The following is a 230,686-nucleotide window of genomic DNA, read 5'->3' as shown; positions in this document are numbered from 1 at the left end:
GCCGCACGGCCGGGGGGCAGCCGCCTCTGTGGATGGGATTCCCTGGAACAGCTATATTGTCAATGGGGACGGCTCCATTGATTTGAACATGCTGATGGTGGATGATATCGAAAGTGTCACAGTGACAAAAGGACCTGTTGACAAACGTTACGGCAACTATGCCCGGGCCGGTTCCCTGGATTTTCAGACCCGTAAAAGAGGAGATTTTTTTAAGGTCTCTGCCGGCTTGGGGTCCTACGATACCTATGATTTGTATTCTTCTTTGGGAAAAGAATCTGAGGACGGAAGATTTAATCAGATCTATTCTGTGGAGGGATATACGTCCGACGGATACCGGGACAACAGCGAGCATGAAAGAAAAAATGCCTATGGAAAATGGTACTACCGACCTTCCGAGGGTCTTCAACTGGGGCTTGTGGTTCATGCCTTTGACTCGGAATGGGATTCACCGGGCTACATCTCGCAGCAGACGTGGGATGTCAATCCCAAGGCAGACAATACCAAGGATGATGGCGGATATAAAACCTTCAACGAAGTTCAGGTTCATGTGGACTGGCAGATTACTGACAATATGCCCCTGCAATTTAAGACCTGGGTCCAGGAAGACGACTACAGTCGATTCTGGACTGTGCCTACTGTTCAGTCTCAGCAGGAATACCATTATGAGCAGAGCATGTATGGTGCGCTAATCAACTTGGCTCCCACGTTTAATCTTGGGCCTGTCAATGATTTTCACCTGGATTTTGGGGTGGATTATAAAAGTTATAATACCGAAGACTTTAGGTATAACACTTCCTACAGAACCCGGACAAGTTTGAAATGGCATGACGAATATGAAATGCAGAACCTGGGAACCTATGTGAAAGCCGATTTCAATCCGCTGGAACGGCTGAGGCTTTTCGGCGGCCTGCGTTTCGATACATTTGAAGGGACTCTGAACCACTATCTGACAGGGACCAGTCTGGATATGAGTGATTACGATATCTTCACTTACTCTGCCGGTGGCGTGTACACCCTTTTCGACGGATACAGTGTTTTTGCGGATATGGGAACCTCTTTCCAGCTTCCCCTGGGAGAGGCTGGGTATAATACAGACTCTCCGGAAGAATCAAATATCGATTATTATGAAGCAGGCATCAAACTGCAGCCGACGGACTGGCTTCTTCTCCGCTATGCCTATTTCTACAGTACCAACACCGATGAGATTACCCAGGACGCCACTGGAACCTATTCCCGTGAAGGAGAGACGCTCAGAAGGGGGCATGAAGTTGAAATACGCCTGACACCCCGGGATGATATCGAAATTTTTGCTTCCTATACGGTCCATCAGGAGGCCAGTTATGAAGAAGGAACAAATCAGGGGAACCAGATCCGGTTCGTCCCGGATTATATTTTTACATCGTGGATCAGGTACACGGCCCCGACAAAAACCGATTTCCAGCTTGAATACCGAAAGGTGGGAGATTGGTATCTTACACCGGATAACGCCAATTCAGCCGACGGATTTCATGTGGCAAATCTGAAAATCAGTCAGGAATTTAATAAAAACTGGAAAGTTTTGCTGGCAGTTAACAATATATTTGATGAAAAATATTCAGAGTTTGCGCTGAGCCTTGGCGGAACAAACTACTACGCCGGAAACGCCTCAAGAAATTGTACATTGACCCTGAAGTATGAATTTTAAACCCAAAGCCTTACAAAAACCGGTCAGGCTGATGTTTTTTAAGGCTTAAGGATTTACGGGCCTTGTCCATCTCTTTTGGGTTCTTGAAATATAAGAGGTGGGAATCGCAGGCACAATCGGAGGAACCGAATCCGGGAATCCGCCCGGATGAGGTTCTTCCCAGGCTCAAGGCCCATTCATGTTCCAGTCTGGCCCCGGGTTCAGATACCCAGATCTCTTTAGCGGCCGTATCGAGGTAATCCAGGTGCCAGTGACATCTTTTCTTGGGGAGTATATGATGCCGGATCCGGCTTTTCATGCCGCCCGGGCCAAAAGCGCTCCCTACATAGGCGTAGTATCCTTTTCTAAACTGAACCGGACCGAGTTTCCCGACATCAATGGTTCTGGCCCTGTCAAAGTGGAGAACGATAATATAGGTGCCCTTGCGGGATAGATCTTCCATGGTAGGGATTATCCCGCAATCTGATCTATGGAGTCAAGGATCTGGGAAAATCGCCGGCCTTTAGTGGAATGGGTTTTATAAAACTCAATCGCCTTTTTCAGGATCATGAGGACCTCTTCCCGGGTGTGAATCCCCGGGACTTCCATTCCCAGGCGGGGATGGCGCCCCAGTCTTCCGCCCAGAAGAACCCTGTATCCTTTTTTCTTTTCCATGAGGGTGCCCGTGGGACAGACCCGGATGCATTTGCCGCAGCTCAGGCATGTTTCAGGATCGATCTCCGGCCGGCCTGAGTTTTCATCCAGAAAGACGGCCTGCTCGGGACAGGTTTCCACACAGGCCCGGCACTGACTGCAGGGCTCATCCGAGACCCCCGGAACCGAAGCGCCCAGGATACCCACATCGGCGATCTGGGGCCGGGAACAGGCATTGGGACAGTCGGACAGGACCACCCGGAACTCATGGTGGAACTTGAGCCCGGTCTTTACATGGGCCTTGAGAAAAGAGCGGATATCCGCCTTTTCCAGGAGTTCTTCAATTTCCCCGGCCAAATCCTCGCAGGGGGCGGCACAATTGGGGCATCCGGCCCCGCCGAAGCAGGCGGCAGCCTCAAATCCCCGCACTTCTTTTTCCATTCCCCCCTTGGACAGAAATTTTTTGCGCAAATCCTCCACATCGGAAAGGGATACTGAGGACCGCCCCTTTTGCCCGGCATGGGCCTCTACTTTTTTCCGGACTTTTTTTCGTACGAAAAAAGGGACTTTTTGAATGGCCTGCTCTGCTTCAGGGTCCCATCTCATGAAAGGATTTCCCCCCGGGCGCTGACAACGATCTCATTAAAGGGGATATCCACCCCGGCTTTGGCCAGGGCTTTTTTAACGATCACGGGAAGGGCGGAACAACAGGGCACTTCCATTATGGCCGAGGTAATGCTTTTGATCCCGGAGATTTTAAAAACCTGGGCAAGCTTTTCAATATAGGCTTCAGCATCGTCAAATTTGGGGCATCCGATCATCACGGCTTTCCCTTTCAGAAGATCCCGGTGAAAATTGGGATAGGCCACGGGCACGCAGTCGGCGGCAATGAGCAGGTCAGCATCTTTGAGAAAAGGAGCCCCGGCCGGGACCAGGCTGATCTGTACGGGCCAGTGGCCCAGGGAAGATTCCCCGGAAGGGCCGTTCAGCACCGGTTTATTGGCGGACTGACAATTGCCGGGTCCTTCCGTGGGAAAGGTTTTGAGCGCGGCGGACGGGCATCCGGAGGGCTTTGCCTCTGTTTTGTTCCCGGATTTTTTCTTTAACAGCTCTTCAACGGCCTCCTCGTCAAAATCTTCGGCTTCCCGCTCCACAATGGTCAGGGCATCCTGGGGACAATCCCCGATGCAGGCCCCGAGACCGTCGCAGTACTTGTCCGCAATGACCTTTGCCTTGCCGTCAATGATCTCAATGGCCCCTTCTGCGCAGGCCAGGACACAATTGCCGCATCCGTCGCAGCGCTCTTCATCAATTTCGATTATTTTTCTCAGTACTTTCATGGAAATCTCCTTTATGAAAAAGTCAAAAGGCCAAAGTCAGAAGTCTAAAGCTTTTCAGGATTTTCCAAACCCTTTGACTCAAATGATTGCTTGTGTGCCATATGATCCCGGCGGTTATTCCGGGTCCATCAGGACCTGGCGGGCCATCTGCTTTCCCGATTCCGTCATGAGGATCCGGGAAAGCTTTGCCCTGAATTCGTCGGAAGAGAGCTGGTTTTTCCCCTGGCAATCCGACATATTGGTGATCATGTCTGCATCGTAAATACATTTAAATTCCAGGGACTCATTTTCCCCGGGATGATGGTGATGTCCCACAATATCGCAGACCTGTTCAATGAGTTTCTCCTGGGCCCCCAGGGTCTCCAGGATCTGCCGGGCCACGGGCGGACCTTCCTGCTCCTGGTACTGGGCAGCCGGTGAATTGTACTTTTCTTCTGCATTCTTGATTCCGATATCGTGAAGATAGGCCGCGCAGAGCACCACAGCCAGGTTGGCCTTTTCCCCCCGTCCGATTTTTTCGGCAAAATTGGCCACTTTGGCCGCATGGCCGATGCGTTTGAAATCCGTTTTAAAGTACTTTTTCATCTCCACGGCCACCCGGTCCTTTAGCAGATCGTCCCGCTGGGCAATAAATTCCTCGGGAAGGGTTCCCAGGCACTGCTCGGCAAATTTGCAATATGAGGCACATCCGAAATCCATCCTGGGATTGACGATTTTCTTTTTGCAGTTGGGGCATCTGCGGGTGGCGTCATCCTTGAAAAATTCCATGGCATGGCCGCATTCCGGACACTCGGTTTCAAAGATGGCATCTTCATTCCAGTATTGGGTATCCTGTCCAGGGCATTTCATGGATTCGTCTCCTTGGTTATCTGTTTCGGTTGAAGAGGTCGAGTCGTGAGGCCAAAGGAGCTTGCCTTTTGCCTCACAACTCAACTACCAATTATTTTCCCGCCATAATGGCAGCCACATCCGCATCCGGCTCGGTAATGGGCTTGATGTCAAAGTTCTCCACCAGCACGTTCAGCACTGCAGGAGAGATAAAAGCCGGAACCGTGGGGCCCAGGCGGATTCCCTTTACGCCCAGATGAAGCAGGGCCAGGAGAACGGCCACGGCTTTCTGCTCATACCAGCCGATGTCAAAGGAAAGGGGCAGGTCATTGATGTCCTCCAGGCCGAAAACCTCCTTGAGCTTCAGGGCGATAACGGCCAGGGAGTAGCAGTCATTGCACTGTCCCGCATCCAGAACCCTGGGAATCCCGCCGATGTCGCCCAGATCCAGCTTATTGTACCGGTACTTGGCGCATCCGGCCGTAAGGATGACAGCATCCTGGGGCAGTTTCTCCGCCACTTGTGTGAAATATCCCCGGGATTTCTGACGGCCGTCACAGCCGGCCATAACCACGAACCGCTTGATGGCTCCTGTCTTCACCGCATCCACCACCTTGTCGGCCAGGGCCAGGACCTGGTTTCTGGCAAATCCGCCCACGATCTTACCGGTTTCAATCTCTTCCGGGGCCTTGCAGGCCTTGGCCCGCTCGATCACGGCAGAGAAATCCTTGGCAGAACCATTGACCCGGTCGGGGATATGAACCGTATCGGGGTAGGAGGCCACACCGGTGGTGAAGAACCGGTCCTGGTAGGTGTTGGAACTCTTCATGGGCACAATGCAGTTGGTGGTCATGAGAATGGGTCCGTTAAAGGACTCGAATTCCTTGTTCTGATGCCACCAGGAGGATCCGTAGTTGCCCTTCAGGTGCCCATGTTTTTTAAATGCCGGGTAGTAATTGGCCGGCAGCATTTCACCGTGGGTGTAGACATCGATCCCGGTGCCTTTAGTCTGCTCCATGAGTTCTTCCATGTCTTTGAGATCATGTCCGGAGATCAAAATTCCCGGGTTGGTGCCCACGCCGATATTGACCTCGCTCAGTTCCGGATGGCCGTAAGTGGAGGTATTGGCCTCGTCCAGGGCCGCCATGGTGGTCACGGCCACTTCCCCGGCCTTGAGAACCAGTCCCGTCATTTCGTCAACGGAAAGATCCTGGGTGGTGGATGCCAGCCCCTGAAAGAGAAAATCGTAGATCTCATCCTTTTCAATGCCCAGGACCGCGGCATGGTCGGCATAGGCGGCGATCCCCTTAAGTCCGAGGATGAGAAGCTCCCGCAGGGATCTGACATCTTCGTTTTCCGTGCTCAGAACCCCCACGGTTTCTGCCTTGGCCGTATAGGAACCCGGATCATTGGAATACCAGGTTGCGCATTCGGGCAGGTTTGCATCGGCTTTATCCTTCACGCGTTCAAAAAGCTCTTTTTTAACCGTCTGGGCCTGGCTGATCCAGCGGGTCAGATCTTCATTGTTGAAATTGACATTGGTGATGGTGGTGAACAGGGCCTTGGTCACAAAGGAACCGACTTCCCTGGGGATGACCGCTCCTTTTGCCTTGGCGTTGTCGGCGATCACCGAAATCCCCTTAAGGTTATAGATCAGAAGATCCTGAAGAAGGGCCGTGTTATTTTCCTTGCCGCACATTCCCTTGATTGTACATCCCTGGTTTTTCGCTGCTTCCTGACATTGAAAACAAAACATGATTCTCTCCTTATCTTGCGGTTGATGGATCTGTTTTTTTGTCCTGGGAAGCAGTTTACAGAATAATGACATGCAAAACCTTGACCTGGATCAAGGTTGGTATTTTTTTTAACTTTTTTTCAGGAAGGGAAAAATATGGATCTCTTTTCGCTTCTTAGAATTTTTAGGTTATTTAAATTAAATATTATGGTTACATTTATGAGATATGCCTGTATAGTATACAAGCATATAATTTGATGGGATCCGCTTCAGGAACTGCCAATTTTTCAATTTTCAAGAACTATTCCGACTTAGAACTGAATATTGATCTCTTATTCTCGATAATAAAATTATATGATTAATCCGTCTTTTCATTAATTTAAATCATGGAGGAGAAATCATGGAAGTTAAAGATTATTGTAAAGCCATGTTGGCCGAAGTTACTGCTTGGAAAGAAAAATTAGAAGCCATGAAAAAAGTCGCAGATACGTATGGGTCTGCTGAAAAAGAGAAAATGTTACCGCTCATAGGGCAGCTGGACCAGGAAGTGACTACTGCCCAGGTTCGTGTTGATCAGCTGGAAAATGAATGTCCGTCAGACTGGTCCCCTATGAAAAATGAACTGGATGATCTATTCGGAACAATCGGTAGTAGTGTTGACCGGGCCTGGAGAGATCTTGAAGCTGGTAACGTAGGGGGGTGAGAAAAAACTTTCAGAGTTTTTAGCCTGAACTACACTTGAAAGGCCTCAGTTTTCAAAACCTGAGGCCTTTTGTTTTTTTGGGGAGTTTTCCCAAAAAAACAAGCGGGGCAGAATCGACAGATTCTGCCCCGCTTGCCGGCAAGGGAACTGGGCCTGAATTAAGGTGGTGGTGGATTCGGGCTTATACTTCAAGTTCCTTTTTGAGCCAGTCTCTTACATTTCCTTCTACGGCATATACGCCTTTGTATTTGCCGATTCCCTGCATGAACTCCCTTTCCAGGTTTTTGGGCAGGTTAAAACTGCCCAGTTCCTCGGAGTCGAATCCCTTTCTCCTGACCAGGGTCAGGATGGGATGCTGTTTCCAGGTATTGATGACAAAATAGACGGTTTCATTGTCATTGTCCCTGGAGTTGTAATAGGACTGGGATCTTAAGGGGCCCCACTCCAGATGAAGGGCAATGGCCTCCTCCGGAGTCATTTCCCAGTCTACGGAATTGAGCAGGTTATAGTTCTCTTTTATGTCTTTCAGTCTCATATTTCCCTCCTGCATCGACTGTCTGAAACCAGGCAGCGTTGGTTTTTCTAACATAGATAATTAGCAAACCTTGTGCCATGGCGATATTTGTATTTATAAGCATCTGAAATGAATGTCATTTTAAAAAATAAAAGGAATCTTTTTCTGTCGGGATGATCCTTGAAAAATTAGGATCGAGACAGTTTGAGAGACATAATTGTATTATTGCTGTCTCGGGTTGAAGTGGGATATCCGGGCAATGCAGGCAGGATTTTTGCAGTCGTCCTGGCGTTCCTTGGTGTTCTTCGCGGTTCCGATAAAAAGAAGAAAACCACGAAGAGCGCGAAGTTTTAGGGATCCATACTCCGTGGTAATTTCCCGGAAGGTTGACTTTATCAATTGAATCATAGGATAAGCGGATTATGGAAGACATATGGATCATCGGAAGCGGAAAATTCGGGATATTGGCGGCAAAGAGCCTGATCCGCCAGGAGAGGGCCATGAATCTGACCCTGGTGGACCAGGACCGGGACGCTTTGGATCAGGCGGAAAAACTGGGGTGCCGGATTGAGGAGAAAGAGGGGGCGGATTTTCTGCATGCCTGCCTGACAAGCGATTCAGGTCCTGACTGGATCGTTCCGGCCGTGCCCATCCATCTTGCCTGGGAATGGTGCCGCCTCAAGATGGGAAAGGAACGGCTTCGGGTGGATTTCCTGCCCAAAGGACTGAAAACGGTTCTACCCAATCCCATGGACGGGGCAGACGGGGAGATCTATGTCACCCATGCGGATTTTTTCTGCCCGCCCAACTGCAATGAGCCGGATGAGTACTGCACCCGAACCGGGGAACCCCGGAAGGAGGATATGTTCCGACTCCTGGCAAAAGTGGATTTTCCCGGGATCCGGCCCATTGTGATCCAGAGTGTCCAGCTGGGACCCGGTCTGGGAGGGTATACTCCCAGAGCTCTTTTTGAATTCCTTGACAACATCGCTCAAAGTCCGGGTCCTCTTTTTGCGGCCACGGCCTGCCGCTGCCACGGCGTTCTCTCGGGAGGGGTTTTGAAAGAGTTTGATCCTGGGCAAAGATAACCTTTTTACAGGTCCTTTTAATTTTAACATCTTACAATCATTTCCGCATCCAGGCGTGGTACTTTTTAATCCAGGCCAGAAGTCTTTCCGGGGCATGGGCTTTTTTCCACATTCCGGCCGCATATTTATTGGCCTCGGCCATGGTGGGATAGATATGGATGGTGCCCAGGATTTTGTTGAGCCCGATCTTCTGCTTCATGGCCAGGACAAATTCGGCGATGATGTCCGAGGCATGGTGGCCCACAATGGTGACTCCCAGGATCCTGTCCTTGCCGGGAGGGGTGAGCACCTTGACAAAGCCCTGGTCCCGGGAGTCGGCAATGGCCCTGTCCAGGTCGTCAATGGGATATTTTACCACTTCGTACTCAATGTTCTGCTCTTGGGCCTGGGTTTCATTTAAACCCGCCCGGGCCACTTCCGGATCGGTAAAGGTGGCCCAGGGAATGGTGGAGTAATCCACCCGGAACTTCTTGAACCTTCCGAACAGGGCGTTTACCGAGGCATACCAGGATTCATGGGCGGCCGTGTGGGTAAACTGGTATCGGCCGTGGACATCCCCGCTGCAGAAGATATTGGGAAAGTTGGTCCGGAGGAATTCATCGGCGGCCACACCCCGGTTGGAACCCAGTTCAACTCCCAGTTCTTCCAGGCCGAAACCTGCAACATTGGGTGTCCGGCCCAGGGCAATGAGGAGCCGGTCAAAGGGGATGGGCACCTCTTGATCCCCGTGGTCGCAGATGAGAATAGTTTCCCCGCCCCGGGTTCTGATTTCCCTGGCGGCATGGCCGGTCATCACCTGAATGCCTTCGGTCTCAAAGGTCTTTTGGATGATTTCGGCGGCATCGGGATCTTCCCGCTTGAGAAGGGCCGGCCCCCTCTGGACAAGGAAAACTTCGGAGCCCAGCCGGGCAAAGGCCTGGGCCAGTTCGCAGCCGATGGGCCCTCCCCCTAAAACCGCCAGGCGCCGGGGCAGGGTGGAAAGATCCCAGACCGTATCCGAGGTCAGATATTCGATGCTTTCCAGGCCGGGCAGTTCCGGAACCATGGGCCTGGCTCCCGTGGCAATGAGGATGTTCCGGGTAGTCAGGGTTTTGTCTCCTACCTTCACCTCAAAAGGGGACAGGATCTTGGCCCGTCCCTGGAAGCAGTCCACGCCGAGCCGGGTATACCGCTCCACCGAGTCATGGGGCTCTACTTTCTGAATGACGGATTTCACCCGGTCCATGATCTTTGAAAACTGAAAATCCATATCGATCCGGTCAAACCCGTATTTTTTAGCCTGGCGTGCCTTTGCGGCAAGTCCGGCACTGGCGATCAGGGCCTTGGACGGGACGCATCCGGTATTGAGGCAGTCTCCGCCCATTTTATGCTCTTCGATCAGGGCAACCCGGGCCTTGACCGCAGCTCCGATATAGGAGGCCACAAGGCCGGCTGAGCCTCCGCCGATGACCGTCAGGTTGTAGTCAAAGGAAGAGGGTCTGGAAAACCGGGCATAGATCTTTTTACTCCGGATTCCGTCGATGATCCGTTTGGCCACAATGGGGAAGATCCCCAGAAGGGCAAAGGCAAATAGAATTTTAAAGGAGAGGATCCCCTGGATGGAATCGAGCTGGGCCAGCTGGGTACCGGCATTCACATATACAATGGTGCCCGGGAGCATGCCGATCTGGCTGACCAGGTAAAAAACATGGCCCCGGATATTGGTCAAGCCCATGGCCAGGTTGATCAGGAAAAAGGGAAATAAAGGGACCAGTCTCAGGGTAAAAAGATAAAATCCCCCTTCCTTTTCCATCCCCCGGTTGATGGTTTCAAGTTTGGATGAAAATTTTTGTTCCACAAAGTCCCGGAACAGGTAGCGGGAGGAAAGAAAGGCTAAAAAAGCGCCCATGGTGGAGGCAAAGGAGATGATAATGGTCCCGGGAACCAGGCCGAAGACGGCAGCTCCGGCCAGGGACATAATGGCGGCCCCGGGAAGGGACAGAGCCGCCATGAGCACATAGGCCGTAAAATAGGTGGCAATGAAGAGGAACCTGTGCTGTTGGTATATGGCTTGGAACCCGTCAATTTCATTTTTAAGGTTGGAAAAAGAGACGTACCGGTCCAGGTCAAATAGGAAAAACAGGCCGGCCAGGACCAGGATGATTGTCAGAAGCAGAATTTTTTTTCCAGAGCCTTTTTTCATTGCAGGTTCACCGGGAAGTTATAGGGTTTTTTCAATGGCCTGGAAGCTCTTCATGAACTTCCGGTCAATATAGTCTTTAATAATAAAGGCGAGTCTCCCGCCGAATACCAGTCCTTTTTTCTTGAGCACCCCGGCGCCGCCTCCTAAATTGAAGATCAGGAGATACTCCGGACCGGGATGAAATTCCACTAACGCTTTTCCTTCCAGGCTTGCCATGACGTTGTGGAGAAGAACCGGGTTTTCCCGGACCGCATAGACCCCCACCTTGTTCAGGGGCTGGTCCTGGAAATAGATACAGTCCCCGCCGCCGAAAATTTCGGGATATTCCACGGACTGAAGATAGGTGTTCACTAAAAGTCCCTTGTCCGGACCCACGGGCAGACCGGAAACCTCAAATATGGTGGACGGCCTGACCCCGGGAGCCATGAAAATAAAATCCGAGTCAAAGGTCCGGCCCGAATCCAGGAGGATGGAATCCCGGGTCACTTCCTTGACAGGCGCCTGTTCATGGATATGGATCCCCCGTTTTTTGAGGATGGAAAATACCCGGGAACGGACCGATTCCGGGAACCCGGACATGAGCCGGCTCCGGGCAAAGATCCGGATCTCCGGCATGGGGCCCTTCATCTCCTTTGCCAGCTGCCAGACATTGCCGGCCACCTCGGCCGAGGAAGGACCTCCCCCGACCACGGAGACCCTTGTTTCCCCGCTTTTAAAAAGGGCTTTCAGTTTTTCAGCGGCCTCCCACAGCTTTTCAATGGGCTTGACCGGATAGGTGTTGTCCAGCTGGCCCGGAACCGTGTCCATGGGAATATAGGAGCCGGCATTGCAGCAGACCACGTCGTACTTCACTTTTTCCCCGGATTCCGTGTAGACTTCCCGGGCTTTGGGATCGAGTCTGGCCACCCGGTCAAGAACAAAGGTTCCCCCCTGTTTGGTGACCACATCTTTGGTGGCGAACCGGATATCCTCCCGGGTATAGGTGCCGCCCAGCATTCCCGGCCCCATGCCCGAGTAATAATGATGGTCGCAGGGACCGATAACCGTGACCTTGAAGCCCTTTTCAATAATCTGCTTCAAATTGTCCAGAATCATCATGTGGGCATGGCCTCCTCCCACCAGTACCAGATGCTTTTTCATTTGATCCGCTCCTTAAAGAGTGTCCATAAGTTTCCCCAGGCTGGCCAGATGAGATTTTTCATCGTTGGCGATTTTGTTGATCGTTCCCCTGGCTTCCCGGCCTTCCAGCCGGCTTCCCACCCTCTGGTAGAGATCCAGGGCCTGGGCCTCAATGGACATGGCCAGGGAGATGACATCCTTCGGAGAATTGAGGTCGGGATGGAAAAGATCCATGTACTCCTGGGTGGTCAGTCCCCCTTCCATGGCCCGGGTTTCCACTATTTTTTCAAATCCGGCCCGGTCTGCCGGTTCCGGGCTGAATTGATTATAGGCGGCCAGGATTTCCTCCTGGTGCTTGATTTCAATTTCAGCCAGTTTTGAGAAAAGGCTTTTTACCTCATCGTTTGATGTCTGTTTTTCCATTTCCAGATAAAAATCCCTCAGTCCCTGCTCCAGGGAATAGGCGGTCTTTAATATATCCCGGGGTTCTTCCTGTCCTGTAAACAGATCCATGCCCAGATCCTGGGCACCGACGGCTTTGTTTCCCTGCCAGGCCTTGATCCCGCCGGACATGTTAAAAACCTGGGTGAATCCCTTCCCGGACAGCATCTGTGCAGCAACCCGGCTGCGCCCTCCAATGGCTCAGTAGACCAGGACCGGCTTTTCCCGGTCCATCTCGTCCAGCCGGTCCGAGAGCTGGGGCAGGGGGATGAGCAGGGCTCCGGGCAGATGTTCTTCCTGATACTCCGAGGGCTGTCTTACATCCAGGAGAATGAAATCCTCCCCGGGATGATCGGATATAAAGGACCGGGCCTCATCAGAGTCCATTGATTTGGCCGGTGTGAGAAACTGCATCCATTTCATGGTTCACCTCCTCAAGTCTTGGCTGTTCATTCATAATTCTTGATTGATTTTCATCCCAGGGACTTGAACATCTTTTTGCCGGCACCGCAGATGGGGCAGTGCCAGTCATCGGGCAGTTCTTCAAACCGGGTTCCCTTGGGAATTTTCCCCTTCCTGTCTCCCTTGTCCGGATTATAAATATATCCGCAATTGACCATCTGACACTGGTACATATCTTTGGGTTCTGCCATTTTTATTCCTTTCTGGGTTTCGTTGTTATCTGCCATGGTTTATATGAAAGGGGCAAAACTGCAAAATGGGTGATCCCGGCAACTTGCCCCTGAAATCTCCTGGGTTTTAAAAAGAACGTTTAACCGGGCCGGTGGAAATTAGATAAAAGAGCGCGGTTTCAGGGTCAAGACCCATAAGAGACCGGGCTTCCCGGTCGTAGAGGGCGCCCACACCGCAGCACCCCAGTCCCTGGGCCGCCAGGTAGATCCTCCGGCCCATCCGTCCGCTCTCCATGAGAACCTTCCGGTATCCCCTGGGGCCGGATTCCTTTTCCAGGGCCGTCAGATCCGTAATAAATAAAAAGTTCATGGCTGCATTGCGGATCCAGGTCTGATCCAGGCATACCCGGGAGAGGCCTTCATGGAATTTGCCCTGGGTCTTGGGTAGGCATTTCCCGGCAATTGTCCAGACCCAGAAAATTGGATACCTGTTTATCCTCAAAGTCATAGGACATCCGGGAAGAAAGTCCCAGGGCTTTGGTCGCCAGCATGAAATTTTCCACAAGATGGCCCGTGTCCAGCAAAAGATATCGAAAAGCCCTTTTCCGGTATTCCCAGGCGCTTTTAAAAAATTCGGCTGGAATGAAGAAGAATACCCCCGGAGCCTGACGATCGGGAACGGAAAAGGGGTCTTTCTGTATCATTCCGAGAAACTCCTGTATCATGTTGCAATAATACAGTCCTGTCTCAAACCCTTCCACATCCCGGATCAGGGCATAACATTCCAGGGATAAAGCCCTCCGGCAGAGGGCAGGCTAGGGGAGAACCAGGGGACCCGTCCCCCAAGGGTTTTTCCTGTCACCCCCCAGGCCAGAAACAGAGCCCGCAGGATCCTGTCCCTGTCAAAATCAGACCCTGCTCCGGCCATCGGTTTCGCTTTGAAAAGTGTGTTGAGGCCTTCCTCAACCCTTTCATCCGGTTTTGACAGGTCGATTCGGTTTACATAATCCTAGGATTTAAACGGGGCCGGAAAACTCTCAAAATCCAGGAAATGGGGCCTTATCCTGTTCCGGGAATGTCGGGTGGCCCAGTGAAAATCTGAAACAGTGGATGGGCCACTGGTCATGATTTATTGTCTTCTTCCTCGACTTCGGCATCCATGACCATCATGCATTCATGGCATTCCATCTCAATATTGGGAACATCCCCGTACCGTTTCTTCATCTCTTCTTCAGACAGATGGGAAACCCCGGAACATCCGCATTGGGGGCAGGCGGTTTTTATTTTATATTGTTTGGCCATTGCTGACTCCTTTCTCTAATCGGCTAGAATTACTCGTCGCCCTTGATTCTCGGATCATTGGGGGTCCCGGCACAATCCGGGGTGTAACAGGAATTGTCCACGAAGGTGCAGCTGCCCTTGCAGGAGGGGCATTCCTCCGGAGGGGTTTCTGCTTCCAGGTTGTAGCCGCATTTGTTGCATATCCAACTGACCATATTTTTTCTCCTTTTGTATTTTGGCCTTGCTTTTCAGGGCCCGGATTAATTACTATCTTTGAGTCACTCTGTTATACATTAGGATTATCAAGAATCATGCCACGGATTCAGGCAGGGTTTTTGCGAACCATAGTAACGGTACAACGGAGCATACGAGTCAAAGAGTATCATGAAATCATTACATAATTTAAAGAGTCTTGCCATGAAAAAAAGAAATTATCTATTCCTATCCCTTATTTTAATGGTTCTGGTCTCCTGTGACAATCAAAAAATTCAGCCCGGATTCTCAGGGAAGGGGGAAGCCGGACCTGGACCCTCTGCCAGGGCCCTTGTTGAGAAACAGGATATTGTCCAGATGTACGAGGCCGTGGGAACCATCCGTCCCTTGACCGAATCCGTCATTGAATCCCAGGTCAGCGCCCAGGTCCTCAAGGTGTTTTTCACTCCGGGCACATCCGTACAGGAGGGCGATGTTCTGATCCGTCTGGACAACCGTCAGCTGATGGCCCGGGTAAAACAGGCCGGGGAAGGCCTGAGCCTGGCAAAGAACAATCTGGAGCAGACCCTCAAATCCATGGATGAGGCAAGTGCCAACCTGGATCAGACAAAAGCCGCCTATGAACGGACCCAAAAATTATTTAAATCCGATATTGTGCCGGTACAGAAGCTTGAAATCGATAAGGCCGCCTATCTCCAGTCCAAGGCAAGACTTGAAAAATCCAGGGAAGGGGTCCAGTCGGCCAAGGCTTCCATCCGCCAGGCCGAGCAGGTGGTAAAAGAGGCCCGGATCGCCCTGGGATATGCTGAAATCAAGGCCCCGGCATCCGGAATTGTGGCCCAGCGGATGACAGACCCCGGGGATCAGGCTATTCCGGGGAAACCCTTGATGATCATCCAGACCAGCGGAGCCCTGAGGCTGGAGGCCAGTGTACGGGAGGGATTGATTTCCAGGGTGAGCCTGGGCGGCGATTATCAGGTAAAGATCGAAACCGTTGACAAGACGGTCAATGCAAAAATAGAGGAGATCGTCCCCTATGCAGACCCGGCCACCCGGACCTTTCTGGTGAAGGCGGCCCTTCCCCACACTCCGGGCATCTATCCGGGTATGTTCGGCAGACTCATGATCCCCGTGGGCAGGGAAAACACCCTTGTGGTTCCCCGGGAAGCCGTGATCCGGGTGGGACAGCTGGAGCAGATTCTGGTCCTTAGGGACAAGACCTGGCAGAGGGTATACGTTAAAACCGGGAAGATCCTGAAAGATAAGATCGAGGTGCTGGCCGGACTTTCCGGGAACGAGACAATAGGGTGGGAACGCAATTGAGAATCGACAATTAAAAATTGATAATTGACCGGTCTTTCTGTTGTTTTTCCAGCGGGAAACCTGGTTTTCCTTTAAAGCTTTAGATTTTCGGACGTAAAACAATGGCTAAACAATCAATCATTTCAAATATTGTAAAGGTGTTCTTAAGCTCCCAGCTCTCCATCATGCTCATCCTGTTTGCCCTGTGCCTGGGGGCGTTTTCGATTTTCATCACCCCCAAGGAGGAGGAACCCCAGATTGTAGTTCCCATGGCCGATGTCTATGTGGAAGCCCCCGGGGCCAGTCCGGCTGAAATCGAAAAACTGGTGGCCACTCCCCTAGAGCAGATCCTCTGGGAGATCGACGGAGTGGAGTATGTCTATTCCACATCCACCCGGGAAAAGGCCATGGTCACGGTCCGGTTCTTTGTGGGAGAGGACAGAGAAAACTCCATTGTCAAGCTGCACAACAAGATCATGATGAACCAGGACAGGGTGCCGCCCATTGTGACCTCCTGGCTGGTCAAACCCGTGGAGATTGACGACGTGCCCATCCTGACCCTGACCCTTTATTCGGATCTTTACTCCGATCATGAACTGGAGCGGGTGGGGGAAGAACTCATGGCCCGGCTGTCCCGGCTGGAGAACATCTCCCGCTCTTCCATTTACGGGGGAAGGAAAAGGGAGGTCCGGGTGGAATTGGATCCCTTGAAGATGAAGGGCTTCGGGGTCTCGGTCCAGGATATTGAAAACGCATTGCAGGGGGCTGATGTTTCGGTTCAGGCCGGAACTTTTAATAAAAACAACCAGCAGGTCCTGGTGACCTCCAGTTCCTTTCTCACCTCCCTGGACGAGGTCAGACGGCTGGTGGTATCCGGACGCCGGGAAAGACCGGTATATCTGGAGGATGTGACCCGTATCCTGGACGGTCCCAGAGAGGTGGAGGCCTATACCCGGATCGGATTTTCCAATTTTTACAAGGATAAGGAATCCGGGAGCGGGTCCCCCTTGTCCTATCCGGCGGTGACCCTGGCATTTTCCAAGAAAAAGGGGACCAATGCCGTGGACGTGGCCCGGTCTATTCTGGATGAGGTGGAAAAACTGAAAAAAACCGTGATTCCCGACGCGGTAAAAGTAGAGGTCACCCGGAACACCGGCCATACCGCCCATGTCAAGGTCAATGAGCTGCTCAGCTCCCTGGGATTTGCCATTGTTTCCGTGGTGATTCTCCTGGCCCTTACCCTGGGATGGAGGGAGGCCCTGGTGGTGGCCCTGGCTGTTCCCATTTCATTTTCCCTTGCCCTTTTCGTGAATTTTTTATTCGGGTATACCATTAACCGGGTGACCCTGTTTGCCCTGATCCTTTCCCTGGGTCTGGTGGTGGACGATCCCATTACCAACGTGGAAAATATCCAGCGCCATATCCGGGCAAAGATCCTGGATCCCTTTGAGGCCACTCTGCACGGGGTCCAGGAGGTTTTGCCGCCGGTGATCATGTCCACCATTGCCATCATCGTCTGCTTTACCCCCCTGTTTTTCATCACCGGAATGATGGGCCCCTATATGGCGCCCATGGCCGTCAACGTGCCCCTTACCGTGACCTTTTCCACGGTCTGCGCCCTGACCATTGTGCCCTGGATTTCCCATCTTCTGCTCAAATCCTTGAAAGACAAACCTGAAGCCCGGAGCCGGTCCGGGCATTTCATGTCCAGGGTATACCGGTCGATCCTCAATCCTTTTCTGGAAAAAAGGGGGATGAGGTTTTTTCTGCTTGCCCTGGTACTGGTACTCCTGGCAGGATCCTGTGCCCTCGGGATTTTCAGGCTGGTGCCCCTGAAGCTGCTTCCCTTTGACAATAAAAATGAATTCCAGGTTCTCCTGGACATGGATGAGGGCACTTCCCTGGAATATACGGACCGGGTGGTCCGGGAATTTGAAGATTACCTGAGAACCGTAAATGAGGTGGAAAATTTCGTTTCCTATACCGGGATTTCATCTCCAATGGATTTCAACGGTATGGTCCGCCATTATTATATCCGGAAAGGTTCACACCTGGCCGATATCCGGGTCAACCTGGCGGATAAGTCCAGAAGGGAGCAGCAGAGCCACACCATCCTGCTGAGACTTCGCAAGGACCTGGAGCAGATCGCCAAAAAGAACCATGCCAGGATCCAGCTGGTGGAAGTTCCGCCCGGTCCGCCGGTTCTGTCCACCCTGGTGGCGGAAATCTACGGGGACAACGATAGATCCTACGGGGAACTGCTTCAAAGTGCCGGCCATGTCAAGGCAATCATGGAAAATGAAGATTTTGTCACCGACGTGAGCATCATGACCGAAAAAAATGCCAGGCTCCTGGATATCGTTGTAGACCGGGAAAAGGCCGCCCTTCACGGCATCGACACCCGGACCATTCTGGACACCCTGGAGGCGGCCCTTGGGGGCATCACCCCGGCCAGCATCCATCTCCCTGCGGAACGAAACCCCCTGTGGGTAAGGGTGATCATGCCCCGGGACCAGCGGTCCGACATGATTTCCCTTTCCCATGTACCGGTGAGATCTTCTGCCGGAAAGCTGATTCCCCTGGCGGAACTGGTCCGGGTGGTTGAAAAGAGAACCCAAGAGCCTATTTATCATAAAAACCTGGAACCCGTGGTCTATGTGATGGGCGAAATGGCCGGCCGGGCGCCCGGGGAGGCTGTCCTGGACATGATGAAAAAATTGAAAAACAATCCGGTTCCGGCCGGTACCCGTGTGGACTGGGCCGGGGAAGGCGAGTGGAAGATCACCCTGAGGGTATTCCGGGACATGGGCCTGGCCTTTGCCGCCGCCCTTTTGGGCATCTATTTTATCCTGGTCGTCAACACCGGGTCTTATTTCATGCCCATGCTCATCATGATGGCCATTCCCCTGACCGTCCTGGGCATCATGCCCGGATTCTTTCTTTTGAACCTCTTCACCCGGAACGTGGGCGGATTTGCCGATCCGGTTTTTTTCACGGCCACCAGCATGATCGGCATGATCGCCCTGGGCGGCATCGTGATCCGGAACTCCCTGGTTCTCATCGAATTTGTCCAGGATGCGGTAAGACAGGGGGAGACCTTAAAAGAGGCCATTCTCAACAGTGGAGTGGTCCGCATGCGACCCATCCTTCTCACGGCCCTGACCACGGCCATCGGTGCCTTTCCCATCACCTTTGATCCGGTGTTTTCCGGGCTTGCCTGGGCGTTGATTTTCGGGCTGTCCGCCTCCACCCTGTTCACCCTGGTGGTCATCCCGGTCACCTATTTTTCGGTCTATAAGGATAAAACCAAATAAAAGGAACCCAAACAATGAAAATGGAACAATATATCCGGGCCATTGCCGGGGCTTTTATCATCATCACCCTGATCCTGTCCCGGGTCCACTCTCCCTACTGGCTGCTGTTCACGGCCTTTGTGGGGGTGAATCTTTTTCAGTCGGCTTTTACGAAATTCTGCCCCATGGAGAATATCCTGGAAAAGATGTTTAAAATTCCCAGGTAGCGCCATATCAATCGACAGCAATGGAAATTGATCCCGGCCTGTGGTATACTGCGACTCTCTACGAAATCTAAGGGGGTACGATTTTCAAGGCGATTCGACGGCAGGGATAAATGGGTCGGTTTAAACCAAGGGTCTGAGGATGAAGATAAGATCGGCAAAACAAGTGTTCTGGATCGTTTTGTTCTTTTTGTGGACGGTTCCTGTCCATGCAGAATCCCCAAAAACCCTTGTTTTCGTTACCTCGGATGCCGCCTCAAATGTGGTCAATGCCTACCATGAATTTTTAAAACTGGCCTACGGGGAAATCGGATATGATGTAAGGATGGTGAGGTTTCCTGTGAAACGGAGCTATATCCATGCCGATATTGAAAAAGCCGACGGGATCCTGGTCTCCACAAAAAATCTTCTGGAAGGCTATAAAAACATGCTTGCGGTTCCCGTCCCTTTAAGACAGGTCGAGCTTGTGGTCTACTCGGCCTCCCGGGAATTCATCGTTGACGGGGTGGCAAGCCTGAAGCCCTATCGGATCGGCTTCATGAGGGGATATTTTTTATCCGAGGAGATGACCCGGGACATGGACAGGATCATCGTAGACACTTATGATGCCCTGTTCACCATCCTGGATATCGGGCGGGTGGATCTTGTTCTCGCCCTCAGGGGGGAGACTGAAAGATTTTTAAACAGGAACACTCAATTTCAAGGTTTCAAGGCCCTGGAACCTCCCCTTTTCCGGGTTTCAATGTATCACTTCCTGAACAGAAAACATAAGGCCCTGATTCCGGCAATCACCCCTGTCCTGGAGCGGTTGATCCGGGAAAAGGTCCTTGAAAGGCTTTATGCACCTTATACAGAATAAACCTGCCCCATCGACAAGGAGAGGGTTTGCATGAGACAGCCTTTTCTAAAGATATCATCCCCAAAGACGGAGAACCATCCTTGGTTATAACTCCCGGCAAATTTGCTCGTTAAATCCCACATAGAGCGTGTTGCCCCTCTTTATGGAAGGGGCCCTTAGGTTTCCGGTCCTGCCCAGACAATCTTTTAAGATGTTCTTTTTTCGTCAATGCCGGGAAAAATCCAGCAATGCCACAATGTGGCACAAATCGTGAATCTCAAAAATAGAGGGATGAGAAAGAAGGAGGGGCAATAAATGGGAACAAAATTCAAGAGATCTGTCCCGGTCCTGACTCTGTTTGGGGTCATTGTGTTTGGAACGTTGCTGTTCTTGAACCAGGGGTATTCCGGGCAGAACCGAACCATTTTGAAGAAGAACGGGGAGAAGAAAATGAATAAGAACATAGAGGTGGCGACCTTTGCAGGGGGATGTTTCTGGTGTATCGAAGCTTTCTTTGAAAAGATCCCGGGTGTGGTGGAGGCGGTTTCCGGTTATACCGGAGGCCATGTGGAAAATCCGACTTACGAGCAGGTGACCTCGGGAGACACGGGACATTACGAGGCGGTCCAGGTGAAATTTGATCCGAAGATTATTTCCTATGAAGAGTTGCTGGATGGCCTGTTCCGGCAGATCGATCCCACGGATGATTCCGGCTCCTTTGCAGACCGGGGGACCCAGTACAGGTCTGCTGTATTCTTTCACAATGAAGAGCAGGAAAAAAAAGCCCGGGCCTTTATCAAGAAAATTGACGACTCAGGCCGGTTTACGGACAAGGTGGCCACCCGGGTGATCCAATTTGATTCCTTCCATAGAGCAGAGACTTATCATCAGGACTATCACAGGAAAAATCCCATCCGGTATAAATTCTACAGGATGGGGTCGGGGAGGGACACGTTTATTGAGAGCGCCTGGGGCCGCCCGGGCCAGGCCTGTCCCATCCAGTTCAATGGGGACAAAGAGAAAAAAGAAGACAGGATATCGGATCGTGAACTGAAGCAGAGACTGACCCCCCTTCAATACCATGTTACCCGGGAGGACGGGACCGAGCCGGCCTTTAACAACGAGTTTTGGGACAATAAAAATCCCGGGATTTATCTGGATATTGTTTCCGGACAGCCCCTGTTCAGTTCAACGGATAAGTTTAACTCCGGAACCGGCTGGCCCAGTTTTACAAGGCCCATTGAAGAGGAGGCCGTGACTTTGAAACAGGACCGTTCCCTGCTTATGACCCGGACCGAGGTCAGGAGCAGCCGTGCCGGTTCCCATCTTGGCCATGTGTTTGACGACGGACCGCCTCCCACGGGAAAGCGCTACTGCATCAACTCGGCGGCCCTGGCCTTTGTTCCCCTGGAAGAACTGGAGGCAAACGGTCTGGAAAAGTATAAGAATTTGTTTGAATAAGGGGTCAGGCAAGGGCGCCCAATATCCCGGTTCCCATGAAGGCCAGAATGGAGAGGTTGATGCCGGCAAATGCCTTTGAGGGATTTGAGTTGACCAGGCTGAACCCGGTCCAGAAAAGGATCCCGAGGGCGTTGATCGCCGTGGCCAGGGCAAAGCCCGGAAGGGCGGCGACCCGGAACAGGTACAGGAAAAGAGAGAGGCTGTAAAGGCCGCACCAGATCATGACCTGGAGTTTGAGACCCACTCCGGAAAATCGTTCCGAGAAACTGGGATAGGGGACTTCCCCGAAATCGGGCCGGTTTGATTTCAAGAGGAGGAGAAAAAAATGGGGGATCTGCCAGACTCCCATGATTGTCATGATCAGGAGGATCTCCGGGTCCAGGATGGACCGGCCCCCTGCCGACCACCCGATCAGGGGGGGCAGCATCCCGCTCAAAGCTCCCGGGACAATGGCCAGAAGACTCTTTTTCTTCATAGGGGTGTAAAGGCCGTTATAGCAGACCAGGGCAAGGACTCCCAGCCCAGGGGGGAGGAGGCCGGCATTGGAAGAAAATAACAAGCCCCCAAGACCGGAAAGGATGAGAACAGCTCCCAGGACAACTGCGGATCCGGGATTCAGCCTCTTGGAGGGCAGGGCCCGGTGCCGGGTCCGGGCAAACCAGGCGTCGAATTCCATGTCCTGTACATTGTTCAGGGCTGCACATCCCAAGGCCAGGACCAGGACCGAGAGTCCCAGGTATCCCCCGTCCTGGGAGAGCCCCCTGTTGGCCAGGGCAAAGCCGAACAGGGCCGAGAGGCTGATATGAAGGCAGAGAAGAGGCTTTACCACCTCTGCCAGGGATTTTACCAGGGATTTTAACTTACCATTCATCCTCTTCCAGCCATTTTTCATACTCTTCCGGGGGAACCACCTTCAGAACCCCCACCATTTCAGCATGTCCGACCCCGCAATATTCCGTGCACTGGAAATGGAACTCACCGGTTTCTTCGGGGAGAAACCAGGCATAGGTCTCCATCCCGTTCACCGCATCTGCCTTTACCCTGAACGCCGGAATATAGAGACTGTGGATCACGTCGTCGGAGGTGAGATTTAGCTTGACCGGCCTGTTCTGGGGGACCACCAAAAGGTTTTCCGTTTCCTTGTCATTGGGATAGAGAAAGATCCATGAAAAGGACTGGGCAATGACCTCGATCTCAAGGGTCCCCCTGGGTACGGTCCGCAGCCCGGTATAGGCCTTCCATCCAGATGCAAACATGGTCAGGGCAATGATGGTGGGGATGATGATCCAGATCGATTCCAGCAGGAAATTTCCCCGGATATCCGCAGGATGGGGGTGGCGGCTGCGCCGGTAATGAATGACAAAGTAAATCATCACGCAGGTGATGACAAAGAGAAACAGAAAAGAGAACCCGATGATGTAGTAAAAAGACTGGTCCACCAGGGTGACCGGATTGACAGGAGTATCCCCTAAATTATTCATTTGTCTGCCTCATCTGAATGAAATATCCCAGAAGGTAAAACTGATCATAATGGCCAGAAAAAACAGGGTGCCGATAAATGAAAGAATCAGCGTTTTCCCCTCATACTTCATATGCATGAAATACATGAGGACCAGGGTGCCCTTAAAGGACGCGATGAGCAATGCCGCCCAGACATTGAACCGGCCAAGGTCCACATAGGATGCCCCCACCGTTAGCCCGGTAAGGACCAGGAGGGCGCAAAGGACAATTCCTAGAGATTTATAGCTTGAAACATGATTTTCCATAAAGAGTTTCCTTCATATGACCAGGTAAAACAAAGGAAAAATAAAAATCCAGATCAGATCCACCAAATGCCAGTATAGCCCGGCGTTGTCCAGAAGAGCATAGGAACCCGAAGAGATCCTGCCCCTGAGAACAAAGACCAGACTCACCGCCAGCAGGGTCATGCCGATGACAATATGAACTCCGTGGAGCCCGGTAATCACGTAATAAAGTCCGAAAAAAAGGTTCTGGCCGGCCGGCCCGTCAACCAGCTTATCCGAGTTGGGATAAATGCCGTGGGAGATCTTATGGCCCCATTCAAAGTACTTGTTGACCAGGAAGACAGCCCCGCAGAGCAAGGCGGTTCCAAGACTGAAAAGGGCAATGCCCCGTTCATTTTTCTGGATGGCCGTGATGGAGGCGGCTACGGCAAAGCTTGAAATCAGGAGAATGACGGTGTTGACAACACCGAAGATTTTATTGAGTTCCTGTGCACCTTCGGCAAAATCAGAGGCATATAGTTTCAGGTAGACGGCATAGAGAACAAAGAGTCCCCCGAATAGGATGATTTCCGTGTAGAGGAATAACCACATGCCCAGTTTTTTGCCGGCATTGTCGGCCGGGCTGGCCGATTCTGCGTCCGGCTGTAGGTCCTGGGTTTTGATTGAAGACAGATTCATTTATCCCCCTTTCCTGTCTGGGTTGAGCGGCGAAGAGGAAAATTTTTCAATCACCTTTGAGAAATCATAGGGGTAATCCAGGACCTGGGGTTCCTGAACAAAATTGTGCAGGGGGGGAGGGGAGGGGGTGGCCCATTCCAGGGTGGTTCCCCCCCAGGGATCTGAGAGATCCCGGGTTTCCTCTTTTCTGCTCACAAGGGATAAGGCCAGATTGCCCATCATGAGAAAGATGCCCAGGATCATGAGAACACCCCCAAAGCCTGCCCAGAAATTACCGGTGGCATACTGGGGCAGGTAGTCAAAATACCTCCTGGGCATGCCCTGGAGTCCCAGGACGAACATGGGGACGTAGTGGAGCATGAATCCTGAGGTGACCAGGATGGCGGCGGTATAGGCCGCTTTAAAATTGTACATCCTTCCGAACATCTTGGGCCACCAGAAGTGGAGGGCTGCAAAAAAGGCAAATCCGGTTCCCCCGAACATGGTGAAATGAAAGTGGGCCACCACAAAATGGGTATCGTGGACATGGATGTCAGGACCTGCCGCGCCCAGGACCAGTCCGGTAAGACCTCCCACGGAAAAGAGATAGACAAAGCAGAGGGCAAAAAGCAGGGGCGGGGTCATCTGAATGGAGCCCTTGTACAGGGTGGAGACCCAGGAAAATACCTTGATGGCCGAAGGGATGGCCACGATAAAGGTCAGAAAGGAAAAGACAAACACGGCAGTGTCGCTCATGCCGCTGGTGTACATGTGATGGGCCCAGACTAGGGATCCGGCAATGGCAATGGCCATGGAAGAGGCCACAATGGCCTTGTATCCGAAGATGGCCTTCCGGGAAAATACCGGGATGATCTCGGAGATCACCCCCATGCCGGGCAGGATCATGATATAGACGGCCGGGTGGGAATACATCCAGAACAGGTGCTGGTATAAAATGGGATCCCCGCCCCGGGAGGCGTCAAAAAGGCCGATGTTGAATGTCCGCTCAAAGATGACCAGAAGAAGGGTGATGGAGACCACGGGGGTGGCCAGAAGCTGGACCCAGGAAGTGGCGTACAGGGTCCAGGTAAAGAGCGGAATCTGCATCCAGCCCATTTCCTTTTTCCTCATCCGGTGAATGGTGGTGATGAAGTTCAGGCCCGTCAGCATGGATGCCATTCCCAGGACAAAGGCGGCAAATACTGCAGTGGACACGTTGGTGTTGGTGGATATGGAAAAGGGAACGTAAAAAGTCCATCCCGTATCCGGGAACCCGTCTGAAAAAAGGGAGACAATGGCGATGATGCCTCCAAGCACGTAAAGATACCAGGAGAGAAGATTAAGCCTGGGAAAAAACACATCATCCGCCCCGATCTGGATGGGGAGGAGAAAATTTCCAAATATGGCCGGCAGGGCCGGGATGATGAAGAGAAAAATCATGATCACCCCGTGGAGGGTGAACACGGAGTTGTAAATTTGTGCATCCATGACGGTTTCCCCGGGGAACATGAGTTCCAGCCGGATCAGCCCTCCCAGGAGAATGGCAAATAAAAACCAGAACATGATCACAGCCAGGTACATGAGCCCGATGCGCTTATGATCATAGGTGATGAGCCAGGACATGATTCCCTTGAACCGGGCAGGCTCAGGGGTTTGAAAAAAAGAAGCCGGTTTTTCCATGGGTTATGCCTCTTCTCCTTTAGAGTGAAACGATTTGCTCCCATCCTGTATCATGATACAGTTTTGTTCCTGTGTCTAATTATTTTCGTTTTTTTCCCGGGGCAAACACGAGAAAAAGGACCAGACCCGCCAGAAAGAGGAGGATCACAGTCCCGGCCACCCGGAAGATATTGAATGCATAGGTCTGTTTTTCCGGATCATAATTAAAGCAGAACGACATGACTCCCCGTTTGATGGAAATGCCGGTCTTTCCCTGATCCGCCTCTGCCAGGGCCATTCCCACGTCAAAGGGCAGGAAATTGGGGCCGTAGACGTACCGGGTGATTTTACCGCCCTGGGCCAGGACGATCAGAACATTGGGATGGACGTAAAGGTGCTTTTCTTTTCTTATAAAATGAAATCCCAGGGAATCGGTCACTCTTTTGATATTCTCCGGGGTGCCGGTCAGGTAATGCCAGTTTTCCAAGGGAAACTCCTTTGTGACCAGCCTTGCATAGTTTTTTTTGGCATCCAGGGCATTTTCAGGGGTCTCGTCCCGGGAAAAACTTAGGGTCACCAGGTTGAAATCCCGGCCCGGCACCGGATCAATATCGTTGATGACCTTTACCAGGTCTGCCTGGAGAAAACTGCATATCGTGGGGCAGAAAAAATAGATGGGCAGAAGGACCACGGGCTTGTCCAGAAGATCTCCTATTTTGATGGGATTTCCGTTTTCATCCGTAAAAGCCGCATCCTTGTCGATGAACGACCCCAGCTTTTCCTCTACCCTTACCTTTGAGGCCAGTTCAAGGGCCTCGTCCTCGGGCAGTTTTTCCGCGGCCGGGTCCTGTCCCATGACATGGTGTTTGTGTTTGTCCATTGGATCCGCGTCCGTATCCGGGTCCATCTGCATCTCTGGGGAATCATGGGCCATGGACGGTTCTGCACTTGATCCGTGGGTGGAATCATGTCCGGATTCATGGTTCTGGGCAATGCCGGGCAGGGTCCAGAAAAGAATCAGCCCAAGAAGGATTCCCCAGGTAAAACGGAGGTTCAGAGAGGATCTCATCTTAAAGCTCTTTTCCTTCGCCGGTTTTGAGATTGATTTCCCAGGTTGTCCTGAAGCTGTGACGGGTTCTGAGAGAGTCCCTTTTTTCGCCATGGGCAAAGATCATGACATTGGGCCCATCGGTTTTAACCGGTGGATCATACTGGTCTCCGGAATTCAGGGGAATGGTAAAGGAGAGGGTAGTGATCCCGTTTTCTTCCGATCCCTCAGGGTTGGTGATATTGCTCGTTCCGTCCTGTTTTTCATCCGGAGCATGGGCTCTTTTCCGGATCCCGTAATGGTCTTCTATCCTGGCCTTGCCTTTTTTGACATACCCGATGATGATATTTGCCCCAAGCATGGATTCCTCCGGATTGAATCCGATTCCCACCCATCCGGTTGTCTCGGCTGAGATCCTTATGTCCATGGTGGTTTCATTCAAATTCCAGGAAAAATCCATTTCATTTATCTTTAGGCTGTGCTGGTAATCCGAAGCCCAAAGGTTCGGAACCGTGAAGAATAGAAAAATAAGTGCCAGAAAGCTGGATAGGAAAATAGTCTTTTTCATGCCTGATCTCCTCGTTATCGGTTTTGAATGGTCTTTTAAATTGCCTGAAGCGGTTGATTCTCCCAGGTAGTTTATATTTTCAGCCCTGACAATGCAACCGCAAAATCCAATTATAAAAATACACTTATGGAAATTTATTTGCAAAAAAAGGACCGGCCTGAAAGAGTAGAGAAGATTTTCAGGCCGGTCCCTGCATTTTAAATTCCAGACAACTCGATCAGGAGACCAGTTCCCTCCTGTCCGACATATCCACCAGGGTTCTTTCCCTGGCCTTGTCAATGCCGAGCTGTTTGCGTTTTTTGTCGATGTGGTCGATCATGAGCCGCGCAATGGCATGGGGATCCTTTGCCATTCCCCATTTGCCGTATCCAAGGTCTTCCATGCCCCTGAAAAGGTAGTCATGGTATTTGGTATCCTTTACAATGGGAAATCCGATGCCGAATACCGTAAACACTCCGGAAGCCACGAAATAATGGCCAATGGCCAGGGCTTTTTCGCTCATCCACTCCGGGGCGCATCCGGCGGCCGGAAGATCGGCAATGCTGGTGCCCAGTCCTCCGGCCTTGACCATGGCGGAAGCGGCAATGAGGATCCGGGTGTTGTCCACACAGGATCCCAGACCCAATACCGGGGGCATGCCCACGGTTTCACAGACCTCGGCCAGGCCGGGGCCGGCAAGGGGGGCTGCCTCGGGCACCAGTAGACCTTCCTTGGCAAGGGCGATCTGGGAGCACCCGGTCTGGAGGACCAGGACATCGTTTTTGATCAGTTCCTTAACCAGTTCAATATGGACGGAATCCTGTCTCACCTTGGGGTTGGTACAGCCCACAACCCCGGCGACACCCCGGATTCTTCCGTTGATGATATTATCATTCAGGGGGGAATAGCTGCCCCTGAAGGTTCCGCCCAGCATATATTCAATGTACTCATGGGAAAAACCGTGGATTCCTTTCCGGGTCTGGGATGGGATCACCACGGGAACCGACCGGGTGCTGAACCGGGAGATGGCCCGGATCAGGATCTCGTCCGTGCATTTCCGGGGATCGGTTTCTTCAAATTCTACGTGGGAGGCGCCTTCGATATGACACCTGGGGTTGGTGGTGATGAGATGGGTGTCATAGGCTTTGGCAACAGCGGCCAGGCCCTGCTTGATGCATTGGATGTCCACCACCATGGCATCCACGGCACCGGTGACCATGACCGCCTCGGTGGATCCGAAGTTTCCGGCATGGGGGATCCCGTGCCGGGACATCATCTCGGCGCCGGAACAGCACATGCCCACCAGGTTGATTCCCTCTGCCCCCTTTTCCTTTGCCTGATCGATAAAGAACGGGTCGTTGACCCCGGCAAGAATGGCTTCAAACATGGCCGGTTCATGGCCGTGGACAATAACGTTGACATGGTCCTCTTTCAGAACCCCCATGTTGACCTCGGCCTGGAGAGGGACAGGACTGCCGAACATGATATCGGACAATTCCGTGGCAATCATGGAGCCGCCCCATCCGTCGGCCAGGGCCGTGCGGGTGATCTGTTTGGTCAGGTTTTCATATTCCTGGTCGCAGCCGATGTGGGTCCGGCTCATGAGTTCCATGACTTCAAGCATGGCTCCCCGGGGAACCACTCCGTGCTTTCTCCAGGTTTCCAGGGTTGCTTCGGGGACCCGTCGGGTCAGGGGCATTTCCCCGTCTACATTGGAAAATGTCTTTTCCAGCTCTTCATAGAGTTCTTTTCCCAGTTCCTGGACCTCCTTGCCTTCGACATCAATCCCCAGGGACAGGGCCAGCTGTTCCAGTTTCAGAACATCCTTGATTCCGAAATCGAGAACTTTTCCGTCAATGACATCCTTGAACAACTTCAGGATATGCATGCCGTGGTCATTGTGGGATGCAGATCCGGCAGCCACCATTCGGCCGAAATTCCTTGCCGCAATGGTGTCGATGGTGGCTCCGCAGATTCCCACCTTTTTATAGGGATCCCTGGGGTTCAGGCGGCAGGGCCCCATGAAGCAGTGTTTGCAGCAGGCAGATTCTTCACCGATGGGACAGGCCTTCATATCCTGTCCCCGGTCAAGGTCAAGGACAACCCCGTCGGCTCTGGCTTTTTCAAGCATCTGTGCTGTGGCCTCGCACGCAGTCACTTCCGATGCGCCGGCCCGGATTTTCTTTTCTGTTTTTTTCATATCTCCTCCTGGTTTGACAATGACTTGCCGTTGCCCGGGTTAGAGAAAAGGGGGGGTAGAATCTTATATACAAGATACATACCACTTCGTGGTATAAAAATCAAGTCAGGGCCCAAAGATAGTGAAATCGGAAAGGCAGGTCATTAAAAAAGAGCAAAACCAAGTGAAAAGTGTAAATTAAAGGTTGAAAAAAAATGTTTTTTATTATTATAAGGGTACTACGGGGTGGGAGTACCCGGTTTTTCGTTGAAATCACCAGGTTCGATACATTCCTGTATTATTTTTGTATTTTTATTGATACAGATGCCTGAGACAGTCAACGCCCGAATGTAACCTGCCAGGTTTTAGATTCCAAGCCCATATTTGTCTGGCAGGGGCATCTAAATAAAGAAAGCGATTTTTAAGGAGACGGCGAAATTTCAGCCAGTGGTATGATGTTTGCTTTTTGATTTTTAACCCAAACATGGGTTTGGGTTGGAAAAAGGTCGGTATCCATTAAAGGAAACCAGAAAAGGAGTCTGCAATCGGATCTGTAAATCCAAAGGATCTCAGATCTCCAAGTACAGGAAATGGAAAAATGTCTGAACACAGGGTCAAAAAAAAAGAAAAAAAGATTCAGAGGTCCTATTCCTATTTTGCGTTGAAATCTCCGGACGAAATCTATTACCAGATGGCTTCAATTTTTAAAGCATCCAAAGGAGGCGGACAAAATAAGGAATGGGGAAACCACCCCCACTGGTCGGATTTTTTATCAGCAGGGGCGGTCAGGCTATTGGTTAAGGCGGGAAAGCGCTCCGGCAAGAAGCCGGATATGGCTCATTTCTTCCTTGATAATATCATCAAGCCTTGATCGGCCGAGTTTGACCGGAACCAGTTCCTTCATTCCCAAGTAGAATGCAATGGAATCTTTTTCCGTCTGGATGGCAGATCCCAGAATGCCTTTGAAGTCTGCTGCCGGGGTCTCCTTTCCGAAAAAAACCCGGGTATCTGCAAGGGCCTTGAGGTAGAGGGCGTTTTCATCTTCCGGATCAAAGGTGGTGGAGAAACTTTCATCCCGGCCCAGGCTGACTTTCATGTCTGCAAAAATCTTTTCGTGTTCATCTTCCATCCTGGCAAGGTCCTGGAGAAAATTCTTATTCTCCTGGCCTTCCACCCGCTGGGCAGCATCTCTGTAAAAGGCGGCTCCGTTCTGCTCTATTTTAACGGCAATTTCAAAAATATCGTCTGCATTAAATTCATTGGGCATGCTTTTTCCCCCTTTGTATTGGATTAAACCAGTCTTTCTTTTAAGGTCTTGGCCAGTTTCACTCCCAGGTCGAAACAGGCGTTCAGGTCATCTTCTTCGGGAACATATTGAACCCGGATTCCCTTGTCAACGATTTCCATTTCCATTTCCTTGAACTCTTTGTTCAGGATCTTTACCGCTTCTCCGCTCCATCCGTAGGACCCGAATGCGGCTGCGATCTTGTTTTGGGGTTTCAGCCCCTTGATATAGGTCATAACATCCGCAATCACCGGAAAAATGTTATTGTTAAGGGTGGGGGATCCCACGGCAATGGCCCCGGCATCTATGATTTCGGTCATGATATCGCTTCTATGCCATTTTCTGGTGTTCATGAGCCTGACGTTGACATCTTCGGATTCAATCCCGCTGGTAATGGCCCGGGCCATCTTGGCCGTGCTCTCCCACATGGTGTCAAAGATGACCACGGCTTTCTTGGATGGCTCCTGCCGGGACCATTTGTCGTAAGCCTCAATGATCTTGGAGGGGTTGTCCCGCCAGATAATCCCGTGGTCCGGGCAGATCATATCGATTTTAAGGCCCATGGCGGTCACATCCTTTAGCAGGGCCTGGACCCGCTGGGAAAAGTGAAGCAGGATGTTGGCATAGTATTTCCTGGCATGGGGAATGATCTCATCCCCGATTTCATCATCAAAAAACATATCCCCGGCGTAGTGCTGTCCAAAGGCATCACTGGAGAAAAGAATGGCCTCTTCCTTTAAGTAGGTGAACATGGAATCGGGCCAGTGGAGCATCCGGGTTTCCAGAAAGGAAAAGGTTCGGTTTCCGATGGCAAGCTCATCTCCGGATCCGACCACCTGGAAATTAAAATCTTTGTTAAAATGGCTTTTCAGGTTTTTTCCCCCCATCTTGGAACAGTAGATGGGTTTTTCCGCACCGATTTTATGCATCACCTTGGGGATTCCGCCCGAGTGGTCCATTTCCGTGTGATTGCTGATCACAATGTCGATTTTTTTGGGATCAATGACTCTGCTGATATTGGAGAGCAGTTCATCCGCAAATTTCTCTTTTACCGTGTCAATGAGGATGTTTTTTTCTCCCAGCACGAGAAATGCATTATAGGTCGTCCCCTCATAGGTGGAATAGCCGTGAAAGTCTCGAATATCCCAGTCCCGGCATCCCACAGAGTATATCCCCTCAGCGATTTCAATGGGCTTGTACATGGTTGACAATCTCCTTTGATTGGTCAGGGTTTAATCCAACTGGGTAAAATTATCCTTGCTGGCGCCGCAGAGGGGGCATACCCAGTCTTCGGGAAGGTCGGCAAAGGATGTGCCGGGATCAATACCGTTGTCAGGGTCACCGGCTGCCGGGTCATATACATATCCGCAAACGCATTCATATTTTTCCATCTATTTTCCTCCTAATCTTAAGGATTTAAAATCTTGATGCTCCAATTGTCTTCCTGCTCCTGTTGGGGGCAGAAAATGTTTGAATTGCTGCCAAAGTAATGCAAAGAGCATGCCTCGAACTCCATGATCATGTTTATAAAAATCTAATTTACCTGGATATTGGTTTTATAGTATAAGGTGCGCAAAATCAATGAACACTTTATTAAATATGAAACCCCGGATTTATACCAAAAGAACCCGGATCAATGTTCCGGTGGAGGCCGCCTTTGCCTGGCATGCCAGAAACGGGGCTATCTTGAGGCTGACCCCGCCCTGGGCGCCTTTGAAGATGATATCCCGATCCGGAATAGGCATTGACAAAGGCGTGAAAGTTCTGTTCCGGATCAAGGTATTCAAGATCCCCATGGCCTGGGAAGCCGAGCACATTGTCTGGGAGAAAAACAGGATGTTCAGGGATTGCCAGACCCGGGGACCCTTTGCCCTTTGGGAGCATACCCATAGGTTCCTTCCCCAGCCGGGAAATTCCACTGTCATGGAAGATGAGGTAAAATTCAAACTTCCCCTGGGCTGGTTGAGCCGGCCTTTTTACCGGTTTGCGGAAAAGGAACTGGACAGGATGTTCTCCTACCGGCACAGGGTATTGAAACATGACCTTGAAAATCATGCAGATAAGGGATCTAAAAAAAGAATCCTGGTTTCAGGAGCCAGCGGGACCATCGGCAGCATTCTGGTTCCCTTTTTGCGGACCTGCGGCCATGAAGTCATCCGGCTGGTGCGCAAGACCCGGGATCTTTCCGGAGATGAACTCTTCTGGGACCCGTCCGCAGGTATCCTGGATCTTGGAAAGACAGGCCCTTTTGATGCGGTCATCAACTTAAACGGGCTCGATATTTCAAGGGGACGGTGGACCCCGGAATACAAGAAAAAGATCATTGATTCCCGGGTGTTGTCCACCCGGCTGCTGGCATCCAAGATCAGTGGTCTGGATACCAAACCCGAAGTGTTTATCTCTTCTTCGGCCATTGGATTTTACGGAGATTCAGGAGACAGGTTGATCGAAGAAGAAGATACGGAAGGGGAGTGCTTTATCTCTGCCGTCTGCAGCCAGTGGGAAGATGCATCCTCCGAGGCCAGGAATGCCGGCATCCGGACGGTCCTGCTGAGAATCGGAGTGGTGCTGACTCCGGCCGGAGGAGCCCTGGCTAAGATGGAACTGCCTTTCAGGCTGGGATTGGGGGTAAAGTTTGGCCGGGGCAGCCAGTATATGAGCTGGATCAGTATGGAGGATACCCTTTCGGCCATCCTTCACATTCTGGAGAACGGAGTGATCAACGGACAGGTCAACCTCACGGCCCCCAATCCGGTGACAAACCGGGAGTTTTCCCGCACCCTGGCCAGTGTATTCCATAAAAAATTAGTCTTTACCCTGCCCGGATTTCTGGTCAGGCTTTTCTGGGGGGAAATGGGAAAGGAGACTCTCATGGCAAGCACCCGAGTCATGCCCGGCAAACTGCTGGATTCGGGTTTCTCCTTCCAGCACGAGACACTTGAACCGGCATTGAGGGACATGCTTGGCAGATGAACTTAATTGGGGAATAATTCGTCATGAACGTTAAATTGAAACTTGTTTTTTCCACGCTGATGATCACCGCACTCTTTTTCGGGTTTATTCAGATTTATTTCCCGATTGAAAAGTATAATTTTGAAAGGCTTCACATTTTTCTTTTCAACCTGTGCACCGGCGGGTCCATTCTTCTCTATTATACCCAGGGCCGACGCCGGGTCTCTAAAACCGTTAAATTCTTTTTTCTGGGATCCTTAATCTATGCCTTTTCAGCCTTTTTTAAGGTATATCCCATTACCCTGGCCGTGACGGTCCTGCTCTTCATCCTGGTGGAAAAGGTGAGGGTCCAGAGTTTTTCCCTTATCCCTTTTCAGTTTTTCAGTCCAGGGGAATCCGTATCCAGGAAATTCCACCAGGCCTCATTACTCTGTCTTTCCTGTGGTCTGGTCATTGCCGGACTGGTGATTCTCAACAACGAGTACTTTCAGCTCGTGACCATGGCAAAGCTTACCCTGGACACATTTTTCCTGGGATTCTCCTTTCCCCTCTCCCTGATCACCCTGTCCCTTGTTTTTGCCATGCTGGCCGGGATGGAGAACTCTTCCATGAAGGCTGTCATGGAGCTCTGTTTCTGGACCATCACCCTGGGGGTGATCATCTTTTTTCTGTTTATCCTTTTTGAAAAGTTTGTTCCCCAGATTTTTGTGACCACGGCTCTTTTTCTGGCCGTGGTCACCGTGTTCTTCCTCTATTACAAAAATGCGGAGCAAATCCAGCAGAAGCTCTTCCTGACTTCGGGTATCGGATTTTTAATTTTTACCGCCCTTACCGGGATCGCCTATATCTTCCTGCAGATGTCCCAGGACTATGACCCCGGGAAAACAAAATGGCTGCTTCACATGCACGTGTTTGCGTCCCTTTACGGCTGGAACCTCTGCGGTCTCTCCGTGATCTGCCGGTTTGAGGATTTCCCCATAAAGCTGCACTCCCCAACGGTCATTGGAATTCACTGGCTCACCGCCGTGGTCCTGGCTCCCCTGGGCGTCTTTTACGGCTGGTTTGCGGTTTTGGCCCTGATGGGATATTCTTTTATTACTTTGACCTTGTTTTTTTCCAGAAACGAGGGAAGGTTTTAAAGGAGATAAAATGAACACCAGGGAAAAATTAAAGCGGTTTTTCAGCCTGTTTACCGGCAGCTCAAAGGTGCTGGTGGTCATCAATGCCGATCCCGATGCCATTGCCAGTGCCATGGCCGTCAAACGCCTGCTCTGGAGAAAGGTCCACGAGGTGGTCATCGTCCATTTCAACAAGATCACCCGTCCGGACAACCTTGCCATGATCGATCTGACCGAACCCGGGCTCAAAACCCTGGACGAGATAAATAAAGAGGACTTTCATATCTTTGTGATCGTGGATTCCCAGCCCGATCACCACGAGAGCTTCAGCGGCTTTCCGTTCCATGCCATCATCGACCACCACCCCGTAAGCGCGGATCAGGCAGAGTACGTGGATATCCGGCCCGGTTACGGTGCCTGCTCCACCATGTTGACGGAATATCTAAAGGCAAAGAAGATCAAACCCTCTTCCAAACTGGCCGCTGCATTGATGCTGGGCATCAAGACCGATACTTCCAATTTTACCCGCCAGGCCGGAATCCGGGATATCAAGGCCTTTCAATACCTGTATCAATTTGCCGACAACAACATCGTCACCAAAGTGGAAAGAGCCCTGATGACCCAGGAAGATCTTGATTTTCTGGGCCATGCCATCAAGCACCGGAAAATCTTAAAGAACCGGGCCTTTTTCCATGCCGGCAGGATTACCCAGCCCGATGAGCTGGTGATCACGGCGGATTTCTTCCTGACCCTTGCCCGGGTCAACTGGAGCATTGTATCGGGAGTTCTTGATAAAAAACTGGTCATCGTGATCCGGAATGACGGGCTGAGAAAAGGGGCGGGCAATACGGCCAAGGAGGCCTTTGCCGCCTTTGGTTCTGCCGGGGGGCATAAAACCATGGCCCGGGCTGAGCTGGACATGGGTTCTGTCCGAAAAGAGATCGGTTCAAGGGCACAAAAAGCCGTGGCTCAGTGGATCATTGACTGCATTGAACAGACCGCCGGAAAGAAGATCGAATAAAGGGATCAGACCGGCCTGACGGGAAGGCACATGGTGAATCTGGCACCTTTGCCCGGTCTGGATTCTACGGACAATGTCCCCCTATGGGTTTCCGTAACGATAAAATAGGAGACGCTCAAGCCCAGTCCGGTTCCTTCTCCGGCAGGCTTGGTAGTAAAAAAGGGTTCAAACACCCGTTTCCGGGTCTTCTCGTCCATGCCCGGCCCATTGTCCCCGATTTCCACACAGACCTTGTCCCTGTCCTGTCCTGCAAAGATGCGGATGAAAAAACAGGGGTGTGCTGTCCCGGAGCCCTGCATGGCCTGTGCCCCGTTGCGCAGGATATTGAGCAGAACCTGCTGGATTTTGGAACTTTCACAGATCACGTCTGGAATTTGGGAATCATACTCTTTCTGGATCTCAATCCGCTTAAAATCATACTGCTTTTTCAGATCATAATCCGTGGCGGCCAGATCCAGAGTCTTGTCAACCAGCTCCCTGAGGTTCTGGGAAACGGTTCCTGCATTTGATTTTCTGGCAAAGCTGAGCATGTTTTCCACGATGGCGGCCACGCGCCTGCCTGACTCGTTGATGGTGGATACCATGCGAAGGATCCCCCTGTCCTCCATAAACTTCTGGATGGCCTCCATGGTGGTTCCGGCCCTGAGGGCGGCTTTTTCATTGGCAGCAATGCCGGAGGTCATGGTCAGGCGGTTTCGCATAACGTCCGCAGTCTGCATCATGCCGGCCAGAGGATTGTTGATTTCATGGGCCATGCCCGCTGCCAGCCCTCCCACGGAGAGCATCTTTTCACTCTGGATCATCATCTCTTCCATTCTTACCCTGGGGGTGGCATCGTCGATGCGGATCACCGCACCCTTATGGCAGTCGCCGGTCAGAGGAAAGATGGTGACGTCATCGTAACAGGTCCCGGCTTCCGACTGGCGGGGCTTATTCCGTTCAAGACTGATTTCATGGTTCTGTATGCTGTGGGCGATTTTTCCCAGGTCCTCGGACATCCTTGGAAATACCCGGGAAAGATGTCTGCCCTGGGCCTTTTCAGAAGGGATTCCCGTTTCTTTTTCCGTGGTATTGTTCCAGTGGGTCACCCGATGGTCCTCATCCACCCCGATGAGAAGCGACGGCATTGAATTGATGATGCTGGCCAGGTATTTTTGAAGGTTGTCCAGTTCGGCCGTCCGTTCTATCACCCTTGCTTTAAGGGTCTTTTTTGCCCGGGCAAGGCTGAGAAAAAACCAGAGAAGACAAAATGTCAGGGCAAGGCAGAAAGAGGCATACAAGTAACTATAAACGGCCCGGTTATACCATTGGACCCGGATTTCACCGATATTGGTATTTTCGTAAATGACCGGGGTCGTCAGCCGCTTGACAGGGATCAGGCCCAGATCGATGAAAAGCCTTTCTGTTTTACCCGGTAAAGGCCCTGTAACGGAAATAAATTCATTTTTTACATCATCCATGACCGCGATCCGCCGGTAATGGTTTGATTCGGCTGCCAGGCCGAGATAGGCAAGGGGGTCTTCGGTCTCATATTTCCACAGGGCACTGGCGATGATCCGGGCATGCTGCTCCAGTTTTTTTTGGGCATTTCCAAGTATATGCCTCTGGTGAGCGGCAACCATAAAACCACATAGAATGGATACGATGAAAAGGGTGGAGAAAAAAATGGTTTTGATGTTCATCTATGGGTCCATGTGGTTAAAAAAAGAGCCGTCAACTCCCTAACAGGTGTTATGCAATTTGCTGCGAATTTCATTTGTCGTCTGGTCTGCATGTGCCGTGGGTCGTCAAGGAAGGATGTCTTATACTCCCTGATCACGGGCATCATAATTGAACTCGAATCCCATTGTCAACCTGTCCCTCAAATTTTAAAGGATCAATCAGGGGGAGATCGCCGTCATGCCTTAAGGTGCGGCGAAAATTAGAAAACGCCGTTTTCCGGGAAAGGACAAACGTCAGAAGAGGGCTGTTAGGTGGAGGAGGGCAGGCTCTCTATCAAGGCCCTCACCCTGGCTTCCAGATCGTCCCTGATCTTTTTCAGGTCATTATCAGACATGACCCGGGGCCTGTTTATTTCCCAGACAATGGATTGCCGGCCCTTTATTTTAGGGTGTTCCCGGGCTTTGTTTAGATATACAATCAGATCAAATTCCTGGTTTGACAAAAGCGCATCAAGGGAAAAGGGTTTCAGATATTTCAGGTCCAGAGATTTTTCCTCCATTGCCTTGAGAGTCTGGGGCAGCAATTCCAGAGCAGGCTCAAGACCCGCCGAAAAAACCCTGTGTCCGCCCGGACTATGGAACCTGAAAAAGGCGGCCGCCATTTGACCCAGGCAGGCATCCTCCCGGGATATAAACAGAATTTTTTTTCCGGAGAGAAAAGGGTGGAAAAGTTCTTTGACCTTTTCTTTGACATCCTCCCTAAGGTTGGGATAGGCCGCCATCTGTCCGGGGGATTCAATGTGCCGGTAGGTCAGGCCTCCTTTGTACTTTACGGACAGGGCATCAAAGAAGATCTTGGCGGTCAGTTCCAGGCCGTCAAAGAGTTTTTTACCGCCGGACCCTCCGCAGGACAGGAGGATCCCCTGGCGGTTTTTTGCGTTGGGCTCTTTGAGCTCCAGCCTGTATTTCCGGCCCCAGAACATCTGGCACCGGTCGATCAGGGCCTTGAGTTGTGCCGGTACATTATAGAAAAAAACAGGGGATGCCAGGACAATGATGTCCGCCCTTTTGAGAAGGGGGTAAACCTTTGGTTCCATTTCGTCCCTTATGGGGCAGAACCCTTTTTTTTCACAGACGATGAGTTCTTTGCAGGGCTGGATATCCAGCTCCCGGGCCAGGAGGGTCTGGGTGAGGGCCCCCTGTTTTTCAGCCTCTTCCATAAATATGGAGAGCAGGTCATGGGTATTTCCCTTTTTCCGGGGACTGCCCTGAAGTCCGAGAACAAACATATTATTCCCCCTAGGATAAGGATAGATCTAATTTTTTGGCCATTCCTGTTCTCTTTCCTCGTGAAATGCCAGGAACCTGTCTTTGACCAGTTCTTTACCGGATATGGGACACCGGAGGGTGATTTTAAATTTGGATACCTTGACGATCTCCCAGTCTCCCTCCAGGGGGGAATCTTGGATCCTGATTTTCTGTCCTTCGTATAAAGGGCAGGGTTTGAAAATACTCACCTTCTGATTCATAAAAATTCCTCCCGAAAGAGTCTTCAGGTTAAATATACTCTATGGTTTGGCTGGCAGGCCACCGATTTTTTTTGGGCGGGTCCTTGAGCCGGAATCCCAGGGTGGCAATCACGGATATTTCATAGGTGTCCGTATCTATGCCCAGGGCCTTTTCCGCAGGGTCTTTTTCAAACCCCTCTATGGGACAGGAGTCAATCCCCTGGGCAGCCGCAGCGGTCATGATATTGGCAAGGGCGATATAACACTGCTTGGAACACCAGGCATAGGCGCTCATTCTCGGAAAGACTTCGGTTTCCATATGATTTTTATATTTATCGACATAGATCTGGACCGCCTCTTCGGTCAGGTCCCGTCTCTGAAAATTTTTCCGGATATAGGGATCGGCCGGATCGGCCAGGTCCGGCCGGCAGAGAACCACGATCACATGGCTGGCGTCGGTAATCTGGGGCTGGTTCCAGCAGGCCGGCCTAAGTTTCCTTTTTACATCCTCCGAGGAGATGACCAGGAATCTCCAGGCTTCCAGGCCAAAGGAGGAGGGAGAAAGCCGGGCCGCCTCCATAATGGTTTGAATCTGGTTCCGGGCGATTTTCCTGTCCGGGTCAAATGCCTTACAGGCATGGCGAAAGTTCAACGCTTTAATTACAGGATTCATGATAACTCCATGAGCATACCGGCCAGATGCTCGCTTAAAAACATGATCAATTCAATGTCAAGGTGAAGGATCACCGTCTCATCAAAGAGCAGTTTCACCTCCGCCTCAAATCCTTGACTTTCATCCCAGAAGAGCAAAACCACCGGGACTTTGGGAAAGGCTGCAAATTCATAGGCCAGATCCGGGGAATCGTAGGCCGTTTTCCGGTCTTTCCCGCCGAATGCCTCACAGGCCAGGGCAAGCTTTCCTGCCTTTGATGAGAACTCTTTCTTCAACGGATCTTCCACATGGGTTTTCATGGAGAGAATTTTTGAAACCGTATTGGGAAATTCCTTGAGGCTTTTCATCCTGCCGGAAGGCTCTTGTGACCCACCCTGGGCCATGTGGATATAGACAAAGGTCTGTTCGTTCCGGCTCAATTGCCCGCCGGCACTGTCCCGGACATCATCCGGGGTAATGATCAGCTCTTTGTTGAAACAGGGCAGCCGGATCCGCTCCTTGCCGTCCCTTGTTTCCAGATTTCCCCCGATCCGGGAAGCAATATCCTTAAGGGTCATGGAAGAGGCTTTTTGTCTGGCCCATTCCAGGGCCTCCTTGGCCATGTCTTTTTTAAGCCACTTGCCTTCCTTATACTGCTGCTCCAGTTCTTCTTCGGCCGATTCCAGAACATCGGCCGGGATGTGAGGGCAGTTCTTCAAAGGATGTTTTTCAGAAACCACCATGCCGGCAAATGCGATGCAGGTGGGAAACCCGCACTCTTTGCAATTGGTCCGGGGCAGAACCCTTGTGTATAGATCTACTACGGAAAGGGCCATGGGTTTTCCAGGAAGAGTAGATGGATAACCGGGCAGGCTGCCTGCCCGGTTATAGTCCCCAAGTCCTATTCTTTTTCAAAATCATCCTTGGATGCCCCGCAGATGGGACAGGCCCAGTCATCGGGCAGGTCGTCAAAGCTGGTTCCCGGATCAATTCCGCTGTCAGGGTCTCCCTTTTCAGGGTCATACACATAGCCGCAGAGGGTACAGACGTATTTGTCCATCTTTCAAATTCTCCTTTTTTAATTAGGGTTATAAACAACTAGTCCAGTTTCATCTTTTCAAGTGCAATCAGGCTTCCCTTGTAAGATGCGTAAATCAGTACCACATACAGGATTAAAAGAACAGTTCCCATGATTTTTATCTCCTTTGTTGGATAGGGGCCGGCATTTAATAGGATTTCTCCTGAACTTCCTCTTCGGTGAGCTTCTTGGCATCCATGAGTCTCCATACATAGACAATATAGGCCAGCACAAAGGGGACCCCCAGGGCCACGTAGGTCATGACCGTCAGGGTAAAGGGGCTGGAAGAGGCATTGGCTATGGTCAGGCTGGACTGAAGGTCGAGCTTGGACGGATAAAAGGAGGTATTATTCAGGGCCGGCAGGCAGAGCAGGGCAAAGCCGGCAAAAACAGTCCCCAGTCCGCTGAACCAGATACCCTGGGTGCTCTTTTTAAAGGCGCCCAGAAGAACTCCGTAGAGAACCAGGACCACCCCGGCCAGGAGCAGTATGAGCAGGACGGGCTGGGTCGTTAGATTGGTCAGGTACTTGGAAGAGACCAGGGAGACAATTCCTTCTTCATCCACGTGAAACCCCTTCATGAAAAGGATGCAGATCAGAACATAGAGGAGGAAGGGAAGCGCCGTAAGAAAACTTTTCCAGACCTGTTTGCGCAGCCGGGTTTCCAGCTTGGGCGTCGTGGAGAAGTCAATGCTGTTCAGGAGGTATAAGGCCCCGAGAACCCGGGCGTTAAAGACCAGAAAAATGCCCATGCTCAGGTTGAACAGGGAAAAGGCGGCCTCAAGCCCCCTGAGATTCACACCCAGCAAGGTATAGTCCCAGGTGACCCGGTTGTACATGTCCAGGGTGAAGTTGGAACCGGTATAAAAGGTGCCTACTGCCGCGCCGATGAGCAGAATGCCCAGGGAGCCGTTGATGAAAAGAAAGAGCTCGTAAATTCTGGGACCGAAAAGGTTTCCTTCTTTTTTCCGGTACTCATAGGATACGGCCTGGATAATGAAAGAAAAGAGAATCAGCATCCAGACCCAGTAAGCTCCTCCGAAACTGGTGGCGTAAAATTTAGGAAAGGCGGCAAACAGGGCCCCTCCAAAAAGTACCAGGGTGGTGTAGGGCAGCTCCCATTTCCTTCCCAGGGAGGTGATGACCAGCGCTTTTTCCGTGTCCGTGGCTGCCACCTGCCAGAGCAGGGTCTGGCCGCCCTGTACCAGGTTGAGAAAAAGGAAAAGGGCGCCCACAACGGAGCAGATGATCCACCAAAGCTGTTGTAAGGTTGAATAGTCAAATAACATTTTATCGGCCCTCCTCTGGTCCCTTGGATATCTGTTTTGCCATGATGGTGACTTCCGCCGCAAGCAATGCCGTGAACAATACCAGGAACAGGAAAAAGGTAACCTGGACGTTTTTAGCGGTCAGGTTGCTGGTGGCAGCCTGAACCGGCAGAAGACCGTTAATGGCCCATGGCTGGCGGCCCACTTCCGCCACAACCCATCCGGCCTGGGAAGCGATAAATCCCAGGAACCCGGAAATCAGGCCCAGGCCCAGGAGCCACTTCTGCCTGACAAGGCTGTCTTTGAAGCCGTAAAAGAGAAAGAGAAGAAAGAGAAGGGGAAACAAGGATCCCAGGCTCACCATGATATGAAATGCGTAATAGGGAATGGCAACCGGCGGTATGGCCTGTTCGGGGATGTCAAAGTGGCCGTATCCCAGATAGGCCTGGTTTTTCTTAAAATCTGTTAATGCCTGCTCCGCCCCGGGGCCGTCCTTGGCCTTTTGGGCTTTCTTATACCGGGCCAGGTCGGAAAGGGCTTTTTTCCCCTTGAGGATTTTGGCGTCCACTCCTTCTATCCCCTGGGCCTGGTTGCCGTAGGTCAGGTCGTTAATCCCCGGGACAAAGGAGTTCAGGGAACGGTTGGCCAGAAGGGAAAGGGCATAAGGGATTTCCACCTTTACGATAAAGGGGTCCTGGCCGTCACCGGGTTTTTTATCCGGGGTGAGGATTCCGGCGGCAACAATGGGAGCATTGATCTGTCCCTTGTAAAACCCTTCAATGGCGGCCAGCTTCATGGGCTGTTTCTGGGCGACTTCGTATCCTGACTCGTCCCCGGTCAGAACCACATAGCCCGATGAGAGCAGTCCGAATACCGAGGCGACCACAATGGATTTCTTGGCCATCTGGACATGTTTCCCCCGCAGAAGATACCAGGAGGAAACAGACAGCACAAAGAGAGAGGCCAGGAGAAATCCGGAACTGGAGGCATGGGTGAACTTGGAAATGGCCACGGGATTAAAGACCACCTCGAAAAAACTCTGCATTTCAAACCGGGCGGTCTCCGGGTTGAAGGCCATGCCCACGGGGTTCTGCATCCATCCGTTGGCCACCAGGATCCAGACTGCAGACAGGTTGGAGCCGATGGCCACCATCCAGGTGGAAAAGAGATGAAATTTTTTGGATACCCGGTTCCATCCGAAAAACATGACGGCAAAGAAGGTGGCTTCCAGGAAAAAGGCAAAAATTCCTTCAATGGCCAGGGGGGCGCCGAAAATATCACCGACCATCCAGGAGTAATTGGACCAGTTGGTCCCGAATTCAAATTCCAGGATGATTCCCGTTGCCACACCAATGGCAAAGTTGATCCCGAATAAGGTCATCCAGAACTTGGTGATGTTTTTCCATTCCTCTTTTCCCGTGCGCACGTAAATTGACTCATAAAAGGCGCATAAAAAAGAAAGTCCCAGTGTCAGGGGTACGAATATCCAGTGATACATGGCTGTAAGGGCAAATTGAGCCCTGGCCCAGTTCACCATGCTCAGATCAACTTCAATCATGAATTCCCTCCTTTGGTTATATTAAGGGGTGTTGGTTTGTTCATTCTTTAAAAACGTCTTTCCTGTGATCTGTTCCAGGACGTAGTTTGATTTTTCTTCATCGGTATTAAATTTTGTGTTCAGGTAGTCAGGAAAAAAGAAAAGCTTCAGGACCGCAAACATCAAAAAAAGCTTGATGAATATAATGGCCCACAGCTTTTTACCCAGAACCATTCCCTTGAATCCGTCACGGTAAAACCCGTAAACATTGAGAACAGGCCTGATTAATTTATCTGTAATCATTCGAATACCTGGGTTTGAAATATGCCTTTGAATTGATACCTCACTATATCGTATCACGGGAACTTAGGAAAGAGAATAATAACACCTCTTGGGAGAGATCACCCGGCCCTTTTCCTTTAGGGATTTAATAATCCTGGAAACTTCCTTGGATTCAAGGTCCAGGGTTTTGGCTATTTCACCGGGACGGACCGGCTTTGCCGCCTGCTTCATTGCGCTTAATACTTTTTCTTCCATGCTTTTCCTCCTTTTAAGTAGGCTTTGTTTTACAATCTGTTTATTTTCCTGAAAAGGAGAGCAATTAGCATGCCATTGGCATGTTGAAGAGAGGAAAAGCCCGGGGGGTCATCTGAAGATTAAGGATAAGAATTCATATTTGCAAAGGGTTTGCCCTGGTTTTGTATTGAAAAAGAAAAGGAGGAAAGTCTGAAAATCCCGTCTGCCCGGCTGTGTTTTGATTTTTTTTGCCGGGGAATTGGTGCTGTTTTGTCTCACATTTTGTCCTGTCTCATGTGGTTTGAGACAGGACAAAATGTGAAAAAAATTGGGGCAGGCGGCTTAGATTTGATCGATGTAGGCCTTGATCTCCTCATTATCGGCCAGGAACCGGTAAAGGGTTGCCCGGCCCACGCCCAGGACCCTGGCGGCCTTGGATTTGTTGCCTCCGGTTTTTTTGACGGCGGCCTTGACCGAATCCATATCCAGCTTCCCCTTAAAAGAAGAGCGCTCCCTTTGGGGTTCTTCGGCAGGATACCGGAGACCCACGGTCTGATCCCGGGTGATTTCCAGGGGCAGATGACCGGGTATGATGGTTTTCCCCCTGGAGCGGACCATGGCAAACTGGATGGCATTCTTTAATTCCCTGACATTCCCTGGCCAGTGGTAATCCAGCATGACGTCAATGGCTGATCCTGAAATTTCAGGGGCGGAATGGGGACTGTCCATTTCCGCTTCCTTGAGAAAATGGGATGCCAGAAGGGGAATATCGCTTTTCCGATCCCTCAGGGGAGGCAGGTGAACCGGAATCACGTTGAGTCGGTAAAAAAGATCCTCCCTGAACCGGCCGGCCTTGACCTCCTCCTTAAGGTTTTTATTGGTGGCGCTGATGATCCGGGTATCCACGGAGATCCTTTTTTCACCCCCCACTTTTTCAAAGGTGCCTTCCTGGAGAAATCTCAGGAGCTTAACCTGGGTCTGGAGGGGAAGTTCGGCCACTTCGTCCAGGAAAAGGGTTCCCTGGTGGGCCAGCTCAAACCGGCCTTTTCTCTCTTTTACCGCACCGGAAAAGGCACCCCGGACATGGCCGAAAAGTTCGCTCTCAACTATCCCTTCGGGAATGGCGCCGCAGTTTACCGGAACAAAGGCCCCCTTGCCGAATGAGCTGATATCATGGATGGCATTGGCCACCCTCTCTTTTCCGGTTCCTGTTTCACCGGATACATGAACCGGGTAGGTATAGAGGGCCACATCCTGGATCTGCCTGAAGATCTCCTGCATGGCCTTGTTCTTGCCGATGATGCCGGAAAAATTGGACAGGGTCTCGGCCTTGAGGGAAAGCTGGAAAGGTTCGGTCATGTCCCGGAAGGACGCCACCACCCCCTTGATACCCCCCTCCTTGTCCAGGATGGGGGAAACCGTCATCTCTACATGACGGGTTAATCCCTGTTTGGTGATGATGTTCAGGGGGTATTCCAGGGTTTTTAACTTGAGTTCAGGGGGGCCGTCGCAAAAGGAGCATTTTCCTCCGCAGAAGGGGGCCTGGAAAACTTCGTGGCAGTCTTTTCCGATGACTTCTTCTTTTAAATATCCGGTTATCTTCTCTGCTTCTTTGTTGAAGACGGTAATTGTTCTTTCCGGGGTATGGGCAATGATTCCAAGATGCAGGTTGTCCAGGACCAGGTACAGGTTGTCATTTTCCAGAACCGCACGTTTAAACTCTTCCATGTCTTTTTCCCAAAAGAGTAAGGTTTCAAAAGACCGCCTGCTATGCGTTTTCAGATAAAAGCCGGTAAAACGCCTAAACCTGGCAGTCTGAACTGTCGGTTCAGTAAATGGCACATTTGTGTATCAGATGCAATGGTTTTTTATGTGAAAAAAAAATAAAACCCGGATGGGCAGGATAATAAGTTGTTTGGATCTTCGGGATGAAGTCCGGCCTTATAATAAGGAGGAAGACAAGATCGTTTGAAAGATCATTCCATGACAATGCAGTCCCGGGGACAATTGTTGACCGCTTCCAGGGTTTCTTTATCGTCATACCTGTCCAGAGGGATGACTTCAACAAAGCCCGCATCGTTCATTTTAAAGGCATGGGGGGCAAGCTCCACACAGACCTCACAGAGGATACAGCACTCAAGGTCCACACAGGGAACAGCCGGGGCCGGTTTATTTTTCCCGGGATTCATTCCACCATCCCTTATCCAGGTGACGTTGTTTTTCCTCCTGGGCCAGGTTGAGGATTCTGTATCCTGAATCCAGCAGGATTCCGTACAATACCCCGCAACCGGGATCTTCCCTGTGTTCGTCACCATACCGGGCCAGTTGGATCATCTCCTGGGCCAGTTCAATGGTCCGCTCTATATTGGAGTCACATTTTTTTTCTAACATTGGGATAATGCTCTTTAAAGGGTTTTTGATGAATAAAGTGACAATACCCGATAGATAATTCAATAAACATGCCAGTGCTGAATTCCGTGTTTTTGGCATGAATGGGATTACCAGAGGCATGGTATTTGCTGTTTTTTGTCTCAGGTCAGGAACAAAATTGTTTCGAAGAATCTTAAGGTTTGTTTGGTTTCCGTAAAAGTTTCGGCGAACCGGATTGTAAATGATCTGAAGATGCGCGGTATTTCGGACAAAGACAAATTGACAACCCCTACTTTGTGGTATATTCTTAAAATGAGTTCAACTCCTGGAAACTCCAGGGGGTATCACGATCTGAAAAAGGGAAGACATGGAAAATACAGGATTTAAAAGGATAAGGGCAAAGTTGAAAAGAACCCAGAAAGAGATGGCCCAGCTTCTGGGCATTTCCATCAAAGCGGTTCACAGTTATGAGCAGGGGTGGCGGAAGATTCCCCACCATGTTGAAAGACAGCTTTTTTTCCTCCTTTCCAGGGCCGGTTCAAAGACCCTGCCTGAAAAATGCTGGGATATTCTGGAATGTAGTGAAAAGACCTGTCCGGCCCGGGAGTTCCAGGCCGGGGACATGTGCTGGTTTGTCAACGGGACCCTCTGCTCCGGGGAACCCCATAAATCATGGGATGAAAAAATGGCAGCCTGCAGCTCCTGCAAAGTGTTTAAAAAACAAGTTAATATTGAAGAGGATCCAATTTGATGAATGAATTAACGGATATCTGCCGAACCGGAAGGGAGACCGGATCGATATTCCGCAAAGAACTGCCCAAGGCAATCCAGAAAGTCCTGGCCTCCATGGATGATGAAACCTGTTTTGCCCATATCGGGGACGAACCCATCCATTTTTCCACCTCGGTAAAGGGGATGATTGATAAGTTCCGGGAAGTGCTGTTTCCCGGATATTTTACCAAGGAGAAAGTAGACGGGGCAAATATCGTCTACAGCCTGGGGCAGACCGTGTCCCAGCTCTATGATATTCTGTCCGAGCAGATTGCCCACGTGCTCCGGCATGATTGTCTCCGGTACGGTCAGGCCTGTACTGAATGTGAGGCCAGGGGCAGTGAAATGGCCTTGAGTCTGATCCAGAAGATTCCCCAAATGAGAAAGTCCCTGGCCGAAGATGTCAAAGGGGCCTATGAAGGAGATCCGGCGGCAAAGAGTCATGATGAGATTATCTTTTCCTACCCCGGGTTATACGCCATTACCGTCTACAGGATTGCCAATGAGCTCTTCCGGATGGGGGTTCCCCAGCTTCCCAGGATCATGACTGAACACGCCCACAGCCTTACCGGCATTGATATTCACCCGGGGGCTGAAATCGGTGAACGATTCGTTATTGACCACGGCACCGGGGTGGTGGTGGGGGAGACCAGCGTCATCGGCAACAACGTCAGGATTTACCAGAACGTCACCATCGGGGCCCTTTCCCTGCCCCCGGATGCCGGGGAAAAACTGCGGGGGGCCAAACGTCACCCCACCATTGAAGATGATGTGATCATCTACTCCGGGGCCACCATCCTGGGAGGGGAAACCGTCATCGGAGCCCGGTCCGTGGTGGGCGGCAGCGTCTGGCTGACAGAGTCTATTCCGGCGGATACAAAGGTATTTATAGAAACGCCCCGTCTGATTTACAAACAGCAGGGACTCAGGGAGGAGGTACTAAATGAAGGCTAAATCCGATATCACAGGGACCATTGGTTCCACCCCCCTGGTCCATATCAAGCAGGCATCCAGGGAAACCAAAGCTGAACTTTACGCCAAAATCGAGTTTTTCAATCCTGCCTCCAGCGTTAAGGACAGGATCGGTGTGGCCATGATCGAGGATGGATTTCAAACCGGAAAAATCAACCCGGATTCTGTGATTGTTGAACCCACCAGCGGTAACACGGGCATTGCCCTGGCCTTTGCCGCCCGGGTACACGGCCTTCGGCTGATCCTGACCATGCCCGAGACCATGAGCCGGGAGCGGCAGCAGCTGCTCAGGCATTTGGGCGCCGACCTGGTTTTGACGGAAGGGTCCAAAGGCATGAAAGGGGCCATTGAAGAGGCAAACAAGATCTTGGGACAGACTTCAAACGCCTTTATGCCGGACCAGTTTTCCAACCCGGCCAATCCTGAGATCCACCGGCGGACAACGGCCCCGGAAATCTGGGATGCCACAGAAGGCAGAATCGACGTCTTTGTGGCCGGGGTGGGAACCGGGGGAACCATTACAGGGGTGTCGGAAGTCCTGAAAAAGAAAAATCCGGATCTCAAATCCATTGCCGTGGAACCGGCTGATTCCCCGGTTCTGTCCGGAGGAAAGCCGGGCCCCCATAAGATTCAGGGAATCGGTGCCGGGTTTGTTCCCAAGAACCTGAACCGGGAGATCCTGGATGAGGTCATCTGCGTGGGAAATCATGAGGCTCTCCAGGGGGCCCGGGATCTGGCGGTCCAGGAGGGTATCCTCTGCGGCATCTCCTCGGGTGCGGCATTTCATGGGGCAAAGCTTGCGGCATCCAGACCCGAAAATCAGGGAAAAACCCTGGTCTTTATCATCTGCGATACCGGTGAACGATATCTGAGCACGGATCTGTTTACCCCGGCATAATCATCCTTTCCGTCCGATTCTTCCGTTCTGCCCGGAATCCTGTAAATAACCAAAGCATGGAATTTTCCATGCTTTGGTTATTTTTTTGCGAGGGACTGCAATGGATTTTGAGGCTTCCACTCAATTGGAACATATGTTAGGGTCACTTTTAAGGGGAAATCCTGTAAAAAATCGTAATCCCGGGATCTGATTCCGGTCTGGTATCCCAAAAGGATATCGGAGAATAAAATGCGTTTGCCGTTTCATCCTGCGGCCACCCAGGAAGATCGTCTCCAATATCGCCAGTCTGTCCCAGGCGGTTCAGCAAGCCAACGACAACGTTGGTCAGGGATCTGCTGCAGCGGAAAATATCACCGGGGATATCGGTCAGGTCAGTTCGGCCACGGGGAAAATCCAGCAGGGTTCTGACCGGGTCAAGGAAAGTGTGGACAGGATGAGCACCATGGCAGAAGAATTAAAGAAAATCGTCCAGACCTTTAAGTTTTAAGGGACAGGACGGTTTTAAGAGCCACTCAGGAGGCAAAATGTTAAATAAGAAATCGTCCATACGATCTCAGTTCATGATCTGGATCGCCTTTGTGGTTATCCTGTCCATTTCCGGTGCAGGCTGGGTGATTAACTCCAGGGTTGAGGAGGTGGTGCGGGAAAATCTCATCAATGAACTTTCCTATTCATCCCTGGCCCTTAAAAAGGGGATAGAAACCACCCTGGATGTTTCGGTACGGAATCACCTGAGGGGGATTGCAGAGAAGAATATAGACATATTGAACAAGCTTCACCAGGATGCCGTTTCCGGAAACCTTGCACCTTCAAAGGCCAAACAACTGGCCCAGGAGATCCTGCTCACCCAGAAAATCGGAACAAGCGGGTATATTTACGTATTGGACAGTCAGGGTTTTGTCCAGGTCCATCCAAAAGGGGGAATGGAAAACAGGAACATTTCCGAGTTCGGCTTTGTTCAAACTCAGATGAAGCATAGAAAGGGATATCTGGCCTATGAATGGCGGAATCCTGGAGAACAGGAAAGTCGTCCCAAGGTCCTCTATATGGAGTATTTTAAACCCTGGGACTGGATTGTGTCGGTTTCCGGCTACCGGGACGAATTTGTCTCCCTGGTCAATGTTGATGATTTAAAGTCCCATGTTCTTTCCATTCATCTGGGGAAAACAGGACATGCCTTTATTCTGGACAGCCGGGGAAATTTCATTGTTCATCCCCGTCTTTCCGGCAGGCTGACCGATACGGATGATCCTGAGACATGGGAAAAGGTCCTCCAAACCATGAAAGAGGAGAGGAACGGACAGGCTTCCCTGACCTGGAAAAAACCGGGTTCTGTCAAAGGAATAGAAAGACTGGTATTTTTCCACGACTTTCCCGAACTGGGCCTGTTTGTAGCCACGGCAGTGGACCTGGATGAGTTGAGCCGTCTGCCCCATACTCTCCGCAGAATTATTTTAACCTCCATCATCGTCATACTGATTCTGGTCCTTCCCATCAGTTTTCTGCTTGCCTCTTCCATTACCCGCTCCCTGACCCGGCTGGCCGAACAGATCCGGCAGGCCCAATCCGGGGATTTCAGCATCCGGGCAGATGAAAATGCAAAAGGAGAGGTGGGCCTGATGGCCGGTCATTTTAACGATTATATGGCCAGGCTCCAGCATGCCCATGATAAATTGCAGAAAGAAACCGGTGAGAGAAACAGGGCCGAAGCCAGGCTGGAGATCTTTTCCAATGTCTTTGAAAATGCAATGGAAGGAATCAGCATCACCGATGCCCAGGGCAATATCCTGACCGTGAACAGGGCCTTTTCCGATATCACCGGGTATGGCCGGGAAGAGGTGATCGGCCAGAACCCGAGAATGCTCAAGTCTGACCGCCATGATGATGCTTTTTACCGGGACATGTGGCAGAGTTTGATCAACGACGGCCATTGGATGGGTGAAATATGGAACCGGCGCAAAAGCGGGGAGGCCTATCCGGAAAAGCTCAATATCAGTGCCATCAACAACAGCCTGGGGGAGACCACCCATTATATTGCCGTGTTCCATGATATTTCAGAGATGAAATCCCAGGAAGAACAGATCCAATACCAGGTCTATCATGATGCCCTCACCGGACTGCCCAACAGAAACCTGTCCAAGGACCGGTTGGCCATGGCCATTGCCCATGCCCGGCGGCAGAAAAACCGGGTGGCTGTATTTTTTCTGAACATGGACAATTTTAAGTATGTCAATGACAGCCTGGGCCATACCATGGGGGACCTGCTGCTCCAGGAGGCCGGGAAGAGATTGAAGAATCTGGTCCGGGAAGAGGATACCGTGGCCAGACTTGGCGGGGATGAATTTCTCATCATCGCCATCAATATTCAAAAGGAACAGGAAGTCATTGAACTGGCAGAACGCCTGATTGAGGCTTTCAAATCTCCTTTTTTTGTTTCCAGCCATGAGTTGTTTGTCACCCTGAGTGTGGGCATTACGGTTTTTCCGGATGACGGTTCAAATACAGGGGATCTGATGAAAAATGCCGATGTGGCCATGGTTCATTCCAAATCCCAGGGCAAAAACAAATATAATATGTTCACCCAGGAACTCAGCCGCCTGGTTTCCAACAGGATAGAACTCATGAAAGAGTTCAGGCAGGCCTTGAACAACAGGGAGTTTACCATCTATTTTCAACCCAAGGTCAATGTCTCCGCCCAGCAGGTCACCGGGGTGGAGGCCCTGGTCCGGTGGCAGAAGCCCGACGGCAGCTTGGTCAGTCCCGATGAATTTATTCCCATGGCCGAAGATACCGGCCTGATCCTGCCCCTGGGGGCCCTTGTCCTGGAAGAATCCTGCAGGGCGTTGGCCATCCTGGGAAACCGGGGGTTTCCCAGGGTGACAATGGCAGTCAATCTATCTCCCCTCCAGTTCAAGCAGGCGGATATGGTAGAACAGATCCGGAATGTCACCAGGGCCGAGGACATATCCCCGGACCTTCTCGAGCTTGAGATCACGGAAAATATAATGATGACGGACCTGGAGTCCACCGTTGAAAAACTCAATATTCTCAAACAGAGTGGATTTTCCATTGCCATTGATGACTTTGGAACCGGCTATTCATCCCTTTATTATCTGAAGACCTTTCCCATAAAAACCCTGAAAATAGACCGTTCCTTTATCCGGGATATCACCAGCGATGCCAGCGACGCCCAGATCGTGGAAACCATTATTCTCATGGCCCGGAACCTGGGACTGAAAGTGGTGGCCGAAGGAGTGGAAACCCGGGAACAAAAGGAGCTGCTGGACCGGTTCGGCTGCGATTCGATTCAGGGCTTTTACTATGCCCGACCCATGCCCTTGAACGAACTGATCCCCTTTCTGGAAAAAATGGAGGCAGGGGAGAATCTTGGGCAATAGAGAAGAATGCCCGGGCAATTATCCATTTTCAATTTTTCAGAACTGCCAGCCCCCGGGTCAGCTCAAGGGCCACACCCAGCCCCTGCCGGATATCCGGATCATTGGCGGCTTTGATCAGGGTTATCAGACCGGCGGGCTCTGCATTTTCCATGTGAATCTGTGACGGCAGTTTAGATGCATTTTCAAGCAGGGTGACGGCTTTTGGATCGGTCAGATTTCCCAGGGCCGGTCCTAATTTTTCCAGGCCCCGGGCCATCTGTTCAATTTCTTCGGGGGTGTATTTTTCAAAGATGTTTTTAAGTACATCCAGACTGATATTCAGCATTTTGAACAGATTTTTCTGCTCCAGCTCGTCCATGAAGGCAATGATTTTCGGGACTGTGATTTTCATCAGGGGTTCGGCATTGATGGCAAAATCAATGAAGTTGTGGAGCATGTCCAGGCTCTTACCAAAGTTGTCCATGTTTCGCATGGCCTTTTTGACTAAATGGAGCAGGTCATCCAGCTGGAAATCGGCTTCCACATCGGCCAATTCCCTGATCAGGGCCTGGACGGCTTCGTTGACCCGGGGGGTCAACTCCTGCTTGAGTTCCTTGATGGACGCGGCGGATTCGGCAATGGGCGTGATTTTTTCCTCCAGCCGGGTGATTCTTTCTTCTATCCGTTCCAGGATCTGTTCTTCATTAGACATGTCCCGCCTCCCTTAGGCCGTCATTCGGATCTTGCCGGCAAGGTTCATCTGGGGTTCCAGGGGCAGGTCAAGACCCTTCATCATCAGGTTCCAATAGACCCACCTGAACATCATCTTTCCCCAGTAGTTGCTCAAACTCTCCTTTAGCATGGAAAAAGGCCCCATGCCGGGAAAGGGAAACATGCCGGGAAGGGGCTCCACCTTATAGTTGAAATCCAGGAGAATGGCCTTTTCAAAACCCGAAGCCAGGAAACAGGTGGCATGGCCGTCAAACTTGGGCAGGGCCTCGTGGCCGTCCATTTCCCTGACCAGATTTTCCACCAGGGTATAGGCCATGTAATGGGCCACGGACCCGGCCTTGGATGTGGGAACATTGGTGGTATCACCGATGACAAAGATCCGGTCAAATCCCTCCGCCTTCAGGGTGAAATCGTTTGTGGGCACAAATCCCACAGGATCGCTGATGGCCGAGTCAATCAGAACATTGGCCCCCACGTTGGGAGGAATGGTCACGAGCAGGTCGTATCCCACCTTGTCCCCTTTGTGGGATTCAATGGTTTTTTCCTTGGCATTGACCTGGGCCAGGTCAAAATAGGGGATGACTTTTATGTTTTTCTTGTCGGCGAACCGGGCCAGAATTCTTGCTGCGACAGGTTTGGTAAATACGTTGTCCAGGGGAGTGACCAGTTCAATCTCCACCTGGTCCCTGACCCCGTTGACCTGTAAGAACCAGTCAGCCATGAATACGAATTCCAGGGGGGCAATGGGGCATTTAAAAGGGACTTCGGCAATGTTCAGAACGATTTTACCCGAGGAAAAGTATTTCAGCTTTTTGTGTAGGGCGGTTGCCCCTTCCAGGGTGTAAAAATCAAACACATCCACCTGCCAGGCATCGTTCATCCCGTGGATCTCCTCCGGGGAGATATCGCATCCCGTGGCAATGACCAGCCAGTCATAGTCGTAATGGCCCATCCGGGTTTCCACTCTGCGGTTACCGGGGTCGATGTTGACTATGGTGTCCACGATGAATTCCACTCCCCGGGGAATGAACTCTTTTTTGGGTTTGATGACCTCCTCCGGGGAGTAAATGCCAAAGGGAATAAAAAGATACCCGGCCTGGTAATGGTGTCGTTCATCCCGGTCAATAATGGTGATTTCAAGTTCGGACTCAGGGACTTCCTTTCTGAGCATATTGGCCACGATGGTGCCTCCGGCGCCGGCGCCGAGGATCAAGACTTTTTTCATGACAGGACCCTCCTGTGAAATAAGGATTGGGATAAATGTGGGGATATTAACCCTATATTATACCACTCGGTGGTAGCGTGTCAACGGGATTTTGAAAAAGTCATAAATGAAATATCGATTTCAGGATTCGGGATACCGGGTTTTACAAACCCGGTAAATGCATGATAGTAAGTGGATTAAACTCGGTTGATGAGGAGAGCACCATGCAAAAAAAACTGGATCTGGTCATTGTGGGTTCCGGTCCCGGAGGGATTGCCGCCGCACTTTTGGCCCAAAAGCATAAAAAAAACTATATTGTCCTTGAAAAGGGAAGTCACGTGATGCAGGGGATCCTTGAAACCTATCCCCGGGGGAAAAAGGTCTATCCCACCATTCCCAAAAGCTGTAAAGACCCGTTTCCTGTGGAGGAAATCAAGCCTCAGGATACCAGGGCGCCCGTGGAAGAATACATTGAACAGGCAAACCGGGTGGTGGATAAAAATAATCTGAGCCTGAATCTCAATGAGACATTCCAGGCCATATCCGGCCGGTTTCCGGACTATCTGGTGAAGACCAACAAGGGAACCTATTCCACTGAAAATATAATCCTGGCATTTGGGAGCAATATTCCCAATGACCTGGGGATTTACGGGGAAGCCAAGACCGTTGCCCGGAACATTGAAAATCCCGAAGATTACATCGGGGTGAATGTTCTGGTCATCGGAGGAGGAAATGCAGCGGCCGATGTGGTCTCCTCCCTGTCCAAAAGCAAGCGGGAGGCCAGTGACGCCACTTCGGTCTACTGGGCCCATATCAAGGAAAAATTCGAGATCAATACGGACACGGCCCGGGACCTGGGGGAAGAGGTCCTTCTGGGCGGACAGATCAAGATTCTCCAGCGGGCCGTACCCAAGATCGGAGAGGTGGATGCCGAGGGGATTGACCGGCTCTATATCCACCAGACCTCCGGGGCTCCCATGGGAGATGATCTTTACATGTACCAGGGCATGAGTTTTCCCATGAAAAATGTCATTGCCTGTATCGGTACCCACGGCCCTTCAGCTATTTTTGATGAATTGAACCTTCAGCAGATCACCTGCACAGGGGCCATCTGCAAGATCGCCAAGGAAGGGGAGCGGCTGCTGATGCTGTCCAGACAATTGGAGACCAGCAGCCCGGGGATCTTTGCCATCGGAGGAGCCATCAGTCCCTCTTTTATGATGATCCAGGAGGACGGGGTCATCCGGGAGACCAAGCATTCCAATTTGATCTACACGGCTGTGGTGGACGCTGTCCGGGTCATGGAAAAACTGATTCAAACCTGACCCAGAGCCCGATCTCCGGCGTGCCGGAGATCGGGCTCTTTTTAAAATTATTGATCTGCATTGAACAGATGAACATCCCGCTGGGGAAAGGGAAAGGTAATTCCTTTTTCGTCAAAGGTGATCTTTATCTTTTCGGTCAGGGCAAAGTAAACATCCCAGTAATCAACGGTTTTCACCCAGGGTCTGACCACAAGATCCACACTGGAATTCCCAAGAGCCGATACGGCAATATTGGTGGCTGGATTTTCCAGAATCCTTTTTTCTTCATTGAGGATATCGCGCAACACCTGTTTGGCCTTTGAAATATCGTCTTCATAGCTGATACCGATGACCAGATCCACCCGCCGGGTGTCGTTGGCCGTGACATTGGTGATGACGCCGGAAGTAATGCCTGAGTTGGGAACAATGACTTTCTGGTTATCCGGGGTGAAAAGGACGGTGTTGAAGATATCGATTCTTTTGACATTTCCGGTAACGCCGCCGGCACTTACAAAATCACCCACCTTGAAGGGCCTGAACAGGATCAGCATGACCCCCGATGCAAAGTTGGCCAGGGAATCTTTCAGGGCCAGACCCACGGCAAGACCGGCGGCACCGACAATGGTCAGAAAAGATGCGGTGTTAATGCCCAGCTGTCCTGCCGCAGCAATCAAAACCAGGATCAGGAGAGTATAGTAAACGATCCCGTTCATGAAATTGGTCAGGGTGATGTCCACCTTGTTTTTTTCAAGTCCCTTTTTGATCAGGCCGGCGATTTTCCGGGACAGCCATTTTCCGATGATGAAAATTAAAAGGGCCGCCACTATTTTCATGGAATATGTCGTCGCCCAGAGCGTCAGGGTGTCGATCAATTTGTCCATATCAAGGGAGAGATTATTCAGATTCACTTTGATGTTCTCCTTATTTAAATTTTGAGTTTCTTTTCACGGTACAGGGGTCTGTATATGACGAATTTTTCAGATTCGCGGCAACAGAGGGGAAAGAACGTCAATTATATACAGATAAGCCTGATTTGCTTTAAAGGGTATATACTATGATGGCGCAGAAAGTTCAAGGGGCTGAAATGGCTTCATCCGGTTTCATATTCAGATGAAGAAGAGGCTGAAAAAAAGAGGTTTATAAAGAGGAAAAAGACGAAAAATCCGTTTGGAGTTCCGGAGGGATAAAAATTGACGGTCGATTTTGTTTTCCATATCAATCGGTGTTTTCTTTCCGAGGCGATATGTCGTTGTTTGGTTTCATTACCTTTGTATTAAATATAAAATTAATAATGAATATTTTATTGACGTAAAGAAAATATGTCGTATCTTTGGATTAAAGATTATACTTTGATTTGCTCACATCATTAAACTTGGAGGATAAAATGAGTAAAATTATCGGAATTGATCTGGGTACGACCAATTCATGTGTATCCATGCTTGAAAACAATAAACCCATTGTCATTACCAACCCTGAAGGCGGGAGGACAACTCCTTCCGTGGTTGCCCTGTCCAAAAGCGGAGAGAGGCTGGTGGGCCAGTCTGCAAGGCGTCAGGCCGTCACAAACCCTGAAAACACAGTATTCGGGGTCAAACGGCTGATCGGCCGCAAGTACGACTCCCCCGAAGTCCAGAAGGATCTGTCCATTCTGCCCTATAAAATTGAACCGGCTCCGGGCGGCGGGGTAAAGATAAAGATGAACCAGACCGAATACAGTCCGGCGGAAATCTCATCCTTTATCCTGGCCAATATCAAAAACACGGCGGAAGAGGTCCTGGGTGAAAAGGTCACGGACGCCGTGATCACGGTGCCCGCCTATTTTGACGACAACCAGCGCCAGGCCACAAAGGACGCCGGCCGGATCGCAGGACTCAATGTCCTGAGGATCATCAATGAACCCACAGCCGCCGCACTGGCATACGGCCTGGACAAAAAGGGCGAAGAAAAGATCGCCGTTTTTGACCTGGGCGGCGGAACCTTTGACATATCCGTCCTGGAGATCGGGGAGGGCGTGTTTGAGGTGAAATCCACCAACGGAGACACCCACCTGGGGGGAGAGGATTTTGACCTGCGCATTGTGGAGTACCTGGCCGATGAGTTTAAAAAAGATCAGGGCATTGACATCCGAAGGGATACCATGGCGCTCCAGCGCCTGAAAGAAGCAGCAGAAAAAGCAAAAAAAGAACTTTCCTCGGCAGTGGAAACCGATATCAACCTACCCTTTATCACAGCGGATGCCAGTGGTCCCAAGCATTTGAATATCAAGCTGACCCGTGCCCGTCTGGAGACACTGATATCCGATCTTCTTGACCGGTTTGAGACCCCCTGCAGGACTGCCGTTACAGACGCGGGAATGAATTTTTCCGACATAGGGCGGGTGATCCTGGTGGGCGGTATGACCCGGATGCCGGCGGTCCAGGAACGGGTGAAAGCCATATTCAGGAAAAGTCCGGACAAGGGGGTGAACCCGGATGAAGTGGTTGCCTTTGGCGCAGCCGTCCAGGGCGGCATTCTCAGGGGGGATCTTGAAGATGTCCTGCTTCTGGATGTAACTCCCCTGTCTCTGGGAATTGAGACCCTTGGCGGGGTGATGACCCGGCTCATTGATAAGAACACCACCATTCCGGTCCAGAGAAAAGAGATCTTTTCAACGGCCGAGGATAACCAGCCGGCAGTATCTGTCCATGTGCTCCAGGGAGAGCGGGAAATGGCCTCGGACAACAAAACCCTTGGCCGCTTCGAACTGACCGGAATCGCACCGGCTTCCAGGGGCGTTCCCAAGATTGAGGTGACCTTTGATATTGATGCCAACGGCATCGTTAATGTGTCGGCAAAGGACCAGGCCACCGGCCAGGAACAGTCCATTCGGATCACCTCCTCTTCGGGTCTGTCCAAGGAGGAAATCGATGCCCTGGTAAAGGAGGCCCGGATCCATGCCGATGAGGACAGGCACAAAAAAGAGCTGGCCCAGGCCCGTAATGAAGCGGATTCCCTGATCTATGATTCGGAAAAACAGATCAACCAAGCCGGGGAAAAAATGGCTGTTGGCACCCGGGATCAGGTGGAAACCCTGATCAAAAATCTGAGGCAGGCCATGGACCAGGGAGGGCTTGGCGAGATAAAGAGATTGAGCCAGGAACTGGGTCATGCTGTCCAGGCACTGGGCAGGACCACGGAGGCAGATCCGTCGACCGGTCCGGCCCAGGGACCGTCACCGGGATTTGAAAAGGCAAATTCCGATGACGACATCGTTGACGCGGAGTTTTCTGAGGTCGCCTAGGAAAGAAATTGGGTCTATTGAAGAGCCCCAAACAGCCCTGGGAAGCATCAAGCCCACGCTTCCCAGGGCTGTTTGTATCTTTTGGTGCAGGCTTTTTGATGTTTTCCGGAAAGAGAATTCTCAAATCAGACTCGCACCATTGGGTTCACCACACTTTTCAAGGATAACCTATTGGGTGATCACCCGCGATCTTGCATTCCCGGCGAAAATTGATATAATCAAAGCCGATTAGAAATCCAGAAAAATGTAATGATATTTGTTTGAATTTTCGTCGAAAATTCAGTTGATTTTCTGGGAAAATAAAAAGGAAAGCTTAAATCAATAGGGCTGCTAAAGATAAACTGATAAAGAAATACCTCCCAATATTGCATAAAAATTTAGAGAAAAATCGATAAAATTTAAAAGAGGTCGCATGAAAAGACAATTTTTCGCCGTCGTGGGGATTTGTTTTCTTCTTTTGACAGGTCCGGTCAATGAAGGGAACGCAAGTCAGAAAAATTTGGAAAGGGCCAGACAATATATAGAGGACAACCAGATTTCCAAGGCGGTAATTGAGTTGAAAAATGCCCTGGCAGCATCCCCTGAGGATGATCATGTCCATTATCTTTTAGGAGAAGCCTATGTCAAATTAAAGGATTATAAAAAGGCCATGCCGTATTTTAAGCGGGCAGCAGGAATCAATCCGCACAATCTGGATGCCCAGCTCATGATGGGGCAAATCTACCTGAAAGGATCTGATCTGATTGAGGCCCGAAAGATTGTTAAAAGAGTCCTGGAAATCTCTCCCAAGAAGAGTAAAGCCCATCGCCTTCTTGCCGCAATTCAAATCAAAGAAAGAAATGTTCAAGCCGCCATATCCACAATGGAGAAGGCCGTTCTTCTGGCCCCTCAAGATTTTGAAGCCAATATGTTTTTATCACATCTCTATGACACTGCCGGGCAAAAGGATCTAGCTGAAACCGCTTATTTAAAGACTATCTCTTTGGATTCTTCCCGGCGTGCCCCTTATTACGAACTTTCTAAATTATATATCAGAGCCAAAAAGTGGGAAAAGGCGGAAGACCTTTTAAAAAGGGTTGCCCTGACCCCGGGTATTCAGGATTTGAAATATAGGGATTTGGCAAGGTTCTATGAAGTACAGAGAAGACTTGATCTGGCTGAAAAAAATTATCTAAAATCAGTTGGGGCTTCGCCTGAGAGGATTCAGCCTCTCATGAACCTGGCTGAGTTTTATGTCCGGGTAAATCAAAAGGACAAAGCTGTTGAACAGATGAACAAGGCCCTTTCACTGGAAAAGGATTCTGCCAGAGTCATGACCGGGCTTGCCCAGATGCATTTTTATTTTCAAGAGATGGATAAGGCGGAAAAATGGATACAAAGGGTCTTTCAGCAGGACAAGGATTATGTGGGCGCCTTGTTCCTGAAAGGCAGGATTCTCATGCAGCAGAAAAAATATTCCCGGGCCTCTGATTTTTTTACCCGGGTTATGAAAAACGATCCGTACAATGCAGGGGCCTATTACTACAACGCCGTCTGTATCAAAGAAAAAGAGGGCAGGCGGGTTTCCGATCAGGCTGCTTACCAGGCCACAGCCGGTTTGTTTCCGACCGCAGAGACCTTTGAAGAAAAAATGATCCAGGATTATTTGGAAACCGCGGTCCGGATTGATCCGGAATTTATGGATGCGAAAATGAAATTGGCGGAAAATTACCTGGCCAAAAAGGATTTAAAAAATGCCAGAAAGGAAATTGAAGAGATTTTAAAGCTCAAGCCCAGGGGGGCAAGAGTTTTAAACCTGTTGTGTGACCTGAAGCTTTTAGAGGGGGACCTTGAAGCGGCTGAAACCCTGTGTCGCTTGATGCTGAAAATCGATCCTGAATACGGCCCCGGCTATGTTCAACTGGGGCTTGTCCACATGGCAGGAGGGGCAGATCGTAAGGCGGTGGATGCCTTTAAAAATGCCCTAAAAGTCTATTCGCCGGGAAAAGAAGCGGTAAATTTTATCATCCAGGTCTATCTGGATGCAAAAAAATATGACCAGGCCCTGGAGATACTGGGAGGATATCCATTGTCAAAGGAGCCAGAACAACAGGCAATGCTGAAGTATTTAAAGGGCGGGTCAGCCTTTTCCAGGGGACAAGATCAAAGTGCCGTTCAATTTTTCAGGGATGCAATTGAACTGAGACCGGATTATCTGCCGCCCTATATCGATCTGGCAGGGATCTATATCCGGGAAAAACAGTATGAAGAAGCCTCTTTACTTTTTGAACGGGTCCTGGAAATAGATTCTGCCCATATCCCTGCCATCATGGGAATGGGATATCTATTGGAAATCAAAGGCATGCCAAAGGAGGCAAAAAAGCGGTATAGGACAGTTTTGAAATACAGCCCAAACCATGTGAACGCCGCAAACAATCTGGCATATCTCCTTTCTGAAACAGAGGATACCCTAGGCGAGGCGCTCAGCATCGCCATGAAGGCAAAAGAAAAAAATCCTAGAAATGCAAATCTTCTGGATACCATAGGCTGGATATACTTTAAAAAGAGCCGCTATGATCATGCGGTCATGGAATTCAAAGCCGGGCTTGAACTGGACCCGGAAAATCCTGTTATCTGTTATCACCTAGGTCTGGCTTATAATGAAACCAGGGAATATGAACTCTCCAGAACCTATCTGAAAAAGGCCATTGACCTGGATCCTGATTTTCAAGGATCAGATTATGCCCGGCAATTGTTGAACTGATGGCCGGAGAGAAAGGGAGGATTGGATAAAATATGAAATATTTTTCATATTTTTGTGTACTATTTTTCATATAAGCGTTTATCAGTGGATCGCCGGATGCATAAGGGACTGAAATAAGTATCGATTTTTTGTGCTGTTTGTGGGCATAAATATTGCATTTTTTCGTAACGGGGTTACTTGTTTAAATTAAAATATGGGGTAAACATGAAAATCGCAACCATTACGATTCTATGCCTTTTGTCTTTGTGCAGTACGGCCTTTGCTCTTAATTACCTGCAATTGGACGCCACACCAAGTGTTTATGACGACGGAACAGATACGGTTATTACCACTTCCAGTGTGTTTACACTTTATGCCCTTGTGGATGACGAGAAAATAGCCAAAAGCTATGCTGGTGACGATAAGTTTTATATCTCGGCCGCCCTGGTCACATCAAGCCATGAAGGCGTGGAAAAGGATGATACTGCCTTCTATGGATCCTTTAATTTCAACGGCACGGATTATTCCTTTGTTGACACCACCCAAACAAACCCTGAATACGGTACCCCTCCCATTGTTGAATATCTGGAAAAAAATCCGGACACAGTGGATTTGGCAAGCCACGGGATCTTTGACACCTATTACTATGAATTTTCTTTTACCATTGATCCCGATGATCAGGCAAATGCCTATGATGTAGAGTACAATGCCGGGGAATTCTCGGAAGCGGATGATTCAAGTGATTCAAAGAACCTTCTTTATGCCGCCTTTGATGTGGATGTTGGCAATTTAAAACCGGGCTATGAAATTCACTTCGACCTTTATACCTTAAACCTGGACGGAAGCATCAGCCAGTTTGCTCCTTGGTCCCATGATGCAGAATCCGGAGGAGATGTGCCTGAAACACCCGATACTCCGGTGCCGGAACCTGCAACATTCTTTCTCCTGGGTCTGGGACTTCTGGGAATGGCCGGCATGGGCCGGAAAAAATTGATTTAAATCCAGTCAGTGGTATGTAAAAGGCAGTCCTTTGCAATGGCTGCCTTTTTTAATGGTTTATCATTCCATGGATCATGGGTTTGGCCCTGAGGCCGCAGGCAGGTGCAATGTAAACCGGGTTCCTTTTCCGGGCCGGCTGACGACATCGATGCGTCCCCCGTGGACTTTGACGATTTCGTAAACAATGCTCAGGCCGAGTCCGGTTCCCTGGCCCACGGGTTTTGTGGTGAAAAAAGGATCAAAGATCTTTCCCAGGTTTTCTTTGGGGATGCCGGCCCCGGTATCTGATATCCGGATCTGGACGAATCTGTCTTCCTTTCTTTTTCCCCGGGTCACCATCCGGGTGGTGATGTGTATTTTCCCTTTGTCCTCAATGGCCTGGGCAGCATTGATGAGAAGGTTCATGAACACCTGGCTGATTTTCTGGGGAAAGCATTTTATTTCCGGAAGATCCTGAAAATCCCTTTCCACCTCAGCTTTATATTTGATTTCATTCCAGATGATGTCCAGAGTAGTCTCCATGGCATGGTTAATATTGATGGGTTTATACTCTGCCTCGTCGATCCTTGAAAATGTTTTCAGGTTCGAGACAATGTTTTTTACTCTGTTGATCCCGTCTATGGATTCTTCGGCAATGATTTCAAGGTCGTCCATGATCATTTGGATTTTATTTTCCGATTTAAAGGACTTGATCTTTTGGATGATCTGGCTTGCCTTTTCGTCCTCCAGGGTTTCCAATAAACATTCAGCCTCTAAATACTCTTTGTAAAGACCGTTGATTTTGCCGAAGTATTTTTTGACGGCAAAGAGGTTGGAGTTGATATAGGAGATGGGGTTGTTGATCTCATGGGCCACGCCTGCCGCCAGAAGTCCTACAGAGGCCATCTTCTCGGCCTGAACAATCATGGCGGCCTGTTTTTCCACTTTTTCCCTGAGATCCCGGTTCATATCGGCCATTTTATTGTTGGCCTCCTGAAGACGGGTTTCGAGAAGTTCGGTTTTCTTTTCCAGGTCCCGTTCATGGATCAGGGATCTGCTGATCCGGATAATTTCTCCAGGGTAAAAGGGTTTTTTCAGGAAAAAAACCTTATCATCGGATATGGCTCCAGCCGGGAATTTGTCTGGATGCCCTGAAATAACGAGTTTAACAAAAGGATCGATACTGTGGATCTGCCTCTGGAACTCGGCCATACCTGTTCCGGGCAGGGAACCGGTCTCAAGAAAAAGGATGGCAAAGGGCTCAAGGGTTGAGACGGATGTTTTTACGAGCTCCAGGGCTTCGGTTTCATCCTTTGCCATGGACACTTCATAAACGGTTGCTAAATCAAGGCTTTTTTTCTGGTCTCTTCCCTCCGTGTCAGCCGGTGCCGGATTGGGAAGAAGGATCTCTTCATATCCGCTTCCGTTATCAGTGCCGATGATCAGAATTCGATTGTTTTTTATCACATCCCTCCCACTCTTTTTCTGGCCCCTTCCTTTGAAATGCATACCTTGGAAAGAGCCGCAATTATGGATTCAGAATAGGGGGAATTGTTTAAAAAATCAATATAGCTACCTGGGATGGATCTAAATTACTTGAACAGGTCTTTTTTCAGATTCCGAAAAGAGGGGGAGGACAGCCCGGCATCATATGGTCCCTGTGAATGCTTTCCTGGGCTGCAAAATCGTCAAGTATGGTCATTGCATTCCCGGTGACAAAAGAGACAAGTCGAATATCATGGGCGGTGATCAGGTCTGCCGGGCCGGTTGAAATGGCACCGCAGATCAGGGTGGATACATCCATCTGCTTTAAAAGTCTTACCAAATCGGCAGGAGGCAGGGGCTCAATGGTTTTATAGGTTTTTTTTCGGATGACTCCGTTCTGAATATCCGCAATCAACAGGGTCCGGGCGGCATCAAATACCGGTGATATCCTGTTTCCCCAGATTGTGACGGCCAATCTCACAAAAATTTTCCTCTCTTTTGAAGAGTTAGAGATAAAGACGGTCCTGATTCATCTTCATGGTTCAGAACCTTGAATCAAGGCCGGCAGTTTATACTGGTAATATTTGCAAACCATGTGCCGGACTTTGTTTTTAAAAAATAGTCGTAAAAAAGTTTTTTAAAAACAATAAGTTAAAATATAATAACTCTGAAAAAAGAGATGGTTGCGGCAATATACAGGGTCGCAGATCTAAGACCGGTTATCCTTCATGGGTAGCGATTTTGGCCTTACTGAATTGGGGCCTTACAATGTGATGCCCAGTTTTTTTATCCGTCTGAAAAGGGTGCTTTTATGGATCCCCAGGTCTTTTGCTGCTGCGTTTTTATTATAGCTGTTCCGGGCCAGGGCATCTGAAATCAATTTAATCTGTGCGGATTTTACAGGGTCGTCGGTCTGTTCCTGGAGAGACATGGACTGCTGGGAGATAAACCCGGGCAGATGTTCCAGGCGGATCATGCCTTTGGAACAGAGAACAAACGCATGTTCGATAATATTTTCCAGCTCCCGGATATTGCCGGGAAAATCATGGGCCATGAAAGCGGCAAGAACTCTCTGGTCAATGCCATGGATGGATTTGCCCTGGCGCAGGTTCATTTTTGAGATGAATTTCTGGACCAGCAGGGGGATATCCTCCATTCTCCGGCGCAGGGGAGGCAGGGGAAGACGAATCACGTTGATCCTATAGTAGAGGTCCTGGCGGAATTGTTTTGTTTCAACCAGTTCCGTCAGGTTTTTATTGGTGGCGGCAATGATTCTGACGTCTGTTTTTTCCTTGACAAGCCCTCCCAGGGGGGTGAATTCATGTTCCTGAAGCACCCTGAGCAGGCTGACCTGGAAGGCCGGGCTGGTATCCCCGATTTCATCCAGAAAAACAGTACCCCCGTGGGCCAGGGCAAATTGTCCGGGCTTGTCCTTTACGGCATTGGTAAAGGCCCCTTTTTTATAGCCGAAGAGTTCGGATTCCAGCAGGGTGTCGGGCAGGGCTCCGCAGTTGATGGCAATAAAGGGCTTGTCTTTCCGGGGACTCATGTTGTGGATGGCCGTGGCAAGCAGTTCTTTTCCCGTACCGGTTTCGCCTTCAATCAGGACCGAGGAGTCGCTTTCGGAAACCTGGGGCAGGATCTTGAAGATTTTTTTCATTCCCCTGGAGTTGCTGACAATATCTCCGGCCTTGAAACTGCTGGTCAATTCTTTGCGCAGCTCCTCCACCAGGGAATGATCCCGGAAGATTTCAACTCCGCCGATCACATCGTTTTTATCGTCGATCAGAAGAGAGGTGGATGCGGTGATGGGGATTTTTTTTTTATCGCTGTTAATGATATAGGCCGAACTGGAGATGAAGGGTTTGCCCTCTTCCATGGTTTTTTTAAGGGCGCAGTCCTCCTCGCACATATTGGATCTGAACACCTCCCAGCAGTGACGTCCCAGGGCCTCCTCTTTGGGAATGCCGGTTATCTCCTCGGCCGCACGGTTGAACGAGGTGATCTCCCAGTTGTAGTCAATGGTAAAGACTCCGTCTGAGATGGAGTCCAGAATCACCTTGGTGGTGTCCTGGGTCAGGGGGCCGAATATCTTATTTTTATCAAGCATCTTGTATTTCATCCATGGGTTATCTGAATATTAAAGAAATTATTATCAGAGAATTTGCAAAAATGCAATGGTAGGTTCAGCTTTGACCCAGGGCAGGTTCTTTATCTTCGATTTCTCCATATTAGTTTTATTTTCAAATAATTATAATAATTTTTCTTTTTTATATCTGTCCGGAATCTCAATGTCCATACCGGCAAAGGATAAAAAAAATCGAGTTAGGTGGCGTTTTTGCAACCATGGTTTGTTGGGAAAAATAATCCTGTGAATATTTTTATCTCAAGAATTTCTTGGGGAAACCGAAATATAGTTTAAAGAAACATAGATTTAATTAAAAAGATGCTGGTTCGCGATTTCGTCGAATCCGGCACCATGGATGGAGCAAATCGATTCGAATCTAAACAGGTGAGAAGACAATGACAATTGCAGAAACAAAGATAAACGGCCGGGATACCATGGAAGTGGTTCAAAATTTTGAAAGAGTGTCACAGGTCAGTCAGGTCAAGGAGGCGGAAATAGCAAATCAGTCGTCCCAGGAGGCCAATAGCCTGACCACCCGGGATGTGACCGAAATCCTGGATTCATTTCAGGATCTGTCCCAGACCATTCAGACAAAACTCAATTTTTCTGTCCATGAGGAAAACAATGAGATCATTGTCCGGGTGCTGGATAAGGAGACCAACCAGTTGATCCGGCAGTTTCCTTCGGATGAGATGCTTGAGCTCCAGGATAAGATGAGGGATCTGGCCGGTTTTCTGCTTAATGCCAATGTTTGAGACCCTTTTTCAGGGTCTCAATTTTTTTAAAGTAAAGTTCCCTGCAAAGGGTTTCCACCTGCAGCAGATTTGAAAAGGCCTGGATAAAGTCCTGTCTTCCCAGGCTGAAGATTCCGTGACCGTATACAATTACATTATCAGAGGCTTCAAAAGCACGGGGCAGTGTATTGCACAGTCCTGTGGGACCGGTGCCCACTTCTCCGGGAACCACCGGTATGGACCGGATAAATCTTTTTTCCGGACACTGGATATGGCATCTTTTCCTGTCCGGGCACTTGGCCTTTTTTTCGGGATCACAGTCCATGGACATGATCACTGAAAATTTAGGATGGCCGTGGAGAACGGCACGGGCGCCGGTCCTCAGAAGGGTCTCCATGTGGGCGGTCAATTCGCTGGAGGCTGTCAGACCTGCACTGGACGATCCGTCCAGGGGAACCGGATCAATACATCCTGTAAGTTCGTCCAGGGAACTGCCGGTCTGGCTGATGAAAAGAACCCGGTCCAGGCAATAGGAGATATTGCCGAAATAGGAATCCACCAGTCCGTAGGAGACCAGTTCCTGTCCGGCCTGGGTCATGGCGGAATAGACTTGGTCCGGATCTGAAAAAGGTCCCTTTATCAGGTGCGGGACAGGGGGAGGTTCAGTATCCAGTCCCGGTGCCAGAGACTCAAACAATTCCTCCATTTCCTTGGACAGGGTCCGGGTCTGCAATGCTTCAAGATAATCCGTGAAAAATTTAACAAAACAGGCAAAACAGACCGAACTGACAGAAACAAATCCCTGTTCCGGACTGACCGTTCCCTGGGCGATAACGGCGGGCGGCGTAAATCCCTGTTTTGAATCCCCTGAAACAGCGATGACCACTTTTCGTTTTTTCAGGCTTTGGGCGGCCAATTCAGGGGATATCCTTTCAATCACAGGCAGATCGTGGAGAAAGGTCCGTGTCTCGCAGTCCCTGGGCCGGATCACTCCGTCGCCTTCCAATGCCCGGCGGGCGAGGAAATGGATGATCCGGTCGTAGGGAGGAGCGGGAAAGAGGCAGACCAGGGAATTGATGGCTATTTTTTTAAATATCGGCTCAAGCAGGGGAATCTCCTCTGCTTCCCGGTTCCAAACCAGGACATTGTCCAGTCCGCCCAAGATGGGGCGAAAAGATCCGTGGAAGTTCGCCAGTCCGGCATCGCAGAGTTTCTGTTCGTATTTTTTTACGAGTTTTTTCATGTCAGTCCCAGCTGTCTGGCCTTGGCTTCCATGGGGAGGCCGTCAGGGGTAAGCCCTCGTATCTCATAATATTTCCCCCTGGCCTTAAGAAAGTCGGCCCTGGAGATGGGAGGGATGGGAAGATGGGTGCTTCCGGATCCGGGTTCACTGAAAAATCGGGGAGGAAGCATATCTTCTTTGGCATCAAATCCGTTCATGGTGTTGATGATTCTTTCGTTGTAATAGATGCGCTCTCCGGTTTTCAGAAGATCCTGGGCCGAGGTGTCAAGTCCGGTGACCGCTGTAAAGGCTTTGGCGTACTCTTCAAGTCCGGCGGCAAAAAAGATGAACTTACATGCGATTAAAGAGTCCACGGCTGCGTTCAGATCTTCGGCGATTTTAATGATCCTTGCCTTGCCGCTGAAACTAAACCGGTCCGTGGCCACCGGTTTTCTCAGGATTTCATGGCTGATGGGGTAGGCCCTGAGATGGCAGCCCCCCCGTGTGGACAGGGCATAGCCCAGGGCCATGCCGTAGGCGCCCCTGGGATCATAGGCCGGCAGATCCAGGGACTTGACCGCCATGGCTGCGTCTGGATTTCCCATGGCCCCTGCATACGCGGTCGCTCCCCGGCCAAGAAGCCTTCCCTCTCCCCGGCCGTGGCCCAACTCCTCGATCAGGGACAAAATAAGCTCTTTTGTATAATCCTGCCCTGTGATTTCCCTCCGGCAGGCCAGAACCGAGGCCGTTGAAATGGTATCCAGGCCCAGGCGGCTGCACCGTTCATTGGCCTGGACCACCAGATCCTTGTCCTGGCACCCGATCAGGGCCGTAAAATGGGACATGGTTTCAAATTCAGGCATGGTAATGTCCTGACGTCCTTTTTTCCCGATTTTCTTGCACAGGATATGGCAGCCAAAGCATCCGTGTTTTTTCGGGGAATAGGCCTTTGCATAGGCAGCGGCGTTTAGCTTGGGAGCATGGTCAAATACGGTCTTTCTGAAATTGTCCGTGGGCATCATTCTCCGGTTGTCCATGAGATCGTATACTGCTCCGGTGCCCAGGCAGGTAAATCCGAATTGTCCCATGAGGGCCGGGGAGGCAGCCGTCAGTCTGAGGATCTCCTCCCGGGCCTGTTTTAGCATGCCGGAATCCTTGACCCTTGTCCGGCCGGTTCCCCGGACCAGGATATACTTTAATTTCTTTGTCCCAAGGCTGAGGCCCAGGCCGGTTCTGCCGGCGGAGTGGTGGCGGTCGGCCGTAACCGAGGCAAACCTGACCCCGTTTTCTCCGGCCGGCCCGATACAGGCCAGGGAGGCTTTCCCGGGACAGATTTTTTCATGAACCCTGTGGGTTTCAAGACCCCAGAGTTCATGGGCCGGGATGATCTCAACCTCCTGGTCTTCAATTTGAATGCCCACGGGAACCGGACTTTTGCCTTTGATGACCAGTCCGTCCCATCCGGCCCGTTTGAGCTGAAAGGCAAGTCGACCGCCCAAAGAACTGTCTCCCACAAGGCCGGTCAGGGGGGATTTGGACATGAGATGGATTCGTCCGGAGGTGGGGGAGAGGGTGGCGGTTAAGGGACCGGTAAAAAGACTGATCACCATGCCGGGGTGATCCCAGTCCAGGCCGGCGCACTGGCGAAGGTAAAATCCCCCCATTCCTCTACCGCCCATGTATTTGGTGTAAAATTCAGGGCAGGGTTCCTCCACATGGAAGTGCCTGGTTCCAAGATCAATGTGAAGAATTTTTCCGGTCCATCCATGCATCATGGCAGTCTATACCGGGAAACGGGCCTAAAATCAAGAGCCGTAAATGAAATCAGCCGTTTGCCCCGAAGGGGCAAACGGCTGATGCAGGGTCTGATTAAAGCCTGTTCTTAAAGATATTCAGGGTTCCAGGCCATCTTTTCAATGAGGGTATTCAGCCTGGCCGGATCGTTGTTGTGTTTAAAGGTGGAAAAGGCGCAGTCATCAGGGGTGACCCCGGCTTTGATGGCTTCCGCTCCCACGCGCTTGGCAACTTCAATGGAGACTTCCCTGAGATGGTCAAGGGGAGGACAGAGAATTCCGTTGGAAATATCCTGGTCACTGATAAAACCGGCAACGGCATGGGCGGCAGCAGAAAAGAAAACCGGCAGAACTTCCGTGGCGCCGGAGGCAACGATCCCAAGTCCCACACCCGGGAACACAAAGGCGTTGTTCATCTGTCCGATGCGGAAGGATTTGCCCTTATGGGTGACGGGATCAAAGGGGGAACCGGTGGCCACCAGGGCTTTTCCGTCGGTCCATTCGTACAGGTCCTCAGGGAGAGCCTCGGTCTTGGTGGTGGGGTTGCTCAGGGGCAGAATCACAGGCCGGTCCGTATTCTGTCCCACGGCATCGACGATTTCCCGTGTAAAACAGCCTGGCTGACCCGAGGTGCCGATGAGAACGGTGACCTTTTCATTTTTAACCACATTGTGCAGGGTGTTGTCTTCAGGGGTCTTGAGCCAGACCAGTTTGCCGGGATCCTTGGCAAACTTGGTTTTATAGGGCTCCAGATCCCGGTCCGAGGTAACCACTCCCCTGGAATCCAGGGTGAAGATTCTGGAGATGGCCTCCTCTTCTCCCAGTCCCTGTTCCATGAGCTCAACCAGAATCTGCTCGGCGATTCCCACACCGCCGGCACCGGCCCCGTGGACCAGGTATACCTGATCCGTCATTTTTTCTTTTTTGACCTTCATGGCGGCGATGATCCCGGTCAGGGCAATGGAACCGGTTCCCTGGATGTCATCGTTAAAGGAGATCACCTCTTTTACGTATTTATCCCTGACCGAAACAGCAGTCTGCTTTGAAAAGTCTTCCCACTGGCACAGGGCCTTGGGAAATACGGTTTTGAAAGCTTTTACGAATTTTTCAATGAACGCGGAGTACTCTTCACCCCGGATCCGTTTCTCCCGCCAGCCCAGGTAGTCGGGATCCTTGAGCAGCTCTTCGTTGTCCGTTCCCACATCCAGGGAGATGGGCAGGCAATGCCAGGGCGCTATACCCGCACCCTGGGTATAGAGCATGAGTTTGCCCAGGCAGATGGGGATGCCCCCGGCCCCCTGATCGCCGATGCCCAGGATCCCCTGGTTGTCCGTGACCACGGCCACCCGGATGTCCTGGTCTACATAATTTCTCAAAATGGTTTCGGCATGGTCGATATTTCCCGGGAAGAAATGAATCCCGTTGGCCCGTCTGAACTGGGCCGAGTACTGCTGGCAGGCCAGGCCCACGGTGGGGGTGTAGATGATGGGCAGAAACCTGATGATATCACTGGCAATCACGGCATGGGCCAGAACCACGTTCCGGTCATAGAGACTGCGGATATAGATGTAGCGCTCAATATCTGATTCTTTTTTTTCAACGATGTCCAGGCTGGGTTTTATCTGCTCTGCAAGGGTTTTTACCCTTGGGGGCAGAAAACCGCTCAGCTTCAGCCGGAGCCTTTCATCAATGGTAAAGGCCGTGCCTTTGCTGATGTTGTTGTACCGCAGGATGTCAAATCCCCGCAGATTGATGGTCACACCCGTGGTCTCGCCGTACTGACCATATTCGAACTCGTAATGATTGATTTCCATGATTTACATACGTCCTTATCTAGTAACCATTTAAAAAGCCTGACCTATACTATATCCCGGTAAGAGTATCAAGATGATTCCGGATCTTCAATTCAAGGATTTCTGATTGTAGTGTAGGGAAATTTCTTACAATTTTGATCACTCATTGATCATATTCCGAAGCACGTAGTGAAGAATTCCCTTGTTCCGGATATACTGGATTTCGATATCGGTATTTAATTTTACGATGGCCTTGAACTCCCGGGTCTCTTCCCCCCGGAGGGCTGAAATCGTCAGCAGGCTGTTGGGCTTAATCGTCTCCAGGCCCTGTATGGTGAAGGTTTCATCCCCCTCAAGGCCCAGGGATTCAAAGGATTCCCCTTCCCTGAAGACCAGGGGAAGAACCCCCATTCCCACCAGATTAGACCGGTGGATCCGCTCAAAGGACTCGGCGATGACGGCTCTGACGCCGAGGAGGCTGGTGCCTTTGGCTGCCCAGTCCCTGGAAGATCCCGTGCCGTACTCTTTGCCCCCGAATACCAGAAGAGGGGTTTCCTGGTTCTGGTATTCCTCGGCCGCATCAAAAACAGGGGCAATCTTTTTTTCCGGAAATTTCAGGGTGACCCCCCCGGTTTCCTCCACCAGCAGGTTTTTGATCCGGATATTGGCAAAGGTTCCCCGCATCATGACCTCGTGATTCCCCCGCCGGGAACCGTAGGAGTTGAATTCAAAGGGAAGAACCCCGGCATCCACAAGGTATTTCCCTGCCGGAGCCTCGACAGGGATGGCCCCGGCAGGGGAGATATGGTCTGTGGTGACCGAATCTCCCAGGACCAGCAGGGCCCTTGCCGCATGGATATCTTCCGGATCCGAGACATTCGGGGAAAAATCCTTGAAAAAGGGCGGATTCCGGATATAGGTGGAATCCGGATCAAAGTCGAATGTTGTGCTCTTGGAGACTTCAAGCTCCTGCCAGAGCTTGTCTCCTTTGAAGATATTGGCATATTGGTTTTTGAAAAAGGACTGTTTAACATGGGCTTCGACAAACCGGTTGATCTCTTCTCCCCCGGGCCAGATGTCCCTCATGAACACGGGCCGGCCCTCTTTGTCATTTCCAAGGGGTTCGGTCTCAAAATCGATATCGATTCTGCCGGCAATGGCATAGATGACCACCAGAATGGGGGACATGAGGAAATTGCCTTTCACAGCCTGGTGAATCCGGGCCTCAAAGTTCCGGTTTCCCGACAGGACTGAGATCACATCCAGGTCATTGGAGCGGATGGATTCCTCGATATAGGGATCCAGGGGACCGGAGTTGCCGATGCAGGTCATGCACCCGAACCCGGTGTTGTTGAATCCCAGGGCTTCAAAGGAATCGATGAGTTCGGCTTCCTTGAGGTAGTCCAGGACCACCCGGGAACCCGGGGAAAGGGAGGTTTTTACATACCATGGGATGGACAATCCCTTTTCAAAGGCCTTTTGCGCCGTAAGGCCGGCCCCGATCATGGTGTAGGGATTGGAGGTGTTTGTGCAGGAGGTAATGGCGGCAATGACTACGCTTCCGTTGGTCAGGCCGGGGGTGCCTTCCGTCTCCTTGAAATTGGGATCCTCTTTCGGGGGAGAAATCTGGATCTCTTTTCTATTGGCCAGATCGTAGATGGACCTGGTTTTTTCTTTTACCCCGGACAAAGAGATCCGGTCCTGGGGCCGGGTGGGGCCGGCCACGGAACTTTCAATGGAAGACAGGTCCACCTCGATGGTTTTTGAGAAGATCAGATCCTGGTCATGGGTGTTAAAGAATCCGGTTGCCCTGCAATAGGCCTCCACCCTTTTTGCGGTATCGCTCCGATTGGTTTTGACCAGGAAGTCCAGGGTATGCTGGTCAACCGGAAAAAATCCTGCGGTTGCCCCGTATTCCGGCGCCATATTGGAAATGGTGGCCCGGTCGGTAAGGCTCAGGTTCTTAAGCCCGGGTCCGGTGTATTCAACGATTTTCTCAACCACATTCTCCCGGCGCAGGATTTCAGTGACATAGAGGGCGATATCCGTGGATGTGATCTGTTTGGAGGGCTTTCCCAGAAATTTGACCCCGATGATTTCCGGCAGGTTCATGAAGTAGGGCTGTCCCAGCATGACCGCTTCAGCCTCAATGCCCCCGACGCCCCATCCCAGAACGCCCAGGGAATTGATCATGGTCGTGTGGGAGTCGGTTCCCACCAGGGTATCGGGAAAGGCAAACAGGGTATCCCGGGTCTTTTGGGTGGAGATCACCGTTGCCAGGTATTCCAGGTTGACCTGATGGCAGATGCCCGATTCAGGGGGGACCACCCTGAAGTTGTCAAAATTCTCCTGGGCCCATTTGAGAAGTTTGTACCGCTCCCGGTTTCTTTCGTACTCTTTCTGGGCGTTCAGGAAAAAAGCGTTTTTTTCTCTGAAATGATCTACCTGGATGGAATGGTCAATGACCAGGTCCACGGGAACCAGGGGATTGATTTTTTTGGGATCAAGGCCTGCATGGTGAACAGCATCCCGCATGGCGGCAAAATCAACCACAGCCGGAACCCCGGTAAAGTCCTGCATCAGGACCCGTCCCGGGAAAAACGGAATCAGCATCTGGCTCTGGGATTTGGTTCTGTAAAACTCACAGGCAGATAAGAGATCCTCCCAGCTTATCCCCGATGAATCCATGTTTCGAACCAGGTTTTCCAGAAGAATCCTGGCGGCAAACGGAAGCGACAGGATTTCCGGCACCTCTTTTTCTTTGAGCAGGCCAAGGTTGTAGAGGGTGTGATCTTTGCCGTTAAGGGGCATATCCTGTCTGATATTGTCGGCTTTCATTCGGGGTCTCCCAGATTAATTATTTAAGATTAGATCCCCTAGAATAATATCAAACGGGCAATAGATCAAGGAGCAATCATCCCCGATGGCATTTTAGCCGGCCTGTTCTTGAACTCTCAGATCCTTTCTCAAGATCTTCCCCACATTGGATTTGGGCAGTTCCTGCCTGAATTCCACCTCCACAGGCAGTTTGTACTTGGCCAGTTTTTCAGTGCAATAGTCGATGACTTCCTGCTGGGTCATTTCCTTTCCCTCTTTGAGAACCACAAAGGCTTTGACCGCTTCCCCCCGTTTGGGATGGGGAATACCGATACAGCAGGCTTCCAGGATTTTGGGGTGTTCGAACAGGACCTCGTCGATATCCCTTGGATATACATTGTAGCCGCCTGAGATGATCATGTCCTTGATCCGGTCGACAATGTAAAAATATCCGTCTTCGTCCATCTTGGCCACGTCCCCGGTATGGAGAAATCCGTCCGGGGTAATTGTTTTTTCGGTTTCTTCGGGTTTGTTCAGGTATCCTTTCATGACCTGGGGCCCCCTCATGAGCAACTCTCCGGCCTGGCCCACGGGCATTTCCTTTTCAGGATCGTCAATGTCGACGATCCTGCACTCGGTTTCCGGGATGGGCAGACCGATGGATCCCACTTTCCGGGTTCCCTTGAAGGGATTGATATGGGTGACCGGTGTGGTTTCGGTGAGGCCGTATCCCTCGACGATGACGGCACCTGTCTTTTCCTGGAAATTATTGATGACCTCCAGGGGAAGGGGCGCAGACCCTGAAAAGCATCCCTTGACGGAAGTCAGATCCGTGTGCTCAATGTTCGGGTGGTCCAGCATGCCGATATACATGGTGGGCACAAGGGGGGCAAAGGTGACCTTGAACTTGGAGACGGCCTCCAGGAGAGGTTCGGGCTGGGGCTTGGGCACCAGGATATTGGACCATGCCATGCTTACGGCAAAGTTCATGGAGGTGGACATGCCGAATACATGGAAAAAGGGAAGGGCACCCAGCATGACTTCATCCCCCTGCTTAAAGGAAGGGAACCAGGCCTGGACCTGCTGGATCTGGTGGGAGATGTTTTTATGGGTAAGCATGACCCCTTTGGAAACCCCGGTGGTCCCGCCGGTATACTGGTACATGGCAATATCGTCCATGCTGACTTCGGTCTGGGAATAGTCTGGTTCATTTGCTGCAATCACATCTTTGAATTTGTGAAGATCGGATGCAGGGGAGACATTGGCAGCCAGGCCCTTCTTTTTGGCTACCAGGGGAAAGAGCAGTCGCTTGACAAAGGGAAGATAATCTCCAATGGAGGTGTAGACAATGGTTTTTATCTTTGTTTTTTTTCTGAGTTCCACCATGCGCTTGACCAGCAGATCCAGGGTGATGAGAAATTTTGAATTTGAATCCGTAAACTGATGCTCCAGTTCCCTGTCTGAATAAAGCGGGTTGTTGAACACCACGACCCCCCCGATCCTTAAGGTGGCGTAATAGGCAACCACACAGGGGATCACGTTGGGCAGAAGGATGGCCACACTGTCCCCCTTTTGAATCCCAAAGCTCTTGAGTGCCGCCGAAAATCTTGCCACCATTTCGTTCAGCTCCCTGTAGCTCATGGAAAATCCCTGGAAAACCAGGGCTGTCTTGTCAGGGTAATCTTTGGCGGAATTTTCAAGGTATTGGGGGATGAGAATATCCTTGAAGTCAACGCTTCCGCTGATTCCCTGCTCATAGGAATTGAGCCATATTTTTTTTGTATAAATGCTTTGGTCAGACAAGATCATCTCCTTTTTTGAAATTGTAAGGTTAAAAGAGATACTTCGTGGTTCTTGATAAAAAGAAAAACAATGTTCTGTCAAGGAAAAAACGGTTTCACCTTAAAATTTTCATGGACCGGCCGGTTTTGAAAAATAAGCATCCGGACAAACGGTCCTGAAAGACCAAAGCTTATCCGGGCGCTTGAAACCGGGATATGATTTATGGTAGCCTGCCGCCCATGAAAGTCGTGAAGATAGGAGGCGGATGCCTCAAGGACGGGAAAGCCGCCAGGACAATTATTCAATTGATCGCTTCAAGGGGACAGGGGGATATATTTGTGGTTTCCGCCTTTTACGGGGTTACCAATATCCTGCTTTCCGGAATCGAATCCTCTCTGGAATCGGAAGAAAGCATTGGAAAAACCATAACCCAACTCAAAACCCTGCACCATGAAATTATTCATTTTCTATTCAGCGATCCGGCCCGGATTCATGAACTCAAAGAGAAGATGGATCGTGTTCTCCACAAACTGGAAAGATATTATTACGGCATCAGTTTTACAAGGGAGGCTACCCCCAGGATGCGGGACATGGTGGCCACATTCGGGGAGCGTATGTCGGCCCTGGTTCTTTCCGGGGCGGTTGAATTGCTGGGGGTGGACACGGGTATAGCCCTGCCCGAAGAACTCGGCATCATCACCGACGGGAAATTCATGGATGCCACGGCGCTTATGAATCCGACCGGGGAGAATTTAAAGGCTTTCATGGAAAGAGAGATGACCGGAAGCAAGGTCCTTTTTGTCCCGGGATTCTACGGGATCAGTGAAACCGGGGAAATCACCACCTTCGGGCGGGGGGGATCGGACTACTCCGCGGCTGTTGTGGCCGCCGGGGTCCGGGCTGAGGTTCTTGAGATCTGGAAGGATACACCCGGCTTCATGACGGCGGACCCGGACAATATTCCCCATTGCAGACTGATTCCCAGGCTGACCTATGAGGAGGCGGCCGAGCTGGCCTATACCGGGGCAGGGATACTCCATCCCCGCACCGTTGAACCGGTCCGGGCGTCAAGGATCGATATCGCCATTAAGAATACCTATGATCCCGATGCCCGGGGAAGCCTGATCACCGGTGATGCCATTGAAACGGACAGGGTCATCAAGAGTGTTTCCTATACAAAAGATATATCCATATTAAAGATCCATGCCTCGGGCGTGGGGGCCCGGCAGGGAATTCTCTCCCTGATTACGGAAGCCGTTTCCGGGCAGGGCATCAACATCAAATCCGTGATCACCTCCCAGACCTGTATCAGCCTCCTGGTTTCCAGAAAGGATATTGGCAGGGCCCATGAATGCGTTGGAAATATCCGTCCAATACCTTTTAGGGAAGCTTCATTCCGGGCCGATGTCGCCCTGGTCAGTATTGTGGGTGAGGGGTTGCACCTGAACCGGGGAATTGCAGCCAAATGTTTTACCGCCGTGTCCCGTGCCAATGTCAATGTGGAGATGATCTCTTCGGGTACCTCGGATGCGGCCCTTTATTTTCTGGTTCAGGAAAGCAGCCTGGACGATACCATCCAGGCCCTGCACGCCACTTTCTTCGACTGATTTTCAGTTTTCTTTAACAGAAAGAGGCGGGAACCTGAACTTCTTGGTTCCCGCCTCTTTCCCATGGATTGTGATGAACCGGTTTCCGACCCAGGCTAATCCAGAAGAGAACTCCTTCTTTTTTTTCTTGAAGAAACACTGTTTCCCAGGATCCAGCCCAGGAGGAGAACCCCCACCCCGGACAGGAACCACTTGATCATACCGGTTCTGAACTGATGGCTGGTCTGGTTTTCCAGCAGGGCGATATCCTTGGCAAGTTGCTTGTTCTCCCGGGTCAGGAGCTCACTCTTTTTGACGATCTGCTGGACATCCCCGGACTGGGCCAGAAGGGTATCGTATTTTTCCTGGAGAGACTTTACCTCTCCTTCAAGGGATTCAACTTTTTTCCGGGCCTCTTCCAGGGCCGACTTCATGGAGGCTGTTTTCTCTTCACTGGTCTCAGCCTGTTCGGATAATCGCCTTTTATCGTTTTCAAGTTCGGCCTGGAGGGCTTCAAGTTCTTTTTCCAGGGCCTGGTTCTGCTGGGTCAGCTTTTCGATAATAATGGTTTTCGGCGGATCGTAAACCACATATTGTTTTTCAACCCAGCCGGTTTCGCCGGAGGTCAGACGGACATTTAAATATCCGTCTTTTTCCTCCAGAACCTCTAAGGGGGTGTTGCTCTGCAGTGCCTTTTTAACAGCAAAGCTTTTGGACGGTCCCTCCCTGAATGTGAGAATCAGCATATCAGACACGTAGCCGGTCCTGGCCTGGACATATGGGGCAAACCCATGGAACAGGAGCGCAAGAACGGCAAATCCTAAAAAGATTTTTCTCATATTTTTATTGCCTCCATAGTTTTTTTTTGTTTCAATAGCAGTCCTTGTGCTATTTTACAATACCCAGGGGAAAAACTATCCTTAAAAAAAACTTGCCAAAGGGCGTGGAACAAATGTATCAAAACGAGCAGGGTCCCAAAAGGGATTTCAGAACCTTTTAGCGGGTTCAGGGAAAATGAATCAGGATTTATACAAAAAACTATGCATTGCCAACATCCTTAACGGGGTGACAGAGGGGCTTTCCAAATTTACCCGGGCCAGCCGGGTGAGCATGATTTTCGCCGCACGGTCCGATGACCCCCTGATGATATTCGATCCCAAGGGACTGCTCCGGGGGCATGAATCCAGACTCGAAGAGATGTTCTACACCCAGAACGGCCACTGGCGGGAGAGGATACAGGGGAAAATAGCGGCCCAGCCCAAGGGATATCTGATCCCCGAAAAAGACCTGGCCCTCTCGGGCCTGATTTCCTGCGGAGGAAGCTGTTCGGACTTCTTTTACCAGATCTGGTTTACGGAACACCATCCGGACATGTGTTCCAAAGGGCCCACGGAACGGTGGCTGGAGCAGGCCGCCACCCTCCTCATCCATGACTATAACGCAAGCAGCACAGCTATCAATGCCTCGGATTATGTATTAAAAAACTACTCCCTTCAGGCCATTGCCGATTCCATTGTGGATGAAAGGGAAAAAAACCTGCGGTTTGACAGCAAGATCCAGATCCCTCCCATCCTCAACTATATCCTGAACATATCCAAGACCCGGGAGGAGGGGGCCTGGGCCAGGGGAACCCTCTGTTTTGTGGATCCCTGGCAGATCGACGGAATCGATTTTATCACCAAGATCCAGAAGCATGAGCAGCCCCTGGTTTCCAATGTCAAGCATATCAGAAAGCTGCTTGTGGCGGTGGAAAGGTCAAACCGAAAACTGGTGTCGGACGGTATGTCCATCATCGGCATCACGGATGGAGAAACACCCGACTATGCCATCGCCGTTGAGTTTAAGGGGGATTACGGGTTTCTGAAAATCGGAAACGAAAACCTGGCCTCTTTCTTTGACGGCAGCTTCCACTCCACCACCCGGGAAGCCAAGATGGTGGAACTGGAAGAACTGCTCATGGATTCGGACATGGAAACCGAAACGTCCACTGTTCTTTTCCAGATGGTCACCAACCTGGTTCACAGCGCAGGACGGGCCCGCCACGGGTGTACTTTGGTGATTGATCTGAACGAAATCCCCGTACCCCTTTCCGGCCATGTATTGGAACCCTCCCTGAGCCTGCTGGAGCCGAAAAATATCAGCCTGGCCCGGTCTCTTCTCAAGATAGACGGTGCCGTGCACCTGACTGCGGATAGCCATATTCACGGATTCGGCTGCCTGCTGGACGGGAAAACCATCAATTGCGAAAATATGGCCCGGGGTGCCAGGTACAACTCGGCTTTGCGGTTTTCCGCGGACAATCCCAGGATCATTGTCGTGGTTGTGTCTTCAGACCGGCCTGTATCGATTATTTACAACGGAATAGAGATCAATGCCTTTTCCCAGTGGAAACCCAGTTATGCTTATTCACCGGAACTGATCACCCTGGAAAAATACCTAAAAGGAGTCCAACTATGAGCCACGACCACGACCACGACCACGATCATTCCCACGGCCACTCCCACGACCATAGCCACGATAACGATCATGACCATGGTCATTCCCACGACCATTCCCATGACGGCGAAATGAGCATGGAGGAGAAACTTGCCACCCTGCTTTCCCATTGGGTGGATCACAATGAGAGCCACAAGGATAATTATCTGTCATGGGCGGATAAGGCCCGTCAGTCCGGCCTGGCGGATATTGCCTCCAGCCTCAGGGAAGCCTGCCGCCTTTCCGGGGAGGTAACCCGGGCCCTTGAAAAGGCAAAGAATGCACTGGGAAAATCCTGAAACCCTGGCCGGCCAGCGGCTCATGCTGGGGTTCGAGGGCACCCGGTTCAACCGGGATGTGGAGGAGATCATCGACCGGTTTAAGGCCGGGGGGATCATCCTGTTCCGGCAGAACATCGAGTCACCGGACCAGGTGGCCCGGCTCTGCAGCCAGGCCCGGGAGTTTGCCGCATCCCTGGGACTGCCCCCGCTGTTCATTGCCGTTGACCAGGAGGGCGGGACCGTGGCCCGGCTGCGGGCCCCTTTTACCGAATTTCCAGGGAATCCCTTTATCCGGACGGAGCAGGAGGCAGAGCAATTTGCCCGGATCACGGCTCAAGAGCTGAAGGGTGCCGGAATCAACATGAATCTGGCTCCGGTCATGGATGTGGCTCCCAAAGGCCTGGATTCCATCATGAAAGACCGGGCCTTCCCCGGGGATGCCCAAAGGGTTTCCCTTCTCGGCTGCCGGGTCATCAAAACCCTGCAGGAAAACGGGATCATGGCCGTGGCCAAGCATTTCCCGGGTATTGGCCGGACCATCAAGGACTCCCATCATTTCCTGCCCGTACTCGACATCGACCCTGAAACTCTGGAAGAGGCGGATATCATCCCCTTTGCCGCGGCCAAGAAAGCCGGGGTTTCAGGCATTATGCTCTCCCATATCTCCTATCCCCGCCTGGATGACCAGTGGCAGGCCAGCCTCTCCCCGGTTATTGCCGGAGAGATGGTACGCAAAGGCCTGGGATATTCCGGCCTGACCCTGACCGATGACCTGGACATGAAGGCCATTTCCCACGACATGGAAACCTGCGTTCATCAGATCCTCAGGGCCGGAATCGATCTGGCCCTGATCTGCCATCAGGGACCCAATATGGAAATCGCCTTCAACGAGATGGTCCGGCTTCTGGAAACCGATGAAAAGCTCTATTCAGCAGGCCGGGAATCCCTGGACAGGATCATGGCAGCCAAGAAAAAGTATCTGTCGGAGTTGTTTTAGCGAGAACAGCAGGCTCGGAACCGACCCACATTCTGTCAACCCTTCTTTTTTTGTAGACAATTTTCTGTTGCTTTCCAGGTTTTTCCCATCACATTACACAAAGGGGGAATATACGGCAGCAGACATTTTTCAGCGATCAGGACTTTAAAGCCTGTATGGCTTTGATGGCGGAATGGTGTTTGAACGATAAGGTCTAAATATGGGCTTATTGCCTGATGCTCAATCACATTCACCTGATTGCAGTTCCTGAAACCAAGGATGGATTAAATCCGGCCGTTGGGGAAGCACACCGGCGATGTACGAGAATGATCAATTTCAGGGAAGGTTGACGCGGTCATTTATGGCAGGGGCGGTTCGCATCATTTATCACGGAAGAAAGTTACTTGTTGGCGTACACGCAGTATATTGAGTATAACCCGGTCCGTGCCGGTCTTGCAAAACGTCCTGAGGATTGGAAATGGAGCAGCGCCGGGGCAGATATGGATGAAAAGTGTGAATTACCGCCAAATGCGAAAATCGCTTGGATTTATCCAGGCAGGAATCGTCTGCAAGTCCATTCAGCGTTTGGGCCGCTTAAAAGTGTTGACCGGCATTATATCATTGTTTATACTCCAGTAAAAGCCATGGCAGGGTCAACATGCCAAATATTAAAACTACGTCGTGATACACTTAATTAATTTTCGTAAAAACGGATATGCTTGTTAGAGACCTTAACGTTTCAAGGTGTTATCTGTTTTTTTTCAAGGTGTTTCTATGCTCTTCATGAAAGCTTTTTTTAAACAACAGGAAAGAAAAAAAACTCTAGGAAAATAGAAACGTATGCGGCGGCATTTTATTTCCTGATGGTATGCCTTATCCCGGGGCTGCTTCCCGTGCATTCTGCTGCTGCACAGGACCAGGCAACCCGGGCTCCGGACAGGATCGTTACCCGGGCTGATGAAACAGGGGATGAAAAAGAGCTGGAAGACCTGCTCCATATCCTGGATAAATACACCGAACTGGCCACCAAATCAAAACTGAACGCGGATTTCGTTCCGGGCATGGTCACGGTATTGAACGGTGATGATTTACAGGCCAGGGGCGTGCAGTTCGTATGGGAGGCCCTGAACTTGGTGCCGGGGATTGAAACCTCCATCATCTCCGGTGGCTCAATCGACATCGTGGCAAGGGGGGTTGGCAAAACAGGAGCAGGCGGACACATAAAATATCAGGTAAACGGCATTGCCATGAATACGGCACAATTGGGGCAGGCATGGATGGTTCCCTACCTGCCCATTGCCCAGGTTGACCGCATTGAAGTGATTGTGGGTCCCGGATCCGCTGTTCACGGCGGGTATGCCTATGCCGGTGTAGTCAATGTGATCACGAAAAAAGGCCAGAACAAGATAACCGGATCCGTGGGAAGTTACCGTTCTTTTATGGGGACCGGCATATGGTCTTTTAGTGAGCCGGAAAAGGATCTTTCACTCAGTATCAATCTGGCATGGGCAAACTCCGACGGAGCAGATACCGGTTCAGGAGAAGATACGGCCTACAATCTTGGGATGGCGGATATTTCCAGCGCCCCGGGACCGGCCAACGAAGTGCAGAGAGAACGCACGGGGATGCTTGAGTTCGCCCTTAAGGATTTTTCAGTATCTGCCTATTATCTTGAACATGGGTTTGGAGATCATTTTGGTTTCGGCAGTTTTCTGCCGCCGCCTGACAACGGCATTAAATTTCAGTTTAAAAATTACGGTGCCCAGGTGCAGCAGGAGTTCAACCCCGTATCAGGCCTGGAAGTGGCCCTGTCACTGGGGTACCTTGAGCACGAGTATGCCACTTCGAATATGGTTTTTGCCCCTGCCGGGTATGCCGGGATTTATACGGACGGGATGATTGTCCAGCCCTATTACCGGGAATCCAGGATTGACGGCGGTATTGATCTGAACTGGGAAGGTTTTGATCGTCACACCTTAATACTGGACTATTCCTTTTCAAAAATAGAGGTGGAAGAAATCTGGCATGAAACCAATTTCATACCGTCCACCGGCGCCCCTATTTCTTCCATGACACGGTTTTCAGGTTCGGAAAGCTGGATGGATGAAAATATAGACCGCTTTCGGAACAGTATCACCCTGCAGGATGAGATTGAAGTGGGCCCGGCTGTTGGGATCACTGCAGGCCTTCGTTTCGATTATTATGATGATGTGGGTTCGGACTTAAGTCCCAGGCTGGCGGTGGTCTGGCGGGCCACGGACAACCATATTTTCAAGACCCAGTATGCCCATGCATTCCGCCCGCCGACCTTTAACCAGATGTACACCAAAAACAATCCTATTCTACTGGGCAATAAAGATATTGACAGTGAAACCGTGGATACCTATGAACTGGGATATATATACCGTTCAACCGGGCACGTTTCCCGAATAACCGTTTTCTATTCAGATTTAGAGAACCTTATTGTATCGGATCCGGTGGCCGGAACGTACGTCAATTCCGATGAATCAACCGATATCAAGGGGGTGGAATATTCCCTTGAACAGCGGTTGGGAAGCCACCTGAAACTGGATGGGACTCTGTCTTATGTTGACGCAGACACTACACTGGACGGAACCACATCAATTATCGCCAACTGGCTTGGCAATATCGGGCTGCTGTATGAATACAGTCCAGACATAATCTTTAACCTCCAGGGTCGTTATGTTGGTGATCGAAACAGGGAGCCTCTGGATACCCGGGATGACCTGAATGCCTACTTTACAATGGATACTACCGGTACATTTAACAATCTGTGGATATCAGGTCTGACGTTGCGAATGGGGGTGAAAAATATCTTTGATGCGGATGTCCGTGATCCGGCAGTGACCACCTTTGATTTTTCAGGAAACGTGGTGCCGACATATGCCCAGGATTATCCCCGTCCCGGCAGAAGATGGTGGATGAGCCTAAGTTATGAATTCTAGCAGGCACTTAATCAGGGCCATGGAGAATAAGCCGGGCCGTGACCTCTTCCCAAGGTGAACCGGCCTGCTGCTGCTTCTGCTCTTTCTTTGTTTTGTCTGGAGCAGTGCCCATTCACTGGAAACAGAAGAAATCCGACTTCAAGCGGGCCTCAGCCTTTTCCAAAGCGTCCTGACGGCAGACCTGGATATCCGGAGGAAAAAGGGGGCTGACGGATCCCTTCTTCTGGTTCTGATATACAAAGACAATAAAAACAGTGCCAAAAATATTGCGCAAGATTTGGAAGATAACGGACGCATTCATGGGATCCCGATTCGGGTAGAAGTCACTACCGACACTTCCCTGGAACAGTATTCGAAGGAACCGCCGGCGGGCATTTTCCTGGTCCAGGAAATCAGCGACGACCTGGAGCGGGTCATCAATTTCGGCAAACTCCACAAGATTATCGTGTTTTCACCATTTGAAGGCGATGTGGAGGCCGGGGTCCTGGGAGGTATTCATATCAGCGAAAGAATGCTGCCGTATATCAACCAGAGGACTCTGGATGCTTCCGGCATAAAGATAAAGCCTTTCTTTCTGAGGGTATCGAAACATTATGAAGACTAAGTATAAGTCCGGATACTGGTCTTCCCTCAAAGGGCGCATCACCATGATGTTTATAATTCTTGCAGCTGTGATGGAAGGCTTGCTGCTGGTTTACTGGATAACCGTTCTTGAGCCCCGTCTGGAGGCGGGAGTTGAATCCAATATCAGATCCCTGGCCCAATCTCAGACCCTTGCATTATCGACCCGGTTGTCCGAGCCTGATATTGACAAGGACCAGGTTGTCAGATTAATGGAAACCCTTCTGCTGCTGAAAGATCCATTGTCCGGAATGCCGCTGGTTCTTTCCGTGGAGCTGGAGATGGACTATGATGCCGTTGATGCAGAGCCGGAGTCGCTGGATCTGGTCAGCAGCATAACAGGCGGGCCGGGACAGGGGATCTGGGGCTATGAAGTTGAAGTCCCGGTCTTTTCCAATGAAACCAATGAACTTCTGGGAATTGCCAGGTTTTACGGCAGCAAAGCTTTTTTCCTTCGCGTGAAAAAGGATGTCCAGAAAGGATTTCTCATCGGTACGGTCTATATCCTTGTGCTTTTATTCCTGAGCTGGTGGTCTGTTATCATTCTTCTGCGCCCCCTGAACGAACTGGCCCGTATGCTGAGCCGCCGGAGCGGCGATGCAAATAAAAGTCTGCCCCGGCTGAAAGGTGTGGTCAGCAATGAGGTCCAACTGATAAAATCAGCCCTGGATGACCTTTTCAGCAGGATACGTAAAGACACGTCCAATCTGGTAGCTTTAAATGTTATCCTTTCAACCCAGCAGGAAACATCTCTGGATGCCATACTCGTGCTGGATGCGACAGACAGGCAGGTCCTGTCAAACCGGCAATTTTTTAAAATGTGGCGTATTCCGAAAGATATTGCGCCCTCAATGATAAAGGAACAGGCGCTTGACCTGATTCTTGACAGGCTTGCCATGCCTGATCTGTTCCATGACAAGATGGTAAATCTGAACGAGCACCCTGAAGAAAAAAGCCATGGAGAACTCGTGTTAAAGGACGGCCGAATCGTTGACCATTACTCCTCTCCCATGTTTGATCCTGAACAAAACCATCTCGGGCGGGTCTGGTATTTCAGGGACATCACTGAAAAGAAACTATCGGAAGAGGCTCTGAAACAAAACTTTAATCAGCTCAAAGCCATTTACAATACACTTCCGGTCATTGTCTGGTCGGCAGACGAAAATGGGATTTTTACCCTGTCAGAGGGCCGGGAACTTGCGGCCCTCGGGCTGCAGCCCGCAGAAGTTGTGGGATTGTCTGCCTTTGATTTATATCAGGACAATTCTCTCATTATCGAAAATCTGAAAAAAGCATTGAAAGGCGAATACTGTGAATACGAGACAGAGGTATCCGGTACTGTATTTGACACTTTCCTGACGCCTTTTTATAACGACGATGATAAGGTTGCCGGTTTGTACGGCCTGGCAATAAATATTACGGAAAAAAAATTAGTGGAAGCAGAGCTTCGAAGTCTGCGCAATTATCTTGCCAATATCATCGACTCCATGCCGTCGGTGCTGGTGGGGGTGGACAGGGACGGCCAGGTTACTCAATGGAACCGGAAAGCACAACAGGTCACAGGTATTTCACCGGAATCAGCAAAAGGACAGCCGCTTCACAAAGCATTCCCTGTTCTCTCCGATAAACTGGAGAGTGTCAGGCAGGCTATTAATATGAGGCAGATTTGCTCTGATCCGCGACAGGCACGAAAAGAAGAAGACCAGACACGGTATGAGGATGTTACGATCTATCCTCTGGTGGCCAATGGGGTTGAAGGCGCCGTTATCCGGATTGATGACGTGACGGAACAGGTCCGGCTGGAAGAAATGATGGTGCAGTCTGAAAAGATGCTGTCTGTTGGCGGACTTGCCGCGGGCATGGCCCATGAGATTAACAATCCCCTGGCCGGAATTATGCAGACCGCCCAGGTTTTGAAATCAAGGCTCAATGACCCGAATATGCCGGCCAACCTTCGTGCTGCGGAAGCCAGCGGTGTTTCCATGGAGAATTTAAACGTATTCATGGAGAAAAGAGGTATTTTCCGGATGGTGGATGCCATTAACGAGTCCGGTAAACGGATGGCGGGTATTGTTGATAATATGCTCAGCTTTGCCAGAAAAACAGATGCGAGTGTCAGCAGCCATCATATGGGGCAACTGATGGATAAGATTATTGAACTTGCGTCTACAGATTTTGATCTGAAAAAACAATATGATTTTAAAACAATCAAAATTATCAAAGAATACGAGGAGAATCTTCCCATGGTTCCCTGTGAAGGAACAAAAATTCAGCAGGTCATATTGAATATTCTGCGCAACGGTGCCCAGGCCATGCAATCGGAGCATGCTGCTAAAGATGTTCCCCCTTGTTTTATCCTTAGAATTTCTGTTGAAAATGAAAACGCCATGCTGAGAATTGAAATTGAAGACAATGGGCCGGGGATGGACGATGCAACATGCAAAAGGGTCTTTGAGCCTTTTTTTACCACCAAAGCTGTAGGCGTTGGTACCGGTCTTGGTCTTTCCGTGTCATATTTCATCATTACTGAAAATCATGGAGGCGATATGCAGGTGGTGTCCCAAATCGGCTCTGGAACGACCTTTATCATACGCTTGCCACTCGAAGGAAAAATGTGATTAACACAGGGACAATCAAACAAGCATTAAAAAGAGGTCTTTACAGTTCGGAAGGATTTTGTCTGCTGATTTTTTTTTCGAAGGGGGGCGGCGGGTGATTGAACGGCAGATCATCTTTTCAGTGATGCCGGGATGAGGCTCCTTTAAACCGGTGCGAAGCATTCTTACATCATCATTCAAAAATGTTCTAAATTTTATTCCGTGAAAAAACATCATGCTCATGAATGCACAAATCCCCCTGCTCAATCATCACCGATCCCCTGGCCGCAATCATGGCGGCATTGTCCCCGCACAGGGAGGCGGGCGGGGCAAAGACCCGGATCCCCTCTTTTCCGGCCCTTTCCCTTAATGCCTGGGCAAAGGTCTGGTTGGCTGAAACCCCGCCAGAGATTCCGATCCTAGGGCAGTTTCGGGCCTGGGCAGCCTGGATGAGCTTGGTGCCGAGCACATCAATCACCGCGGCCTGGAACGAGGCTGCCACCCGGGCCTTGTCCTTAGGCGAAGAGATCTTTTGTTCGTGGATAAACCTGGCCACGGCGGATTTGAGTCCGCTGAAACTGAAATCAAAGCTGTTCTTTTCCAGGAGACTCCGGGGAAATTGAATGTTGGGTGAAGCCGTCCGGGCCAGCTTTTCAATCACAGGCCCCCCGGGGTATCCCAGATCGAGCATCTTGGAGACCTTGTCAAAGGCCTCCCCGGCTGCATCGTCCCGGGTCTGGCCCATGAGTTCGAATTGGGTCTTTGAAGCCACATAATAGATATTGGTGTGTCCCCCCGAGACCACCAGTGTGATCAGGGGCAGGGCCGGCGGATCGTCCATCAGGAAAAGGGAATAAATATGGGCTTCCAGGTGGTTGACCCCGGCAAGGGGCAGGTTCCTGGCATGGGCAAAGGCCTTGGCAAATGAGAATCCCACCAGCAGGGCACCGATGAGTCCGGGACCCCGGGTGGCGGCTACCCCGTTGATTTGGTCCAGGGAGATTCCGGCCTTTTGTATGGCTTCATCCACCACCGGGATGATGGCTTCCACGTGCATGCGGGAGGCCAGTTCCGGTACCACCCCGCCGTATCTGTGGTGGACATCCACCTGGGAGGCCACAACAGAAGAGAGGATCCGGGTCCTGTCTTCCACCACTGCAGCAGCGGTTTCGTCGCAGGAAGATTCAATCCCGAGAATGATCATGGATGTGAGTCAATGGGAATCAGACCCATTGGGTCTGGATTTCATTGTTTTCCCTGGGGGTGATTTCCCCGATATGATAGGCCTTGATATCCATGGCAGCCAGCCGGTCCATGATCTCCTGGGCAGAAGGTTCAGGGACAATGGTGACCATGCCGATGCCGTTGTTAAAGGTCCGGTGCATTTCCTCGTCTGAAACCTTGCCCTCTTTCTGCAGGAGTTTGAATATGGGGGGCACTTCCCAGGCGTCCTTACGGATGATCGCCTTGCAGACATCGGGCATGACCCGGATGATGTTTTCATCAATGCCGCCGCCGGTGATATGGACCAGCCCGTGGACAGGAAGATCCCTGAGCAGGCTGAGGATGGTCTGAACGTAAATTATGGTGGGCTTGAGCAGTTCCTCTCCCAGGGTGATGCCCAGATCCGGAATCTTGGTGGAGACCGTGTATCCGCATTTTTCAAAGAGGATTTTTCTAACCAGGGAGAACCCGTTGGAGTGAACCCCGCTGGAGGCAATGCCGATGAGTTGGTGGCCGGGCCGTACATAGGAGCCGTCGATGATTTTATCGTTGTCCACGATGCCCACGGCAAACCCGGACATGTCATACTCCCCTTCCAAATACATACCCGGCATCTCAGCGGTTTCCCCGCCGATCAGGGCGCAGCCGGCGTCGGTGCAGCCCCGGGCTATTCCGGCAACGATCTGCTCGGCCACCCGGTTGTCAAGGGTTCCCATGGCAAGATAATCCAGGAAAAACAAGGGCTTTGCCCCCTGGACAATGATATCGTTGACGCACATGGCCACCAGATCAATGCCGATGGTGTCATGTTTGTCCATTTGAAATGCGATTTTCAGTTTGGTCCCCACTCCGTCTGTGGAGCTGACCAGAACAGGGTTTGAGATATTGGAAAGATTCAGGGAAAAAAGTCCGCCAAAACCACCGATCTCTCCCATTACACCGGAACGGGGGGTGGATTTTGCCAGATCTTTTATCCGGTCGACCAGTTCATTTGCCTTATCAATATCAACACCTGAATCTGCATATGTCAGGGAGTCGCTCATAAAAATCTACCTTCGTGGATTAAGGATTATTCCGTTTTAAAGCCCTGCAATAATAAACGCAACCGGTCGAAAAGTCAAAAGCTTTTTGACAACCGCAGCGTTATATTGTATCTAGTCTGATTTTAAGTGCTGCCCGAGGGAACTCATAAAATCGGGGTTTCTTCTTAAGATTTAAGATTGAGAGAATTTAAACCGGAGAGTATATATCCATGAAAATTATCCAGATCGGAATCCTGGGATTTGGGATCGTGGGCACGGGTGTGGCAAAGCTGCTGACCCAGAAAAAAGAGCTATTGGAAGCCAGAACCGGGGCCTGCCTGAAGCTGAATGCCATTGCCGATATCGATGTGATAACGGACCGGGGCATTGCGCTCCAGGATACCCGGCTGGTCACCGATGCCATGGAGATCATCAATGATCCGGAGATCGATATCGTGGTGGAACTCATCGGAGGAACCTCCATTGCCAGGGAATTCATGGTCAAGGCCCTTGAACAGGGCAAACATGTGGTGACGGCCAACAAGGCCCTGCTGGCCGAATTTGGGAATGACCTGGTCAAAACGGCCAGGACCAACCAGGTGGATCTGGCCTTTGAAGCCAGCTGCGGGGGCTGCATGCCCATAATCAAATCCTTGAGGGAGTCACTGGTGGCCAATGATATCCGGTCCATGTCCGCCATTCTCAACGGGACCTGCAACTATATTCTCACCAAGATTTCCAGGGACGGCTCCAGTTTTGAAGATGCCCTGAAAACAGCCCAGGAACTGGGATTTGCCGAGGCAGAGCCTTCCCTGGACATCGACGGTCACGACACAGCCCACAAGCTGGCCATTTTAAATTCCCTGGCCTGGGGTATGGAGATCAACCTCAAGGACATCCACGTGGAGGGGATCCGGAATATCACCCCCGTGGACATTGAATTTGCCCGTTCCTTTGGCTATACCATCAAGCTCCTGGCCATCGGGAAAGTCCAGGGGGAGCATGTGGAGGCAAGGGTCCATCCCACCATGATCAACGACTCCAATCCCCTGTCCTATGTGGACCACTCCATGAACGCCATTGCCATTGATGCAGATGCCACGGAAAAGACCATGCTTTACGGCCACGGGGCCGGTATGATGCCCACGGCCAGCGCCGTTTTAAGCGACATTGCCGACATTGCCCGGAACATCATCTCCGATGCCCGGCGCAGGGTTCCCATCCTGGGATATCCGGAAGACAATATAAGGAAAATTCCCATCCTGCCCATGAAAGAACTGGTGACCCAATATTATCTCAGGTTCGAAGCCCAGGATCATCCCGGAGTACTGGCCAGGATCTCCGGGATTCTGGGGGAAAACAGCATCAGTATCAAGTCTGTTCACCAGAAGGGGCGGAACAACAACGGCAAGGTGCCGGTGGTCATGATCACCCATACCGCCAAGGAGGAATGGGTCCAGAAGGCATTGGCCGGAATTTCCGCTTCAGACTGCGTGGTGGGGGAACCGGTGATCATTCGCATTGAAGAGGAAAATCAGGAATAGACAGGAGCTGTAGAAGATGAATTTAGTTGTTGCCGATCTGGAAGGGGTGTTTTTACCCGAAATATGGATCAATGTGGCCCAGAAAACCGGGATTGAGGAGCTTAAACTGACCACACGGGATATCAGCGACTATGATGTGCTCATGACCCGGAGGCTGGCCATTCTCAAGGAAAACAATTTAAAGATCCAGGATATCCAGGAGGTCATTGCCGGCCTGGACCCTCTGCCCGGGGCCGCCGGAATCCTGGACTGGATCCGGTCCCAGACCCAGATCATCATCCTTTCAGATACATTTGAAGAGTTTGCCAGGCCCCTCATGGCCAAGCTCAAGTTTCCCACCCTGCTGTGCCACAATCTCACCATTGACGCCTCGGGCAATATCACGGATTACAATATCCGGATAGAAAATCAAAAGGCCATGGCCGTCAAGGCCCTGAAAAATCTGAACTATCGGGTGATTGCATTCGGGGATTCCTACAACGACATCGGCATGATCCAGGAAGCCGACCAGGGCTTTTTCTTTACACCCCCTGAAACCGTGGTTCAGGAGTTCCCGGAAATCCCGGTCACCCGGGATTATGATCAATTGAAAACCATGATCGCTTCTTTGCTTAAAAATGAAATTTGACCTAACCCGGCTCAGCCGGATCCGAGCCCTGGTCATCGGGGATCTCATGATAGACGAATATTTCTGGGGAAGGGTGGAGAGAATTTCCCCGGAAGCCCCGGTTCCCGTTGTGACCGTTGAGAGGGAAAGCCATACCCTGGGCGGGGCCGGAAACGTGATCAACAACCTCAAGGCTGTGGGCGCCCGGGTCTCTGCCGTGGGCACGGCTGGAACCGGTGTGGCCGGGAAAATGATATTTGAGAAGTTAAACGACCTTGCTGTGGAAACCGACGGCATTGTCAGTGAGCCCGAACGCCCCACCACCCGGAAAACACGGGTGATTGCCTCCAACCAGCAGGTGCTCAGGATCGACAAGGAGATCAAGCGGAATATCTCGGACGCCACCCTTGATCGCCTGACCGCTATTGTTCAAGAGAAGGTGGAAACCTGCGATCTCATCATCATCTCCGATTACGACAAGGGCCTGGTCACCCGGGATCTGGTCGCCCGGACCGCGGCCATTGCCGGAGAAAGGAAAATTCCGGTTCTGGCCGACCCCAAATCATTGGACTTCACCAAATACGCTGGGGTCTCTTTGCTGACCCCCAACCAGAAAGAGGCCGGGCTTGCCGCCCATATCGATATTCAGAGCCCTGAGGATCTTTTTACCGCCGGAAACAAGATCCTGGATCAGGCCGGACTTGAGCGGCTGATCATCACCTGCGGCAAGGACGGCATGGTCCTGTTCGAAAAGGACAGGGATCCGTATACCATCGAGTCCAAGGCCCGGCAAGTCTTTGACGTTTCCGGGGCAGGGGATACGGTCATCTCCTTCCTGGGCTTGGGGCTGGCCTCAGGTGCCTCTTTTATCGAAAGCGCCATGCTGGCCAATGCCGCAGCCGGAATCGTTGTGGGCAAGGTGGGAACGGCCACGGCCTCCATTGAAGAACTGGATCAGGCATTGAAGGCAAGTTTATAAAAAATCCCTTGACTCCGGATACTGTTTGGTCTATATTAGGATGATTGTTGCGGGGTGGAGCAGTCTGGTAGCTCGTCGGGCTCATAACCCGAAGGTCGTTGGTTCAAATCCTTCCCCCGCTACCAAAAAATTAAAGGCTCTCAGCAGAAATGCTGAGAGCCTTTTGTACTTCTGGTTCCATGCAGGTTCCATGTTGGACTTAAATTTGACATAAATTTTTTTTTATTTCTATTTTAGATGTTTCTGTAGGATTTGTTCTTTCTGCTCGTTCATTGTCGCTAATTCCGCTTCGATTTGAGCGATTTCTTTTTCGAGTTTTTCAGCTTTCTTGATTATATCTTTTTGTGAACCTTCCCCAAAAAACTGGAACCGTAATCAATTTTTTTCTTTTCAAAATCGACTTTCAGAACATAGTTATTATGGCTATATCCTTATCACCTTCTTGTGGCGTAAAACAGAGAAGTTCGATAAGCTCTTTTATGTCTGATTTCTTTATTTTCATTTATGCCGATTCCCTTGAAACATATTTACTTTTGTAAATTCATAACACATCTTTTGTATGAATTGGATTCCCACCTATATCGGTAGATGTTAATAGTTGTCAAGCCAGCTTCATTAAATCAATCATGGGAACCACTGCCGGTGGACCTTTCCCTTCGACCAACCTATTGTATGGTCGCTCTTTACAAGTCCGCTTATTGTTGATACGACCGGCTTACCAATATTACCTTTTCCGTGGAGGTGATCATCATGTCAGTTCCCAGATTATCTTGTTTGTTTTGTAAAAAAGACATTACGTTTAGCTATTCTGAAATTAGAGAGACGCTTTCATCACCTGATGAGAATGGGTACATCTGCCCTCGCTGTGGGGTTGTCAGTCTGCACCACGACACACGAGTTCACTTCAATCAGGCCCGATTTTCAAACGAGGATCTGGCAGCAATTAGTATCACATTGAGAAATGACTGGGAACGTAAAGGCAGAGGGATCCCCACTGAAAGGCAAAATTTAAAGTTTAATGATTTAACGCGTATCATCGCTCAGTTCAAACCCTTGGACCCCCTTGAAATGATGGATAACGCCTTACTCAACATTGACAGGAGGAATGATTATGTTGGTCAAGAACTTTCTGTCTATGCAAAGGATGATTACCCGTATTATTTCTGTAAAGAATCTAACGAAATGAGGGCGATCATTGGAATGCTATGCAGCGAAGGCTTTCTCTATGTGGAAAATGAATTAGAGGGGCATCTCAATGTTACAATTACCACCAAAGGTTACCAACGGCTCCGTGAAATCGAACGGCTCAACCTGGAGTCTAAGCAGGCGTTTGTTGCCATGTGGTTCAACCCATCCATGAATGACGCTTATAATTTTGCGATTGAGCCAGCCGTCAGAGAAGCCATATCAGGATTTCACGCACTAAAGATCGACAATAAGGAACACATTGATGATATCAACGACGCTATAATCGGAGAGATCCGACGTAGCAGATTCATGGTATGTGACCTAACTGGATATCGAGGAGGGGTCTACTTTGAGGCAGGATTCGCCTATGGTCTGGGACTGCCAGTTATCTATACGTGCCGTAATGATTGGGTCCATAGTGAAACCCTCTTGAATGCACCCGGGTACTCCCATTGAGCACCTGTATGACAAGAACGGTCAGGCCATCCGGGTTGGCAAGGAGGGCGTCCATTTTGATTTGAACCACCGGAACCGTATCCAATGGGACCCAGACAACCTGGAGGACTTCAAGGACCGTCTGACTAAGCGTATACGGGCGGTCATCTACTAATAACCACAAGAAAGGAGACGACAATTATGCCAGACATCATTGAACACCTTAAGAAAGGGACCTTCGAGGAACAATACTGGATACCAGCCCACAATGACCGCAGGGAGTCGAGTCTTTTTCGGAGCAACAAGAAGTTTATCCGTGATGAGTGTGGCTCCCCATGTTGGGTCTGTGGTTCTCTGGAACAGCGCGAGGTTCACCACATCTTTGAATGGTCGTTGTGGAATGCTCTGGATGCAACCAAAGTTACCAACATCCTCAACGCCATTGAGTTCTATGACGATGACTACACCAGCAAGGCTACCGAGGCTGACAAGCTAAGGGCCGAGATACGGCGGGTTACCGCTGAGAAACCCATTGTTGATACACCTGATGATATCCGTAATTTGGTTGTGTTCTGTCGTAAGCACCACCGGCTGAAACATACCGGCATTCACACCATGACCTTTCCCATCTGGCTCAGCATGGCGGCGACCCCTATTAAGAATGCTATATTGAGTCGTGAACAGATGTTAGCTGCAATGGAACGGATCAGGCATATTGATGAGGAACTTGCAGCTCTTGCAGAAAACAACTATACACCGCATCGGTTGTAAGGTCCATGTTTACTCTTCGTCCAGTTGTTGCTACGACTGCTTATCATTAAGATTCACCACTAACAGACCACCATTATGAATAAACCCCATGTTGACAAACTGCATTATCGGATGGTCATCAAGGAAAATGTTGACTATGACAAGGCCCCACCGGTTACCGCTGAGACCGACGCCTTCAAGATGACCGCCAGTAAGGACGGGGTGGTCTTCACAATGAAAGAGCATTACGCGACTGAGCGGGATGCGCGAGTAATAACAGACCCGTACTTGGAGAACTGGCGGCTTTTGATCGGACTGAAGCATGGTCCGGATGAGATAACCTTTAAGTTTGATCATACAGATATCATTGACCTTGAGGCAGATCCGAACGCAACCGTCATTCAGTGTCGGACGGCAGGAGTTGTGGTTTTCGGGGTGCAAGCGACGGTCCATGTCTCCCACATCAAATTCCCCGACCCGCCATCGGGCTTTGTAATCTCTCCCGACGTCCAAACTATGTATCATCGTTACATGTTATATCGGGAAGGTCGAGACCAACTGCCATCCATGGCGTACTTGGTCCTTACCGTTATCGAAATGACACGAGGTCGTGACAGAGCGGCTCATCATTACGGAATCAGCAAGCGGGTTCTCGACAAGTTGGGGACATTTTGTTCTCGTGGTGATCCCCAAGACGCCCGAAAAGCACCCAAGGACGGGGCGTTCGTGCCACTGGATGGTCGAGCCAAGGCGTGGGTCGAAAGTGCCGTCAAGCTGATTATCGAGCGGGTAGGGCTTATTGATGGTGGAACCGTTGGTCTGGAACCGATTACCATGGCGGATTTGCCACGGCTGGATTAGTGGGCTATAGGGTTTCGGTCGAGTTTGTTTCAGGGACCACACAAAGGCGTCACGATATGATTTTAAGTCGAGGGAACATCTGATCAGCTATTCTGGCATTAGAGCTGAATGTTTTGCATAAGTTATATTACCAACTACAAACTGTAATTTCCCACTATAGTTTTTACGGGTCAATCTATGGATAATATCTCCCCTAACATAGCTGGGAATCTCATGGTCTGTTAAGACTTCAATACTACCAGTCAGGTCAATTATCTCCATGTTATAGTCCAGGTTATATTCTTCGAGTACGGCTTCAATGTTCTTTTTAATCAAAGTTTGTCTGACTGCCGGACCTAAGCTTTTACGTGAGGTGGAGTTTGCCTGATCCTTGAGACTTTCCACCTGTTTAATCAAATAGGCCAGCTTTTGGTCCATGTCCGGCGCATCACTGGGAACTTCAGCTTGTTGACTCATACTGAAATAGCTCCATAAACTATTGGTGGTGCGCTCCATACAATTCTGTTGGTGAGACGTTAATTTCTCAATCTGTTTTGGTAGAACCCATGGATCAAAGCCACAAACATACTCGTGGTAATTAACGATGGTCGTATCAAAGGGGACCTGTTCCGATACGTTATCCCTGACCATAGCCACCGCTTTGTTGAGAGCAGTCCGTATTCCCAGCTCGAAAAAGACATTCGGATTAAGTATGCTCATGTCACAAAGGACCAAATCGGCGGTCTCTATATTCCGCACGATATCCCCGTGGATCACAGAGGCTCCCTTACTGATGGGAGGTATGGGCTCTAATCCTGCCTCCTCAATCGCAGGGATGAACAGATGGTCAAGGACATGCCGGAAATGATTGGTGTCGCCCTTGTAGAGGTCTACGTATTGGGCCGGGGTGGTGATTGGCATAATGATGAAACAAGTTGGGGATGCTTGCTGTTGTTCGGTCATGGGGTTTCTCCTTCTGGTTCAGACAAACATGCCTCGACAAATGCGACGCCTAAGTCAGTTATACAAACTTCATAGTATCCTTTATCATATGATGTTACTAATCTTTGTCTCATCAGCACATCAATTGAGTTGCGATAGAGCACTTCGTCGATTCCCACTGTCTTGATTATAAAGCCATAGGGACAAGGAAAAATAGTTGGAGAGTATCTGTTGTATTCGGTCCCAAATCTTTTAAATTCACGTTGAATAACGTCTGGATGATGATAGATGTCAGCCGTTCTTACTGCGGTTCCTAATGACTTAAACAACTCCCTCTTAGACTTGATCCAATTCTCATAGATAGCAGTCAAGACCTTCACATCAACAGGTTCAAGCTGTCGGATGATATCAACAAAAGCGTTTCGTGGAGTTTCACAATTCGGGTCAAGGGCCGTTACAAACAGCCGTGCCCATATGTCATGGAGCGTTTCGTCATCCTCAAGAGACGCATACTGAAAGATCGGAAGGGCCAACTTAGGTTTAATGGGCCGGATTGTAGCATCATTAAGCCCTCGTTTTCGGAGTTGGGCTTCGGCCTTGCCTATAAGCTGCAATTGTCGTTCCCACCGTTTATACTTGAGGGTGTCGGCCAGCATACCACAAGCGGCCTCAATCGGTTCGTGCATGACCCTTGCAAAGAACCCACCTATTCGGTCTGCTGCATCTATGGCCTTACCTGTAGTTTTAGCGACCTCTTGTGTGGCTTTGGCAGTCTCGACTATTTCGTTGGTCATTGCGGACCTTCAACGATAATTAAGTGGATCATAATCACGAACTCCCCGGTTGACAGTTGGTAACGGCGGGTCCTCAATCAGTTTAACTGGATACTTTGTTTGGCAATCATGGTTAGGACATTGATAATTACCAAGATCATCCCTACAATCTTGAAGGATCTGAGCTTCCCGTTTGGATACACAACTTGGACAAATATAGTGGGTTGGTTCACCCTTGGATTTATAAACAGTTGCGCCGCCCTCGGTTGTCACAAGATCATAGCTTGCCAGTTTGTTTTTCCATTCATCCCGGTTTGTCAGCTCGTTCTTAAGCTGTCTGTTTTCGTCCCTTAGATCAAGCAACGCCTCACGAAGCTGGACGTTTTTATCGTGAAGGTCTGACTGCTCAGCCTGGAGTTGAAGGGTTAGCGATTGGATTTTGTATAATTCCGCTGACACCTTGCGGTCCTGCACGCTGTTTGCCAGTTGTGTACTCAGGTCAACGATATCCTTAATTGTTCCCATATTGTCTCCTTATTTGATGGGCAGACCCAAGAGGTTCCCTATTGCTGGTCCGACAGCCTCCTGAAAGAACTTCCAAATGAGCGCCGCTTTGTCAGGAGCAAGGGCCAGGCTAACCGTGATCGACACAAGAACCCCAATAGCGGTATGTGTCCAATCAGTCCGTCCCTGGCGTTTGGCGGCATCCTCAAGGTAAGCCAGCTTGGATTCAACCAGGCGTTGGTGATCGGTGTTCAATTCCAAAGTGTCGGTGATTCGGGTGGTCAACTCCTTCAGAGCAGTACCAATACGTTCAACCTCGGCGTATGTGAATGGATCGTTGGGAATATCCTTTGCTATTGCTGGAGTGAAGGACTGGGCGTAACGTTGGGCTTGTGACCATAGATCGGGTTCGTTGAGTTCGTCTCGAAGTACTTTGAGCCAAGATTCCATATCGGATTCCATTAATTCTTCCCACTCAGAACGATATTCCGATTCTTCCTGACAGTCTGGTGACGGGAAGTAGCTCACATAATATGTCCCTGCCTCTGCGACTGACGAGTTGTCCAACCGATCTATCCGAAAATAACTGTCGTAATTCCTGTGTTTGAGAATTTGGGTGGTGGTCCAGAAAGTACCATCGGAGGGTTCCTCCTCCCATATAAAATCAAGAGGGTTCAAGTTGTAGCTTTCAATCCACCGTAAAATATCATTCTTTTGAGACCGCCATAGAGTCCTTTTAGGTGATTCAGGTGCCATATGTGTCATCCCATAGAGTTGTGATCGCTGGTGTCTGATTCTTTGTCGATCCCACCATATCCTTGATGGGGCTGATTGTCAAAGGATACAGCCAGTTGTGACAACAATATGTTGCAAAACACGATCGTTTCTGATTGTATGAGACCATCCAAAATTAATATGGAGGACCTTCTATGTCAATCAAATGGTTCAACGATGAGAACGATAAAGCGAAGAGTGGTACTAAGTCAGCCGTGCGTGCTCTCCAGGCATGGCAATATCTGATCGGTAAAGCATCAAATCGGCAGATTTCCCGGTACAAGAAATTAACTGAACTGATGGAGTATAATGGTGATAACAGGCCTGTAAGGCTTGCTTTAGGTTGCATCATGTTCTATTGCCAGCAGAACGATCTCCCGGCTTTGACTGTCATTGTAGTCAACAAAGAGGGGGTACCTGGTAAGGGATTCACAGCGGTACCACCGTCTGAGATTCCCAAAGAGCGAGAAAAAGTGTTCAGTTACCAATGGTACAAGCTGATGCCACCAACTGTGGAGGACTTTGTGGAGGCACGGAAAATACAAAACCAGGGGTAATCATGGACTTTGAGTCAATAAGGCAAAGCTATCGACCATCTAGGATAAAACTACTAATGATAGGGGAGTCTCCACCAGCAAGCGGTAGATTTTTCTATATCAACAGCCCAATGACTACCTATACGGCCCACGCGTTTGAGGCTGCATATGGGATTCACTTTCAGGACAACGCTGAGTTCCTCTCATTCTTTAGGTCATCCGGATGCTTCCTCGATGACTTGTGCCATACCCCAGTTGATAATCTATTGGGATCAGACAGAAAGCAAAGACGCTTTGAAAATATTGGGCCGTTATCACAGAGGATTCGACGTGCTGATCCTAAGGTTGTGGTCACATTTTTAAAATCCATCAAGGAACATGTCCAAGAGGCAATCATGAAGTCTAAGTGTAATCCGGTGTCTTACGTCCTGTTTTTCCCAGGTAACAGCCATCAAAAAAAGTATATGGATGGACTAAAAGAAATCCTCCAGAATCATTTGAGAGCCTGACGTGTGTTGAGGGGACTCGGGTTTACTGCATTGGTCGACCATCTGTAAGGTATCGGCTGGCCACACAACTCCTAACAAAAAGTCGTCCTTTTCCTGGACTTTTCGCTTGACAAAATGATCCAGAACCTTTACGCAAAAAGTCAACGATTGCTAACACCATGGCAACCATACGGCGACCAAATGGTCAAACATTACGAAGTGTTACGTCGGGAGAAGGACCATTGGCAGTCAAATCCTTCCCCCGCTACCAAAAAATTAAAGGCTCTCAGCAGAAATGCTGAGAGCCTTTTGTGATTTTTGCCGTTCAAAAAACAGAATCTGTTTTGATCCCTTTAATCATTCGTGTTTGACCGGTCTTTTCTAACAAGAGTTGATGGGAAGGGCGGAGAAATATGGAATCCTTTTTGCTGTGGAAGCGTTTATCGGAATTTTCAGTTTATTATGGATTCCCTTTGTTTTGGATAAACAGGTCCAGCCCGGCATTAAAGGAAAGGGGTAGCTGCCTGATCCATCCGGTTTTCACTATGGCGGGTGTCTATTGTCAAATAAATTTTATGTAATTCAAAGGATATACTCTTCCACCAATTCCGGAATTTTATGAATATTTTTGTTTGGTCTCCCGGAAATTGCCTATAATTAGATGCTCAGGGATTATACAAAAATCAGGAGAATAATATATTAAATTTACTCTTGCTTTTCGCCGCAGGAGATGTTTATCTCCAACAACATTTTTTATGATGGAGGCTGATCAATAAACTCCATTTACTATCGGGTATTAAAAGAAATTTTTACTGAGCCTGTAACATTCTGTATATTCTCATAAATTTAGATGTTATGCAGATTCTATGGAAGATGACACTATACAGATTCTGCCTAATATACTGTCGGAGAGGGAACATGAAAAAGAAAATCATTTTATGGATCTTTATCACATTCTTGGTCTTTGGAACATGCTGGGCAACGAAGCCTGAAATTCCATCGTTCCTGCCGGAATACTATTCAGCTCTTTTTGAGCTCGATGGACATCAACTGGTTTTGGTTAAACATTCCACAGCCAATAACGTTGATCAGTGGGTATATAATAGGGGAGATCTGTCTCTATCTTTATTAATTGAAAATATAAAAAGCGATAGACCGAGTAGCCGAGGTATTTTGAATAACATACTCGGATATTTAAATAAAGAAATGGAAGGCAAGAAAGGGGAGTTTGTTAAAATAACGGAGGAAGAAATACATGCCCGTATACTTGAAGCAGGAATAGAGAGAACCTTGTTTGTCAGCGCAGTTCCTGGAGCTATACAGATTTGGACCTATTCCACTAAACCAGGAACGGCACGCCAATTAGATGAATATCTTAAAACCATTAGGACTTTGGCAAACCGTCAACGATATACTGATGCTAAAGCGGAAGGGAATGTGTCCATGGGATTTTGGGGGCCTCAGATCTATGAGTATGCGTCCCATTTGCTTCAAAAAGGCGATAGAAAAGCGGCGCTCTCCGTTTACGAGGATCACCTCCGAACATCCCCATTCAATTATGAAGCTCACATTGATTTCCTGGAGAATTCTAACGATTCAAAAGTTGCAGCCAATAGCGCAAAGATTGTTCTAAAGAATGCCGAAAATTTAATCCTAATTGAGAAAGCGGCAAAGTTTTTAAAAACGAATCTGAAATCATTTAATTCCATCCCATTTTTAGAAAAGCGGGAAAGAGGGCTTCAACTCATTTTAATACCTATTGGGCGGTGTAATATTTGGCTATTGGAAGAATCCGCAAAAACATATGAAAATATAACTAAAATTCCAACAAAAATTCGTAGAATAAAAGAAGAATGGCCGCTTGGAGCCCCTGATCGTATACCATACCAACGAAGAGTCCAAGAGATCCTTGTTAAATTGAAAAAAAAGAATATCGATTTCAATAATTGGACGAAAGCAAGGTATATAGAAGAATTGATGAGTAGTGTGGAAACAGAAGATGCTTTATCCAAATATTATGTGAAAGATCTAATTGAAAAAATCAATGAGGGGAACGGGCAGTTTCTTGTTGATCCACATCTGGACTGGTTTCTCAAGACATTGGAAAAATATCGATCAGAGGACCAGCGCACAATGTATGTTGGTATCACTGAAGTCAACATTTACTCAGGAGACAACAATTATGTGTTCAGCTTTGGGACAACCGGAGTGTCATCTGGGGCCAGCATTCTCTCTTACCATATGATGCTCGCTGAGACTCTGTCAGAGGAGTATCAATCTAGACAGCGCTTAACGGAACGAATTGCTAAGGAACTGGTTCCAGCAAGCATAAAACAACTCGGGATCCCTCGCAGCACAGACCCTAGCTGCCCTTATTCGTATTCCGGAGGAGTTTCTCGGCTTGATCAAAAAACACTCATTTTGTCTGATGGCGTTAAAGAAGCATTGCATAAAATAAGGCTTCAACCATAGCTTAGAGCTGAGTACAAAAAATTTTCGTTCAAGCAAAACGTCAGGTACTTCAATGAAAATCAGATCAATACTTTTACTTTTTTTTGTTCTGCCACACTCTTGTCAGGTGTAATCCTTTTTACTCTGTTGAGCAATCAATGATTGAAAGGGGATATCGCTGATTTTGATAAAGCTATCGAATTGGCTCCAGAGTATTATGAAGCAAAGAAAATAGGCTCTCCTTTTCGAGGATTCAGCAGGAACCCATCAAAATTCGGTTTATAGAATAGCAAGCTTAGTCTGTAGGATTTACCCCGGCCGGCAGATTCGAAGTTAGATCACAGTAGTCTCACCTATTCCCAAAAAACTCGACAATGGCTGATCTGACGGCCAGGACCAGTTCTTCCATCTCATCATCGGTGATGATGTAGGGCGGGGCAATGACAAGGGCATCCCCGTTGGAGCCTGCAAGTCCGGTGGATTTATAAACCAGGTATCCCTTTTCAAAAAGCCGGTTCCAGATGCCTTCCGCGGTTTTTAAAGATCTTTTAAAGGGAGTTTTGGTCTTTTTATCCTCAACAAGCTCAATGCCCCATAAATATCCTTTTCCTCTGATATCCCCCACCTGGGGAAGGGGAAGCAGATGCCGGTTCAGAAGGCGGCCCAGGTTTTCCCCTTTTTCCTTGACCCGCTGAACCAGATTTTCCTTTTCCAGGATCTCCATCAGGGCCAGCCCCCCGGCGGCAGCCACAGGGTGATGGGTAAAGGTTCCCCCGTGCATGAAAGAGGCGCTGTTTTCCTTTATGGTTTGAAAGTGGTCTTCCTTGACCCCCAGGGCGGAAAGGGCGATGACCCCTCCGGCCAGGCCCTTGCCCAGGGTCACCATATCCGGGACAATATCCGTATGATTATAGGCAAACCATTCCCCGGTCCTGCCCATGCCGCACATCACTTCATCGAGGATCAGAAGGACATTGTGGGAATCACAGATATCGGCAATCAGGTTTAGATAGGCCCTGGGCGGAAAACAGGCGGCAATGGTCGCCCCTGGAACGGTTTCGGCAATAAAGGCCGATATGGTTTCCGGCCCTTCATTTTGAATGATCTCATCCAGGGCCAGCGCGCACCGGAGGCTGCAGGAGGGGTATTCAAGCCCAAAGGAACACCTATAGCAGTATGGGGCCGGGATATGCAGGCTCTCTTTGAGGAGAGGGGAAAACGGGGTTTTAAAAGCGGTTCTTCCCATGGCGGACAGGGCACCCAGGGTCAGGCCGTGGTATGATTTCCACCGGCCGATGATCCGGTGTTTGCTTTCATTCCCCTTTTCAATGTGGATCTGTCTGGCAAGTTTGATGGCAGCCTCATTGGCCTCGGAGCCCCCGGAAAGAAAATAAAACCGGTTAATGGAGCCCGGAGCCTTTTGGGCCAGGGCCGTGGCCAGATCTTCAACCGGCCGGCTGGTGAACATGGTGGGATGGATATAGTCATGGGACATGATCTGATCATAGACGGCCTGGGCGATCTTTTGTCTTCCATGGCCGGCATTCACGACAATGGCGCCTCCGCTGGCATCCATGTACCGCTTTTTGTTCTCATCCTCAATATAAATGCCCTGGGCTTTTTTTACCATGGGCAGCTCTATATCCAGCCTCCTTGAAAAGAGGTTGCCTTTGCTCTCTGTCATTTTTAAGCCTCTAATTTAAATTGTCCTGGAGTTTATTCCTTTATTCCATTGATAAAAGAGGTAATGGATCAGGGCCAGACGTTCTGCATTGACCAGGATAACAGTGCCCGAAGGGATCTGGTTCAGGTCAATGCGTTCCCCGGGCGTTGTCAGAACCGTGTGATTCACCGAAGCAATGAAAAACCTGAATCCCCCTTTGATCTCTTTTTCCTGCTCATCCACCACGATCCATTTTCCCTCCCGGGTTGTCCGATTGGAAACGGTATTGGGAAGGCCGGTTCCCACGGAGGTCATCCGGGTTTCCACGGCCAGAACAGACGGCTGTGAGGATATCTGAAAAATCCCTATGACCCGGGTCTTTTCCACAGAATGGCGATAGGTTATTGAAAACCGCTCTCCCGGATCCATTGAACCAAGAAAATAGATCCTATTGCCGCTGTCCGGAAGCCTGAGGGTTAAATAGTCGGTTTTCACAAGGGTCAGGGCAAGCAGAAGTCCTGCAGCCCCGGCAATGAAGATTGCCTTTTTCACACCACGCCTTCCATCCCGGGCTGCCCCCCTTCTTCCCTTTCCTTTCTGGCTTTCTGCCACAGGTAGATCAGAAACATGATCATGATGGCCGTTCCATTGACCAGATGATGGTTGATTTCAATATCCCCGATAAAGAGGCTGCCAGGATTGACCAGCAGAAAGGCAAGCCCGAGAAAGACGAGCCGTTCCCAGAAATAGGTCTTGGTGACCCAGTGGCCCTGGATAAAGATCGACCAGCAGAACATGCCGATGAGGCATATGGGGATCATATAGCAGAGTTCCCGGATACTGGTGTTGATCATGAGCAATTTGGTGTTGTAGATAAACATGAAGGGCAGGGTAAAGGCGGCAAGATCAAGCCTGAAACTTTTAAATCCGGTTTTCACGGGATCTGCGCCTGAGATTCCCGCTGCAGCGTAGGCGCACAAGCCCACAGGGGGGGTATCATCCGCCACGATTCCATAGTAAAAGACAAAGAGATGAATGGCCACGATGGGAAGGCCGAGGCTCAGATCCGAACTGATGGTCATGATGGCAGGGGCGGTCATTGCCGCCATGATGATATAGGTGGCCGTGGTGGGCAGGCCCATGCCCAGGATCACACAGGCAAAAACGCTGAAGATCAGGGTCAGCATCAAATTGCCCCCGGCCGCCTCTGTGATCAGGGTGGCCATCTTAAGGCCCAGGCCGGTGAGGGTGACCACCCCCACGATGATGCCGCAGCAGGCACAGGCCACGGCAATCCCTGCCATGTTCCTGGCACCGGTTTCAAGGGAGTCCAGCAGCTCCTGTTTTGTCCTTCCCATGAAAAAATAGTCTGAGTCGGTCTTATAGGAGAGAAAGGCCGGGTCCTGGCTGTCTGAACCGGTTTTTTCCATAAGGGGAAAGAGTTTTTTGGATCTGAGATAGTTATTTCCAAGGGCTGTGGCTCCTCCCACCAGAATGGACCAGGATGCGGCCGTGGTGGGGGTCCACCGGACGACCAGGAGCAGCCAGATCAATACGGCAAGGGGAATGAGAAAATGAACCCCGGAAAGAAATGTTTTCAAAAAGGGCGGGGTTTCCTCCTTGGTCAGTCCCCGGATATTTTCCTTGACCGCCTCAAGATGGACAATTGAAAATATGGCGGCATAGGAGAGAAGGGCGGGAATGAAGGCCGCCTTTACGATTTCTATATAGGGCACTCCGATGATTTCAGCCATGATAAATGCGGCCGCCCCCATGATGGGGGGCATGAGCTGTCCGTTGGTTGAGGCGGCCACCTCAACCGCACCGGCGGTGTGGGATTTAAAGCCGACTTTTTTCATCAGGGGGATGGTCATGGCCCCGGTTGTAACGGTATTGGCAATGGAAGATCCCGAGATGGAGCCCATGGCGCAGGAGGCCACCACAGCCGCCTTTGCCGGGCCGCCGCGGTACTTGCCCATCATGGCAAAGGAAAGGTTGATCAGGTACTGGCCAGCTCCGATTTTATCGAGAATGGCGCCAAAGAGAACAAAGAGAAAAACAAAGGTGGCAGATACCCTCAAGGGTACCCCCCATAATCCCTCTCCGGACATGAAGATATGGTCTACGATCCGTTTGGCCCTAAACCCACGGTGGCCGAGTTCTCCGGGCATATAAGGGCCGAAATAGGCATACAATAGAAAAATAATGCAGATAATGGGTAGAATGGGTGAGATGCTTCTCCGGGTGGCCTCAAGAACAAGAAGGATCAGGCAGGATCCTACAAGGATGTCGTAGGTGGCCGCATCCCCCACAGAGGTGACCACATGGGTGTAGTTGATATAAAGATAAATTGCACATCCCCCGCCAAGGAGGGCCAGGATGAGATCTGAAATGGGGATCCGGTCTGTTGGGGACTTTTTCCTGAAGGGATAATAAACAAAGCAGAGAACCATGGCAAAGGCCAGGTGAACGGAAAGCTGTTTGGATCCGGCCAGTTCACCGGCAAAACCCGTATATAACTGGAAAAGAGACATGGCAATGGCAATAAAGGAAATTACCTGTCCGATTTTTCCTCGAATATTCCTGGAACCGGTTTCCGATTCCTCCATGATGATCCGGCCCGATTTGATATTGTCCCGGGAAATATCCTTGTCCACTAAGATCCCTCCGTGCCCGGAAATAACAGAGATACCCGCCTGCATACCCCTTCCCGGGTTTAAAAATGTTCATGTGGCCGGACCGGGTCTGCCACCCCGTAGGTGGCAGACCCGGCCCTGTAATTGACAGATGGCTTGCTTATTTAATCAACCCTTTTTCCTTAAAGTATTTTTCTGCGCCGGGGTGAAGGGGAATCCCCATGCCCACAAGCCCTTTTTCCATTGCAATGTCCTTGAACTTGGCATGGGCTTTTTTCAGCTGGGGAAGGTCGGAATAGATGGCATTGATAATGGAGTATACAATGTCTTCTTCAAGCTCTGCGCTGGCCGCCAGCATGGCCATGACCGATACGGTGGGAATGTCGCTGTCGTTTTGTTTATAGGTCTTTCCCGGAACGGTCTGTTTGGCGTAAAAGGGATATTTTTTGATCAGCTTTTCAACATTGGGTCCTTCCACTGGGACGATGTCAATGGGGACCATCAGGGCCGTATCCATGATCACGGCAGCGCCCAGGGCAACCGTAAAAAAAGCGGCATCCAGTCTTCCGTCCTTTAAATAGTCTGCAGACTGGGAAGCGGTCAACTGCTCTGCTTTGGCCAGATCTTCTACAGACAGGCCCCAGGCTTCAAGAATCTGGGTGGCATTTTCAGTGGTGCCCGAACCCACAGGGCCGATGGCCACTTTTTTGCCCTTAAGATCGGCTATGGATTTAATATTGGAGTCTTTTCTTGCAACAATCTGAACATGTTCGGGAAAGAGGGTGCATACCCCCAGAAGGTTGGTAATGGGTTTATCAAACATCCCCTTCTTTCCATTGTAGGCATAGGACGCAATGTCATTTTGCAGGATGGCAAAATCTGTATCCCCTGCACCGATCAGTTTTGAATTGGCAACGGAGGCGCCTGAAGATTCAGCTGTGACCTTTATGCCTTCCTCTTTCAGATGTTTCCAGGCGATTCTTGAAATGGCACCGGCCATGGGGAAATAGGCTCCGGTCACCCAGCCGGCGGCAATGGAAACATATCTTCTTTTGGCCGCCTGAAGGGGGCCTGCCACCAATGTCAGGGTGAAGGCCGCTACAATGACTGCGATGATAAATAAATTTCTTTTTTTCATAAATACACTCTCCTCATCTAAAGATAGTTAAACTATTAAAACTGATTGCCGTCAACCAGTCCGGTGGGTCAGTTCATCCGGTAAACACATTTGTCCGGCAATAACGGGTCATGCACGTTTCTTTATGCCCCGCCGGGATCTGCCATCCCATGATCGGAACCTTGCATTGAATGATGGTTCCGGCCCGGTCTTTGGAGCGGTTCTGCGGGCCTTCCAGCCAGGGTTATTGAAAATCTGTCAGTTCCAGAAACAGCAATATGTATGCCTGAAAATTGTGGCAACCTCTTCTTTTTTCATCTCATTATGAGTTTCCGGGTGCCGGAAACTCATAAGCCCTATGGTTCATGCTTTTTGCTGCTTCCATCGCCGGTCAATAAGGTGAATCATTTTTCAATGGCAATAACATGATTCTACCCGGGCCGGCGAGTAGAATCAGGGCAAGGAAGAAAATCATGAATAATCTGGTCAATTGGGATTTTTGGGAAAGTATATATATCCCAATAAAAAAAGGGGGCGGTCCCCTGATTTTTTTGCGCTCTCCTTTCCCTGATCACAGATCCCCATCCCGGATCATTCTGCCGTCGCCATGGGCCTGAGCTGGTCCGAAATTCTGAATTCCGCCCGGGTAACAGACCTCAGGGTGTGAACATCGAGTTCCGGGGCAATCTCTTCAAGGGTCAGGAAGCCGCCGGGAAAATCAAATACCCCGAGTTCGGTTACAATGAGGTCGGCCTCATGGAGGCCGGTAATGGGAAAGGTGCAGGACTCAACAATTTTGGATTGTCCGTTTTTCTGGAAATGGGGCATTCCCACAATGACTCTTTTGGCACCGGTCACCAGGTCCATGGCCCCGCCCACCCCCAGCTGACGGCCGTTGGGGATGATCCAGTTGGCGATATTGGCCTGGGCGTCCACCTCAAATGCACCGATCACGGTGACATCCACATGGCCTCCCCGGATCATGCCAAAGGAGAGGGCGCTGTCAAAATAGGAGCAGCCCGGGGTTTCCGTCACCATCTGCCGCCCGGCATTGATCAGGTAGGGATCCTGGTTTGTTTCGTCCGCCAGGGGCCCCACCCCCAGCATTCCGTTTTCAGCCTGAATATAGACCGTCCCATTGGTCAGGTACTGGGACACCATGGTGGGGGTTCCCACCCCCAGGTTGATGATCAGGCTTGTTTCTGCGTCAAGGAACTCCCGTGCGATCCGCCGGGCGATCCTGGGCTTGATCTTTTCTTTTTCCACAAAGGCGGTCATGGTTTCTCCTTTTTGACGATATGGTTCACAAAAACATGGGGGGTGACAATGGCCTGGGGATCGATCTGCCCGGTCCTGACAATTTCATCCACCTCTGCAATGGTGGTGGTGGCGGCCATGGCCATCAGGGGGTTGAAATTGCAGGCGGTTTTATAATAGGTGAGATTGCCCAGGTCATCGGCCCGATGGGCCCGGATTATGGCGATATCCGCGTGAATGGCCCGCTCAAGAACGCAGGGGATTCCGTCAAAGGACTGGGTCTGTTTGCCTTGGGCCAGATCCGTTCCCATGGAGGTGGGGGTATAAAAGGCCGGGATCCCCACCCCGGCCGCCCGGATGGCCTCGGCAAAACTGCCCTGGGGGATCAGGGTCACATCAATGCGCTTCTCATTATAGGCTGTGGCCACTTCGGGATTCCAATTGTAGTAATTGCCGATCAGAGCCTTGATCTGCCCGTTTGTGAGCAGGCGGCCCAGTCCCAGGTCAGGGGAGCCCAGATCATTGCTGATGATGGTTAGGTCCTTTTTCCGGCTTTTCACCAGATGATCAATGAGCCCTTCCGGGTTACCGGCGTTCCCGAATCCTCCCACCATGATCCTGGCACCGTCCTCAATAAAGTGAATGGCCTCTTCATAGCTGGATATCTTGGAGTTATTCATGGTCTTTCCTCTTGTCTTTGCCCCTCAGGGGCGATCCGTCTCTCTGACCTTAGTTAGCAAGAGATATGCCATCTGTTTTTCCAAGAGGGGTTGAGGATGAAAAACCGGGTCTGTGGGACTCCTCACACTTTTCCCGGTTCAGGTTCTTTTCTTTTTTTTTATCATCCGGCCTGATTTTGGAGGGGATCATGAATTTGGGGGTGATAATCGTGTCCCAATTATCCCAATTCAATGGATTCCGGCACGGCTGGTCCGTGGGGAGCGGGGTTGCCCTGTTCCATTCGCAATATATAGGCCCTGCCGTCAGGGGTGATTTTTGTGCCCTGCTTGGTCCGGCCCACCAGGATCATCCCCGCCTCCTTGAGCAGGGTCAGGCATTTTTTCATCCGCCCCTCTGACAGGGGATAGCCGTACCGGGCCATTTCTTTTCTCAGGGAATTCCTGCCGCATAATCTTCCCTGTCGTTCCCGGATAATGGCCAATACCTGCCGGACCAGTTCCGGTTCCATCCCGTTATCTGCAAAGGTTCTGGAAATTGGGTCCGGTTCTTCAAAAGAAAGGGGGAGCCGGTCCGGATCCATCCGCCTCCCTGTCCTCCTGCCCGGCCAGAGAAAATCCGGAAAATGATCCGGAAGGATATGGGGAGAGGTCTTGGACGAATAAAATACAAACTCGGCAATATTGAGCAGTTCCCGGATATTGCCGGGCCAGTCATGGGCCAGAAGGCAGTCCTGGGCCTCCGGGGAGATGGTTTTGGAGATTTTGTACTTGGTTTTAAAATATTTTTGCAGGATATAGAGAATATCTTCCTTGTGTTCCCTTAAGGGAGGGATGTTGATGGGAAAGGTATTGAGCCTGTAGAAAAGGTCATTCCGGAATTTGTTTTCCCGGATGGCCGCAAATATGTCTTTATTGGTGGCGGCAATGATCCTGACCTCCACGGGGATGATGCTTGAGCCTCCCACCCGCAGGACCTCTCTTTCCTGGAGCACCCTGAGCAGGCTGGACTGGACGTTCAGGGGGGCGTCTCCGATTTCGTCCAGAAAGATGGTTCCCCCCTGGGCCTGTTCGAAAAATCCCTTTTTCCCCCCTTTTTTGGCACCGGTAAAGGCCCCGCTCTCATATCCGAAGAGCTCGCTTTCAATGAGGCTGTCCACGATACCGGCGAAGTTTACGGCCACAAACGGCCCTTTCCTGAAAGGGGATGCCTGGTGAATGGCATGGGCGAACAGCTCCTTGCCCATGCCGCTTTCACCGGTGATCAGGATGTTTTTCCCTGTGGAGGCAAAGTCCCGGGCTTTTTCAATGAGATCTTTCATCTTCAGGTTCCGGGTCCAGATGCTGGAAAAGGAGTATTTGGTTACATGCCCCTTTTCCTTGAGCTTGACCCTCACCTCTTTTTCCAGTTCCCTGATGCCAGAAAGCCGTCTAAAGGTATGGATGCTGGTTTTTTCACCGGGGACGCCGATGCGGGTGACAACGGTTTTTTCACCGTTGATATTATAGATCCGGGCGGATTTTTTGGATTTGTCTTTTTGTTCCAGTATTTTGGCCAGGATTTCAAAGGGTTCCATCACCCGGTCAATGTTCCGGCTGATCAGCTTCTCCCTTTCCTGTTTGAAAAGACCTGCGGCGGCCTTGTTGACAAGATCGATGCGGTTGTATTTATCCACATAGATCAGCCCGTCCTCAAATTCGTTGATAATGATCTTTTCCTGTTTGAGGATTCGCTGGGTGTTGACAAAGGAGCGGGCAAGTTTTCTGGAGGAGTCCAGGAGCCTATTGTGGTATTGGTCTGAATATTTTTCCAGGTATTTCAGGTCCAGGCCCAGGGCATCGAGGATTTTCAGAAAAGAGTGGATGCTCACGCTTCTGGGGCCGATATCGATGCGCGTTTCAATTTCCCTGGGGCAAAGATGCATCATGCCCGGGGAGATGGCCGCATGGATGTTGTTAAAGTCGAGCTGTCTGCCTTTCCAGAAGGGGATATAGTTCAAATGGGTAAACCCCAGCTTGTTCAAGGACTCTATGGTCTCTTCGGAAGTGTGTCTGGGGCTGTTCACCACAAGGACGTTCCGGCCTTTGGGGAGCAAAAAGACCTGTTCCAGGTTCCGGCCGACAATGACCCGTCTAGGGGTGATGATTTTTGCGTCGGGAAAAAGCGCCTTTGCCTTGGGCCGCAGGAATTCTCCGGACACAAACACAAGATCCGGGTCCATGGGTTTTGATCCGACTTCTTCCATGGAGACCATGTGAATGGTTACAAGATGGCCGATGATCTTTTCAAAGGAGGTTTTCAAGTATCTTGCCACTTTCCGGTCAACGCTGAACAACACCATCTGTTTCATAATCTGTCCTGGATTTAATGTTTTTCCCAAAACAACCCAATTCGCCTAATTACCTATACGGAAACAAGCCCGATTGCAAGCCCCGTTCTTTTTCTGGGTTGAAAAGCAGGGGTCTGCTTTGAAGACAGAAGGGGCGTAAAGATCCGGCATGTAAATTGCTGTGTCCGTTTTAAAAGGATCGGTTTCGAACCTCGGATTTTTGAAATTTTGATACTTCAACCCAATAAGGCGTAAAAAATGGATTCAAAGAGCCATGTATTTTCCAGGGCCATAAACAAAGATCTGCCCGTTGCCGTTCATGCCAAGGGCATATTTATAACGGACAGGGAGGGCAATAAATATCTGGATGCCAGCGGCGGTCCAATGGTCGTGAATATCGGCCACGGCCGGGCAGAACTGGCCCGGGCCGCCCATGACCAGATCCTTACCTGCGGCTACACCCATCCCACCATGTTTGCAAATAAAGCCGTGGAAGATCTTTCAGATATGCTGGCCGCCCGCACTCCTAAGGGCATAGACCGGTTTTATTTCATGACCAGCGGGGCCGAAGCCAATGAAACTGCCGTGAAACTGGCCCGGCAGATTCATCTTGAAAAGGGAAACCCTGGGAAAACCCGCCTCATCTCAAGGTGGGATTCCTACCACGGCCTCAGCCTGGGTGCCCTGTCCGCCACGGGCAGAAAATATTTCCGGGCGCCTTTTCTGCCGATGCTCCCTGACACCATGCATATCCCGGCTCCCTTTTGTTTCCGCTGTCCCTTTGAACGGAATTCAGGCTCCTGCCGCCTTGAATGTGCCATGGCCCTGGAAGAGGCGATTCTGGAATCCGGCCCTGAAACGGTGTCTGCCTTTTTGATGGAGACGGTGTCAGGGGCGGCTCTGGCCTGCGCAGTTCCGCCCCCGGGGTATCTGGAGAAGATCAGAAAGATCTGCGACCGCTACGATGTGATGCTGATCCTGGATGAAATCCTGTGCGGACTTGGCCGGTGCGGGGCATGGTCTGCATCGGAACTTTTCAATCTGATCCCGGATATCATGACCCTGGGCAAGGGGCTTGGAGGAGGGGCCATTGCCGTATCTGCCGTGGGTGTGCAGGAAACCCATTACCAGGCGATCCGGAAGGGGTCCGGGAGCTTTGTCCACGGGGGAACCTTTTCCCATCATAACGTGGGGGCGGCCGTTGGAAAAACCGTGATGTCCATCCTTGAAAAAGAAGATCTGATTACCAGGGCCCGTCAGACAGGGGAGTATCTTGGACAATGTTTGGAGAAGAAGATTCTTCCATTCCCCTTTGTCGGAGATGTCAGGGGAATGGGGCTTTTATGGGGAATTGAATTTGTCAGGGATAAGAAGACAAAGGCCCCGTTTCCCAAAGAAAAAGGGATGAGTCAGAGAGTGTGGGAGAGCCTGTTCAAACGGGGGGTGGCAGCCTATAAATCAACCGGGTTTGCCCGGGGCCACGGGGATGCTTTGATCCTGGCCCCTCCCTTTGTCATTGAACGGGACCAGGTGGATTTTATGGTGGATGCCCTTGGGGCCGGCCTGGAGGAGATTTACAATGAGCTGGATCTGTAAACCGGCAGATAAAAAGGAATGCCCCTCCAGGTATATCCCCCTAAAAAAGAAATCAGAGTGAAGTTCCCGTCCGGGAAAAATTGAACAGCCCGGGGCCGGCATACGCCCCTTGATTATGAATTTTTTTGGAGAGAAGAACCATGGAACGTGTTGTCATTACAGGAGCGGTAAGAACACCCATTGGAAAATATATCGGAGGCCTCAGGGATATCCCCGGATATGAGCTGGGGGTGCTGGTGCTGAACCAGGCCGTCAAAAAGGCGGGGATCGAGCCGGAACAGGTGGATGAAGTCATCATGGGCCAGTCCTACCAGAACGGGGAATCGGTGAACATTGCACGGGTTTCCCTGCTGGCCGCAGGCTGGCCCGTGGATATTCCGGGGCTGACCATTGACCGGCGCTGCTGTTCCGGCCTGGACGCCATCTGTCTTGGGGCCATGAAGATCATGAGCGGACAGGCAGATATCGTGGTGGCCGGCGGGATCGAAACCATGAGCCGGACCGAGTTCTATATCCCCGGTGAGTTTGTCAAATGGGGAATGGGCGGGGTCAGGGATCCCAAATGGGGCCTGATGCCACGGGGTCACGGGGCCCTTCCCATGTGGGGCCTTCCCTTTTTTGACCGGATCCAGAGGGCAAGGGTCATGTCCCAGCCCGTGGAGCGGTTCGGTGAACTCAACTCCATGATGTCCTGGGCAGAGACCGCAGCCACCACCGAGGGCATTACCCGGGAAGCGGCAGACCAATGGGCCTGTCTGAGTCATCAAAAGGCCCTCAAGGCCATTGACGCAGGAAAATTCACAGAGGAGATCGTGCCCGTGGTGGTCCCCCAGAGAAAGGGACCTCCCCTGGTGATTGACACGGATGAACCCCCCAGGCGCAACACAGACATGGAAGGCCTGTCGCGGCTCAGGCCCGTATACGAAAACGGGATCTGCACGGCGGGCAACTCTTCCACAGAGAATGACGGGGCCGGTGTGGTGGTGCTGCTGAGCGAGTCCAAGGCGGAAACTCTGGGGGTGGATCCTTTGGCCTGCCTGGCCGGCTTCAGTGTGGCCGCTTCCGATCCCACCCTGACCTATCCTGCCGTGCCCAAGTCCGTTGACAAGGCCCTTGGCAATGCCGGGCTGGATATTGATGAAATGGATCTCATCGAGATCCAGGAGGCCTTTGCCGCCCAGGTCCTGGCCGATGCCAAGCTCATGGGACTCTCTGGGGCGGATCTTGAAAACAAGGTCAATGTCAACGGATCCGGGATCTCCCTGGGCCATCCCATTGCCGCCACCGGCACCATGAGAATGGTTTCCCTCCTCTACGAGATGAAGCGGCGGAACGCCCGGTACGGGCTTGAAACCATCTGCGGCGGTGGCGGACATGGAATTGCCGCTGTTGTGGAAAGAAGATAGGTTAAAATATAAGATTCTCATCATTTTAAAATGTGAAAGATATATCCTTGCAAATCCGGATCATTCGGAATAATAGATATTGGATGAGACTCGATATGGACAGGAGGAGATAAAAATGGAAGTAAAAAAGGTAAAACTTATCTATTTTTCACCCACCGGAACCACCCGAAAGATATTGGAAAGTATTGCCGGCGGCATCAGAGTTGAAGATGTCGAGCAGATTGATCTGACCCTTCCGGAAGGAGCGGAGCAGCCGATTCAGTTCTTTTCAGATGAACTCGTGCTCATTGGTGCCCCTGTTTACGGGGGGCGTCTGCCCATAGATGCAATTAACCGGTTCAAAAGTCTAAAAGCGGACGGAGCCCTTGCCGTTCCCATAGTTGTATATGGGAACCGGGAGTTTGAAGATTCTTTGTTGGAGTTAAAAGATCTTGCCGTTGAACTGGGATTTCACCCGGTGGCCGGTGGTGCCTTCATCGGGGAGCACTCTTTTGCAACTGAGGAGGTCCCCATCGCAAACGGACGTCCGGACAGCCTGGATGTTCAACGGGCAACGGATTTCGGAGCACAGATTAAGGATAAAGTCACGGCCCTTCAATCTTCTGATGTCCCAATGAATCTGGAGATTCCCGGCAGATTTCCATATGAGGGCGGAGCACGGTCCATGACGGTTTCCCCGGTGACCCGGGAAGATATTTGCACGGTTTGCGGGACGTGTGCCAGCCGATGTCCCACGGCAGCCATTTCAATTAACGGGAGTGTGACCACTGAAGTGGAGCTCTGCATTCGCTGCTGTGCCTGTATTAAAAACTGCCCGACCCGGGCCAGGGTTTGGCAAGACAGCACAATGGAAACCATTGCCAACTGGTTAAATGAGAATTGCGCTGACCGGAAAGAGCCCCAGGTTTTCGGGGTGGATGCCTAGCGTCCTATTTTATAAAAAATCTTGCGCCCGGACCCGGCCTTAAACCCTTAAGAGGATTTCATTTCAATATCAGATATCTTTTTGGGGATATCCGTGCTCAGATTCTCGGCACCCGACTCCGTCACCAGAATATCATCTTCGATTCGGATGCCTCCGAAATTTATAAAATCCGTTAATTTCTCATAGTTGATATACTCTTTGTGCAGGTTTTGGGATCTCCAGGATCGGATTAATTCGGGAATAAAATAAATACCCGGCTCTATGGTCATGACCATGCCTTTCTTAAGGGCCTTTCCAAACCGCAGGTTTGAAAGCCCGAACTGGGAACTGCGTTTGATGGTTTGATCATATCCCACATGATCTTCCCCGAGACTTTCCAGGTCATGGATCTCAAGACCCAAAGGATGTCCAAGGCCGTGGGGGAAAAACAGGGCATGGGCGCCCTGGTCCACGGAATCCTGAACATTGCCCTTCATCAGGCCCATCTCCTGCAGTCCCCGGGTAATTACGGATGCCGCATGAACATGAATATCCCTGAACAGGACCCCGGGCCCTGCTTTTTCAATTGCAGATTCATTCGCCTTTAAAACGATTTCATAGATCTGTCTTTGCAATTGGGAGAATCGACCGGAGACCGGAAAGGATCGGGTGATATCACTCGTATAATGCAGAGGGGACTCCACCCCCCCGTCCATGACGATAATATCCCCCTCCTTCATCCGGTTTGAATGGCTGGCGCCGTGAAGCCGGGCCCCTTGAACCGTAAAGATAAAACAATGGGCCGGCCTTGCATCCCGGCTTAGGGCCAGGCCTTCTGCCCGGCCGATCACCTGGTATTCATACATCCCGGGCCTGGATGCTTCCATGGCCAGGGAGAACATCTCCTTGGTGATCTCTAGGGCAGACCGGATCTGGGAAACCTCATCTTTGGATTTTATGGATCTTTGTTCAATGACAGCTCTGACCAGGGAGATGGATGCCCCCTGATTTACAGCTTCATGGGGTATGCCGGCGGCCTTTTCCAGTTTCAAAAGAGTATCGCTCCGGTATTGGGGCAGGTAATGCAGATCCTGTTTTTTTAGACCCGAATTCTCCAGAAACGGCTTTAACTCCCTTAAGGACCTTACCTCTTTTACGCCGGTTCGTCCGGCGGTCTCGACCAAAGGCTCCTGGGGACCCATCCATATGATATCATCCACGGTATAGTCATTTCCGAACAAGATTTCCCGGTCATTGTCGATATCAATGACGGCTGAAAGCCCGGGGGAGCTTATCCCCCAATAGTATAAAAAGGAGGCATCCTGGAAAAAAGGATAACAATTGTCCGGAAAATTCCTGGGGACCGCATCATTGCCCATGAACAGGACAAGACCTGTCTTGAGCTTTTGTTTGAGTTCCTGCCGTCTGCTCATATAGATTTCAGGTGCAAACATTTTTATATCCATTTTTTAAGTAAATGCCTTAAGAAACCAGTTGTCCGCCCTTATAGACCTGTTCGATGTTTTTGGTCAGCACCCGGATGTCCGAGATCGGATCCTTGTCCAGGATCAGAAAATCGGCCAGTTTACCCTTTTCAAGGGAACCGGCTGTATGCGCCGTGCCGATGGCTTCTGCGGCTACAAGGGTCGCGGCGGAAATGGCTTCCAGGGGCGTCATGATTTTATTTTCAACCAGATAGACGATTTCCGAGGCATTGGTACCGTGAAAATTATAATTGGTTCCGGCATCCGTGCCCATGGCAATCCGGATGCCTGCCTTAATGGCCTTTTTCACGATTTCGATATAGGTTTTCTGCATGTCTTGGCTTTTTTCAATCATAAAGCCCGGAACAGAATCTGCATTCTCCATGAATACGTCGTGAAGGCTCATGGTCGGTACCAGGAAAACGCCTGCCTCTGCCATGGCCTCAATGGCCTGATCATCGGCCATGGTGCCGTGTTCAATGGTTCTTACCCCTGCGTTTACCGCATTGATGATCCCCTGGGCACCATGGGCATGGGCTGCGGTATGCTTGCCCAGCTTTAATCCTTCCTCAACCACGGCCCGGATCTCATCCTCGTTCAATTGAGCCGCACCCGGAACACCGCCGGGATTCATGACCGCGCCGGTGGCCATCAGCTTCAGGCAGTCCGCACCTTGTTTTAACTGCTCCCTTGCGGCTTTCCGGCATTCATCCACACCATCTGCAATGGAGTACATGCCGTCAAAATATTCCGTGCCCGAACATGTCATGGAGATGATTTTACCGGCGGTTTCGATCCTGGGACCGGTGAAATAACCGGCTTCAATCCCTTCCTTAACCGCAAAATCGATATAGTTGACCGTTCCGACATTCCGGACCGTGGTAAACCCGGCTCTAAGCGTATCAGACATTAATCTGGCCGATCTCAGGGTCCGGAGCTTATCCTCGACCAGGTTCTCCTGGAAGGTGTCTCCGAATCCGAAAAGATCCATGTGGATATGGCAGTCAATCAGGCCGGGGATGATCCATTTCCCCTTAAGGTCAACGGCCTTGGATTCCTCTGGATCCTGGGTTTGACTCCAGTTTTCAGCAGAACCGGAAAAGAGGATCTTGTCATCCTCAACTACCAGAATTGAATTGGGAACCGGGGAGTCCCCGGTTCCTGATATTAAAGTGGCGTTTTTATAGACGATCTGCATGGGGTTTCTCCTGTTCAGAAGCTATTTTCAAGAAATATCAGCACTTACCAGTTCACTTGTGGGGATCTTGAATTTAAATACATCACTGCGGTAGTGACATAGGGAGACACTGAAGGGCAATCCCTTTTCGCTGTGGCAGATCCATTCCAGATAGATGCAGGGGATGGGATAGGAAATGTTAAAGAGTTCTCTTTCCCTTTTCCCTGCCACGGCCGCATTGATGTACTGGGTAACCGTTTTAATGGGGGTGGCAAACCTGTCTGCCATCAATTGAAGGGGAGGTACATTGATTTCCATATCATAGAGGGCTGGAAAATCATCATAGATAAAATAGGCCCGTTCAATAATTACGGCCTGGTGATTGGCATAAAGCACCATGGTCAGGCAGACGACTTTTTCCCCTTCTTCCAGATTAAAGATTTTTCGGATCTTGGGATCTGCCGGCATGATTTTTCGATTGATGATTTCCCAGTGGTGGGGGATATCATGGTTTGCCATCTCATGGGAGAACCGCATGGGTTTGCTGGCATCATAGGTCAGCTTGATAATACCGGAAGAAACAACAAAGGTTCCCTGCCCGGGCTTTCGCTCCACCACCCCTTCAAGGACAAGGGGATCAATGGCCTTTCGGACGGTCATGCGGCTGGCCCCGAACTGCTTTGACAGATTCGGTTCCGTGGGTATTTTATCCCCGACTTTGAATCGGCCTTCCCGGATTTGGCTGTGCACCCACTCATAGATTCGAATATATTTGGGCTTTACCTGTTTTTCATAGACCCGCATTCAGACTCAGTCCCCCTGGGTTGATTTATAAAAACGTCAGTCTCAAAAAACCTTTGCCAGTTCCCGGAGCAGCATCCCATACCCCTTCTGTCCCTTTTCCATGCTCTCCAGACGGAAAAATTCATTGGGACTGTGTAGATTTTCATCTTCATAGCTGAAGGCAAAGTTCACCGTATGGACCCCCAGTCCATCCAGAAAAAGGGGGCAGATGGGAATGGTTCCGCCGCACCGGGAAACAAAAGGATCTTTTCCATATAGTTTTTTCAGTACATTGGAAACGGCAATATTTCCCTTGTGATCATGGGGCATGTCATAGGCCTTTACCCGTCCCTCACAGTTCATGAAATTCACCCGGACCCCCGGCAGAGTAAAGGTTTTTACATGGACTCTGATCGCCTCCATGATTTTATCCGGATCCTGGCCGGCCACCAGCCGGCAGGTGATCTTTGCTTTGGCAAGGGCCGGGACAACCCCTTTTATTCCTTCCCCCTGATATCCTCCCTGGATACCGCAAATTTCAAGGGTCGGCCGAATGGTCCCCCTTTCCATGGCTGTATAACCGGATTCACCGAAAAGTTCATCCACCTGGACATGGTCCCTGATCTCAGATTCCAGGACCGGCAATCGGGCAAGCAAAGCCTTTTCTTCTTCTGAAGGTTCAATCACTTCATCGTAAAATCCACTAACTGCAACCCGCCCCTTGGTGTCATGGAATGAAGCCAGGATATGGGCCAGGGCGTGGATCGGATTCTGAACCACTCCTCCGTACAATCCGGAATGAAAATCCTTTACCGGACCCTGAACCTCAATTTCAGCGGCCATCATGCCCCGGTACCCGATTTCAATTTTGGGTTGATCCGGAGACCATTGAAGACCGTCGGCACTCACCACAAGATCGCATGCCAGAAGATCCCTATGGCCGGATATGAACTGCGGAAGCTGGGGACTTCCGATTTCCTCCTGGCCTTCGGCAAAAAACTTGATGTTGATCGGAAGGCTCCCGTCCGTTTTCAGCATGGCTTCCACAGCGGCAATGGGGGACAAAAGATTTCCCTTGTCATCGGAAGCCCCCCTTCCGTAGATCCGTCCATCTTGTATGACCGGTTCAAAGGGAGGTGAATCCCATAAATCAAGGGGATCTGTCGGCTGGACATCAAAGTGCCCGTAAATCAGAATCGTCGGTAGATTCTTGTTCCGGATCCAGTCTGCGTAAACAAAGGGGTGGCCCTCTGTTTGGAATATTTCAACATGATCCAGGCCTGCATTTTTCAGTCGTTCGGCCACCCATTCCCCGGCTTTGAGCACATCATCCTTATGTTGCGACTGGGCGGAGATACTGGGAATTTTCACAAACTCCATGAGTTCTCCGACAAACCGGTCCCGGTGCTTGTTTAAATATTCCTGCCAATCCATGGTATTCTCCCGGTTCATCAGCAAAGTTCTTTTTTTGCACAATCAAGGATTTTTTCAAACTCTTTTGATACATCTTCCGGCAGGGGCAGATCCTCGTTTTGGTCGAGCACCTCTGTCACCCGTTTCCGGCATTTTGCAGCCATGTCCAAGCCGCCTTCCTCTTCCCATTTTTTGGGCAGTCCGTAAAGGCCGACCCGGGGACGGAACAATTCCCCTGTTCTCAGGTGTTTGACGGTATGGGGAGACAGAAAGTACTCTTTCCCATCCATGGCCTCTGCGATCACCTCAACGGCCAAATGGTCGGGATCGACCTTTATTCCCTGACTGATCCTGCGGTGCATGGCAAAGAGTTCATCATCAAAGACCAGGTCTTCAAAGGAAGAGATAAACCCGCTGCCGAAACTGCCGAATCCGGAGATGATATCTGCCCCGGAAAGAAAGGGGAGCAGGCCATTGACTGCGGTTTCCGCCCCCAGCTGCATGTCATGGACACAGGATGTGGACATATAACCGTAGACGTCGCTGGGAAGATTATAATGTCTGGCCAGTTGAACCGAACAGGCACCCATGATCCCGATTTCCGGGACCCCCCAGATGGAGTGGCCGTTGCTCATATTTGCCGGACAGAGACGTGCACCGTAAAATACCGGGACGGAAGGGTTGATATCATGGCTGAGCACACAATAGGCCAGCAGGCTGGCATTCATCTGGGTCAGGCCGCCGGCAATGGTCATGGGCGCTGTGAAGCCCAGAATGGGAGCCACCAGTGCCAGTGTGGGGATTCCCCTGGATATCAGTGCCTCCATTATCCCGGTGACCTCTTTCGGGTAGTATAGGGGGCTTTCCGGCGAAATTCCGATATTTGTCAAAGGATAGTGATTCGGATTGTCAACGGATCCCATGAGCGCCTGGTAGAGTTCTGCCACATACCGGGCCTGGGCAGCCGTGGAAACGGCCTGTCCGGAACTCGGTTTTTTTGCCAGCCTGAACACGGTGGCCATTTGAATCAGCTCGCTGATTTCAGGGGGCAGTTCCTGGGGCTGGACCACGGCACCGACCATACTCAGGTTGTCCAGATGGTTCATCAGGCGGATCATGTTTTCAAGGTCGGATAGAGAGGCTTTTCTTTTCTTTCCGGTGTCAGGATCGTTGACATAGGGAATGGAACCTCCGGTATGGGTGGCAGTCCTGCCGGTACCGGTTTCAAGAAGGTTTTTGTCCCTGCCCATGAAGGTCACCTGCCCGGGCAGGACCTTGAGTGCTTCATCCACCAGCTCAGAGGGAATTTGAATCCTTCCCTTTTTATGGGTGCAGCCCCTGTCTTTTAAACGGGCGATAAATGATTCATCTCCCATTTTGATTCCTACCTCTGACAGGACACGCCGGCTTGCCCGGTCAATATGGTGAACATCCTCTTCACTTAAATAGCTCAGCAGATGTTTTTTGGGTTCAGCCATGAACTTGCTCCTTCAATTGTTCTTCTAAAAAGCATGAGATATAGTGGTTCTCCCCTATTCGACGCAACGAGGGGGATTCGGATCTACAACGGTCCTCTGCCATGGGGCAGCGGGTATTAAATTCACAGCCGGGGGGCCGGTTGATCAGGCTTGGGATCTCTCCCTGAAGGATGGTCCGGGTTTTCGGAGCATCCGGATCCGGCTCCGGGGATGAGGTCAACAAAATCTGGGTATAGGGGTGTCTCGGATTCTTAAATATTTCATCGGTGGGACCGGTTTCCACAAATCGTCCCAAATACATAATGGCCATGTGATCCGAAGTATGTCTGACCACCGATAGATTATGGGTGATCACCAGGAAGCTGATTCCCAGTTCCTGCTGGAGCCGGTACATCAGATTGAGGATTTCGCCCTGTACCGACACATCCAGCCCGGCCGTGGGCTCGTCGGCAATAATCAATTTCGGATTCAAAGCCAGGGCCCGGGCCACTCCCACACGGCGGGCCTGGCCGCCGCTGAGCTGGTAAGGGTATGATTTTAGGAAAGAGGCCGGCAGATTGACCAGGTCAAGCAGTCGTATTGCCTCCTTTTTGGCGTCCGGCAGGGAAATTCCATGTATCTTAAAGGGTTCCGTCACGATGGAGAGGACGCTCAGCCTTGGGCTTAAACAGCCGACCGGGTCCTGGAACATCATGGCAATGTCCCGTTTTATGGGCTTGAAAGCCTTTTCGTTTAACCTGACCAGGGGTTTGCCTTTAAAGGCAATGCTTCCCTGGTCAGGTGTGACAAGGCCTAAAATCGAACGGGCAAGGGTTGTTTTTCCGGCCCCGCTTTCTCCCACCAGGGCAAAGGTTTCGCCCTGGCCGATGGACATGGATGCACTGCAGACCGCTTCGATAAAGGGCTCTTTGCCCCGGTCGAGAAGGGCCTTGAGGAATCCCTTTGTCCGAAATCGGACCCGGATATCTCTGAGTTCCAGCAGATTCTTCATTGATTCCTCCCCAGCCGGTTCAGATGGCACCGGACAAAATGACCCGGAGATAGCTCTTCCTGGGGCGGCCAGGTCAAGGGACAGCCCTTTTCTTTGATGGGGCATCGGTCGACAAAGATGCAGTTCCCGTCCAGCTCCACCAGGTCGGGTATCTCTCCGGGGATGGTCGGCAGGACCCGGGTTTTTTCCTTGATCCGGGCCGGATCACACTCCAGGAGACGGTTGGTATAGGGGTGAGCCCCACGGTGGAAAATATCCCGGACACTTCCAGATTCAACCATTTCCCCGGCATACATGACAATGACCTGGTCGCAGAAATCGGCAATCAGACCCAGGTCATGGGATACGAATAAAATGGAACACTCGATATCTTTTTGCAATGCCTTTAACAGGTCAATGATCTGGATCTGCAGGGTGGCATCCAGTGCCGTGGTGGGCTCATCTGCAATGAGCAGTTCAGGCTTCATCATCAGGGCCATGGCAATGGCGATCCTCTGGCGCATCCCCCCGGAAAATTGATGGGGAAAGCTGTCCAGCCGCTTTTCCGGGTCCGGTATTCCCACACGACCGAGCATTCGAATGATCCTTTTTTTCTTTTCAGATGCACTCAGTTTGTCCCGATACTGGATATCCGTCATCTGGCGGCCAATGGACAATACCGGGTTCAACGAGGTCATGGGATCCTGGAAGATCACTGAAATACGCTGCCCTCTGACCGATCTGAGCTGCTGGGGCGTCATGGTCAGGATATCCTCATCCTGAAGGCAGATACGGCCTTCTTCAATAAGGGCATTATCCGACAATAAATTGAGGATGGAATTGATCACAGTGGATTTCCCGCACCCGCTTTCACCGACAAGTCCGACGATCTGCTGCCCGCCGATATGGAAGTTGACCTGACGGAGGGCCTTTAGCAATCCCCTTGCCGTTTTAAAGCTGACTGATAAATTTTCAACACGTAGAACCATCAGATCTCCCGTCTCAGTTTCGGGTCAAAAACATCCCTCAAAGCCTCGCCCAGAAAAGTGAATCCCAGGGTGGTCAGTATTAATGGAGCACCGCCTGCAATGACCAGCCAGGGAGTGTTCCGGATAAAAGCATACCCGTCGTTCAATATGGTGCCCCAGCTTGCCGTGGGCGGGCGGACGCCCAGGCCCAGAAAGCTCAGCCCCGCTTCAATGGTCACGACCACCGGTATATCCATACTGGCGATGATCAGCAGGGGGCCGATGACGTTGGGAAGGATATGGACCAGCAATATTCTGATCTTCCCGGCTCCCATGGCTCTTTCGGCCATGATGAAGTCATTGTTTATGATGGCCTGGGTCTGGGTTCTGACGATCCGTCCGTACACCGGTATGGAGGTGACGATTACCACGAGGATGACCGTATTCAGACTGGGTCCCATCAGGGTGACCACTGCCAGGGCAAACATGATGGTGGGAAAGGACCGTATGGTATCAAAGAGAATGATCAGGATACTGTCCAGCCATTTTGATCCGAATCCCGCCAGCATACCCAGGATCAATCCAATGCTTCCTGCGATTGAAATGGAGACCAGGGCAACCTGCAGGGCGATCCTGCTGCCCATCACCACCCGTGAGAACACGTCCCTTCCCAGCTGGTCGGTGCCGAGCAGATGTTCGGAGGAGGGCGCTTTCAGGCGGTAACGGACATTGAGTTTGTTGGGGTTGTGGGGGATGATATAGGGGGCGAAAAGGGCAGAGCCCGTTATGATGAGTACAAGGATGAAGCCGACCAGGGCCAGCCGGTCCCGCATCACATGCCTTACCAGGGTCACCAGTACGGATGGATCTTTCTGGGTCTTTTTTACAGAATCGCTCATTATAGGTTCTCCCGGATCCTGGGATCGAGAAAAGCAGATACCAGGTCGGCGGCTGTGGTTGAGAAAACAAAGATGATCGTGGTCATGATGACACTTCCCATGACCACCGGATAGTTCCGGGTGATCACCGAATCGTAGATCAGTTTTCCGACCCCGGGCCTGGCAAACACGATTTCTGCAAAAACAGCGCCGGACAGCATATATCCGATTCCCACTCCCAGCAGGGCCACCGCCGGCAGAACGGCCAGACGCAATGCATAGGTCAGCACGATTTTCCGTTCCGTGAGCCCGAAAGCCCTGGCCGTCCGGATGTGATTCTCCCCCAGGACCTCCAGCATACTGGCCCGGACAAGGCGGGCAAGATACCCCACCCATCCCAGCCCCACGGCAAAGGAAGGCAAAATCAGGTGAATCAGCTGATCCACGATGTCCCCGTCTTTTCCCGCCCCAATGGCCGGAAGCCATTTGAGCCAGACCGCAAAGACGAGCAGGGAATACAAAGCCACCACAAAAGAGGGAATGGTAATCGTTCCCACGGAAAACAGTCCGGTCAGTTTGTCGATGAATGTGTTCCTCCGGACAGCGGAATAGCATCCCAGGGGAATTCCAATCAGGGCGGACCAGCCAATGGCAAAAAAGACCAGGCTGGCCGTAAAGGGAAGCTGACTGAAAAATATTTCAGACACGGATCTGTCTGAAAACACATCGGTTCCCAGGTCCCCCTGGGCAACATTGATAAAAAATTTCCCGAGCTGAACGGCAAAGGGTTTGTCCAGGCCCAGGCGCTCATTTAAGGCGGCCTTCATTTCAGGGGTTGCCCTGGGACCCAGCACGATGCTCAGGGGATCTCCGGGAACCGCATGAATCATACTGTAGAGGAGGGATACAGCGATCACAACCGTGATCGCTGCAACTCCGAGTCTTTTAATCAGGTAAAAGAGCATCGCTGCTTATGCTCTTTTAAAGAACCGGACCATTGGAATTCCTTCCGGGGTCATGGCCGGGACAATTGAGTTCCGATAGATAATGGGGGCGGACTCATGGGTAATGAAGCGGTAGCAGCCCGACTCTTCCATGAGATCCTGCATCTTCTGGTACATTTTATCCCGTTTGGCCGGATCCGTTTCAACGGCAGCTTCCTTATGCAGCCGGTCAAACTCTTTGCTGCTGAACCGTTCCCAGTTCCACACCCCCACCTGTTCAGAGACAAACCACATGGTGTACCAGTACGGGTCCGGCTGGCTGGAAAATCTATTGGTGATGAGCTGAATATTCTTCACCTTTTCCTTCATCTCTTTTTCAGATCCAAGCACCCAGAACTCTCCGGACTCATGCACATTGACTTTCACCCGGATACCGGCTTCTCCGAGGCTGGCCTGGATCACCTGGGCCTGGGTTACAATGGTGGATTTGTTCAGACAGTCAAGGGTGATATCGATTCCATCGGGAAAGCCGGCTTCTGCCAGAAGCTTTTTTGCCCCTTTTGGATCTGCCTTTGGCGGATTAATGGATTTGGCCCTGTGACCGAGAAGTCCGGGAGGGATAATGCCGGTGGCCGGTTTGGCCTGGCCGAAATAGGCGGCTTCCAGGATAGACTCAATATCGGTGGCCTTTTGGATGGCTTTTCTGATCTTTACATCTTTTAAGACCGGGTTGTCCATATTGATTCCCATCCAGGAATAATAGAGGGAGGGTTTGTTGACCACAGTGGCTTCCGGGGAGGGTTTGGACTGAAACATCTCATAGGAGGATACAGAGATTCTGGTAAAGTCGAGATCACCGGCTTCAAAACCGATTTCCGCTGTTTTTTCATCATCAATGGGATAAAAATGGACTTCATCAAAATCAGGTTTGGTCCCTTTCCAGTCCGGGTTGCGTACAATCACGGTCACCTGTTTGGGCTTCCATTCTTTAAATATATAGGGACCCGAGCAGGCCGGCGGGGTATTGGAGAAAGATCCGCCGACGGATTCCATGGCTTTTTTGGAAAGGATAACACCGGAGATTCCGGGAAGAGAGGTCATCCAGATCGGGGCAAAGGGTTCTTTTAAAACAATCACACCGGTATATTTATCTTTGATTTCCACCGTATCCAGCAGCTTCCAGTCACTGGCATAGGCAGATTTGGTCGCGGGATCGGCAATGCGCTCAAAGCTGTACTTCACATCTTCAGAAGTCATTTCCCCGAATCCGTTGGTGAACATGATGCCCGGTTTGAGTTTGAATTCGATTTTCGTGGGAGTGAGCTGTTTCATGTATTCAGCGGCCATGGGCTGCCATTCCCATTTGTCCCCGGGCTTGTAGCAGATCAGTTTGTTCTGGATACAGTCGTTGATGATGTCTTCATTTTTGGATTTGCAATGGGCCGGATCCAGGGTCAGGATATCGGAATAGTTCCGGATCCGCAGAATTTTTCCATCTGCTGACCAGGATGCCCCGGGAATGGCAAACTGACCGGCCATCAATGCGGTGGACGCCGCTGAAACCTGGATGAACTGACGTCTGGAAATCTTTGGGCTCTTGTCTTCTTGTTTAAACTTGGACATGTTTTGCTCCTAACATATTGGGGTTATAAAAGCATTGGACCGGGTATCTGTTTTCCCTTAAAACAGATACCCGTTTAAAGGCTTGCGGATTTCTTGGGCCGGCAGTTTCTCCGGAAGTAAATATATACGTATATACCTTTTCTGGAATAGGTTTAATGGAGTATTGATAATTTTCTGTAAATTCATAAGTTTAAAATGGCTTTAATCGATCAGGCAACGCTTGTTCAAAGGTCTGTTATCCGGGTTGAATTTTGAAAAATCAGATTCAACCCTTTTTTCTTTGATTTGTTTCCGTCACCCTAAGGCAATAAAATTGATCTTGTCAAGAGAAATTTGATGTTCACCAATAAATTACACATTTGACATGAAAAGGATTTGGAAACGGATAATCCACTCATATATCATGGGGAAAAGAATTTTTCCTGCAGAATCTGTCATTTTGTTTAGGACGGTCTGATGGGTATTGCCGCAGATATTATTATCATCCTGACGGCAGCTTTTTTGGCAGCCTTCTTACACAAAGATTTAGGCAGCCCGAGATTATCGGCTATCTCCTGGCCGGGTAAGGCCCCGGGAGTATCAGGGTGATGGTCGGCATGCCCATGCCCCAGGACCTGGCCATCATACCGGAGAGAATCATCCTCCCCCGTTCAACGATTCCGGAGCAGAACGTCCCGGAATTGAGCCATTGACGAAATGGAGTGAAACCGCCAGGTCGTAAAGCCGGTTGAGGAATTAATCCGAGGGAAAAATCTCCTGGCCCCGGGAGGTGAAAGAGGTCCGGGGGCCGACCATGATGGTTTCAACAATGGGAGGATTGACCGGCCGGCCGGCTTTCCATTCAACAATAAAATTGGCTCCGGATCCTCCGGCCTTATCCTTTTCCGGAATGATATAGCGGAAGGATTCCAAAGGATTTAAAACCAGGGGGGAGGATATAAATCCCTTTAACCGCAGGCCCTGGGTCTCATAATAATCCACGGTATGGATGGTGATGGGATAGGCGGGGTCTGTGTTCCGAATGCTCAGGGTGACGGCCAGCAGGGAGGGAAGTTCCTTGTTTCCGCTGTAGATATGGGAATAGGCCGGGACATAAATCATCTGGCCCTTGGATAAGCGGGCAATGTCCCGGGCCTGGAGGGGAAGTGCCGATACCAGGATAAGTGCGGAAATCAGGATCAGACAGATTGTGAGGCTCTTTTTCATGGGGATTCTCCGTTGGTTTTTTTATCATTATCCCATTATTTTTGGATTAATCAATGGCGAAGACGTATTAAATTAAAGAATTCTTGTCAACCGCAAGGAGGGTTTCCAGATTCCCGGGTTGACCTTTGGGCCTGATTTTGTATATTGGATACTGCCATGCGGATTTATATTCGATTTTCAGAGGATCTGGACTTTTTCCTGAAAAAGGAACAGCAGGGCAGGCGATTTGCCCTGGATATGGACCGGAAAGCCTCGGTCAAGGATATTATCGAGTCCCAGGGGGTTCCCCATACGGAAGTCGGCAGAATGGAATTGGAAAAACAGACCCGGGATTTCGCATTCATCCCGGGGAGGACCGGGGCTCTGGACGTCTCCGGAATTAAGCCTCCCTTTGATGTTCTGAAGCCGGGGTTTCTGAGGCCCCGGCCCCTGGCCCGGATCCGGTTCGTGGCCGATGTCAATGTAATGAAACTGGGAAAATTGATGCTGCTGCTGGGATTTGACACGGCCTGCTCCTCTTCTTTTTCAGACCCGGAGATCGCCGATATTTCGGAAAGGGAAAAACGCATCGTATTGACCCGGGATACCGGACTGCTCAAGAGAAAAAAGATAGAGTTCGGCCGGCGTATCCGATCCAATCTTCCCTATGAACAGCTGGAAGAGACCCTTGTTTTTTTCGGACTTTCCGGGAAGATCCGGTTTTTTACCCGGTGTTCCCATTGCAATAAAAGCCTTGAGCCCAGGGACAAGGCAGATGTAATGGCCCTGCTGGAGCCCAAAACCCAAAAGTACTTTTCCAGATTTTTTCAATGCCCGGAGTGTAAAAAAGTTTTCTGGAAAGGATCACATTATGCTAAGATTGTCCGGAAACTGGGGACCATGGAACATCCGGTCTTTCAAGAATGGCAAAGGAACCCCGACCAAAATTTTTCCAGGATTGAGGATCTATGAAACTGATTACCACCCATAAGGGATCTGATTTTGACGCCCTGGCATGCCTAGTGGCAGCAACCCTGATCTATCCGGATGCCAAGCCGGTTCTGCCGGGATTTTTCAATGCCAACCTCAAGGGGTTTCTGGCCATTCACAAGGATCTTTTTGATCTTTACACTCCCAAGGAAATCTATCCCGAGGAGGCCGATACCCTGATCGTGGTCGACACCCATTCCTGGAACCGGCTGGACAGCCGGATTCAGGTTCTTAGGGATAAACCGGATCTGAACATCATTATCTGGGACCATCACCCGGACGGTGATATGGAGGGAAGTGAAACCCATGTCCGGGAGACCGGAGCCGCCATTACTCTGCTGGTTCAGGAGATCCAGAAACAGAGAAAACTGATCACCCCCATCCAGGCCACCCTCTTTTTACTGGGGCTCTATGAAGATACCGGCAACCTGACCTTTCCCTCCACCCTGGCGGAAGATGCCTTTGCCGCGGGATTTTTGCTGGACAGAAAGGCAGACCTGAATATTCTTTCCACCTTTTTAAAGCAGGCCTACGGCCGGCAGCAGAAAGATATCCTCCACGAGATGATCCAGAGCGGAACCCGGACCGAGATGAATGGATTTACCGTGAGTATCTGCAGACAGGAGATCCAGGGGCGGGTTCAGAACCTGGCCATGGTGATGCAGATGTACCGGGAGATCATCAATGTGGATGCCGCCTTTGGCATTTTCAGGGATGCGGAGCAGAACAAGTGCATGGTCATCGGCCGGAGCGGGGTGGACGAGATCAATATCGGCATGATCATGCGGAGCATGGGGGGCGGAGGCCATCCCGGCGCCGGCTCCACCCTGATCAAGGCGGCCAATCCCGATGCCGTTGAGGAGATGATCACAGACCTGATCAACGGGAATCAGCATTCCTCGGTCATGCTTTCGGACATCATGTCCTATCCGGTGATGACCGTCCACGAGGACACTCTGGTGGAGGAAGTGGTCATGATCTTAAGGGATATGGGGTGTACGGGCATGCCCGTGGTGGATGATGACGAAAAGATCGTCGGCGTGGTCTCCAGGAGAGATTTCAAAAAGGTCAGAAAATCAAAGGAGATGCAGTCCCCAATCAAGGCCTTCATGGCCCGGAACCCCGTGGTCATCGGCCCCGACCGGAGCGCAGTGGAGGCGGCCCGGCTCATGATTAAGCACGATATCGGCCGGATACCCGTGGTCCAGGAGGATAAGATCATCGGCATCGTCACCCGCTCGGATGTGATGATGTATTTCTATGATCTTCTTCCGGATTAAAGTTTCAGTTTCTTCTTGGCGATGATTGCCAGTTTTTCCCGGAATATCTTTGAATTGTGACGGATATCCACGGGAAAGGATTTCTCGATAAAGATATGTTCAATGTCTGCGGTCAGAGGATTGGATCTGGCAAGGTCGTGGAGTTCTTTTAAAAATTCTTTTTTATTGGAAATCTTTGTTCCGGGTTCGATGAAGATCACCGGAATTTGTCTGTGTCTGGGACCCACCCCGGTCAGGGCGCTCCTATAGACCTTTTCGTGATTGTTGAACAGAGCCTCTACGGGAATGGTAAACAGGGTCTCTTTTTCCGTGATCACCCGATGGCTTTTCCGTCCGCAAAACCAGATCCTGCCCTTGGAATCCATCCAGCCCAGATCTCCCATGCGGTGCCAGAAAGATCCGTTGGGGTCCTCAATTTTTGCCAGAAGATCTGCCTCGCGGTTGTTGAAATAATTTTCAGTAGCCAGATCGGCGTTAACGATGATCTCTCCGACCTGGTTCTCCGGCACGGACCGGGCATCGCTGATTCTGGAAATGGGATCATCCGTGATCTCGATGATCTCTATCCGGGTATCGCAGATGGGCCTGCCGATGCACATGCCAAAACCCTGTTCACTCAGGCTCCGGGTCTCGGAAAGGATCTCATTGGATTCGATGGAGATAATGGGCACGGCCTCCGTGGCACCGTAAGGGGTGTGGATCTGGGCATCTCCGGTCAGCATGGATGAGAACTGCTCCATATTGGCCGGTGAAACCGGGGCTCCGGCAGAGACCACCCGCTGCAGGGAGGGTAGTTTGATTCCATTTTCCCTTCCGTATTTTCCCACCCGGTTCAGCAGGGCAGGGGAGGCAAACATATTGGTCACCCCGTGGTTATCAATGGCTTCAATGATTTTGGTCGGGTCGACCTGGGCCGGTTTGGTGGGATCCATGTCCGGGATCACTGCGGTCATGCCCAGGGCAGGATCAAACAGGGCAAACAAGGGGAAGGTGGGCAGATCGATCTCGTCCGGGCCGATCTTAAAATGGGCCTGGATCTGCCGGATCTGGGCATCAAAGTTACCGTGGGTATATACCACGCCCTTGGCCGGGCCGGTGGACCCGGTGGTAAATACGATGGCTGCGGTTTCATCCCATGTGGTGGGGGCCTTGGGGAAGGACTCTTGGGTGTCAAGGATGAGCTGGTCCAGGGTCTGTCCGCCCCAGAACCATCTTTTCCCCACGGTGACCCAATGCTTGACGCTCTGAAAATATTTGGGTTTCAGGGTTCTGAGTACATGGGCCTTTTCAATGCCGATAAAGGCCCCGGGCCTGCCCTGTTTCAGGCATTGGAGCATGCGGTCGATGCCCATTCCCGGATCCACCACCACGGGAACAGCCCCGGCCTTGAACATGGCGAAGATGGTGATGAAAAAATCAATGCCCGGCGTGACCATGAGGATGGTCCGGGTCCCCCGGGTGATGCCCGTCTCGGTCAGGCCAAAGGCCAATTGATCCGACAGGATGTCAAGCTGGGTAAAATTAAGCTGGCTGTAACGGACCCGTCCGCTTCTGTCCCGACCGGCCGGACAGACCACGGCTCGCTTATAGGGATAAAGTTCTCTTGTCCGGGCAAGGCTCAGTGCAATATTGGTATATCGGGTCATAGAAATTTCTTTTTGAGTTTAAAAATCAGGCCCGGGAAAAAACCATCCGGTTCCGGTTCCTGATTCTTCTTTAGTTTGTCGCTCTGCTCCCGGGCATTTGCCAGGGCTTCCTCTGCGGTCTGGGTCAGTTCTTCGGTTTTATCGGCAATCATAGTCTTTCCCTGTTCCGGGTTGACCTGATAGAGGACATAGATTTCCCGGATGGGCTTTTCTATTTTCAAAAACGCCTTTAACAGACCATTTTTTGATTTTTCCCAAACCTTTTTTTCCCGGTCCGCAATCTTCAACTGCTCGGGGTATTTCTGGCCGATGGTCTCAATCCTCTGAATCTCGGTGTTAAAAATATTGATCTCCGAGTTAAAGGAGAGAAATGCCTGGTAAAGGGAAGGGAAATGGTCGAAACTGAATTTAAGCATCTCCTGGGGCAGGGACACATGCTCCAGTTTCTTTTTTGTATATACAAGTTTCTCCGGCTTTTTGGCAAAGAACAGGGAATAGCCGGTATATGCACCGCCCCCCAGCAAAAGAAGGAGGACAAAGATGAAGATTCTCTTTTTGGTGAAAAGATTTTTCAGGCCGGCAATTTTCTTTCCCTTTTTTTTCTTTGGCGCTGGAACATCCGTCTCAGTTTGGGGCAAAGCCTTGGCACCCTCTGTTTTCTTATTTTCCCCTTTTTGATCTTCTAGATCATCCGGCAGCAGGGAATCACTCTCCTTGCCCTTTTTCTTTTTTTTCCCAAATCCTAACATGGCTGTTTTTTTACCCCGGCTGAATGAAAAAGTCAAAACCTCTAGCCACTTAAAAAATCTTTGATCAGGTCCAGGGTCTGCTTGGGTTTATCTTCAAAAAGATAGTGGCCTGCGTCTTTAAAAACATGGGACCTGGCGTTGGGAAAGCGTCTTTGGAATTCATCCAGGAACTTGGTATCAAATACAAAGTCCTTTGCCCCCCATAAAAACAGTAGCCGGTCCGGATCGAGTTTGGTCAGATTCCGGTCCACATGGTCGACAATGGTCCAGGATCTGTCTTTTTTAGTTATCGGTATATCCTGGACAAATTTTAAGGTGGCGATGCGGTTTCTCCAGGAGTTATAGGGAGCGGTCAGTCCTTTTTTCACCGGATGATCCAGGGGAGTCTCCGAGCCCAGAACCGCGGCCCCACCGGAAAAGGCATTGAATCCAAGGACGGCGGGCACGGCCAGAAACCTAAGGTATTTTATCATCCACAGCGCCAAAGGAAATGTTTTTCCGGGGGGGAGAAAAAATCCAGAGGTGTTGGTGATCACCAGTTTATCGATCCTGTCCAGGTTGTCCAGGGCCCAGGCCAGGCCGATCATGCCCCCCCAGTCATGGACGATGAGGCTGATTTTTTCCCCGGATCCGGCAGGAAAATCGAGGCTGGATACCAGACTGTCCAGGTCCCTGACCCGGGAGGCCAGGGTATAATCATAGGTTCCGGGATCTGTTTCAGGGCCGGACCCGGCAGGGGGTTTGTCTGAAAATCCGCATCCCATGTGGTCCGGTACAATGGTCCGGAAATTTTCAGATAAAGGGGGGATCAGGTGGCGGAAGTAAAAAGACCAGGTGGGGTTCCCGTGAACCATGAGGAGAGGCGGACCATCGCCCTGGTCCAGGTAATGGAGGGTATGTCCGTTGATATCCAGAAAATGAGGTTCAAAGGGGTAGAGATCCTCAAATCCTTCTGTGGTCAGCCGCTTGCCGTTGATGATTCGGTCTACCATTCCACACCTAATATATAGCAGTTGAGTCCGGAGCCCACCCCCAGGAAAGCCACAAAATCACCAGGCTCAAGAAACCCCCTTTCATCGGCAATGGCTGCCGTAATGGGCAGGGAAACGGTTCCCACGTTGCCCAGAAAGGGAAAGGTGGTAAAATCCTTGGACATATCAATTCCCAGGGTGGAGTAAAATCTGTGGTGGTGGCCGGCTCCGACCTGGTGGGCGATGAATTTGTCCGGCTTGTTTTCGGGCAGGTTAAACTCCCTCCGGAACATCTCATAGGTCTCCAGGGCCAGGTCCACCCCGTGTTCGAGAACACCCTGGGCCTGGGTCCTCATGATGACCCGGGAATGGGTGGGCATTCCCTTTTCCTCAAACCCCCAGTGGCAGAGTCCGTGGTGCTGGATGGCGTTCTTTACCACCCCGCCTTTGACGGCATGGCGCCGGAAGGCAGGATCCCCGAGTGTGCCGTCGGTGAGAAGCACGGCACAGGCTCCGGATCCCCCGGTCATGGTGGCCACGGCCTCTTTGTAGAATTCAATACTCTTGTGGGTGTTGATCTCCTCTATGGTGGCATCCACGATCTGCCGGGCCGTTTCGCAGGAGACCACAAGCCCGGCCCGGATATTTCCCAGCTCGATCTCGTTGGCCACATGGACCATGCCCGTGACCATGCCCAGACATGCGGATTTCACATCGTAGACATGGGCGTCCCGGCTGATATTGAGCCTGTCGGCAATGGAGCAGGAGGTGGCCGGTTCAAATCCGTCCTGACCCACCCCGCAAAAACAGAGCGCCCCGATGTCCAAAGGATCGATACCGGCTTCGTCAAGGGCCTTTTGCCCGGCTGCGGCGGCATGTTCTCCCAGGGTGTGGTCCACATCCCAATACCTTCTTTCCTTGATACCGGTCAGGGCTTCGATCATGCCGGGTTCAAAACCCACGGCGTCAAAAAACGGGGAGAGCCGGGCTTCGATTTCCCGGGTGGTCACCACATGGGGGGCCAGCTCATACCCGAAGGCTTCAATAAATACCTTAGAATATCTCATTTTTTTCTCCAAAAATCTTCCAGGTCCTGCCTGGTGACACCCGCAAGCCTCATTCCCATGTCCCGGTAAAGAACGATTCTCAGGCCATCGGAAAACATGTGGGCATCTGCAATCACATAGGGTTGGGGATCATACCCCATCTCTTTTATTTCTATTTCATACCTGGCCTTCCGGGTGGCAGGGGTCACCGGCCCCCGGCATTTCAGGTCGCTTTCATTGTTGGGCAGCACATCAAATCCCCCATGGGGATCCGGGCTGATCCAGCCCATTCTCTGGACAAAGATCCGCAGGGCATGGGCGCAACATTCGTACATCAGGGTGCCGGGCATGACCATGTCATCTATGAAATGACAGGTCAGAAACCAGTCGTCGGGATGGATGTCCGCCTCTGCCGTGATGGATCCCATCCCAAACCGTCCTCCCCGGGAATTCAAATCAAGAACCCGGTCGATGAGGTGCATCCGACCGCCGGGCAGCCTCTGCCCCTCACCCAGGGCAACTCCCCTGAACTCCGGGCCAAAGGCCTGTTCCAGATTCCCCCGGCGCAGGGCCTCGATTTTTTCGTCGGAAAAGGAGGTCTGTTCCACCTTTACCAGGGGAGCAAAGGTATCCTTTGCCGGGATTTTTTCCTGATCTTCCCGGGTCAGGATGATGCCCCCTGAATTTTCCACCTCCTGTTCCGTGAAAAAACCGGCACACCCCTCCCGCATAGAGATAAAGGGCCGGCCCTGGATAAAGCCCCTGTAATGGAAGAAGAAAAGATAGATCTCCCCCTGTTTCAGGAACCGGTCGATTTCAATGTGGTACTCAATGGTTTCCCCCGGGTTTGGCAGCTCCCTGTGAAAGGTCACCTTTGCATCCAGGAGCCTGTACTTGCGCCTGCCCTGAATGGCATGGTCAATGCCCAGATAGGAGCAGAGGAACAGGTCTGCCTGGCCCGCCTCAATGGAGATGGATACCGGGGCCTTGCCGCCGTCCAGGTACCAGGCCTTTTCCTTTACATCGTGCTGGGTAATGATCTTTCCCGGTCCCAGGGAGCAGGTCTTCCCTTCAATGGCCATGATCCGGTCCACCAGCATCAGGGGTTCCGCCGGCAGCCTCACCCTCACCGGATAAGTGTCGATGATGTCGAATTCAGGCCCCAGAACATCTCCGGCTTTTCCCACGGCAAACTCCAGGCATTTGTCCCTGTCCAGCAGGGGGGCCGGCGCAGGATCCGCCGGTCCGGGATTCGGAAGGTCTTCCGGTTCCTTTATCACCCCTTGGGCGTGCCGGGTCAGTTGGGCAAATTGTTCTTCCATAAGAGCCATGTTCCGCCGGGAGAATTCAAGGAATTTTTCATGGGCCCGGGCCGTGGCCTGGGAGCCCCTGGCAATGAGGCCGGGGTCAGGAAGCCCGGCCTGTTCAGGGGAAGGGACCAAAGATTCTTCCATGGGCTTGTCCTGAGGGTCATGGCCTGAGGCTTTTCGGAGCCATTGGATCATTTCGCCTGAAAGGGGCGGTCGGCCGGTTTTGATCTTCATTCGTTTTTCACCGGGTTTCAAGGACCTTTGAAGGAGATGGGCGGTAGGGCTGTCTGCCGCTTCCTCCAGAAGAACATGGGCGCAGGTCCCGTCCGGGGTCAGGGCGGCGGCCACTGCCCTTTTGGGATTTTTCCTGTCCGGCTCCCAGGAGGCTTCAGTCTGGGAAAGGCTGAACCGGTCCAAAGGCAGTTCGGAAAAGGCGGATGTCCCGGGCAGACTATTGCCGGGCAGGCTCCGGCAGTGCAGGCAGAGGGCTGTTTTGATGATGGAAAACAATCCTGAAACGGTCCGGCCGTCCCCCAGGGCCGTCAGGCTTGACCCCAGATTCAGCAGGGTATCCCGGGGGTGTCCCATAGCCAGATCCCCAAGGGCCCGGGCTTCGGCCCGGCCGGTCGGGCCGGTTCCGGCGGTGGCGGTTTCCATGAATGCGATATCCCGGAACCGGGTATGGGTCCGGGTCAGAAGGCTTTCCAGGGAATCCCGGTAGATATCCGTTGCCAGGGTGGTCTGGGAGGGATCTTCCCCGGGAATTTCGCTGCCGCTTCCCCCGCTAGTCCCTTGGATGAGGCCGTAGATCCGGTCCCCGTCCCTGAGGGCCTGATCCAGGGGTTTGAGCACAATCGCCCCGGCCCCTTCAGTGGGCCGGATCGAATCAAAGGGCCGGGCTGCCCGGTTGAGCAGAAAGTGGCGAAAGTCTCCGGCCATGTCCACGCATCCGCAGATAAAGGTATCTGTCTCACCGGAACCCAGGGAGATCAGAGCGGTTTCAACCGCCTTCATCCCGGAAGCCGGGCCGGCGGACAGGGTAAAGCAGGGGCCGCCCAGCTGGAATTCCCGGGCCGCCCTTGAGGCCACAATGCCGCCCAGGGCGCCCAGGGTCCGGTTGAATGTAAGGGGAGGGCTTAAGATGTCCAGGATCTCTTTTTCATGTCCGAGGCCCCGGCCTTCCAGGTTCCAGCGCAGGAAAAAATTGGCTGCATTAAAGTCAAAGTCAATGCCGATGGCGCACCCGGTCCGGGTCCTCAGGGATCCGTTTTCGGGTCTTGGCGAAATACCCGCGTCCTCCAGGGCCCCTTTGGCTGCCTTGAGCAGGATGAGGTGCTGGGCAAGGATGTCCTCCATCTGATTGGGGGGGATGTGGAATTCCCCGAGCCCGATGGAGAAGTCTTCCATGAAAAGGGTTTCCAAAGAGGTCAAGTCCGTTCCCTCAATATCGTCCCGGAGCCACCGAGTTCCGGGCCCGGAGGAACGGGGCTCTTTTTTCCCGAAGACAAGATCGGAAAAATCTGCCAGACCCTGGCAGTCCCGGGTAAAGACATCCATCCCGATGACGGCGCAGGGCCGGATCCGGGGAAGGCCAGCCGGGACAAAGTGGAGAGGGGCCCGGCTTGAATACTCCTCCACCAGGATATGGGCGTTGATGCCCCCGAACCCGAATCCGGATATTGCGGCTTTCCGGGTCTGACCGGGGCCTTGGGCCTTCCATTCCTCGGGCTTGGTCTGGACCCTCACCCGGGTTTCGGCCAGGGGGCTGTTTTCGGGAAAGGAGGAAAAATTGAGGGAAGGGGGAAGAAACTTGCGGTTCATAGCCCCCAGGGTCTTGATAAAAGATGCCGCGTTCGCAGCGGTGAGCAGATGACCCACCATGGACTTGACAGACCCAATGGAAAGGGGATGATCCGGGCAGGAATAAATGTCCAGAAGGCTCTTTATGCTTTGGGTCTCCACCCGGTCCCCCACGGGAGTGCCTGTGCCGTGGCATTCCATGTACTCGATCTGATCCGGGGTCCATCCGGCGGATTCATAGGCCGCGGCCATGGCCCGGATCTGGCCTTCCGAGGCCGGTCCCACCAGGTTCCCCTCGATATCGTTGGAGACCCCGGCCCCACGGATAATCCCCAGGATATTGTCTCCGCATTCCAGGGCATCCTCCAGCCTTTTTAGGACCATGATGCCGCATCCTTCCCCCACGACCAGGCCGTCGGCATTCCGGTCAAAGGGGGCGCAGCAGCCCGATGCAGACAGGGCCTTGAGCTGGGAAAATCCCACCTGGGTGTAGAGGGAGTCGGGCCTGGATACCCCGCCGGCCACCATGATATCGGCTTTTTTCAGGCTCAGGTGCTCACAGGCCAGTTTGAGAGCCACCAGGGATGAGGCGCATGCCGCATCCAGGGTAAAGCTGCCGCCCCCCAATCCCATGGCCCGGGCCAGGATGGCGGCAGGCCCCGATACCACCGAAGCCCGGCATGCATCCAGGGGCGAAACCAGGTCCGGACCTTTTCCGGTGAGAAGGTCCAGGGAAAGATCTGAGGCAGTATCCGTGGGAAGGGAGATGGCGGCCAGGATCACCCCGGTCCTCTGTTTGAGATCCGGATTGGAGTAGCAGTCTTCAAAGGCCCTTTGTCCCGTGTGGAGGACCAGGTGATGGACCAGGTCCAGGGGGGCCAGGATATCTTTATCGATCAGAAACCCATGGGGATCAAATTGAAAATTGGTGATCAGGCCGGCCCGGTCTGAAACGGCCCGGTCCGGTTTAGGATCTTTTTGAACCATGATTCCCGGCGGAGCTATCCATCGGGATTCAGGCACCCGGATAATGGATTCTCTGTTTTCCAGGATATTGGTTAGAAAGTCGTCTGTGCAGCCTGCCCCGGGAAAAACCCCGGCCATGGACACCACGGCAACGGGAGGCAGGCCTTTTTGATCCCCCTTTGATTTCATAGGGGGTGGTATAAAGGAGAACCCCTGTGAAATCAAGGCAATCATTGTAAAATTTGTGTAAAATGAAGGTGGATAGCCTGAAGGCTGAAGGAGTTTAGGTGGTTTGTTAACCTTTTCTGGGGTGCTTATCTCTGCCGGAAAATAAGCAAGAAAGGAGGAATCTTTCCCTGGTGGAGACAGGAAAGAGTTTTATGCTTTCCGGCATATGAAGGATTATGTGTATTGAACTGATTCTTCTCCAAAAGCTCAACCCCGAGATGTTGTGGTTGAAGCGAGATCGAAAATCTGAGCTTTGATTGACAAATTGTGGAGTCTACTTTTCCTCAAAAATCCACTGAAAGTCAGTTTTTTAGGTTAAAAAAATGTCGTGAATTCAAAAGGTATTTTCAGCAGATTTGTACCGTGTAAAATTTTTATATAGGACAAAAATGCATCAACGTTGCTGATCCGTCGCGCGGTTTTTTGCATCGTCTTCATTTGTTTTGTGTCTCACTTCAATCGTCAATAATAAAGCTAAGAGATATCAGGAACGATACCAAGTTGCTGGAAAAAGGTTAAATTATCAAGAAGCTCTCTATCTTCCACTATTTTGTTGTCTTTTATGCGGCTAATAACCATACCATGAATTTCCACTGATTTTTTAGTCGCGGGAATGCCCATGAAGTCTTGCTCATGGGTGCCTTTGAGGGTAAATGCAGTACAGGTTCGGTCGTCAGAACTGAAGAAATCGTTAATTTTGAGGCTCAGGTCAGGGAACGCATCACGGAATGCCCGTATAAATTCTGTCAATTGACCGATACCTTTCAGTTGACTGTGAGGGCTCCAATATTCGTACTCAGGATGAATGACCTTTTCGATTACGGAAAGGTTTCCCTTGTTGAATGCCTCATCAATGAGGATACTCACTAAATCTTTCGGTTGCATATTTTCTCCTTTGGGGAGCGTCTGAAAATAGGTATAACGCGTGCATCCAGCTTCACGTTTAGCGTCCGGTGAGGTCGATGTCCGCTTGTATTTCCGACCACAAATATTTTTTTGCCAATAGCAAATGGAACCGGTTCCCTTTCATTTTAGAGGGGTAACCTCAGGGTACAATCTTTGGGGAGAACCGATCAGTGCGCGAGCATTAACAAAAAATATATCCGAGCAGAATAATTGCGTATGGATATCAGATAAACCCATCAGCGTTGCTAAATCGTAAAATCTTCTATTTCTTCAAATACATCCACGGATAACCTTTCGGCTATGTCATGCATAGGCTGCATTTCTTTTTTTAACGGGCTTTTCCAGAACTGCTGCCAGCTTTCGATTGTATCCCAACGGGCTATGGTTAGAAACTCCGTGGAATCCTGGTGGCTGTGAAGCAGCACGCTACCTCGAGCACCATTTTTAGACGCTCTTATTTTAGATGTCGCTTTTGCCCAGGCTGTTTTAAATTTTTCCTGGTTGGATTTTTGTACTTTCCATTTGTAAGCTATTCTTATCATATCCTTTATCAAGCCGACTTGTTTTCTTATGAGATCCTTTAACCTAACCAAATTTTAAATTAAACTGTTGGTTGAACACGTTGATTCAAAACCGGGTCAAAGAGGTCAGCCTCATAACAGACCAGTTCTACGGAGTTGCCGTCAGGATCGTACAGATAGATAGACCGCCATCCAAACGGCGGATGCTCGCCGGAGTGAAACTCAATGCCCATGCTTTCCAGTCTGTTTCGCTCCTTCTTGAATGCGGCTTTATCAAGCGAAAAAGCAAAGTGATGCAATGTGCCGGACCCTGAGTCTGCTTTGTTTTTCTGCATATTTTCCGGTCCGCTGTACTCATGTGTTCTGTCAAATATCGCCAGTAACTGTGGATGCCCTTCAAAGTCGTCATCAATTTTTAAAAAATTTGCGCTGCCGAACGATGCAAACAATTCCAGTCCGATGACCTGACGGTAGAATTCCACCATTTTTTTTGGATTATCGCTTCTTAGAACAATTTCTCCAAGGCGTTTCGTTTGTATTTTCATTGTTGGATCTCCTGAATTTTTTATTCACCCCAGATGCCCGAATCAGCAGTCTGTCGGATATAATCTGCATACTGTCTGGCTTTCTGCCCAGTTACCTGTTCTATGTCCCGGGTGATGTGGCTTGCATGCCCTTGGCGAAAATAGCGTTCCAGATCCAGCATTCGATCGGCTATTTCTTCCGGCATCCCTTGTGCCAGCATCCCGTCTTTATAATCTGACGGCGAAAGATTCATATGGCGGATCCTTCGGCCAAGAACTTTTGTCAGCTCCTCTGAAACCTGATCATAAGTCCAGGCCTCAGGGCCGGTTAACGTGTAGGCCATTCCCTCATGGCCCGTTTCTGTCAGGGCTTTAAGGGCCACAGCTGCGACATCCCGGATATCAACATGGCTGATATCAGCTGTACTGCTTGCGCTGTAAAATGTATCTTCTGCCCGGATAGTCTCCCCCATATACGTCACAAGGTTTTGCATGAAGCTGTTCGGGCGCAGAAATGTCCAGGCGATCCCGCTTTCTTTTACGGCTACTTCGACCGGATAATGAACCTTTGCCAGGCTGAAAGACTGGGCCGGCGCCCCCATTACGGACTGTTTCACAATATGCCGGACATTGGCAGCTTTCGCAGCTTCAACCGCATTCAACTCAAGTCTTGCCTGATCAGGCGTATTGGGGCCCAATAAAAATAATTTTTCGCAATCCTGAAATGCCGGCACTAGCGTCTCAGGGCGGTTGTAATCTATTGTTACCGCTTCAATTCCTTTCAAACGGGCTTTTTCTGCCTTTTGTTCAGAAAAAAAGGCACCCCGGTACGATATCTTACCGGCGCTGAGTTGTCGGATGACTTCCGAACCCAGCGTTCCGCTGCTTCCTGTTACACAAATCATATGGCTTTCCTTTGATTACTTTATAAAGACGGAATAAGAATGACAGCATATTTAATGCTATCCTAACTTTTTAATCAAATGCTAACAGGATAAAAGATGATTACTTAATGACGATGTGTCAACAGCAGTGGCTGATTTTTTCAAACCGCATGAATACGTTTATTTCCCTGGCTTTTTTATCTTCATCCGTTTCATTCTTTCAATCAGCGTTGTCGGTTTAATGCCTATAAGCTTTGCCGCGCCGTCTTCATTGTAAATTTTCCAATTACAATACCGCAAAGCCCGGATCATATTTTCTCGTTCCAATAGCTGAAGATCATTGGCAGACAGGATCCCATCCGGCAGCATTGTTGGAAAAGCCGTGTGTTCTGGTATAAAAGAGTTGTCTTCCCGTTCAAGTATTGAGCTAAAATTCAAACGGTTGGATTTTGATAAAATCATTGCCCGTTCAACAGCATTCTCAAGCTCACGGACATTGCCCGGCCAGTCATAAGATTGCAGATCCATTACGTTGGCTTGCGTCAAGTCCGGTCTGGGACGGTTCATTGCTCTTGAAAGCCTGTGGGTAAAATGCTCGGCCAGCAGCGGAATATCATCTATTCGGTTCCTGAGCGGATCGATATGAATGGGAAAGACATTCAGACGGTAAAAAAGATCGTCCCTGAATGTTTTGTTTTTAACCTCCTCTTTTAAATTCTTATTGGTGGCAGCAATTAGGCGGACATTTACTTTTCGTGTCTTTTCCTCACCCAGGCGTTCATATTCTCCTTCCTGGAGCACGCGCAGCAGTTTGCTTTGAAGCGACAATGGTATTTCACCGACCTCATCCAGAAAAATGGTTCCGCCATCAGCCGCCTCAAACCGGCCGATCCTGTCTTTAACAGCTCCAGTGTATGCCCCTTTTACATGGCCGAAGAACTCACTTTCATAAAGGTCTTTTGGAATTGCAGCACAATTGACTCTTACAAATGCAGATGCTTTCCGGCTGCTGTGTTTATGAATTTCACGGGCAACCAGTTCTTTGCCTGTGCCCGATTCTCCTTGGATGAGCACGTTGGACCCGGTGGGTGACACAAGTTCTATCTGCGATATAATATTTTTCATTGACCGGCTCTGGCCGATAATTGTTCCATAGCGGTGAGAATCGGCCAACTCCTGTTTAAGGAGTATGTTTTCAGCCTGTAACCGATCCTTGAGCAATTGTATTTCAGAGGTTCTTTCCGCCACGATTGTCTCAAGATTATCCCGATGCGCCTTCAGTTCCTGTTCGATTTTCTTTTGCTTTGAAATATCCTCAATCATTGCGATAATCATCTTTTCATCCGTTTGGCTGTCTTCCACAAGGATAACCCCCAGGCTTGCCCAGAATATTTCGCCTGATTTCCGGATATATCTTTTTTCCATGTCGTAGTGACCGATCTCATTTGATCTTAGTTTATTGAACAGATTCAGGTTGGGATTTTGGTCCTCCGGATGGGTGATTTGGGAAAAATGCATTTTCTCAAGTTCATCTTTTGAGTAGCCCATCATATTACACAGCGCTCGATTCGCCAAACGGACATTTCCCTCAAGATCATTTAAGGACGCACCAAAAGGGGCATACTTGAAAATTTTACGGAATTTGGCCTCACTTTCCTGAATGATCCGTTCTGAATTTTTCAATTTGGCGACCTGTTCTTCAAGGTCCTGATTTATTGCTTTTAGCGCTTTTACATAGCCAGTGCATCGGTTTTCCAGGAGCAGGCACCGATCCTCGAGTTCTTTTAAAGTTTCTTTTGTATGAATCATAACGAATTCTCTTTTTATTGATCGCCGCAATTTATCTCAAATATTTGAGATAAAGATAACCACAACTTTAAAAATCTCAATAATTTGAGGTTTTTAAACGGCGTATAAATTTAAAAAACCTCTTAGTATCAAGTGGTTACGATATATCTTCGAGTTGGCACAATAATTGATCTAATTATAGATAACGAGAAAAAAGGCAAAGTATCAACGTCATTCGTTAATAAAAAACTTACCTGAAAAATATGGAGGATATGATGAATACTTCAATTAAAATATTACTTTTTATGGTCATCTCCGCAGCCATTATTTATGGTTTCACTGCAAACACTGAGGTGAACACCCAAACACAAAATGAAGAATTTATAGAACTGGCCTACAGCGATCGTTCGCCTTCAACTTACGGTGTAAACCAGATTAATGAGGTTTTACGTGCCGTGGGCGTCAGGGTCAGCACACTTCCGCTTCCTGAAGCGGCCGGCCAGATTCTTGAGACATCACAAAGTCGTGCTTTGACCACTGCTGAAGCAGATGAGTTGATATCGATTTTTTCCCTGGACCGGCAAGGTCTGTTGGAGGAAATTCAACGTGCTGGCAGAGTACCCGCTGCCTTACACGGCGGCTCGCTTTCAACCTCAGAAATCGGCGTACCACCGTATCCAAAAGTGTACGATATGAAATCACTAAGCCCTGAAATGACCATTTATCTTCAGGAAAAATTCGGTAAACTCCACGTAAACAGTTCTGAAGACGGCGTCGGCATTGATGAAGTCATGACCATTGTGTCCGGAGGCCCTTACACATGGTTTTTTGTTCTACCTGGAAATGTGGTAGGCAAATTGACATTTGGTCATGTCGGAAAAAGTGGGCATGCGTGGCGGGTAAGTTACCCGGGACTGATTCCCCATGGCGGATTTTTTGATGCTGAATACGGGCTGGTGGTTGCCTATGCCCATGGACCGGAACATTTTGTCATGCGCTACAAGGAACCCAATGTCCAGGGGGCCGAAACCCTGGGAAAGAATCCATGGATCAATTTTTCTAAAGAGACCCCTCAGCTTCTGACCAGAAGATAAAAGCACAAGGCCCTGCTTTTTCAAGCAGGGCCGTTTCATAAGGGAGATATAAAATGACTGATCTAAATCACACGAGTGCGGTCTTATCCGCTCCAAAAAATAAAAACAGATTTGTTCATGCACTCATGCTGTTGAATATTCTGCTCATTGCAAGCTCATTTCCGGTAGGTGCAAGCATCACAAATGCCTTGCCCCCTGCAGTAATGATGTCCTTAAGATTCATGCTTGCCGCATTATTGTTTGCGCCTTATGTTCTTGTTCGAAACGGATTCCAACTCCCGTCATTGAGAAGTATGACGCATTACATCATTATCAGCATCCCGCTGGTTATCTTTTTCTGGTGCATGTTTGAAAGCCTCCGTTACACCACCTTGTTGAATGCAGGTGCCTTATTCACACTGGTTCCAACGGTTACGGCCGTTTTCGCAGCAATCTTAAACAAGGACAGCATCAGCAGAGCCCGGGCACTGGGCCTGTTTGTCGGAACGCTCGGCGCTGTCTGGATCGTATTTCGCGGGGACATCAGCGCATTAGCGAACTTAAACCTGAATTATGGAGACATTGTCTTTTTTATCGGATGCCTGGCGCTTGGACTGTACAACGTGCTGATCAAAAAACTGTATCAAAATGAACCCATGGAATTACTGACTTTCTGGGTACTTCTCTGGGGCAGTGTCTGGCTGTCTGTTATTTCCCTGCAGGATATGGAACAGATCAACTGGAAAGATGTCGGACTGAATGTGTATGCCGGAGTTGCTTATTTATCAATATTCACCACATTGATCACCTTTTTCCTAATGCAGTTCAGCATCGTTCGAATCGGCGCGGCCAAAGCATCTGCCTACAATTTCATAACCCCGGTTTTTGTCATCCTGCTGAGCATCATTTCAGGAATGGAACGCTTTATCCCCGTTACCGTTCCCGGTATTTTACTGGTTGTAACAGCCATGGTTTTGATCCAGCGGGACAAAGGAGGAAAAAAATGAAAACAACGATATTTGGCGCCACTGGCAATGTCGGGAGCAGAATCGTAAAAGAAGCTCTGATGCGTGGACATAAAGTCACGGCTGTGGCCAGGGATGAAAAGAAATTCTCCACATTGCCTCAAGGTGCAGTTGGCAGGACAGGGGATGTGAGCAACCCGGAGGATATTGTCCTGCTGAGTAAAGGACAGGATGTGGTCATTTCAGCCATTCGGCCTCGACCGGGCAACGAGAATCAGTTAGTGGAAACAACCCGATCCATACTGGCCGGGCTGGCAAACACAAATGTCCGCCTTATAATATCAGGTGGAGCCGGATCCCTGATTGTTCCCGGAACAGAAAACAGACTGGTTGTAAATGATCCGGAATTCGTATATCCGAGTTTCAGGGATATTGCCTTGGCATGTGTTGAGCAGTATCAACTCTGTGAAGCAAAAGAGAATGTCGACTGGGTCTACCTTTGCCCACCAGCTGTACTTAAACCCGGTAAAAGGACGGGAACATATCGGACAGGTAAAGATCATCTGCTGTTGAATACTGATGGAAAATCCGTCATTTCAATGGAAGATTTGGCTGTTGCGCTGATGGATGAGGTTGAACAGCCCACTCATAACAGGGAACGGTTCACGGTTGCTTATTGAGAATAAAGGAAAAAGAAAATGGAATTGAACTGGTCATATAATACGGATAATATCGATTGGGATGAGCTGTCCATGCTGTATACGATAGCTCCGTTAGGCATTAAACCCGTAGACTATCTTAAAAAAGTCTTAAAAAACAGCATGTTTAAATGTTTCGTCTATAGCGGCACAAAACTTATCGGTGCCGGACGGGTTGTGGCAGATGGTGTTGACTGCGCCTATTTTTGTGATATCGTGGTTCATCCTGAATTTCAAGGCAAAGGAATCGGAAAATCAATCGTCAAACAATTGTTATCATTTTCAAAAAAACATAAAAAAATAATTTTATATGCCAACCCCGGAAAGGAAGCTTTCTATGAGAAACTCGGGTTTAAGCCGATGGTGACAGCCATGGCCATTTTCCAAGATCAGGATGCGGCTGTTAAATCAGGTTTGGTGAAGGATCAATAGAATTCATATCATTGAAAATGAAAAAGTCACTCAAAATACCCGCTGTAACCTATGCCAGGATTACCGGTTTGCTCTATCTGGCTATAATTATCCTGGGGCTGTACAGTGAAATATTTATTCGTTCAAATCTGATTTCCTATGGGGATGCTGACATTACAGCAAAAAATATTCTTTCGTCTCAATGGCTATTCAGAATTGGTTTTGCTTGTGATTTGGTCGTTTTCATATGTGATGTGGCTGTTGCATTCTTATTATATGTCCTGCTGAAACCGGTAAACAGATCTGTTTCTTTGATATCAGCCGGGTTTAGACTAACAGGAACTGCTATTTATGGCGGCAATCTGCTCAATTACTTTGCTGCGTTGCTAATTTTGAGCGGTACTGAATATCTCAGTGCCTTCAGTCCCGACCAAATCAATGCCATGGCTTTGATGTTTCTCAATATTCACAAGCACGGTTATGATCTCGGTTTGGTTTTCTTTGGGATGCATTGTTTATTTATGGGGTTCCTATTATTCAAGTCCGGTTATTTTTCCAGGATCGTAGGCATACTGATGGTGTTTGCAGGAATCGGATATGTGGTAGGAAGTTTGACTCTTTTTTTGAGTCCGAGATATTCTTCTGTGATCGTTCCGATATATATAGCCCCGCTAATCGGTGAGTTGTCACTTTGTTTGTACCTGTTGATAAAAAGCATCAAAAGATAAAATGCAAAACCTGAGCATTAATGTACCGGTGTTATTGAAGGTTTTTTCAAAAATTGTCCATCTACCACATATTGTACCGGTATCGAAAAGCCAAAATTTAACTTTATTGAAGAATATCCTTACCCTGGTACCCCGTGCAAGGAAAAATTGCCAGTCAGATTGAGACGGCAGGGCCTGCTTGACAAACAGCAGGCCTAGAGAAATTTTAAAAATTGTCAAAGGATTTGCTGTGCTCATACCCTGACTGCTGAAAGACTTTCGGCTTTGGACTTTTGCTTTCCAAAAAACCTTCAGCCTTGAGCCTTTAATCCCCCCTATCTCATGAAAAAATCAAAAAGGTTCCCTGGATCACGGGAAAGATCAGGAGCAGGGCCGTGATACCCATGAAGGCAATGGCCAGGATCCTGTCAAGCAGGTTTTCCCTTCTCCGGTCATTGTAGGAGAAAATCCAGCCAAAGAGAATGCCGGTCAAAAGCCCCCCGGCATGGCCCCAATTGTTGATGTTGGGGATGAGAAATCCGATGAGGATCAGGCTGATGATCCAGCCCGAGGTCTGCTTATAGACCCTATGGGCCCATTCGCTACCCTGGGATCTGCCGAAGTAGAGCAGGGCCCCGATGAGGCCGCAGAGGCCTGAAGAGGCTCCGATGGTCATGTAGACATTGCCCAGGTAGGAGAGCAAAAACCCCCCGGCCCCGGCCAGGGTATAGATGGTGAACATCCTGAATCTGCCGTACTCGTGAATGACCAGGGGAGCCACGGTCCTCAGGGCAAGCATGTTAAAGAGGATGTGGAGCAGACTGCCGTGGAGCCAGTTGGCCGTGATCAGGGACCACCAGGCCTTGTAATGGGCAATGGGGATCCGGCCGGAAGCTCCCATGAAGTTGAGCACGTCCATTGTGGGGGACAGGGCTTCAAAGGGGTTGATGGAAAAATGGGTCTCTTTCCCGCTGAAGATCAGGCAGGTCACAAACATGAATATATTGGTATAGATGATTCCCTTTAAAAGAAAAGCAGGGGTGAAAAAAGACTGGGGTTTCATAAGGGTTCCAAATTATTGTCAGGGGCTTTAGGTGTTATCTGCCATGGGAGAGAAAGACGCAGCGCTGTTCTGAAATTCTCAATTGAACTTAATGTCCTCTACTTTTACGGCATTGAGGTATTCCTTGACCGATCCCAGGGTCAGGGTGAACATCTTGGTGCCCGTGAGTATGGCAATGGCATTGCCGGAACAACCGCAGGCATCCGCAAACATGGGGCCGATAACGGCTGTGGGGTCTGTGGCCTGATTGGGATTTGCCTGCATCTTTTCCAGATAGGTGTCCAGGCGCTCTTTGAGTATGGCGAAATAGTCGATCTGTTTTCCCGTGGTGGTTTCCGTAAGGGTGGATATGTTCTGGGAGATCTCCCGGATGATTTCCCAGAAGGACCGGGAAACCGGGGCCTTGCTTTTATCCGAGGCTGCCATGTAAAAGGAGATTCCCCATCCCACGGACAGGATTTTCAGGATTCCCAGTTCATATTCAATGGCGGTCAGGTTGAGGCCGTGGTCCCGGGGCAGGGCCGCCAGGATCTCCTTAAGATCCTTCCGGTCAATGGCAAAACTGGCCAGGTTTTTGGCCAGGTCCTGGTGGGTGATCTTTTTGTTCTCGATGCTGTTCATTGGATTTTCCGTATCTATTAAAACCATGTACAATAATGCCGGTTTATGGCATATTTACCTCAATTAATAACAGCCAGAGGTAAAAGTGTAAACCCAAATGATTTTTATCGATCTGAAGCTTTTTGTTACCTTGTCCAAGTATCTTCCTGAAAATCCTGAGGCCTTTGAAGTGGCCCGGGGAACCCGAATTGAAAAGCTCATGGAGGATCTCGGCATCCCGGGGAACTCGGTTAAGCTGATCTTTGTAAACGGAAAAAGGGAGGGCAGGGACTATTGCCTGCAGGACCGGGACCGGGTGGGGCTGTTTCCCCCGGTGGGAGGCGGGTAATCCCTTGATAATGGAGAATTGCGGATGGTGCGCATCCATTTTAATTTATGTCGGAATTTTTAGAAGATCGGTATAAGAGAAATTTCAATAGCCTTTCCCTGGAGGATCAGAAGCGTCTGGCAAAGGCCCGGGTCATCGTGATCGGCCTGGGAGGCCTTGGGGGAGGGGTCTGCGAGATTCTGGCCAGGACCGGGGTGGGACATCTGACCCTGGTGGACGGGGACCGGTTCGATCCCACCAACCTCAACCGCCAGCTTTTGAGCCGGGAAGACCTTGTGGGAACTCCCAAGGCCCTGGCGGCCGAGGAAAGAATCCGGGCTATAAATTCCGATATCCGGGTGGAGGCCAGGGTTGAATATGCAGACACAAAATCTCTGCCCGGCCTTGTCCGGGGTATGGACCTGGTGGTGGACTGCCTGGATACCATTGATGCCCGGTTCCTTGTCCAGGACGCTGCCCAAGGGGCCGGCATTCCCCTGGTGTCCGGAGCCATTGCCGGGATGACCGGCCAGGTCACGACGGTCTTCCCAAAAGATAGGGGGATTGAATTGATTTACGGTCCCCGGGAGGAATGCGGTTCAACCGGAATCGAAACCCTGACCGGAAACCTTGCGGCCTGTGCCTTGATGACGGCGGCTCTCCAGGCCTCGGAATCCATAAAAGTTCTACTAGGACGGGGGCAGATTCTGAGAAACAAACTGCTCATTGCCGATCTCTGGTCCAATGGGTTTGAGACGGTGGATCTGGAATAAGAGACCGGGCAGGAGAATAAAGCCCGGACCAGATCCCATCCGAAACATCCGGGGAAATTTTTAAGGAGGGGGAGTGTACGAAAAAGCAGCCAGAATGATCAGGGAATCCAAGCGGTGCATCGCCTTTACCGGGGCCGGGATCTCCGTTGAAAGCGGGATCTCCCCCTTTCGGGGGGAAAACGGTCTCTGGAATAAATATGATCCTGAAACCTTTGATATCCGGTATTTCCATGAGAATACCCGGCGTTCCTGGGAAGTGATCCGGGAGATCTTCTATGATCTTTTCGGCAGGGTGGAGCCCAATCCGGCCCATTATGCCCTTTCCGAACTGGAGGCCAGGGATGAGCTTCAGGGGGTGATCACCCAGAACGTGGACAACCTTCATTTTGATGCCGGAAGCCGTGTGGTCCATGAATTCCACGGCTCATTAAAGAAGCTGGTCTGTCTCTCCTGCCGGACCCGGTACAACATCTCCCAGGCAGATCTGAGCCGGCTGCCCCCCCTGTGCGCCAAATGCGACGGCATCCTGAAACCGGATGTGATCTTTTTCGGGGAGGCCATTCCCGAGCCCGCCCGGACCCTCTCTTTTAACGAGACCACCAAAGCCGACTGCTTTCTGCTCATCGGCACCACCGGCACCGTTGCCCCGGCCAATTTGATCCCTTCGGCGGCAAAGGCCAACGGCGCCTCTATCATCGAGATCAACCCCTGTCCTTCCGAGTATTCCAATTCTGTGACGGACATTTTTCTGGAGGACATGGCGGTCCATGCCATGGAAAGCCTCATGGAAGAGTTTGACCGTCTCGACCGCGGTTGAAGCAAGGGACAATATTCCCAAAAGAGATTCTATTCCCACGGAAAAGGAGAATCAAATGTCTGACGACTGTCTGTTCTGTAAAATTGTAAAAAGAGAAGTGGAGAGCCGGTTTCTGTTCGAGGATGATATCTGCGTGGTCTTTAAAGATATTCATCCGGCAGCCCCGGTTCATCTGCTCATTGTTCCCAAAAAGCATATCCGGAGCGTCAACGATCTGATTTCGGAAGAGGAGTCCATCGTGTCCCATTTGTTCATGGTTGCCAGGGATATGGCCAAGGAACAGGGGGTGGATCAGTCCGGGTACAAACTTTTGTTCAACGTGGAAAAAGGCGGAGGCCAGGTGATCTTCCATCTTCATCTCCATCTGATCGGGGGATGGAAAAGATAGTCCGGCAGTTCTGGAAAAATTTAAACAGACCGGAGGATCGGCAAAGTTTACTTATTCGATATAATTTTTCCGGTCAGGAAAATTTGTGTTGACACCGGTGGAGACGAACATTAAAGTGCAGGTCAAAACCGGTCTGTAAAGGGACATGGCGGCCAGGACTTTTTCAACAGGGGAAAATCTCCGGATGGAGCAGTTCCGCGCTTTTTCCTCCCCGGCCTAGTAAAATTTCAAGGGCATTCTAAATGCACTGCCGGGTGTGCAGGAGAGCATACCTGACTTTCCGTGTACCGGGAAAGAAAATTCACTGGTTCTTCCCATTCTTTACAAAGCTGAATCAGCAACCGGTTTTGCCATTATCAATCAACAGGAGGAGAACGATGAAAAAATTTGTAAAAGTGCTATTGGTGGTTTTGTTCGGGGCCGTGCTGACGTGGATCCCCCTGGCAGGAGCCGCCGGGACAGACACCCTTGTGATCGGCGTTTCTTCGGATATCCATACGCTGGATTTCAGCGTATCAAGCGATAATTACGACTGGCGTCAGATTTATCCTTGCTATGACCGGCTGGTAAAATACAAGGTGGTCAACGGAAAGGGCTCCACAGAGGTCGAACCCCAGGCGGCCGAGTCCTGGGAGGTTTCAAAAGACGGCCTGGTCTGGACCTTTAAAATCCGGAAGGGGATCCATTTTGAGGACGGTTCCGTCCTGGATGCCCGGGCGGTAAAATTTTCTTTTGAAAGAACCCTGAAACTCGGAAAAGGGCCTGCCGACAACATCGGGGCCATAAAATCCATGAAGGTGACAGATCCCTATTCCCTGGAAATTACCCTTAAAAGCGCCTATGGGCCCTTTCTCCAAACCCTGGCTACGGATGGGGCTTCCATTGTGAACCCGGCGGTGCTTGCCCATGAAAAGGATAAAGACCAGGCCCAGGCCTGGCTGACCGAAAATACAATGGGTTCGGGTCCCTTCAAACTGGTGGAGTGGACCCGGGGACAGCGTGCCGTGCTGGAGGCAAAACCTGACTATTGGGGCGGGGCTCCAAAGGTAAAAAAGGTGGTCATCCGATTCATGTCCGAATCCTCAGACCGGCGTATGGCCCTGGAAAGGGGGGATATCGATATTGCCGAAAATATCCTCATCGACCAGATTCCTGCCCTTGAAAAAAATCCTGATCTGAGAGTCAGCCGTTTTCCCTCCCAGCTTGTGGAGTATGTTTATATCAACAACCAGAAACCGGTTCTGGACAATGCAGACGTCCGCCAGGCCCTTTGCCATGCAGTGGATTACAAGGGGATTATCGATTATGTTCTCCAGGGAAACGGAGTACAGATGCGCGGTCCCGTTCCCAAGGGCATGTGGGGCCACAAGCCGGATCTGTTTCAGCATTCCCGGGATGTTGCAAAGGCCAAATCCCTGCTGCAAAAGGCCGGAATTAAGGACGGCCTGACCCTGACCCTGATCTATTCCAGCCGCCGGTCCTCATGGGAGCAGATCGCAACCATCCTCCAGAGCAACTTTGCCGATATCGGCGTCACCCTCAAGCTGGAACTGATGTCCAACCCGACCCTCAGGGACCGGGTGGACAAGGGGGATTTTGAACTCTGTCTGGGAGCGTGGAGTCCTGATTTTGCCGATCCCTTCATGTTTATGAATTTCTGGTTTGATTCAAAACACTGGGGACTTCCCGGGAACCGCAGTTTTTACAAGAATTCCAAGGTGGATCAATTGATCCGTGATGCGGCTTCGTCCAGTGACCAAGGCGAGAGGACCGCTCTTTACAACGAGGCCCAGGAAATCATCATGAAGGAGGCTCCCTATATTTTCCTCTATCAGGTGCAGACCATTGTTCCCATGAGAAAGACGGTAAAAGGGTATGTGTTCAATCCCATGCTGGAATCCATGTACAATATTGAGAGTATCTGGAAGGAATAAAAAGAGGTTTGATCTGCAGGATTCCGGGTCTGGAAGGAGAATTTCCAGCCCGGGGTCCTGCATGATTTAATCCGGCCTCTGGACGGTTATGAGAATCATCCGCTATATTTTAAGACGCCTGCTTTATCTGGCCCCGGTCCTGTTCGGGGTAACCATCATGGTCTTTGTGATTTCCCATGCCATTCCCGGGGATCCGGCAAAGATGATCGCAGGGCCCAAGGCCAGCCGGCAGGCCGTTGAAAATATCCGCAAACAACACGGACTGGACAAACCCCTGGCCGTCCAATATTTCCGCTTTATATCCGGCCTGGCAAAGGCAGACCTGGGCATATCCATCCGGAATCACCGGCCGGTGACCCGGGATCTATATGATTTTTTCCCGGCCACCCTGGAACTCACCCTTGCCAGTATCGGAATCTGCCTTTTTGTCGGAATCCCCCTGGGAATTCTTTCGGCGGTGAACAGAAACCGGCTGATAGATCATTGCACCCGTATTTTTTCCGTGTTCGGGGTATCCATGCCGGTGTTCTGGCTCGGGCTGATGCTGCTTCTGCTTTTCTATAGAAACCTGGGCTGGCTGCCGGGATCGGGCCGTCTGGATATTGATTTCTCTCCACCGGTTTACGTGACCGGTCTTTACCTGATTGACACATTGCTTGAGGGCAGCATGGACAAGTTCTTCAATGCGGCCACCCATCTTCTCATGCCGGCCTTCTGCCTTTCCTATGTCTATCTTGCCATTATCACCCGGATTGTCAGATCGTCCATGATCGAGGTCCTGGGACAGGATTATATCGTTACGGCCCGGGCAAACGGCGTCTCCGAGTGGATGGTCGTGGTGAAACATGCGTTTAAGAATTCTTTGATCCCCACGGTGACCATTACGGGACTCTCCTTTGGAGAACTGCTGGGGGGGGCTATTTTAACGGAAACCATTTTCGGGTGGCCCGGCATGGGAAAATATGTGGTGGATTCTGTGAATTACCTCGATTTTCCGGCCATCATGGGGTTCACCCTTGTTGTTTCACTGGTATATGTTTCCATCAACCTGGCCGTTGATGTGCTCTATGCCTTTTTGAACCCGAAAATCACCTACTAGGGGCGGATCATTGAAATTCTCCTTGGCAAATCATTCAAAATGGCGTGAGATTCTTCTGACCCTGGAACTGCTCAAGAAAAATCCAGTTGCAGTTGCCGGGATTATTATCTTGACGACCATGACACTGATGGCGGTTTTTGCCGATGTTCTCGCCCCCTTTGATCCCATCCGGATCAGTCTTGGAGAAAGGCTGCAGCCTCCGGGCTCTGTTCATTTTTTCGGTACGGACGAGGTGGGAAGGGATATCTTTACCCGGGTGATGTTCGGGGCCCGGATATCCCTGAGGATCGGTTTCCTGGTCATCCTGATCTCCGGGGGAATCGGATCCCTTGTGGGGGCGGTTGCCGGTTTTTACGGCGGCCGGGTGGACAATATCATCATGCGTCTCATGGATGTCATCCTATCCTTTCCTTCCCTGGTCCTTGCCATGGCCCTGGCGGCCGCCCTGGGACCCAGTCTCAACAATGCCATCATGGCCGTGGCCTTTGTGATGATCCCGAAGTTTGCCCGGCTGGTCCGGGGGGACGCCCTCTGCGTAAAAGAGATGCAGTTTGTCTCTGCCGCCCGGGTGTCCGGGGCCGGGAATCCATGGATTATCTTCAACCATATCCTTCCCAACTGCATGAACTCGGTGATCGTGCTGGCTACCCTGACCCTGGGCGATACCATTCTCATTGCCGCCTCCCTCAGCTTCATCGGGCTGGGAGCCCAGCCCCCGGCTCCCGAATGGGGGGCCATGATCAGCGTGGGCAGGAAATTTTTAATGGATCAATGGTGGTATGCGACCTTTCCCGGCCTTTTCATCCTCTTGACCGTAATCGGGTTCAATGTCCTGGGAGACGCCCTGCGGGACATCATGGACCCCAGGATAAGAAGGTGATCCGACAGATGCCCTTGCTGGAAATCCATAATCTGAGTGTTACCTTTACCAACTACCAGGGGACCTCCAGTGTCCTTGACCGGGTCAGACTCTCCGTGGAAAAAGGCGAGATTCTCGGCCTGGTCGGGGAGAGCGGGTGCGGAAAGTCCGTAACCGCCCGTGCCGTTCTGGGGCTGATTCCCATGCCCCCCGGAAAAATCGGTTCGGGCAGTATCCGGTTTAAGGGAGAAGATCTGACCCGGGCGTCGAAAAAGAGAATGCGCGGGATCCGGGGAAACGAGATCTCCATGATCTTCCAGGAACCCATGAGCTGCCTGAATCCGGTTTTCACCGTGGGGAACCAGATGCGGGAGGTGATCCGGATCCACCGCAGGCTCAGGGGCAGGCAGGCTGAGGAACTCTGTGCGGACATGCTGTCCAGGGTTCAGATGCCGGATCCTCTGGCCGTGCTCAAAAAATACCCCCATGAGCTTTCCGGCGGGATGAGACAGAGGGTAATGATCGCCATGGAACTGGTCTGCGGTCCGGATCTTCTGATCGCAGACGAGCCCACCACCGCCCTTGATGTGACCGTCCAGGGACAGGTGTTGGCCATCCTTATGAAATTGAGCCGGGAACGGGATATTTCCGTTCTCATGATTACCCATGACATGGGGGTGGTTGCCCAGGTATGCGACCGCGTGGCCGTGATGTACGCCGGCCGGGTCGTGGAGACCGCCCCGGTAAAGCAGTTGTTCTCAGATCCCAGGCACCCCTATACCCGGGGCCTTATTGCCTCCATCCCGGACATGGACGGAACGGGCTGCCTCCATTCGATTCCGGGAAACGTTCCCGGATTGATCGATCCGCCCAAGGGATGCCGGTTCCACCCCAGGTGCGAAGATCGAATCACCCCCTGTGACATCCGGGTGCCTGAGCTGGAAGCGGTTTCCCCGGACCATTACGTGGCCTGCCATGCCGTGGAAACGGCGGGCCCGGAACAAGGAGAGGACAGATGAGTCCGGTGATTGAAACCCAGAATCTTGTCAAGGAATTTAAGGTCGGGCAGGGGTTTTGGGGCTCCTCCTCCAGGAAATTGAGGGCCGTGGATCAAGTTTCCCTCCAGGTGGATTCCGGAGAGACCCTGGGCCTTGTGGGCGAATCCGGATCCGGAAAATCCACGGTGGGCAATTGCATCCTGCGGCTGGTGCCGCCCACCGGCGGAAAGGTCTTGTTCCGGGGAGAGAATATCCTTGGGATGAAGGAAAACCGGTTTAGATCCGTCCTGGGAAAACTGCAGATGGTTTTCCAGGATCCCCAGTCTTCCCTGGACCCCAGGATGACGGTCAGAAAGATCGTAGGCTATCCTTTGAAAATACAACAGGGGATCCAGGGAAGAGATCTGACCCGGCGGGTATCTGCCGTGCTGCAGGATGTGGGGCTGGACTCCGGGCATCTGGACCGGTATCCCCATGAATTTTCAGGGGGACAAAGACAGCGCATCGGCATCGCAAGGGCTTTGATTACCGGCCCGGAGTTTGTTGTCTTTGACGAACCCACTTCGGCCCTGGATGTTTCCGTACAGGCCCAGATCCTGAACCTGGTGGTCAGGCTTCAGGAAAAGTACAATTACGCCTATCTCTTTATCTCCCACGACCTGGCAGTGGTCCGTCATATCAGCAGAAGAATCGCCGTGATGTACCTGGGCCGTATCGTGGAAACAGCGCCCAAAGAGAGGTTCTTTTCAAATCCCTGCCACCCCTATTCAACTGCCCTGATCGCTTCGGTGCCCAGGCCCGATCCCTTTCGCAGGCAGACCCTGTCCGTGCTCGGGGGAGATGTTCCAAGCCCCATGGATCTGCCCAAAGGATGCGGGTTTGCCCCAAGGTGCGGCCGGGTAATGGAGCAATGCCGTGAGGTTCCCCCGCCCCGGGTCCGGGTGGCCGAGGATCACTGGGTGGACTGCCACTTGTACGGATAAAATCCGGGGAAGGAGTCCCTCCCGGGAAGAAGACCTATAATATAAACCCATGAAGATTGAACAGGAAAAAACAGCATGAAAATATTGATTTCAGCAGACATCGAAGGCATCGGTTCCGTGGTTCGCAGGGAGCATTCCGGTGTCCAGGAAAGGGAGTACCTCCGGGCCAGAAAGTTTATGACCGAGGAGGTCAACGCCGCCGTAAGGGGAGCCTTTGATTCAGGCGCTTCAGAAGTCCTGGTGGTCGATGCCCACAACGTGGGGCTCAACCTTTTCCCCGAAGACCTGGATGAGCGGGCAGGACTCATCATGGGTTCTCCCAGGCCCCTGGCCATGATGGAGGGGGTGGACCGGGGCATGGACGGGGTATGTTTTGTGGGGTATCACGGAATGGCCGGAATGGCAGATGCCGCCATCGCCCACATCTTTCACGGCCGGGTCTCGGAATTGAAGTTCAACGGCCTCAGGGTGGGGGAAATCGGTTTAAACGCACTGATCGCCGGTGTTTACAATGTTCCGGTTATCATGATATCCGGTGACCAGGTGGCCTGCCGGGAAGCGTCCCAGCTGATACCGGAGATTGAGACGGCCCAGGTCAAGGAATCCATCGGGGCCTATGCCGGAATCTGTTCCCATCCGGTAAAGTGCCGGGACAAGGTATACCGGGCCGTGCAAAAAGCCATATCCCGTATGGACGGGATCTCCCCTCTGGTATTGGATCCCGGAGAGGTGACCATGGAGGTCCGCCTTACAACGGCCTCGGGTATTGACCGTGCCCTTCGGCTGCCGGGCACCCAAAGGGTGAGCGGGGATACCCTGGAATACAGGGCAAAGGATTATTTTACAGCCTATCAGGCTTTTGCGGCCATTGCAGACCTGGTGGAGCTTGTGCCTTTTATATGAAGAAAGCAGGAAATCTGAATTTTTTTCCCAAGGGCGTGCCCTTTTACAAGATGCATGGGTGCGGCAATGATTTCATCATCATTGACAACCGTGAACTTGGTCTTGGAAGGGACCGGATGGGAAAATGGGCCCGGGTCCTGTGCCGCAGAGGGCTGGGAATTCACGCAGACGGTCTTTTTTTCCTGGACCGGCCCCCTGGAACCGAGCAGGACCTTGCCTATGTCTGGCATTTTTTCAACAAAGACGGCAGCTTTGGAGAGATGTGCGGCAACGCGGCAAGGTGTGCGGCGTGGCTGGCCCATGCCCTGGGAATGGCCCCGGCAGAACATGAATTCGGAACCCTGGCCGGCCGGGTCCGGGCCAGGGTGATCCAAAAGGATGCCCATGCCGGCCAGGTAAGGATCAGCCTTCCCCCTCCCAGGGATATCGGCCTGAACATGGCCCTGGATATCCAGGGCCGGTCCCTTGAAGTTCACCGTGTGGTGGTGGGCGTACCCCACGCCGTGGTCTTTGTTGAGGACACAGAAGAGGTGGATGTCTGCGGGCTGGGCCGGCAGATCCGAATCCATGGCGAGTTCGCTCCGGCAGGGGTCAACGTCAACTTTGCCCAGGTCCTGGATTCGAAGACCATTAAGATAAGGACATTTGAAAGGGGGGTGGAGGATGAGACCTTTGCCTGCGGGACCGGCTCGGCCTCCACTCAGTTTTTGTCCCGTCTGCTGGGCCATACCGACCAAGAGGCCGTTCTCCTGACCCGGAAGGGACACAGGTTGATTGTCGATGCTGGAGAGGAAAGTCTTTCCCTCCAGGGCCCTGCGGAACTGACCTTCCAGGGCCTGTTCTCCCCTTTACGCCTGGGCCTGGAATAGGGCGGGCAGATCCGTTCTTTCACCTGCCCCAGGGAAAATTAGGGACCCGGCAGTATATAGTTTTTACCCGGCCATTTTCTCACTGGAAGCCTTTTCAATCCCCACGGCGCAGACCTTGTAGTCGGGTGTTTTGGACACAGGGTCCAGAAAGGTGCCCAGCAATTGGTTTGAATTGGCATTCATGAAATGAAAGTCCATGAAAATCGCCCCTTTGGGGACGATATGGCCGAATTCCACCGGTGTGACGACCCGGCCCCGCCTGGAGGAGACTAGGATCCGATCCCCGGGTTCAAGCCCCATCTCTGCTGCATCCTCCTGGTTCATCTGGGCTTTGGGTTTTGGAAATTCCCGGTTCAGGGAAGGGCATCTGCCGGTCATGGTGCTTGTATTGTAGTGGGCGTACCGCCGGCCCGTGGTCAGCAGAAAAGGATACTCAGTATCGGGCTTTTCCCTGGACGGCCTGTGAACAATGGCATGGAATCTGGCTTTTCCCCGGGTAAAATTTCCCTGGTGCAGAAAAGGGGTGCCCGGGTGACTGGGCCCGGGGCAGGGCCATTGAATGCCCAGGGAGCGGATCCGGTCATAGGTGATTCCGGCAAAGGACGGTGTCAGTCCGGCCATTTCCCGGAAAATGGATTCAGCGTCGGGATAGTCCATGGAAAGGCCCAGCCGGGTTCCCAGGGCTGAAAAGATCTGCCAGTTGGGCAGGGCGTTTTCAGGCGGGTCCACGGCTTTTCTCACCCTCTGCACCCTTCGTTCGCTGTTGGTAAAGGTGCCGTCAATCTCGGCCCAGGCCGCCCCGGGCAGAACCACATCGGCCATCTCAGCCGTTGATGTCAGGAAGATATCCTGGACCACCAGGAGTTCGGCCGCATCCAGGGCCTTGCGCACATGGGCGGTATTGGGGTCACCTTCAACGGAGTTTTCCCCGAAGATATAGAGTCCTTTGACAGATCCTTCGATCAGGCCGTCCATGACCTCGGGGATGGTCTTTCCGATTCCATCGGACAGGTCCCGGCCCCAGGCTTCCTGGAACTTGGCCCGGACCTCCGGGTCCGTAACCGGCTGGTAGCCCGGATATACGTTGGGCAGGGCCCCCATGTCACAGGCTCCCTGGACGTTGTTCTGCCCCCTCAGGGGATTGACACCGCTGGAGGCCTTGCCGATCTGGCCGGTGATCAGGGAGAGGTTGGCCAGGGTCTTGACGTTGTCGACCCCGTGGGCATGTTCCGTGATTCCAAGGGTATACAGGATGCTTGAATTTTTCGATCCGGCATAGAGCCTGGCCACCTGGTGGATGGTTTCCTTGGGAACCCCGGAGAGTTCCGCGGCCTTTTCCAGGGGATAGGCCCGGACATTCTTTTTAAGTTCCTCAAAATCTTCGGTTCTCCGGGCGATAAATTCCCTGTCATGCCAGTTGTTTTCCAGGATCTCGTTCATCACCCCGTTGAAAAAGGCAATGTCTGATCCGAAATTGAGCTGGACATGGATGTCGGCCAGGCTGGCCAGCTGGATCTTCCTGGGGTCCACGACAATGAGTTTGGCCCCGGCTTTCCGGGCCTCGAATATGCGGCGGGCAATCAGGGGATGGGCTTCGGTGGTGTTGGATCCCACGACCAGGAGGCAGTCTGCCCCGGCGATTTCCGCAATGGAGTTGGTCATGGCCCCGCTTCCGAATGCAGCGGCAAGACCTGCCACTGTGGGCGCGTGTCAGAGACGGGCGCAATGGTCGACATTGTTGGTGCCGAAACCTGCCCGGCTCAGTTTCTGGAGAAGAAAGTTTTCCTCGTTGGTGCACCGGGCCGAACTGAAAAAGGCAAGGCTGTCGCTTCCGTGCTGCTCTTTGATCCTGGAAAATCCGGAAACGATGGTGTCCAGGGCCGTGTCCCAGTCGGTTTCCTTTAAGCGGCCGTTTTCCCGGATCAGGGGCCGGGTAAGGCGGTCTTTGCTGTGAACGAATTCATGGGCGTTGAGTCCCTTGATGCAGAGCTTTCCCCCGTTCATATCTGTTTCCTTCAGGGGCATGGTGGAAACAAGCTTTCCATCCATTGCCTCCAGCAGCATCTGGCACCCGCATCCGCAATAGGGGCAGGTTGTCCGGGTTACATCATATCGCATGGTCTGATATTCCTGATTTCTTAGGGTTAAAAAGGCTTCCCTTACCATGGCCGAATCGTTATGTCAATCTTGATATAACGGTGGACAGGGCCGGCAGACCTTGGATTGAGAGCCTGCTGGCCGGATTTTTTACTAAATTTCTTTGTTAACCGGGGGGAATATTGTATACTCCTTTAAAAAATCGCTATTCAGATATCAGGAAATTGAAATGACAGATTTTATCCTAGAATTCCATCCGGTCACCCAGGCATTGTTTGCCACATTATTTACCTGGGGAGTCACTGCGGCAGGGGCGGCACTTGTATTTTTCTCAAGAACCATAAATCAGAAATTCATGGACTCAACCCTTGGTTTTGCCGCCGGCGTGATGATCGCTGCCAGTTTCTGGTCCCTTCTTTCACCGGGGATCGCCATGGCCGAACAACTTGGGCAGATCCCATGGCTGAGCGCGGTCATCGGCTTCATGGGCGGAGGGATCTTTATGCGGCTCATCGATAATTATCTGCCCCACCTTCATCCCGGGTTGAGCATGGAAAAGAGCGAGGGCGTTAAAACCTCCTGGCAGAGAAGCACCCTGCTGGTGCTGGCCATAACCCTTCATAATATTCCGGAAGGCCTGGCCGTGGGGGTCGCCTTCGGAGCTGTCGGCGCCCATCTTCCCTCAGCCACCATCGGAGGGGCCATTGCCCTGGCCATTGGTATCGGTATCCAGAATTTCCCGGAAGGCGCCGCCGTCTCAATGCCCCTGAGACGGGAGGGGATGCCTGCGGGAAAAAGCTTTATGATGGGACAGGCCTCTGGGGCGGTGGAGCCCATAGCCGGGGTTTTTGGGGCTTTCTTTGTCATGAAGATGCAGAGTGTTTTGCCCTATGCCCTCTGTTTTGCCGCCGGGGCAATGATCTTTGTGGTCGTGGAGGAACTCATTCCCGAATCCCAGAGAAAATTTGAGAACATCGACACGGTTACCATGGCAACCATGATCGGATTTTCCGTCATGATGGTTCTTGACGTGGCCCTGGGCTAGGATCAAGTCGGATTTTTCAGTAAACAGGATTGAAGAGAGCACCTGGACTGGAGATCTTCCACTCCCTGCGCTCTCTTTTTAAATTGCGCTGCTAATCCTTACCTGCCGGTATATTGTTGATGACCATGATCTCCTGTTTTCCCAGAAAAGCTTCGCCATTGTTATCGTACCCGTACAAGACCAGTTCGTTGGTTTCCCAGATGATCAGTCCGTCCAATGTCTTTACTTCATCCGATAAAAATTTTGCCACAAAGTTGCCCCGGTCATCCGACTTCCAATAGTTGATTGGAATCCCGTTGAGGGTGACCGTGGCCCCGTCCACCACACCATAGGCAATATCGGTATGAACTGTGACAATGGTGCTCTGGCTCTGGATGTTGAGGACATTGGGCGCCACATCGATTTCTATGGTATAGGCATGGGCATGGATGGCGGCAAAAGAAAACAAAAGAAATAGTGCGGCAAGGATCAATAATGCGGACTTGTGGCATTTTTTCATTTTTAATTCTCCCGTGTACTGAATATTTGTTTTTTGCCGGTGCCGGTTTCTTCCGTCACCGGTTGCTCTTGCTAGTACAGGTCGTCTCTGTCCTCTATAACGTCTGTCCGGCGGCAAGGTTACGCTTTTTTTGAATCCTTTCCATGTATCCGGGAAACCCCTTCTTGACCCTGGTGGAATGTTTGCATACAATCTATAAATTATTTCTATTTTCAGGTGTGAAGAATCGGTTATTAATCTGGGATTGTAACCTTTCCGACCCTGCTCCGTTATACAGGCAGAAGATCAAGTTTTTACAAGGAGAGGCCATGAAAAAAAAGTGTCTGATGACGATCATCCTGTTTTGTTTTGTTCTCTTGGGTTTTGTGACCCCATCCCACGGCCTGTCCCAGCAGGAAATGGAAAACATCGAGCAGCAGGTCCGGAAAATGAATGGACTGGGCATACCCGAACCCCAGGCCCGTAAAATGCTGACCCGGATGGTTCAGAATCAGTTTCGGAATCAAAACCGGATTCTGGCCCAACAGATCCTTGCGACTGCAGCCAGAGCCGGGTTGCCAACGGAACCGATCATCAGTAAGGCCCTGGAAGGTATGGCCAAACAGGCAGGGGAAAAACAGATTGTTGAGGCCATGGAAAAGGTCCGGGAGCGCCATGCCTATGCCCACCGGCTGGCCAGGTCCTTATACGGGAAAAAAAAGGGGGTCGCGTCCCTGGGCAAAGCCATTGCCGACAGTCTGGCAGCCGGAATGGCAGCAGAGGATATGGAAGCTGTAATGGCGCAGTTGAATCTCCGGATTCAAAACCGCCGGCAGGTAAAGAATATGGATGAAGTTGATTATTTGTCCGTGCAGACCATGAAGACCGTTCGAACCATGGCCCGGCTGGGGCTCCCGTCCTCCGAAGTATCCGCCACCCTCTGCCGGGCACTCCAGGAGATGGCGAATTACAAGGAAATCGAGCAATTGGGTCAACAGGCTGTCAATCAGAATAGAGGCAGCCTTGGAGCCGGCCGTGGGGCAGGTTCAGGTGCGGGCTCCGGCGGCAGTGACAACGGCTCCGGCAGTGGATCCGGCTCCGGAAACAGTGGTGGTTCCGGCAGTGGCGGAGGTTCAGGATCCGGAGGCAGTGGCGGATCTAATGGCGGCGGAGGCTCCGGCGGGGGGAATGGATCGGGCAGCGGCGGAGGCGGTAAGGGGAAATGATCCCCAGGTCTATTCAGGAGAGGGGATCTTTTATTTGAAGGAGTGTAGACCCACGGAAAAAACAAAAACATTTGACCGGTTTTACCATGAAAATAAGGACCGGGTGTTTGGTTTTCTGATCCGTCTGACCGGAGATTTTCATCTTTCTTTTGATTTCATGCAGGAGACCTTTACCCGGTACTTTTCCCGGTACCGGGACAGGGGATATCATCCTGCCCTGCTGTACACCATTGCCAGAAACACTGCCCTGGATTCCATACGGAAACGACGGGAGGAAACATCTTACAGGGATGAAGTCTTGTCAGGCGACGGAGATCCCGAGAGCCAGATCATACAAAAACAGGGGATCGACAAGATGACCCATGCCTTACAGCAGCTTGCCCCGAATGACCGGGAACTCATCGCCCTGGTGGCGGCCAGAACCTTTTCATATAAAGAAATCGGAAAGATGCTTGATATCAGCGAGGCCAATGTGAAAATTAAGGTTCACCGGGCCCGGCTCAGACTGAGGGAAATTCTTGGGAAAGGAGGAGAATAATGGATTGTCTGCCCAGCATGTTTCTGGACGATGAACTGGATCTGGAGGATAAGAAAAGATTTGTGGAAAAAATCCGGTCAGAACCGGAATTCTATGCCCTGACCCTGGAGTTGCTGGCCCAGGATCAGCTGCTTCAGGAACAGCCGAATCTGCCTGAATCGGTTCTCGATAATAAATGGCGCAGCCCGGCCTGGATCCGCCGGATCCGCCTGCTCAAACCCCTTGGATTTGCCGTGTCCGGTTTTGCCGCTGCCCTGCTGGTCTTCTTTTTTTCTTTTCAGCCTCCGGCCTGCCCCCGGTCAAGCAACCGGTTTGTTCTCTATGAACCCTCTGCCCGTGAAGTGGAGCTGGCAGGATCCTTTACCGGATGGAAGCGGGTTCCCCTGAAACGGATCGGAACCAGCGGATATTGGGAAATCAATCTTCCGGTGGCCTATGGGGAACACCGTTTTGCCTATATCCTGGACAATGACCGTCAGATTGCCGATCCCACCCTTCCGGGCCGGGAAAAAGATGATTTCGGAGGGGTAAACTCGATTTTGAGCCTGGAGAAACCCATATGAGACATGGGGCCATCCTTCTGTCGTTTTTTTTGCTCTTCCTGACGGCCGGCTGTGCCGTCCATTATCACAGGGTTCAGGGGGATACCCTGGTCTTATATCTCAAGGAGCCCCATGCCGGCCGGGTCGCCCTGGCCTGCAGCCTGGACGGATTTGAGCCCCATGAGGCCCGGCTGTCAAAGGGTCAATGGATCGTGTCCCTGCCGTCCAGGGAATCTTTCCGCTACTATTATATTCTGGATAAAAAAGTCTTCATCCCCTCCTGTCCCATGAAGGAAAAGGATGATTTCGGATCTGAAAACTGTATCTACGATCCGGAAATCTGAGGTTTCCCCTCAAAAAGATATCTTCAACCCTATCCATGTACTTTTAAAAAGGTCCGGGACATTTCCATGGGGGCCGGCCCCGGCAATTTCCTCCCGTTTTTGGGCAGGGGGGTTGTCAGGGGGATCTGGGAACCCGGAAGGTGTCCTTTGTTTCCTCCCAGGGCATAATTAAAAGAGTCAATGGGGGCAAAGGGATCATCCGAGTTTTGGCTTCCATTGCAGCCCCTTGGGTGGCCCGTCATTTTAAGGAGCACCGGTTTTATGAATTGTTTAAAGGAAAGCATGGTCGCCGAAGGATTCCCGGGCAGTCCAAAGACAAGGCTTTTTCCAAGGGTTCCGAAAATGGTGGGTTTTCCGGGTTTTACCAGGATGTTGGAGAACTTCATCTTAAAACCCAGGGAAGCAAAGGCCTGGTGGACAAGATCATACTTTCCCCTGGACGTGCCGCCGGAGGTAATGATGAGGTCTGCCCGGAGGGCTTCTTTAAGCAGAGCCTCCAATGCGGTAAGATCGTCCCGGACAATGCCCAGGTAGAGGGGAAGGGCACCGGCGTCTTTAATCAGGGCGGCCAGGACATAAAGGTTGGAACACATGATCTTAAATGGAGACGGAGGCTCATGAAAGTCGGAAAGCTCATCCCCGGGCGAGAGAACGGCTACCAGGGGTTTGCGGTGAACATAGACATGGGCCCGTCTCAGAGTCGCCAGAGCCCCCACTTCCATGGGGGTGACCCGGTCCCCGGCCCTAAGAACAATCTGATCCTTTTTCAGGGATTCTCCCTTGAACCGGATCCCGGTTCCCGGATCCGTATCCCTGTAACAGAGGACATATCCGCTTTCTTCCCTGGTATGTTCACGCCTTACCACGGTATCCGCCCCTTCAGGCACCACCCCTCCGGTCATGATCCGGACGGCCTGCCCCTTTTTGAGGATTTTACTGCAGGGCCTTCCGGCCGGGGATTCCCCGATGATTTTCAAATGCACGGGTTTTTCTTTTGAAGCGCCGCAAACAGAGGAACTAGGAACGGCATACCCGTCCATGGCCGAAATATTCGAGGCCGGAAGGTCTTCGGAGGCGGTAATGTCCCGGGCCAGAACCCGCCCGACCGCATCCAGAATGGGAACGCTTTCCCGTTCCAGGATGGGTGTGGATTCTAAAATCTGTTCTTCTGCCTTTTTAAGGTCGATCATAAAGGCCCCCTCGTTGTTTTTATGATTCTCTCTCATTCCAATAACTGAACCGATACCATGGAGCCTGCGGCCAGGGATTGAACACCCTCTGGAATCGATACAAGGGCCTGGGCCCGGGCCATGGATTTTAAGCGCCTGGACATTTTCAGGGGGGCGAAAACCATCCGGCCTTCCCGGGTTTCCAGACGGCCGTAGATGAATTCGGTCCAGTCCATGTGACGGCCTTCAAGCCCCTGTTTCAGTTCGGCCATTCCCCTGGGAAGGGATGGATCCCCATGGCCTCCCAGCCTCAGCAGGCCGGGCAGGGCGATCTGGAGAAAAGCGGTCAGGTTGGATGGGGGCCCGCCCGGGAGAAGGAATACAGGCTTGTTGTCGAGCATGCCGAATCCCACGGGTTTTCCGGGACCGATCCGGATGGAGTGAAAATGCTTTTTCCATCCCAGGCTTTTCAGGGTGTCGGCAACAAAATCCCGGTCACCGGTCCAGGCGCCGCCGCTGGTCAGCACGGCATCGTGGGTGACGATCATCTCCTTGATTTTTGAGGTGATGATTTCTTTTTTATCCTCCAGCCGGGAGAAGGTCGTGGGCATGCCGTACCTCAGGCACCATGCCTTGAGCATTTCCAGGTTGCTGGCGTAGAGCTTTCCTTTGGGCAGGGGCTGACCCGGCATCACCAGCTCATCCCCGGTTGCCAGGATGGCGATTCTGGGCCGGGCAAAGACCGGTATTTTTCCGTACCCGGCTGCCACCAGAAGGCCGATCAGGCCCGGTGTGAGACGGCTTCCCCTGGAAGCGATCAATTCCCCGGTCCGGACATCTCCCCCCCTGGGCAGGATATTTCTTCCAGGTTCCGCAGTATTGAAAATAATGAGAGTCTTTCCCCGGCGTTGGGTAAATTCCTCGGCCAGCACCCCGTTGGCCCCTCCGGGGATCTCTGATCCGGTCAGAATCCGGACGGCGGTCCCCGGGGTGACCGTTTCAGCGCTGGGATCTCCGGCTGCGGCGGTTCCGATGATGGTAGAGTGAACCGGGTCTTGGGGCGTTGCCCGGGCGATATCCTCTGAAATCACCGCATACCCGTCTTTCATGGAGGCATCGACAGAAGGGGAATTGACCCGGGAGAAAAGGTCTTCATATGCAGCCCTGCCCGGACATTGGGCAGGATCGACAAGTTCACGTCCCTTTAAAGGTGAAATCGTTTCCAGTGTCAGGTTCAGGGCCTGTTGGTATCCTATCCTCTGTTTTTTAGTCATCTCGGGGCCTGTGGGCTTAAAAACCGGGTTGCTTTTTTTATTATCATACACGGGGTTATCTGTTCTGCAATAAGCGGGCAAAGGTGGTCTCGGTCTTTTCACGTCCGAATTTATCGATCAGCGAGTCGAGTCCCGCGGCCAGTTCATCCGGTTCGATTTCCTGGTCCACCTCTTCTTCCCGTTCTTCATAAATCAAAACATCGTTGAGGCACCACTCAACGCAGAGGGGTCTGTCTTCTTCTTCGCACATATCGCATTTTAAGGGAAGACCCGTTCCCGGCTCTTTGAACATATTCCGGGAGGGGCAGGTGGCTCTGCAGAAACTGCATTCATCATATTCCTTTCCATCGATGATATACTGATCCCTGCCGTTGCATTCGGCCGGGGTATACTCTCCGGCAAACACGGGCAGCCAGATATCATTCAACCGGTGGGTGATCACATGGATCCGGGAGTCTGCCGGATTGACGCTGCTGTATTTGGGGCTTGCATGAACGGCGGAACAGACCACCTCGCAGGTCCGGCAGCCGTTGCACTTGTCTGCATCGATTTTAATGGTTTTGATTGTCTTTTTAATTATGGCCATTTTTCAACAACCCCCTTTCTTTTAAATCTGTTGCAATATGGGGCAGATCCAACGCCTCCAGGGTTTCCTGGGTGGGAACACCATCATCGTTCCATCCCTTAAAGTGATAATACCGGGTTAAAAGATCCTGTTCAAGTTCAGGGAACCGGTGCTTCCAATGATCCTGGGGCGGGCGTTCATCCTCCCGGCACATGCCCCGGGTAATATTAAATGCGCGGTGCAGGTTCCGGCTCCTGCTAACGGTTTTCCTCAGCCTCTCCTCATCCACATCCATGCCTGTGGCTGCAGAGATGACCCTGGGGTAGTTGTGGATGTGATAGGGGGGTTTTAAGCAGAAGGATCCCATGCCGCAGCATATCCCGAGGGCATCATCGATATTGTGTAGCATCTCCATCCAATCCACCAGTTCCGAAGCAATTTCCGGGGTGGGGTAGTTCGGGTTGGAGTTTTCTCCCCGGGGTTCCCAGTCTAAAAAATATTGTTTGAATTTTTCATCGGGAAGCTGGGGCCAGTCCTTTACAAAGCTTTCCCGGGTCTTCATGTCCGGGAAAGGCGCCTGGGGCCAGTTGCCCTCCATCTGGGTAATGCTGATCTTTTCATTGGTTGCATACATTAAAAAATAGAGCGGATCCATCATTCCCAGTTTGATGTTCATCTGTTCATGTTTTTTGGTGGTATTATGGTCAAAGGCCTCTGCTCCCTTACCGATCTTCCGGGCCGCCCAATAGGTGCCGTCGGCCAGGATATCTCCGATTCCTTCCCTCCGGGCCAACCGGTCGAGGAGCCAGAAAAACCGGCCCTCTTTGTCCTTGGGACATCCCTTGAAATCCTCATCCGTCAATATGCCGGCTTCATAAAGTTCAACGCCAAAGGCCAGGATCTGGGGAGTGGAAAATGAGTCAAGACCATACTCAAAAGCGCGTTTGCAGATTCTCCAGGTAAAATCAAGATCATCCACAAAGGCGGCCATGGTATAGGTGAGCTTTGAGAAGCATTTCATCATGTAGTTGGGGACGTTGTCATAGGAAATCAGGGCCCCGCATTGCTGGGGACAATTAAAACAGCTGATAAACCGTTTAATGGCACTTCTTTGACTCATCCCCCAGCTTTCCTCGATTTCCTTTGTCCAGAATTTTTTTCTCCGGGTGCGGGCATTTCCCCAGGCAAAACTTTCCGTGTGCCATTTCTCATCCACATGTTTCATCATCTGGGGGGACCCGATCCCCGACAGAATGGGCATGACCTCGGGAATGGGATTTTCATTCCTGAATTGGATATAGGCCATGATTTCCTTCATGACCTCCATGAACTCACCACCCCGGGCCAGGCGGACCGGCCTGGTTCCCCGGACGGCGATGGCCTTTAATTTTTTATCTCCCAGCACGGCACCGCCGCCGCCCCGGCTGGAGCTGGACCTGGACTGTTCTATGGATGCCGTGAAGCAGCGGTTTTCACCGGCCAGACCAATGGCAAGCACCTGAACATCCGGATCCTTGAGCTCTTTTCGGATGATCTCCTGGGTTTCCAGGGCACCCTTGCCCTGCAGATGTGCGGCCTTTCGTATTTCCACCTTATCGTTGTTGATCCATAGATAGACCAGTTCAGGGGACTTGCCGCGGACCACTACCTTGTCATATCCGGCATACTTGAGTTCCGCGGACCAGAATCCCCCCATCATGGGATAGGCAAGCAATCCCGTCTGGGGTGAAATAAAGCTGACAATGGTGCGGTTGGCACTGAAAGCAGGGGTCCCGCACAAAAGTCCCGTACTGAATACCAGGAGGTTTTCCGGATCAAATGGCCGGGTTTCAGGGGGAACCCTGTCATAATGTATTTTGACGCTGGTGCCCAGCCCCCCCAGATAAAGCTCCATCAGTTCCGGGTCGGTTTCCACCCGTTCGATGTTGCCCCGTGTCAGATCGACCTCAAGATTGTATCCGGTCTCCGCATATCTCATCTTCGCTCACCTCCTTCTATCTGATTGCCCGCGATCCAAAGTTGACACCCTTTGAACCCGTCTGCCTGAACCGGCTGAATTCGCTTCTGCAGGGGATCAGGGTCTCGTTATGCCAAAATGGGCATAACCATAATATGGTCTTTATATAGCTATAACATAGCTTGATGTCAATGGATAAGAGAGTCGAATTCATTTTAGCAAGACAGAGAAATCTTTAATTTTCCCCTTGAAAACAAATCCTTTACCGTCATTTTTTGCAGGTTGCAGGCAAAATAAGGAAGAGATGGATCAAATTCCTTTGCCGGCCCTTGAAATTCTGCTATTTTAGCGGGGAAATACAAATCTTCATACCCTAATGAAAACATCGGGATAAAATTATGCCGACCTATCTTGTTCTCTTCTTTTTGTTTTTGAGTCAGATCATGCCTTGTCTCTCCTTTGCAGAAAATTCATATCCCAGGGAGGTGACGATCTGTTACGGGCCCTGGAAACCCTATGAATACAGGGAAGACAATCAAACCAAAGGGGTGAATGTCGAAGCGACGGAGGCTGCCGCCAACACCTTGGGCATTGGTATAAACTGGGTGGCATACCCGTGGAACCGTTGCCTGGAAAGTGCTAAATCAGGCGTCGTGGACGGTTTGATGTCTCTTTACCGGACCGCTGAAAGGGAAACCTATCTTTTTTACCCCGACGAAAACCTGAATATTGATAAAAGCGTATTCATTACCTACCCCGGCAGCGGGGTGATCTTTGACGGCAGCCTGAAAAGCCTGACAGGGGAAAAGGTGATTGTCGCACAGGCAAATTCATACGGCAAAGCTTTTGATCAGGCAAATAATTTCAGTAAAATTCTGGCGCCTTCCCAAGAGAATGTGATCCTCATGGTCGCTGTCAAGCGGCATCGATTGGGTATCGGATCCAAAGGCTTTTTTGAAAATTGCATCAAGAAGAAAAAGCTTTCCAATCAAATTGTTTTTATCGATCCCCCCTATCAGATTAAAACCTATTTCGCCTTTACCCGGAAAAAAGGAGAGCCGTATAAAAATCTGGCAGAGGACATGGGGCAGGCCCTTGAAACCTTTAAAAAGAGCCGATCTTATCGGGAGATTCAAATAAAATACGGGTTTTCGCCGGAAAAATAAGCCTTGAATCCGGAAAGAGAGACCATCCTATCCGAAGTGCGTCCGGAGGGGATTGGCCATATTCCAATCCCCTCCGGATCATATCCCATGATATCTTTCTTATCCCGGGTTTTTATCGCCCTTTTTTCATGGCCTTGATTTTCAGGGCAACCCCTTTCCAGCGCTCCTTTTCCACACGGTCCGCACTTTTGTTTTGACGCAGGGACAAAAACGCCAGTTCTCGTCTCATCTTCCGATAGTTTTCCAGTCTTTCCCCTGGAATTTCACCTTTATCCACTGCCCCAAGGACCCGGCAGCCGGGCTCATGGGTATGGCTGCAGTCTGTAAAACGGCAGCCCAGACTGAGCTTTTCAATCTCGGGAAAGGCCGCGTCGATCCCGTTATCCACTTCCCAGAAAGAGATTTCCCGGATGCCGGGGTTGTCGATGACCATTCCCCCTTTGGGCATCAGGATCAGATCCCGGGAGGTGGTCGTATGTCTTCCTTTGCCCACATGGCTGCTTACTGAACCGGTGGCCTGCACGGTTTCACCGTAAAGCCGGTTCACCAGGGTGGATTTGCCCGCACCGGAAGATCCCACCATGGTTGTGGTCCGGCCATGGGAAAAATAGGGTGCAAGACAGGTCAGGCCTGTGTCATCCGAGGCTGAAATCAGGTGTATGGGAACGCCGAAGGCCACAGCCTCCACTTCATGGAGGAAATGCTTCGGCTCCGGGTGAAGATCTGCCTTTGTCAGAATGATCACAGGATTCAGGCCGCAGTTATAGACCAGGGTCAGGTACCGTTCCAAGCGGCGCAGGTTAAAATCCCGGTCCAGACCGGAAACGATAAATACAGTATCCAGGTTCGCTGCAATGATCTGTTCCTTTTGGGGCTGGGCCTCCTGTCGGCTATGTGTGCCTGAAGCCCCTCTGGATAAGGCATTCTTTCGTACCAGTACCCTGGAAATGACAGAGTCGGTCAAGAGAACCCAGTCCCCTGTGACCGGATAGATGCCGCCGCAGTCATGTTTAAGCTTTCCGGCCAGGGTGGCCAGCCGTTCATTTTTACCGTCGCTTGTGCAGAAGCTGTTTTTTCTTACCCCGACCACCCTTGCCGGGATAAGGCCCTTATCGGAAAAGGGTTCCATCTGATTCTGAAAATGGGAAGTCCATCCCAGTTGTGAAAGAAGATTATGGTTCTCACTTGGGTTTGTATCGATTGTATTGTCCATGGTTGAATCCTAAGCGGTTCCTATCTCAAATTTTTTCAGTGCATAAACCCAGGAAGGCCCGTATACCAAGCCCTTGGGCAATCATTTTTTTATATAATTTGGTGCAGGACAGGTTGCCGAAAGGGAATACAGCTATAGGGGTAGATTCTCAATCAGAGATCTGCAGAGGGAGAAGACGGCCGGAAAACAAGCCTGTCTTTCATGGAACCGCTTTTTTCGGATAGTGCAGAACTTTTAATCAATCTGCTGCCAGCAGGTGTATCCCCTTGTCGGCAACGATTGACACAATATCCATTGATTTTATAAACATAAAAACCGCTTACTCCTTTATTATGGCCCCCTTCATACAGGATAAACCCGGGTAAAGTCAAGAATCTGAGTGCATTTTGCAAATGATCACCTTTTACGGGCGTCAAAAGAGAGGATCTTTGCTACGGATTTTGTCTAACTTGGGCCCCATTCTGTGCGGATAATCACCCATTTCCCGTCTTCCCGGACCAGATTGAAAAAGAGCAGCAGGCTGCTGCTGAATCGTTTGGTGAACCAGACCCTTGCCTTTGCCGTGTTGCCGTTGATCTTAATGATCGGTTCCTTTAGCACTCCGGAAGGGTAATAATCCCCGTTCAGGCACTCATGGGCCAGAGGAACCACGGCCAGTTTTTCCGATCTCATTTTGGCCCAGAATTCCGGAAGCATTTTTTCAAGCTCGGCCTTTGAGACCATGATCCCGCAGCCAAAGGAGAATTGCCCCCGGTCGTGCAAAAGGGGGAGCAGCCTCTTGATATCATAATGGTTTCTGGCCTCCTGAAATTCGATCAATATCGGAAGGATCTCTTTTTCTACCGGGGCTTTCGGCCTGTATTCGGAGATGGGGGTGTCGCAGCCCAGACCCATGGCGCAGGCCGCCAGAAGGATAAAAAGCGCTCCGGCCAGACTGGCCGGGAAGGGCCTGATGACACGTCGGGAATTGATCATGCCTGAATCATAAAAATTCATACATCCACCGGGTGATGATAAAGCCCTCTATCTGGTCAATGGCCTTTTCAACCGTGTATTTGACGATATGCTGATCCGGGTCCAGCCCGTCCCGGGTTGCTGTTTGGATATCCAATCCCATCAGGACCGGGAGAGCGCGCTTGTCTCCGATCTGTCCCAATGCCCAGACGGCCCTGTTCCGATCCCTGAAGGAAAAATTCTCAGATTGTACAAGGGAGAGCAGGGCAATAACCGGATCCGGTCCGAATTCGGATTTGGCTGTCAGGGTGATACTCCTGACTTCCTTGTAAATGGAATAAAAAGAGATTCCCGTTGAAATGAAGAAAAAAAGTCCGGCAGCAAGGATAAAGATGAATCTGCTTTTAAAAATCATGAAGACCTCCTGACCCGGGTCTGTTCGGATCCATTGATCCGGGATCGCCTTTCAGGCAGTGAGCCTCCCTCTGTAAATCCGAACTCGGCTCTGAACCCTCAACAAATCCTATTCCCCGGGTATTGGAAAATTCATACCAGCAGGATCCAGACCTGTAAAGGAAAATTCAAAGCAGATAATCCCGGAACTCCTGGGAAGGGCAATACGTCTGTCTCCTGCAATAACCCGGGAACCGGCCCTGATCCCTAGACCGGGGGAAAACTTCCTGACCCGTCCGGTTTGCACACAGGTGGAGTATTCAAATTTGAAACGGCTTCCACCACACAATTCTTCTGTTGGGTTTTTAGCCTCCCCATGCACAAAGTTTCAAGATGAACAAATGGGGTTAAAATTGACCTATTCTTTTAACAGAATTTTGAAATGATTTTACCCAGGGTCTCAACCGCCCATTGATTGGTTTCGGAATAAAAAGCTGCATTCAGACGGATATAATTATTAAATTGCCCTGTTGCGGAAAATATGATTCCCGGGGAAATGGAAATCCCAAGTTTCTTGGCTTCCCAATACAGACAACGACTATCCACGGAATCAGGTAATTGAATCCATAGTATAAAGCCGCCCTTTGGATTGGTAACACAGGTTCCTTCCGGAAAAAAGCGACCGATAGCATCTCTCATCATCATGACTTTTTTTTCATAGATTCGACAAATAGATCGAAGATGATGTGAGTAACCTCCGTTGGCTAAAAACTCAGCAATGGCTAATTGTGCAGGAATAGAAGATCCGATGTTATAGATTAATTTTAACTGTTCGACCCGAGATTGAAACTTACCGGGTACCACCCATCCCACACGATATCCCGGGGATAGTGTTTTTGAAAACGAAGAGCAGAGTATTACCGTATTTTTTTTATCGTATGCCTTGGCTACGGATGACCGGTCATAATTATAAGAAAGATCACCGTGCACATCATCTTCAATCAGGGGAATTCCATGTTGTGCAAGCAAATTCACAAGCTCCTCTTTTTTGGCGTCAGGGATCTGGCCTCCCAGAGGATTGCTGAAATTGGAGATAACCAGGCAGGCTTGAATTCTCTGCTGGCTCAATGCATATTTTAACGCATCAATGCTGATACCATCCCTTGGTGACGAAGGAATTTCAATCGCTTTTAAGTCCAACTCCTGGATTATCTCCATAAAGTTAAAATAGACGGGAGATTCTATTGCCAAGATATCCCCTGGTTTGCAAACACTTTTAAGCGCCAAATAAATAGCCTCAGTCCCGCCATTGGTAATCACAATTTCATCCGGACTGAGCGTACAGCCACAATGCAACATTCGTTTTGCAATCTGTTCTCTGAGTTTCAGGCATCCCGGTGGAATCGAATAGTTCACGCTTTCGGATTGATATCGCCTTGCTTCGGAAGACAGCATTCTATTTAATTTTTTTATGGGCAACAGACCTGTCTCCGGTATAGCAGCACCGAATTGAACCAGATTCGGATCGCTGCAATCCCGCATAATCTGCATGGCGAGTTCACTTGTACTTATGGTTGTGGGATTAAACAGGTCTGTCTTTATCTCCTGCTCTTTGGGAATATCGCAACGGCATCCGCACACATAATACCCGGACTGTGGTCGGGCTTCAATGATTCGGCGGTCTTCAAGATAATTATATGCTTCCTTGACCGTATTAATGCTTACCTTCATTTGCCGGCTGAGTTTTCGTAGTGAAGGAATCTTATCGCTGGTTTTAAAGGTGCCCTGATCAATCAGGTATGCAATCCTTTCAGCCACAGCCTCATAGAGATGCTTCCGGGAGCGTTGTTCAATCTTCTGTAAATTTTGTTGCATATCCCCCCCCTTGTACGTTCAAATATTTTCCTACATCAATTGTTATTTTTGTAACAGACACAATTCATGGCCTCGACAATGGACACAGATTTAATTTTAATTATCTGTAACTGACACAAAATTTGTTTTCTGTATCTGTATTTTTCAACTCCATACTGTAAAATTATATCATCGTTCAGAAGATCAGGAGGTAAGAATGGAAATCAAGCTTTCAAGGAAGGAAATTTGTTTTATTGACGGAGATGCCAGAAATATCTCAATCAAGTGTACGACCGGCTCCTTATGGATTACACAACCCAATGATCCATATGATCATATTCTGCACATTGGAGATATTCACAACGTCAGTCAGAAGGGCAAAGTGGTAATGTTTGCTGTTGCAGATTCCGCTATTAAATTTTCAAATTCGGCATTATACTCTAACAAAAAAATGTGTCTTTTCTGGTCTTCTCCTTTGGCAAGGGCATGTGGGTCCAATTAAACAAAATTTATACTACAATGCCAACCATCAACTTTACCACCAACGGCCTTGGCTTCTACCAACATTATGGTTATGTCAGTGAAGGCAAATCATTTCATGAGCTTTCTAAATGTATAAGATTCTATCAAAACAGTTCCGGTTTTAAAATTTTCAATTTGGCGAAGAGGAGTATCTGGGAGTGAAAGATCAGGTCAAAATTTTTAAATTGAAAAAATTGCCTGTTGGCACATTAATCACAAAAAACTTATCCAATGTTGATTATCACGATTCATATATGATTATGGTGGAAAAGGATGAAAGTATTGAAAGAATATCAGAAAAAATACTTTCTCTTCCCCGCTGGGTTATTGTTGCTTTACGAATACGCTACTATCTTCTTGTAAAGCCGTTTGGTCTGAATACTGGTAAATTTACCGATATTGAAAAAGAGTCTGAAAGCAATTTTGTTCCTGTTCCAATAATAGATAAAAACGAGAATGAAATCGTAATGGGGGCAGATGATAAGCATTTATACTACAGAATATCGGCCATGAAAAAAAAAGGCGAAGAAATAACTGAAATATATTTAAATACGATTGTCAAATTCCATAATATTTTTGGAAAGATATATTTTGTTCCAGTCAGGATAGGGCATAAACTTGTGGTTAGGTCAATATTAAAAAAAATGAGTTATAATTATAATTCATGATTTTTAAAGGGTGTTGAAATCGATGACGCAATTTTAACGTTATCCGACAAATTTTCAGTATGTTAGTAATTGAAAAAGCCTCTGTTTAGTTGTATCTTTCAAGCGCCTAAACAAAAAGGAAACAACACCACAGAGGCTTTATGCATACAAAAAATATCAGGCGAATCATCACAAAGCAATTGAAAAAGAGTTTTCCGAACTGGAAAAAGATGACAAGGAAGTCCAAAAAAGAGCTGACAAAGCAAATCATGATGGAAGTTTTGGATAATTATGATTATTCTCAAACCTTGGACATCCCCATCGAAGAACTCATAGGAGTTGAAGATCAGGCCCCCTCAGCAGAGATTCGTAGCCTTCCTGAGATGGCGTCCTACATTGAAAATTTTCATTCCGACAACCTGTTTCATTTTGACACCCTGAAAAAGCCATACCCTGAAATTGTAGACCCGGAATTGCAGTTTGTTGACCAACTTATAGACAACCAGATTATCAACAGCTTGATTGCGCCTGACGGATATTCCGCTGTGCACAGGGATATTCAACCCTACCAGTTATTTCGGATGGAGCTTTTAAAAATAATCAAATACCCTGAAATCAGTTACAGGAAATTTTGCAGCGATGAATATTTTGGCAGGGAACGAAAGCAAAACAGGCGTTTTGTGAGACTGCCTTTAAATACCAAACACCAGGCAGATCATACTGAATTGTGTCACTTCCGGCGTGGCCTGAATTTCAAACAATTGATGAATGTCCTGGTATATTTCCTCCATCATTTTTATAAATCAGGCTGTCTGGAGAGTGCCGTTATCCATGGTGTTGATTCCAGTGAACTGCCGTCTGAAATCAATTACCCCCTTTGCACAATTCAGGTCAAAGGCAAAAAAATACGAATGTATTCCGATCCGGACTGTGATTGTGGAAAACGCCGGAATAAAAGGGATAAATCGTATTACGTCATTGGCTACCGGCTTCACACCCTAACAGCCATCAACCCATCGACAGGCCATAGTTTTCCATTGGTATCCCTAATCGGGGCGGCAAATCATCATGACAGCCTGTTTTTAAAACCGTTGATCAAGCTTGCTCAAACATTGGGTATTGATATCAAATTGATAACCGCCGACCAGGCTTATCACGATAGTGATGGTTCGGTTCTCAACGAAACCGGTGTCTATGTCGTCACCCCTGCATCGGAGAAAGCCAAACTTCCTGACAACGTTTTGGAATCGCCATTAAGGGTTGCCTGTAATGATTCTTGTGAGATTCCAATGCAGTTTTTGGGATCGACACCGGAAGGCCACGAATTTGGATGTGATGCCGTTCCGGGTGAGTGTGCGTTTGAATCAAATTGTTCAAAATCAAGGATCGTTGATTTTGACAGCGGCTATTTTCAACCAATGCCGATTTTTCATAGCGGATCTCAAGACGCAATCGAGATCCGGAAAAACTGTGAAAGGCCCTTTAATCTGATGAAAAAAAGAGAAGGCCTCGAACAAACACGGGTAAGAAGCCAGCATGGTGTGATTGTCCGATCAACTCTGACGACTATCGTAACATTGTTGATTGAAATGGCCGGAACAAGGCATAAACCAATGAAAAAAGAAGATGGGCAAAAGGAGTTGTTTGCTGCCACAGGATGAATTGAACGTTCAATGCGGGATTTTTTCTGAGCCGATTGATCGGTCGCTATTGGTATATCTGAATACAACAAAGGCCGCCGTCTGAAATAGATTTTATGCGGTAAAAAACAAAACCAGATATTGCTACGGTAAAAGCCGGACAATCTGACATTGGAAAAAAGAATTACAAACGCGTGGGGCACCTATAACGAAACAGAAATTTGAACGGTTTCAACACCCTTTTTTAGGCATGGAATTTCGATCAGATGAAGAATACGATTAATCTCCAATTAACTTGAATTTCGGTCTAGGATACAAGCACACAATATGGTATTTGGACAATCCCTGAAAAACCATCATCCTAGCGGTAATCATTTGCGGCCTCCTCAACCTCCTTTACAATGCGGCGCAAACATATAATAACAGTGCAATTTTTCAGAGGGTATTGTTTTTCCCTCTTCATCCGGCAGGCACAATAGACTCCCCGTTCCCTCCCGTAAACAGACGCTATTCTGCCAAAGGACAGACCATTCCTTTCATTCAATTTTCTCATGTATCAAATGGGGGGGCAGTGAATCTCCAGTTGAAGATAAAATTACGTTTTGTCAGGATACACATGTAGCGCAACGTATGTATCTCTTAATAGCGACGGACAATTCATATAGAACACATTAATAAGACAGGGAAAAATGCCTCCAAAGTTTAAATTTTCTAAAAAAGAAATAGTTGACTCGGCCTTTAAACTTGTTCGATTTAAAGGCTGGGACATGTTATCTGCACGATCACTTGCCAATGAGCTTGGATCTTCTTCTAAACCAATTTATTCATATTTCAAGTCCATGGAGGAATTGGAGGAAACCATTGCCAAAAAAGGGGTCGATTTGCTCTACGAATATATGATTCGTGAAAGAACAGATGATCCCTGGCACAATCATGGAATCGGTTATGTCATGTTTGCACAAAAGGAAAAGCGTTTATTCAGAGCTCTTAATGACGAAAAACATATTAAATATTATGGAAAATATGGTGAAATTATTTGGGAGACCCTTACCGCTTCTCTACCAGACTATCCTCCATTTCAAGGGTTATCAGGAGAGCAAGTCTATCAAATTCAGCTCCAACGCTGGCTGTTGTGCCATGGTCTTGCCTTTAAAGTGAGTAATCCTCTGCCCGACGGCGTATGGGACGATGAAATGGTTTCTACTGTAATTCAGCAGGGAAGTACCGCAATTTTAAAAGGATTGAAGATAGAATTTTTTTCAAATAGGCTATAACGGCGTAACATTGAGGAGGTCATATGTATTTAAATTTACACACGGTGATTTACAATGTTGATGATCTGCCAAAGGCAAAAGAATGGTATAGCAAAATCTTCAGCGCTGACCCTGTGGTTGATCAACCATCATTTGTAAGTTTTAGTGTCGGTAGTGACAGACTCGGACTAAGCCGGGTAGACAAGCCCATGGTGTGCAACGATACCTTCCCTGTTGCTTATTGGGTAGGATCAGATATATAGGCGGAGTATAACCGCCTGATAGAAAATGGTGCAGATGAACTCAGTGGAATACAAAAAATGGGTGAAGGCCTTCTTGTGGCGACCGTTAGAGATCTAAAAGACGGCTCTCTCTTTGGACACGTAACCGGAAGCTTTCGAATTGTACAGGCATCGACAATGGAATAATTGTGTAATAGGGTCAGGCCACATTAACAAACTGGAATAAAAAAAGAAGGGTTGGTTTTGATTTGGATCCGCTTGAATCGATAAAAGAGATGCCGGCGATTGCCGAAAAAGTTTCTTTGTCTCTTTCCCGCCTGTCGTTTCCGAATCCATGAAACTTTCTTCTTCGGGTCCTGCCGGTTTAGATTTCTTGACCGGCGACCGTGTATACACATAATTGTGCACCTTGAAAATACTCAAAAATTTCATGGATAGCATACAAAAGAGACCCTTCCCCAATGGTGATGTTTCTGTTTTGGTGTTTGAAGTATAATTCTCTGGCACGGTTGTCTTTTATATGTTATGTTTTACGATCCTAACAATCTGATATTATTACAGGTAGCGTCCAGCTTTTTCAACTAAACACCTTTTTTAAAGGGGGAGGGGCTATGTATCATTTTGACAATTCCTTTTCCAAGATCAGCAATTGTTCCCATCCCCATGCATGCATTATTTACGATAATCTGGATGCCTATAGACAAATCGCTTCGAGATACATTCTTGAAGGATTGAACGCAAATGAAAAATGTATCATGGCGATCGACAAGTACAATGAGCGGATGATTGAGGCAGATTTCGCCGACACTGAAGTGGATTTTCCTGCTTGTATTGAAAACGGGAAACTGACAATCATTAATGTTCAAGAATCATACTCGGGAAATGGGGGCTTTGATCCGGACGAGACGATTAAAATCTGGCAGAAGGAGGCTACCAAGGCGGTTAATGAAGGATATGACGCTTTGAGGGTCGTTGGAGAAGCGACTTTTTCCATCAACGGACCTGAATTGGCTGAAAAGTTGATTTATTACGAAAACATCATAAATGAGATTTTATTTCCCAACTTCCCTTTTAAATCATTATGCGTCTATGACAAAAACCTTTATAATCCGGAAGTAATCAGGACTGCTATAAGTGCTCATCCGATTCTTTTTTACAATGATGACCTATACCTTGAAAATATCCACTATGTGCCTCCGGAGATACATTTTAAAGGGAACGGTATTCGGGACGAAATCGACATTTGGCTGGCCAATGTAAAGCGCAACAATGAAAATCTCATTGCATTGCATGAAAGTGTGAAGAACTTTCGTTCAATGTTCGAAAAAGCCCCAATGAGCTATCAATCGCTGGATGAAAACGGCAATTTTATCGAAGTGAATGAAACCTGGCTCAAGGTAATGGGATATGAACGGGATGAAGTCATCAGCCGGAATTTTGGTGATTTTTTACACCCGGACTGTAAAACGCATTTCAAAGAGACCTTTCCACGGTTTAAATCTGTGGGAGAAGTCCTTGGCCTGGAGTTTGAAATGGTAAAAAAAGACGGCAGCATGCTTCTTGTCTCCATATGCGGACGGATCAGTAAAGACAATAATGAATTATTTAAACAAACCCATTGTATTTTACAGGATATTACCGATCGCAAACGGGCAGAAGAAGAACTGCGAAAGAGTGAAGAGCGCTATCGTGAAATTGTGGAAGGAACCGAAAATCTTGTTACGGAAGTAGATATCCAAGGCAGATTAACATTTGTCAATGAAGCATGTACGAAAATATTTGGCTTGTCTCCTGAGGAATGCAAAGGACTTAAAGCTTTTAATTTCATTCATGAGGATGACCGGGAGGAAACCTCTAAAAAATTTGACCAGTGGATGAAGGATAAACCGGCAAGTGCAACATTTGAAAACCGCCAGATGAATCAGGCCACAGGAGAAGCCCGGGACATGCTCTGGTCCATAAACTTTGTCTACAATGACAAAGGGGAGATCACTTCCATCAAATCCATTGCACGGGATATTACTGAACGAAAACGCACCGAACAAAAGCTGATTGAGAGCGAACGTAAGTTAAAAGATGCCCAGAGGCTGGGGCGAATAGGATACTGGTTCTGGGATATTAAAACAGGCGAGGTGGAATGGACTGAAGAGGTGTTCAAACTGCACGGTCTTGACCCTGAAACCTTCACACCCCATATTGATTCAATACTTGACCTTTCGCCATGGCCAAAGGACCATCAGCGTGGCAGGGAATTGATACAAAGAGCCATGGAAAACCAGGAGCCGGGAGAGTTCGAACAACGGTTTTTGCTTCCCGACGGGAGTATCGGATACTACTTATCCACATTTCAGGGCATCTATGATGAGAATCAAAAACTGATCGAAATGCGAGGCACTGCACAGGATATAACCGAACGGAAAAAAGCGGAACAGGAATTAGAAAAAGCCCATAAGGAGCTGGAGACAAGAGTTGAACAAAGAACCAAAGAGCTTTCTGAGATCGTTCAAATATTAAAATATAGAAATCATGAAATTGAACTGTTAAATGAAATGGGGGATTTGCTCCAGGTTTGTATTACAGAGAATGAGAGCTATAAAACGCTTTCAAATATTTGTAAAAAAATGTGGCCGGACTCAAATGGTTTCCTGGGCATATTTGATAAAACTCTGGGTTTAAATACAATTGAAGCCTTCTGGGGGGAAGCTGTGCAGCATAATGATCCTTTTTCACCGGAAGAATGTTGGGCTTTCCGTCGAGGCAAGTGCCATTCAATTATCGACCCTAAAAATGATTTAACCTGTGAGCATATGAGAAAAATCCCCCGTCATATTACCCTGTGTATTCCCATATCTGCCAGAGGCAAAACATTGGGTGTATTGTCAACGAAATTTCCAATTCTGGGAAGTGATGTTGACCGGGTCCAGATTGTAAAACAATCAAAATCATTGGAGGCTATGGCGAAAAGGGTTACTGAATTGTTTTCGCTGTCCCTGTCCAATATTCGTTTGCGTAAAGATCTTTATGAACGCTCAGTCCGGGATTCACTTACAGGCCTTTACAATCGGTTATTTATGGAGGAATCGCTGAGTAAAGAACTAAAAATTGCCGAGAGAAAGGGTTCGGCTGTTAGTGTTATAATGATGGATGTTGATCACTTTAAAAAATTCAATGACGAATACGGCCATGAAACAGGTGATGAAGTTTTACGCCGACTAGGAATAGCTATACCCTCTTTTTTAAGACCTTCTGATATTGTCTGCCGGTACGGTGGTGAAGAGATAATCGTTATTATGCCTGATTGTCCACTGAAGATTGCATGTGACAGGGCTGAGCTAATTCGTTCAGGAATAGAAGACAAGGTGAAAATTAGGTATGGAGGGCAATATCTGCAAGTAACAGCATCTTTTGGTGTTGCAGAATTCAATGAAAACTATCATTCCAAAGAAGAGTTTGTTTCAGCGGCAGATCAAGCCTTATATTTAGCCAAACAAGCGGGGAGAAATACGGTTCAACTGGCCAAAATTGATTAATATCCATTATCTACATTCTTATATTATTCATGTTTAAAATATTAGAAACCATAAACACCAGACTAAGTCTATTATGTGTCGCCAAGACGCTACCAAACTTATAAACTGGATAGACAATTCCAATGGAGAATCGATTCGGATCCCAATATGCGTCCATTGAAGACGCCGGGTTTGTTCCTAAGTATGAGGCGGCCTGCTTCTGCGGAACAGTTCGATACGAGGTGAGCAATGATCCTCTGGATGCAAAAATTTGTCATTGCCTGGCCTGCCAAAAATTACATGGCGCTCCCATGCAATGGGCGGCCATCTTTCATAAACGCCATGTGAGATTAACTGCCGGTTTGAAACACCTGATTTTTTTTAACAGTGAGCAAAACAGGCCTGAACGGATTCTGCCTTGCAAGGTCAGATGCGGCAGATGCGGAACTCCCATTGCCGATGAAGGGCGGAGAATGTGGCTTGCATTCCCTGAGTTATTTAATTTCGGGCATCGTACAAAGGTGCCGGATTCATTCAAACCCACCTGCCATATTTTCTATGACATGCGGATCCTGGAAATTATGGATGATCTGCCCAAGTGGTCCGGACACAAAAATCATTCCAACTTGCTGTGAAACGGTTCAGATCTTTTTAAAAGCTTTTTATTTGAAGTTTTTATGGATCAGGTTCTTCTTATTTTATCCAGGGAAATAATTTTATCAAATGGATTCTGGACTGTCAGATCTGAAAATAAGGATGACTTAAATCAGATATCGGTATTTTAATTTACAGGGATCTATGTAATTACAGGGAGAGTTTTGGGAAAGACGCAAGGAGATTTAAAATGAATATCGTTTATGTAAATAAAAAACACCAATGTCGAAAAGCATTTCTGGATGAAATGGAAAATCGTTTCTGGATAACGCCGAATTTCAGGGAACGACTCATTGAAAAAAGAAGGGTTGGTTTTGATTTAGATCAGCTTGAATCGATAAAAGAGATGCCGGCGATTGCCGAAAAAGTTTCTTTATCTCTTCCCCTGGTCTATCTGTTAATGATTTTTAAAGATAAAAGACAAGTCGCGGTGGGAGTGGATGAAGAGGGTTTATACGCCATTACAGCTGCTTTAAAAACAGCTGGGCAAAGAAACGAGGGTGCTTCAAATTCTTTGGTTTATACATCTCTTTAAAAATCATACAATTGCCATCAGGCTCCATTTTTTGGCTGAAGAGATTACACGATAATTTTAAAAGTGGACGGGGGCTTTGGGGCGGGCCTTTTCCGGGCAGGTTCTTTACCTTCCCCTCTTTCCCGGACTTTCGGACCGAGTTTGAAATCGGTATGGAATTCATGTCCACAGTTCGGGCAACGCATGAGCATTCCCCCAATATCTGCAGGGATTCGAAGCGGCTGATTACATCCTTTGCAATTTTTGATGAGGTAATTTTCCATAGGTGTTTTATCGGCAGGGAAGCTGTAACTATTAAACAGAGAGTCGCCACCATTAATGTCTTCTTTCGACGGACAATGACCCCAGGCTCATTAACCAAAGGCTATTTTCTGGGATATTTTTTTAAATATTTTATTCATATTCAACGGGTTGGTTTGGTCAAGAAGTTAGGATAACCCACGTCAGGTCTTTTTTAATTGAGTCCCATGCCTATCACCAGTCCCACCGCAATGCCCAACCCGATAAAAATAGACCCGACAACAATGCCGACGGAAATATTGTTGTCGGATAGCTGTTTTGATGTATCAAACGGAGTCACCCGATCAAACAGCTTAAAACCGACCAGCATAAAAATAAGTGTAAGAATGACACCAAAAACCGCATAAAGAAAATTTGCAACAATGATTCCGATTTCCATTACCGTAATACCTTTTTAACCTTGTTGATTTTATTTACGTACCCAATGGTTTCTTTGCTGTGCCTACCGGTTACCTTTGGGAGTGCTCTTTCAATGGATGACCAAAAGTTCGGGTTCATACCGTTTTTCTCGGCAATTTTCTGGGCTCTCAGAACATTTCCCTTACCTGCATTATAGGACCCGAACATGAAGGCCAGTTTATCCTGAAAAGGTCTTTTGGCCTTCCATAATTTCCAAATGTTCCGGTCATAGTAGATACCGGCTGCGATATTCCACTTGGGCTGCAGTGAAGATCCCTTAATCGAAGGATTCTTATATTTGATTTCATCAAATGTTTTCGGCATGATCTGCATGATTCCTTTTGCACCGACATGGGATTTTGCATCTGGATTCAGATGGGATTCGGCAATGGCCTGGGATTTAAAATACCGCCAGTCAAAACCGGGCCCAAAAAACCGTTTCGTATATTTTTTAAAATACACATCATATTTGGTGTGACTGTTGTATCGTTCAAATCCATAAGTTTGAAACGGCCGGAACAGCAAAAAAACAAAGAAGCATATCAATAGTTTTGAAGAAAAATTCATACACGATTCTACCATAGAAATAAAAGATAAAAAATAGCGATCCGTAACAGGGAAAGTCTATGGTTGCTATCCATCTGACAAACCGGATTTAGTCGATAAGTAGTCCTCGCTTTTTTTGTAAAAATAATTCTGTCCCCTTTTAATCCCTGGACTACCTGTAACGCTCTTCTTTCCATGGATCGGCCGTATTGCTGAAGCCGCCGCTCTCCCAGGAGCCAAGTTCATCTTTTACGCTGAATTTAATCGCTTCAATCCATTTGGCACTTTTATAGAAATAAAGATCCGGGATCAATCCCCTCAATGGTGCCCCATGGGGTTCTGCCAGTGGTTCACCGGAAAACCGATGAGCTAAAATGACATTGCCTTTGCGCGCCTGGGCAACGGGGATGCTGGTGGTATACCCCGCGTGGGCTTCAAAGATGACAAACCCGGCCTTTTCACTCGTACCGACCGCATCCATCAGATAACTCAACCTGATGCCCTGCCACCTGGAATCCAAAAGTGTCCATCCGGTGACACAGTGGATATCACAGATAAGGTCGGTTTGAGGAAGCTTCATGAGGTCATCCCACTTGAAAACCATGGGCTTTTTAACCTCGCCTTTAATCTGCAACTGCCATTTGTGATCAAGGCCCGGGCCTGAGATTCCTCCCATTGGTTGAATGGATTCAACTGCCATCTGTCCGGGTGGTAATCGCGGTCTGCCATCCGGCCTTAGCTGGCTGGCCAGCTCAGCATTGGCAGCATGCGAGAGTTTAATAAAAGTTCCGGGCAGGCCGATCTGAACCAGTGCACCACCGGAAAGCGTCATAAATTCACGTCGTGACAGCTTGTTGTTTCCCATTCGGCCTCCATTTAGTTGAGGATTTAAGCAGAGATCGAGAAATCAAAATGTGTCTGATAAAAAATAAGAAAAACACTTGTATATAAAGTACGTCTGAAACACAGACCGTCAAGCTGTCCGAAAAGGGGAACCTCCGAAATCGCTTTTTCCGATAAAAGAATACGAAAAAAGACAAATTCGGGAGCAGCTCAATGAATCAAGGCCGTTTAACAGGTAGCGGGACAAATCCGACTGACCTGGGAAAAATGATTCATGACTCAGCTTTTTAATGAAAACCCTTATTCTGATCAATGTTCTCAACGGATATGTTAGATCAGATGGGCATGTATAAAATCTGAAACAGAATGTTGTATGGTTAGGGATTACTCTTTTTCTCCTCTTTTACAATTGCAGTTAAATGTATAAAATCTTGAAATAGAGAATACTGTATAAAAGGAGGTTTTAAATTGCCAAATCTGCTCGCAAAAGAACAAATCGAAAAAATGTATGAAGCGGCCACGGGCATATTGTCCACTGTAGGGGTTGAATTTGAGATGGAGAGCGCTTTGGCGCTTTTTAAAAAAAGTGACGTAAGGGTAGATGGGAAACGGGTGTTTATCTCTCAACGTTTTCTGGCCACAACCCTGAAATGGATGCCCGAATATAAATACGAACCCACAAATACCAAGAGACTGGCTGCAGCTTCTCCCTTCTCCAATTCTCCCATGATTCTCAATGATGCAACAGGAGAGAGCCGGAGAGGTACTGTTGAGGATGCCGTTAAAATGTACCAACTGGCAGAAACCAGTGATCTTTATGAATCTGTAAATCCCGGGGTTGTCGATCCTGTAAACAATGATAATGAGGATCAATACATTTCCCAAATTGCCATGTTATTGAAATATTCCGATAAATTCCCAAGCCTTGGATTGCGGGCCACAAAATCCAATACCAAAAACGGGGATGTCTATGGCAGCGCTAAAAAAGCGATACAACTGATCAAAGACATAAAGGCTACAAGCGACGAGCCGGTTATGGGGCAGGGAATTTGTCCAAATCCACCGCTGTCATATGATGAAGAAAGTTTGATCAACTTGACGGTTCTTGTTGAAGAAGAACAGAATATAACGATTTCTCCTTGTACATTGTCCTATATGACCGGCCCTGAAAGCCTAATGGGCATCGTTGTCCATGATATTGCAGTCTGCCTGGCAGGAGTGGTATATGTCCAACTTCTTAAACCGGGTACACCAGTGGCGTTCAGCTGTTTTTCCACCATGACGGATATGAGAACCATGCAGCCGGTTTATGCCAGCCCGGAATATCTTAATGTGCAGATTATGTTTTACGAGACCTGTCTCCATTTCGGCTTGAATTGTGTTTTGTGCGGTTGTTTAGCCGACGGCACTAAAAATGATTACCAGGGTGGGTTTGAATCCTGCATCACTTCAATTGCACCGTATTTTATGACAGAGGTTGAAGAAATCTGGTGCTATCCCGGTCTTATGGCAGCCTTTGCCGGCGGTAGTTTCAACAAAATAATATTTGATGAAGAATTGCTGATTAGCTGCAATCGCCTTCTTCAGGGACTCGGTCTTTCCTTTGACCCGAATCTTAAGGATAAATTTATTAAAGCTGTGGATACCAGAAGTTTTCTTACCATAGGCGATGTGGGAATATATAGAAAAGAACAGCGCATCACCCCCGTATTCGACAAGAAGGGAATGAATCCGGATAAGTCTCCGGCAGAAAGCATTATCAATCTTAATGCAGAAAAAATCATAGAAAAAAGATGTGCATCTTATATTCTTCCTGAACGCAGCAAAGAGCAACAATCGCTTCTGCAAGAATATCTTCCCAGACAATGCAAATATTAGCAGATTAAAATAGACTAAACTCAAAACCCTGTTTCTGATCTTTGGAAGTATGGTTTCTTTTCCAGAATAAGCATTTTAATACCCAATATTATGTCTATCATCGATCGCCCAAACCCAATCGAAAGCGGCATTCAATAAGAGAAGCATTGATAGGTGAGAGCAGATATCCTTGAGACAAGGCTGACAGGGAAAGTCCGGGGAGTCGTCCGATCGAAAAACGGAGCCTTGCCCAAGGGTAGTCCACACCTCAAGTTCTTGATTTGATCTGCCAGGTTTTCGATCCAAGCTACCGATTACGAAAGTAGGCGGCACAACTTCAATAAAGGCTTGGGAGTTCTTTTTTGGTTTCCAGGGTTTCGACTTACTCCATTTGATTGGGATCGTTGCTTTTAATTACCCATTTTTATATGATGGACAAGATCCAAAGAAAAATAGAGTTCTGTTGATATCTTACAATAGGAGAAGTTATGCATATACCAAAGCCATATGAGGCGTTTTCCAAAAACTATCCAGATCTTTTAAAAAAATATAGTGATCTGGGGGAGGCATGCCGAAATGCTGGTCCTCTAGAAGAAAAATATCAAGATCTGATTAAGTTAGGGATTGCAATGGGAGCGAATTCAAGAGGCGCTGTAATGTCCGCAGTACGAAAGGCGTATAGTGCCGGGGCAACTGAAGACGAGATCAGACATGCAGTGTTGTTGGCTGTGACTACTACAGGTTTTCCCAACGCTATGGCTGCTATGTCATGGGTTGATGAGGTTCTTGCAAAAAAATAGGTTTAATTTGTCCATTTACAGCATTCTTTTGGCGTAATGATATTTTAAACCGCCAAGATCATAGAGAGCGGAGATAATCAATTTTAATTAAAATACCGAGTTGCATATTTTGTAAAAAACCTGATTGACAGGGATAGTATGGGGTGGTCATCCGTCTGTAAATCGGACTTCGTCAGGAGAGTAGTCCTCGCTGCCAGTCGGTTCTGATCTCCTGAGCCTTTCTCTTGGTAATCATGCCTTGCTCCTGAGCTGGCAAAGCTCCGGATAAATACCATAAAAGCTCAGTCAACTTTATCCGGTATTTAATTGACCGTTCAGGATCTGCGGACGGGGACAAAAACAATGTACTAAGTACATAAATGATTTATAATTTCAATCGAGCACGATCTCTATAAATGCAGGACGATCTAAAATTCTATCAATTGAGCCCTTCATAAATGTATTCAACTCTTCATTCATGTTTTGAAAGATATTTTTTGCGATCTGTGCATGTTTGAAATTCCAGTTGGAAAGCTCTCTGGGAATTTTAGTAAGAGGATAAAGATCCAGAGTTGTTTCGAAATTTTCTATTTCTTTTACTTTTAATTGAATGAAATTCGGTTTCAAATGAACAACATCATTCCGAATTTCCTTAAGTTCCAAATATTTTTGAAAAATTGATAAATTTTCATTAAAACAATCTATTTTATCACCAGGGCGATAGATTACCTTTTCCCCCTTTTTGCAAGTACCCATTTTAGGCAAGCATTTATGCGAAACATTTAACCATTTTTCTTTTAAAGGGATCTTTTTGAGTTCTTCTCTGTTATAGACTCGACAATATTGATAAATAACGTTAACTATTGCCTCTAAAGCTACAGGAAATAATAATATTGCCGCTCTTGAGAATGCATGTTCTTTAATTCTTTCTGATTTATTGTTAGCTTCTTTAGCAGAATCAAAAAAAAGGAAAGCGTCCGCTATTATATAAAAAGCAGGATTCCTTTTGTACTCACAAAGCGAATTTGGAGAAACTTCCAGATGGAAATCTTCAAATTCTTGATCAACCAATTCTGTATGCTTACAGACCCAGTCATCGTTGATTGACATTTTATTTTCCTCATTATTGTATTAAGAACTATCTTGACTGGGCCTAAGATGGCAAGAAAATTTTCTGTAATCCATTCTGGCCGGTATTAAATTGATTTATTCTGTCTCCGAGAAGAAAAAAACTTCAATCTATCCGAGGTATCGGTTCTAATACTCCTTTCTTTGAGACAATATTAAATTTTAAAAAAAACGCCTCAAAAGGTTGTAATTGTGGTTCTGTATTAGCCCAGTCAAATTGAAGCGGATCACTGTATGTTATTGGGAGGTAGCCACCTTCTGGCTTGGGAATCTGTATAGTCCAACGGATTCCCAAATTCCCATTTTTTGGAACATGTTCATCTTTGTCGTCAGAGCGAAGCCAAATTTGAAAGCAAACTGAACCCGCCGAAAAAATTGCAATCATGTATGGAATTTGGGCTTCTTCTGTTTTACGCCGAAGAATTTGCCCAGCAAGAACTGGGGGAGCGTTTCCAATGTAACTATAGGAGTGCGGTGGTCCCCAGAATCCGAACAATGTGCTAAGCTCTGATTCACTAACATGAAAGGAGTTGGCAATGACCACCAGGAAACGGAAACAGTATTCACCTGAGTTCAAAGCGAAGGTTGCGTTGGCTGCCCTGAAAAATGGGCAAACAGTAGCCGAGTTGGCAGCGCGGTATGAAATCCACCCGACAATGATCAACACCTGGAAACGGAATCTGCTTAACGGCGCCGCAGATGTGTTCGATAAAAATCGGAATCAAAAAAAACATATGGATACCAAAGTAGATGAGCTTTACCGCCAAATTGGCAAATTAAAGGTGGAAAACGATTTTTTGTCGAAAAAGCTCAACTTTTAAGTCGAACAGAACGTAAAAAAATGGTCGATTTCAATAATCCTCGGATCAGCATTGTTCAACAATGTAAGTTGCTTAAGGTAAGCCGAACCTCGGTATATTACCGCCCCAAAAAAGTTCGTCGTCTGGATCTTGAGCAGATGAGACTGATTGATGAGCAATATTTAAAAACCCCGAATTATGGAAGCCGATCAATGCGTACTTTTCTGCAAAGGTTGGGCTATAAAATAAGTCGTAAGCGTGTCCGGAGACTGATGAGCATAATGGGATTACGGGCCATATATCCAAAGCCGAAAACAAGTAAGAAGCACCCGAGGCACAAGGTCTATCCCTATTTGCTTCGTAAACTGACAATAAACCGTCCCAATCAGGTTTGGTGTGCGGATATCACATACATTCCTCTTGCCAAAGGTTTTATGTATCTTGTGGCAATTATGGACTGGTATAGTCGGAAAGTATTATCCTGGCGGCTTTCCAATACCCTTGAAACGGCATTCTGTATTGACACTCTTGAAGATGCGATACATCAATATGGTTGTCCCGAAATATTCAATTCAGACCAGGGGAGCCAGTTCACCAGTGAGGCCTTCACTGGAGTCTTGAAGGAGAACGCCATCCGTATCAGCATGGATGGCCGTGGCCGTTTTCGTGATAATATTTTCATTGAACGGCTATGGTGGACTCTGAAGTATCACTATTTGTATTTAAGGGCGTTTGAAGGAGGTTTGAAGCTCCGCCAAGGACTGACACAATGGTTCCTGTACTACAACGGGGAACGCTTTCATCAGTCACTGGACAACTGGACACCAGATGAAATTTACTATAAAAACCAAGAACGAAAGGCGGTCGCATAGGGTTACTGCTGCCTGTTTTTTACACGCCCTCCGGGCGCATAAAAACCAGTCACCCGTGCGATGTTTTTCTATTTTTTAATTTTTTTAAAAAACAGATTCAGAGCTTATCTCAGGCCCCAGGCTGTTCATTCATTAGGGTCCAGCGCAGGAGAAACCAACCCGGAGAATGCCTCTCACAGGAGCGATAGCTTCTCTTTGTAGGCTATTAAGGACTCCTTTAAATCTGTGAAGTTCACCCACCGGAAGCAGAGATATAGCTATTTTTGCCAAAGCCTTATATGCATATAAAGGGATGAATTTATCTCCTTCGACAGGCATTCGAAGCTGAATAATGTTTGTTCCTGGGACGCTGCCAAATATATTGTCAGTGGGACCAGTCGACTTCACCTGGATATCACGGCCATCTTGATCAGAATGCCGAATGAAAGAATCACCATTGCTTCGGCCTGTCTGTCTTACCCGCTTCTTTCCTTTAACACCTCCAAGGGTAAGAAAGGGGCCAACAGCTTTACATAGCGAGTCTTCATAAACAGAGAATTTATTATTACACGATTTGCATTCATCTAAGGAAAAAAGGACTTTATTTCCAAGTGCTTCCGGAAAAGTATGGGCATTGGTTTGTCCACCAAATGCAGATTGATCATCATTGCCACAAAACCGACAACATGATCTTGTCCCTAAAAATCGCTTTCCAGTTTTAGATTCGTTCGATTCTTGTGCAATTATTTCATACATTCAAAACCCCATTTAGATTCGATAATTGTAATATGCTATATTCTATCCTTGATTGAATTTTGAAAGCATAATGGATATTACAGAAATTAAAAGTATTGAAAATAAATCACTCCATGGCGCAGATTGCAACAGTCAACTTAATGCCCTCTTAAATTTCCTTTTATTCTGGGCCAGAGGACCGTTGACTATGTCTATAAGTCCTCCCCACGAAAACTCGAACCAAACCAGAGCAATATTATTAACAGTCCAAAGATTGGTAAAATACTATAGGACTAGGGGGAATTTCATCCTTTGGCAACGGTTATGACTATCCTGACCCATACTTTGAAATATACCTGAACTTTCCGTACTCCCATGGAGGCCCGGGTGGGGTGCCGGCGGAGACATCGGGTTTGATTGCGTACAGACTCTCCATGGCGCGGAGTAAAAAAAGGAGAACTGTCTGAGCCAAGGCGAGTTTTCTCCTTTTGCGGAGCGGCATGGCAGAGGCTGTAGGAATCGTTAACCCTGCGGAGCTGCACCCCGCCCGGGCCGGACTTCCGATCCACCGGGAAATTTTAAAAACAAATTCAAGCGCCCCTTAATTTACCGGAAGTCCAAATCTCCGGCCCTGTTCAGCGTTCCCGGTAAGGATTCCGGCTCAGGCAGGCCGGAATCCAGGGCAGGGGACAGTCTTCAGATCGGCCCTGATTCTTAAGGCCGGGAAAGGATCCTCCAGGGTTTGTCTGGAAATGGTGCATGGTTTTTGGCTCCGGTATCGGTACGGCCGGATTTTCAGGGATGCCGGATAGGCACGGCACTGGTCAATCAGGGCTGCGGAAATGAGCCGGGTACACAAAAATCCCATTTTGACTGCGGTTAAATTTTAAAATCCATGCTATGATCAAAAAGAGGTGAGATTCCGTCTTCTATCCGGCAGAGATTCCAGATTTTAACCTCTGTGAAGCGATCTGAGGGAAAAAGAGAGCATGGTAAATAAGACAAGCATATCTTTAAATTTAATCTTGTTGTTGTCCTTGCCGTCAAGGGCGTTTGCCTCTGATTTTACCATTCTGACCGTGGGGCTCGGAAGCCTTCTGCTGTCGGTATTCATCATAATTCTCGGCGTTAAAGCCTCATTTGCTGCAAGAGCGGCAGGGACTCAAAAAGCCAGACCCTATATGTTTGTTATCCTTTTTTTAGTTCTTCTGGGAATCGGGATCGTAATAAATGAATCCGGGCACATGTCCGGGTCTGATCTGACGGGAATGCTGGCTGTGATCCTCTTGCCCGGTTTTATCTCTTTTATACTGCCGATTGTAGTTGGGAGAAAGAATCATTATAATGACAGAGAATAAGCCTGGTTTCTCCCGGGACCGATGACCGGTGCCGGAGAGCTTGACGATAAAAAAAAGATTTCAGAGGGAAAAGATTTGACCGACGACACCAACAAGATAGACTCCATCGCAATCAATGAAGTGCAGTTGATTCTGGCTGAGAAGCGTACATCTTTATCTGTTATGAGAACAGGCATCGCAGTATTGGCATTGCCGCTGTCGGTGATGAGTGTTCTGATCGCCACTTCAAAGTACTATGATGTTCTCCATGTTATGCATTTAATGATTCCCCTTGTCGCACTCAACCTTGCTTTATTGGTGTTCGGCTTTTATCTGGTTATCGGCTCAATCATCCGAATGAGGCATTATGACCGCTTTATACGTGAAATTAAGCGAAAGCACAGCATCATCGGAGAGTATATTGAGTGAATGCATCAATGGAACCTGACCGGAGAGAGAGGCCGCCAAAGCTGGATTTATGCGGCTGAACAACATTGGTATTTATGATACGGACAGAATAGGATAATGAAAAATAAGAAACCCCGGGTATTGTTCATGTCCCATGGAGGCGGTCCCCTGCCGCTTCTCGGAGACGAGGGTCACCGGGAGATGGTTGAGACCTTGAAAAGAATTGCAGGTCAAATAGAAAAACCATCGGCCATCCTTCTGATAAGTGCGCACTGGGAAGAAAAAATACCCGCCATTACATCCGGGGCAAATCCTTCCCTGATTTACGATTACTATGGATTTCCAGAGGAATCCTATGGGATTGAATATCCGTGTCCGGGAGAGCCTCTCCTGGCGGACCAGGTCCATTCTCTATTGGTCAGAGCCGGGATAAAAGCCAATACGGATGGCCAAAGAGGCTTTGACCACGGTTTGTTTGTCCCTCTGAAGATCATGTATCCAGAAGCAGATATTCCCTGCATCCAACTCTCTCTGATTCAGGGCCTCAGCCCGACCCGGCACATCAAAATGGGCAGGGCCCTTGCCGGGATAGATCATGACAACCTGCTCATCATCGGCTCGGGATTTTCATTTCATAATTTAAAGGCTTTTTTTGCTCCGGATACAGAAGAGACCCGGGCCATGAACCAGGCCTTTGATCAATGGCTGATCCATACCTGTTCCGATACGGATCTGGATGAAGAAGAAAGAACCCAGAGGCTGGAAAACTGGCAGGAGGCCCCCTTTGCCGGGTATTGCCATCCCCGGGAGGAGCATTTGATGCCCTTGCATGTCTGTTACGGTGCTGCCCAAAGGGCCTGCAGCCGGTATTTTGCATTGAAGATCATGAAGAAACAGGCAAGCCTCTATCTCTGGTAGATCAATTCAGGTGATCCGGGATCCTGCCGGAAACAGCAGGTCCCGGATAAGCGTTCTACACTTCGGGCCTGGGAAACAGGCTGCTTCTTTCCACGATCTCAGGAACTTTTTCCTCCCACTCAATGGCCATGATGTGGAATCCTGCAACCCCGTCCACCTCCTTGAGTTCCTGGATATGCTCCACACAGATATCAATGCCTTCCTGGGCCTGTTTGCCCTTTTCCACCCCGGCAAGGCGCTTTATGATCTCCTCGGGCACGTCCATGCCCGGGACTTTTTTGGCCATGTACTTGGCCATACCCACGGATTTCATGGGGGTCATGCCGGCCATGATAAAGACCTTTTGGGTAAGGCCCCTATCCCTTGCCCTTTTGATCCACTCTTTGAACTTGTCGATGTTGTAGATGCACTGGGTCTGGATGAACTCGGCACCGCAGGCGATCTTTTTGGCAAGCCTCGGCACCCTTATCTCAAAGGGATCGGCAAAGGGGTTGGCTGCGGCGCCCACAAATATTTTGGGCGGACGCTTGATCTCGTCTCCGCCCAAAAACTTGCCCTGGTCCCTCATGTGGCGGACGGTCTGGAGCAGCTGCATGGAATCGAGATCATGGACGTTCTGGCCCTGGGCACAGTCCCCGAAGCTCTGGTGGTCCCCGGAAAGACAGAGCATATTGGGGATGTCAAAGGAGGCGGCGCCCAGGATATCGCTCTGGAGGGCCACCCGGTTTCTATCCCGGGTCACCATCTGCAGAACCGGCTCAATGCCCATGAGCTTGAGGTGGATACAGGCGGCCAGAGAGGACATCCGGGTCATGGCGGTCTGGTTGTCCGTGACATTGATGGCATCCACATAATCCTTGATGAGCCGGCCTTTTTCCTTTACCTCTTCCGCGTCACTTCCCCTGGGCGGTCCGCACTCGGAGGTGACGCCCAGGTGGCCGGCCTTTAATATCTTTTCCAGTCTGCTTTGTGTCATCAGCTCGCTCATATCTTCACATCCTCCCTTGTTACGGTTCTGGGGCCGCCGGCCCGGTCTGTGGACCAGTCCTTGATGGGGGCGACTTTCTCGTAGTCATCCATTTTGCCCAGGGCCTTGAGCCGGTCAATGATGAGCTGCCAGGCACAGTCCGTGTCCGGCCCCAGCTCGCACTTGCCGTTGGTGGACCCTCCGCAGGGACCGTTGAGCACCCGCTTGGCGCACCGGGAGACCGGACAGATCCCCCCGGTCCTGGCCAGAACACAGGAGCCGCAGGCCTGGCACCGCTCGGTCCAGAGTCCCCGGTCTTCATTGGCCCCCAGGCAGACCGTGTTGACGCCCGGAAGCAAAGGCGTGGTCAGATATTTTTCCGCTGCAAACTGGACCCCCACCCCGCAGGCCAGGGAGACAACAGCGTCGTAATCATCGATATTGGAGCGGATCTCCTCCAGATATTCGTGGTCGCACTGGCGCTCCAGGGTCCTCTCGGAAATGACTTTTTCCTTTCCCTGGGTGATGAAATACATTCTCAGGGCCGATGCCAGAACCTCCACCTCTTTTTTGCCGCCGGCCTCGCACACGGTTACACATTCGTTGCACCCCAGGATCAGGATGCGGTCATAGATTTCTGTTTCCCGGATAATTTCCTGAATCGGTTTTTTTTGGGCAATGATCATATGAAACCCCTTCAATAGAAAGTTAAGAATAAGCGGTCCAAACCCTGGGAGAAATCAGGCGGCACCGGTTTCTTTGATTTTTTTCATGGGACTTGGGCCAAGCATGGTAATTTTCTCTGCCATATCCTGGCAGATTTCGGCAAACCTGGGTCCCATGGCCGAGGACAGATTGTACATCACCACCCGGTCGGGCTCCAGACGGATCTCATCCAGGATCTTTTTCACAGAATTTACCCGGGCCCGGGCCTTGAAATTGCCCTCCAGAAAATGACACTCTCCTTCCAGGCAGCCGGCCACCATTACGCCGTCCGCCCCTTCTTCAAGGGCCTTTAATATGTGGATGACATCGATCCGGCCCGTACAGGGCACCTGGATGATCTTGATATTGGGCGGATAGGAAATCCTCATTGAGCCGGCCAGGTCTGCGGCGGCATAGGCACAGTACTTACAGCAGAAACCCACGATCTGGGGTTCAAAGTTTTCTGTCATGATCTTCTCCTTGCTATGTGAAAGCCCCGGCAGAGGGGGCGCCTTGCCCCTCTGCCTGTGTTTTATGCAAAAAGGGCCTTGGATTTTTCATTGATCTGCCGGTCCGTGAAATGGTTGAGGGTGATGATCTTGGCCGGGCATTCCGCCGCGCACACCCCGCATCCGTGGCACAGGGCCGGTTCAATGTACGCATGGCCGTCCACAACCTTTGGCACCCCGTAGGGACAGGATCTCACACAGACCAGGCACCGGGCGCATTTGTCCGGGAACCGGTTTTCCGCCACCACTCCCCCCACCAGGATCTTGTCCCTGGACAGGACGCAAGCGGCCCGGGCCACGGCAGCCCGGCCTTGTGCAATGGATTCGTCCAGGGATTTGGGGTAATGGGCAAGACCGGCCAGGAAGATCCCCTCCGAGGCAAAATCCACGGGCCGCAGTTTGGCATGGGCTTCGTTGAGGAATCCGTCCGCATTGACCGGGACCTTGAATTGTTCGAATAGTTCCTTGTTCTCGTTGGGAATCACGGCCGCAGCCAGGATCAGGGCATCCGGGGTGATGAGAACCTTCCGGTCGAGTATCTTTTCATGGAGCCTTACCTCCAGGGTCTGGCTGTCCCCCAGGGAAACCTGGGGCGGATGGTCTTCGTCGTACCGGATAAAGAGGATGCCCTCGTTTCTGGCCCGGGTGTAGAGATCCTCCCGGACCCCGTAAGTCCGGATGTCCCGGTAGAGGACAAATATCCGGGCTTGGGGATTTTTCTCTTTTATCTTCAGGGCCTTGATCATGGTATTGGTACAGCAGATCTTGCTGCAATAGGGGCGTTCCTCGTTCCTGGATCCCACGCACTGGATAAAGACGATGGTGTCGGCCTTGAAAATTTTATCATCCTCTTGATCCAGGGCCCGGTTCAGGTCCAGGTGGGTATAGATTTCCGGGTGTTCTTTGTAGAGGAACTCCCTGGGCTGATACTCGCTGCCGCCGGTGGCCAGGATAGTGGCCCCGTGCTCCACGGTGAGGGCCCCGATTTTTCCGGTTTCGCCTTCCCGGTTTCCCCCCACCATGATCTCGGTGGAGAAATTGCCCATGATGCCGCCGGTTCCCACAACCTGGGCGTTAAGCAGCACCCGGATCCTTTCATGTTCCATCACCTTTTGGGAAAGGCTCTTAAGATAGGGAGGAATTTTCTCTCCCTGGGCCGTTGTCAGCAGTTTCTTGGCCACTCCGCCCAGATGGTCTTCCCTTTCCACGAGAATCACGTCAAATTCCTGGTCGGCCGCGCACAGGGCCGCTTCCATGCCGGCGGCTCCGCCGCCCACCACCAGCAGGGCCTTGATCACGTTCAAGGGGGTCTGGTACAGGGGCTCGATGCAATTGGCCTTGGCCACGGCCATGGAGACCAGATCCTTGGCCTTTTTTGTGGCCAGGTCCGGGTTGTTCATGTGGACCCAGGTGTTCTGGTCCCGTATATTGGCCATTTCAAACAGATACTTGTTCAGGCCGGCTTCCCGGATGGTCTCCTGGAAAAGGGGTTCATGGGTCCTGGGAGAGCAGGAGGCCACCACCACCCGGTTGATATCTTTTTCAAGGATTACCTCCTTGATCTTGTCCTGGGTATCCTGGGAGCAGGTAAAGAGGTTGTCCTCCACATGAACCACGTTGGGCAGGGTGGCTGCATAGTCCCGGACTTCAGGAACATCGGCAATCCCCCCGATGTTGATCCCGCAATTGCAGACAAACACCCCCACCCGGGGAGGCTGGCCTGAAAAGTCCTTTTCCGGGGGAAGATCCCGGGTCCGGGTCAGGGTTCCCCGGGCCGGGGCCAGGGCCTGGGCCGCACAGGCTGCGGCTGCCGAGGCTTCCATGACCGACTGGGGAATATCCTTTGGGCCCTGGAATACTCCGCAGGCATAGATCCCTTTTCTCCCGGTTTGAACCGGTGTCAGGTCCCGGGTCTCGGCAAATTTATGCCTGTTCAGCCCGATGTCCAGGGTCTGGGCCAGCTCCTGGTTGCCTTCTCCGGAAACCAGGCCCACGGAGAGGACCACCATGTCAAAGATCTCCTCTTCCAGATCCCCGGATTCGGTGATGTACCGGAGCATGAGGGTCTGGTTTTCATGGGGCTCCACCGTGTGAACCCGGGACCGGACAAAACGGACCCCGGCCTCATCCCTGGCCCTGAGATAGTAGCGGTCAAACTCCTTTCCATAGGTTCTCATGTCCATGAAGAACACGGCCGTGTCCAGCTCTTCCGGGCTGTGTTCCTTGGCGATGACGGTCTGTTTGACCGCGTACATGCAGCAGACCGAGGAGCAGTATGCATTGTCACAGGTATTGACATCCCTGGACCCGGTGCACTGGAGCCAGGCGATTTTTTTCGGGGAAGTTTCGTCCGAAGGCCTTACCAGATGGCCCTCATAGGGACCGGAAGCCGATAATATCCGTTCGAACTCCAGGCTGGTGACCACGTTGGGATGGGAAAGATAATTGTAGACGGCATGGAGGGAGGGGTCAAAGGGGATAAACCCGGGGGAGGCAATGACGGCTCCCACGTTCAGGGTGATTTTTTGAGGTGTCATGAAATGGTCAACCGCCCCGGCCACACAGGCCTCCACGCATTGGTAGCACTCGGAACAGATCCCGCAGGACAGGCACCGGGATACTTCCCTTTCAATGGCTTCAAGGGCCAGGTCCAGGGTGACCTCTTTGAAGTTGCCCTCCCGGTCGGCCACGCTGATCTTGTCCGGGTGCACCCTTTCCAGCCGGGGAACATTCTCGATCTCCGGTTTTTCAAACTCATAGCTCTTTTCCCGGTCTTCAAAGAGATCCAGTCCGTTGATAAACCGGTGGATGGACTCGGCCGCGGTCTTGCCCGAGGCAATGGCGTCCACAACGGATTTGGGGCCGTAATAGGCGTCCCCCCCGGCAAAGACCCAGTCAATGGGGGTCTGGAGGGTAACAGGATCTGCCTCATATCCCCCCGGGGGGGTCAGGGCGATGCCCTCTTTACCGGCAAAACCGGTCTCTCCCATCTGGCCGATGGCCACGATCACCGTGTCCGCCTCATAGGAGGTGAGCTTGCAGTCGTCGTACTGGGGATTGAACCTTCCGTTTTCGTCAAACACGGCCGTGCATTCCTGGAAGCTGACCTCGTTGACTTTTCCGGAGTCGTCCCCATAGAAACGCAAAGGTCCCTGGCTGTTGACGATGTGGACCTTTTCTTCCAGGGCCTCTTCGATCTCGTAATCCCAGGCCGGCATCTCGTCCCGTTTTTCCAGGCAGACCATGGTCACATCGTCGGAGCCCAGGCGCCGGGCGGTCAGGGCCACGTCCACGGCCACGTTGCCGCCGCCGATGACAATGACCTTGCCGGAGAGTTTCTCTCCCTTGCCCATGGCCGCATTTCTCAGGAACTCGGTTCCCTTGAGCACGCCCTCAAGGTCTTCACCTTTGACGCCCAGTCCCCTGGACCCGTGCAGGCCCGTGGCCATGAACAAAGAGGCGTACCCCTCCTTTTTCAGGCTTTCCAGGGTGATGTCTTTGCCGAATTCCACAGAGGTTTTGATCTCAACACCCAATTTTTCTATGACGTCGATCTCTTTTGCAAGTTCCGCCTTGGGCAGGCGGTATTCCGGGATACCCACGGCCATCATCCCGCCCTTGACGGGCAGCTTCTCAAATATGGTGACCTTGTACCCTTTCTGGGCCAGGTAATAGGCAGCGGTCAGCCCGGCAGGGCCGGAACCCACAACAGCCACTTTCTCGGGCCGTTCTTCAAGAATATCAGGGACCCAGGGACCTTCTTCGCTGTCCAGGTCCAGCTGGGCAATGTACCGGTGAAGATATTGGATGGCCAGGGGCTGGTCCGCGTCCCCCCGGGTGCAGACAGACTCGCAGGGATGGTGGCAGACCCGGCCGCAGGAACCGGGAAAGGGGTGTTCCTGTTTGAACAGTTTCAGGGCCTCGTGGTGCTTGCCCTGGTTCATCAGGGCGATGAATCCCTGGATGGATACATGGGCCGGGCAGGTGGCCTTGCAGGGCGCCACGGAACGCTTGTCAACGGCAAAGGCTCCGGGCATGCCCTGGGGATAGAGCTTATATATGGCATTTCGGGTGCGCAGCCCCTGGTCAAAATCGTTTTTGACCTCCACGGGGCAGACCTTGACGCATTCCCCGCAGGCCGTGCACTTGTCCAGGTCCACGTATCGGGGTTCCTGAACCAGGGTCACGGTAAAATTGCCCATGTCCCCTTCCACCTTTTCCACCCGGGCCATGGTATGCAGGTCTATGTTGAGATGGCGGCCTGCTTCCACCAGTTTGGGAGAGATCACGCACATGGCGCAGTCATTGGTGGGAAAGGTTTTGTCCAGCTGGGCCATGACCCCGCCGATCTGGGGCTGTTTTTCCACCAGGTGGACCAGAAAGCCTGAATCGGCAAGATCCAGGGATGCCTGGATGCCGGCAATCCCGGAACCGATGACCATTACGGAACCCACAAGATTCTCATTTTCCATATTCATATCGTCCGTTTTAAAGATTTAGTTTACACCGGGGATTTTCCCCGGCTGCATTGGCCAATCTATCAACCGGTGATACGCGTTTGGAACCCTTGGGAAGTTCAGCGAATTTTAGGAGAGCGGGTAAGGAGTTCCTTATCCGGTGAGCCCTTTGAACACCCTTCTTAAATCCTCCTGGGAAACAGGGGGAAAATCAGGATCTTCAAGGGACTTGTCTGCTGGATCCGGCGGTCTGCCGTCAAACCTGGAGTCAAGACCGGAGGTCGGGATATCCACGGTAAAGACCGCCATGTCCAGGTCCTTTTTATGGGGTTTTTTCTTACTGGTCTTGTCCAGCCAGGCATCACAGGCATCATGGTCCCCGGCAAACATTACGTAGATGACCTTCTTGGTCCGAATGCAGATCAGCCTGAATCCGGACCCCAGGTTAAACTTGAGGCTGTTTTTCAGCCGCCTGTCCGGCCGACCGCTTAACAGGCCCGAAACGGTCAGGGCCTGGCCCTGGATCAGGGCCTGGATGATTTTTCTGGCCTTGCCCGCGGCAATGGCCGGAGCATTGACCTGCTTTTCCATTGAGGCCAGCTGGCGTTCGACCTTTGGATGAAGACGAACCTGATCTGGCATATTTCCTCCTCAGGTCCTGTCAACCCGTGACAGGACGTTTTAGATTTAGGGCAGATCCAAGGGAACTGCCCCTGACCTTTACTCGCAGCAGGATCCGGTACTTCCGCAGGAACTGCAGCCGCCTCCGAGCTTCAAACTGGAATCGAGGCGGAACCCCATGCCGGAAAAGTTGACTTCCACGGGGGATGCCTCTTTCATCAGGCTCTTTTCCATGATGTAGTCGATCCCGTCATGGGTAAATACGGCGTCGTCCTCTTTTTTTTCGTCCAGGGCCATGGCCAGGCTGGGGCCGCCGCACCCCCCGCTGTTGAGAAAGATCCTTACGGGCTGGACCTCTTTTCCTTCAAAATAGGCCTTTACCTGTTCCCGGGCTGTTTCGCTGACGTTTATCATTTTTAACTCCTTATGGTTTATGTATTAAATTTTTACTTAGTTTCAGATATTATTTAGAATTCTCCGGGGGTCTTCTGCAGCTCCCCCAGGGTAAATACCGGGCCGTCCTTACAGACCAGTTCCCGGCCGATATTGCACCGGCCGCACATGCCGATGCCGCATTTCATCCGGTTTTCAAGGCTCATGATAATCTCGTCTTCGGAATAGCCAAGATCCTTGAGAACCGGACGGGTGAATTTAATCATGACGGGCGGGCCGCAGACCAGGGCCAGGGTGGAACCCTCAGACCGGGGGGCGCATTTTTCAGTCACGGCCGGAACAAAACCGGTGTGATAGGCCCAGTCCGGATCATCGGTTCCGTCCACGGTGATGTGCATGCGGATATCGTCTCTCTTTTCCCAGGCTTCCAGCTCGTCCCTGTAGAGAAGCATGCCCGGATGCCTTGCCCCGTAGACCACGTCAATGTCTTTGAAACGGTCCCGGTTTTCGGGCTGGAGCATCATCTCAATGGTGGATCTCAGGGTGGTAAAGGCAAAGCCTCCGCCGATGATTAAAATGTTCTTATTTTCCATCTTTTGGATGGGAAATCCGTTGCCGAAAGGTCCCCGGATGCCCATGGGATCTCCGTCAGCCATATTGTGCAGATGGCTTGTCACCTTGCCGGTCTTGAACACCGTGAATTTGACAATGGGTTTTTCCGTGGGGGATGAGGCGATTCCGATGGGGATTTCGCCTATGCCCGGGATGGAAAGCATGGCAAATTGACCGCAGGTAAAGGAAAAGGCAGCCTCGTCTTCCGGGACTTCAAATTCGAATTCAAAGGTCTTCAGGGACTTGTCACTGGTCTCGGTGGTGATTTTCCGGATCCGTACCGGATAAGGCCTGTATGGATTTAACATGGGACAGCCTCCTCCCGGTTCAGGGTCTGGATGATTTGGCGGATGTCGATATTGGCCGGGCAGGAAGAGATGCAGCGGCCGCATCCCACGCACATGATGCCCTGGCCGTATTTGTCGGCAAAGTATTTGAGCTTGTGCATGAACCGGTTTCTGAACCGCTGGAACCCTTTTTGTCTTGGGTTGTGGCCCGATGCATGGGCAGAGTAAAGCTCTGTCATGCAAGAATCCCAGAGCCTGAGCCTGACCCCTTCTTCCCCGCTCATCTCGTCCTGGATGTCAAAGCACCAGCAGGTGGGGCAGGAAAAGGTGCAGGTCCCGCAGTTGATACAGGAAAAGGCCAAAGATTCCCAGTCCGTGTTGTTGTACAGGTCCAGGGCGTCGGCAATAAGGATTCGGTCAAAGGAGGGAGACGGGGGGAACCCTGCCTCGGTTTTTTGTTTAAGGGCCGCAATCCGCTCTTCAATTTCCGGCCCGCCCTTTTCAAATCCGGCTGCCTCTGCAAAGGCCTCTCCCTTGGGGGTAAGGATCTTACCGATAAAGGCATCCCCTGCCTCTGCCAGGAGGATGTCCAGGCAGGATTCGTCAAAGGGGCCTGTGCCGCAGGCCGGGGAAAAGTTGGTCGGGTCGGGCCGGGTTTCGGCCAGGCCCACCCGGGTCATGGTCTCGTACCGCTGGACAAAGTAGGGATCCTTGTACTCCCCGGTGTCAAAGTTGAGCCTGAGCAGGTCAAAGGCTCTGGCGTCATAGGGGCGGATGCCCACCAGGGCCAGTGGGGCTTCTTCAAAGGAAGGCGCCTCCAGAGACGGGGAGGGCGTTGTTTCCTCCTTCCCGGCCCTGGCCGGAACCCTGTATTGGAACAATGGTTCGGTCCGGGGAAAGATCAGCTCTTTTGGAGAGAGTCGGGTGCAAGTATAGGAAAGATCCGGAACCTCGTCGGGCCCAAGGCGGCGGAACAGGTGTTCATTGCCGTCCCGTACAGGTCCTGCCAGGGCATATGTCTTTTTTGCCTTTGCCATGGCCTGACCCAGATCTTCTTTTTTGAGGGTGATGAATGTCATGAAAACTCCTTTATATCAATCAGATTTTCATCGGATGAAGTCATTTTTGTCCGTAAGTTCAAAGAGGTCCAGGGCCGGGCGGAGGGATTGATCCATTCCCGCTTCCCAGTCATAGGCTTCTTTGCAGTCCCGGATGGTTTTCCGGGTAAAGAGCCGCATACTGATGTCCATGGGGCAGGCAGCTTCGCAGGCCCCGCAGTCTGTGCAGCGGCCGGCATCGTGAAAGGCCCGGACCAGGTGATAGGTCATGACATCCGTGGAATCACAGGATTTACCCACCCACTGGGGTCTTGCTTCGTCCACAAAACAGGTGGGGCAATAGCAGAGGGGACAAGCGTTCCGGCAGGCATAGCAGCGGGTACAGGTCGAGAGCAGATCGCTGAAATAGGCTTTGCGCACCTCAATATCCATGGCTTCCACCTTGGCCACATCCGCAAAACGCTCTTCTCCCAGGTCGAGTTCCTCCACCTTTTCCCCTGCCAGCTCGTCAAAAAGCACAGGGTTCCGGCTGATGCAGGTGCTGCAGTTGGACTGAAGCAGATCGGCCTTGGACAAGCGTTTATTTCCGTGTTCCAGGGTAAGAAAAAGGCTTTCATCTTCCTCATCAATGTCGAGGATATGGCTTTTTGAAGCAGCCAGCAGACGGGTCTTGTCCACCATGCCTTTACAGGGAAGACCGATGACATGGACCTGGTCCCGGGTGAACCGGTTTTCCAGGATCTGGGTCACGATGTTCCGGCTGTCGCATCCCTTGGCCAGAACGGCAAGTTTCCCTGCCTCCCCCTTAAACCGGTCCGGGGTGAGATAGGCGGCCAGGTTCATCCGGCAGTGGCTGTTGAATACCAGTTCTTCGGCCTGGGCCCGGGTTCTGGCCATGAAGGGTTCGGTCATATAGACCAGGCTGCCCCGGCGGAATCCGATGACGCCGTCCACCTTTTTTTCCTCCAGAAGGCGGACGGCGATCTTCCTTATATTTTCGGTTATCTCTTTCATCAGGCCACCTCGGGGATTCTTTTGATTAAATGGGTGGCAGGGCCCAGGGCCGTGATCTCGTCAATGACGGTCTGGGCCACCTGGGCGAATTTTACACCTTCCGCCGAGGAGATCCATGAAAACTGGAGACGCCCCGGTTCCAGGCCGGTGTATTCAAGCAGTTCCTTGAGCAGAAAAAACTTGCGCCTGGCATAGTAGTTGCCCTCGATATAATGGCAGTCCCCGGGGTGGCATCCTGAGACCCAGACCCCGTCGGCGCCTTTTCTTATGGCATGGAGAATCATCTTGGCAGAGATCCTGCCGGAACAGGGGACACGGACGATCCGCATGTTGGGAGGATATTGGAACCGGCTTACTCCTGCCAGATCCGCTGCCCCGTAAGAACACCAATTGCATAGGAATGTTACGATTTTCGGTTGAAATTCAGTCATTATCTTCTCCGTTAAAAGGCATGGTCCACCATGGCCATGATCTGTTCTTCTTCAAATCCGGCAAGGCCGGCTGCACCGGACCTGCACGAGGATACGCAGACCCCGCAGCCCTTGCAGAGCACAGGGTTGACTGCGGCCTTGCCCGCATCCCGTCCCTCTTCGATAAAGTAGGGGGCATTATAGGGGCAGACAGATATGCAGACCCCGCAGGCGCTGCAAAGCCGGGTATCCACGGCAGCCGTGTTCCCCAGGGTCTTGATTTCGGTCTTGGCAAAGAGCCTGCAGACCCCTGAGGCTGCGGCCTGGGCCTGGGCAATGGATTCGTCAATGGGTTTGGGATAGTGGGCAAGCCCTGCCAGGAACACGCCGTCCACGGCAAAGTTGGACGGGGCCAGCTTGACATGGGCTTCGGCAAAGAATCCGTCGCTGTCCATGGGCACCTTGAACATCTTGGCCAGATTTTCGTCCCGGGTGGAAACCACGGCCGAGGCCAGGACCAGCAGATCCGCATTGATCATCACGGGCCGGTTGAGCACGTGGTCATTGACCTGGATGCTCAGGGTGTCGTCTTCGGCCGAAACCCGGGGCTTATTGTCCACGCTGTACCGGATAAAGATCACGCCCATGTCCCGGGCCTTCTGGTATAGCAGTTCTTTTTCTCCGTAAGTCCGGATGTCCCGGTAGAGAATATAGACGGCCATATCCGGTTTTTCTTCTTTGAGGTGAATGGCCGAGGCCACGGAATGGGTGCAGCAGATCCTGGAGCAATAGGGCCGGGAAGGTTCCCTGGAGCCCACGCATTGGATGAATACCGCAGATTCAGCTGTCTTGACAAGATCAGCCTTGTCCATGACCTTCCGGTCCAGTTCCAGGCCCGTGAGAATTCTTGGGTCTTCTCCGTAGAGGTATTCCCGGGGTTTGTGTTCCTGTCCGCCGCAGGCAATGACTGCGGCCCCGTGGGGTATCCGGGTCTCCCGGCCCGATGCGTCCCGGACCGTACTATTAAAATTGCCCACAAATCCCTGGACATCAATGAGTTCGGATTCCAGGTGTACATGGATTTTGGAATGATTATTTACCCGGGTGTTCAGCTCGGAGAGTTCTTTCTGGACATCCATACCCGTGGCGGTTTTGAATATGTCCAGGGCCCGGCCGCCAAGGGCCGGAGCCTTTTCCACCAGGTTGACCTCATACCCCTGATCCGCCAGGGACAGGGCCGATGTCATACCGGAGATGCCCCCTCCCACCACGAGTAAACCCTTGTCTATGGACAGGGTTTCCTCCTTGAGCGGGGTGAACAGGGCTACCTTGGAGACGGCCATGGCCACGGAATCCATGGCCTTTTGGGTGGCCAGCTCCGGGGTATCCTTGTGAACCCAGGAGTTATGGTTCCGGATATTGACCATTTCAAAGAGATACTTGTTGATGCCGGCGGCAGCCAGGGTTTCCTGGAACAGGGGTTCGTGGGTTCTGGGACTGCAGGCCGCCACCACGATCCGGTTCAGATCCTTTTCCCGGATCAGCCCGGCAATGATGTCCTGGGCATCCTGGGAGCAGGAGTAGAGGTTGTCGTCGCTGAACTCCACAAAGGGGAGGGCGGCGGCAAAGTCCCGGACCGCCGGGACATCCACCACAGATCCGATATTGATGCCGCAGTGGCAGATAAATACCCCGATTCGGGGCACGTCTGTGGCCACATTCCGCTCCTGGGGAGGGGCAATGGCTTTGGTAAGGGAACCCCGGCCCCCGGCAATGGCCGATCCTGCACGAAGGGCGGCCGAACCTGCCTCGATCACGGACTGGGGGATATCCTTGGGACCCTGGAAGGCACCGCAGACAAAGATCCCTTCCCGGGAGGTGGAGGTGGGGGCAAAACTTTGGGTCTTGCAGAAGCCCTCCCCGGTCAGCTCAACGCCGATCTTGGCGGCCAGATGGCGGGTCTGGTCATGGATCTCCATGCCCACGGACAGGACCACCAGGTCAAACTGCTCTTCAATGAGTTTTCCTTCTGTTTCGTTTACATAGGATACGGTCTGATTGGGTATGCCCGGGGACTGGAACACGGAATGAACCCGGCACCGGACAAACCGGATGCCGTGCTTTTCCCGGGCTTCGTTGAAACAGGCCTCAAATCCCTTGCCGTGGGTCCTCATGTCCATGTAGAAGATGGTGCAGTCAAGGCCGGGATCATGCTCCTTGGCGATAATGGCCTGTTTGATGGCGTACATGCAGCAGACCGAGGAACAATGGGCGTTGTCGCAGCGGTTGATATCCCTGGAGCCCACGCATTGGAGCCAGGCCACGGCCTTGGGCTCGGCATGGTCGCTCATTCTTACCACATGTCCCTTGTTCGGGCCGGAAGCGGACAAGAGCCGCTCAAATTCCAGGGAGGTGATTATATCCTTGGAAGTATGCCATCCGTAGATGTCGGAATCCCCGGGATGGAAGGGCTTGAATCCCGGAGCCAGGATCACGGCGCCCACGTTCAGGGTGAGTTCTTTATCCGTGTCATCGTAGTTGACCGCGCCGGCCGGACAGACTTTGGCACAGTTTCCGCATTTGTCCTTGGTCAGTTTGATGCACTGGTCCGGATCAATGCAGTACTTTAAAGGCACGGCCTGGGCATAGGGCACGTAAATGGCCTTGCGTTTGGCAAGGCCCTCGTTATAAAGGTCCGTGACCTTTTTGGGACATTTTTCCACGCAGGCCCCGCAGGCCACACACTTGTCCGGATCCACATACCGGGCCTTTTGGAAGATGTCCACCTGGAAATCACCTTTTTTCCCCCGGATATCCCGGATATCGGCCAGGGTGATCAGCTCGATGTTGATATGGCGTCCAACCTCCACCAGCTTGGGAGACATGATGCACATGGAGCAGTCGTTGGTGGGAAAGGTCTTGTCCAGCTGGGCCATGACCCCGCCGATGGCAGGGCTCTTTTCCACCATGTATACGTAAAATCCGGAATCGGCCAGGTCCAGGGCAGCCTGTATGGCGGCAATACCGCCCCCTGCCACCAGGACCGAGCCCAATGGTTTGTCAGTCATGAAATACTCCTTTGGAAAATCTTGGGAAGTTCATCGTTTGAGGTTCAGGTTTCGGCGCCTATAGCCCGTATTCGGCCAGGTCGGGTCCGAGATAGGTCCGCTCGTTTTCCCCCAGAATTCCCAAGGAAAGACAGATCAGGGTCCACAGATGAACCGTGTAATAGCCGGCATCGTTATGATGGGAAAGATCCTCGATCTGGGCGTGGCAGTTATGGCAGGGGGTGACCACATAGTCGGCCCCGGTGGCCAGGATCTGGTTCAGCTTGATTTTTCCGTATTCCCTGCGCTCATCGTTGAATCCGGCCTGAAGTGCTCCGCCCCCGCCGCCGCAGCAGAAGTTGTTGGATTTGTTGGGGCTCATTTCCACGTAGTTTTCTTCTCCCACTACCTTTTTCACCACATAGCGCAGGTCATCGGCCATGGGATCTCCCAGGGATTTTCGGATAAGGTTGCAGGGATCCTGGACCGTGAATTTGATATTGTCGACGTTCCAGTCGGAATTGACGGGCAGTTTGCCCTCTTTGATCCATTTTGCATAGTACTGGACAATGCTCTTGAACTCGAAGTTGTGGGGGATATTAAACCTGCGCAGCCCCTCCCAGACGGCAAAAAAGGAATGGCCGCATTCGGTGTTGATAAAGACCTTGCAGCCCAGCTTGTCGATGTGCTCTGCCTGGGCCCGGACGATTTTTTCCCAGGATTCGTCGTCGGCCAGGAACATGCAGTAATTTTCCCCGCCCCAGTACTCGGAGTAATAGGTCCAGTCGGCCCCGGCCTTGTGAAGGATCTTCCATAGGGGAAGGAGCTCGTCCGGCTCGGTCACTGGTTCCCGGGAGTTCTGGTTCAGGGCGAAATAGGCCCCTTCCCGGTCAATGGAGACCTCAAGGTCTTCAAATCCTTCCTGCTCTTCCCGGCATTCTTCGGCCAGATCCTCCACGGTGAACTTAAAGTCTTCAAAGGGAACGCCCATGGCGCCGCCCTTGGATCTGACATGGTGGTCACAGGAGCCCAGGATGCCCTTGGGTCTTTCCTCTCTGGGCCACTGGGATCTCAGATAAAAGATGAGCTGGGGGATGTTGATGGACATGGGGCAGGCCGAGTAACACCGCTTGCACATGGTGCAGGTCCATACCCAGGGATGGCGTTCCAGTTCTTCATCCATGCCGAAGACGGCCATGCGGATGAATTTGCGGGGATCCATGTCGTCGATCCCGGTGGCGGGACACCCGCTGGCGCAGGTGCCGCAGGTAAGACAGGCAGATAAGTTACCATCCGGAACAAGGGCTTTTACCTGTTCCCGGATTCCGTTATTCCTATGGACAATCTTTAATGTATCCAGCATAATTCAATTTCCTCATCGAACCGGATGCAGCAATGCACACGGTTCACAATTTATGGGGAAATCGATTCGCTCTCGCCGGAATTGGATTTCCCCGGAATATCCTGCACCAGCCGTTCACGGGCGGTGCGCTCGAAACAGCCTCAGTGTCTTTTGGGGAAATCGATCATTTTTGTCCTGTGTTTCAGGGGTTAAATGCCCTTTTTACTCATTAAACAGCCTGCTTAAACGAATATAGAAAATCAGAATTTTTGGCAAATTGATAATTCTTATGGGCTTTGAAGACTTATATCAAAAAATTCAATTTAAACGGAGGGCCGGGCTTGAAATGGGGTTGAGATCTAGGGCATTTCATAGGCCGGATAGGAGAACTGCCATTTCATAAAGATCTTTTTTAATTCCCCGGACCAGTGCAGGTTTTTCATGCCGGTTTCATAGAGATCCATGAGAAATTTCCCCCGGGGGGATTTTTTAAAGACAGGGTAATAGCTCCTTTTTCCCACCGGTTCGATGCGGTATTCATCCATATCAATGGATAATCCGGCTTTGGAGATGGATTCCTTGATCAGGTTGAGATCGTCAATATAAAAATCTCCCCTCCCCAGGACGACCTGGCCCAGAGCGTCTTCACCGGTATCGGTTTCCAGCACAAAGATTTCTGTGGGAAATTCAGATCTATTGTAATAGTTCCACCGCCAGACCACCCTTTGATTGGTAAGGGATGAGACCCCCTGCCAGTTCTTTACCCTGTCCTTTTTGAAAAAAGCATGGATTTCCCCCTCATACATGGGATATTGGGCAAGAACCAGATCCGGCAAATCGTATACATCGGTCCGGCAGGTATAGATATCTGCGATATCGTTTTTGACCAGATAGATCCCTCTTTTGGCATTGGTGTACCGGTGCGTCACCTGGATGCCATGGGGGTTGAAAATCCGGGCCAGGATCTCATGGTAGAGTCCGGTTCCGTCTATATTGGTGAATTTGTTCCATGAGGGGCTGGTGGAAACCACCTGTGTGACTGGTTCGGCAAAACCATATGGGGCGGTCAAAAGAAGAATAAGGAACAGGAAAAAGAATACGATTTTTCTCTTATAAATGTCTGTCCCGGGCATGGGGGTAATAAACCATATTTTACCTGAAATTTCCATGAATTTTTGCAGATTTAAAGGGAAAAATCAGAATTTATCCCGGGGACGACCCAAAGAATGGCCTGCGGTCCTGCCGTCAGAGAACCGGGAGAAAAAAACATTTACACCCGGAGAGATTGCCCGCGAAATTCTTGTATGGTTTTGTAAGCTGTCCCGGCAGCCATGGAAAGGGTTGTCAACGGCTGCCGGGTTAACTTCCATTCCTCATCCCGAGAGTTCGACCAGGGCCTCGATCCGGGTCTTGAGCTGGCCCTGGTCTGATTCGGAATAGTCGGTTTCAATATGCAGGAAAGGCAGTTCAAGCTGATCTTCCACAAACTGCTGGAGTGTAAAGGATTCGGCATTGTATGTGTGGCAGCCGGTCCATGTCAGGTCCAGGACCGCATCGGCCTGGAACAGGTCTGCCATTTCACGGATGGATTCGGGGCGAAGGGGATTGGGAGTCATGCAGGAACAGGGAATCTTAAGGTACCGGCGGGCAATTGCCTCGTAAGGATCAATGGTTTCATCCACGGCCAGGGTCATTCCCTTGAGACCGGTGCAGTTTTCCATGGACACGATCCTGGCTCCTAGTTCCTGGGCGATCTGGATTACTTTGTCAGATCCCTTTCCCACCGGGCATCCTGTCAGCAGGATCCGGATCCCGCCCGGGGCTGCCAGGCCGGGCTGCCGCAGAAACTCTTCCAATTCCCTTTTCAGGGTGATTAATTGTTCCAGGTAGCCTGCAGGGTTGACGCAGAAGCTCTTGCTTTCCTGAATCGCCAGCATGTCCGAGGCGGTCAGGGGGGATTGCCTGTCTGCGGCCAGGACACTGATATCCCAGAGGGCTTTTCGGATCTCATTCTGCTGGACGATCTGGTCATGGAGGGCCTGATCACTGACTTTTATTCCGGAGCATTGGAACAGGAAATCCTCAAGTCTGTGCAGAGCGCGCAGCCAGTATTCCAGGACCGCTTCCGGCTCCTGGGTATGGGGCAGGTGCATCAGGTGAAGGGGTTTAAGCTTTCCCATGAGTTCATACATTTTTTTTTTGCCGTCACAGGTGGTTTCGGCAATCAGGATGTCTGAAAATTGAAAAAAAGGGCAGGTGTCGGTGACGGCATATCCATAGCTGGACTTGACCAGGGGACAGAAAGATGCGGGCAGCTCTTTTTCCGCATCTTTGATGGGGGCCTGTTTTTTGCCGCAGAGGCTCACCGGGACGATTCCGGCCGCCCGGATGAGTTCGTTGGGGGCATAGATGCAATAGACCCCGGCAATTTTTCCTCCCTGGTCCTGCCATGCGTCAAGGTCTGCGATGCTCCGTTCTGAAAAGGAAAGAAAGGGTTTCAGGTTCATGGTTTCATCCTCATCTAGGGTTACCGGATTCAATAAAATTGGAACCTTATGCGGATGGCCATAGGATGTCAACATGCTTGTTTCAATGGAAATCCAAAAAAAGATTGGAAGTTTCTATAAATCCGGCGGATGGGCGGGTGTTGGAGTAAAGGTCTTTATATTTTTGTCAGCATGGGATCTTGGCCCCCTGGGGTTTTTATCAGGGTTCCTTGCTCCTTCTTTTTGCCAAAGAGTCATCGATTACCTGTCTGACCACGGCGGCCAGAATTTTCTTGCTTACCGGCTTCTGGAGCTGTTTTGTTATCCCAATTTTAAGGGCATCCTGTTCGGTTATCACAGAACTGTATCCCGTACAGAGAAGGATGGGTATGCCCGGTCTTATCTTGAGGATCTCCCGGGCCAGTTCCACGCCGGTCAGTTCAGGCATGGTCTGATCCGTAATGATCAGGTCAAATTGATCCGGAGTGAGCCGGAATTTTTCCAATGCATCCGAACCAAGTGTGGTGGCATAGACTTTATATCCCAGTCTTTCAAGGATCTGCCTGTTGAGGTTAATGATCATGCTTTCATCATCTACGATTAAAATTTGTTCTCCTCCACCGGTCAAGGGCTTGTCTCTGGAGACCGGTTTTTTCGGAGTCGAACTCTGATCTAATGCCGGAAGGTAAACATGAAACAGAGTCCCCTGGCCGGGCTCGCTTTTTGCCTGTATGAACCCGTTATAATCCTTTACAATTCCATGAATCACAGAGAGGCCCAAACCCGTTCCTTTTCCGATTTCCTTGGTGGTAAAAAAGGGATCAAAGATCTGTTCCAATGTCGTTGGATCCATGCCATGGCCGGTATCAGAGACCTCCAGGACGATAAAAATGCCGGGAATCCCGCCGGGATATGCCTCGGCCTCCTTCTCACTTATTTCTTTCCGGAAGAGCCGGATGATCAATCTCCCTTTTTCATTCTCCATGGCATGTAATGAATTGGTGCAGAGATTCACAACGATCTGGTGAATATTCACCGGGTCGCCCATGATTTCGCCGCTATCCCCATCGATCTCCTCTTTGATTTGGATCGTCGTGGGGATGGATGCCCTCAGCATCTGAAGGGCCTCTTTCACAATGATATGGGGGGAACACGGCTCCAGGCTGTGATTGGATTTGCGGCTGAAAGTCAGAATATGCCGCACCAGTTCTGCGGCACGGGCACTTGATTTGAGAATCTGATCAATCTCATTGTTTATATTCTGGCCCGAAAAAATTTTGTCTTTGGCCAGTTCGGCATATCCCATAATCGCTGAAAGGATATTGTTAAAATCATGGGCAATCCCTCCGGCCAGGGTCCCTATGGATTCCATTTTCTGGGCCCGCAGAAGTTCTGCCTGAAGTTTTTTCCGTTCCGTAATATCTCTTCCGACACCGAGCACGCCAATCAGGTTTCCCCCGGCGTCGACCATGGGCGTTTTTATGGTTTCAATGATTTCCCTGTGATTGTCGTCCTTGAAAATGAGTTCATATTCACTCCGGATGGGTTCCCCGGCCGTTATGGCGGCTTTATCATTTTCCCGGAAGATCTCTGCCTTTTCCCTGTCCAATAGATCATAATCGGTTTTCCCGATAATTTCGGATTTTTCCAGGTCGTAGAGACGCTCAAATTTTCGATTGCAGCTCAAATAAACACCATCCGGACTTTTCAGCCAGACCAGATCCGGCAGGGTTTCAATCAATGTCCGTAAATGGGTTTCATTTTTCCGTGCTGAATCCTCTGCCAGTTTCCGTTCATGAATTTCTTTTATCAGGGCCTTGTCCGTTTCCCTTCGATCCTCCTGCCGTTTTAAAATAAGGCCGAGAACCATGGTCAAAAAGGGATAAATGATCAATATGGGAGGGGCGACGGCCTTAATAATCGGCATTCTCATCTCAGCGGGCATCAGAGACATGCAGGAAAGCATTACCAGTTGAATGACAAGGCCGAAACCATATAGTTCCACCCAACCCAGGGGACGATGGCCTCTTTCCCTCCAATACTTCCACAAGACACCTGTGAATGCAGTGCTTACAATCACTATGGTTCCGACCAACCCTCCGGCTCCGCCCTGGTAGAGCCGGAATGAACCGGCAATGGCTACCGCGATGGAGGTGGGGGCAAATCCGAAAAACAATCCGCAGAGGCTTAAAAGGACCCACCGGGTATCGAAAAACACACCCGGGATCAGGCTCCAGGGGTTCAGCATGACGGCAATGGCGATGAGGCCGACCAGGATCCCGGTCAGGCTCTCTCTCAAATTTTTACTGGGAATGGAGTAGATATTAAAAGTATCGTAAATAACACAGAGAATAAGCATCAATGCAGCATTGTTTAAAAGTCCTGAAAAGCTATTCATTATTTTCCCTGTCGGACATGGTTGGCCCCCGCCTTTGCGAAAATTGGCTTGACATGATGACCAAAGACTATGAATCCAAAGGATCCGGACAAAGTCCGAGGCCCTTTAGTCGGCATTGGCCGGGTGCGTTCCCGCCGTCTTGCAGACGAAGGGTATCTGGTTTTTATTCATTAAAATTGCGGGTCGATTATCCTTTTAGAAATAAAATTAGTCAAGTAAAAACCGGGTCATCATGGCATTCCTTCTTTCTTTTCCTGAACGGATTCTAATAGAGGGGCAGGGCGTTTTAAAGGAAAAATTCTTGTTATAATTTCAACGGGATAGTATCCATATAAAAACGGATATCAGTTGCCGGATCAAAAAACGGCCTCTTCAAATCAGCCAGAGGCGCAGCGGGATGGTTCAAACCGCTTCCCGGTTCCGGGATGGAGGTCTGCAATGAAAAACAGAAGACAGGTCATTGGGTTTATCCTCTCATTGGTCATTGGAATATTCGGATTCGGTGGAAAAATCCGGACAGGTTTTGGAATTGCCCATGCAAAAGTCAAAAGATTCAAAAGAACCCTGCTGCCCAGAGGGGCGCCCATGGCCGGACTCATATCAAAAAATCCCCGAAAACTGGATACCCGGAATCTTGAAACGACACCCATGGACCAGTTTGACGTGATGGGCCAGGATATTTACAATGTAAATCTTGAGACCTGGCGCCTTGATTTGTCCGGTGCCCTGGAACATCCCCAAAAATTCAGATATGAAGACCTGTTGAAACTGCCTGCTGTTGAAAGGAACGTCCTTTTGATCTGCCCGGGCTTCTTTGCCTATAACGGACTGTGGAAGGGGGTTTCCCTGTCAAAACTCCTGACTTCGGCAAAGATGAAACCCAGTGCAACCCATGTGAAGCTCAGCGGACCCAGGGGAATAAGACGGAAGAGTAAAAAGTTTGCCGTCGAAGAAGTAATGGCCGATAAGATCTTTCTGGCCTTTCAGGTCAATGGCGAGGTCTTGCCGGAACGGCACGGTTTTCCGGTCCGCCTGGTTGCGGAAGATCATTATGGGGGCAGGTGGGTCAAGTACGTGGACAGGATCCAGGTTATCAAGGGATAGGCTTTGCCCGTCTCCCTCTTGTATATGAAATCAAAGAGTTGTGGAATCGATCCTTTAGGAAAGCTGTTTTCGTGCCCTAAGCTTGGCGTCGATCAAATCGCCGTGGCTCAAGCCGAGAAGGTTTGCCAGCTTGTGGGCAAAGTGGTCTTCATGGGCTTCCAGGTGATTGTCCAGTAAAATAATACGCCATACAGATTCCATGATCTCTATCTTCTGCTTTTCAGAGAAATTTTCATTTATAAACCGGGTGTACCGGAAAAGGTTCACATACTCTCCTCGCTCTTTATCACTCTCATCAAGCAGGGTCTGGATCTCATCTTCGGAAATTCCAAAATGTGTCACAAGGGTTGTGGCAAGATGGGCTTTTTCTTCTTCACTGCATTCCCCGTCCGCGTGGGCCGCCTCAAGCAGGAGTACGGTCAGAGCCAGATGGGCGGTCAGAGCATCCTGTTCCGTTGCCTGTTCCGGGTTGCTGCCGATTATTTTTTTTATTAAATCAAACATCACATTCCTTTATCCCAAGTTAGTCCGGGTTTTTCGCTGAAGAAAAATCTTCCCCTGAATCCCGTCAAACCCTTTTTGCCAAAACCTCTCCGGTTCTTTCAGCCGGTTCACTGAAAGAGTTGAATTTTTCCGCTACTATTCCAGACCCCTTTTTCTTGTCTGGTCAGCGGAACAAATTGTTCCCGGTTTATGGTGAATTACGAGGCCCGGTTGAACAGGTTATTTGGGTAGGGGTTCAAATTCCCCTTTGGTCAAATCCTGTTTGGTGACAGTTCTTTCCTTCCCGTCTTTATCTACACAGGCAAGTCCGACCATGTTTGCCCAGACTTTGGTCCCGCTTTCATCCTGGACGTGGACAAAAATGTTACCTTCATACTCTTCATGCTCAATATATTTAACACGGGTCTGATCCTGCCCGCTTTTAATGAGATAGACTTTCTCATCTGAAATCAATTGATTTGCATGTTCGGTATCTCCATTTTTTTGGTAGGCGTTTTCTTTTCCAATATCCTCGAGATATCGAGCGACCGCAGTACCATCCATCAGTACAAGGTTGGGCTCAAAAGTAAACCAGCCTGCCCAAGCACTTCCGCCAAAGACCGTCAAAACCGTAAAAACGAAAATTAGCCTTTTGAAACAATCCTTCATTTTTTTTAGTCCCCCCTTAGTTTATGTGCCAACGATAAGTTGTTATCTAACCACTTACCTCAATAAAAATCAACGATAAAATGAAATCAGTTCAATTTATGAATACTGTTTTCTTTTTCCGGATTTCTTTACCCCGTTTCATCAAGGGGTTGACGCTTTTTTCCGGGAAAAACCACCCCGGGCAGCAGAAAAATTAAAAAAAATCTGTGGTGAATTCCGGTAAAAGCGTCTATCCGGCCAAAAGTCAGAGGAAGGAAGGTTCAGGAAATTTTTCTCAGGCATCCACCAGGTTCCGGATCCATTTTTTTGATAAAAATCTTGGAATGCCGATCCCGAGTTTGAAGAGTTCTTCAACGGCAATGAGGGCCATGACCCAGTATACGGGAAGTTTCAGGTAAAAGGCGGCAAAAAAGGCAATGGGCAGGCCGATGCACCAGACTCCTGTCAGGTCGAGGAAAAGCCCGAACCGGGTATCTCCCCCGCCCCGGAGCACGGAAACGATATTGGTAAAATTGGTGGTTTTGCTCCAGAGAATCAGGCCTGAGACCAGCATCAGGAAATAGGCGTTTTCATAGGTGGCCGGGGATATATTGTAGAATCCGAGCACAAGATCCCGGGAAAGAATCATGACGGCGCCTGCTGCCACCGCCATGATAAACTGGGCGATCAGAAGAAAGCGGCCATAGGCATGGGCGGTTTTTTCAGAGCCGGCCCCGATGCTGTTTCCGATCATGATGGATCCTCCGTGGAAGATACCGAAAAAGGGAATAAACATGAACTCCTCCAGGGTGGCTACGATGTTGACGGCGGCAATGGCTTCGGTGCCGATCCTGGCATAGACCAGCTTGTACAGGCTGACTCCCGTGACCCAGAACAATTCGTTGAGAAAAACCGGCCAGCAGGTGGCAAGGATCCGTCTGAAAAAAAGGAGATCAAAGCTGAACATTTCCCGGAGCCCGGCGGCCAGGGGATACCGTTTTCCATAGATGATCCCGGTCATAACCAGGCCTTCCACAATTTTTGATATGGTTGTGGCAATGGCGGCGCCTTTGACGCCGAGGGCGGGAAACCCAAAGTGTCCGAAGATCAGGAGGTAGTTGAGAAAGATGTTCAGGGATACGGCCACCATGGAGCAGACCATGGGCACTTTGACATACCCCATGGCCCTTAAATTGGACATGAAGGAAAAGATTACGGCTGAAAAGGCAAAGGCGATCCCCACCACTTCAAGGTAGTCCACTCCCAGGCGGACCACCTCGGGATCTTTGGAAAAGAGGGCCATGAGATGGTCGGGCAGGACCAGGGAGACAAAACTGAACAGGATCGCCACGGTCAGGCCGGTCAGGATTCCCATTCCGGAAAGGTGTTTGATCCGGCTCAGATCCTTTTTGCCCCAGTACTGGGCCGTGAAAATGGATACCCCGGAATGGATGCCGTATTGGATGACAATGAACATGAATACAAATTGGTTGGCAATGCCAACGGCGGCAATGGCCTCTTCATTGAGCTGCCCTACCATGAGGATGTCGATGAGGGTCATGGAGCAGGTCAGAAGATTCTGCAGGGAAATGGGCAGGGCAATGGCGAACAGCATCCTGAAAAAGTTTTTTTGCGAAGGATTGAACATGGATATAAAATATTCCCCAATAAAAAAGCCCGCTTCCTATTGTGAAGCGGGCTTTTGGTAATTTTTTTAAGGTATCGGTTTACAAAAAGGCGCTCCTGTGGCCATGGGCATCGGTTCGGCTCTGTCTGGCAAGCAGACGCCAGGTGGATGAAGTATGTTCGAAAATTGTTTTTTTCATTAAACCGGTTCCTGCAACAATCTGATAGTGAACGCTCCTCAGTCCCTATACCAGTCCTTATATTTTCGGTCAAGGCAATTTATTTTGACTTGGGGTTTCTGGAAAGAAAATTTATTGAAAAAGCTTGACTTCAACAAAAGAGAGCTGTAAATGTGGCGGAAACAGGAACAAATTTTATACGGAAACAAGATGAACACATCGGCAGTAAATTTTATATTTAGTTTTGGACGCTTCTTCTTTTTTAGGAGCGTTCATCCGGTGTAGCTCTCTATAAATAAAATTTATAAGGCCCCGGGTGGACATGATCCACCCGGGGTTTTTTGCTTTCGGCCCCGGGAAAATTCCCGGGGCCTTTTTTATTTTTGGCAGAAGATAAATAAATAATATAAAAAAGGAGAAAACCATGCTTTTAGTTCTGGAAGATCAGATTACTCCCGGCCAGAGGGATGAAATCAAATCCCGGCTCCATGGAGAGGGATGCATTGCCCGGGAAATCACGGACAAGGGCCGGAACCTCATCGGGATCATCGGAAAAACCCTCAAGACCCCGGAGGAGTATAAAAAACTTGAGGGGGTCCTGGATGCCCTGTCCATTCAAACCTCCCACAAACTGGTCAGCCGGGAGTTCAAGTCCGAGGACACCCGGGTCAAGATCGGGAATGTTGTGGTGGGCGGGGACAGGATCGTGATCATTGCCGGCCCCTGTGCCGTGGAGAGCCGGGAACAGGCACTGGCCATTGCCCGTGAAGTCAAGAAATACGGGGCGGTTCTGTTCCGGGGAGGGGCCTATAAGCCCAGGTCTTCGCCGTACTCTTTCCAGGGTCTGGAAGAGGAGGGCCTCAAAATCCTGGCCGAGGTCAGGGAAACCACGGGTCTCGGGGTGGTCACGGAGATGACTTCCCCCACCCAGGCCGAACTCATGGAAAAGTACGTGGACGTGGTCCAGATCGGGGCCAGGAACATGCAGAACTTTGAACTGCTCAAATGCGTGGGCAAGATGAGCAAGCCCGTGGTCCTGAAAAGGGGACTTGCCTCCACCATCCAGGAATGGCTCATGTCGGCGGAGTATATTGCTGCCGGGGGGAACGAAAACGTGATCCTCTGCGAGAGGGGGATCCGGACCTTTGAACCCTATACCCGGAACACCCTGGATCTGTCGGCCATTCCCGTATTGAAAAAACTGACCCATCTGCCCATTGTCATTGATCCCAGTCATGCCACCGGGATCCGGGAAAAAGTGGCTCCCATGGCCAGAGCTGCCGTGGCCGCCGGGGCAGACGCTCTGATGATCGAGGTCCACAACAACCCGGACAAGGCCCTGTCCGACGGTCCCCAGAGCCTCTATCCCGAGCAGTTCGGGGAACTGACCCGGGACATCTATGTGATCGCTCCGGTGGTGGGCAAGCAGCTGGACTACGACTATCTGAAAAAATCCGAGGTGATCCGGAAGATCCACAACGGAGGCACCAAGACCGCGGCCTTTATCGGTGAAAAGGGTGCCTACAGCCACAAGGCCAGTCTCTCCTATTTCGGGGAGGATGTGAAACCCCTGCCCATGAAGAGTTTTTCAGATATCTTTGACGCAGTGGAAGGAGGGGAGGTGGATTACGGGGTGGTTCCGGTGGAAAATTCTCTGTCCGGATCCATCCATGAGAACTTTGACCTGCTCCAGGAACATGACCTCAAGATCATCGGAGAGATCACCATAAGGATCAAGCATGCCCTCATCGTCCACAAGGAGGCCTCCAAAGAGTCCATCAAAAAGGTGATGGGGCCTCCGCCGGCCTTGTCCCAGTGCAAGAATTACCTGGCCCAGTATCCTGAAATGGAGCCGGTTCCCGTGGTGGCCACCTCATCCGCCGTGAAAATGGTCAAGGATTCAGGGGACCTGTCCTGTGCGGCCATTGCCTCCACCATGGCCGCCGGGATTTTCGACATGAAAATCCTGGAAGAATCCATTGAGGACAATCCCCGGAACTTCACCCGGTTCGTGATCATTGCCCGGGAGGACAAGGGGCATAAAAAGGTGGGCAAATCCTCCATCATCTTTACCACGGGAAACAAACCCGGCTCTTTGTTTGAGATTATGAAAATCTTCTCAGAGTACGGGGTCAACCTGGTCAAGCTGGAATCCCGGCCCATCCACGGAAAACCCTGGGAGTACATGTTTTACACGGACCTTGAGGCGGACATTGAAAGCCGGGAGCTTTCCCCCATGCTGGAGGAACTCAAGGACAAGTCCGAGACCTTTCGGATCCTGGGCCGGTACTAAAGGGTTTCATTTTTAAGGGTCTGGATCAAGATCACCACCAGGCTGTCACACAAAATCTTTTGCATGACAGCCTGGTGGGTGATTTCAGCCGGGATGGGGATTAGAGTTGTCCGCCTCCAAGCACTTTATAGAGGTTTACAAGGTTGCTCAGATAGGACTGGCGGACAGTAATGGCCCCCTGCTGGGCTGAAAATAATGCCCGCTGGGAGTCCAGGACCGCCAGAAAGTCGTCTATCCCGTTCTCATAACGGGCACGGGACAGGGTATAGGACTCCTGGGTGGCGTCCACCAGGGCGTTCTGGGCCTTGAGTTGGTCCTGATAGGTCTTCCTGGCGGCCAGCTGGTCCGCCACCTCCCTGAACGCTGTCTGGACCGTACCTTCGTAGGAGGCCACGGCAATCTTTTCGCTGATCTCTGCCGTTTCCAGGCTGGCATTGAGGCCGTCCCGGTTGAAGATGGGGATTGTCAAAGAAGGGGCAAAGCTCCATGCCAGACTGTCGGATACGTCAAACAGGGAGGTCAGGCTCTGACTGGCAAATCCCATTGAGCCGGTCAGGCTGATGGAGGGATACAGAGCCGCCCTGGCCGCTCCGATATCGGCGTTTGCCGCCTTGAGCTTATGCTCTGCCGAACGAATATCAGGCCGGGCCAGCAGCACCTGGGAGGGAAGGCCTGCCGGAAGGCCGTCCATGAACCGGATATCGTCAATGGTCTCACCGGAATTCAAAAGAGAGTATACCGATGTCCCGGCCAGCAGGGTGACGGCATTTTCAGCCTGGGCTGCCAGACGGGTATACTGGGCAATGGACACCCTGGCGCTCTCAACCGAGGTCGCGGCCTGGGCCAGGTCCAGCTGGGTGGCGGATCCCACCTCGAACTGGCTTTTAATCACCTCATAGGTTTCTTTCTGGGCCTGAAAGGTGCTTTGGGAAAGCTCCAGCAGCTTCCGGTCGGCCAGCAGGGTCATATAGGCATCTGCGGTCTGGCCGATCAGGGCGATCCGGGTGTTCAGGGCTGCCTCTTCAGTGGCCAGATAGGTTTCCAGGGCTGCGGTGTTCAAGGATCTTACCCGTCCGAAAAAGTCGAGCTCATAGGCGGTAACCCCGAGGTTGGCGGTCATGGTGGTATCGCTGGTATAGGCCGCCCCTGTGGAGCTGTTGTCCTCTGCCACCCCCTGGCGGCTCACCCCCGTACCCGCGGAAACCACGGGCAGGGAATCTGCCCTCTGGATTCTGTAGGCAGCCCTTGCCTTTTCAATGGTCAGCACAGCCACCCGAAGGTCCCGGTTGTTGTCCAGGGTCAGCTGGATGAGCTGTTTAAGGGTCTCCGACCCGAAATAGTCCTGCCAGGCAATATCACTGGCCAGGGCTGACGGGCCTCCGGCCTTTGCGTCAAGCGGATCTGCCGGGTCTGTCCGGCCGGACCAGGTGGCTTCCACAGCCAGGTCCGGCTGCCTGTACTCAGGTATAAAGGAGCAGCCCTGGGTCATGAACATAATGGCGGCAATGGCTGCGAAAAGGGTCTTACTGGGCATGAATCACCTCACTTGGGGCCTCAGCCCTTTTTTTCTTTTTTTCACCCCATTGTTCAATGAGGACAAAGAACAGGGGAACAAAAATAATGGCCAGGGATGTGGCAGCTACCATTCCGCCGATAACCCCGATACCGATGGCATTCTGGCTGGCGGAGCCGGCCCCGTTGGATACGGCCAGGGGTGTGACCCCCAGGATAAAGGCAAAGGAGGTCATGAGGATGGGCCTGAGCCGCTGTTCAGCAGCCGTCCTGGCAGCCGTCACAATATCCTGGCCTTTGTCGTAGAGATTTTTTGCAAATTCCACAATGAGGATGGCGTTCTTGGATGCCAGGCCCACGGTGGTCAGCAGTCCGATCTGAAAATAAACGTCATTGTTCAGTCCGGCCCATTTTGTGGCAATCACCGATCCCACAATGCCCAGGGGGACAATCAGGATCACGGACAGAGGGATGGACCAGCTTTCATACAGGGCTGCCAGGCAGAGGAAGACAAAGAGCAGGGATACCGTGTACAGCAGGGTGGTCTGGGAGCCTGCCGTCTGTTCCTCGTAAGAGATTCCGGTCCATTCCATGCCGACGCCCCTGGGCAGTTTGGCTGCAATCTCCTCCATAATGGACATGGCCTCCCCGGAGCTGACCCCATGGGCAGGCGCGCCCAGAATCTCCATGGAAGAACTGCCGTTATACCGTTCAAGTTTGGGGGATCCATAGGACCACTCGCCTGAGGTAAAAGAGGAAAAGGGCACCATCTCTCCTGCAGTATTGCGCAGGTACCATCGGTCAATATCTCCGGGTACCATCCGGTAGTCGGCATCCCCCTGCATATAGACCTTTTTGATTCGGGTCTTGTCCATGAAGTCATTCACATAGGTGGACCCCCAGGCGGTCTGAAGAATGCTGGTGATGTCCGAAGTGGATACCCCCAGGGCCTCGGCCTTTTCATAGTCAATGTCCACCTTGTACTGGGGCACGTCGGAAAGGCCGTTGGGCCGGACCCCCACAAGTTTGGGGTTCTGGGAGGCCATGCCCAGCATCATGTTCCTGGCGGTGACCAGGGTCTCATGGCCCACTCCGGACCTGTCCACCAGCTGGAGGTTGAAGCCGGTGGCATTTCCAAGCTCGGTGATGGCAGGCGGCATAAAGGCATAGACGGATGCGTCCTTGATGCGGTAGAGATTGGCCATGGTCCGCTGGGCAATGGCCGCAGCCTTCTGGTCCGGCCGGGTCCGCTCGCCCCAGTCTTTGAGCTTGATAAAGCCCAGGCCCACGTTCTGGCCCTGGCCGGCAAAACTGAATCCGGTTACCGTAAAAAAACCGTCCACGTTTTCAGCCTCCTGATTGAGCAGATATTCCTCCACCTGCTTTATGGACTGCCGGGTCCGCTCCAGGGTCGCGCCCGGAGGGGCGGAGATCATCATCATCAGGGTGCCCTGGTCCTCATCCGGGATAAACCCTGTGGGGATGGTCTTAAAAAGGGAGGCCATGCCGCCGACGATCAAAAGGTAGATGACCAGGAAACGGAATATCCGGGTAGCGGTGAAAGAGACGCTGCGGCCATAGGCTTTTTTCCCAACGTCAAAGGAGCGGTTGAACCAGCCGAAAAACCCTTTTTTGCTCTCATGATGACCCTTTTGTACGGGTTTGAGAAGGGTGGCGCAAAGGGCCGGGGTCAGGACCAGAGCCACCACAACGGACAGGGCCATGGCCGATACGATGGTCAGGGAAAACTGCCGGTAGATGGCACCGGTGGACCCTGCGAAAAAGGCCATGGGAATAAATACGGCAGATAATACCAGGGCAATGCCCACAAGGGCCCCTGTGATCTGCTCCATGGATTGAATGGTGGCCTCCCTGGGAGGCAGCCCGGTTTCGGTCATGACCCGTTCCACATTTTCCACCACCACAATGGCGTCATCCACCAGAAGCCCTATGGCCAGGACCATGGCAAACATGGAGAGCACATTGATACTGAACCCGAAGGCCGACAATACCCCGAAGGTTCCCAGAAGGACCACAGGCACGGCAATGGTCGGGATCAGGGTGGCCCTGAAGTTCTGGAGAAAGAGATACATGACAAAGAAGACCAGGAATACGGCTTCCACCAGGGTTTTGATCACCTCTTCAATGGAGAGCTGGACAAAGGGGGTGGTGTCATAGGGGTAGACCACCCCGAGCCCCTCGGGCATCGAGGCGGTAAGATCCATAACCTTGGCCTTGATTCTTTCAGCCGTGTCCAGGGCATTGGCGCCGGTGGCAAGGCTCATGGCCATGGCCGATGCCGGCATGCCCTTATACCGGGCGGTAACGCCATAGGTTTCCGATCCCAGCTCCACCCGGGCGATGTCCCTGAGGCGGACCTGGGATCCGTCGGTATTCACCTTGACCAGGATCTTTTCAAAATCCTCCACGGTCTTGAGCTTTGACTGGACCGATACCGTGGCGTTGAGCTGCTGGCCCTGAACGGCAGGCGCGCCGCCCAGCTGGCCGGAAGTCACATCTGCGTTCCTGGATTTAATGGCGGCAATGACCTCTGCGGGCATGAGGCTGAAGGAGTTTAGTTTTTCAGGGTTGAGCCAGATCCGCATGGCATGCTGGGCACCGAACACGCTCAGGTCCCCCACCCCCTGGACCCGGGCAAGGGGATCGGCCAGATTGGAGGAGATGTAGTCGGCAATGTCGTCATCTGACAATTTGCCGTCTTCTGAATAGATTCCCACGACCAACAGGTAACTTTTGGTGGCCTTGCTCACCGTGACCCCCTGGGTCTGGACCTCCTGGGGCAGAAGGCTGGTGATGGAGGAGACCTTGTTCTGAACCTGGACCTGGGCGATATCGGGATCTGCTTCAGGTTCAAAGGTCAGGGTGATGGTGAGCCGGCCGCTGGATTCGCTTGCCGCTGAAAAATACCGCAGATAATCGATTCCGGTCAGGCTCTGTTCAATGACCTGGGTGACGCTGTTCTCCAGGACCTCAGCCGAGGCACCGGGATAGGAGGTGGTGATCTGGACGCTGGGCGGGGCAATTTTCGGGTATTGCTCCACAGGCAGGGTCAGCACGGCAAAAAGGCCTGCCAGCATGATCACGATGGATATAACCCAGGCAAATATGGGCCTGTTGATAAAAAACTTCGACATTCTAGTATCCTGTGTTTAGCTGTTGGTGGAATCCATTTCCACGGGAGAGACTTTGGCCTGGGCCCGGATCTTCTGGAGCCCTGCCACCACCACCCGGTCCCCCGGGGTGAGGCCGGAGGTAACCAGCCACTGGTCGCCGACCACTCTGGAGACGGTAATCTTGCGGGTCTGGACGGTATTGTCCTCATCCACGGTCCAGACGGATACATTGCCGTCGGAACTGCGGACCACTGCCTGCTGGGGCACGGTAATGGCCTGGGCCTGCCTGAACTGCTCCACCCGTGCCCGGACAAAGAGGCCGGGGAGCAGGGCGTTGCCAGAATTGGGAAAGAGAATCCTCAGCTGAACCATGCCGGTGCCCCGGTCCACGGTGACATCGGAGAAAAGTATTTTTCCCTTATGGGCATAGGGGATGTCATCCTTTCCGATAAACAGGGTCGCCCCAGGGCTTTGGGCCGGGTCCTTCATATGCCGGCGCAGTTCCATGAGATCATCGCTGGACTGGTTGACGTCCACATAGATCTGATCCAGGTTCTGAACGGTGGCAAGGGCCGTGGTCTGGTTGGCCGTTACCAGGGCGCCTTCGGTCACGGAGGATCTGCCCACGCGGCCTGAAATGGGGGCAAATACCTTGGTATACTCTAAATTGATCCTAGTGGCAGCCAGCTGGGCCTTGGCCACGGCAACCCCTGCCTCGGCCTGGGCCAGGGCAGCCACGGCATCATCGTACTGCTGGCGGCTGACCCCGCCCATTTTTACCAGCCGGCTGTACCGCGCCACCTTGGGCTCCACTGCCTTTACATCGGCCCGGGCCTCTTCAAGGCTGGCTGCGGAACTGTCATAGGCAGCCTGGTAGGTGGCCGGATCAATTTGATAGAGCTGCTGGCCTTTTTTTACGAGACTTCCCTCTGTAAAGAGCCGTTTTAATATTATCCCGGTCACCTGGGGCCGGATCTCAGCCACCTGGAAGGCAGAGGTCCTGCCCGGAAGATCCTTGGTAAAGACCACCTCATGATGTTCTACGGTATACACCGAGACCTCGACCGGAGGCCTGGGACCGGTTTTCGTTTCGTTCTGGGCCTGGGCCTGGGACCCCTGACTGCTGAACCAAAAATAACCAAGGCCCAAAAGAACCACCAGGGTTAGTGCCGACAAAAATTTGATCTTCATGTTTTCTCCTCTTACCTGAGTATGATCCTGTCGAGGATACGGATAATATCCTGTTTAATTTTTTCCTTATCCATGTTTTCAGCATCCCTGACCTGCAGGGTTTTGAGCGGGCCGATCACGGTTCCGTAAATCATCTCCGCCAGAATATAGGGGTCGACGTCCAGAAACAAACCGCTTTGGATGCCCTCTGTGCACAGCTTGGCCAGGGGGCGGATGGAAAAATCAAACCGGTCTTTTATCTCTTCCTCCACGGTTTTCCTGCGGTGAACAAATCGGAAATAAAGGACGACCACCTCCTGGATGCTGAATACGGAATCCACAAATTCATGCAATTTGGTCAGGGGATCTTTGTCGCTTTCAAATATGGCTGTGTTGTTCTGGCGGATGGGCATGAGAACCTGCTCATGAACATAGTTGAGCAGTGCGTCCTTGTCTTTGAAGTGGTTGTACAGGGTTCCCTTGGCCACTCCGCATTCCCTTGCGATTTCATCCATGGTGACGGGTCTGTCTTCCTTGATAAGGGTCAGAACCGTTTTTACAATTTCAGCCTTAATTAAATTGTCCACCAATTCTTTTTTCTTGCGGGCGGTTGTCATATCCATCCCCCTTTTTAAAAATATACTGGGGTTCCCCATCGTCCCTGAGGGGAACCCCAATATATCCGTTATGACCGATTGGTCAAAATAATGACTTTCCAGTCAGAATATGACTGAAGAGTTTTTTTGTCAAGGTTTTTTTAAAAAATAAGGAGAAAAAATGGCGGGTCCAAGGGGGGAGATCAACTGCCAAAGAATCGGAATCCCGGAAAAGACCCTTCCCATAATGGGAGCAAAGAACGACCCCATGAAAGTCGGACCGGAAAGCATAGACTGGGGTAAGTCCGATGTTCCGGCCGGGGCTTTTAAACGCCGAGAAAGTCCATGATGCCCCGGGCCGCTTCCCTGCCTTCGGCAACGGCCGTGACCACCAGGTCCGAGCCCCGGACAATATCTCCGCCGGCAAAGACCTTTTCATTGGAGGTCTGAAAGGAGAACCGGCCCTTATCCGAAGCGCTGATCCTGTTG

General features: G+C 50.6%; 205 protein-coding genes, 1 tRNA gene and 1 pseudogene (2 of these 207 only partly in view). 81 read left to right on the top strand and 126 right to left on the bottom strand.

Features of this window, described 5'->3' with window-relative positions:
- A protein-coding gene (locus tag F608_RS0128955) for a TonB-dependent receptor (protein ID WP_161626906.1) crosses the window boundary here: on the top strand, positions 1–1,684 show its 3' portion. The gene continues 329 nt to the left of window position 1, outside the view; 1,684 of the gene's 2,013 nt are visible here — the last part of the coding sequence; the start codon falls outside the window, past its left edge; the stop codon is at positions 1,682–1,684.
- A gap of 10 nt (positions 1,685–1,694) precedes the next feature.
- Here F608_RS0128955 and F608_RS33825 read toward each other — a convergent pair whose 3' ends face one another.
- The 5 genes from F608_RS33825 to hcp form a co-directional block, all read right to left on the bottom strand.
- A complete protein-coding gene (locus F608_RS33825; RefSeq protein WP_022669250.1) occupies positions 1,695–2,126 on the bottom strand; it encodes a GIY-YIG nuclease family protein in 432 nt (143 codons plus the stop codon).
- A gap of 8 nt (positions 2,127–2,134) precedes the next feature.
- The gene (locus F608_RS0128945) at positions 2,135–2,923 is read right to left on the bottom strand and encodes a 4Fe-4S dicluster domain-containing protein (protein ID WP_022669249.1); all 789 of its coding nucleotides are present in this window, start codon (positions 2,921–2,923) and stop codon (positions 2,135–2,137) included.
- Positions 2,920–3,657, bottom strand: a complete 738-nt coding sequence (locus F608_RS0128940; RefSeq protein ID WP_022669248.1) for an ATP-binding protein — start codon at positions 3,655–3,657, stop codon at positions 2,920–2,922. The genes F608_RS0128945 and F608_RS0128940 overlap by 4 nt, the downstream gene beginning before the upstream one ends.
- A 114-nt stretch (positions 3,658–3,771) precedes the next feature.
- Positions 3,772–4,506 (bottom strand): HD domain-containing protein, encoded by a 735-nt coding sequence (locus F608_RS0128935; RefSeq protein WP_022669247.1) that lies wholly within the window; start codon positions 4,504–4,506, stop codon positions 3,772–3,774.
- Positions 4,507–4,597: 91 nt separating this feature from the next.
- Positions 4,598–6,241, bottom strand: a complete 1,644-nt coding sequence (hcp, locus tag F608_RS0128930) for a hydroxylamine reductase (protein WP_022669246.1) — start codon at positions 6,239–6,241, stop codon at positions 4,598–4,600.
- A 379-nt stretch (positions 6,242–6,620) separates the two neighbouring features.
- Between hcp and F608_RS0128925 the strand changes: the two genes are divergently transcribed.
- Entirely contained in the window at positions 6,621–6,923 is a 303-nt protein-coding gene (locus F608_RS0128925) for a sll1863 family stress response protein (RefSeq protein ID WP_022669245.1), read from the top strand.
- A gap of 181 nt (positions 6,924–7,104) precedes the next feature.
- On the opposite strand, the gene F608_RS0128915 is transcribed toward F608_RS0128925, so the two are convergent.
- Positions 7,105–7,458, bottom strand: coding sequence for a DVU0772 family protein (locus tag F608_RS0128915; protein WP_022669243.1), 354 nt, complete (start codon positions 7,456–7,458; stop codon positions 7,105–7,107).
- 401 nt (positions 7,459–7,859) lie between these two features.
- Between F608_RS0128915 and F608_RS0128910 the strand changes: the two genes are divergently transcribed.
- A complete protein-coding gene (locus F608_RS0128910; RefSeq protein ID WP_022669242.1) occupies positions 7,860–8,525 on the top strand; it encodes a Rossmann-fold NAD(P)-binding domain-containing protein in 666 nt (221 codons plus the stop codon).
- Between the two features lie 37 nt (positions 8,526–8,562).
- Here F608_RS0128910 and F608_RS0128905 read toward each other — a convergent pair whose 3' ends face one another.
- The 8 genes from F608_RS0128905 to F608_RS36620 all read right to left on the bottom strand — a co-directional run bounded on the left by F608_RS0128905 (position 8,563) and on the right by F608_RS36620 (position 14,395).
- A complete protein-coding gene (locus tag F608_RS0128905) occupies positions 8,563–10,707 on the bottom strand; it encodes an FAD-dependent oxidoreductase (protein ID WP_022669241.1) in 2,145 nt (714 codons plus the stop codon).
- Positions 10,708–10,725: 18 nt separating this feature from the next.
- A complete protein-coding gene (locus F608_RS0128900) occupies positions 10,726–11,847 on the bottom strand; it encodes an NAD(P)/FAD-dependent oxidoreductase (RefSeq protein ID WP_022669240.1) in 1,122 nt (373 codons plus the stop codon).
- A 12-nt stretch (positions 11,848–11,859) separates the two neighbouring features.
- A complete protein-coding gene (locus tag F608_RS34235) occupies positions 11,860–12,690 on the bottom strand; it encodes a rhodanese-like domain-containing protein (RefSeq protein ID WP_084681314.1) in 831 nt (276 codons plus the stop codon).
- A 50-nt stretch (positions 12,691–12,740) separates the two neighbouring features.
- Positions 12,741–12,920 carry a rubredoxin gene (locus tag F608_RS0128890; protein ID WP_022669239.1) on the bottom strand — a complete coding sequence of 60 codons (180 nt, stop codon included), beginning with the start codon at positions 12,918–12,920 and terminating at the stop codon, positions 12,741–12,743.
- Between the two features lie 106 nt (positions 12,921–13,026).
- Positions 13,027–13,407, bottom strand: coding sequence for a nitroreductase family protein (locus F608_RS37240; protein WP_033399056.1), 381 nt, complete (start codon positions 13,405–13,407; stop codon positions 13,027–13,029).
- A complete protein-coding gene (locus tag F608_RS35475) occupies positions 13,319–13,603 on the bottom strand; it encodes a nitroreductase family protein (RefSeq protein WP_022669237.1) in 285 nt (94 codons plus the stop codon). Before F608_RS35475 ends, F608_RS37240 begins: the two co-directional genes overlap by 89 nt.
- 418 nt (positions 13,604–14,021) lie before the next feature.
- The gene (locus tag F608_RS0128865) at positions 14,022–14,201 is read right to left on the bottom strand and encodes a hypothetical protein (protein ID WP_022669234.1); all 180 of its coding nucleotides are present in this window, start codon (positions 14,199–14,201) and stop codon (positions 14,022–14,024) included.
- A gap of 29 nt (positions 14,202–14,230) precedes the next feature.
- Positions 14,231–14,395, bottom strand: coding sequence for a rubredoxin-like domain-containing protein (locus F608_RS36620; protein WP_022669233.1), 165 nt, complete (start codon positions 14,393–14,395; stop codon positions 14,231–14,233).
- 202 nt (positions 14,396–14,597) lie between these two features.
- Between F608_RS36620 and F608_RS33810 the strand changes: the two genes are divergently transcribed.
- The 5 genes from F608_RS33810 (at position 14,598) to msrB (ending at position 21,511) form a co-directional block, all read left to right on the top strand.
- On the top strand, positions 14,598–15,716 hold the full coding sequence (locus F608_RS33810; protein ID WP_022669232.1) for an efflux RND transporter periplasmic adaptor subunit: 1,119 nt from the start codon (positions 14,598–14,600) through the stop codon (positions 15,714–15,716).
- A 101-nt stretch (positions 15,717–15,817) separates the two neighbouring features.
- Positions 15,818–19,009 carry an efflux RND transporter permease subunit gene (locus tag F608_RS0128850; protein WP_022669231.1) on the top strand — a complete coding sequence of 1,064 codons (3,192 nt, stop codon included), beginning with the start codon at positions 15,818–15,820 and terminating at the stop codon, positions 19,007–19,009.
- A gap of 14 nt (positions 19,010–19,023) precedes the next feature.
- Entirely contained in the window at positions 19,024–19,215 is a 192-nt protein-coding gene (locus F608_RS0128845) for a YgaP family membrane protein (protein ID WP_022669230.1), read from the top strand.
- A 139-nt stretch (positions 19,216–19,354) separates the two neighbouring features.
- Positions 19,355–20,071: a type 2 periplasmic-binding domain-containing protein gene (locus tag F608_RS0128840; protein WP_022669229.1), complete on the top strand. Its 717-nt coding sequence runs from the start codon at positions 19,355–19,357 to the stop codon at positions 20,069–20,071.
- Between the two features lie 294 nt (positions 20,072–20,365).
- The gene (gene msrB, locus F608_RS0128835; RefSeq protein ID WP_022669228.1) at positions 20,366–21,511 is read left to right on the top strand and encodes a peptide-methionine (R)-S-oxide reductase MsrB; all 1,146 of its coding nucleotides are present in this window, start codon (positions 20,366–20,368) and stop codon (positions 21,509–21,511) included.
- Between the two features lie 4 nt (positions 21,512–21,515).
- Here msrB and F608_RS33805 read toward each other — a convergent pair whose 3' ends face one another.
- The 11 genes from F608_RS33805 to rd (F608_RS36000) all read right to left on the bottom strand — a co-directional run bounded on the left by F608_RS33805 (position 21,516) and on the right by rd (F608_RS36000) (position 32,022).
- Positions 21,516–22,382, bottom strand: a complete 867-nt coding sequence (locus F608_RS33805) for a UbiA family prenyltransferase (RefSeq protein ID WP_022669227.1) — start codon at positions 22,380–22,382, stop codon at positions 21,516–21,518.
- Positions 22,372–22,992, bottom strand: a complete 621-nt coding sequence (coxB, locus tag F608_RS0128825) for a cytochrome c oxidase subunit II (protein ID WP_022669226.1) — start codon at positions 22,990–22,992, stop codon at positions 22,372–22,374. Before coxB ends, F608_RS33805 begins: the two co-directional genes overlap by 11 nt.
- Before the next feature lie 9 nt (positions 22,993–23,001).
- Positions 23,002–23,277 carry a cytochrome C oxidase subunit IV family protein gene (locus F608_RS0128820; RefSeq protein ID WP_022669225.1) on the bottom strand — a complete coding sequence of 92 codons (276 nt, stop codon included), beginning with the start codon at positions 23,275–23,277 and terminating at the stop codon, positions 23,002–23,004.
- A 12-nt stretch (positions 23,278–23,289) separates the two neighbouring features.
- Entirely contained in the window at positions 23,290–23,934 is a 645-nt protein-coding gene (locus F608_RS0128815; RefSeq protein WP_022669224.1) for a cytochrome c oxidase subunit 3 family protein, read from the bottom strand.
- Positions 23,935–25,593, bottom strand: a complete 1,659-nt coding sequence (locus F608_RS0128810) for a cytochrome c oxidase subunit I (protein ID WP_022669223.1) — start codon at positions 25,591–25,593, stop codon at positions 23,935–23,937.
- Between the two features lie 79 nt (positions 25,594–25,672).
- Positions 25,673–26,641, bottom strand: coding sequence for an SCO family protein (locus F608_RS33800; protein WP_022669222.1), 969 nt, complete (start codon positions 26,639–26,641; stop codon positions 25,673–25,675).
- Position 26,642: 1 nt separating this feature from the next.
- Positions 26,643–27,188: a DOMON domain-containing protein gene (locus F608_RS0128800; RefSeq protein WP_022669221.1), complete on the bottom strand. Its 546-nt coding sequence runs from the start codon at positions 27,186–27,188 to the stop codon at positions 26,643–26,645.
- A gap of 217 nt (positions 27,189–27,405) precedes the next feature.
- A complete protein-coding gene (gene cooS, locus F608_RS0128795; RefSeq protein ID WP_022669220.1) occupies positions 27,406–29,367 on the bottom strand; it encodes an anaerobic carbon-monoxide dehydrogenase catalytic subunit in 1,962 nt (653 codons plus the stop codon).
- A 769-nt stretch (positions 29,368–30,136) separates the two neighbouring features.
- Positions 30,137–30,613, bottom strand: a complete 477-nt coding sequence (locus tag F608_RS0128790; protein WP_022669219.1) for a ferritin-like domain-containing protein — start codon at positions 30,611–30,613, stop codon at positions 30,137–30,139.
- A 23-nt stretch (positions 30,614–30,636) separates the two neighbouring features.
- On the bottom strand, positions 30,637–31,833 hold the full coding sequence (locus F608_RS0128785; protein ID WP_022669218.1) for an FprA family A-type flavoprotein: 1,197 nt from the start codon (positions 31,831–31,833) through the stop codon (positions 30,637–30,639).
- A 30-nt stretch (positions 31,834–31,863) separates the two neighbouring features.
- Positions 31,864–32,022 (bottom strand): rubredoxin, encoded by a 159-nt coding sequence (rd, locus tag F608_RS36000; protein ID WP_084681311.1) that lies wholly within the window; start codon positions 32,020–32,022, stop codon positions 31,864–31,866.
- 190 nt (positions 32,023–32,212) lie between these two features.
- Here rd (F608_RS36000) and F608_RS0128775 point away from each other — a divergent pair, with 190 nt between their 5' ends.
- Genes F608_RS0128775 through F608_RS0128765 form a run of 3 tightly spaced genes read left to right on the top strand, consistent with a single transcriptional unit; the run spans position 32,213 to position 35,722 of the window.
- Positions 32,213–33,604 (top strand): TIGR01777 family oxidoreductase, encoded by a 1,392-nt coding sequence (locus F608_RS0128775; RefSeq protein WP_244154350.1) that lies wholly within the window; start codon positions 32,213–32,215, stop codon positions 33,602–33,604.
- A gap of 23 nt (positions 33,605–33,627) precedes the next feature.
- Positions 33,628–34,722, top strand: coding sequence for a hypothetical protein (locus tag F608_RS0128770; RefSeq protein ID WP_022669216.1), 1,095 nt, complete (start codon positions 33,628–33,630; stop codon positions 34,720–34,722).
- 10 nt (positions 34,723–34,732) lie between these two features.
- Entirely contained in the window at positions 34,733–35,722 is a 990-nt protein-coding gene (locus tag F608_RS0128765) for a DHH family phosphoesterase (protein WP_022669215.1), read from the top strand.
- A 5-nt stretch (positions 35,723–35,727) separates the two neighbouring features.
- Here the strand turns inward: F608_RS0128765 and F608_RS33795 are convergent, their stop codons facing one another.
- The 13 genes from F608_RS33795 to F608_RS0128690 all read right to left on the bottom strand — a co-directional run bounded on the left by F608_RS33795 (position 35,728) and on the right by F608_RS0128690 (position 46,332).
- Entirely contained in the window at positions 35,728–37,404 is a 1,677-nt protein-coding gene (locus tag F608_RS33795; RefSeq protein ID WP_022669214.1) for a two-component system sensor histidine kinase NtrB, read from the bottom strand.
- A gap of 287 nt (positions 37,405–37,691) precedes the next feature.
- Positions 37,692–38,672 carry an NAD(P)H-dependent oxidoreductase gene (locus tag F608_RS33790; protein WP_022669213.1) on the bottom strand — a complete coding sequence of 327 codons (981 nt, stop codon included), beginning with the start codon at positions 38,670–38,672 and terminating at the stop codon, positions 37,692–37,694.
- 27 nt (positions 38,673–38,699) lie between these two features.
- On the bottom strand, positions 38,700–38,912 hold the full coding sequence (locus F608_RS0128750) for a hypothetical protein (RefSeq protein ID WP_022669212.1): 213 nt from the start codon (positions 38,910–38,912) through the stop codon (positions 38,700–38,702).
- Positions 38,913–38,940: 28 nt separating this feature from the next.
- On the bottom strand, positions 38,941–39,564 hold the full coding sequence (locus F608_RS0128745; protein WP_022669211.1) for an NAD(P)H-dependent oxidoreductase: 624 nt from the start codon (positions 39,562–39,564) through the stop codon (positions 38,941–38,943).
- Positions 39,561–40,379, bottom strand: a complete 819-nt coding sequence (locus F608_RS0128740) for a DUF3786 domain-containing protein (RefSeq protein ID WP_022669210.1) — start codon at positions 40,377–40,379, stop codon at positions 39,561–39,563. Before F608_RS0128740 ends, F608_RS0128745 begins: the two co-directional genes overlap by 4 nt.
- A gap of 65 nt (positions 40,380–40,444) precedes the next feature.
- Positions 40,445–40,603, bottom strand: a complete 159-nt coding sequence (gene rd / locus F608_RS35995; RefSeq protein ID WP_022669209.1) for a rubredoxin — start codon at positions 40,601–40,603, stop codon at positions 40,445–40,447.
- 166 nt (positions 40,604–40,769) lie between these two features.
- Positions 40,770–41,909 carry a cytochrome d ubiquinol oxidase subunit II gene (gene cydB / locus F608_RS0128725; RefSeq protein ID WP_022669207.1) on the bottom strand — a complete coding sequence of 380 codons (1,140 nt, stop codon included), beginning with the start codon at positions 41,907–41,909 and terminating at the stop codon, positions 40,770–40,772.
- Position 41,910: 1 nt separating this feature from the next.
- Positions 41,911–43,446 (bottom strand): cytochrome ubiquinol oxidase subunit I, encoded by a 1,536-nt coding sequence (locus tag F608_RS0128720; protein ID WP_022669206.1) that lies wholly within the window; start codon positions 43,444–43,446, stop codon positions 41,911–41,913.
- A 21-nt stretch (positions 43,447–43,467) separates the two neighbouring features.
- A complete protein-coding gene (locus tag F608_RS0128715) occupies positions 43,468–43,728 on the bottom strand; it encodes a DUF4492 domain-containing protein (RefSeq protein WP_022669205.1) in 261 nt (86 codons plus the stop codon).
- A gap of 63 nt (positions 43,729–43,791) precedes the next feature.
- Positions 43,792–43,962 (bottom strand): MarR family transcriptional regulator, encoded by a 171-nt coding sequence (locus F608_RS0128710; protein ID WP_022669204.1) that lies wholly within the window; start codon positions 43,960–43,962, stop codon positions 43,792–43,794.
- A gap of 321 nt (positions 43,963–44,283) precedes the next feature.
- Positions 44,284–45,669: a sigma-54 interaction domain-containing protein gene (locus F608_RS0128700; protein ID WP_022669202.1), complete on the bottom strand. Its 1,386-nt coding sequence runs from the start codon at positions 45,667–45,669 to the stop codon at positions 44,284–44,286.
- Between the two features lie 248 nt (positions 45,670–45,917).
- The gene (locus F608_RS0128695; RefSeq protein ID WP_022669201.1) at positions 45,918–46,130 is read right to left on the bottom strand and encodes a ferredoxin; all 213 of its coding nucleotides are present in this window, start codon (positions 46,128–46,130) and stop codon (positions 45,918–45,920) included.
- A complete protein-coding gene (locus tag F608_RS0128690) occupies positions 46,111–46,332 on the bottom strand; it encodes a hypothetical protein (protein ID WP_022669200.1) in 222 nt (73 codons plus the stop codon). The genes F608_RS0128695 and F608_RS0128690 overlap by 20 nt, the downstream gene beginning before the upstream one ends.
- Before the next feature lie 346 nt (positions 46,333–46,678).
- On the opposite strand from F608_RS0128690, the gene F608_RS0128685 reads away from it, so the two are divergent.
- From F608_RS0128685 to F608_RS33785, 4 genes are all read left to right on the top strand, one after another.
- Entirely contained in the window at positions 46,679–47,062 is a 384-nt protein-coding gene (locus F608_RS0128685; protein WP_022669199.1) for a helix-turn-helix domain-containing protein, read from the top strand.
- Positions 47,062–48,036, top strand: a complete 975-nt coding sequence (locus F608_RS0128680; RefSeq protein WP_022669198.1) for a serine O-acetyltransferase — start codon at positions 47,062–47,064, stop codon at positions 48,034–48,036. The genes F608_RS0128685 and F608_RS0128680 overlap by 1 nt, the downstream gene beginning before the upstream one ends.
- Complete coding sequence (gene cysK / locus F608_RS0128675; protein WP_022669197.1) at positions 48,026–48,952, top strand: cysteine synthase A; 927 nt, start codon at positions 48,026–48,028, stop codon at positions 48,950–48,952. Before F608_RS0128680 ends, cysK begins: the two co-directional genes overlap by 11 nt.
- A gap of 524 nt (positions 48,953–49,476) precedes the next feature.
- Entirely contained in the window at positions 49,477–52,350 is a 2,874-nt protein-coding gene (locus tag F608_RS33785) for a bifunctional diguanylate cyclase/phosphodiesterase (protein ID WP_022669196.1), read from the top strand.
- A 28-nt stretch (positions 52,351–52,378) separates the two neighbouring features.
- Here the strand turns inward: F608_RS33785 and F608_RS0128665 are convergent, their stop codons facing one another.
- On the bottom strand, positions 52,379–53,041 hold the full coding sequence (locus tag F608_RS0128665; protein ID WP_022669195.1) for a DUF1641 domain-containing protein: 663 nt from the start codon (positions 53,039–53,041) through the stop codon (positions 52,379–52,381).
- 12 nt (positions 53,042–53,053) lie between these two features.
- Positions 53,054–54,286 (bottom strand): type III sulfide quinone reductase, selenoprotein subtype, encoded by a 1,233-nt coding sequence (gene sqr / locus F608_RS0128660; protein WP_022669194.1) that lies wholly within the window; start codon positions 54,284–54,286, stop codon positions 53,054–53,056.
- A gap of 203 nt (positions 54,287–54,489) precedes the next feature.
- On the opposite strand from sqr, the gene F608_RS0128655 reads away from it, so the two are divergent.
- Positions 54,490–55,590, top strand: coding sequence for an NAD(P)-binding domain-containing protein (locus F608_RS0128655; RefSeq protein WP_022669193.1), 1,101 nt, complete (start codon positions 54,490–54,492; stop codon positions 55,588–55,590).
- Positions 55,591–55,637: 47 nt separating this feature from the next.
- On the opposite strand, the gene F608_RS0128650 is transcribed toward F608_RS0128655, so the two are convergent.
- Positions 55,638–56,477, bottom strand: coding sequence for a mechanosensitive ion channel family protein (locus F608_RS0128650; protein ID WP_022669192.1), 840 nt, complete (start codon positions 56,475–56,477; stop codon positions 55,638–55,640).
- A 476-nt stretch (positions 56,478–56,953) separates the two neighbouring features.
- Between F608_RS0128650 and dnaK the strand changes: the two genes are divergently transcribed.
- The 3 genes from dnaK to F608_RS0128630 all read left to right on the top strand — a co-directional run bounded on the left by dnaK (position 56,954) and on the right by F608_RS0128630 (position 62,570).
- Positions 56,954–58,849: a molecular chaperone DnaK gene (gene dnaK / locus F608_RS0128640; protein WP_022669190.1), complete on the top strand. Its 1,896-nt coding sequence runs from the start codon at positions 56,954–56,956 to the stop codon at positions 58,847–58,849.
- A gap of 412 nt (positions 58,850–59,261) precedes the next feature.
- Positions 59,262–61,592, top strand: coding sequence for a tetratricopeptide repeat protein (locus F608_RS0128635; RefSeq protein ID WP_022669189.1), 2,331 nt, complete (start codon positions 59,262–59,264; stop codon positions 61,590–61,592).
- 204 nt (positions 61,593–61,796) lie between these two features.
- Positions 61,797–62,570 carry a choice-of-anchor N protein gene (locus F608_RS0128630; RefSeq protein ID WP_084681310.1) on the top strand — a complete coding sequence of 258 codons (774 nt, stop codon included), beginning with the start codon at positions 61,797–61,799 and terminating at the stop codon, positions 62,568–62,570.
- 72 nt (positions 62,571–62,642) lie between these two features.
- Here F608_RS0128630 and F608_RS33780 read toward each other — a convergent pair whose 3' ends face one another.
- From F608_RS33780 to F608_RS0128615, 3 genes are all read right to left on the bottom strand, one after another.
- The gene (locus tag F608_RS33780; RefSeq protein WP_161626905.1) at positions 62,643–64,016 is read right to left on the bottom strand and encodes a hybrid sensor histidine kinase/response regulator; all 1,374 of its coding nucleotides are present in this window, start codon (positions 64,014–64,016) and stop codon (positions 62,643–62,645) included.
- A 145-nt stretch (positions 64,017–64,161) separates the two neighbouring features.
- Positions 64,162–64,515: a NifB/NifX family molybdenum-iron cluster-binding protein gene (locus tag F608_RS0128620; protein ID WP_022669186.1), complete on the bottom strand. Its 354-nt coding sequence runs from the start codon at positions 64,513–64,515 to the stop codon at positions 64,162–64,164.
- Positions 64,516–64,797: 282 nt separating this feature from the next.
- Positions 64,798–66,144, bottom strand: coding sequence for a sigma-54 interaction domain-containing protein (locus F608_RS0128615; protein ID WP_022669185.1), 1,347 nt, complete (start codon positions 66,142–66,144; stop codon positions 64,798–64,800).
- 413 nt (positions 66,145–66,557) lie between these two features.
- On the opposite strand from F608_RS0128615, the gene F608_RS35470 reads away from it, so the two are divergent.
- Entirely contained in the window at positions 66,558–66,917 is a 360-nt protein-coding gene (locus tag F608_RS35470; RefSeq protein ID WP_022669184.1) for a flagellar protein FlaG, read from the top strand.
- On the opposite strand, the gene F608_RS33770 is transcribed toward F608_RS35470, so the two are convergent.
- The 5 genes from F608_RS33770 to F608_RS0128585 form a co-directional block, all read right to left on the bottom strand.
- Positions 66,901–68,139, bottom strand: a complete 1,239-nt coding sequence (locus F608_RS33770; RefSeq protein ID WP_022669183.1) for a class II aldolase/adducin family protein — start codon at positions 68,137–68,139, stop codon at positions 66,901–66,903. The genes F608_RS35470 and F608_RS33770 overlap by 17 nt on opposite strands.
- Positions 68,136–69,893 (bottom strand): aldehyde ferredoxin oxidoreductase family protein, encoded by a 1,758-nt coding sequence (locus F608_RS0128600; protein WP_022669182.1) that lies wholly within the window; start codon positions 69,891–69,893, stop codon positions 68,136–68,138. Before F608_RS0128600 ends, F608_RS33770 begins: the two co-directional genes overlap by 4 nt.
- A 107-nt stretch (positions 69,894–70,000) precedes the next feature.
- Positions 70,001–71,725: an NAD-dependent malic enzyme gene (locus tag F608_RS0128595; protein WP_022669181.1), complete on the bottom strand. Its 1,725-nt coding sequence runs from the start codon at positions 71,723–71,725 to the stop codon at positions 70,001–70,003.
- A 138-nt stretch (positions 71,726–71,863) separates the two neighbouring features.
- Complete coding sequence (gene acnA / locus F608_RS0128590; protein ID WP_022669180.1) at positions 71,864–74,542, bottom strand: aconitate hydratase AcnA; 2,679 nt, start codon at positions 74,540–74,542, stop codon at positions 71,864–71,866.
- A 93-nt stretch (positions 74,543–74,635) separates the two neighbouring features.
- Positions 74,636–76,324: a long-chain-fatty-acid--CoA ligase gene (locus F608_RS0128585; RefSeq protein WP_022669179.1), complete on the bottom strand. Its 1,689-nt coding sequence runs from the start codon at positions 76,322–76,324 to the stop codon at positions 74,636–74,638.
- Between the two features lie 194 nt (positions 76,325–76,518).
- Here F608_RS0128585 and F608_RS0128575 point away from each other — a divergent pair, with 194 nt between their 5' ends.
- A complete protein-coding gene (locus tag F608_RS0128575; protein WP_244154349.1) occupies positions 76,519–77,910 on the top strand; it encodes an aspartate kinase in 1,392 nt (463 codons plus the stop codon).
- Between the two features lie 95 nt (positions 77,911–78,005).
- Here the strand turns inward: F608_RS0128575 and F608_RS0128570 are convergent, their stop codons facing one another.
- Positions 78,006–78,728 carry a TIGR04211 family SH3 domain-containing protein gene (locus F608_RS0128570; protein ID WP_022669176.1) on the bottom strand — a complete coding sequence of 241 codons (723 nt, stop codon included), beginning with the start codon at positions 78,726–78,728 and terminating at the stop codon, positions 78,006–78,008.
- Positions 78,729–78,903: 175 nt separating this feature from the next.
- Here F608_RS0128570 and F608_RS0128565 point away from each other — a divergent pair, with 175 nt between their 5' ends.
- From F608_RS0128565 to F608_RS37050, 6 genes are all read left to right on the top strand, one after another.
- Positions 78,904–80,346 (top strand): DNA integrity scanning protein DisA nucleotide-binding domain protein, encoded by a 1,443-nt coding sequence (locus tag F608_RS0128565; RefSeq protein ID WP_022669175.1) that lies wholly within the window; start codon positions 78,904–78,906, stop codon positions 80,344–80,346.
- On the top strand, positions 80,343–80,663 hold the full coding sequence (locus F608_RS36615; RefSeq protein ID WP_022669174.1) for a DUF8180 domain-containing protein: 321 nt from the start codon (positions 80,343–80,345) through the stop codon (positions 80,661–80,663). Before F608_RS0128565 ends, F608_RS36615 begins: the two co-directional genes overlap by 4 nt.
- Positions 80,629–81,642: a glycoside hydrolase family 3 N-terminal domain-containing protein gene (locus F608_RS0128555; RefSeq protein WP_244154348.1), complete on the top strand. Its 1,014-nt coding sequence runs from the start codon at positions 80,629–80,631 to the stop codon at positions 81,640–81,642. The genes F608_RS36615 and F608_RS0128555 overlap by 35 nt, the downstream gene beginning before the upstream one ends.
- An 872-nt stretch (positions 81,643–82,514) precedes the next feature.
- The gene (locus F608_RS0128550) at positions 82,515–84,587 is read left to right on the top strand and encodes a TonB-dependent receptor plug domain-containing protein (RefSeq protein ID WP_208599557.1); all 2,073 of its coding nucleotides are present in this window, start codon (positions 82,515–82,517) and stop codon (positions 84,585–84,587) included.
- 277 nt (positions 84,588–84,864) lie between these two features.
- Positions 84,865–85,191: a hypothetical protein gene (locus tag F608_RS0128540; RefSeq protein WP_022669170.1), complete on the top strand. Its 327-nt coding sequence runs from the start codon at positions 84,865–84,867 to the stop codon at positions 85,189–85,191.
- Positions 85,181–87,826 (top strand): PAS domain-containing sensor histidine kinase, encoded by a 2,646-nt coding sequence (locus F608_RS37050; RefSeq protein ID WP_022669169.1) that lies wholly within the window; start codon positions 85,181–85,183, stop codon positions 87,824–87,826. Before F608_RS0128540 ends, F608_RS37050 begins: the two co-directional genes overlap by 11 nt.
- Positions 87,827–88,013: 187 nt before the next feature.
- Here the strand turns inward: F608_RS37050 and tsaD are convergent, their stop codons facing one another.
- Positions 88,014–89,009, bottom strand: a complete 996-nt coding sequence (gene tsaD, locus F608_RS0128525; protein WP_022669167.1) for a tRNA (adenosine(37)-N6)-threonylcarbamoyltransferase complex transferase subunit TsaD — start codon at positions 89,007–89,009, stop codon at positions 88,014–88,016.
- A 19-nt stretch (positions 89,010–89,028) separates the two neighbouring features.
- Positions 89,029–90,072: a phosphoribosylformylglycinamidine cyclo-ligase gene (purM, locus tag F608_RS0128520; RefSeq protein ID WP_022669166.1), complete on the bottom strand. Its 1,044-nt coding sequence runs from the start codon at positions 90,070–90,072 to the stop codon at positions 89,029–89,031.
- A 209-nt stretch (positions 90,073–90,281) separates the two neighbouring features.
- Here purM and F608_RS0128515 point away from each other — a divergent pair, with 209 nt between their 5' ends.
- The 7 genes from F608_RS0128515 to F608_RS0128475 all read left to right on the top strand — a co-directional run bounded on the left by F608_RS0128515 (position 90,282) and on the right by F608_RS0128475 (position 96,415).
- Positions 90,282–91,595 carry a homoserine dehydrogenase gene (locus tag F608_RS0128515; RefSeq protein WP_022669165.1) on the top strand — a complete coding sequence of 438 codons (1,314 nt, stop codon included), beginning with the start codon at positions 90,282–90,284 and terminating at the stop codon, positions 91,593–91,595.
- 16 nt (positions 91,596–91,611) lie between these two features.
- Entirely contained in the window at positions 91,612–92,223 is a 612-nt protein-coding gene (gene thrH, locus F608_RS0128510) for a bifunctional phosphoserine phosphatase/homoserine phosphotransferase ThrH (RefSeq protein WP_022669164.1), read from the top strand.
- Entirely contained in the window at positions 92,213–93,181 is a 969-nt protein-coding gene (gene rfaE1 / locus F608_RS0128505; RefSeq protein WP_022669163.1) for a D-glycero-beta-D-manno-heptose-7-phosphate kinase, read from the top strand. Before thrH ends, rfaE1 begins: the two co-directional genes overlap by 11 nt.
- A gap of 48 nt (positions 93,182–93,229) precedes the next feature.
- A tRNA-Met gene (locus tag F608_RS0128500) sits at positions 93,230–93,306 on the top strand.
- Between the two features lie 625 nt (positions 93,307–93,931).
- Positions 93,932–94,825, top strand: coding sequence for a TIR domain-containing protein (locus tag F608_RS35460; RefSeq protein WP_022669161.1), 894 nt, complete (start codon positions 93,932–93,934; stop codon positions 94,823–94,825).
- Between the two features lie 180 nt (positions 94,826–95,005).
- Positions 95,006–95,575 carry a hypothetical protein gene (locus F608_RS35455; RefSeq protein ID WP_022669159.1) on the top strand — a complete coding sequence of 190 codons (570 nt, stop codon included), beginning with the start codon at positions 95,006–95,008 and terminating at the stop codon, positions 95,573–95,575.
- Positions 95,576–95,650: 75 nt separating this feature from the next.
- A complete protein-coding gene (locus F608_RS0128475; protein ID WP_022669158.1) occupies positions 95,651–96,415 on the top strand; it encodes a hypothetical protein in 765 nt (254 codons plus the stop codon).
- An 87-nt stretch (positions 96,416–96,502) separates the two neighbouring features.
- Here the strand turns inward: F608_RS0128475 and F608_RS35450 are convergent, their stop codons facing one another.
- Genes F608_RS35450 through F608_RS0128455 form a run of 4 tightly spaced genes read right to left on the bottom strand, consistent with a single transcriptional unit; the run spans position 96,503 to position 99,369 of the window.
- Positions 96,503–97,357 carry a hypothetical protein gene (locus F608_RS35450; RefSeq protein WP_022669157.1) on the bottom strand — a complete coding sequence of 285 codons (855 nt, stop codon included), beginning with the start codon at positions 97,355–97,357 and terminating at the stop codon, positions 96,503–96,505.
- On the bottom strand, positions 97,354–98,130 hold the full coding sequence (locus F608_RS0128465) for an Abi-alpha family protein (RefSeq protein ID WP_022669156.1): 777 nt from the start codon (positions 98,128–98,130) through the stop codon (positions 97,354–97,356). The genes F608_RS35450 and F608_RS0128465 overlap by 4 nt, the downstream gene beginning before the upstream one ends.
- A gap of 9 nt (positions 98,131–98,139) precedes the next feature.
- The gene (locus F608_RS35445) at positions 98,140–98,634 is read right to left on the bottom strand and encodes a hypothetical protein (RefSeq protein WP_022669155.1); all 495 of its coding nucleotides are present in this window, start codon (positions 98,632–98,634) and stop codon (positions 98,140–98,142) included.
- Positions 98,635–98,643: 9 nt separating this feature from the next.
- Positions 98,644–99,369, bottom strand: a complete 726-nt coding sequence (locus F608_RS0128455; RefSeq protein ID WP_022669154.1) for a hypothetical protein — start codon at positions 99,367–99,369, stop codon at positions 98,644–98,646.
- A 173-nt stretch (positions 99,370–99,542) separates the two neighbouring features.
- Here F608_RS0128455 and F608_RS0128450 point away from each other — a divergent pair, with 173 nt between their 5' ends.
- The 3 genes from F608_RS0128450 to F608_RS0128435 all read left to right on the top strand — a co-directional run bounded on the left by F608_RS0128450 (position 99,543) and on the right by F608_RS0128435 (position 102,883).
- Positions 99,543–99,944 (top strand): hypothetical protein, encoded by a 402-nt coding sequence (locus F608_RS0128450; RefSeq protein WP_022669153.1) that lies wholly within the window; start codon positions 99,543–99,545, stop codon positions 99,942–99,944.
- Between the two features lie 2 nt (positions 99,945–99,946).
- Positions 99,947–100,432 carry a hypothetical protein gene (locus tag F608_RS0128445; RefSeq protein WP_022669152.1) on the top strand — a complete coding sequence of 162 codons (486 nt, stop codon included), beginning with the start codon at positions 99,947–99,949 and terminating at the stop codon, positions 100,430–100,432.
- Between the two features lie 897 nt (positions 100,433–101,329).
- Complete coding sequence (locus F608_RS0128435) at positions 101,330–102,883, top strand: zinc metalloprotease (RefSeq protein WP_022669150.1); 1,554 nt, start codon at positions 101,330–101,332, stop codon at positions 102,881–102,883.
- 328 nt (positions 102,884–103,211) lie between these two features.
- On the opposite strand, the gene F608_RS0128430 is transcribed toward F608_RS0128435, so the two are convergent.
- The 7 genes from F608_RS0128430 to F608_RS0128385 all read right to left on the bottom strand — a co-directional run bounded on the left by F608_RS0128430 (position 103,212) and on the right by F608_RS0128385 (position 112,563).
- A complete protein-coding gene (locus F608_RS0128430) occupies positions 103,212–104,546 on the bottom strand; it encodes an aminotransferase family protein (protein ID WP_022669149.1) in 1,335 nt (444 codons plus the stop codon).
- 15 nt (positions 104,547–104,561) lie between these two features.
- On the bottom strand, positions 104,562–105,077 hold the full coding sequence (locus tag F608_RS0128425; RefSeq protein WP_022669148.1) for a DUF1850 domain-containing protein: 516 nt from the start codon (positions 105,075–105,077) through the stop codon (positions 104,562–104,564).
- Positions 105,074–107,182: a TRAP transporter permease gene (locus F608_RS33740; RefSeq protein ID WP_161626904.1), complete on the bottom strand. Its 2,109-nt coding sequence runs from the start codon at positions 107,180–107,182 to the stop codon at positions 105,074–105,076. Before F608_RS33740 ends, F608_RS0128425 begins: the two co-directional genes overlap by 4 nt.
- 139 nt (positions 107,183–107,321) lie before the next feature.
- Entirely contained in the window at positions 107,322–108,299 is a 978-nt protein-coding gene (locus tag F608_RS0128415) for a TAXI family TRAP transporter solute-binding subunit (RefSeq protein ID WP_022669146.1), read from the bottom strand.
- Between the two features lie 570 nt (positions 108,300–108,869).
- Positions 108,870–109,556 (bottom strand): 3-oxoacid CoA-transferase subunit B, encoded by a 687-nt coding sequence (locus F608_RS0128400; protein ID WP_022669143.1) that lies wholly within the window; start codon positions 109,554–109,556, stop codon positions 108,870–108,872.
- On the bottom strand, positions 109,553–110,215 hold the full coding sequence (locus F608_RS0128395; protein ID WP_022669142.1) for a CoA transferase subunit A: 663 nt from the start codon (positions 110,213–110,215) through the stop codon (positions 109,553–109,555). Before F608_RS0128395 ends, F608_RS0128400 begins: the two co-directional genes overlap by 4 nt.
- Before the next feature lie 218 nt (positions 110,216–110,433).
- Positions 110,434–112,563: a sigma-54 interaction domain-containing protein gene (locus tag F608_RS0128385; protein WP_022669140.1), complete on the bottom strand. Its 2,130-nt coding sequence runs from the start codon at positions 112,561–112,563 to the stop codon at positions 110,434–110,436.
- 237 nt (positions 112,564–112,800) lie between these two features.
- Between F608_RS0128385 and F608_RS0128380 the strand changes: the two genes are divergently transcribed.
- The 3 genes from F608_RS0128380 (at position 112,801) to F608_RS0128370 (ending at position 116,469) form a co-directional block, all read left to right on the top strand.
- Positions 112,801–114,138: an aminotransferase family protein gene (locus tag F608_RS0128380; protein WP_022669139.1), complete on the top strand. Its 1,338-nt coding sequence runs from the start codon at positions 112,801–112,803 to the stop codon at positions 114,136–114,138.
- A 140-nt stretch (positions 114,139–114,278) separates the two neighbouring features.
- Positions 114,279–115,544, top strand: coding sequence for a thiolase family protein (locus F608_RS0128375; RefSeq protein ID WP_022669138.1), 1,266 nt, complete (start codon positions 114,279–114,281; stop codon positions 115,542–115,544).
- A 115-nt stretch (positions 115,545–115,659) separates the two neighbouring features.
- Positions 115,660–116,469, top strand: a complete 810-nt coding sequence (locus F608_RS0128370) for a 4Fe-4S binding protein (protein WP_022669136.1) — start codon at positions 115,660–115,662, stop codon at positions 116,467–116,469.
- 47 nt (positions 116,470–116,516) lie between these two features.
- Here F608_RS0128370 and F608_RS0128365 read toward each other — a convergent pair whose 3' ends face one another.
- The 11 genes from F608_RS0128365 to F608_RS0128305 form a co-directional block, all read right to left on the bottom strand.
- Entirely contained in the window at positions 116,517–117,902 is a 1,386-nt protein-coding gene (locus F608_RS0128365; protein ID WP_022669135.1) for an aminopeptidase P family protein, read from the bottom strand.
- A 28-nt stretch (positions 117,903–117,930) separates the two neighbouring features.
- Entirely contained in the window at positions 117,931–119,130 is a 1,200-nt protein-coding gene (locus tag F608_RS0128360; protein WP_022669134.1) for a metal-dependent hydrolase family protein, read from the bottom strand.
- A gap of 27 nt (positions 119,131–119,157) precedes the next feature.
- The gene (locus F608_RS0128355) at positions 119,158–119,913 is read right to left on the bottom strand and encodes a GntR family transcriptional regulator (protein ID WP_022669133.1); all 756 of its coding nucleotides are present in this window, start codon (positions 119,911–119,913) and stop codon (positions 119,158–119,160) included.
- A 42-nt stretch (positions 119,914–119,955) separates the two neighbouring features.
- Positions 119,956–121,326 carry a dipeptidase gene (locus F608_RS0128350; RefSeq protein ID WP_027363215.1) on the bottom strand — a complete coding sequence of 457 codons (1,371 nt, stop codon included), beginning with the start codon at positions 121,324–121,326 and terminating at the stop codon, positions 119,956–119,958.
- Between the two features lie 17 nt (positions 121,327–121,343).
- Entirely contained in the window at positions 121,344–122,783 is a 1,440-nt protein-coding gene (locus tag F608_RS0128345) for a trimethylamine methyltransferase family protein (protein ID WP_022669131.1), read from the bottom strand.
- The gene (locus F608_RS33735; protein WP_022669130.1) at positions 122,776–123,774 is read right to left on the bottom strand and encodes an ABC transporter ATP-binding protein; all 999 of its coding nucleotides are present in this window, start codon (positions 123,772–123,774) and stop codon (positions 122,776–122,778) included. The genes F608_RS0128345 and F608_RS33735 overlap by 8 nt, the downstream gene beginning before the upstream one ends.
- The gene (locus F608_RS33730) at positions 123,771–124,742 is read right to left on the bottom strand and encodes an ABC transporter ATP-binding protein (protein ID WP_022669129.1); all 972 of its coding nucleotides are present in this window, start codon (positions 124,740–124,742) and stop codon (positions 123,771–123,773) included. The genes F608_RS33735 and F608_RS33730 overlap by 4 nt, the downstream gene beginning before the upstream one ends.
- A complete protein-coding gene (locus tag F608_RS0128330; protein ID WP_022669128.1) occupies positions 124,742–125,620 on the bottom strand; it encodes an ABC transporter permease in 879 nt (292 codons plus the stop codon). The genes F608_RS33730 and F608_RS0128330 overlap by 1 nt, the downstream gene beginning before the upstream one ends.
- On the bottom strand, positions 125,620–126,564 hold the full coding sequence (locus F608_RS0128325; RefSeq protein ID WP_022669127.1) for an ABC transporter permease: 945 nt from the start codon (positions 126,562–126,564) through the stop codon (positions 125,620–125,622). The genes F608_RS0128330 and F608_RS0128325 overlap by 1 nt, the downstream gene beginning before the upstream one ends.
- A gap of 6 nt (positions 126,565–126,570) precedes the next feature.
- Positions 126,571–128,166, bottom strand: a complete 1,596-nt coding sequence (locus tag F608_RS0128320) for an ABC transporter substrate-binding protein (RefSeq protein WP_022669126.1) — start codon at positions 128,164–128,166, stop codon at positions 126,571–126,573.
- A 735-nt stretch (positions 128,167–128,901) separates the two neighbouring features.
- Positions 128,902–129,372, bottom strand: a complete 471-nt coding sequence (locus F608_RS0128305; RefSeq protein WP_022669123.1) for a DUF3124 domain-containing protein — start codon at positions 129,370–129,372, stop codon at positions 128,902–128,904.
- 156 nt (positions 129,373–129,528) lie between these two features.
- On the opposite strand from F608_RS0128305, the gene F608_RS0128300 reads away from it, so the two are divergent.
- On the top strand, positions 129,529–130,323 hold the full coding sequence (locus tag F608_RS0128300; RefSeq protein WP_022669122.1) for a Mut7-C RNAse domain-containing protein: 795 nt from the start codon (positions 129,529–129,531) through the stop codon (positions 130,321–130,323).
- Complete coding sequence (locus tag F608_RS0128295; protein ID WP_022669121.1) at positions 130,320–131,621, top strand: CBS domain-containing protein; 1,302 nt, start codon at positions 130,320–130,322, stop codon at positions 131,619–131,621. Before F608_RS0128300 ends, F608_RS0128295 begins: the two co-directional genes overlap by 4 nt.
- Here the strand turns inward: F608_RS0128295 and F608_RS0128290 are convergent.
- The 10 genes from F608_RS0128290 to F608_RS35435 form a co-directional block, all read right to left on the bottom strand.
- Entirely contained in the window at positions 131,618–133,267 is a 1,650-nt protein-coding gene (locus F608_RS0128290) for a fatty acid CoA ligase family protein (protein ID WP_022669120.1), read from the bottom strand. The genes F608_RS0128295 and F608_RS0128290 overlap by 4 nt on opposite strands.
- Entirely contained in the window at positions 133,264–134,016 is a 753-nt protein-coding gene (locus F608_RS33725) for a hypothetical protein (RefSeq protein WP_022669119.1), read from the bottom strand. The genes F608_RS0128290 and F608_RS33725 overlap by 4 nt, the downstream gene beginning before the upstream one ends.
- A 41-nt stretch (positions 134,017–134,057) precedes the next feature.
- Complete coding sequence (locus tag F608_RS0128280; RefSeq protein ID WP_022669118.1) at positions 134,058–135,008, bottom strand: alpha/beta fold hydrolase; 951 nt, start codon at positions 135,006–135,008, stop codon at positions 134,058–134,060.
- On the bottom strand, positions 135,002–136,054 hold the full coding sequence (locus tag F608_RS0128275; protein WP_027363212.1) for a 3-oxoacyl-ACP synthase III: 1,053 nt from the start codon (positions 136,052–136,054) through the stop codon (positions 135,002–135,004). Before F608_RS0128275 ends, F608_RS0128280 begins: the two co-directional genes overlap by 7 nt.
- The gene (locus tag F608_RS0128270) at positions 136,051–140,298 is read right to left on the bottom strand and encodes a hotdog fold thioesterase (protein WP_022669116.1); all 4,248 of its coding nucleotides are present in this window, start codon (positions 140,296–140,298) and stop codon (positions 136,051–136,053) included. The genes F608_RS0128275 and F608_RS0128270 overlap by 4 nt, the downstream gene beginning before the upstream one ends.
- 513 nt (positions 140,299–140,811) lie before the next feature.
- Positions 140,812–141,222 (bottom strand): ester cyclase, encoded by a 411-nt coding sequence (locus tag F608_RS0128260; protein ID WP_022669115.1) that lies wholly within the window; start codon positions 141,220–141,222, stop codon positions 140,812–140,814.
- 266 nt (positions 141,223–141,488) lie between these two features.
- Positions 141,489–141,785 (bottom strand): antibiotic biosynthesis monooxygenase family protein, encoded by a 297-nt coding sequence (locus tag F608_RS0128255; RefSeq protein ID WP_022669114.1) that lies wholly within the window; start codon positions 141,783–141,785, stop codon positions 141,489–141,491.
- 59 nt (positions 141,786–141,844) lie between these two features.
- Complete coding sequence (locus tag F608_RS35440) at positions 141,845–142,309, bottom strand: VOC family protein (RefSeq protein ID WP_022669113.1); 465 nt, start codon at positions 142,307–142,309, stop codon at positions 141,845–141,847.
- A 20-nt stretch (positions 142,310–142,329) separates the two neighbouring features.
- Positions 142,330–143,193 carry an SDR family oxidoreductase gene (locus F608_RS0128245; protein ID WP_022669112.1) on the bottom strand — a complete coding sequence of 288 codons (864 nt, stop codon included), beginning with the start codon at positions 143,191–143,193 and terminating at the stop codon, positions 142,330–142,332.
- 159 nt (positions 143,194–143,352) lie between these two features.
- Positions 143,353–144,981 (bottom strand): sigma-54 interaction domain-containing protein, encoded by a 1,629-nt coding sequence (locus F608_RS35435; protein ID WP_022669111.1) that lies wholly within the window; start codon positions 144,979–144,981, stop codon positions 143,353–143,355.
- 254 nt (positions 144,982–145,235) lie between these two features.
- Between F608_RS35435 and F608_RS0128235 the strand changes: the two genes are divergently transcribed.
- The 5 genes from F608_RS0128235 to F608_RS0128215 are packed head-to-tail and all read left to right on the top strand — an operon-like array spanning position 145,236 to position 148,835.
- Positions 145,236–146,054, top strand: a complete 819-nt coding sequence (locus F608_RS0128235) for a hypothetical protein (RefSeq protein WP_022669110.1) — start codon at positions 145,236–145,238, stop codon at positions 146,052–146,054.
- A 53-nt stretch (positions 146,055–146,107) separates the two neighbouring features.
- On the top strand, positions 146,108–147,040 hold the full coding sequence (locus tag F608_RS0128230; RefSeq protein WP_027363210.1) for a DMT family transporter: 933 nt from the start codon (positions 146,108–146,110) through the stop codon (positions 147,038–147,040).
- Positions 147,037–147,678, top strand: coding sequence for an NAD(P)-dependent oxidoreductase (locus F608_RS0128225; protein WP_022669108.1), 642 nt, complete (start codon positions 147,037–147,039; stop codon positions 147,676–147,678). Before F608_RS0128230 ends, F608_RS0128225 begins: the two co-directional genes overlap by 4 nt.
- Before the next feature lie 18 nt (positions 147,679–147,696).
- A complete protein-coding gene (locus F608_RS0128220; RefSeq protein WP_022669107.1) occupies positions 147,697–148,128 on the top strand; it encodes a GNAT family N-acetyltransferase in 432 nt (143 codons plus the stop codon).
- A gap of 17 nt (positions 148,129–148,145) precedes the next feature.
- On the top strand, positions 148,146–148,835 hold the full coding sequence (locus tag F608_RS0128215) for a DUF4386 domain-containing protein (protein ID WP_022669106.1): 690 nt from the start codon (positions 148,146–148,148) through the stop codon (positions 148,833–148,835).
- A 319-nt stretch (positions 148,836–149,154) separates the two neighbouring features.
- On the opposite strand, the gene F608_RS0128210 is transcribed toward F608_RS0128215, so the two are convergent.
- Entirely contained in the window at positions 149,155–149,877 is a 723-nt protein-coding gene (locus F608_RS0128210; RefSeq protein ID WP_022669105.1) for a rhomboid family intramembrane serine protease, read from the bottom strand.
- Positions 149,878–149,955: 78 nt separating this feature from the next.
- The gene (locus F608_RS0128205) at positions 149,956–150,498 is read right to left on the bottom strand and encodes a hypothetical protein (RefSeq protein ID WP_022669104.1); all 543 of its coding nucleotides are present in this window, start codon (positions 150,496–150,498) and stop codon (positions 149,956–149,958) included.
- A gap of 97 nt (positions 150,499–150,595) precedes the next feature.
- On the opposite strand from F608_RS0128205, the gene F608_RS0128200 reads away from it, so the two are divergent.
- The 11 genes from F608_RS0128200 to dapF all read left to right on the top strand — a co-directional run bounded on the left by F608_RS0128200 (position 150,596) and on the right by dapF (position 160,428).
- The gene (locus tag F608_RS0128200; protein WP_022669103.1) at positions 150,596–150,826 is read left to right on the top strand and encodes a MoaD/ThiS family protein; all 231 of its coding nucleotides are present in this window, start codon (positions 150,596–150,598) and stop codon (positions 150,824–150,826) included.
- A 47-nt stretch (positions 150,827–150,873) separates the two neighbouring features.
- Positions 150,874–151,578, top strand: coding sequence for a HesA/MoeB/ThiF family protein (locus F608_RS0128195; protein WP_022669102.1), 705 nt, complete (start codon positions 150,874–150,876; stop codon positions 151,576–151,578).
- 73 nt (positions 151,579–151,651) lie between these two features.
- Positions 151,652–152,395 (top strand): NAD-dependent deacylase, encoded by a 744-nt coding sequence (locus F608_RS0128190; RefSeq protein ID WP_022669101.1) that lies wholly within the window; start codon positions 151,652–151,654, stop codon positions 152,393–152,395.
- A 55-nt stretch (positions 152,396–152,450) separates the two neighbouring features.
- Positions 152,451–152,783 carry a histidine triad nucleotide-binding protein gene (locus F608_RS0128185; RefSeq protein ID WP_022669100.1) on the top strand — a complete coding sequence of 111 codons (333 nt, stop codon included), beginning with the start codon at positions 152,451–152,453 and terminating at the stop codon, positions 152,781–152,783.
- 377 nt (positions 152,784–153,160) lie between these two features.
- A complete protein-coding gene (locus F608_RS0128175) occupies positions 153,161–154,717 on the top strand; it encodes an ABC transporter substrate-binding protein (RefSeq protein ID WP_022669098.1) in 1,557 nt (518 codons plus the stop codon).
- Between the two features lie 88 nt (positions 154,718–154,805).
- Complete coding sequence (locus F608_RS0128170; RefSeq protein ID WP_022669097.1) at positions 154,806–155,816, top strand: ABC transporter permease; 1,011 nt, start codon at positions 154,806–154,808, stop codon at positions 155,814–155,816.
- A 10-nt stretch (positions 155,817–155,826) separates the two neighbouring features.
- Positions 155,827–156,696 carry an ABC transporter permease gene (locus F608_RS0128165; RefSeq protein WP_022669096.1) on the top strand — a complete coding sequence of 290 codons (870 nt, stop codon included), beginning with the start codon at positions 155,827–155,829 and terminating at the stop codon, positions 156,694–156,696.
- Positions 156,693–157,694, top strand: coding sequence for an ABC transporter ATP-binding protein (locus tag F608_RS33710; protein WP_022669095.1), 1,002 nt, complete (start codon positions 156,693–156,695; stop codon positions 157,692–157,694). The genes F608_RS0128165 and F608_RS33710 overlap by 4 nt, the downstream gene beginning before the upstream one ends.
- On the top strand, positions 157,691–158,656 hold the full coding sequence (locus F608_RS0128155; protein WP_022669094.1) for an ABC transporter ATP-binding protein: 966 nt from the start codon (positions 157,691–157,693) through the stop codon (positions 158,654–158,656). The genes F608_RS33710 and F608_RS0128155 overlap by 4 nt, the downstream gene beginning before the upstream one ends.
- A gap of 75 nt (positions 158,657–158,731) precedes the next feature.
- Entirely contained in the window at positions 158,732–159,559 is an 828-nt protein-coding gene (locus F608_RS0128150; protein WP_022669093.1) for a M55 family metallopeptidase, read from the top strand.
- Positions 159,556–160,428: a diaminopimelate epimerase gene (gene dapF / locus F608_RS0128145; RefSeq protein WP_022669092.1), complete on the top strand. Its 873-nt coding sequence runs from the start codon at positions 159,556–159,558 to the stop codon at positions 160,426–160,428. Before F608_RS0128150 ends, dapF begins: the two co-directional genes overlap by 4 nt.
- A gap of 63 nt (positions 160,429–160,491) precedes the next feature.
- Here dapF and fdhF read toward each other — a convergent pair whose 3' ends face one another.
- Positions 160,492–162,411 carry a formate dehydrogenase subunit alpha gene (gene fdhF / locus F608_RS37270; protein WP_341833823.1) on the bottom strand — a complete coding sequence of 640 codons (1,920 nt, stop codon included), beginning with the start codon at positions 162,409–162,411 and terminating at the stop codon, positions 160,492–160,494.
- Positions 162,388–162,546 (bottom strand): annotated as a pseudogene (locus tag F608_RS37265) (hypothetical protein); the annotation flags it as partial. The gene fdhF and the pseudogene F608_RS37265, both read right to left, overlap by 24 nt.
- A gap of 208 nt (positions 162,547–162,754) precedes the next feature.
- Between F608_RS37265 and F608_RS0128130 the strand changes: the two are divergent.
- The gene (locus tag F608_RS0128130) at positions 162,755–163,570 is read left to right on the top strand and encodes a ZIP family metal transporter (protein WP_022669091.1); all 816 of its coding nucleotides are present in this window, start codon (positions 162,755–162,757) and stop codon (positions 163,568–163,570) included.
- A gap of 91 nt (positions 163,571–163,661) precedes the next feature.
- Here F608_RS0128130 and F608_RS0128125 read toward each other — a convergent pair whose 3' ends face one another.
- Positions 163,662–164,069, bottom strand: coding sequence for a hypothetical protein (locus F608_RS0128125; protein WP_022669089.1), 408 nt, complete (start codon positions 164,067–164,069; stop codon positions 163,662–163,664).
- Between the two features lie 308 nt (positions 164,070–164,377).
- On the opposite strand from F608_RS0128125, the gene F608_RS36715 reads away from it, so the two are divergent.
- The 4 genes from F608_RS36715 to F608_RS0128105 are packed head-to-tail and all read left to right on the top strand — an operon-like array spanning position 164,378 to position 166,698.
- On the top strand, positions 164,378–165,274 hold the full coding sequence (locus F608_RS36715; protein ID WP_022669088.1) for a hypothetical protein: 897 nt from the start codon (positions 164,378–164,380) through the stop codon (positions 165,272–165,274).
- Positions 165,237–165,812 (top strand): RNA polymerase sigma factor, encoded by a 576-nt coding sequence (locus tag F608_RS0128115; protein WP_022669087.1) that lies wholly within the window; start codon positions 165,237–165,239, stop codon positions 165,810–165,812. Before F608_RS36715 ends, F608_RS0128115 begins: the two co-directional genes overlap by 38 nt.
- On the top strand, positions 165,812–166,375 hold the full coding sequence (locus F608_RS0128110) for a glycogen-binding domain-containing protein (protein WP_022669086.1): 564 nt from the start codon (positions 165,812–165,814) through the stop codon (positions 166,373–166,375). Before F608_RS0128115 ends, F608_RS0128110 begins: the two co-directional genes overlap by 1 nt.
- Positions 166,372–166,698, top strand: a complete 327-nt coding sequence (locus F608_RS0128105) for a hypothetical protein (RefSeq protein ID WP_022669085.1) — start codon at positions 166,372–166,374, stop codon at positions 166,696–166,698. The genes F608_RS0128110 and F608_RS0128105 overlap by 4 nt, the downstream gene beginning before the upstream one ends.
- Positions 166,699–166,727: 29 nt before the next feature.
- Here F608_RS0128105 and F608_RS33700 read toward each other — a convergent pair whose 3' ends face one another.
- Genes F608_RS33700 through F608_RS0128085 form a run of 4 tightly spaced genes read right to left on the bottom strand, consistent with a single transcriptional unit; the run spans position 166,728 to position 171,684 of the window.
- On the bottom strand, positions 166,728–167,888 hold the full coding sequence (locus F608_RS33700; RefSeq protein WP_051148671.1) for a molybdopterin molybdotransferase MoeA: 1,161 nt from the start codon (positions 167,886–167,888) through the stop codon (positions 166,728–166,730).
- Between the two features lie 32 nt (positions 167,889–167,920).
- Positions 167,921–169,141 (bottom strand): molybdopterin molybdotransferase MoeA, encoded by a 1,221-nt coding sequence (locus F608_RS0128095; RefSeq protein ID WP_027363204.1) that lies wholly within the window; start codon positions 169,139–169,141, stop codon positions 167,921–167,923.
- Positions 169,142–169,196: 55 nt separating this feature from the next.
- Positions 169,197–169,727: a 4Fe-4S dicluster domain-containing protein gene (locus tag F608_RS0128090; protein WP_022669082.1), complete on the bottom strand. Its 531-nt coding sequence runs from the start codon at positions 169,725–169,727 to the stop codon at positions 169,197–169,199.
- Positions 169,714–171,684, bottom strand: a complete 1,971-nt coding sequence (locus tag F608_RS0128085; protein ID WP_022669081.1) for an aldehyde ferredoxin oxidoreductase N-terminal domain-containing protein — start codon at positions 171,682–171,684, stop codon at positions 169,714–169,716. The genes F608_RS0128090 and F608_RS0128085 overlap by 14 nt, the downstream gene beginning before the upstream one ends.
- Positions 171,685–172,061: 377 nt before the next feature.
- Here F608_RS0128085 and F608_RS0128075 point away from each other — a divergent pair, with 377 nt between their 5' ends.
- Entirely contained in the window at positions 172,062–172,829 is a 768-nt protein-coding gene (locus F608_RS0128075) for a substrate-binding periplasmic protein (RefSeq protein ID WP_022669079.1), read from the top strand.
- Positions 172,830–172,941: 112 nt separating this feature from the next.
- Here the strand turns inward: F608_RS0128075 and rsgA are convergent, their stop codons facing one another.
- From rsgA to F608_RS0128050, 4 genes are all read right to left on the bottom strand, one after another.
- On the bottom strand, positions 172,942–174,042 hold the full coding sequence (gene rsgA / locus F608_RS0128070) for a ribosome small subunit-dependent GTPase A (RefSeq protein ID WP_022669078.1): 1,101 nt from the start codon (positions 174,040–174,042) through the stop codon (positions 172,942–172,944).
- Between the two features lie 444 nt (positions 174,043–174,486).
- Positions 174,487–175,038: a nuclear transport factor 2 family protein gene (locus F608_RS0128065; protein WP_022669077.1), complete on the bottom strand. Its 552-nt coding sequence runs from the start codon at positions 175,036–175,038 to the stop codon at positions 174,487–174,489.
- A complete protein-coding gene (locus F608_RS0128060) occupies positions 175,025–175,411 on the bottom strand; it encodes a HEAT repeat domain-containing protein (RefSeq protein WP_022669076.1) in 387 nt (128 codons plus the stop codon). The genes F608_RS0128065 and F608_RS0128060 overlap by 14 nt, the downstream gene beginning before the upstream one ends.
- A gap of 404 nt (positions 175,412–175,815) precedes the next feature.
- Positions 175,816–177,264 carry an aminotransferase-like domain-containing protein gene (locus tag F608_RS0128050; RefSeq protein ID WP_022669074.1) on the bottom strand — a complete coding sequence of 483 codons (1,449 nt, stop codon included), beginning with the start codon at positions 177,262–177,264 and terminating at the stop codon, positions 175,816–175,818.
- Between the two features lie 196 nt (positions 177,265–177,460).
- On the opposite strand from F608_RS0128050, the gene F608_RS0128045 reads away from it, so the two are divergent.
- The 8 genes from F608_RS0128045 to F608_RS0128010 all read left to right on the top strand — a co-directional run bounded on the left by F608_RS0128045 (position 177,461) and on the right by F608_RS0128010 (position 186,245).
- The gene (locus F608_RS0128045) at positions 177,461–177,745 is read left to right on the top strand and encodes a DUF2917 domain-containing protein (protein WP_022669073.1); all 285 of its coding nucleotides are present in this window, start codon (positions 177,461–177,463) and stop codon (positions 177,743–177,745) included.
- A 178-nt stretch (positions 177,746–177,923) separates the two neighbouring features.
- Positions 177,924–178,433, top strand: coding sequence for a DUF2867 domain-containing protein (locus F608_RS33695; RefSeq protein WP_022669072.1), 510 nt, complete (start codon positions 177,924–177,926; stop codon positions 178,431–178,433).
- A gap of 140 nt (positions 178,434–178,573) precedes the next feature.
- A complete protein-coding gene (locus tag F608_RS0128035; RefSeq protein ID WP_022663626.1) occupies positions 178,574–180,073 on the top strand; it encodes a hypothetical protein in 1,500 nt (499 codons plus the stop codon).
- Positions 180,074–180,741: 668 nt separating this feature from the next.
- On the top strand, positions 180,742–181,326 hold the full coding sequence (locus F608_RS0128030) for a TetR/AcrR family transcriptional regulator (RefSeq protein WP_022669071.1): 585 nt from the start codon (positions 180,742–180,744) through the stop codon (positions 181,324–181,326).
- 23 nt (positions 181,327–181,349) lie between these two features.
- Entirely contained in the window at positions 181,350–181,568 is a 219-nt protein-coding gene (locus tag F608_RS35430; RefSeq protein WP_051148670.1) for a VOC family protein, read from the top strand.
- A 590-nt stretch (positions 181,569–182,158) separates the two neighbouring features.
- Positions 182,159–185,077 carry a PAS domain S-box protein gene (locus F608_RS0128020; protein ID WP_022669070.1) on the top strand — a complete coding sequence of 973 codons (2,919 nt, stop codon included), beginning with the start codon at positions 182,159–182,161 and terminating at the stop codon, positions 185,075–185,077.
- Between the two features lie 122 nt (positions 185,078–185,199).
- Positions 185,200–185,691 (top strand): GFA family protein, encoded by a 492-nt coding sequence (locus F608_RS0128015; RefSeq protein WP_022669069.1) that lies wholly within the window; start codon positions 185,200–185,202, stop codon positions 185,689–185,691.
- Positions 185,692–185,900: 209 nt separating this feature from the next.
- Entirely contained in the window at positions 185,901–186,245 is a 345-nt protein-coding gene (locus F608_RS0128010) for a hypothetical protein (RefSeq protein ID WP_022669068.1), read from the top strand.
- A gap of 454 nt (positions 186,246–186,699) precedes the next feature.
- On the opposite strand, the gene F608_RS0128000 is transcribed toward F608_RS0128010, so the two are convergent.
- The 3 genes from F608_RS0128000 to F608_RS0127990 all read right to left on the bottom strand — a co-directional run bounded on the left by F608_RS0128000 (position 186,700) and on the right by F608_RS0127990 (position 188,355).
- On the bottom strand, positions 186,700–186,924 hold the full coding sequence (locus tag F608_RS0128000) for a DUF350 domain-containing protein (RefSeq protein ID WP_022669067.1): 225 nt from the start codon (positions 186,922–186,924) through the stop codon (positions 186,700–186,702).
- Positions 186,924–187,511: a transglycosylase SLT domain-containing protein gene (locus F608_RS33685; RefSeq protein ID WP_022669066.1), complete on the bottom strand. Its 588-nt coding sequence runs from the start codon at positions 187,509–187,511 to the stop codon at positions 186,924–186,926. The genes F608_RS0128000 and F608_RS33685 overlap by 1 nt, the downstream gene beginning before the upstream one ends.
- Before the next feature lie 151 nt (positions 187,512–187,662).
- The gene (locus F608_RS0127990) at positions 187,663–188,355 is read right to left on the bottom strand and encodes a molybdopterin-dependent oxidoreductase (RefSeq protein WP_022669065.1); all 693 of its coding nucleotides are present in this window, start codon (positions 188,353–188,355) and stop codon (positions 187,663–187,665) included.
- Between the two features lie 446 nt (positions 188,356–188,801).
- Between F608_RS0127990 and F608_RS0127985 the strand changes: the two genes are divergently transcribed.
- Positions 188,802–190,211 (top strand): trimethylamine methyltransferase family protein, encoded by a 1,410-nt coding sequence (locus F608_RS0127985; RefSeq protein ID WP_022669064.1) that lies wholly within the window; start codon positions 188,802–188,804, stop codon positions 190,209–190,211.
- Positions 190,212–190,678: 467 nt separating this feature from the next.
- Positions 190,679–190,990 carry a carboxymuconolactone decarboxylase family protein gene (locus F608_RS0127980; protein WP_022669063.1) on the top strand — a complete coding sequence of 104 codons (312 nt, stop codon included), beginning with the start codon at positions 190,679–190,681 and terminating at the stop codon, positions 190,988–190,990.
- 372 nt (positions 190,991–191,362) lie between these two features.
- On the opposite strand, the gene F608_RS0127975 is transcribed toward F608_RS0127980, so the two are convergent.
- Positions 191,363–192,079: a hypothetical protein gene (locus F608_RS0127975; protein WP_022669062.1), complete on the bottom strand. Its 717-nt coding sequence runs from the start codon at positions 192,077–192,079 to the stop codon at positions 191,363–191,365.
- A gap of 554 nt (positions 192,080–192,633) precedes the next feature.
- On the opposite strand from F608_RS0127975, the gene F608_RS0127960 reads away from it, so the two are divergent.
- Positions 192,634–193,769 (top strand): IS3 family transposase gene (locus F608_RS0127960; protein WP_208599521.1). Its coding sequence is split into 2 segments (ribosomal slippage): positions 192,634–192,913 and positions 192,913–193,769, totalling 1,137 coding nucleotides; the frame shifts between segments, so codons are not numbered across the junction.
- 132 nt (positions 193,770–193,901) lie between these two features.
- Here the strand turns inward: F608_RS0127960 and F608_RS0127955 are convergent.
- On the bottom strand, positions 193,902–194,504 hold the full coding sequence (locus F608_RS0127955; RefSeq protein ID WP_022669060.1) for a hypothetical protein: 603 nt from the start codon (positions 194,502–194,504) through the stop codon (positions 193,902–193,904).
- Positions 194,505–195,144: 640 nt separating this feature from the next.
- The gene (locus tag F608_RS36525) at positions 195,145–195,351 is read right to left on the bottom strand and encodes a hypothetical protein (protein ID WP_022669058.1); all 207 of its coding nucleotides are present in this window, start codon (positions 195,349–195,351) and stop codon (positions 195,145–195,147) included.
- A 121-nt stretch (positions 195,352–195,472) separates the two neighbouring features.
- Here F608_RS36525 and F608_RS0127940 point away from each other — a divergent pair, with 121 nt between their 5' ends.
- The 3 genes from F608_RS0127940 (at position 195,473) to F608_RS0127930 (ending at position 197,146) form a co-directional block, all read left to right on the top strand.
- Positions 195,473–195,841, top strand: coding sequence for a hypothetical protein (locus tag F608_RS0127940; RefSeq protein WP_027363200.1), 369 nt, complete (start codon positions 195,473–195,475; stop codon positions 195,839–195,841).
- A gap of 75 nt (positions 195,842–195,916) precedes the next feature.
- The gene (locus tag F608_RS0127935) at positions 195,917–196,249 is read left to right on the top strand and encodes a hypothetical protein (protein ID WP_027363199.1); all 333 of its coding nucleotides are present in this window, start codon (positions 195,917–195,919) and stop codon (positions 196,247–196,249) included.
- Positions 196,250–196,345: 96 nt separating this feature from the next.
- On the top strand, positions 196,346–197,146 hold the full coding sequence (locus F608_RS0127930; RefSeq protein ID WP_022669054.1) for a DODA-type extradiol aromatic ring-opening family dioxygenase: 801 nt from the start codon (positions 196,346–196,348) through the stop codon (positions 197,144–197,146).
- 55 nt (positions 197,147–197,201) lie between these two features.
- Here the strand turns inward: F608_RS0127930 and F608_RS0127925 are convergent, their stop codons facing one another.
- From F608_RS0127925 to F608_RS35425, 15 genes are all read right to left on the bottom strand, one after another.
- On the bottom strand, positions 197,202–198,134 hold the full coding sequence (locus F608_RS0127925) for a methylenetetrahydrofolate reductase (protein ID WP_027363198.1): 933 nt from the start codon (positions 198,132–198,134) through the stop codon (positions 197,202–197,204).
- A complete protein-coding gene (locus F608_RS0127920) occupies positions 198,131–198,799 on the bottom strand; it encodes a methylenetetrahydrofolate reductase C-terminal domain-containing protein (protein WP_027363197.1) in 669 nt (222 codons plus the stop codon). Before F608_RS0127920 ends, F608_RS0127925 begins: the two co-directional genes overlap by 4 nt.
- Before the next feature lie 54 nt (positions 198,800–198,853).
- Entirely contained in the window at positions 198,854–199,288 is a 435-nt protein-coding gene (locus F608_RS0127915) for a hydrogenase iron-sulfur subunit (RefSeq protein ID WP_022669052.1), read from the bottom strand.
- Between the two features lie 62 nt (positions 199,289–199,350).
- On the bottom strand, positions 199,351–203,799 hold the full coding sequence (locus F608_RS0127910) for an FAD-dependent oxidoreductase (RefSeq protein WP_027363195.1): 4,449 nt from the start codon (positions 203,797–203,799) through the stop codon (positions 199,351–199,353).
- A gap of 138 nt (positions 203,800–203,937) precedes the next feature.
- The gene (locus F608_RS0127905; protein ID WP_022669050.1) at positions 203,938–204,426 is read right to left on the bottom strand and encodes a hypothetical protein; all 489 of its coding nucleotides are present in this window, start codon (positions 204,424–204,426) and stop codon (positions 203,938–203,940) included.
- Between the two features lie 78 nt (positions 204,427–204,504).
- On the bottom strand, positions 204,505–204,819 hold the full coding sequence (locus tag F608_RS0127900) for an IscA/HesB family protein (RefSeq protein ID WP_022669049.1): 315 nt from the start codon (positions 204,817–204,819) through the stop codon (positions 204,505–204,507).
- Between the two features lie 53 nt (positions 204,820–204,872).
- Complete coding sequence (locus F608_RS0127895; protein WP_022669048.1) at positions 204,873–205,718, bottom strand: FAD/NAD(P)-binding protein; 846 nt, start codon at positions 205,716–205,718, stop codon at positions 204,873–204,875.
- On the bottom strand, positions 205,712–206,776 hold the full coding sequence (locus tag F608_RS0127890) for a 4Fe-4S dicluster domain-containing protein (protein ID WP_022669047.1): 1,065 nt from the start codon (positions 206,774–206,776) through the stop codon (positions 205,712–205,714). The genes F608_RS0127895 and F608_RS0127890 overlap by 7 nt, the downstream gene beginning before the upstream one ends.
- Before the next feature lie 27 nt (positions 206,777–206,803).
- Positions 206,804–207,769 (bottom strand): 4Fe-4S binding protein, encoded by a 966-nt coding sequence (locus F608_RS0127885; protein ID WP_022669046.1) that lies wholly within the window; start codon positions 207,767–207,769, stop codon positions 206,804–206,806.
- Positions 207,769–208,200 (bottom strand): hydrogenase iron-sulfur subunit, encoded by a 432-nt coding sequence (locus F608_RS0127880; protein WP_022669045.1) that lies wholly within the window; start codon positions 208,198–208,200, stop codon positions 207,769–207,771. Before F608_RS0127880 ends, F608_RS0127885 begins: the two co-directional genes overlap by 1 nt.
- Positions 208,201–208,211: 11 nt before the next feature.
- Positions 208,212–211,247, bottom strand: coding sequence for an FAD-dependent oxidoreductase (locus F608_RS0127875; protein WP_022669044.1), 3,036 nt, complete (start codon positions 211,245–211,247; stop codon positions 208,212–208,214).
- Between the two features lie 58 nt (positions 211,248–211,305).
- Positions 211,306–212,589: a (Fe-S)-binding protein gene (locus tag F608_RS0127870; protein ID WP_022669043.1), complete on the bottom strand. Its 1,284-nt coding sequence runs from the start codon at positions 212,587–212,589 to the stop codon at positions 211,306–211,308.
- Between the two features lie 338 nt (positions 212,590–212,927).
- Positions 212,928–213,737, bottom strand: a complete 810-nt coding sequence (locus F608_RS33680; protein ID WP_084681305.1) for a substrate-binding periplasmic protein — start codon at positions 213,735–213,737, stop codon at positions 212,928–212,930.
- A 204-nt stretch (positions 213,738–213,941) separates the two neighbouring features.
- Entirely contained in the window at positions 213,942–215,075 is a 1,134-nt protein-coding gene (locus F608_RS0127860; RefSeq protein ID WP_027363194.1) for a double-cubane-cluster-containing anaerobic reductase, read from the bottom strand.
- Positions 215,076–215,274: 199 nt separating this feature from the next.
- A complete protein-coding gene (locus tag F608_RS35425) occupies positions 215,275–217,452 on the bottom strand; it encodes a response regulator (RefSeq protein ID WP_022669040.1) in 2,178 nt (725 codons plus the stop codon).
- A gap of 438 nt (positions 217,453–217,890) precedes the next feature.
- On the opposite strand from F608_RS35425, the gene F608_RS33670 reads away from it, so the two are divergent.
- Positions 217,891–218,556: a molybdopterin-dependent oxidoreductase gene (locus F608_RS33670; RefSeq protein WP_022669039.1), complete on the top strand. Its 666-nt coding sequence runs from the start codon at positions 217,891–217,893 to the stop codon at positions 218,554–218,556.
- Between the two features lie 54 nt (positions 218,557–218,610).
- On the opposite strand, the gene F608_RS0127845 is transcribed toward F608_RS33670, so the two are convergent.
- The 3 genes from F608_RS0127845 to F608_RS0127830 all read right to left on the bottom strand — a co-directional run bounded on the left by F608_RS0127845 (position 218,611) and on the right by F608_RS0127830 (position 221,335).
- Positions 218,611–219,060 (bottom strand): tellurite resistance TerB family protein, encoded by a 450-nt coding sequence (locus F608_RS0127845; RefSeq protein ID WP_022669038.1) that lies wholly within the window; start codon positions 219,058–219,060, stop codon positions 218,611–218,613.
- Positions 219,061–219,279: 219 nt separating this feature from the next.
- On the bottom strand, positions 219,280–219,708 hold the full coding sequence (locus tag F608_RS0127840; protein ID WP_022669036.1) for a hypothetical protein: 429 nt from the start codon (positions 219,706–219,708) through the stop codon (positions 219,280–219,282).
- A 274-nt stretch (positions 219,709–219,982) separates the two neighbouring features.
- Positions 219,983–221,335, bottom strand: coding sequence for an MATE family efflux transporter (locus tag F608_RS0127830; RefSeq protein WP_022669034.1), 1,353 nt, complete (start codon positions 221,333–221,335; stop codon positions 219,983–219,985).
- 581 nt (positions 221,336–221,916) lie between these two features.
- Here F608_RS0127830 and aroF point away from each other — a divergent pair.
- The gene (gene aroF / locus F608_RS0127820) at positions 221,917–223,785 is read left to right on the top strand and encodes a 3-deoxy-7-phosphoheptulonate synthase (protein ID WP_022669032.1); all 1,869 of its coding nucleotides are present in this window, start codon (positions 221,917–221,919) and stop codon (positions 223,783–223,785) included.
- A gap of 100 nt (positions 223,786–223,885) precedes the next feature.
- On the opposite strand, the gene F608_RS0127815 is transcribed toward aroF, so the two are convergent.
- The 4 genes from F608_RS0127815 to F608_RS0127800 are packed head-to-tail and all read right to left on the bottom strand — an operon-like array spanning position 223,886 to position 230,218.
- The gene (locus F608_RS0127815; RefSeq protein ID WP_022669031.1) at positions 223,886–225,319 is read right to left on the bottom strand and encodes an efflux transporter outer membrane subunit; all 1,434 of its coding nucleotides are present in this window, start codon (positions 225,317–225,319) and stop codon (positions 223,886–223,888) included.
- Complete coding sequence (locus F608_RS0127810) at positions 225,309–228,452, bottom strand: efflux RND transporter permease subunit (protein WP_022669030.1); 3,144 nt, start codon at positions 228,450–228,452, stop codon at positions 225,309–225,311. The genes F608_RS0127815 and F608_RS0127810 overlap by 11 nt, the downstream gene beginning before the upstream one ends.
- Positions 228,453–228,467: 15 nt before the next feature.
- Entirely contained in the window at positions 228,468–229,622 is a 1,155-nt protein-coding gene (locus F608_RS0127805; RefSeq protein ID WP_022669029.1) for an efflux RND transporter periplasmic adaptor subunit, read from the bottom strand.
- 11 nt (positions 229,623–229,633) lie between these two features.
- Positions 229,634–230,218 carry a TetR/AcrR family transcriptional regulator gene (locus F608_RS0127800; protein WP_033399148.1) on the bottom strand — a complete coding sequence of 195 codons (585 nt, stop codon included), beginning with the start codon at positions 230,216–230,218 and terminating at the stop codon, positions 229,634–229,636.
- Between the two features lie 160 nt (positions 230,219–230,378).
- On the opposite strand from F608_RS0127800, the gene F608_RS36405 reads away from it, so the two are divergent.
- Positions 230,379–230,546, top strand: coding sequence for a hypothetical protein (locus F608_RS36405; protein ID WP_022669027.1), 168 nt, complete (start codon positions 230,379–230,381; stop codon positions 230,544–230,546).
- Here the strand turns inward: F608_RS36405 and F608_RS0127790 are convergent.
- Positions 230,524–230,686 carry the final stretch of an FAD-dependent oxidoreductase gene (locus tag F608_RS0127790; protein ID WP_022669026.1) on the bottom strand. The gene runs 1,253 nt beyond the window's last position, so the window shows 163 of its 1,416 coding nt (coding positions 1,254–1,416); its start codon lies beyond the right edge, outside the window; the stop codon is at positions 230,524–230,526. The genes F608_RS36405 and F608_RS0127790 overlap by 23 nt on opposite strands.

The organism is Desulfospira joergensenii DSM 10085, from assembly GCF_000420085.1.
GTDB classification, from domain to species: domain Bacteria; phylum Desulfobacterota; class Desulfobacteria; order Desulfobacterales; family Desulfobacteraceae; genus Desulfospira; species Desulfospira joergensenii.
Note: the sequence above shows the minus strand (reverse complement) of the source record. Positions and strands in the feature narration are given on the sequence as shown.

Excerpts from the sequence above, each read along its gene's own strand:
- F608_RS0128465 (WP_022669156.1), bottom strand. The coding sequence starts at position 98,130 with ATGACCAACGAAATAGTCGAGACTGCCAAAGCCACACAAGAGGTCGCT.
- F608_RS0128630 (WP_084681310.1), top strand. The coding sequence starts at position 61,797 with ATGAAAATCGCAACCATTACGATTCTATGCCTTTTGTCTTTGTGCAGT.
- F608_RS0128910 (WP_022669242.1), top strand. The coding sequence starts at position 7,860 with ATGGAAGACATATGGATCATCGGAAGCGGAAAATTCGGGATATTGGCG.
- F608_RS0128305 (WP_022669123.1), bottom strand. The coding sequence starts at position 129,372 with ATGAAAAAGAGCCTCACAATCTGTCTGATCCTGATTTCCGCACTTATC.
- F608_RS0128685 (WP_022669199.1), top strand. The coding sequence starts at position 46,679 with ATGGAAAATACAGGATTTAAAAGGATAAGGGCAAAGTTGAAAAGAACC.
- F608_RS0128450 (WP_022669153.1), top strand. The coding sequence starts at position 99,543 with ATGTCAATCAAATGGTTCAACGATGAGAACGATAAAGCGAAGAGTGGT.
- F608_RS33785 (WP_022669196.1), top strand. The coding sequence starts at position 49,477 with ATGTTAAATAAGAAATCGTCCATACGATCTCAGTTCATGATCTGGATC.
- F608_RS0127890 (WP_022669047.1), bottom strand. The coding sequence starts at position 206,776 with ATGACATTCATCACCCTCAAAAAAGAAGATCTGGGTCAGGCCATGGCA.
- F608_RS0128700 (WP_022669202.1), bottom strand. The coding sequence starts at position 45,669 with ATGGAAGAGTTTAAACGTGCGGTTCTGGAAAATGACAACCTGTACCTG.
- F608_RS0128395 (WP_022669142.1), bottom strand. The coding sequence starts at position 110,215 with ATGAATAACTCCAAGATATCCAGCTATGAAGAGGCCATTCACTTTATT.
- F608_RS33730 (WP_022669129.1), bottom strand. The coding sequence starts at position 124,742 with ATGGTTCTACGTGTTGAAAATTTATCAGTCAGCTTTAAAACGGCAAGG.
- F608_RS0128915 (WP_022669243.1), bottom strand. The coding sequence starts at position 7,458 with ATGAGACTGAAAGACATAAAAGAGAACTATAACCTGCTCAATTCCGTA.
- F608_RS0128740 (WP_022669210.1), bottom strand. The coding sequence starts at position 40,379 with ATGGCCCTTTCCGTAGTAGATCTATACACAAGGGTTCTGCCCCGGACC.
- F608_RS0128790 (WP_022669219.1), bottom strand. The coding sequence starts at position 30,613 with ATGCCCAATGAATTTAATGCAGACGATATTTTTGAAATTGCCGTTAAA.
- F608_RS0128010 (WP_022669068.1), top strand. The coding sequence starts at position 185,901 with ATGAATATCGTTTATGTAAATAAAAAACACCAATGTCGAAAAGCATTT.
- F608_RS0128435 (WP_022669150.1), top strand. The coding sequence starts at position 101,330 with ATGAAAAAGAAAATCATTTTATGGATCTTTATCACATTCTTGGTCTTT.
- F608_RS0128275 (WP_027363212.1), bottom strand. The coding sequence starts at position 136,054 with ATGAGATATTCTAAGGTATTTATTGAAGCCTTCGGGTATGAGCTGGCC.
- F608_RS0128600 (WP_022669182.1), bottom strand. The coding sequence starts at position 69,893 with ATGATGCATGGATGGACCGGAAAAATTCTTCACATTGATCTTGGAACC.
- F608_RS0128770 (WP_022669216.1), top strand. The coding sequence starts at position 33,628 with ATGAACGTTAAATTGAAACTTGTTTTTTCCACGCTGATGATCACCGCA.
- hcp (WP_022669246.1), bottom strand. The coding sequence starts at position 6,241 with ATGTTTTGTTTTCAATGTCAGGAAGCAGCGAAAAACCAGGGATGTACA.
- F608_RS0128300 (WP_022669122.1), top strand. The coding sequence starts at position 129,529 with ATGCGGATTTATATTCGATTTTCAGAGGATCTGGACTTTTTCCTGAAA.
- F608_RS0128255 (WP_022669114.1), bottom strand. The coding sequence starts at position 141,785 with ATGATAAGAATAGCTTACAAATGGAAAGTACAAAAATCCAACCAGGAA.
- F608_RS35470 (WP_022669184.1), top strand. The coding sequence starts at position 66,558 with ATGACAATTGCAGAAACAAAGATAAACGGCCGGGATACCATGGAAGTG.
- F608_RS0127910 (WP_027363195.1), bottom strand. The coding sequence starts at position 203,799 with ATGGAAAATGAGAATCTTGTGGGTTCCGTAATGGTCATCGGTTCCGGG.
- F608_RS0128925 (WP_022669245.1), top strand. The coding sequence starts at position 6,621 with ATGGAAGTTAAAGATTATTGTAAAGCCATGTTGGCCGAAGTTACTGCT.
- F608_RS0127920 (WP_027363197.1), bottom strand. The coding sequence starts at position 198,799 with ATGATCATTGCCCAAAAAAAACCGATTCAGGAAATTATCCGGGAAACA.
- F608_RS0128035 (WP_022663626.1), top strand. The coding sequence starts at position 178,574 with ATGCATACAAAAAATATCAGGCGAATCATCACAAAGCAATTGAAAAAG.
- F608_RS0128515 (WP_022669165.1), top strand. The coding sequence starts at position 90,282 with ATGAAAATTATCCAGATCGGAATCCTGGGATTTGGGATCGTGGGCACG.
- F608_RS0127885 (WP_022669046.1), bottom strand. The coding sequence starts at position 207,769 with ATGAAAGAGATAACCGAAAATATAAGGAAGATCGCCGTCCGCCTTCTG.
- F608_RS0128430 (WP_022669149.1), bottom strand. The coding sequence starts at position 104,546 with ATGACAGAGAGCAAAGGCAACCTCTTTTCAAGGAGGCTGGATATAGAG.
- acnA (WP_022669180.1), bottom strand. The coding sequence starts at position 74,542 with ATGAAAGCCGACAATATCAGACAGGATATGCCCCTTAACGGCAAAGAT.
- F608_RS0128200 (WP_022669103.1), top strand. The coding sequence starts at position 150,596 with ATGATTTTTATCGATCTGAAGCTTTTTGTTACCTTGTCCAAGTATCTT.
- sqr (WP_022669194.1), bottom strand. The coding sequence starts at position 54,286 with ATGAAAAAAGTCTTGATCCTCGGCGCCGGCGCCGGAGGCACCATCGTG.
- F608_RS0128155 (WP_022669094.1), top strand. The coding sequence starts at position 157,691 with ATGAGTCCGGTGATTGAAACCCAGAATCTTGTCAAGGAATTTAAGGTC.
- F608_RS0128845 (WP_022669230.1), top strand. The coding sequence starts at position 19,024 with ATGAAAATGGAACAATATATCCGGGCCATTGCCGGGGCTTTTATCATC.
- F608_RS0127900 (WP_022669049.1), bottom strand. The coding sequence starts at position 204,819 with ATGATAAACGTCAGCGAAACAGCCCGGGAACAGGTAAAGGCCTATTTT.
- F608_RS35440 (WP_022669113.1), bottom strand. The coding sequence starts at position 142,309 with ATGAAAATACAAACGAAACGCCTTGGAGAAATTGTTCTAAGAAGCGAT.
- F608_RS0127800 (WP_033399148.1), bottom strand. The coding sequence starts at position 230,218 with ATGACAACCGCCCGCAAGAAAAAAGAATTGGTGGACAATTTAATTAAG.
- msrB (WP_022669228.1), top strand. The coding sequence starts at position 20,366 with ATGGGAACAAAATTCAAGAGATCTGTCCCGGTCCTGACTCTGTTTGGG.
- F608_RS0128065 (WP_022669077.1), bottom strand. The coding sequence starts at position 175,038 with ATGAATTTTTATGATTCAGGCATGATCAATTCCCGACGTGTCATCAGG.
- F608_RS0127940 (WP_027363200.1), top strand. The coding sequence starts at position 195,473 with ATGGTAAATAAGACAAGCATATCTTTAAATTTAATCTTGTTGTTGTCC.
- F608_RS33725 (WP_022669119.1), bottom strand. The coding sequence starts at position 134,016 with ATGTTAGGATTTGGGAAAAAAAAGAAAAAGGGCAAGGAGAGTGATTCC.
- F608_RS0128820 (WP_022669225.1), bottom strand. The coding sequence starts at position 23,277 with ATGGAAAATCATGTTTCAAGCTATAAATCTCTAGGAATTGTCCTTTGC.
- F608_RS0128905 (WP_022669241.1), bottom strand. The coding sequence starts at position 10,707 with ATGAAAAAAGGCTCTGGAAAAAAAATTCTGCTTCTGACAATCATCCTG.
- F608_RS0127860 (WP_027363194.1), bottom strand. The coding sequence starts at position 215,075 with ATGAACCTGAAACCCTTTCTTTCCTTTTCAGAACGGAGCATCGCAGAC.
- F608_RS0128785 (WP_022669218.1), bottom strand. The coding sequence starts at position 31,833 with ATGTACAAGCCCATTGAAATCGCTGAGGGGATATACTCTGTGGGATGC.
- F608_RS0128655 (WP_022669193.1), top strand. The coding sequence starts at position 54,490 with ATGCAAAAAAAACTGGATCTGGTCATTGTGGGTTCCGGTCCCGGAGGG.
- F608_RS0128090 (WP_022669082.1), bottom strand. The coding sequence starts at position 169,727 with ATGGCCATAATTAAAAAGACAATCAAAACCATTAAAATCGATGCAGAC.
- F608_RS0128270 (WP_022669116.1), bottom strand. The coding sequence starts at position 140,298 with ATGAAATCAAAGGGGGATCAAAAAGGCCTGCCTCCCGTTGCCGTGGTG.
- rd (WP_022669209.1), bottom strand. The coding sequence starts at position 40,603 with ATGGACAAATACGTCTGTACCCTCTGCGGCTATGTGTATGACCCTGAA.
- F608_RS0128375 (WP_022669138.1), top strand. The coding sequence starts at position 114,279 with ATGGAACGTGTTGTCATTACAGGAGCGGTAAGAACACCCATTGGAAAA.
- F608_RS0128320 (WP_022669126.1), bottom strand. The coding sequence starts at position 128,166 with ATGTCCAAGTTTAAACAAGAAGACAAGAGCCCAAAGATTTCCAGACGT.
- F608_RS0128635 (WP_022669189.1), top strand. The coding sequence starts at position 59,262 with ATGAAAAGACAATTTTTCGCCGTCGTGGGGATTTGTTTTCTTCTTTTG.
- purM (WP_022669166.1), bottom strand. The coding sequence starts at position 90,072 with ATGAGCGACTCCCTGACATATGCAGATTCAGGTGTTGATATTGATAAG.
- F608_RS0127815 (WP_022669031.1), bottom strand. The coding sequence starts at position 225,319 with ATGCCCAGTAAGACCCTTTTCGCAGCCATTGCCGCCATTATGTTCATG.
- F608_RS0128800 (WP_022669221.1), bottom strand. The coding sequence starts at position 27,188 with ATGAAAAAGACTATTTTCCTATCCAGCTTTCTGGCACTTATTTTTCTA.
- F608_RS37050 (WP_022669169.1), top strand. The coding sequence starts at position 85,181 with ATGAAGACTAAGTATAAGTCCGGATACTGGTCTTCCCTCAAAGGGCGC.
- F608_RS0127830 (WP_022669034.1), bottom strand. The coding sequence starts at position 221,335 with ATGTTCAATCCTTCGCAAAAAAACTTTTTCAGGATGCTGTTCGCCATT.
- F608_RS0128475 (WP_022669158.1), top strand. The coding sequence starts at position 95,651 with ATGAATAAACCCCATGTTGACAAACTGCATTATCGGATGGTCATCAAG.
- F608_RS0128385 (WP_022669140.1), bottom strand. The coding sequence starts at position 112,563 with ATGAAACAGATGGTGTTGTTCAGCGTTGACCGGAAAGTGGCAAGATAC.
- dnaK (WP_022669190.1), top strand. The coding sequence starts at position 56,954 with ATGAGTAAAATTATCGGAATTGATCTGGGTACGACCAATTCATGTGTA.
- F608_RS37240 (WP_033399056.1), bottom strand. The coding sequence starts at position 13,407 with ATGACTTTGAGGATAAACAGGTATCCAATTTTCTGGGTCTGGACAATT.
- F608_RS35475 (WP_022669237.1), bottom strand. The coding sequence starts at position 13,603 with ATGATACAGAAAGACCCCTTTTCCGTTCCCGATCGTCAGGCTCCGGGG.
- F608_RS33770 (WP_022669183.1), bottom strand. The coding sequence starts at position 68,139 with ATGAAAAAACTCGTAAAAAAATACGAACAGAAACTCTGCGATGCCGGA.
- F608_RS0128370 (WP_022669136.1), top strand. The coding sequence starts at position 115,660 with ATGGAAGTAAAAAAGGTAAAACTTATCTATTTTTCACCCACCGGAACC.
- F608_RS0128205 (WP_022669104.1), bottom strand. The coding sequence starts at position 150,498 with ATGAACAGCATCGAGAACAAAAAGATCACCCACCAGGACCTGGCCAAA.
- F608_RS33670 (WP_022669039.1), top strand. The coding sequence starts at position 217,891 with ATGAAAAACAGAAGACAGGTCATTGGGTTTATCCTCTCATTGGTCATT.
- F608_RS0128260 (WP_022669115.1), bottom strand. The coding sequence starts at position 141,222 with ATGCAACCGAAAGATTTAGTGAGTATCCTCATTGATGAGGCATTCAAC.
- F608_RS33800 (WP_022669222.1), bottom strand. The coding sequence starts at position 26,641 with ATGAGATCCTCTCTGAACCTCCGTTTTACCTGGGGAATCCTTCTTGGG.
- dapF (WP_022669092.1), top strand. The coding sequence starts at position 159,556 with ATGAAGAAAGCAGGAAATCTGAATTTTTTTCCCAAGGGCGTGCCCTTT.
- F608_RS35430 (WP_051148670.1), top strand. The coding sequence starts at position 181,350 with ATGTATTTAAATTTACACACGGTGATTTACAATGTTGATGATCTGCCA.
- F608_RS0128125 (WP_022669089.1), bottom strand. The coding sequence starts at position 164,069 with ATGAAAAAATGCCACAAGTCCGCATTATTGATCCTTGCCGCACTATTT.
- F608_RS0127980 (WP_022669063.1), top strand. The coding sequence starts at position 190,679 with ATGCATATACCAAAGCCATATGAGGCGTTTTCCAAAAACTATCCAGAT.
- F608_RS0128455 (WP_022669154.1), bottom strand. The coding sequence starts at position 99,369 with ATGGCACCTGAATCACCTAAAAGGACTCTATGGCGGTCTCAAAAGAAT.
- F608_RS0128355 (WP_022669133.1), bottom strand. The coding sequence starts at position 119,913 with ATGCGGGTCTATGAAAAACAGGTAAAGCCCAAATATATTCGAATCTAT.
- F608_RS0128940 (WP_022669248.1), bottom strand. The coding sequence starts at position 3,657 with ATGAAAGTACTGAGAAAAATAATCGAAATTGATGAAGAGCGCTGCGAC.
- F608_RS0128115 (WP_022669087.1), top strand. The coding sequence starts at position 165,237 with ATGGATCGGGCAGCGGCGGAGGCGGTAAGGGGAAATGATCCCCAGGTC.
- F608_RS0128665 (WP_022669195.1), bottom strand. The coding sequence starts at position 53,041 with ATGTCTAATGAAGAACAGATCCTGGAACGGATAGAAGAAAGAATCACC.
- aroF (WP_022669032.1), top strand. The coding sequence starts at position 221,917 with ATGCTTTTAGTTCTGGAAGATCAGATTACTCCCGGCCAGAGGGATGAA.
- F608_RS0128840 (WP_022669229.1), top strand. The coding sequence starts at position 19,355 with ATGAAGATAAGATCGGCAAAACAAGTGTTCTGGATCGTTTTGTTCTTT.
- F608_RS0128175 (WP_022669098.1), top strand. The coding sequence starts at position 153,161 with ATGAAAAAATTTGTAAAAGTGCTATTGGTGGTTTTGTTCGGGGCCGTG.
- F608_RS0127880 (WP_022669045.1), bottom strand. The coding sequence starts at position 208,200 with ATGACTGAATTTCAACCGAAAATCGTAACATTCCTATGCAATTGGTGT.
- F608_RS0128720 (WP_022669206.1), bottom strand. The coding sequence starts at position 43,446 with ATGATTGAAGTTGATCTGAGCATGGTGAACTGGGCCAGGGCTCAATTT.
- F608_RS0128075 (WP_022669079.1), top strand. The coding sequence starts at position 172,062 with ATGCCGACCTATCTTGTTCTCTTCTTTTTGTTTTTGAGTCAGATCATG.
- F608_RS0128865 (WP_022669234.1), bottom strand. The coding sequence starts at position 14,201 with ATGGCCAAACAATATAAAATAAAAACCGCCTGCCCCCAATGCGGATGT.
- F608_RS0128765 (WP_022669215.1), top strand. The coding sequence starts at position 34,733 with ATGAACACCAGGGAAAAATTAAAGCGGTTTTTCAGCCTGTTTACCGGC.
- F608_RS0128020 (WP_022669070.1), top strand. The coding sequence starts at position 182,159 with ATGTATCATTTTGACAATTCCTTTTCCAAGATCAGCAATTGTTCCCAT.
- F608_RS0128415 (WP_022669146.1), bottom strand. The coding sequence starts at position 108,299 with ATGAAAAAAAGAAATTTATTTATCATCGCAGTCATTGTAGCGGCCTTC.
- F608_RS33700 (WP_051148671.1), bottom strand. The coding sequence starts at position 167,888 with ATGATCGACCTTAAAAAGGCAGAAGAACAGATTTTAGAATCCACACCC.
- F608_RS36615 (WP_022669174.1), top strand. The coding sequence starts at position 80,343 with ATGAGCCACGACCACGACCACGACCACGATCATTCCCACGGCCACTCC.
- F608_RS35445 (WP_022669155.1), bottom strand. The coding sequence starts at position 98,634 with ATGGGAACAATTAAGGATATCGTTGACCTGAGTACACAACTGGCAAAC.
- F608_RS0128085 (WP_022669081.1), bottom strand. The coding sequence starts at position 171,684 with ATGAGATATGCGGAGACCGGATACAATCTTGAGGTCGATCTGACACGG.
- F608_RS0128170 (WP_022669097.1), top strand. The coding sequence starts at position 154,806 with ATGAGAATCATCCGCTATATTTTAAGACGCCTGCTTTATCTGGCCCCG.
- F608_RS0127895 (WP_022669048.1), bottom strand. The coding sequence starts at position 205,718 with ATGTTAAATCCATACAGGCCTTATCCGGTACGGATCCGGAAAATCACC.
- F608_RS0128210 (WP_022669105.1), bottom strand. The coding sequence starts at position 149,877 with ATGAAACCCCAGTCTTTTTTCACCCCTGCTTTTCTTTTAAAGGGAATC.
- cooS (WP_022669220.1), bottom strand. The coding sequence starts at position 29,367 with ATGAAAAAAACAGAAAAGAAAATCCGGGCCGGCGCATCGGAAGTGACT.
- F608_RS0128325 (WP_022669127.1), bottom strand. The coding sequence starts at position 126,564 with ATGCTCTTTTACCTGATTAAAAGACTCGGAGTTGCAGCGATCACGGTT.
- F608_RS0127875 (WP_022669044.1), bottom strand. The coding sequence starts at position 211,247 with ATGACTGACAAACCATTGGGCTCGGTCCTGGTGGCAGGGGGCGGTATT.
- F608_RS0128750 (WP_022669212.1), bottom strand. The coding sequence starts at position 38,912 with ATGAATCAGAAGGTGAGTATTTTCAAACCCTGCCCTTTATACGAAGGA.
- F608_RS0128045 (WP_022669073.1), top strand. The coding sequence starts at position 177,461 with ATGGAAATCAAGCTTTCAAGGAAGGAAATTTGTTTTATTGACGGAGAT.
- F608_RS33735 (WP_022669130.1), bottom strand. The coding sequence starts at position 123,774 with ATGAAGAATCTGCTGGAACTCAGAGATATCCGGGTCCGATTTCGGACA.
- F608_RS0128680 (WP_022669198.1), top strand. The coding sequence starts at position 47,062 with ATGAATGAATTAACGGATATCTGCCGAACCGGAAGGGAGACCGGATCG.
- F608_RS36405 (WP_022669027.1), top strand. The coding sequence starts at position 230,379 with ATGGCGGGTCCAAGGGGGGAGATCAACTGCCAAAGAATCGGAATCCCG.
- F608_RS36525 (WP_022669058.1), bottom strand. The coding sequence starts at position 195,351 with ATGGGATTTTTGTGTACCCGGCTCATTTCCGCAGCCCTGATTGACCAG.
- F608_RS33685 (WP_022669066.1), bottom strand. The coding sequence starts at position 187,511 with ATGAATTTTTCTTCAAAACTATTGATATGCTTCTTTGTTTTTTTGCTG.
- F608_RS0127925 (WP_027363198.1), bottom strand. The coding sequence starts at position 198,134 with ATGAGCGAGCTGATGACACAAAGCAGACTGGAAAAGATATTAAAGGCC.
- F608_RS0128575 (WP_244154349.1), top strand. The coding sequence starts at position 76,519 with ATGATTTATGGTAGCCTGCCGCCCATGAAAGTCGTGAAGATAGGAGGC.
- F608_RS0127845 (WP_022669038.1), bottom strand. The coding sequence starts at position 219,060 with ATGTTTGATTTAATAAAAAAAATAATCGGCAGCAACCCGGAACAGGCA.
- F608_RS0128185 (WP_022669100.1), top strand. The coding sequence starts at position 152,451 with ATGTCTGACGACTGTCTGTTCTGTAAAATTGTAAAAAGAGAAGTGGAG.
- F608_RS0128715 (WP_022669205.1), bottom strand. The coding sequence starts at position 43,728 with ATGATTACAGATAAATTAATCAGGCCTGTTCTCAATGTTTACGGGTTT.
- F608_RS35460 (WP_022669161.1), top strand. The coding sequence starts at position 93,932 with ATGTCAGTTCCCAGATTATCTTGTTTGTTTTGTAAAAAAGACATTACG.
- F608_RS33795 (WP_022669214.1), bottom strand. The coding sequence starts at position 37,404 with ATGAACATCAAAACCATTTTTTTCTCCACCCTTTTCATCGTATCCATT.
- F608_RS0128570 (WP_022669176.1), bottom strand. The coding sequence starts at position 78,728 with ATGAGAAAAATCTTTTTAGGATTTGCCGTTCTTGCGCTCCTGTTCCAT.
- F608_RS0128890 (WP_022669239.1), bottom strand. The coding sequence starts at position 12,920 with ATGGCAGAACCCAAAGATATGTACCAGTGTCAGATGGTCAATTGCGGA.
- F608_RS35450 (WP_022669157.1), bottom strand. The coding sequence starts at position 97,357 with ATGACCGAACAACAGCAAGCATCCCCAACTTGTTTCATCATTATGCCA.
- F608_RS0128330 (WP_022669128.1), bottom strand. The coding sequence starts at position 125,620 with ATGAGCGATTCTGTAAAAAAGACCCAGAAAGATCCATCCGTACTGGTG.
- F608_RS0128615 (WP_022669185.1), bottom strand. The coding sequence starts at position 66,144 with ATGCTTGATAAAAATAAGATATTCGGCCCCCTGACCCAGGACACCACC.
- F608_RS0128565 (WP_022669175.1), top strand. The coding sequence starts at position 78,904 with ATGAATCAGGATTTATACAAAAAACTATGCATTGCCAACATCCTTAAC.
- F608_RS0128030 (WP_022669071.1), top strand. The coding sequence starts at position 180,742 with ATGCCTCCAAAGTTTAAATTTTCTAAAAAAGAAATAGTTGACTCGGCC.
- F608_RS0128280 (WP_022669118.1), bottom strand. The coding sequence starts at position 135,008 with ATGGTAGACCGAATCATCAACGGCAAGCGGCTGACCACAGAAGGATTT.
- F608_RS0128350 (WP_027363215.1), bottom strand. The coding sequence starts at position 121,326 with ATGGATTGGCAGGAATATTTAAACAAGCACCGGGACCGGTTTGTCGGA.
- F608_RS0127990 (WP_022669065.1), bottom strand. The coding sequence starts at position 188,355 with ATGGGAAACAACAAGCTGTCACGACGTGAATTTATGACGCTTTCCGGT.
- F608_RS0128235 (WP_022669110.1), top strand. The coding sequence starts at position 145,236 with ATGAATACTTCAATTAAAATATTACTTTTTATGGTCATCTCCGCAGCC.
- F608_RS36620 (WP_022669233.1), bottom strand. The coding sequence starts at position 14,395 with ATGGTCAGTTGGATATGCAACAAATGCGGCTACAACCTGGAAGCAGAA.
- F608_RS33810 (WP_022669232.1), top strand. The coding sequence starts at position 14,598 with ATGAAAAAAAGAAATTATCTATTCCTATCCCTTATTTTAATGGTTCTG.
- F608_RS35435 (WP_022669111.1), bottom strand. The coding sequence starts at position 144,981 with ATGATTCATACAAAAGAAACTTTAAAAGAACTCGAGGATCGGTGCCTG.
- F608_RS0128695 (WP_022669201.1), bottom strand. The coding sequence starts at position 46,130 with ATGAATCCCGGGAAAAATAAACCGGCCCCGGCTGTTCCCTGTGTGGAC.
- F608_RS0128935 (WP_022669247.1), bottom strand. The coding sequence starts at position 4,506 with ATGAAATGCCCTGGACAGGATACCCAATACTGGAATGAAGATGCCATC.
- F608_RS0128095 (WP_027363204.1), bottom strand. The coding sequence starts at position 169,141 with ATGACTAAAAAACAGAGGATAGGATACCAACAGGCCCTGAACCTGACA.
- F608_RS0128245 (WP_022669112.1), bottom strand. The coding sequence starts at position 143,193 with ATGATTTGTGTAACAGGAAGCAGCGGAACGCTGGGTTCGGAAGTCATC.
- F608_RS0127840 (WP_022669036.1), bottom strand. The coding sequence starts at position 219,708 with ATGAAGGATTGTTTCAAAAGGCTAATTTTCGTTTTTACGGTTTTGACG.
- F608_RS0128850 (WP_022669231.1), top strand. The coding sequence starts at position 15,818 with ATGGCTAAACAATCAATCATTTCAAATATTGTAAAGGTGTTCTTAAGC.
- cysK (WP_022669197.1), top strand. The coding sequence starts at position 48,026 with ATGAAGGCTAAATCCGATATCACAGGGACCATTGGTTCCACCCCCCTG.
- F608_RS0128000 (WP_022669067.1), bottom strand. The coding sequence starts at position 186,924 with ATGGAAATCGGAATCATTGTTGCAAATTTTCTTTATGCGGTTTTTGGT.
- F608_RS0128810 (WP_022669223.1), bottom strand. The coding sequence starts at position 25,593 with ATGGAAAAACCGGCTTCTTTTTTTCAAACCCCTGAGCCTGCCCGGTTC.
- F608_RS0128105 (WP_022669085.1), top strand. The coding sequence starts at position 166,372 with ATGAGACATGGGGCCATCCTTCTGTCGTTTTTTTTGCTCTTCCTGACG.
- F608_RS0128290 (WP_022669120.1), bottom strand. The coding sequence starts at position 133,267 with ATGACCCGATATACCAATATTGCACTGAGCCTTGCCCGGACAAGAGAA.
- F608_RS0128195 (WP_022669102.1), top strand. The coding sequence starts at position 150,874 with ATGTCGGAATTTTTAGAAGATCGGTATAAGAGAAATTTCAATAGCCTT.
- F608_RS0128150 (WP_022669093.1), top strand. The coding sequence starts at position 158,732 with ATGAAAATATTGATTTCAGCAGACATCGAAGGCATCGGTTCCGTGGTT.
- F608_RS33825 (WP_022669250.1), bottom strand. The coding sequence starts at position 2,126 with ATGGAAGATCTATCCCGCAAGGGCACCTATATTATCGTTCTCCACTTT.
- F608_RS0128130 (WP_022669091.1), top strand. The coding sequence starts at position 162,755 with ATGACAGATTTTATCCTAGAATTCCATCCGGTCACCCAGGCATTGTTT.
- F608_RS0127810 (WP_022669030.1), bottom strand. The coding sequence starts at position 228,452 with ATGTCGAAGTTTTTTATCAACAGGCCCATATTTGCCTGGGTTATATCC.
- F608_RS36715 (WP_022669088.1), top strand. The coding sequence starts at position 164,378 with ATGAAAAAAAAGTGTCTGATGACGATCATCCTGTTTTGTTTTGTTCTC.
- F608_RS0128215 (WP_022669106.1), top strand. The coding sequence starts at position 148,146 with ATGAAAAAGTCACTCAAAATACCCGCTGTAACCTATGCCAGGATTACC.
- F608_RS0128110 (WP_022669086.1), top strand. The coding sequence starts at position 165,812 with ATGGATTGTCTGCCCAGCATGTTTCTGGACGATGAACTGGATCTGGAG.
- F608_RS0127975 (WP_022669062.1), bottom strand. The coding sequence starts at position 192,079 with ATGTCAATCAACGATGACTGGGTCTGTAAGCATACAGAATTGGTTGAT.
- F608_RS33790 (WP_022669213.1), bottom strand. The coding sequence starts at position 38,672 with ATGTTTGTTCTCGGACTTCAGGGCAGTCCCCGGAAAAAGGGAAATACC.
- coxB (WP_022669226.1), bottom strand. The coding sequence starts at position 22,992 with ATGAATAATTTAGGGGATACTCCTGTCAATCCGGTCACCCTGGTGGAC.
- F608_RS0128060 (WP_022669076.1), bottom strand. The coding sequence starts at position 175,411 with ATGATTTTTAAAAGCAGATTCATCTTTATCCTTGCTGCCGGACTTTTT.
- F608_RS0128365 (WP_022669135.1), bottom strand. The coding sequence starts at position 117,902 with ATGTTTGCACCTGAAATCTATATGAGCAGACGGCAGGAACTCAAACAA.
- F608_RS0127805 (WP_022669029.1), bottom strand. The coding sequence starts at position 229,622 with ATGAAGATCAAATTTTTGTCGGCACTAACCCTGGTGGTTCTTTTGGGC.
- F608_RS0128360 (WP_022669134.1), bottom strand. The coding sequence starts at position 119,130 with ATGCAGATCGTCTATAAAAACGCCACTTTAATATCAGGAACCGGGGAC.
- F608_RS33680 (WP_084681305.1), bottom strand. The coding sequence starts at position 213,737 with ATGGAAATTTCAGGTAAAATATGGTTTATTACCCCCATGCCCGGGACA.
- F608_RS0128225 (WP_022669108.1), top strand. The coding sequence starts at position 147,037 with ATGAAAACAACGATATTTGGCGCCACTGGCAATGTCGGGAGCAGAATC.
- F608_RS0128900 (WP_022669240.1), bottom strand. The coding sequence starts at position 11,847 with ATGAAAAAGCATCTGGTACTGGTGGGAGGAGGCCATGCCCACATGATG.
- F608_RS0128775 (WP_244154350.1), top strand. The coding sequence starts at position 32,213 with ATGAACACTTTATTAAATATGAAACCCCGGATTTATACCAAAAGAACC.
- F608_RS0128400 (WP_022669143.1), bottom strand. The coding sequence starts at position 109,556 with ATGACCGCCTTTGTGGAAAAAGAAAAGATCAAGCCCAGGATCGCCCGG.
- F608_RS0128745 (WP_022669211.1), bottom strand. The coding sequence starts at position 39,564 with ATGAATCCTGTAATTAAAGCGTTGAACTTTCGCCATGCCTGTAAGGCA.
- F608_RS0128815 (WP_022669224.1), bottom strand. The coding sequence starts at position 23,934 with ATGAATCTGTCTTCAATCAAAACCCAGGACCTACAGCCGGACGCAGAA.
- F608_RS0128220 (WP_022669107.1), top strand. The coding sequence starts at position 147,697 with ATGGAATTGAACTGGTCATATAATACGGATAATATCGATTGGGATGAG.
- F608_RS0127930 (WP_022669054.1), top strand. The coding sequence starts at position 196,346 with ATGAAAAATAAGAAACCCCGGGTATTGTTCATGTCCCATGGAGGCGGT.
- F608_RS0127915 (WP_022669052.1), bottom strand. The coding sequence starts at position 199,288 with ATGACAGAAAACTTTGAACCCCAGATCGTGGGTTTCTGCTGTAAGTAC.
- F608_RS0128015 (WP_022669069.1), top strand. The coding sequence starts at position 185,200 with ATGGAGAATCGATTCGGATCCCAATATGCGTCCATTGAAGACGCCGGG.
- tsaD (WP_022669167.1), bottom strand. The coding sequence starts at position 89,009 with ATGATCATTCTCGGGATTGAATCTTCCTGCGACGAAACCGCTGCTGCA.
- F608_RS0128295 (WP_022669121.1), top strand. The coding sequence starts at position 130,320 with ATGAAACTGATTACCACCCATAAGGGATCTGATTTTGACGCCCTGGCA.
- cydB (WP_022669207.1), bottom strand. The coding sequence starts at position 41,909 with ATGTTATTTGACTATTCAACCTTACAACAGCTTTGGTGGATCATCTGC.
- thrH (WP_022669164.1), top strand. The coding sequence starts at position 91,612 with ATGAATTTAGTTGTTGCCGATCTGGAAGGGGTGTTTTTACCCGAAATA.
- F608_RS0128710 (WP_022669204.1), bottom strand. The coding sequence starts at position 43,962 with ATGGAAGAAAAAGTATTAAGCGCAATGAAGCAGGCGGCAAAGCCGGTC.
- F608_RS33805 (WP_022669227.1), bottom strand. The coding sequence starts at position 22,382 with ATGAATGGTAAGTTAAAATCCCTGGTAAAATCCCTGGCAGAGGTGGTA.
- F608_RS0128230 (WP_027363210.1), top strand. The coding sequence starts at position 146,108 with ATGACTGATCTAAATCACACGAGTGCGGTCTTATCCGCTCCAAAAAAT.
- F608_RS0128380 (WP_022669139.1), top strand. The coding sequence starts at position 112,801 with ATGGATTCAAAGAGCCATGTATTTTCCAGGGCCATAAACAAAGATCTG.
- F608_RS0127870 (WP_022669043.1), bottom strand. The coding sequence starts at position 212,589 with ATGCTGGATACATTAAAGATTGTCCATAGGAATAACGGAATCCGGGAA.
- F608_RS35455 (WP_022669159.1), top strand. The coding sequence starts at position 95,006 with ATGCCAGACATCATTGAACACCTTAAGAAAGGGACCTTCGAGGAACAA.
- F608_RS0128595 (WP_022669181.1), bottom strand. The coding sequence starts at position 71,725 with ATGGAAATCAATCATTACGAGTTCGAATATGGTCAGTACGGCGAGACC.
- F608_RS0128050 (WP_022669074.1), bottom strand. The coding sequence starts at position 177,264 with ATGCAACAAAATTTACAGAAGATTGAACAACGCTCCCGGAAGCATCTC.
- rfaE1 (WP_022669163.1), top strand. The coding sequence starts at position 92,213 with ATGAAATTTGACCTAACCCGGCTCAGCCGGATCCGAGCCCTGGTCATC.
- rd (WP_084681311.1), bottom strand. The coding sequence starts at position 32,022 with ATGGAAAAATATGAATGCGTTTGCGGATATGTATATGACCCGGCAGCC.
- F608_RS0128690 (WP_022669200.1), bottom strand. The coding sequence starts at position 46,332 with ATGTTAGAAAAAAAATGTGACTCCAATATAGAGCGGACCATTGAACTG.
- F608_RS0128345 (WP_022669131.1), bottom strand. The coding sequence starts at position 122,783 with ATGGCTGAACCCAAAAAACATCTGCTGAGCTATTTAAGTGAAGAGGAT.
- F608_RS0127905 (WP_022669050.1), bottom strand. The coding sequence starts at position 204,426 with ATGCCAGATCAGGTTCGTCTTCATCCAAAGGTCGAACGCCAGCTGGCC.
- F608_RS0128445 (WP_022669152.1), top strand. The coding sequence starts at position 99,947 with ATGGACTTTGAGTCAATAAGGCAAAGCTATCGACCATCTAGGATAAAA.
- F608_RS0128945 (WP_022669249.1), bottom strand. The coding sequence starts at position 2,923 with ATGAGATGGGACCCTGAAGCAGAGCAGGCCATTCAAAAAGTCCCTTTT.
- F608_RS0127955 (WP_022669060.1), bottom strand. The coding sequence starts at position 194,504 with ATGTATGAAATAATTGCACAAGAATCGAACGAATCTAAAACTGGAAAG.
- rsgA (WP_022669078.1), bottom strand. The coding sequence starts at position 174,042 with ATGGACAATACAATCGATACAAACCCAAGTGAGAACCATAATCTTCTT.
- F608_RS35425 (WP_022669040.1), bottom strand. The coding sequence starts at position 217,452 with ATGAATAGCTTTTCAGGACTTTTAAACAATGCTGCATTGATGCTTATT.